The sequence below is a fragment of the Pseudoalteromonas sp. QJM3NY_22 genome (assembly GCF_056173065.1).
This window is the reverse complement of sequence record NZ_CM149655.1, coordinates 1,211,103-1,441,788: the sequence shown is the minus strand read 5'-3', so window position 1 is coordinate 1,441,788 and position 230,686 is coordinate 1,211,103. Positions and strand designations below refer to the sequence as shown.

The window sequence follows — 230,686 nt, the reverse complement described above, 5'->3', positions numbered from 1 at the left end:
ATTACCTAATAATGGCTTTCCTAGAATAGTAACGTCTCCCTCTGTCGGCGTTAATAAACCGGTTAATAGACGAATACTGGTCAACTTACCACACCCATTAGGTCCTAAAAAACCATATATACTTCCTTTTGGAATATTTAAATCGAGCTTATTCACAGCTAGTTTATCACCAAAACGTTTACTTAAACCTTTAGCTTGTATTGCATGCTCAACTGTTTCAGACACAATATTTCCATAGTTACTCATGGTATATGCACCTCAACAGCAAGCCCTGTGGGTAAACTTTCTGCTTGCAAAAGATCAATATCAGTCAAGTACATTAATCGCGCTCTATCGCGTTCATTTAAAGCATAAAATGGAGTGTAGGCAGGTTGTGAACGAATATTGCGTACTCGTCCTTTAATAGGTGTATTAATTCCATCAGCAAATACATCAATTGGATCACCTACCTTAACCTTCATCAATGCTGATGCAGGTAAGTAAACTCTGGCATAAGGCTTAGCAATAGCTAAAACACTCATTAGTTCCGTCCCTGTAATTACACGGTCACCTTTATACCAAGGTAGGCTGTCAATAATGCCATCGACAGGTGCTTTAATAGTTAGGTCTTCTGCTGTTTTTTGTTGCCATAATAAAGCCGATTTTGCAGCGTCCACTCGAGCCTGAGCTTGTGACAAATCTTGCTGACGCGCGCCATTTTTTAACTCTAACCACTGCGCATGAGCAAGATTTTGTTTAGCTTTGGTACTATTTCTCTTTGCTTTTGCTACATCCATATCAGCAGTACCAACAGCATGGTTTTTATAAAGTTTAATAATACGTTGATACTGATGCAGAGCTTCTTTACTGTCTGAACGTGTAGCATCTAGGGCTGCTTTTGCCGCATTTAATTGCTCAACACGAGTACCAGCATTTAGTAAACTCAATGCCGCACTTACTTGTGCTAGTTCGGCATTTCGTTGAGAAACCAGTGCATTCGCACGCACTGTATCAAGCTGTAATAAAATATCTCCTTGATGAACAACAAGCCCTTCGTGTACCTTTATATCAACAATCTGCTCTGACGCAGGGGATGAAAGCTTAATTCTGTCGCGCTCTACAGTTCCCATTGCATAATCAATATCTTGCGTATCGCAACCAGATAGAAAAAGTTGACCTATAAATAACAATAACAAGCACATTTTCATAATGATCCGCCCTCCTCATTGTCATCACTTTGGTTATTTGGAAAGTTAAACAACCCCTGTTCTAAAAGAGTCTGATTATGTTCCGCCAGTCCCATTAACCAGCGTTCTCTTATCTCAACACCTAGTTGCTTTTGTACATATTCAGGAGCTAGTAACGGAAACACCATTAAACTCATAAAGCTTAAACGTATAAAATCTGTATTAAGGTTTGGATTAAGGTGACCCTGCTGCTCAAATGCTTTTATCCAGCTTTCGGAACACCGTAAAATGTTATCAAAAACACTAGTTAAAATAGCGAAAGTTTGCGGATTATCCTTTTGCCCTAGTACATGTAAAATCAGTTTTGGTAGCATCGGAGTTGCTGCTATCATCCGGTAATAGGTCTGCATTAGTCGTAATGGGTTGAGCTGTGCATCTGGAGTCAAATCTTGCTGAAATTGCGCTATCACGGGCGCTAATGTATCTTGCATTACGGCTTCAAACAAACCTGCTTTTGAACCAAAATAATAGCGAATCATTGCAGCGTCTACATTCGCTTCTTTAGCTATCTTTCGCGTTGAAACGCTATCAAACCCTTTTTCTGAAAAACAAATTTTGGCGGCGTCAATCAGGCTTTGTCTGGCTGATTCTTGGTTAGGGTCATCTTGTTTGGGTCTGCCTACTTTGGCTGTCATAATGCTCTCTGCTTATTAATTCATCTATTGATGAATATAAACCACTTTAGCATTGCTTGATATGAAGATAATTCCTCAAAATAACCCCTGTTGAAGAGTTTAATAAATCAATTGCGAAAAAATAAACTCATTATCTTCGTCTTTATACGTTTACTCACACCTAAACGCTGCGCTTCTATAAGCACATAGCTTGATAAAATTAGCCTGCCGCATCACCTATAACAGGGATTAAACCAATCACAGCCTCTAGGCCTATATTAAATTTAGTAAAAGGAATGCCAATGCTGCTATCTGTGATCTGACTAAAACGCTCTAGTCTTGCGAGTGTTGCTTTTTGTTTAGCGTTATTATTCATAAAATCTCACTTTAATAATCATAAATTAGCGGCTACTCATTCATGAAAGCTGTTAATTTAAGCGCACTAAGGTACGTATTCTTTTCGGCACTGTTAAATAAAGAAACTGCTGAAAGTCATGAGATGCGTTTATTAACATTTTTCCATCATCTTTGCCTTTAAAGATCGCCTTACTATTTCCTGTTTTGAAGTCTATTTCATTCATCTCATACCCGTCTTTATCTGCAAGTGTTACTGTCATAACCGTTTCGTGAACGGCCAAACCAATAATCTCTTTTGCTGGTGATTTCCAAATAATTTCTAGCTCGTTTTTTTCGTTCATCCTAAACACTTGTTTTTCATTAGAAAAGTAAACCAGATCCTGTTCATCAATATCCATTGCATAGCACGCCAAGCGCTTTCCTGAACCTGTATATGGTGTTAATTCAAGCGTCTCTAAATCAAATTTAGCAGGATGGAAAGTAACTCCGTCTGCAGCGCGATAAGAAACTAAAATAGCAGCTTCGTGGTGATACATTTCTCGTAGATAAAATGAATGGTAGGAATGAGGAATACTATCAAAGCTTTGTTCTTTTAGATTAATTCTAAAGAGTGTATTTTTACTGGCAGTGATCACTTCTTCTGCGTCTTTTGACCACACGATACCAAATAATTCTTCATTGTTTGGGTTAGAAAAAATCAGCGTTTGCGTCCCATTCTCATACAAAAATAATTGCTTTGTACCAAATCGGTGAGATTCAAATACAAATTTAGACGAATCGGGAGAGTACACCGGTAAAAAGTCAACTGATGAGGTATCTACAAGCGTTTCAAATTGCGTTGGCTCTTGACGAGTTGAGCGAATAATATCCACATCAACCTTTACTAACTCCATTAAAATGTCGTTACCTGACAACGAGAAATGCGCGTCTCTAATAATGTGGTAGTTATTAAACGCCAACTTTGTCAGTTGCCCCTGTAAATTTAATAGCTGAAGTTGATGTTTATTACTAATCAATAATTGTTGTGCATTGGGGTGCCAGCTCAACCCCTGCACTCCATCTTCAACCGTTGCTAATGTTTTAGTCAAGCTTGTTTCAATGTCGAACAAATCAATTCTGTATTGGTTTTGACCAGATTCAGAAGCTAGAGCAATAGACTTCTGGCTCGGTGATAATGCATGTAACATCATCCAATCTTGCCCCGCAGCTTCCTTAATAACACGCTTTTCTTGGGTTATTAAATCAATTGTACTTAGTTGAGTATGATTATCGCTTTGGCGTTTTTCAATGAAATAAATATGATTGTTATTCGCCCACTCTAACTGCTGGCTCGTAATCTTAAAGTCTTTAAAAGTATAAATTGTTCTATAGTTTGCCGATTGTAATGTCAGCTTGTCTAAAGTGAAATACCCCAATGTCTGGGTATCATCCTGATTCACAAATGCGATTTCACTGTCATCACTGCTCCACCCTAGGCTGTGATAGGTTGATTGCTTTTGTGTTAATTTAACTTCTTTTCCTGAGCGTAAGTTTTTTAACCAGATAGCTTGCTTTGACTTATCACCACGCACAAAGGCTATATACTCACCATTATGTGACAAAGAAATGCTCGATTCATTTTCTTCACTCGAAGAAATAGGCATCAATTTGGTAAAACGTGTCTTTACTTGCGGTGTATCGGGGTAAAGCCAACTTGCGATCCCACCCAGTGTAACCATTAAAATTACCAACGCTGATAAGTATATACGCTTGGGTTTATTAGGCTGAGGCTCAGCTACTTCAAGGCTATAGCCTCGCTTTGGATGAGTAATAATATATCGTGGATTTTTTGAATCTTCACCCAATGCTTTTCTAAGCAATGCAATACAGCGCTGCACATAACTGGGGCTAAATGTAGCATTTGGCCATACGGCTGAAAAAATTTGTTCTTGGCTAACCACAGAGCCCCGATGTGAATACATATATTGCAGTACATCCATTACTTTGGGTTCAACGACTTGCTCTGTGTCAGCTGATGATATTTTACAGCGGCTTACATCTATAGCAAATTCCCCTATTACAAAACGGCCCACTGGCTACTCCAATAAATTACTATAAATCATATATTAAGGTTTTCTTAAGAGAAACTCTAGGGTAATTCCATTGCTGCTTAATCTGTTATCCGCAATGCTGCTCGCATTATTCATTAACAATTAAAATCCATGCTTCGTATCTTATTTATCTTAACCATTTTTGTTAGCGCTTTTTTGCTATTTCAAATTCAACCAATGTTATCTAAAGAGCTGTTACCTCAATTTGGGGGCGGCGCATCGGTGTGGTCTGCCAGTCTATTTTTTTATCAAACTGTTTTATTACTTGGCTATTTTTACGCACACTTTTTAACTCGTTATCCACTAAAAAAACAAATGGTAATCCATATTTCGCTTGTTGTTTTAGCAAGCTTAATTAGCCTTAACAAGTTCCAAGTTAATTTTACTTTAACCCCCTACTGGTCAGTGATTGCAAACTTGCTGAATCAAATTGGCTTAGTATTTATGCTGCTAAGTGCCACAAGTGTGCTTATGCAACGATGGTACATAGAGCGCGGTGAAAATACAGTGCCTTATCATTGGTATTCGGTTTCTAACCTCGGCTCTTTATTAGCTTTAATAAGCTACCCAATTATATTTGAGGTGTTTTTTTCACTACAGCAACAAAAAGATTACTGGCAAATCGGGCTGCTTATCTACTGCATGCTATTAATCAGTTTAGCTTATAAGCTATTGAGCATGAGCACCAAAAAAAATAAATCACCGTTACCGCTTACACAAAAAATGTCAAAAAAACCAAATGTACTTTGGATTATTTTATCCGCGACAAGCTCAATCATGTTAATTGCGACAACACAAATGATCAGTACTAATATCCCACCAATGCCACTTGTATGGGTTATGCCGCTTACTATCTATTTAGTGACTTTTAGCTATACGTTTGCCAATAAAAGCAACTATAATCGTTCTGTTTGGGTATATGCTTTTATATTAAGCGCGTTTGCAGGGTTGATAATGTACTTTTTAGGGAGCCAATTTAACGCTGTTTCACAAATTATAATTTATAGCTTTATTTTATTTACTGGCTGCATGATTTGCCACGGTGAACTTAGAGAACTTGCACCACAAAGCACATTACTAACACACTTTTACCTGTATATTGCTTTAGGTGGCGCGCTTGGCAGCTTATTTACCACGTTACTTGCTCCGGTGTTATTTGAACAAATCACCGAATATATAGTCAGCTTGGCAGTACTACTTACTCTCATTAGCTACATTCAAATAACTAAATTAAAAAAAATAAATACGCTGCTAATCGGCGCATCAGCTCTGTGGTGTGGCTGTTATCTCGTTCTTTATTTTAGTTTCAATCAATATAACGTTGCATCACAAAGAAATTTTTATGGCTACCTCACAGTAAAAGATATCAATACTGCAGAGCTTGCACAAAGACGTTTAATTGATGGCACCACAATTCATGGTTCGCAGCCTTTACATGGTCAAAATTCACTCACTAACAGTTACTATCATCAGCACACTGGCGTAGCTAAGTCGCTGGCGATACTTAAAAGCCAAGAAAACCTCAGCATGGGCGTCGTAGGATTAGGTGCAGGAGTATTGGCTAGCCTGGCTGACAAGCACGATACAGTCCATTTTTATGAGCTAAACCCCGCAGTATACAAAATGGCTAATACATATTTTGATTATCTTAAAAACACCCAAGCTAAAGTAAATGTAACCATTGGTGATGGCAGAGTCTCATTAGTAAACGAGCTTAAAAACAATGCCCCTTTAATGAATGCCTTAGTTATTGATGCATTTTCTAGTGATGTAATTCCCGCCCACCTATTAACTCAGGAAGCGCTTGAGCTTTACTGGCAACGATTAAGTGAAAACGGTATTTTAGTTATCCATATATCAAATAACCATATAGACTTACTACCAGTGCTCCAAGCGCATAGTATTAACTTTGCAAAAGCATTAATAAAATTTAAGCATAATTCAACAAAGCTCACCGCTTTAGGTTCGGAGTGGGTTGTGTTAACAAGTAATCAACTATTTTTAGATGCTATTAAGGTAAGTGATTTATCGCCGATGAAATCCTATCCAAAAACTGAGTTAGTGCATTGGACGGATCAAAAAAACAGCTCATTACCGCTGTTAAAATTTTAAACCAAACTTGGGGGCTACAGCCCCCTTAAAAATATAAAAAACCACTTCATATTTAAGTTATATCAACCTCCTCTCTTAATCACAGCAACAATATTGGTTTCTGTACTTGATTAAGCTATCCAGTGCTGTAACACCGAGAAAATAACCACATAATCCGATAAAACGAGAGTTGGTGAAGTGATCACTGCAAGTTTTTAATAGTCACAAGACTTGATTTATAAAAGAGTAAACGTAAAAAAGCACGATATGAAATCGTGCTCTAATATACTAAATAACTCAATTTAATTTAAAAAATCAATTAATCACACCGAACCTTTAATTGGCCCATGTTCGTGGTTTACATGTGGGTTTTGACCGCGTTGACGCAGTAAATGGTCCATTAATGTAATAGCCATCATTGCCTCAGCAATCGGGATTGCACGAATGCCCACACACGGATCATGACGACCTCTGGTGATCATCTCTACCGCTTCGTTGCTCGTATTAATACTGTTGCCAGGAATAGTAATACTCGACGTTGGTTTTAGCGCAATAGAAGCAATAATATCTTGCCCTGTCGAAATCCCCGCAAGTACACCACCGGCGTGGTTTGATGTAAAACCTTCAGGGGTTAACTCATCACGATGCTCAGAGCCTTTTTGCTCAACCACATCAAAGCCATCACCAATTTCCACGCCTTTAACTGCGTTAATACTCATTAAGGAGTGTGCAAGTTCGGCGTCAAGGCGGTCAAATACTGGCTCACCTAGACCTACCGGTACGTTGCTTGCCACTACTTTTACTTTAGCGCCAACTGAGTCACCTTGCTTTTTAAGGTCGCGCATATATTCGTCAAGCGCTTCAAGCTTACTTGCATCAGGGAAGAAGAATAAGTTATTTTCAACTTCATCCCAATCAAACGTTTCAGCCTTAATAGGACCTAGCTGGCTTAAGCATGCTTTAACTTCAATACCATGAAATTGCTTTAAATATTTTTTAGCGATAGCCCCTGCTGCGACTCGGATTGCGGTTTCGCGTGCAGATGAACGCCCACCACCGCGATAGTCGCGCAAGCCGTACTTATGCCAATACGTGTAATCGCCATGACCTGGGCGAAATACATCTTTAATTTTGCCGTAATCTTGCGAGCGTTGATCGGTGTTTTCAATTAATAAACCAATGCTAGTACCTGTGGTTTTACCTTCAAAAACGCCTGCTAATATTTTTATTTGATCGCTTTCACGGCGCTGCGTTGTATAACGGCTTTGGCCTGGTTTTCGGCGATCTAAATCAATTTGTAAGTCGGCCTCTGTGATTTCGAGACCTGCGGGAGTACCATCAACAACGCCGCCTAATGCAACGCCGTGACTCTCACCAAAGGTGGACACTTTAAATAACTGTCCAATGCTATTACCTGCCATTAACTTTCCTCATTCCTAATGACTACCAATAGCCAAGCACAGGGCTTGGCTATTCATTTTTTACTTATTTTGCAAAATACTCATCTAGCTGCTTTTTGCTAATTACAAATACACCTAAGCCGCCTTGTTCAAATTCAATCCATTCAAACGGCGCGCCCGGATACAGTGCATCCATATGTACCATAGAGTTACCAACTTCTACAAATAACAAACCGTTATCTGTTAGATGATTACTCGCTTCGCTTAATATAGTACGGGTTACATCTAAACCATCGTGGCCTGATGCAAGCCCAAGCTCTGGTTCATGATGAAACTCACGTGGCAGGTCAGCCATATCTTCTGCATCAACATACGGTGGGTTTGCTACTATTAGGTCGTATTTTTGACCTGGTACACCGCTAAATACATCAGATTGAATAGGTAACACGCGCTCAGTTAACATGTAATCGTTAATGTTTATGTCTGTCACTTCAAGCGCTTCATACGATATATCTACCGCATCAACTTGTGCCTGCTCAAAAGCTTGCGCAAGTGCGATTGCGATACAACCCGAACCCGTACATAAATCTAATATACGGTTAACCGATTGTGGCTCTTCAAGCCAAGGTGTAAAGCGGTTACTGATAAGCTCAGCAAATGGTGAGCGAGGTATAAGTACCCGTTCATCAACATAAAATGGCATACCCGCAAACCATGCAATGTTTGTTAAGTAAGGTACTGGCGTGCAGTCGTTAATACGTTCTGCAATAAGACCCGCAAGTCGGTTTTTTTCTGTGCTTGTTAAACGCGCATGCATTAATTCTTTTGGCGCATCAACAGGCAAGCTAAGCGCAGGCAGTAATAAGCTTACAGCTTCATCCCATGCGTTATCTGTACCGTGTCCAAAAAATATACTACTACTTGCAAATTGGCTTGTAGTCCAACGTAACCAGTCATGTAAAGTTGACAGTTCTGCAACGGCTTCTTCGAGTGTTGCTTCTTCTATTTGTAAATCGCTCATATATTTTTACCTGTATTAGCTTACTGACTGTTTTGAGTCTTTAAGACGATTGCATTGCCTATCTGCGCTGGGCAAATTACAATTGCCCCCTCATTTAAGTATTGTACCGCCTTTTGCGCTGCGTTTTTACGTTTTTTTGTTTAGGTAATAGTTATGAAAAAAGACACTCCATCACATTCGTCCCTAAGCAATGACGACATAAGCTTATTTCGTCAAACGATCACAGGCGCTAAAGTATTTAAACAAGATACTCATCGTTTTGATACAAAACCTAAGGTGTCACAAGCTAAGCAATTTGCCCAGCAAAAAAAGCAGGCTCAGTCTGAATTTTTTTTCTCAGACGTTTATATTCCCGATATAGACACCCACGGTACGGTTAAATATGTAAAACCTGGCCAAGATAGCTTCCTAGCTAAACAGCTTCGCCGTGGTGACTTTGCACCCGATTTGACGCTAGATTTACATGGCTTAAATAAAGAACTTGCTAAAGATGAACTCGCTGGACTCATTCACGAGTGTAAAAAGCAGCATTATTATTGCGCATGTGTAGTGCACGGTATTGGCGGCGGTGTACTAAAGCACAAAGTACCGCAGTACTTAGTACAGCATCCTGACGTAATAGCGATGCACCAAGCCCCTCTCGAATATGGTGGAAGAGGCGCTGTACTTATTTTAATTAATTTACCGCAAAGTGATGAATTTAGACGCTAACTTTAGCCATTACTAGGATGTAACTACGTGCATATTTTTTCAATTATTTTTCCGCTCATTTTTATTGTTGCGTTTGGTTATAGCTGTTGCCGATTAAAATTTTTCGACAAGCAGCATATCGCAGGCCTGAGTAAGTTTACCTTTTATATTAGTTTGCCTGCTTTTTTATTATTAAATATGTCGCAAATTAACTTACAGCAAAGCATTAGCCTTTTTGCATTTTTGAGCTTTTACATACCTGTTCTGAGTGTATTTGGGGTGGGTATTTTAATTGACCGCTTTTATTTAAGTAAAAAACATTTAAAAAATTACCAACAACACGGTGTCTTTGGACTTGCTTCTAGCTATTCAAATATGGTGTTAGTGGGTATCCCTATTGTTATTGCATCGCTTGACAAAGAGATGATAGCCATTGCGTTTATGATCATTACTTTTCATAGCACATTGTTATTTGCACTTACTTTTTTAATAGGCGCTAAAGGTAGTAGCGATAAATTTTCGTGGTCGCACTTTGGAAAAAGTATGGTGTTAAACCCAATAGTACTGAGTATTGGGTGCGGACTTATATTAAACATATTAGGAGTTACACTGTTTACCGACTTAGCAAATAGTTTAGAGCTATTAGCTAAACCAGCAATTGCCTGTGCACTATTTGTACTTGGTGCAAACTTAGCTTTTTATAAAATAGCAGCAAATTGGCAACCGGCGTTAATAGCATCAATTTTAAAAATATTTTTATTGCCTGCGTTAGTTTTATTGGTAGGCACTTATGTATTTGAGCTAGACACGCAAATACTTAATGTATTGGTACTTTTAAGTGCGTCCCCTGTTGGCGTAAATGCTTATCTTATTGCGAGTCAAATAAAGCAGCATGAAGCTACTCTTGCTGGGGCTGTCGTACTTTCTACTATCTTAAGTGTTATTAGCTTTACGTTTTGGCTAGCTTTACTACTTTAGCTTACAAACCACCGGCTACATCAACAAAACTACCCGTTGTAAAAGAAGCGTGTTCCGAAGCTAAAAAGTAAATTGCTGCAGCAACTTCCTCGGGTGTACCGCCTCTGCCAAGGGGCAGTTTACTTTTAAGGCGATCGACTCGATTTTTTTCACCACCATCGCTATGCATATCAGTGTAAATAAGCCCTGGTCTAACCGAGTTAACACGAATACCTTTACTTGCCACCTCTTTGGCCAAGCCAATAGTAAATGTGTCCATTGCACCTTTAGATGCTGCATAATCAATGTACTCATTAGGAGAGCCTGTTTTAGCGGCCCCCGATGATACATTAACAATACTACCGCCATTTCCCATTCGCTTTATTGCTTCACGACTACATAAAAAAGCACTGGTAATATTTGTTATCAAAACTTCGTTTATGCGATCAACACTCATTTCTAACAAAGGCATTTGTGGTTTTAAAATACCGGCGTTATTTATTAGTACATCAAGTTGACCTAACTCTTTATCAATAAAGTCAAATAACGCCAAAACATCTGCCTCTTTCGACACATCTGCTTTTATAACTTGAGCCCTAACGCCAAAGCTTCTTACTTGATCGGCTACTAGCTTCGCACTAGCTAAATCAGCTTTATAATTAATGCAAACATCATAACCATGCTTTGCAAAATATAGTGCAGTAGCTGCGCCAATACCTCGACTAGAGCCTGTGATAAGTACAACGGGGGAGCGATTCATTAAAGCTATTATTCTTTTAAAGCTGCAACGACTGAAATTTCAACAAGTAGTGCATCACGTGCCATTTTAGCTTCCACGCAGGCACGTGCTGGTGCATAACCCTCGGTTACCCATGCATCCCATACTGCATTCATATCAGCAAAGTATTCCATGCTCTTTACATAAATAGTCGCGCTAAGCATATGTTCTTTTGAACTTCCCGCTTCATCAAGCAGCGCCTCTACTTTATCAAGCATAGTTTGAGTTTGTTCTTTGATATCTTTTTGCGCGTCGGCGCATACCTGCCCACATAAATACACAGTGCCGTTATGTTTTACAATGCGGCTCATGCGCGCACCGGTTTGAAGGCGTTCAATAGTCATTTCTTCACTCATATTATTAATTAAATTTATACATTATCGGGAGCATTGATACTCATATACTGGCTGCGTTGAGTTCTTTCATCGTAACTTATTACAGCAATGGCTCCCGTATTAAAAATAGGCATGTTACCAGGGCATAATTGATCAACTAAATAACTCACAATTGGCATATGTGCTACCACAAGCCAAGTGTTGCATTGGGGGTGTGCTGCTATAAGCGTTTCGAGATAATCCGCTGCTATTTGCGGTTTTCCTTCAGGCACAATATCACTGCATGTTTCGCTAAATTTAAACTCTGCATTTTTAGCAACGTTTTCTGCAGTTTGCTGAGCACGAATGTAAGGGCTAACTAACAAGGCATCAGGTGGGTAGTGTTTAGCAAGCCATAGGCCCATTTTCTCGGCTTCAGTATGACCCGTTTGAGTCAAATTTCTAGCCGCATCATCAGCCTGCATCGGTGTTGCTTCGCCGTGGCGCATTATTAGGATTGTTTTCATAAAAAATCAACCGATTAAAGAATATAAAACAGTAGCCAATTTGCCCATTTGTCCGCTATATTAAAAACATAAACCTATTTTTTTCTAAAATAGTTCTTTCGTGATATTCAGGTAAACCTTTTAGTCGTATTCCACTTTCCTGAAGTTATCATCTGTTGTTAACAAGCAAACGTTTAATTTCAGGAGCATCATTTGAATATCAGTCGCAATGATAACAGAGCATATAAAGCTCTTACACTGGACAATGGTCTAAAAGTACTACTTGTGCAAGATAAAGATTCAACAAAAGCGGCTGCATCTATGGCAGTAAATGCTGGTCATTTTGACGATCCTCTTGATAGACAAGGCCTCGCACACTTTTTAGAACATATGCTTTTTTTAGGTACTGACCAATTTCCAGACTCTGGTAGTTTTAATAATTATGTATCTCAAGCCGGTGGAAACACTAATGCGTGGACTGGCACAGAGCATACCTGCTATTTTTTTGATATTAATAATCAAGAATTTAAAAATGCATTAGAGCAATTTAGCCGCTTTTTTATTGCGCCACTTTTAAATTCAACCGAAACCGAAAAAGAACGTAACGCAATTGAAGCCGAATTTAAACTAAAAATTAAAGACGATGGCCGCCGTATTTATCAAGCACATAAAGAAACGGTAAATCCAGCCCACCCTTTTGCCAAGTTTTCAGTTGGTAATCTACAAACGTTGGCAGACAGAGAGCGCTGTATAAGTGACGAACTTCGGGATTTCTTTAATGCTTTTTATCAAGCCCAATGGATGACGTTAGTTATTTGCGCCAATGAAGAGCTCGACACCTTACAAAGCTGGACTAATACATATTTTAACGAAATTAACGGTAATAAAAACCTTAAGAAATCAGAGATCAGTGAGCCACTTTACCGCAAACAAGATATAGGGAAAGTGCTGCATATTGAGCCGCACAAACATATGCAAAAACTGATTGTCAGTTTTGTGATGCCAAATATTGATGATTTTTATCGCCATAAAACCGTGAGTTTTATTGCTCATTTATTAGGTTATGAAGGTGCAGGTTCTCTTTATTCTATTTTAAAAGAACAAGGCTGGATAAATGCGCTCTCAGCTGGCGGCGGTATTAACGGCAGTAACTTTAAAGATTTTAATATAAGCATGGCGCTCACTGACGAAGGTATTGAATATTTTGAAGACATTATTGAGATGGTGTTTGAATATATTTGCTTAATTAATGCCAATACAGAGAAGTTACCTCGTCTTTATCAAGATAAAAAAAACCTATTACAAATTGCTTTCGATAATCAAGAAAAGTCACGCCTAATCGATTGGGTCAGTAATTTAAGTATAAATATGCAACATTACGATGAAGTCAATTATGTGCAAGGCGACTACTTGATGGAGGGCTTTAAAAAAGCCACCCACGAAATCGCAATGCAATGGTTAACGCCGCATAATATGCGTATTGTTCTTATCCACCCTGATGTAGAACCAGAGCACAAAACTGCATGGTATAACACCCCTTATAAAGTTGAAAAAATATCACCCAGCTGGCTCGATGCTTTAAGTGATATAAATAAACCACTGAAAGATATGCTATTGCCAACGGCAAATCCTTACTTAACAAAAAATGTGGTGCTATATGATGTAGAAAAACCACAAATAAAACCTGAACTTTTAGTAAAAGAGCCCAGTTTTGACTTTTGGTTTAAGCAAGACAATACTTTTAGAGTAGCAAAAGGCCATTTTTATTTAGCCTTGGACTCTGACTTTGCAGTAAAAGATGTGAAGCATATGGCATTAACTCGCTTATTTACTGATTTATTTATGGATAGCGTAGGTGAACAATTTTACCCAGCGGAGCTGGCAGGGTTAAGTTACCATTTAACATCTCACCAAGGCGGTTTAACACTGCATACAGCCGGATTATCGTCTAGCCAATTAGAATTAGTTGATGAGCTTCTTGACGCCCTATTTAATGTCAACATTTGTGCAAAACGTTTTGCTGAATACAAAAAACAACTTGTCAGGCACTGGCGAAATAGCAACCAAAACAAACCAGTTAGTGAACTGTTTAGTATTTTAGGTGCTAAAGTAATGCCTTGGAATCCACAACCAGACCAACTTGCATCAGCATTAAAAAACACAAGTTTTCAGCAATTTAATGAATTCAGACAAGATTTTTTTAAAGCGCTTCATGCAGAGTCGTTTTTACATGGTAATTGGCAACAAAGCGAGGCCATTACATTTCAGAAAAAAGTGGCTACCCATTTGAAACATGCTACAACAATTGATGATTTAAGACGTCCGCTATTTGAAATTGAAAAAGTAACACGCTACGAACTAGAGCTGCCTTGCAGTGACCATGCAATGGTTGTGTATTATCAAGCAAAAACTGATTGTGTAATCGAAAAAGTTAAATTAATGGCACTGAATCACTTAATGAACCAAGACTACTTTAACGAGTTACGAACCACACAACAGCTAGGTTATTTAGTTGGGGCTGGTTATGCTCCTTTTAACACTCGTGCGGGTATTGCTTTTTATATACAATCGCCAAAGTTTATCGCAAAAACATTAATGAATAGACATAACAGCTTTGTTAATAAATATTTAACCAACATCGATGAGCTTAATGAAGAAAATTGGCAACAACAAAAACATGGCTTAACGACCCATATTGCTGAAAAAGATAAAAACCTACGGTTACGCTCGCAACGTTTTTGGCTTGCAATAGGCAACAGAGATCATGAATTTAATATGCAGCAAAAGTTACTTAATGCATTAAACGCATTAACACTCAAAGATATAAAAGAGTATGCCGTCATCCTATTTGATGAAAATCGACCAAGATATGAGCTTTTAAGCTCAGCTAAAGACAATAAACCTCAAAATATGCCTGTTTACTCGCATTCTCTTTGACTCTTGGTTTAGCTTGTTTTAGATTATCATTTGTAAATTTGAAGTAATAATAAAATGATAATCAAAATAATAACAAAATTAAGCTTGTCAGTTGTATTACTTGCTTACTCATTTAAGCTTTATGCTTTTGAGTCATCATTTAATTACAATTCAGATACCATCCTTATTTTAGCAAGCGCCATTATAGCGCTTGCTTTGCCTTACCTATTGTTTGTTATCCACAAACTTAGTCGCTCACGTTGACAACTTCGTTTATCCGAAAGGCGCCTGAAAAGTACTGTTGAAGGCAGTGGTGATACTTTATGGGATTGGAACATAAAAACGGGGGAAGTTATTCGAATAAACGACAAATATATGATGAACTCAACTACGTTAATAGGTTTCCCTCCAAATAAAAGCCTCATTCACCCACTCGATATTACAAATGTTGAACACTTACTTAAAAAACACTTTGCAGAAAAAACCGTTTTTTTCGAAGCGACTTATCGTATTAAAGATACCTTTGGCCGTTGGCATTGGGTACTTGATCGCGGCAAAATTATAGAAAAAGATACCAATCTATCACCACTAAGAATGACGGGCACTGTACGAGATATATCACAGTTAAAATCAACCGAAGAGCGTTTGAATCTCTTTGCAAAATGTGTTGAGTCACTAACTGATGCGCTGGCTATTTACGACAAAAACTTTAAGTTAGTTGATATAAACCCTAGTTTTTTAACCCTCTTTGGCGGTATGCGAGAACAATACCTTAAAAAAGACTTTACCTTACCTGGTTATGAACAAGGCTTCATTGATACAATTATCGAAATTGTCCGTGAGAATGAACATATTCAACGAGAGGTAAAGCTACGTAATAGCGAACGCGTTTTACTACCATTTGAAATTTCAATTGATGAAATTAAAAATGATCAAAACCAAATTACAAATTACGTGATTGTTTACTCTGACTTAACTGAACGTAAAAAAGCAGAATCACAACTGCATAATTTATCAAATCGCGACCGTACAACAAGCCTGCCTAACCGAAATTTATTTTTTACCGATTTACATAAGTTAGTTAAACAAAATTCACACCATGCGCTGCTCGTATTCGATTTAGATAACTTTAAAAAGATAAACGACTCATTAGGACACCAGTTAGGCGATAGTCTGCTTGCAAAGCTCGCTATGCGCTTAAATAAACTAACCCGAGAGAACGATGTATTTTACCGTTTAGGGGGCGATGAGTTTGCTCTAGTAATGTCTGATACCAATGATATTCATGTGATCACCCGCACGGCTAAACAATTTTTAGCCGCTATTGCTACACCTTTTAAAATGGCTGGTCATGAGCTCGCGATTACTTCAAGCGTTGGCATTGTACTCTTTCCTGAAGATGGTAATACACCAGAACTACTTTTGAAAAATGCAGATACGGCCATGTATCACGCTAAAAAGAAAGGTAACAGTTATCTGTTTTTTAACGACACGATGAATCGCCAAGCAGTTAAACGCCTACAAATAGAAAACCTTATGCGCTTTGGCCTAAAAGAAGATCATTTTGAGGTTTACTATCAACCAAAAATGAATATTCGCACAGGAAAGTTAACAGGGATGGAGGCGTTGGTTCGCTTTATAACCCCTAAAAAAGGCATTATTAGTCCTGGTGTATTTATACCTATAGCTGAAGAAACAGGTCAAATAATTGAAATTGGTGAAGTAGTATTAAATAAAGCTTGCAGAGATGTTAAACAATGGCTTGATAGCGGTCTATTTAGTGGCCGAGTCGCCGTTAATTTATCAGCTAAACAATTCAGCCTACCCGATTTAACATCTCGCATTGACGTTATTTTACAAAAAAATGAACTACCTTCGTATTTCTTAGAGCTTGAAATTACCGAAGGTACTGTAATGGATGATCCCAAAGAAGCCATTGCGATTATGCGCTCATTAAGTGCCCGAGGGATTCACTTAGCAATGGATGACTTTGGCACCGGTTACTCTTCCTTGGCGTACTTAAAACAATTTCCGCTTAACACGTTAAAAGTAGACAAGGCATTTATAGATGATATGAAAAATGAACGTGGTCGTAACATGGTCAACTCAATTGTGACGATTGCACATAACCTTGATTTACATGTCGTTGCCGAAGGGGTTGAACAGGCTGAACAAATTGAAATATTAAAAAAATTGAATTGTGAAACAGTACAAGGTTACTTTTATTCTAAGCCACTATCTAAAGACGAATTTACTGATTTTTTGAAACAACAACAAACTAAAGCTGCGCCTAGTCTAATTAGAACGGACACTGAAAATATGGCATCAATAAGCTAACCAGACTTCCGGTTAATACCAATCTGCTTAGATATGGGATGATTTAATTCGTTAAATTGTCCCAATACTTATTCAGAACGGTATAAATTAAGGGAGCCATATACATGCTTTGATCCCTACATTTCGTACCAATGCGCGGCGATAATGTAAGTTAAACAAGCACCATGCTACCGGCCCAAGTAAACCAGCCAAAATAAGCCATCGCTTAATTGGCATGCCTTTTTTAATCGTTTCCAAATACATCACGGCTATAAACACACAACTTAGTAAAACAATAAACAAATCTACACCCTATACCAATTCGCTTAATTAAGTGATCTATTTTGAGGTAAGAAAATCGTGTCGATAACAAGGCAAAAATTCGTTATTTAACTCCTGCATTACCCTGCATCCATGTATCAGAATTTTTAACGCTGTTAACGTCAGATTTAATCACTCAAATTGATTAAGTATTACTACGGATTGGTATTAAATAGCCTAAAAATAAGGCGTGTATTCTAGCGTTATTTTGGTTGAATTTACAGCAATAAACCTCTTACATACAAAAAAGCCGAGCCATCTAAATTAAGGCTCGGCTTTTTTAGAGTTTATAACTTACTTTTCAGCACGACCCATGAATTTATGTTCAACAGTATTTATACGAATACGGTCACCTGTTGAAATATGCTCAGGCACAGAAATATTTAAGCCTGTAGACATACGTGCAGGTTTTGAACGAGCGCTTGCAGAAGCCCCTTTAATTGAAGGATCGGTTTCTTCAACAACAAGCTCAACACTTGATGGTAAATCAAGGCCTACTGGTGCACCGTCAATGATAATAACGTGCACACCTTGGGTTTCTTCATTTACAAATTGAATCTCTTCGCTAATAGCATCTTTATTTAAGTTATATGGCGTGTAATCTTCGTTATCCATGAAAACATACTCGTCGCCATCAATATACGACAACATTGCTTCGCGACGTGTTAAATCAGCAAGCGTTAGCATATCGCTGTCTTTAAATGTTTCATCCACTTTGCTGCCAGTTACTACATCGTATAAACGCATTCGATATAAACTGCCACCAGCACGGCCTTGCGGCACAGAGCGCACAATATCTTTTACAACTAGCACTCGGCCATTAAAATCAATAGCAGTACCTTTTTTAACATCACTCGCCTTTGGCATGTGTGAATTCCTATTATTTTTTGATTGCGAGAAACATACCACGAACTCAGGATTCTTCAATAGAAACAAAACAACTTAGTGATACTTTTTGAATAATACTTAAAATCAGCGCCCCTTAATAGCGGCGCTGATTTATTAAGAGTGACTTTAAAAGCGGACTTTAACGCCAGCAGATAGCTCACTCACATCGTTTTTTGACACTTTATAGTAGCTATACTTGAGTAGTAACTCGGTATTTTTATAAATCGAATACCCAACCGAACCACCCGCATAAAGCTTGGTCGTATGCTTTTTAGACTCTAGCGTTGCACCATTGGTTATATCACTTTGTATTTTATATTGATGGCGATAAGCCCCCAAAAACAACTTAGTACTAAATGATTCAGCAGGCATAAATAGATATCCGACTTCCGTGGCAACACCTTTTGGTAAAATTGGAACATAACGCGCGTAGTCATTATGAAGGTCATTTGGTGTTGTTGTATCCGCTGTTAATTCAACACGTCCTTGCCCTAAATCAATATACCGTATTGCAACTTCCCAATTAGGAGCTAGCTCATAGTAAGCGCCCACAGACCAACTAGTATCTTTATCATCAACTGAAATAGTCTTAACATCACTGTCCGTTATTGCCAAAGAATGCTTAGCTTTAGCTTGACCTACAGTTCCCTCAAAAGACCATGCATCAGCGAGTGCATTGCCACTTATCAAGCAACTTGTAGTAATTATCGCAAAACTTGGAAACAATGACTTTCGACGGCTAAATACCAACATTGAAATCAGCAACAACCCAACGCCTCCCATACTTCCTCCCGATGACTTATTACTAATAGAAACTGATTTTACTGCACTAACGGTAATTTCAACTTGTGCCGAAGATTTAGCTCCTTTACTGTCTTTAATTGTATAGTCAACAGTATCAACACCTTCAAAACCTACCTTTGGCATGTATTGTAAAGTGCCATTAATATTAATTGATACAGTGCCATAAGTTGCCGCTGCACTAATAATAAATAATTCATCCATATCAATATCAGTATCATTACCAAGTACATCAATTTCTATTGATACGCGATCGGTGGTGCTGGCTGTATCAAATATTGCTGTTGGTGCATTATTTTCCACCAAGTTAACCTTAGCATTATTGTTAGATGTTCCTCCTTGTCCATCAGTAATGCTGTATTCAATGGTCGCAATACCGATAAATGATGTAGGCGGAGTATAAAGTATCTGATTATCAATAATACTCACTTGCCCAAAATCAACCGTCGCCCCTGTCAGTGTTAATGTATCTCCATCTATGTCTGTGTCATTTTCTAACACATCAATAGTAATAGATTCACCTGCACCTATCGTTACTTCATCTTGATTTGCTTGTGGTAATTGATTCGTTGTTCGCACAACAGCAACACCGCCAGGATCTACAATAGAGCCATTTGCTTTTCCATCATCATCATTTGGACCACCGTCAACAATTTGTAATTGCACACACCATGCGCCCTCCGCTAGCCCTTGCGTCCATTCACTACTTCTTGGTGGTGGGCAATAACCTGGTTCACCCGCAGCAGATAATATTTGGTCCTGTGCTGTTGATACAAAATCAGCCCATTGGCCTTCTTTAAACTTTCTATAAGTGGAATTTTGTGAGATTGGCTTTCTTTGTGGTAATACAATACTGTAGGTATCTCCAGGGTTTGGAAGCCCTGTCGCGATAAAGTCAAATACTCCACCAATATTAAATGCGTTAGCGTCGGCTGGTAATTCACTCTCTAATAATTGAACCCCTCCTGTCACATTTTGTATAACAGTCACGCCCTTTCTAACACAGACACCTGGCTCGCCTTCAACTAAAAACTTGTCACTGTCTTTAACTTGACCTTGTATCACATTACATTGACTAATAGCATCTAGGTAATCAGGTATGCCGTCATTATCAGTATCGGTAAAGCCTTCTTGATCATCCGGTATTAGATCGCCATCAGAATCACCCGAGTCGAGGGTATCAAGAGACTGTACTACTTCAATATAGATTTCTTTTGTTGTTGATAAGTTTGGTTCACCGTCATCTTCAGCAGTCACTGACACTTTATAATTACCCGGAGCAAGTGATTGCGTTGAAAAAACAAATTCCCCCTCATTTGTACTGGTATTCGTTAATTGGTTATCTTGTGATAACCAATTTAGTGTTACGTTATCACTTGGGTTTACATCCTCTGCGACCCCAGTAATAGTGACTAACTCCTCGCCTATCGTGACAAGCGATCTAGCTTCCTCATTTTGCTTAATCGATGTAGAGATTGTAGGCGCTACATTATCTTCAACAATCGTAATATTAACCGTTGATCTCGCACCTAGATTTAACGTATTCGCTAATGAAACAATAATTGTTTCATTGCCTTCAATTTCTGAGTCAGCAAAAACAGTAAAGCTTACTTGCCCCTGGACGCCGCTTTCAATAACTAATTCACTTGATGTTAAATCGTGGTCAGCACTGTTGGCCGTACCTGAAACGGTATAAGGAATTGTTACAGGATAGGTCGGTGACTCACCATTTAAAAATACATTAAAGTGATATGTTTGATCCTCTGCTACTTGGCTATCTTTACTTAAAGAAATAAGCGGATTAACATTAATGCTCTGTGTAGCAATTGCTTCAAGCCCATTACTGTCAAAAGCCTGCCAATACACCAAATGACTTCCAGGAGTAAACAATGACGTTGAATCAACGAGTGATACTGCCAATCGGTTACCTTGATTGTCAGTAGCAAGCGGTACACCTAAATCCACCTTAGTGAACAATCCTTTAGCATTAATATCCAAATCAACCGGTGTTTCAATCGTTGGCACATCATCTGTTTGTTTATTCAACGTTAATTTAGCAGTCGTTCTACTTCTTGCTTTATCTGGATCTTCAATCAGGTAACTAATCTGAATAATCCCTTGCGTACTCGCTTGCGATTTATATGCAATTACACCATTTTCAATTGTTACACTACCCACGCTCGCGCTTGCACCGATAATACTCAATGGCTGCTCATCAGCATCGGTATCATTGGCTAATACATCCAATAAATACGTATTTTCCTCATTTATATCTAATGAGAATACATCAGGATTCGCAACCGGTCGGTCATTCACTGAAACAACATTCAAGCTTACCGTAGCGATTGCAGATTGTTCTGTACCATCGCTTGCAATGTACGTAAAACTGTCAATACCAAAGTAATTCGCATTTGGTGAGTACGTAAACACATTGCCTTGCTTACTTAAAGTACCAAACTGAGGCTGCGATATGGCTGTTAGCGTAAGTATATCGTCATCAAAATCTGAGACATCTGGAGCAAAAGTAATGGAAGCGTCTTCAAGAACATCTAACATCATATTTTGTGACACTGGGGCTTTATTTGTCTTGCTTACTGTTACTGTAAATGCTGGTAAGCGTGCTTCAAGCTGTCCGTCAGTTACTGCAATAACAATATTAGTAAATTGACCTGTATTTTCTCTTGCTGGTATGCCACTAAGTTGCCCTGTTGCGCTATTAAAGCTAGCCCAACTTGGCTTATTAATGATACTGAAGGTTAATGCATCCCCATCCATATCTTGTGCACTTGGTGTAAAGCTGTACGACTCTTCTTCATTAACCTGTGTTGTCGGCGTACCCGTGATTGTTGGTGCGTCATTAGTATTAATAACCGTAATATTAAATGGCGCTAAACTTTGAGTCACTGTTGCATCATTAACACTTATAATGATGTTACTGTAGCTACCTACCTGCGCATTGAGTGGCGTACCACTTAATTTTCCGGTTTCGCTATTAAAGCTCGCCCAACTAGGTTTATTACTAATACTAAAGGTCAGCGTATCATTATCCGTATCGCTTGCTATCGGGATAAATAAATACTCACTGTCTTCGTTCACTGATGCCGCAGGTATCCCACTTATCAACGGTGCATCATTAACACTGTCGACCGTAATCGAAATACGTGCAAACTCTGAATCAAGCTCACCATCATTAGCAACAATGCTCACAGAGTCACTGCCATTAAAGTTACTGTTTGGTGTATAAATAAGTATGTTACCGGTTAAGGTCGCACTGCCATTAACAGGCTCAGTTACCACTCGATAGCTTAGAGACTGCTCTTCAATATCATTACCCGATAGAGTAACCGTTAGCGCTGTATCTTCATTTGTTGAAAGTACTTGCCCAGCTACCGTAGGTGCATCATTAATTGCATTGATAATTAACGATACAGTGACTTCATCAGAATCAATTTCACCGTCGTTGGCCACAAACGTAAAGCTGTCTGTACCATTAATGTTTTCGTTCGTCGTATAAAGCCAACTATCGTTACTTTGCTGTACCAAAGTTCCTTTGCTTGGCGCATTGACTATCCGGTAACTTAACGTGTCTTGATCTATATCTGTTGCAACTAACGTCAGTAATATTGAGCCATCTTCATCCAGTGATTGCGATTGCGCAACGCCAACCGGTTTATCATTCACGGGGGCGACACTCATAGTCACTGTCGCTATATTTGATACAGCTGCGTTGCTATCTTCAACCGTATAGGTAAAGCTATCATCGCCAAAAAAGTTCGCTTGAGGCGTGTAAACAATTGCACCAGTTGCTGATACGCTCACTGATCCATTTGCAGGGTTAGTAACAATCGTTACAGAGCTCGCGTTAAGGCTATCACCAATATCAACATCACTATCATTACCTAGAACATTGACCTCAAACTGCCCTTCTTCTTGTAACTGTGCAGTGTTATCAACGGCAACTGGGGCATCATTTATCGCCGTAATACTCAGTGTAACTGTGGCTGGTAGCGAAGTAAGTCCTTCACTGTCAGTAACGGTGTAAGTAAAACTGTGAACCCCATTTATATTTGCTTTAGGGGTAATTGCTAAACTACCATCAAGGTTCACGCTTACGCTGGCAAAATCATATTCACCTGCACCATCGCCTTTATTTTCTAACAGCACATTTGCGCCATTAAAACCTTGGTCTTCTACATCTGAATCATTCGCTAAAATAGCCACACTGGTCGCAGTATCTTCATCGGTCGTCACTGCATCATTAACGACAACCGGACGGTCATTCACCGCACCTATATTTACCGTAACGGTTCCTGGCAGTGACACACCGCCTTCGCTGTCGGTAATGGTGTACGTGAAACTGTCTTGCCCTGTAACGTTCGTATCTGGGGTATACACAAAGGTGCCCGCAGCTTGGTCAAACACCACTTGCCCTGAGCTTGGCGCTCTGACTAAGTTAATCGTGCCCGTTGGGATGGTGTCTTCCACATCGCTGGCCAGTGAACGCACATTGGTCACTGCTGATGCGGTGTCTTCATCCACACTTAAGCTGATAGCTTGTACCTCAGGTAGGTCGTTCACTGGGGTAATGGTGACTGTCACTGTCGCCGCTGTTGAGGTATTCAATGCCGCATCTTTTACCGTATAAGTAAAGGTGTCTGTCCCCGTTACATTGCTGTTCGGTGTATACATGGCAATGCCGTTGGTGATACTTACTGTACCTTTACTCGCGGGTAATACAATAGCTGCTGAAGCGACCACTAGGTCATCTTCTGCATCACTGTCATTCGCTACCAAGCTAAAGTTCACTGGCGTGTCTTCTGCAGTGGTGGCACTGTCATCCATGGCAACCGGTGCATCAGCAACCGGCGCTACCGTAAGTGTTACTGTCTGTACCTCCGATAACGCACCTGCGCTATCACGAACTTGGAAGGTGAAGCTGTCGCCGTGGTTTTCACTGCCGTCATGTTGATAACTAAAGCTACCATCGCTGTTTAAGCTGACACTACCAAATTGTGGTTGACTGACCAGCTCTACGCTGAGTATGTCGCCTGCATCATCATCGCTGGCGTTACTTAATAACCCGTTTGCAAGTGCCACGGTTAAGGTCGCGGCTTCATCGAGGTTAAACGCGAAGTTTTGCCCTACCGGCACATCATTGGTGTTGGTTACCTCTAATGTAAATGGCGTTAAACTGGCGCTATCTGTGCCATCGTTAACACTGATAGTAATAGCCGCGTAGCTGCCCACATCCTCGTTTTGTGGCGTGCCCGTTAATTCGCCCGTGCTGGTGTCAAAGCTAGCCCAACTTGGCTTATTAATGATACTGAAGGTTAATGCATCCCCATCCATATCTTGTGCACTTGGTGTAAAGCTGTACGACTCTTCTTCATTAACCTGTGTTGTCGGCGTACCCGTGATTGTTGGTGCGTCATTAGTATTAATAACCGTAATATTAAATGGCGCTAAACTTTGAGTCACTGTTGCATCATTAACACTTATAATGATGTTACTGTAGCTACCTACCTGCGCATTGAGTGGCGTACCACTTAATTTTCCGGTTTCGCTATTAAAGCTCGCCCAACTAGGTTTATTACTAATACTAAAGGTCAGCGTATCATTATCCGTATCGCTTGCTATCGGGATAAATAAATACTCACTGTCTTCGTTCACTGATGCCGCAGGTATCCCACTTATCAACGGTGCATCATTAACACTGTCGACCGTAATCGAAATACGTGCAAACTCTGAATCAAGCTCACCATCATTAGCAACAATGCTCACAGAGTCACTGCCATTAAAGTTACTGTTTGGTGTATAAATAAGTATGTTACCGGTTAAGGTCGCACTGCCATTAACAGGCTCAGTTACCACTCGATAGCTTAGAGACTGCTCTTCAATATCATTACCCGATAGAGTAACCGTTAGCGCTGTATCTTCATTTGTTGAAAGTACTTGCCCAGCTACCGTAGGTGCATCATTAATTGCATTGATAATTAACGATACAGTGACTTCATCAGAATCAATTTCACCGTCGTTGGCCACAAACGTAAAGCTGTCTGTACCATTAATGTTTTCGTTCGTCGTATAAAGCCAACTATCGTTACTTTGCTGTACCAAAGTTCCTTTGCTTGGCGCATTGACTATCCGGTAACTTAACGTGTCTTGATCTATATCTGTTGCAACTAACGTCAGTAATATTGAGCCATCTTCATCCAGTGATTGCGATTGCGCAACGCCAACCGGTTTATCATTCACGGGGGCGACACTCATAGTCACTGTCGCTATATTTGATACAGCTGCGTTGCTATCTTCAACCGTATAGGTAAAGCTATCATCGCCAAAAAAGTTCGCTTGAGGCGTGTAAACAATTGCACCAGTTGCTGATACGCTCACTGATCCATTTGCAGGGTTAGTAACAATCGTTACAGAGCTCGCGTTAAGGCTATCACCAATATCAACATCACTATCATTACCTAGAACATTGACCTCAAACTGCCCTTCTTCTTGTAACTGTGCTGTGTTATCAACGGCAACTGGGGCATCATTTATCGCCGTAATACTCAGTGTAACTGTGGCTGGCAGCGAAGTAAGTCCTTCACTGTCAGTAACGGTGTAAGTAAAACTGTGAACCCCATTTATATTTGCTTTAGGGGTAATTGCTAAACTACCATCAAGGTTCACGCTTACGCTGGCAAAATCATATTCACCTGCACCATCGCCTTTATTTTCTAACAGCACATTTGCGCCATTAAAACCTTGGTCTTCTACATCTGAATCATTCGCTAAAATAGCCACACTGGTCGCAGTATCTTCATCGGTCGTCACTGCATCATTAACGACAACCGGACGGTCATTCACCGCACCTATATTTACCGTCACAGAGGCTGTATTTGATGCCAAACCATTGCTGTCGGCTATCGTATAAGTAAATGTATCGCTTCCGTTTTCATTGCCTGTAGGTGTATAAATTAAAGTACCGTCATTTTGATCAACACTCACTGACCCTTTGGATGGTTGTGCTACAACACTAATATCACCCGTTGGAATAGTATCTTCTATATCGGTAGCGTTGCTTCTAATTGAAAGTGCAGAAGTTGGTGTATCTTCATCGACCATCTCATTAAAGTTAATAGCAATCGGCGCATCATTCACTGGGGTTATAGTAATCGATACAGTCGCTTTTTCAGATATTAAACCCGTGCTGTCTTTTACTGTATATGTAAATGAATCTGTACCAGATACATTACTCAATGGTGTATAAGTTACGATTCCATTTGCAATACTAGCTTGCCCTTTAGTCGGTGTGTCCACTATCGCAGCAGAAGATACAACCATATTATCTTCAGCGTCACTGTCATTACTAACAACACTAAAAGTAACAGGAGTATCTTCATCAGTTGTTATAGAGTCGGCAACCACAATAGGGGCATCTTCTACTGGCGTAACGGTAAAGCTTACCGTCTGAACTGCTGACTTGTCTCCTGCGGCATCTTCTACCTGGTAGGTGAAACTATCAGACGTGCTTTCACTGCCATCATGTTGATAACTAAAGCTACCGTCGCTATTAAGCGTAACCGTACCCGATGACGGGTTTGTCACTTTCACTGCAGTGAATGTATCACCGCTATCAAGGTCATCATCAGTGGCATTGCTTAATACACCATTAACAGGGATGGCTGCAAATAATGCCCCTTCATCTAAACTAAATACAAAGTTTTGACCTACAGGCGCATCATTGGTATTTTTTACTTCAATATCAAATATCATCGCTGCGCTATCTTCAGTACCATCGGATACCTTTATACTGACATTCGCTGAGGTACCTACATCTTGATCGGTGGGTGTTCCTGACAGTAAACCTGTGGCCGTATCAAATGTTGCCCAACTTGGCTTATTAGTAATACTAAACGTATGTATGTCGCTTGTATCCGGATCAGTGAGCGTTGCGGTAAAGCTGTATTGAGAATCTTCATCTATTGTCGCCAATGGCGTACCTGATAGTACCGGTTTAATGTTGTAGCTTTTAACAATTGTTGCCGTTACATCGCTGGCTTCATTCCCAGCGGTATCTGATACTGTCACCGAAAGTGTAAGTGTACCTTCATTTAAAGTGGTTACATTAACACCCGTAACCTGAGCTGAAGCTCCCGTTATTGCTCTAGAATTACCTATAATTTCATTAGAGCCATCAGTCACTTTGTAAGTAAATGAACCGCTGCTTTCAAGCCCATTTAGAGTAAAACCTAACGCGGCTTCATTATCTCGAGTAATCGTATCTTGAGTTATTAAAACGCTGTGCCCTGTCGGTGCAATATTATCAGTCACCGTTACTGTGAATGATTTTTTAAACGATGACGAAGCATCATCCGCTTGCACACATACTATGTAGGTGCCTGCTGAAATGGCGGCTTGAGTTTCTAGCACGCTCCCATTAATTTGAAAGCTACTGTTACCACTATTTGATGAACACGAACCACTGGCTGATGAACTAGGAGCTACCAATGTGTAAGTATGCGTACTATCATCAAGATCCGTTGTACTTAAAGTCCCAACATCAGCGCCCAAAGACACTAAAGATTGATTGATGTTTGTTGCCGATAAAGTAATGTCTGTTGGATCATCATTTACACCCACTACTTTAACCGTAGAAGAACCAAAACTACCTGTAGATCTATCAACACCACCATTAGATGTACCACCGCTATCTTTTATAGACGTTAGCGTTACAACTCTATCTCCTTCTGTCGGTGATTCACTCGTATTTTTATAAGCTAAGAAAGGAACATAGTTCTGCCATACGGCCGCAGTGTCTGAGGCGACAATCGTTACCGTTGCCTTTGAACCGCTAAGAGTGACAACATAACTAAAATTAACTGACCCCGAATATGTACCGGATGCATTATTTTCTAGCCTAATAACATCAGTGCCAAATTGAAGGAACTCATTGCCAATATCTTTTACATTACTTACCGTCAGTAATATTTGCTCAATATTTTGTCCGCTTTCAATAGCATTAATAGAGGCTGAAGAGAAAATACCAACTTGTGAGCCATTTTCTGTAAATGTTGGATTAGCCCCGACTGCTGATACAGTAGGAGCATCGTTAACCGAGGTAATTGTAACTGATGCCTGATTAGTACCTGTACTATCTACGACACCATCATTAAAGGTATAGTCAAGCACAGTTGCATTTAGAGGAGTATCTGAGTTATTGCCGTAGGTAATTGCTTGCGCAACAGAGTCTACAATTGCAGAAGTAGCATTGCTATTAAATGTTAGCGTTAAAGTACCTGCCGAGTTTGTGGTAACAGTCCCTACACTATTACCGTTATAACTAAATGTATTACCTTCAGTTAACGTCCCTAATAGCCCCGAATGACCAAATCGATCTTCGGCACTCGCACCGCCACGTCGGCGAATAGTTAAGCTAGCATTGTTGTAATCCCCTGCGTTGCTGTTAAGTGCATCAAGTTCAGCATCTGCAATTGTCATATCGCTATCAATGCTCACTGCACTTAAACCTTCGATAAACGTAGCACCGCCATTAAGCGAGCTAAATGTAGGCGCAGAATTTGCTGAAACAAATGTAATAACGGAATCTGATCCGCTATCAGCAACCGTAAAGGCCAAATCATTACCAGGCGCATTAGTAAGTGAAAGAGTAAGTTCAGAAATATTAAAATCGGTGGCGTTGGTATCTACTTCTAATGTACTCGTGCCATTAAAACGAACGTTACTGGCTGAAAGCCCTGTGATACCGGTAATAGTAATACGATCGCCTGCGGCTAAATCGGTAATTGTGTCCCCTGATAACTGTGATGAGCTACCTACAAAATTATCATTACCTGCATTGCCTGTTAGCGTATCTGTACCAGCGCCTGGGCGTAAAGTATCGGCGCCAGAGCCACCTTTAAGTACATCATCACCATTAAAATCTGATGAGGTCATGGTTAAAATGTCGGCGCTAAATGCACTTGCATCCAGGGTCACTGCGGCTGTAATTGCACTGCCACTAACATTAGAAAAAGACACAACGCCAGCATCAGTATTAAAATTATCGGTTAAGGTGATAGTCGTGTTGCTATTAGTGCCGATTGCCAGGTTTTCAATACCCGATACGGTAGTGCCAGTAAAATTAAAGGCGCCACCATCCATGAGTTTTAGCGTATCAGCGCCAGCAGAGCCTGTAATGGCAGTATTAAAATCATTAATATTATTAACATCAATTGCTACTGTTGCTGCAGAGGCTAAGCTTAATGTACCAATATTAAAGAATGAGCCAGAAGTCACGTCAGCACCGTCAGTGACACTCACCTTATCTGCAGCATTTAGATCTGAGGTTAATGAACCACTAAACCCAGCGCCACCAAGTGCAAAGGTCATTGCTGTATTACTAGATCTATCTATTATATTTTGAGTTGCAGAGACTATCGTAATTGTTCTACTGTTTGAAGAATCATCAAGTACGTTGTAAGTTTCAACATCACTGAAAGTAGAAAAATCGCCATCGCCATAAACATCAATTGTTTCAGAACCTATTGCAGATATAGTGCCTGTAAAACCGGCGTGTTGCGAACGCGTCATTGAAACCCGTGCACCACTGCTAAGTGTTAGGTTTTCAATATTGGAAACTGTTGCTCCAGTAATATCCCCCGTATTACTGATAGATAGCGTATCATTAACGCTTGCTTCACCTGTTATTGTTCCAGTAAACGTTAATCCACTGACATCAAACGTATTTGCATCGGTTGTTGATGCGCTTGTCACATTAACAGACGAAGAACCTAACGTAATTGTTCGTGTATTTGTTGAATCATCACCAACGTTAAACGCTTCAATATTGCTAAGTGTTGTAAAGTTACCATCACCCGAAACCGTAATCGTTTCAGCGCCAGACGCTGTAATAGTGCCTGTAAATGTACTCACTTGCGCTGCAGATAAAGCCACCGATGAGTTTGTTGCAAGGGTTAAGTTTTCAAAACTAGACACTGTAGCACTTGTGGTGTCGGCACCTGTTGCCATGCTTAATGTATCGGTACCACCATTTGCATTGAGTGTACCTGTAACCGTTAAACCTGCAATATTTACCGTATCATTGCCCGTGCTGCCTGTTATATTTTGTGAGCCATTTGATAAGGTAATTGTGTTTGCACTACCGAGCACATACGTTTCAATATCATTCGCAGCAATTAAACTATTAGTTGCGTCTGAAATGGTAATTTGATCAGTGCCTGAGCCTATAATTGTAGTAAACGCGTTATGCTGCGCTACTTTCATAGTCAGAGATCCACCGCCGCTCAAATTAAGTGTTTCAAAGTTTGAGATTGTCGCAGCGGCTATACTTGCACCATCGATAAGTAGAAGTGTATCAGTACCATCCCCACCATCGAGGGTTCCTCTGTACGCAAAGTTGGAAATATCGACTGAATCAGCTAAATTACTACCTGTAACAGACTGGTCTCTGTCTACAAGCGTTAATGCAATGGGTGTATTTAAAACGTATGTTGCGATCGTGCTATTTGCCGTTAAATTTGCATCGCCCCCACTGCCTGCTGTAATCGTAAAGACAGGAGCCCCGCTCCCCGAAATCGTTGTAAATTGCTCATGCTGCGCTTCACTTAGCGTTAAAGTGACGCTGCTAGGCACTGATAATGTTTCAAAGCCTGTTAATGTAGTAAAAGCCGTTAAATCGGATCCAGTCGGAACGTGAATGGTATCTGTACCAGTACCACCATCAGCCACTGAACCTGTAATATGTGATGGATTGCTTATCGTTAATGTTTCGTTGTCACTACTAAACATAATTGCCGGATTTAAATTTGTACCATCTAAGGTACTAAAACCCGCCGCTGTAGAACTAGCCGCTGTAAGGTTAGCCACTGAAATTGTCGCTGTACGGCTAATACTGTTTTCAGTGCCATCATTGATAACAACTGACACTGTCCGCGAAGTTGTGTTGGGCGACGAACTGGTATTGTTATACGTGATTGCTTTAAGGAAAGTGGCAACTTCAGACGTTGTTGCTGTTGCACCTGTAATAGAAATTGTATCTTGTAAACTAATATCAGATGCACCACTAATACCCCCGAGTGCATTTTGCGCACTGGCAGATACATTAAGACCTTCAAACAATCCGTCTTGATCATTTGTTAATGCAACGGTTATTGTTGTTATTGTGTCGCCATCACTATCCTCTGCACTAGCATCGGGCGCAATCACGGGAGCAGGGCTGCCTTCAGTAAACGCCGAAAAACTCCCTGTACCTGGAATCCCACCATTTAAATCAACAACCGGAACTGAGTTGCTTGGCGCTGCGGCTGTAAAAATAATGTTGTCTATACCAACCCCATGCCCACTAGAATTATTTTCATAACTCATGATTACTGAGTTAACCGATGTCCAATCTGTGGGGCTTAACGTGGCAATAAGGTCACTCAGCTCTGGATCATTATCTGCAATGGTCACTGCTGTGCCGTTATCTGGCGTAAAAATATAGTTTTGACCCAAGCCTACATTAGTAAATTCACCTATGTCGAACTGAGTAATACTAACAGGTGCGCTAAAAGTCAAAGTCCATGTTTCTCCAACTCTTGAAGTGTTTGAATGAAGAAAGCCACTTTCAACTGTGAGTGGATTGCCAGCAGACTGGGTAGCAGTTAACGTAATACCATCCACAGTGCTCGTTAGTGTTGACGTATTGCCACCACTTACATTGTTAAACGTATAGGTTCCTGCAGAGGCATTAACGCTATATAAAGTAGACATTATCAATGCCAACTTTGTAAAATTACGACATGTACCTTGACCTCTAGGGATCTGTGTTATTGTGGAAGATGTTGAATTGAAATGCATTACCTTAATCCTTAATATCAATACTCTTTAGGTACAAGCCTTTAATCATGACTTTATAGAGCTACTTATACGTCGCCTATTATGTAAGCGTGCGACTAATTTAATTGCCTTTACTCATATGGAGCAATATACGGCTACTTTTTATAATTATCGTTAGTACAAAACTTCAATTGTAAACTGATTTTCCACTACCTCTATTTATTCAAAATGTATAAAAACACAACAACAAACTGTTCTTATCAAAATATTTATAATCGAGCACCATACAAAACATCAGTTGGCTCTACACAAAGCCAACTATTAAATTAATTACTATTAAATAATTAACTGCGTGACGGATAAATCCCCTGTAGTGCAATAAGCCAATTTAATGGCAATACAGGGTTCACTATTTCTACAGGCAAATTATTACCTGTACTTCCAATAACCACGGTTCCTCCAGTACTGCCACCAGAAACTGTGAGTCCTTGAATCTCAGTCAGGGTTACTCCTCCCAACCCAGGTGATATATAGTTAGCGCTGGTGCTACCTGCTGCTAAATATGAATTACTAACGGGCGTTTGTAGCACACCTTTATCGGTGGCTACTTCGAGTTTTCCCTTAGTACTTGAATCACTGTTAGCCGTGAAAGCAGCTGTATGGGTGTGCTCTGGCAACTGGCTTTTATCAAGTATAACCCTCTCACTTCCCATTTTAATGCCCTGTTGATAGCTAAATCCCCCTGGCATGGTACCTTGTCCAACAGGACTGCGACCTCGCAAGTCAGGTATAGCAAATGTGGTGCGTCCATCACCACCGTATAAAGTACCGAGCAAAGAATATAATGCTGCATTCTCGCTGATCGCTTGCACCTGTCCAAAACAGGTTGCCCAAGTTCGAATCGTAAAAATGCCGCCAAAAGTAGTCAGTGTGCCAATAAATGGTTCAGTTGCCATGTATAATTCCTTCATATTTTGTTTAAATGCTTTTTTATAAAACGCACTGTAGAGTGTATTTTATCGCTTTGGGAAATACCGCTGTCACGAGTTAGTCGCAATTAGTGTTTACATAAATCTAGGAACCACCATCACCTACTCAGTCACAAACACAGCGTGCTACGCCTATTAACACTTATCTAAACACACGGTACCGGTATCAATAACACATACGGTTAACTCAGCGGCATCGTCACTGGTAGGAAAGCGCCAATAAATCCCTGTAGTTCTATAGCGTAATAGTGTCATTTGTCCATATTTATCAAAGTAACTTGGAACTTCACAAACCCTATCATGGAAGTTTTCTAGCTTTTCATCGCCTAAAAATGTATCAGTAAAAATTCCATACCGGGTATTTCTATAATCGTGATCTCACTATTGACGATGGTCTACTCACCCGTGCCTTTACTCTGCATTATTTTTGCGGTTTTACTACTATCGGGGTAAATACCACCGTTAAAAGAATAAGCAATCAGCTCATACCCACCGTGGTTTGTTAGACCTATTTTTATATTCATATCTACCTCGCCTCTGAAGTGGTAATCAGATAATAGTTAGACCACAGGAATAACAAACTACATTGGCCTTACCGCAACCACGCCATATCACTTTATCTCAACTACACCATCATATTTATAGCTTATAAATTGTAAGTAAGTATTGACCTACTGCAAAATTATGCACCATTAATACAATTCATATTCTCCAATATTTGCCCAGGTTCTAATGCAAATAGCAGTGCAAATCGATAGCCATCAAAGCCACCCTGTGATGTGCCAATGAAATCTAACTTAACGGCTCCATCATATGTTTTTATAATCAAACCTTGTTTTTTATCAAGCTCTACAACAGTACCAGGGCTGACCCCCTTCAATGTAGAATCGACTTTAGTTGCTTGTAGTAATTGAAAAGTACCTTCGCGAAATTGAAAAAGCGCACATAGGCTATCAAAATTACCCGCTCTTGCCATATTAACAATGTCGCGAGCGCTGTGTTTGTACCAATTAATAAATAAATCTAACTGCTGCAATGCAGGTGCTGGTTTAACGTTTTTTTGTTCTTGTTGACGCCACTGTAGTTTACTTTGCTCACTCAACTGAAAAAATTGCGAAACTAAATAAGGTAAGGCTTGATTTGTTTTTTGATATAAACACTGAATTGTGTCAAACGGGTGGATCTCTATATCAACATCCAATGCAATATCGCCACAGTCTAATTCTTCGGTTACTCTGTGCAATGTTAATTTGGTGAGTGTTTCACCATTTCTTAATTGCCAATAAAGTGGTTGTGGCCCTCTGTATTCAGGTAAAGGACTTGGGTGAATATTCATCAACTCACCATTGAAATACTGGATCAATGGCGCTCTTATTTTGTGTCTAAATAAATAAATCAACCCACAATTGATAGCTAGTCTATCTAACTGAGCAATCAGTGTTTCGTCTTGTGCTTTAACGTAAGATAACGTCGTTATACCTTGCTGTTGTAACCAGTGTTGCAGCTGTATTAAATCGGGGTTCGGTTCACCCTCAACCAACACCACACAGCCTAATAAATTGCTTTGAAGTAAGTATTGAATTGCAGGTAGACTTTGGCAGCTACCTGTAAAAAAAGCTATTTTTTTCACTTTAATCACCCTGTACTTTGACAGGGACAAACCCAGGCAAACCAGTTAATTGATAATAAAACTGCACAGTATCACCGCTATTGGCAACAAAATGAGTGTGTTCAATATCTCTGGGTTTAACGTCTATATAGAACGTCATATCAGGCCTTGGGTGTGTAATCCCTGAGTCATACTGACCAACACTCTCATCAGCAAATGTGTTGATATGCGTATAAATAGCTAAAACACGCTTATTCATATCTTGAATATTGCTGGGTAAAGTAATTTGGTTTGCAGGAATAACTTTTACGCCGTCCTGCAGCTCAAGTTCCTGCATATTTAACAACGTTGATTTGTTAATACTTAAAATTTCACCGAGTTCAACTCTATCTTGCTGTGCGCTTTTATTAATAGTGATCGAATGACTGTAATCTACATCTTTCCATTGTTGATTAAACTCGGTTTCTCCTATCACCATCATGCCTTTCACTGAGACATTTTGTGGGATCATCCAACCATCAATGGTTAAAAATTGCACCAAATGTTTGGCAATACTTAGCTGCCCTTCTTTCGTGAAACCATGCTGCATTGCCTCTAGCACAAGAATATCTATCGACTCAGTAGGGTGATACTGGGTAGCATCAGCTTCTTCAATTCGCAAAACATAATCGCCAAGTTGTAAGTCTTTAACTAACTGCTGCAACGATAATATTGCCCCAGGGTGAACATCTACCAAAATTACGTTGACCTGCTTTGACGTAAATTTATTACTCTCTTTATAGTGACTCAACAAAGGCAGCAGCAACGGTGCAAATGGGCCACAGGCGGGGTATAAAATGGTGATGGAAGACGAGTGCTTAAGCTTGCTTTCTATCGCTTGATCAATCCCACGTGCATAACCTTGAATACGATACACATCTTTTATGGTGTGTTTGCAGTTATGAGGAGACATAATTAAACCAGAGCCTGACACATATTGCCGCGTTAGCTGCTCTTGGCTGAGCTGTGCTAATGCCATTGATTGCACAGCATGATCATACATAGACTCAAAAGCGTTCACTAATTGAAGGTGTTCGACTTGCGTGTTGCTCAATACCAAAGTCATTGTATCAACAAAGCTTTTTTGCAAAACTTGTTGGCGTTGTTCAGTTGTTAATTTGGACTTTAGAAGAGACTCAAGCTGAGTACGTATTGAATGTTTTAATAGCTCATCAATGTGGGGCTCTGCATATTCCAAACACGCTTTAGGATGAGAGCTATATGTTTTCATAATTAAGCATTTCCTTGGACTTTGATTACCATGTAAAATCTTCATTCGTTAATACTACATTCAGCTAACATTTTAATCCACAAGGCTTAGAATGCAATTATTTTTGCATAAATATCAATAATAGTTACTTTAAATAATAAACTAAGAAGAAATTACTAAACCATTGATTAAAGGGAATTTATAAAAAACAATATGCCACAAACTTGCTGTAAAAAATATTACACTTTATTACACGGCATTGTTTATTATTACATGTATAAAATCGGACTTAAGTTCCCCTTTGCAGTCTTTACAATAAAATAGATTTTAAAGGATCCAGTAAATACGCTACTTGAAGCTAACCTTCAAATAGCGTATTACTTTTAGCTAGGACGTGTTGACCTTTGTGGATTGAAATTTGTTCAATCTAGGGGCGATTAAATCGCGGCGTGAGGTTTATAACCTAGTGGGCTAAGCAACAAAGAGTCTAGTCGATGCGTTTGCTTATTTTGTATTGGTCTGCGGCTAATCGGCTGATAAAAGCTTTTGCACAGCATATTAAAGTGTTTAAATATTGGTTAAACACCAATAGCAACCTAACGCCATCATGATTAACTTTAAACACAATACAGATAAGCAGTTAACTGAGGTTGAAAATATTTTAGCCTTTCTTACTGATATAGGTATAAACCACCGGTATGAAACGTTACACGAAAAGACTTTTTTACCTGGCCTTAAAATAGAACAAGGCACTTTATTACTTGATTTAGAAAAATTGTTATATCCAGGTGATATTCTTCATGAAGCAGGTCATATTGCAGTTACTTCAGAAACGACAAGAACGTGTTTAACAGGGGATATGAAAAACCATGATCATCAAGCGGCCGAAGAAATGACTGCAATAGCTTGGTCGTGGGCAGCAGCTTGCTATTTAAATATCGCCCCGGATATTTTATTTCATGAACAGGGTTATAAAGGGGCATCTGATAACTTAATCGAGGCCTTTACCAACAGCACTGGTTTTGGTTACCCTCTTTTATATTCATGGTTTATGTGTGAACAGCCCAATCACCCAAACGGCTATCCAAACATGTTAAGGTGGCTAAGAAATGACGCTTATACACAAGCTCAGCTAAAATAGTCGTAGTAGATTTTATAAGGAATATGAGTGCTTAATAACAGCCTTACGCCAAAGCAGCTAACTATGTTGTGCAACGATTTAGCACAACTTAGATTAATTGCCGATTTAACACTTGCGCCTAAAATGCCTTATTTTGCCAATAAACCCTACCCAATAGGGCGTTGTAGAGAAATTCGCGATGAAGTGTTTTCATTATTGCAAATACAACTACCACAAACAGATAAACCAGGTCTGTGCTTATTAAAAAAGCGTATTAACCAAGGTACCGATTTAAAAAAAGCATGGGGGTCATTACGAGATGAATACTTTCAAAACGCACTCATATTCGGGCCATGGTATATCGATGTTGCCAATGACACCGTTAATGCAAATAAGCCAAGAGTCGAAATTTTACCTTTGGCAACATCCAAATTTACAACAATTGAAAGTTTTACTCAGTTTATAAAAATAGCCCGTCCATACTGGCAAGTCGAAATATACAAAAATGATGTGTGCCCAGCTCTAGCACCTTATATGCCATTGCTTTGCGTAGGTAATAATGGATCTAGTTGGTTGGCGGCTGCTAACGATGACATGCTGAATGTTGCAATTAATAGTAATTTTGAAGAATCGAAACTCATTTTAAATTCTTTACCAAGCGCCCCCGATTCAATTACAAAGCGTTGGAAAGAAGTTCTATTACAATTCACTCATGAATATTACTTAACAGCCAAAGGGGATCCCACAGAGTTTTGCCTTCTTTATAGTAAAAATACAACTAAACCAGATCTCGCTCAACGTGATGCCGCTGTCATTGCCTATTCGTCTTTACCAAAGTCAGTTTAGCCTATTAACTGGTTTACTTTAGGTAAGCAAGCCTTGTTGGTAACAAGGTAAAAATTCATTATTTAGTTGCTCTTTGTCAGAAGTTTTTAACGCCGTTAACGCCAGATTTAATACCACACATTGATTAAGTATTATTGCGGGTTGGTATAATATCTCATAGGCTGATTTTTGTATTTAGAAGGTTTATCTCTGTATCAATATAAATAACTTCCAATACTTCAGTGTATTAATGCTAAAAAAAATGAAGACAATCGATATTTCGTATCACAAAACTAATAAAATAATGCTATGGTATGTGTACCGAGTATGACTTCAAGGAATGGATCATGGACCAAATAAGAGTGCATGAGTATTTAATTAAAAAGCCACTTGTTCAAGTTACAAAACCGTTTGCTCAAGAGGTTGATGTTTATAAAGTGAATCATAAAATGTTTGCTACTCTTGCCGTTGGCAATGATGGTGAAACAAATGACGATGGAGAAATTATTTGGTGGCTTAATTTAAAGTGCGATCCCGATGAAGCACTTTCGTTACGCGACATTTTCCCTGCAGTGATCCCAGGCTATCATATGAATAAACGGTTATGGAATACTGTTATTTTAGATGGTTCGATTCCACAAGGCGAAATAGAACGAATGATCGATAATTCATTTAATTTAGTCGTGGAAAACATGCCAGAAAAAGATCGCAAAACAATAGAGCAGCATTTGTAAACGTCTACTTCTATTAGGGGCTAGCTTTCTAGCCCAATAAACCCACCTAGCGTTGTTAACCTTTCAAGATTAGAATCTTCCAGTCTTGGGCTGTTTAATAGCCTTGATAAATTTGTAACTTAGAATGCTTAACGCTGTTAGCGCCAGGTTTAATCCCTCAAATTGATTATGTATTATTGCGCATTGGTATTAGACTTTGAGTGTGTAAATTAAATCATCATAACGCGTACCAGCAATAATATGTGATTGAGGTATAGTATCTGTCTGTGTTAATCCGCATTTGCTCAATACATTTTCTGAGCTTGTATTACCCCGTGTCACCACAGCTTTAAACTGTTTGATACCACATTCTTGCCACGCCCATTCGATTACGGTTCTTAACGACTCAGTTGCGTACCCTTTAGAGAAGTGTTTTGGTAAAAATAAATACCCTAGTTCGGCAGTTATTCCATCATAAGTAAAACCAGTAACACCTATAACCTCCTGTGTTTCATTGTTGATAACAGCAAAGCATAATGGATGGCGAGAGTCTGGATCCCAAATAGGTAAGCGCTGCTCAAACCGCTGCCTCACAAATACTTCTTTTGGCATGTCAAAGCAATATTCAAGCACGTCGGGTTCACGATGGAGCTGCAAAAAAACAGACCAATCAGCATCACTCAATTGCCGCATTTTTAATCGTTCTGTAAATAACTGCATAGGCCCTCTACAAATGATTATTAATAAAAGCACGAAAAACAATCGCAATAACTTATAAATTCTTAAGTAAAAAGCCGCTCACTTATAAAGTGAGCGGCTATAAATTATATAAAAACCAAGTAGAACCAATTAGCCTTTATATTTACTCATTACTAAAGTCGCGTTTGTGCCACCAAAGCCAAAGCTATTTGACATAACCGTATTGAGTTCAACATCACGACGTTCAGTAATAATATCTAAACCAGCCGCTTGCTCATCTAGGTCATCAATATTAATTGAAGGCGCTACAAAGCTGTGCTCTAACATTAATAATGAAAAGATTGCTTCGTGAACACCCGCAGCACCTAGAGCATGGCCTGTCATAGCTTTAGTTGCACTGATCATTGGTGACTTACCGCCAAACACTTCTTGAATTGCACCAAGCTCTTTAACGTCGCCTACAGGTGTAGATGTACCGTGAGTATTTAAGTAATCAATACTGTCTACATCTTGCATAGCTTGGCGCATACAACGTGCCGCACCTTCGCCAGATGGCGCAACCATGTCGTAGCCATCTGATGTTGCACCGTAGCCAACAATTTCAGCGTAAATGTGTGCGCCACGCGCAAGGGCATGTTCAAGTTCTTCAACTACAACAATACCGCCACCGCCAGAAATAACAAAACCATCACGGTTTGCATCATATGTACGAGATGCTTTTTCAGGTGTTTCGTTGTATTTAGTAGAAAGTGCGCCCATAGCGTCAAATTCCATTGCTAATGTCCAGTGTAATTCTTCACCGCCACCAGCAAATACAACGTCTTGTTTACCAAGTTGAATTTGTTCTACCGCGTTACCAATACAATGCGCCGACGTAGCACATGCTGAGCTAATTGAATAGTTAACACCTTTAATTTTAAAAGGGGTTGCTAAACAAGCAGAAGTTGTACTTGCCATAGTACGTGGCACCATATAAGGCCCCACACGTTTTACGCCTTTTTCACGTAAAATATCAGCTGCTTCTACTTGCCATTTAGACGAACCGCCACCAGAGCCAACAATAATACCCGTGCGCTCATTAGATACTTGTTCGTCAGACAAACCTGAGTCTTCGATTGCTTGTGTCATCGAAATATAAGAATAAGCAGCAGCATCACCCATAAAGCGCATTGCTTTGCGATCAACATGGGCTTTAACATCAATATCAATTTTACCCGATACGTTACTACGTAACTTATAATCAGCAAATTCTTGGTTAAAAGCGATACCGCTCTTACCTGTTTTTAGCGATTCTAATACTTCTTCTTTGTTGTTACCGATACTTGATACAACACCGATACCTGTAATTACAGCTCTTCTCATGGGTAATTCCCTTAGCTTAATACTCAATTGTGTTCTATTTTACGCGAATTTAATCACCTAAGTGGTCAGCTTTCTAGCGTACACTTGTACTCTGAACCGCCAGCTTATAAATAACGCCAGACTATTACAAAGAAAACACGTAAAATAATTAAAAAATATATCTATAAAATTAAAAAATCATGATCAAAAATGCACATATACACTTTAATAATTTAGGTACACCTTTCGCTAATGACTTCGGTGATATTTATTTTTCTAATGACGATGGCTTAGCTGAATCGCATTATGTGTATTATGATCAAAATAATATAGATGCACGATTACAAAATCATGACCAACCACATTTTGTTATTGCCGAAACTGGCTTTGGTACAGGTTTAAACTTTTTAAATACATGGCAACGCTTTACTGACCACCTTGCACGTCAACAAGTTCAAAATCAATTAGATAATGGTGTTAAACGCTTACACTTTATTTCATTTGAAAAATATCCACTGCACATAGACGATTTAAACAAAGCACTACAGGCATGGCCATCATTAAGCGCCTTTAGTAACAAATTATCTAAACAATACCCAATTAATTTAGAAGGATGCCACAGACTCGAATTTGACAATGGACTGGTTGTTCTCGATTTATACTTTGGTGATGCACTTGAATCAATACAAGCTATGAGCTATCCGCAAATAGGAATTGTTGACGCTTGGTATTTAGATGGTTTTGCGCCAAGTAAAAACCCCGAAATGTGGCAGCAAAGTTTATTTAATTCTATGGTCAATATATCAAGGGCAAGTGCAACCTTATCAACATTTACTTCAGCAGGTTTTGTTCGCCGTGGATTAATTGATGCAGGCTTTAATACTAAAAAAGCCAAAGGCTTTGGCCAAAAAAGAGATATGCTTGTTGGCCAACTAGAGTGCGTAAATGATGCTCAATCAGCTCCTGCATATTTTCATCAAGATAGCAGCGCTTTAAAAAATGTAGCGGTCATTGGCGGCGGTATAGCCAGTAGCTGCATTTTATATAGTTTGGCTAAACGAGGCATAACAAGCCAATTATTCTGCCAAGATGAAAAGCCCGCAATGGGCGCTTCGCATAATGTACAAGGTGCTATTTACCCTCACCTACAAGCTAAAAATTCACCGCACAGTGAATTATTCGCACATAGCTTTTTATACGCAAAACGTTTGTATAACCAGTTACTCGGTAGCGGCTTTAGCTTTGATTACGATTGGTGCGGCGTATTACAGCACGCAGTAAAAAAGCCTCTGGCCGATAAACATGAAAACTTAGCACAAAAACAACTGTGGCCAACCCAGCTAATGCACAACGTAACCGCAGAGCAAGGCGACGAAATAGCCGGCGTAGAAACAGGTTATTCGGGCGTGTTTTTTGAACAAGGCGGCTGGGTTAACCCTCCGCAACTAGTCAATGCCATGCTAAAAGCAGCACATAGCTTAATGCCCTTTAAAAGCCTATTTAACTGTAATATTGAACAGCTTAAAAAAACCGAAGACGGCTGGTTTTTATTAACTAATAGCGAGCAACTAGGTCCTTTTAGTGACGTAATTATATGTGCGGGTGAACACAGTGATTCATTTGAGCAAACAAAAGCGTTACCTATTGTAGGCGTAAGAGGTCAAGTTTCGCATGTTCAGGCAAGTGAGCAATCACGCAAACTAAAAACAGTACTATGTCATAAAGGCTATTTCACCCCTGCTTATTTAGATCATCACTGTATGGGTGCCACGTTTGAAAAAAACACTAAAAGTCGTCAAGTAACAGATCAAGACAATCAATTAAACCTAGAGCAACTACTTAGCTTTTATCAGCAAAGTGAATTTGCCTCAACCCTTGGCACTATAACTTCTGCAAAAGCAGCTGTTCGCTGCACATTTATAGATCACCTACCAATGGCAGGACAATGGTGTGAACAACGTGATTACATTACAGCCTTTGCTAACTTGCGCCTAGGTAAGCGCTATCAGTACCAGCAACTAACTAAATCACAGCAAGGTCTGCATATTTTTACCGGTTTTGGCGCACGTGCTTTGTGTAGTGCCCCACTCAGTGCAGAGCACCTTATTAGCTGTTTAAACAATGAGCCTCGCCCGTTAAGCGAGCGTATTAGCCAAGCTATTCATCCTGCCCGCTTTATAGTTCGTGATTTAATACGTAATAAAATATAAAGGCATTTATGAAAGTATTATCACTGAGTATATTATTTTTAATTTTTGCAATATTTAGCAGCCCTAGCCAAAGCGCCATTACATAATAAAGGAAACAATACCCATCGAACCCTTTTCTATAACTACCAAAAACACAGTGTAAGAATAAGTTTGTACCAACGTGATTATGTGACAAAAATCAGTATTATTATTGAAAAATAAACGTAAAATAGTCATTTTTATCATGCTCTGTTAAGTATCCAATTTAAACCACGTTATTTTATTTAATATTACTAGGGGCTGTTGATCTTTGTAGTATATATATTAATCAGCCCATATTGGTAGCCACATCATAGTGAATGCTAAAGCGAGCATGGAATGATAATTCCGCTCAAGCTTTTCATACCGTGTGGCTATCCCTCTATATTGTTTGATCCGACCAAAGGCATTCTCAACTAAGTGCCTATATTTGTACATGCACCAGTCAATATCTTCATTACCCACTAAACTGTTATCCTTGCGTGGAATAACGGGTGTAGCGCTATTGTCACGAATAAACTCTCTTAGTTTTTCACTATCGTAGCCTTTATCTGCGACAACAACATTACTCGTTGGGCAATTGGCTACAAGTGACTCTGCATGGACGATATCATGCGTATTTCCACAGGATAATTCATAATAAACAGGCAATCCTCCGCTATCTACTGCAAGATGAATTTTAGTCGAATTACCACCTCGACTCTTACCGATTGATTCATTGTCAGCGGTTCTTGCACCGCAACTATGCTGGTGAGCCCTGACAATACTGCCATCAATAAAGATCCAATCCATATCAGCATAGTGGGATAACACTCGAAATAATTCATTCAAAATATCTTTTTTGGACCATAAATTAAATCGTCTATAAATAGCACTCCACGAGCCGAAATAAGACGGTAAATCTCGCCAAGGAATACCGGTACGCATCCTATAGAGTATGCCTTCGAGCGTTTTTCTATGCTCAGGCTTATTATAAATTCGACCACTTAAGTGCATTACTTTTGATAAGACATTCCATGTCGCGTCTGTTAACATTAATCTTGGCATGAGGGTTCGGTGTAACGTTTTTTAGCGAATTCAATTATACCTTATCCTTATGCTGTTTGTTTTTTATACCGCAAAGATCAACACGCCCTAATTAAACTCAAATTTACCCTTTAAAAATAAACGCCTACCCCAAGGTCTGTTTACACAGCACATTACTTTTCAATTTATTTATACCAACAGCATTAAATTAGTGATTTATTATAACGATGAAAAATAGCTTAATAACAAAGTAAAAATTATGACACAGAGTGATCTGTATAAATAATTTTAACAACGTTAGTAACAGACATTGATCAGACCAATTTCAAAAATTTCGATTTAATTTAAACGCTTAATTCTCTTTAATTTGATAAAATAACATCTCAACTTTGAGGTGTATATGAATCTAAAAATCAAACGGTTAGACCATCACGGTATTGTTTCAGGTGTTATAGAAGACTTAAAAATTGTCAGCCTTTTAGATCAATACTTACCTCAAGACGATAAACAAGAAATCACCCCCGGTGAAGCTGTAAAAGGCATGATCATGAATGGACTCGGTTTTGCCAATCGACCTTTATCACTCAGCCCTCAATTTTTTACTAACTTGCCTCTTGAACATTTATTTCGTGAAGGGGTTCAAGCATCACATTTTAATCGTCACAAACTTGGTAGAACTCTCGATCAATGCTTCGAGTTTGGCTGTGAAAGCTTATTTTCATTAGTCTCCGGACAAGCATGTGAAATAGAACAAGTTGATAAAACCTTTGAATCACTTGATACAACGAGTCACTCACTGACAGGTGAATATGCTTTTGATGATGGAGATAGTGATGAAAACGTCATTAAAATTACTCATGGCTATAGCAAGGCTCACCGTCCTGATTTAAAACAAGTCGTACAAGAAATCATTGTTAGCCAAGATGGTGGGATCCCGCTTGCATGTAAAAACTGGGATGATAACAGCGCAGACACCGCTATTTTTAAAGCGCGAAGTAAGGCGCTTGTTGACGAGTTCAAAAAAAGCCAAGCTCCTAAATACCTTGTGGCAGACTGTAAACTTTATCATAAAAGTAATGCTGAGTTTTTAACCAAAATTCAATTTCTCACGCTAGTACCTTCAACAATTTCTCTTGAAAAATCCTCTATAAGTACAGCCATAGCAGCCAACCAATGGGTTAATATTGATGATAACTATCAATATGTTGTTGAAGAGATTGAGCATATGGGGATAAAGCAAAGATGGATGATTATTTATTCAAAAGCAGCTAATAGCCGAGCACAAAAAAGCATTGTTCGACAAGTTGAGCGAGCACACACAGGCATCAAAAAAGACCTCTTCCATTTACAAGCTCAACGTTTCGCTTGTCAAACTGACGCACAACGCGCATTAGATAAATTAGCGAAAAAGATGAAGCATCATCAAATAGCGACTCAGCAATTTATTAAGCATAAAGTCTATGAAGGTAAAGGGCGACCTAAAAAAGATGCGCCAGTAAAAAATATTGAATGGCAAATCACGGCAGAAATTGAAGAAAACGAAAGCGCAATAAAACAGATTGTAGAACAAAAGTCATGCTTCGTATTAGCAACGAATATTGATAAAGAAGCCCTTTCACCAGTAGGTTTACTTAAGCATTACAAAGCACAATCTGAAGTAGAAAAAGGGTTTAGGTTTTTAAAAGACCCCTTGTTTTTTGTTTCATCATTATTTATCAAAAAGCCAAGTAGAATAGATGCTCTGTTGATGGTGATGACACTTTCATTGTTAGTTTATTCAATCGCGCAAAGACGAATGAGAGCGAATATGAAAAAAGAAAAAGCCACGATAGCGAATCAAATCAATAAAGAAATATCTAACCCAACATTACGTTGGGTCTTTCAGTGTTTTGAGGGAATTAATCTACTCCAGCAAGGCGACAAAATCAGCTTGGATGGTTTTGATGAGTTCAGGGAAAAGATAATAAGGCTCATTGGTGGACATGCGTTGCATTTATATAAAATCCAAAAAGTTGCCTAGGGGTCTGATCAATGCCTGTTAGTAAGTTACTATCTTCGCCAGAATATTCACTTTTTAATAAAATTGGTACTAGTTAAGAAGGAATTAATTATGAGCAAGACCTTAATTATTGGCGCAAGCGGTAAAATTGGTAAAATGACCACTGAGTTATTATTAAAAAATGAACAAAATGTGGTTGCCCTAGTGCGTGATAAAAACAAGCTAAGTGATTTAAAAAGCCCTTTTTTAAGTATTGTAGAGCAAGATCTCGAAGGCGACTTTAGCAACGCGCTAAAAGGCTGCGATCAAGTTATATTTGCTGCAGGTTCGGGCGGTAGTACTGGCGACGACAAAACCGTTTTAATTGATTTATGGGCAGCAACTAAAGCTGCAAACTACGCCCGTGAACATTCAACAAAACACTTCATCATGGTTAGCTCTATTGGTGCAGACGATCCCGACTCAATAGATGGCGACTTAAAACCATACCTTGTAGCTAAGCATATGGCTGATGAGCATTTAATTAACAGTGGCTTAAATTACACAATTATTCGCCCTGCTACATTAACCGACGAAAAAGCATCGTTAGCAGTAACAACCGAACGCCCTAAAGATAGTGATAAAGCTAAAATTAGCCGAGAAAATGTTGCTAATGCATTACTTCATATTGCAACTAACAGCCCAAATAGCAACCGTATTTTTGAACTGTTCGATGGTGACAAACCTATCAAATCCGCTGTTAAATAAACGCCAACAAAACCACAAAATTAGTACAATGTAATACCAATCCCTTAACCAGAACTCTGGTTAAGGGATTGGTATTACATATTGAACCATAATAATATTTAAATTTATTTATCTCTAGCCAGAGCTTTCAGTGAGAACAAAGTAAATTCAACGCAGTTAGCGCTTAAAATAACTACTTGAGATAGATTTATTGCCCAGAGTTCAAGTTAATTAAATATTACCTCAAGGCCCTGCCAAGCTAGCTGTAATGCCAGTAATGTTAATATGCATTTAAAAATACACTTAAATTTTTCTGTCGGTATACGATGCAGTAATCGAACACCCAACCATGTACCTAATGCACCACTTAAAATCATTGCTCCAACCAAAGGCAACCATTGCCAAAAGCTAAAACCAACCGCTGCATATACACCCGCTTTAAATAAATGTTGAACCGACATAATGCCAGAAAACGTCGCCGTAAATCGCAGCTTGCTGTAATTGCTCATGTGCAAGCAACTTCCAACGAGTGGGCCACTTGCCCCAACAAACATAGAAATAAACGTGGTAACAAAGCCGGAAAAAAAACGCCACACGACCGAACTGCTTTGTAACGCATTGGGGATTTTTCCCCACAATAAATAAATTACAAAAAGCCCCGCTATTAATTTCATAGCATCAAGTTGAATATCGACAATAACAAAACTCGATAATATAGCCCCTGCACTCCCTCCAAGCGTAAAATAAATAAACATTTTTTTGTCTATATGCTTAAAAGTGAGTAATAACCGATTTGTGTTCGAACCTAATTGCACAAGCCCATGTACAGGCACAACCAACGTCATTGGCATAAATGATGCCATTACAACAAGCAACATCAACCCGCCGCCGGCACCAAATGCAGCTGAAAAAAATGAAGTGAAGCCCGCTAACACAATAAAAACGCTCGCCAACAGAGGCGAAATAAGATCAGTGGTAAATAAATCCATCTGTAAACCATGCTTTTAATAGAGCCATAATAATGGCGATTAAATATACCAAGGTCTACTGCTATTTTTCATCAGCCTGAACAGCCATTTACCTGCGTGTAATGTTACTTAATTTTTGCGCTTTATTTGCACATTTAACAAATACCCTATACCCCACTTCATTATTTGGATTAATCACGTGATAAAACTAAAATCAGAGTTTTTAAAGCTTGTTTTCATGAGTGTAACAGCCATTGGGTTATCAGCATGTGGTAGCAATAACGACAAAGACACAACTGAAACAGAAGCGATTATTATTGATAATACTTCACCCAATACAACAACGACTACAGTAATTGAAGTAGACCCTTTTAATTTCGAAGGTGGTGCATTGGTATCAGCTATAACAACTCAATTGTGTACATTGAGTAATGGCGATGAAACATCATGCTATAAAATTGAGATTGCAGGTGCACCTGCAAATCATGAAATAGGTATTTTTTGCCCAAACACTATTACCTCAAATGCTGATGAAGCGGGTATTTGGTTTGATGGTAATGGCGAGGTATATGACATTACCGGTGATTTTATTTTAAATTTACCCGCATTATATAATGATAGCCACTGGCAACTTTATGACGAAAGCACAGGACAAGTAAATATCACAAATACGTATGCATCATGCGATGGTGCAGCAAGGCCCAATGTAGAAGAACAATACCAAAACCACTGCGTAGAATGTTCAATAGAGTATGTAAATGGTGGTATCTCGCAATCATTTTTAATACCTATAACCCCCGTAACCGCAAACCAAGCAAATAGTGTTGGTAGATCAAATATAGGCATCGCGCTTAATGGAGTTGTGTTAGCTGCTCCAGCCCCTGTAGATGCCATTTTAAGTGCCTATACCATAGCCGCATTTGATGATTGTGCAGGCCACATAAACCTTAATGAAGGCTACCACTATCATGGCGAAGCAGGTTGTAGCCAAACGCAAGCTCAATCAGACGGACATGCTGCAATGGTAGGTTATGCATTTGATGGTTTTGGGATCTTTGCCATGCTAGGGAGCAATAATACAGAACCAACTGATTTAGATGAATGCAGAGGACATTACGACGACACACGCGGCTATCATTACCATGCAGCAAGCGTCTCAGAAAATATGTTTATTGGTTATTACAAAGGCGAAACCGCACAATAAAAAGGACAACAACATGAAAATGTTAACTATATCAAAAATGGTTATTGTGACTTTTACATTAGGCAACTCATTTTATGCGTTTAGCCACGCAGGCCATGGTAATACCGCACCTTGGCATGCATGTGAAAACAAAAACCTTAACCAAACGTGCACCTATACAACACATAATCAAAAAGCAACCGGTACTTGCCAAGCAATGAATAATGTACTTATGTGTGTACGTACTCAACCTCTCGAAAACATAATAGAAAAAGCCACTAAAAGGACGAAAAATGAAGTGACTCCTCAAAGCTCTGCTTATAAGTTAAGTAAACAGGCTACACATTAATATTTTAGCCACTACGACTTTCGAGTTACCCTGAGTTGAATGCAGCCTTGATTATTATGGTACAAAGACCACACATCATTTGGGAAAGCATAAAAATAGCCCGAGGAGCTAATCTGTAACGTCTTCGAGTTTTTTTGATAATGCGAGAGAGCTTCATACTGATGAGGGTGCGGACTACCATCGTTTGTAACCGCCTGCGCTTTACCAGAATCGTTTGCGATACACCCAACAGCAATAAACCATCGCATATGCTCTACCCGTTTAGTTCCCCAAAAATCGGTAGAGCGATTCTGCGTTGCTTGTTTAAATTTACGTTCAGTCATTCCCAAAATAGACGATGCAAATCGAATAATGTCGCCCGCCGTTAATTTTCCATCCTCTGTACCAAGCCAATCACATTCATCTTTACTATCTTGCCACTCGCCTTCAGAGTCAAAAATATACCGCTCACCCTTATTCATGTAAATATACGTTGAAGTCCAATGTTGCTTAGCAAATACATTAACAACCGTCGATTCCCCAACCTCTAATTTTATTGTTGGCCAATATTCAGGATGTTCAATAGGCGATATTTCTTGACGCTCAAATACACTTTCGTGGAAATTTTCATTATTTGCTGTAATCACACAATCCACATTGCGCGGACGAGATCTAAACTTAGCAAATATTCCTTTAAATGAATTATGAAGTACGCCACAAGGATTTGGATTAAGCTGATTTAAAATGTTATCCCGAAAAAACAAACCGCTCTCCTGCGCTTCCTTTATCATCCACTCAAGTGCAATATCTGATAAATCTGTATCATAATACCCGCCACCTACATCGGAATGTACGCCCGGAAACCACATTTCTTTAACGTCTCGATCAACTAAATTTTCACTCCAGCGAGTAACACAAAAACTACTTCGCTTCTCATCCATTGCCATTGCGTGCCTAGCAATACTTATATGTTTTCCCAAACTAGTATCGTGAAAACGCCATGACGCAGGGTTATCCAACAAGTTAAATAGCTCCATGTCATTTGGTATACCCAATGCCCCCACCGTTTCCCATACGCCTATAAAATGAATAGGTAAGCTTTTTTTATTGTTAATATATAAACTCTTAGGGATCCTCTCTAGTTTTGACTTATAGTTTTCAAAATGTCCGTGAGTCTTTTCCCACCGCGCTTTGTTATTTTCAAGCTTATTAAAATCAAGTAGCCCAAGCCCTAACAACCCACCTAAACTCCTCGCCGTAAATGCTCCTCGGCTAAACCCAAAAATAAATACTTTGTCGCCTTCGTTGTAGTTACTCGCTAACCAATGATAAGCACTACAAATATGCCTTTTTATACTTTTACCTAAAGCTCCATCAATTATAGAATCTTTTAGCCCCGTTTCTTCGCCCCCAAGACCTGGGTGGTAGTACAACTTTTGTGTGACTTCTGAATTATCTTTTTTCGCTAGCGCGTGGTAGAGCTTGACGACATTGGTTGGTGCGGGAGCACCATTGTCTTCTTGTTGAGGATTATTCCATGTGCCGTCACAACAAATTACTAAGTTAGCCATAATTAACTTCCTTGCATCAATTAATGTTTATTATATCAATTCGCTTAATTAAGAGATTATTTTGAGCTAAGAAAATCGTATCGATAATAAGGCAAAAATTTCGTTATTTAGTTGTTATCACTCATTGCTCTGCATCCAGCATCGAGATGTAGTCGTATATCAGAAATTTTTAACGCAGTTAACGTCAGATTTAATCCCTCAAATTGATTAAGTATTATTGCGGATTGGTATTACTTATTGTTACTTGAGTTCAAGTATTAAGTGACAAACGTTAATTAGTCAAAAATAAAATCCTAAAAACGAAGATCTGTAGTCTAAAAACACATTGTTAATGATGCTCTAAAATTGGCAGATATTTTGAAATATTACAGACAATAAAAAGCAGCTGATTTCTATAATTTGCGGGTTTCTTATGGTTTTCGAATAACGAGTTCAAAACCTTTGTTGGCTGGGGGGATTTGACCCAGTCCGAAAGCCTCAATTGTTATAGCTAACCAACAAAAACAACAATTTATTTCAAAATCAGAGTGTTACTATCTTATATTAGTCTATCTGGCTCTTATGTTATTTTTTGATTATGGACAGTAGATGGACATATTTATTTGACCGGAAGTAAAATTCTTGAAACTATAAGCATGGGATAAATACACTCTAGGGAATTAAATTGACAAAATCCGCCACTACCGCCATACAAAAAAAGAAAAATTTAACTGCTTCTTTTTATATTTCAGGTCAAGATAATAAATCACAATCCATAACCACAGCGGAGCATTTCAAAGAAGCTTATTCCCGTCATTGCAAACTTGATTGTATAACTAAGCGAGAACCCATCAGTAGACCAATATTAGGTGTAGTGGTACAGTGATTTTGGCCACCCATTAAGAAAGAAATGTTATGCTAATAAGCATACAAATTTGGGTGAAAAAATGACGAAATTAAAACGCGCAACATATTCAGCGGCAATTAAATTAGAAACGGCTCAGCTTGTAGTAGACCAAGGTTATACGCAAGAAGACGCAGCAAAAGCGATGGGGGTGGGTAAATCAACCGTAAGTAAATGGGTTACTCAATTAAAGCTAGAACGCAATGGTCAGACACCCTTAGCTTCACCAATGACGCCCGAACAAATTGAAATCCGTGAGCTTAAAAAGCAAATACAACGCATTGAATTAGAAAAGGATATATTAAAAAAGGCTACCGCTCTCTTGATGTCCGACTCCCTGAACAATTCTCGTTAATCGAGAAGTTAAATCAACGAGAGCGTTATCCAATTAGTCTGCTGTGTAGCGTATTCAATGTGCATCGCAGCAGCTATAAGTACTGGGCCATACGGGATACAACGCCGACACCTGAGCAAGTAAGGTTAGAGGCTGAAGTAAAAGCAATACATGCGATGAGTGGTGGTTCAGCTGGGGCACGGACAATCGCAGCGATAGCAACGAACAATGATTTTGAATTGAGCCGTTATCGTGCAGCTAAGCTAATGGTTAAATTAAAGCTCGAAAGCTGCCAAGTACCTCAACATTCATATAAACGTGGTGGTAATGAACACCTTGAAATCCCAAACCTGCTTGATAGACAGTTTGATGTTGTTGAGCCTGATACCGTGTGGTGCGGTGATGTGACGTATATTTGGACGGGCAATCGCTGGGCTTATTTAGCCGTCGTTATTGATTTATTTGCACGCAAAGTGGTTGGCTGGGCAATGTCGTTATCACCAGATACTAATTTAACGCTAAAAGCGCTTGAACTCGCGTATGAAAGCAGAGGAAAACCGACAGGACTGATGTTTCACTCTGACCAAGGTAGTCATTATACAAGTTTAAAATATCGCCAACGTTTATGGCGCTATAAAATCACACAAAGTATGAGCAGGCGTGGAAACTGTTGGGATAATGCGCCAATGGAGCGATTTTTTAGAAGCTTTAAGACGGAATGGATGCCAAAGAGTGGATATGGAAATTTTATAGACGCTAAATATAGCGTTAGTGATTACATAAATGGATATTACAATAATGTTAGGCCGCATCATTATAATGCCGGTTTAGCGCCAAATGAATCTGAGGTCAGATACAAAGATTCTAAAACTGTGGCCAAATTTTATTGACCACTACAATAAAGATATGTTTGAAGGTTTTGACTTAAAATTAGATGTTTTCTTCTTGAATACTGGTTTTGGCTTTTTAGTCTCTGCTCTGATCCTATTCTCATTTTCATGGAAGAAATTCACTCTTATTATAAAAGAGTCATGAGATTATTGTTTTGGTCCAAATTTAATCACATCCTCTAAATGACTTGGTGCAAAGTGCGCGTAAACCATTGTTTGCTCAATCTTTGCATGACACCAAGTATTTGCTGCAATACTAAAATATTACCTCCGTTCATCATAAAATGACTTGCGAAAGTATGCCTTAAAACATGGCTACATTGCCCCTTTGGCAAGTTAATATTGGTTTTACTTACTGCACTGTACAACGCTGAAATAGCAGCTAAGGCTTATACCAACCTACATAAATCTTTGTTCAATTTAACGAATTAAATTGCACTATAACGTCGTTAAAATTTTTTATTTAGAACAACTAGATACAAAAATCTTTGTCTAGTTCTAGCGTAATTTTCTTAATGTTAAATAGACCCCATATATAAGCAGATTGGTCTTAGTTATTACAAACTACAAACGTTAAACAATCATTAATAATTAAATTATAAGCATAAAAAACCCGCAAATTTGGATTAACAAATTTGCGGGTTTTTTATGGTTTTCGAATAACGAGTTCAAAAACCTTTATTGGTGGAGCTGGGGGGATTTGAACCCCCGTCCGAAAAGCCTCAATTGTTATAGGTAACTAATAGAAACAATGAGTTACCTTAGTATCAAGCAGTTAACCTCTAATGTTATCTTATATAATCTAATGCAAACTATTATTTGTGGTCACTGACTGGTCAATAAAACTTACAGCCTAAACACGTGAATTTGACGTTTTTCGTCAAAAAAACCTATTTAGCTTGTTAATTTAGGTAAACCTCTCTATCATCCATATTGTTTCAATTCGTAGATATGAGGTTATCACCAAATGATTTTAGAATATGGCTTAAAGAACTTTTTTGGGTTCAAGGAAGGTTGTATTGTTAACTTTAGAGTTCCAAAAAAAGTATCTAAAAAAGGTGTCGCTGATTTTCTGTGCGTAAAAGGCAAAAATGCCTCCGGTAAGACAAATTTGTTGAAGGCTTTATCATTCATCAGTGACTTTTGTACTGACTCTTTTCAAGATTACAAACCTAAAGATTATATAAGAGTAGAGCCTTTTTTTAGAAATCAAAATCCTATTGAGTTCTACATTGAATTTATATGGAACAATTGTGAATACAGCTACGAACTATCTTTAACTGATACCGAAGTTTTCAGTGAAGTTCTTTATAGGAAAAATAATAGAAAAGTAAAAATAATAGAACGACAAAAAAATGAATTTACTCATCTTATTTCGGAGTTTTCTGAACTCGCGTCAATGAAATTACGAACTAACGCTTCTTTTATCAGTTCTTTTAAACAATATGATTTAGATTTGATGGACTCGTTATCAGATGTTTACTGTTTTTTTGACTCTATCACCTATAACGTTAGTTACGGTGGCCTAGTAAAGCATCTCCCTGATATAAACCAAATATCTAAAGTTTTGTATCACAATGAAGAAATGTTTAATTTTACAAAAGATATCATTGTTGCAAGTGATACCGGTGTTAGTGATATTGTAATACGACAAAAAGATGATCAAGAAACTGGGAGAGTTATTTATACCCCTCTTTTCATACATGAAGTGAGTGGTGAATTACATCCATTACCAATATTTGCAGTATCAAGTGGTACAAAATCGCTATTCACTCAATTAGGTAAGTATCAAAATGCTTTGAAATTTGGTGGGGTTTTATGTATCGATGAATTTGATATTAATCTTCATCCTCATATTTTACCTAAATTAATAGGTCTTTTTGATTGCCCAGAAAATAATCCAAAGAATGCCCAACTAATTTTCACAACTCACAATTCTGAAATTATGGAATATATGGGGAAATATAGAACTTACCTTGTTGAAAAAGAAAACAATGAATGTTTTGCATACCGATTAGATGAAATACCGAGTGATATATTACGAAATGATCGCGCAATTTTACCAGCATATAATAGCGGTAAATTGGGTGGAGTTCCTGTTCTATGAACTTCAAAAATCACAGAAAACAAAGTTTCCTAGATCGATTCCCTACAGCTAGCCTTGATAGCCCTGAAGATAAAATAGCTAGTTTGTGCAAATTTAACTTTTCATATTTTACTCACGACCAACCTGCTGGCCAAAACTTTTCCGATTGGACTGAAGTACAGTTACAAAAGCTACTTGATAAGTTAGTTAATTATTCAAAAAAGCCCTTAGTACAATGGGAGAAAGAAAAAATAGGACAAGGAAAAAACCACGTCTTAGAGGTTTATGGTTCTTTTCCAAAAAAATCTGACTTTACTCAACCCAAGCATATTCCTCACCAAGCTAAGTGGGCTAGATTTAGGTTAGAAGGTTCTGTTAGGTTAATAGGATTTGTTATTCCAGATGATTTTAACAAAAAGGAGCAAAACAAATCCTCCTATAATTTCTGTTCGAACACTTTTTATATTGTTTTTCTAGATAAGGACCATAATTTTTACAAATAATCGCTAGTTTATTTTTGGACCTAACTTAATAGCATCCTCTAAATGACTTGGTGCAAAGTGCGCGTAAACCATTGTTTGCTCAATCCTTGCATAATCAAGTATTTGTTGTAACAGTAAAATATTCCCTCCGTTCATCATAAAATGACTCGCGAAAGTATACCTTAAAGCATGGCTACATTGCCCCTTTGGCAAGTTAATATTGGTTTTACTTACTGCGCTGTACAACGCTGAAATAGCAGCTAAGGCTTATACCAACCTACATAAATCTTTGATCAATTTAACGAATTAAATTGCACTATAACGTCGTTAAAAATTTTTTATTTACGACTGCATGGATGCAGGAGGTAGAGCAATGCAGGGAGCAATTGCCGAGAACAACTAGATACAAAAATTTTTGTCTAGTTCTAGCATAATTTTCTTAATGTTAAATAGACCCCATATATAAGCGAGTTATTGTCAAATCTGGTGTATGAGCTCATCTTGATGCTCTGTTTGATCTTGAGTTATTCTTTCGCCGTCTTTAAATTTTACCCCTGTAATTACTTCAGCCAGTAGCTTAAACCCTCGCAAGCGGTACCATTTTTTCTCTGCCGACTGCGCGAGTTTAAAAACCATCATTAAGGTGGTTGTCCGGCTGCCACAACTCTTCACTTTATGCGTTCTCAGCCTTACCGTCGCAAACGTTGACTCTATCGGATTACTCGTTCTTATGTGCATCCAATGCTCAGCAGGATAATCATAAAATGCCAGCATTTCATCTTTATCCTTCATCAAGCAATCCGTCGCTTTTGGGTATTTGACTGAGTAATTTTTAACAAATAAATCATACGCTTTATAAGCAGAAGCTCGACTCTCTGCCATCCAGATATCTTGTAAATTCGCTTTGATTTTAGGTTGCATTGATTTCGGCACTTTGTTTAGCACATTCGCGATTTTATGCACCCAGCAACGTTGATGTTGGGTTGTTGGCCATACTTTGGTGAGGGCATTCCAAAACCCCAGCGCACCATCCCCTATGGCCAATTTTGGTGGTATTGTTAGACCCTGTGAGCGCAACTGATTTAACACTTCAGTCCAGCTCTGCTCAGACTCACGAACCCCGTCAACCACCGCCAATAGCTCCTTTCTGCCCGTTTCATCTACCCCCATAATTACCAGTAAGCACAGCTTATCATCCATTCGAATTTTACTGTAAATCCCATCGGCCCAGATATACACATATCGACGTTTAGCCAAGGAACGTTTAGACCACTGCTGATACTCCGTTTCCCAGGTGGATTTCAACCGAGAGACACTATTGGCCGACAAACCTTTGGCTTGCTCGCCTAAAAGAGACACTAAAGCGGGCTGCATATCACCCGTCGAAATTCCTCGTAAATAGAGCCATGGGATCAGCTCTTCGATATTTTTTGTCCGTTTCAGATAAGGCGGGATCAAGGCACTATTGAATTTAATGCCTTCCTTTTTTCGATCCCTGACTTTAGGTATTTTGACCTCAATATCACCAAGGCCTGTTTGGATCGTACGCTCAGGCTGGTGACCATTTTTGACGATCCGCTGAAGTCCCTCGACGGTCTCATGCTGGTATTGAGCCAATAAAACAGCCAACTCAGCCTCAATCGCTTGAGCTAACAACTGCTGCGCCCCGCTTTTAAGCAACTGCTCTAACGGATTGTCTGGTTTTTCAATGGAAATAACATTATCATTTTCAGTCATTGCGATGTCTCTCTGGTTAATTGTTGATCTGGTCAAGATCAATTAACAGATTACATCGCAATGACTTTTTCTCATACACCAGAAACGACTATAGCTCTATATAAGCAGGTTGGTATTAGTTATTACAAACGTTGAACAATCATTAATAATTAAATTATAAGCATAAAAAAACCCACAAATTTGGATTAACAAATTTGCGGGTTTTTTATGGTTTTCGAATAACGAGTTCAAAAACCTTTATTGGTGGAGCTGGGGGGATTTGAACCCCCGTCCGAAAAGCCTCAACCGTCGGTACTACATGTTTAGTATCGTCATTTAATTAACCTTTAAATCTCGGACGAACACGATAGATAAAGGCGAGGCCGCTTAGTTTTAACGCTTCAACCCCGGCCAGGGTTTCCGTCGCGATCAGGTGTTAGGGTGACACTCCAAAATCCAGTCCACAAGAATACATGGAAGGAGCGCTAGCTAGCCTAAGCTGCTAGAGAGTAGTTATCGTCGTTTGCGATTACTTTAGGTTGCGGCTTTTTAACGAGGCAAACCGCACCTCGACATGCACCTTGGGCGTCTTGAATTCCGTCGAATCCTAATCAGCCCCTGAATCAGTAAACTCATTCAGAGCGTGCGGGTAGTATAACTGAGTAAGGCGCTGATACTCAAGAACTAACTCGCTTTTATTTTATCTGTTAGGACTCGCTGACCTTTTAGGTTGAAATTTGTTCTATATAGAGGTGATTTAATTGCGGCGCGAGGTTTGTAGCCTAGCCTAGCAGTAGGTAGTAGGCTAAGTAAAAATCGAGCAACAATGAGTAAATAGCCCTTGGAGCGAGCCCAAAGGACAGCGTGTGTTTGGCATTTATGCTACGTTATCGCCTATCTATGGGGAACAACCGCACAGCATAGGCTTTGCCTTGCGTAAAAAACAAATACACTTCGGCAAATTTAACTTCAAAAAATAAGCAGACCCTCATACTAACTGCCTATTAAATAATCATATTTTTATAAATAGCTGCATAGTTAAACAACATTTACTTAACACGAGACTCCAGTTGTGCTCCAATAGAGTGCTGGCTTTTTTGATCGGATTAAAAATGCACCTTAAAGCAATAAAAAATATAACAATTATAATAACAGGCACATTAAGTAGGGAATAAATAAATGTCGGTTTTTTCATTTAATGAAGAAACGGGGTACTTATCTTTAATAGCACACCCTGTTGATAGTGGTTTTCCAATAACTGCAACGCAGTTAATTGAACTGCTAGAACAATCTGACTACTGTGATTTTGACGTTATTTCGGCTAACATTGGTAAACTTTTTTCTCAAAGCAAAGATTATAAAGAAGAGTCGTTAATTATTGCTCAGGCTGTAAATGCAACTGTTGTTATTAATATCGATGAAAAAGGCATGGTAGCAGAAGCAACCATTACCACTACAAAAGGTGGTTTATTATTATCGATGGAAGGTGCGCAAAAAGCACTCGCTGATGCCGGTGTTAAAAAAGGAATAAGCCCTCGCGCGCTTGATTCCTTTTTAGGTCAACAGTTTGAACAACCAGCTGGAAGCTCTTACAGTGCAATAATTGCTCACGGACGTAACCCTAAAGATGGCAAAGATGCTAGATTTGTTCGTTTATGCTCAACAGCCCAAGATCGTGTGCTTAGCCCTCAAGCAACTCAAGGCGGTAAGGTTGATATGAAAAACCTTGGCGCAATCATCACGGTAAAACCAGGTACACCTCTTATGCAGCGCATACCCGCAACTCGCGGTGAAGATGGCTACACTATATTTGGTGAAATTATTCCTGCAACACCAGGAAAAGAGCACCAATTACAACCTTTCGAAGGGACTAAAATAGACCCCAACAACCCAGATATACTTATTGCAGATTGTAAAGGTGTACCCGTTGCTTTGCCTCGTGGTATGCGTGTAGATGATGTTTTATGCTTTGATAACATTGATGTAAGTACTGGCCATGTCGATTTTGATGGTAGCGTAATAATCAGCGGTGATATAAAAGACGGTATGCATGTTAAAGCAAACGGCGATATTACCGTTTTAGGGTTTGTAGAATCAGGTATTGTTGAGAGCAAAAGTGCTGTAACAATTATGCAGGGGGCTATTGGTCGAAAACGCGAAAATAATGAAGCATTTACATGTCATATTACAGCTTTGCGTACTATTTCAATTGGCTACGCTCAATATTGTAATATAAAAACAGAACAAGATTTATTTATTGAACGCCAAGCACTGCATTGTGATATGAGTGCAAGGCGGTTAATACGCGTTGGTAAAGCAGATAAACCTCGCGGTAAAATTATTGGTGGCAATATTTTAGACGCTATGCGTATTGAAACCGGCGAACTCGGTGCACCAGCGGGAACAAAAACTCGTGTGCTTTTAGCACAAAACTGGTTTGAACTTCGTGACAAGCAGATCCAAATTGCTGATTTTGAAAAAGTGCTTGCAACTAAAGTAACTGCTTTAAAACAAGCTCGTAAAAAAGCGGGACAAGTTGCAGAGCCCACTCAGCGTCAGCAGTTATTGAATAAAATAACCGAAAATGAACAACATATAAAAGCACGTACAGAGCATGTTAATCGTCAAAAATTGTTGATTAAGCGAAAAATCACGCAATTGCTTTCAAGTTGCCGCTTAAAAGTGAATGAGTTAATGCACCCAGGGGTAGAGCTTAAAATAGCAAAAGATTCAAAACAGTTTTCGCGTATTTATCCACCCCATTTATTAAAACTAAATGAAGGAAAAATTACTCAGTCATTTTAGTTTCTGTGCCATCTTGTGTATCCACTTCGGCGTCACTATCATCTAGTGGCGCTAACGGCCAACCACCTAGTTGCTGCCAACGGTTTACAATTAAACAATACAGCTCAGCGGTACGCTCGGTATCATAAAGTGCTGAATGTGCTTGACTGTTATCAAATTCAATACCGGCAGCGCGGCATGCTTTAGCCAATACAGTTTGCCCTAACGCAAGTCCTGCAAGAGTGGTTGTATCAAAACTTACGAAGGGATGAAATGGTGTTCGTTTTATATTATTACGCTCTATAGCTGCATTTAAAAAGCCATGATCAAACGCTGCGTTGTGCGCCACAATAACAGAGCGTTGACACCCTGCTACTTTTTGAGCTTTGCGTACCACTTTGCAAACTTCTTTAATAACGTCTTCTTCTGGCACTGCGCCGCGTAATGGCGAAAAGGGATCTATACCATTAAACTCAATTGCAGCTTGCTCTATGTTTGCGCCTTCAAATGGCTCTACATGAAAGTGCACGGTATGATCTATGCTGAGCAACCCTTCGTCATCCATTTTTAAAACTGAAACGGCAATTTCTAGTAAAGCGTCTGTATTTTTATTGAAGCCCGCTGTTTCAACATCAATTACAACCGGAAAAAAGCCACGAAAGCGTTTTGCGAAAAGTGTTTGCTCAGTATTTGCCATAGTATTCTTGGTTTATAGGTATAATCCCACTATTATGTCAAAAGTGAGTACCTTTCGGCTAGTGCATTGCTAGATTAATTGCGCCTTAAATTGTAGGCATGTAATTTGCTTTAAAGTTTAAGCTAGCTAGGTGTTATTGACCTTGAAATATAATTACTCTGTATTTTGCCAAATTATTGGCATGAAAGATGTGTTGGAGCATGCCCCATGAAGTTTAAGTTGCTATTAATTAGCCTGAGTATCACCAGCGCACTATGCCATAGTAGTGCCTATGCTGCTATGCGCCAATATACAGCTAATCAAGATAACTCTAACTGGGAAGTGGTTAAAACAACAAGGCTACAATGCCAATTAAATCATGAAGTTCCTTACTATGGAGAGGCTATTTTTAAAGCTTCAGCAAGTAAAAACAAAAATCTCAGCTTTCATTTAGATATGGTTGTCAGGCCTAAAAATTATGACATAGCGGGTTTAAAAGCAGTCCCCCCTACTTGGCGTGCGGGCTTACCTACGCGCGATATTGCCAATATGAAGTTACTCAAAAAGTTTGACGGTGAGCTAGACAATAAAACATCATGGGAGATGCTAACCGAACTTGAAAAGGGCTTTTACCCTACCTTTTACTATCAAGACTGGCAAAACAGTGCCGATAAAATTGCCGTTGGTATTTCAAGTGTTAATTTTAAACAGGCGTATTGGGCATTTTTACAGTGTCGAGATGAATTACTCCCTTATAGCTTTGAAGATATTTCATTTACCATTATGAATTATCAATCAAATAGCAGTAAGTTAACTAAATCTTCGCAGCAGCGTTTAGATAAGATTGCCGAGTATTTAAAAAACGACCCGAGTATTGAATCCATTAGCATTGATTCGTATACCGATAGCTATGGCGGACGTTGGAATAACCTTGACCTTTCACGCAAACGTGCAAAATCAATTAAAGATTACATGGTTAGTTTAGGTGTTGATGAAGCAAAAGTGCAAACAACTGGTTTAGGTGAAAAACGCTTTGTGGATACAAACGAAAATATTTTAGGGCGTAATAAAAACCGTCGTTTAGTTATCCAAATAGCTAAAATGTGATCACACTGAGGGCGCTTTTAGTCTTGGGTTTTTAATTTGGTCGATTTCAAAAATTTGTCTCCAAATTGAAAAAAACCTAAACTAATCAAAATAATAACAGCGCCTATCAGCAACTCTCGACTAAGCATTTCATTATTTAGCCATGCACCTAACCCTAAAGCAAAACTAGGGGTAATTAAGGTAGTAAGTGCTACTGTACTTGCATTTAAGTTTTGTAAAACATGAAAGTAGGCAAGCGCACCGATCAGTGATCCAAACACGCCTAAATACCCAATAGCCCAAAGTGATTTTGCGCTCCAATTTGCAGTATTCAACTCTCCATCGAGTAACCACCACGCTATAAAAAATAGTGGCGTTACAAACACTAAAGCACCAAAGGTGGTCGCCATTGGGTGAATTGCTATTTGTACTCGCTTTATCATTACCCCACTTAAGCTAAAAAAACACACAGCCATAAACACATAAAGTAGGCCTATACCTTGGGTTTGTGAGTGCTGCACTTGATTGTAACTAACAAAATATAAACCGATTAATGCACATGCCAGTGCCATTAACTTAATTGGGCTAAATTTGGGTTCGTTTAGTAGTTGCTGAGCGAGTAATCCCGACAAAATCGGCGCTAGACCAAACATGAGTGAGATAATTCCTGAGGGAACCGTTTTGGCAGCCATATAGCTAAGTAACATGCCACCAAAAATACCAATGCTCGAATAAAAATAAAGTAAGCACGCATTTTTACTCCAAGGTACTCTAATATTCGTAATAGCAACTATTAAGCCGCCTATAAACAATCCCACAAGCATACGCATGAGGACTGCAAGTGTTGGCGATACGCTTTCGCTGCTCCACACTATCCCTAGCGGCGTTGTAGACCATATGAGAACCATTAAAAAATACGAGGCTTTAACAGGCACGTGCCATCCCTATGCTTTTTATAAATGAATATATTAAAGAATAAATTATACGCTCACTACTGTGTTTTAGTACTTTTTAAACACTAAACGCCTTAATAAATACAGCTGTAAATTGTAAGTTACATTTTAATTGCAGCGTTTTATTATAAAACTATTTGAGTTTTAGGTAACTAGTTATATCGTACATGTATATTAATAATAATTAAGGTAATTAAGTGCTTAAAAATAAAACAATAGGGAGCATGTTAATTGTTGCAGGAACCACTATTGGTGCCGGAATGCTAGCATTACCGATTGCTTCTGCCGGTCTTGGTTTTAATACCGCATTAGTGCTAATAGTCGCGAGCTGGATGTTAATGACTTACACAGCGTTGCTTATGTTAGAGCTTCATCAGTACGCATCACGTGATGCTACCTTAAATACTTTAGCTAAACTTTGGCTTGGAAAACGCGGGCAGTATGTGGCTAATTTTTCAATGATTTTCTTATTTTATGCACTTTGTGCCGCTTATATTGCAGGTGGCGGAGCACAGCTCCAAGAGCGTATAAATATAGGTTTAAGTGTGAATATAGCACCACAACTTGGTTCAATTGTATTGGCGGTCATAATTGCGAGCGTTGTAACACTAGGCACCAGTAAAGTAGATAAATTAAACAGGGTGTTATTTACAATAAAAATCATTGTACTTGCTAGCTTGTTCTATATGTTAACGCCCTACGTTCAAGGTAAGCACTTATTAGAGATGCCAGTAGAGCAAGGCTTAATATTGTCAGCGATCCCCGTTATATTTACCTCATTTGGCTTTCATGGCTCTATTCCTTCTATTGTTAAATACGTAGGCCTTGAAATAAAAGTACTGCGCAAAGTAATGATTGCGGGTGCTGCTCGAGTTATTGTCAAATCTGGTGTATGAGCTCATCTTGATGCTCTGTTTGATCTTGAGTTATTCTTTCGCCGTCTTTAAATTTTACCCCTGTAATTACTTCAGCCAGTAGCTTAAATCCTCGCAAGCGGTACCATTTTTTCTCTGCCGACTGCGCGAGTTTAAAAACCATCATTAAGGTGGTTGTCCGGCTGCCACAACTCTTCACTTTATGCGTTCTCAGCCTTACCGTCGCAAACGTTGACTCTATCGGATTACTCGTTCTTATGTGCATCCAATGCTCAGCAGGATAATCATAAAATGCCAGCATTTCATCTTTATCCTTCATCAAGCAATCCGTCGCTTTTGGGTATTTGACTGAGTAATTTTTAACAAATAAATCATACGCTTTATAAGCAGAAGCTCGACTCTCTGCCATCCAGATATCTTGTAAATTCGCTTTGATTTTAGGTTGCATTGATTTCGGCACTTTGTTTAGCACATTCGCGATTTTATGCACCCAGCAACGTTGATGTTGGGTTGTTGGCCATACTTTGGTGAGGGCATTCCAAAACCCCAGCGCACCATCCCCTATGGCCAATTTTGGTGGTATTGTTAGACCCTGTGAGCGCAGTTGATTTAACACTTCAGTCCAGCTCTGCTCAGACTCACGAACCCCGTCAACCACCGCCAATAGCTCCTTTCTGCCCGTTTCATCTACCCCCATAATTACCAGTAAGCACAGCTTATCATCCATTCGAATTTTACTGTAAATCCCATCGGCCCAGATATACACATATCGACGTTTAGCCAAGGAACGTTTAGACCACTGCTGATACTCCGTTTCCCAGGTGGATTTCAACCGAGAGACACTATTGGCCGACAAACCTTTGGCTTGCTCGCCTAAAAGAGACACTAAAGCGGGCTGCATATCACCCGTCGAAATTCCTCGTAAATAGAGCCATGGGATCAGCTCTTCGATATTTTTTGTCCGTTTCAGATAAGGCGGGATCAAGGCACTATTGAATTTAATGCCTTCCTTTTTTCGATCCCTGACTTTAGGTATTTTGACCTCAATATCACCAAGGCCTGTTTGGATCGTACGCTCAGGCTGGTGACCATTTTTGACGATCCGCTGAAGTCCCTCGACGGTCTCATGCTGGTATTGAGCCAATAAAACAGCCAACTCAGCCTCAATCGCTTGAGCTAACAACTGCTGCGCCCCGCTTTTAAGCAACTGCTCTAACGGATTGTCTGGTTTTTCAATGGAAATAACATTATCATTTTCAGTCATTGCGATGTCTCTCTGGTTAATTGTTGATCCGGTCAAGATCAATTAACAGATTACATCGCAATGACTTTTTCTCATACACCAGAAACGACTATAGCTCGTGCTGCTCTGCCTTTAGTGATTTATATTTTTTGGCAATTACTGAGCCAAGGTATTATGAGCCAAGCTGATTTACTCAACAGCCAAGGCCTTAATGGGTTTGTATCTAGCGTGGCAGGTATTGCGCATAACCCAAGCGTAACGACCGCCGTTAAGTTATTTGCTGATTTAGCCCTTGCAACATCATTTTTAGGCGTGAGTTTAGGTTTATTCGACTTTTTTGCCGATGCATTTAAAAAAGGTGACAATAAAACAGACCGAATTAAAACAGCCTTAATTACGTTTATGCCGCCACTTGGCTTTGCATTATTCTATCCACAAGGCTTTATTATGGCTTTAGGTTATGCTGCAATTGCACTTGTCGTACTTGCAATATTTTTGCCTGTAGCAATGGTTTATAAACAACGCCGTTCTTCTTCTGTCAAAACGGGTTATAAAGTCCGTAGCGGAAATATAGGACTTGGAATTGCAGCAGTGTGCGGAGTTACTATTATTACTGCGCAGTTTATGCAAATGGCGGGGCTTATTCCTGCTATCGGTTAAAGGTTACTGCTTTTTGTTTAAATTTAGATAATAAAAAACCGCACATCATTATGATGTGCGGTTTTTTATATTAACTGCGTTTATTTACAAACGTCAGCTACAGCATTTGAAAAGTATTCAATATTTGAATGACTAACACCTGCAACATTTACGCGGCTTGAGCCAACAATGTAAATACCATATTCTTTTTGTAGGCGAGCAATTTGCTCTTTATTAATACCTAAAAAAGAAAACATACCATTTTGGCGTTCAATGAATGAGAAGTCTTGAGCAATATCTTTAGTTGCTAAACTTTCTTTAATTAAGCTACGTAAACCGTTTATACGGCTACGCATTTCATCAAGTTCACTGTGCCACAATTGTGTAAGCTCTGTACTGCTTAAAATAGTATTAACAATATCGGCACCGTGTGCTGGCGGCATTGAGTAAATACTACGCACAACGCTTAGCATTACAGAGTTTGAAATATCTGCTGTTGCGCTGTCTTTTGCAATTAGTGAACATGCACCAATACGCTCGCGGTATAAGCCAAAGTTTTTAGAACATGAAGAACAAATAATTAGCTCTTCTACTGCATCAGCTAAAATACGTAAGCCACGTGCATCTTCTTCAAGTGAAGCACCAAAGCCTTGGTATGCAATATCAACAAGTGGTGTAAAGCCAACTTCTTTTGCAAGTTCGGCAACTGTGTTCCACTGTGTTTCGTTTAAGTCCATACCGCTTGGGTTATGACAACATGCATGCACTAAAACCACATCCCCTTTAGGCACTTGTTTAAGTGTGTTGATCATTTCATCAAACAGTAAGTCTTTGTTTTCGTAATCGTAATACGGGTATTCTTTTACTGTTAAGCCTGCTGCTTCAAATAAACTAATATGGTTAGCCCATGTTGGATTAGTTACCCAAACAGTCGCGTTAGTATTACAACGCTTAATAAATTCAGCTGCAACGCGAAGTGCTCCTGTACCACCAGGAGCTTGCGCGGTACGCACGCGATTTGCTAGCAATGCTTGATGTTCGCCTAGTAGTAACTGCTCCATCTTTTGGCAGTAATCTAAGTTACCCGCTAAACCAATGTAAGATTTGCTCATTTCGTTTTCAAGACGAAACGCTTCAGCTTTTTTAACCGCTTTGAGTACCGGTGTATTGCCTTGCTCATCTTTGTAGACACCTACCCCTAAATCAATTTTATTAGGGTTTGTATCTTGTTTATAGGCCGCCATAAGGCCAAGAATAGGATCTGTTGGTAATGGTTTTAATACTGAGAACATTGGCTATCTCTTATCGTTATTTAGGGGTTAGCTGTTAGCCTAAGCTTAACATAAAAGCACATCACATTGACTAGTGTTATTTACACTAGAAAGTGAGGAATTTTAATACAACACGCAATTAAAACGGCAAGTGTCTTGTCATCAAAAAAGTCATTTTTAAAGGCTTCTGCATCTATAATACCAACGCATTCATTTTGCGCGTTAAATAGAGGTAAGCAGGTTTCTGATTTAACTTTAGGATCGCATGTGTAGTATTCACCACCTTGTGATAAATACGCCTCGACGTTATTGATAATACGACCATGGTGAGATAACGCTACCTGTACATTGTTGCTAGCAGCAGCAAAAGCTTCTGTTAATGGAAATAACGGACGACTTGGCACCCCATGATAAGCCAATTTGAGTAATTGCTTACCTTCACTGGTATTGGTTGATTGATAAATACCATACCAGTTGACACCTGTTTGCTGCTCAATGTAGCTTACAATACTTTGTAGACTAGCTAGCTTAAACTGTGTTTGCTCATCACTTTTAAGATAGTCAGTTAATTTGAATGGCTCATCTTGTAGGTAACCAAATAAACTACACGCACCGCCCTCGCCAAGCTCAGGTATTTGATACTCCCAACGAGTTATTGTCAAATCTGGTGTATGAGCTCATCTTGATGCTCTGTTTGATCTTGAGTTATTCTTTCGCCGTCTTTAAATTTTACCCCTGTAATTACTTCAGCCAGTAACTTAAACCCTCGCAAGCGGTACCATTTTTTCTCTGCCGACTGCGCGAGTTTAAAAACCATCATTAAGGTGGTTGTCCGGCTGCCACAACTCTTCACTTTATGCGTTCTCAGCCTTACCGTCGCAAACGTTGACTCTATCGGATTACTCGTTCTTATGTGCATCCAATGCTCAGCAGGATAATCATAAAATGCCAGCATTTCATCTTTATCCTTCATCAAGCAATCCGTCGCTTTTGGGTATTTGACTGAGTAATTTTTAACAAATAAATCATACGCTTTATAAGCAGAAGCTCGACTCTCTGCCATCCAGATATCTTGTAAATTCGCTTTGATTTTAGGTTGCATTGATTTCGGCACTTTGTTTAGCACATTCGCGATTTTATGCACCCAGCAACGTTGATGTTGGGTTGTTGGCCATACTTTGGTGAGGGCATTCCAAAACCCCAGCGCACCATCCCCTATGGCCAATTTTGGTGGTATTGTTAGACCCTGTGAGCGCAACTGATTTAACACTTCAGTCCAGCTCTGCTCAGACTCACGAACCCCGTCAACCACCGCCAATAGCTCCTTTCTGCCCGTTTCATCTACCCCCATAATTACCAGTAAGCACAGCTTATCATCCATTCGAATTTTACTGTAAATCCCATCGGCCCAGATATACACATATCGACGTTTAGCCAAGGAACGTTTAGACCACTGCTGATACTCCGTTTCCCAGGTGGATTTCAACCGAGAGACACTATTGGCCGACAAACCTTTGGCTTGCTCGCCTAAAAGAGACACTAAAGCGGGCTGCATATCACCCGTCGAAATTCCTCGTAAATAGAGCCATGGGATCAGCTCTTCGATATTTTTTGTCCGTTTCAGATAAGGCGGGATCAAGGCACTATTGAATTTAATGCCTTCCTTTTTTCGATCCCTGACTTTAGGTATTTTGACCTCAATATCACCAAGGCCTGTTTGGATCGTACGCTCAGGCTGGTGACCATTTTTGACGATCCGCTGAAGTCCCTCGACGGTCTCATGCTGGTATTGAGCCAATAAAACAGCCAACTCAGCCTCAATCGCTTGAGCTAACAACTGCTGCGCCCCGCTTTTAAGCAACTGCTCTAACGGATTGTCTGGTTTTTCAATGGAAATAACATTATCATTTTCAGTCATTGCGATGTCTCTCTGGTTAATTGTTGATCTGGTCAAGATCAATTAACAGATTACATCGCAATGACTTTTTCTCATACACCAGAAACGACTATAGCTCACTCCCAACGCACATCAGGCAAAATTGTGTTTGTAAGATGCAACTCAAGCTTTTCAAGCTCTGTTGAAATCAAAGTAGGATTTGCACTTAGTTGTGCTTTTTTTAGGTAAGAAGAAATCATTTAGCCATCCATACATCTAAAGTTTTCAGAATAATAGCATGGATATTTTTACAGAGCTAGCTCAACTTGTAACACATTTCTACCTGATTACCACTGGCATTGTAAGTTACTTTCTCGGCTATCTCTTTAAGTAATGACAAACCTCGGCCAAATTCACTATTCGTCGCAGAAAGTTCACTTTCACCACGATTAAACCCTCGACCCGAGTCGCAAATAATAAAATATAAGCTTAATGTATCTGGGCAATAACGCATATCTATAATAATCATCGCATCTGACAACGCTGCGAGGGCTTTTTCTCTCATCTCATAGTATTTAAAAAAACCATCTTCTTGTAGTTTAATGTCTGAGTCTAAACCCAATACGCCATGGTCAAGTGAATTATTATAAGCTTCAGAAAGTAATAAAAATATATTTGAACGATGATCTTTTAATCCGCCTACCCCGCTTAAAATATTAACTAAATCGTATACGGGATCTGTTTGCTTTATTTGCTTAGCATTTAAACTTAGCGACAAATTAAATGCTAACGTTGAAAACTTCTCTCTAACCTGCTCTTGCGAAGCAAGAGGCAAACAATTAAGTAAAACAATACTGACATCATCTTGTTGCTCGCTCCCATCAGCAAACTCACTCACATATCCAACTATGTTTTCACAGCTAACCATGGGTTTACTTTTTAACGTTTCTAAAAAGCGTTCTTCACCAAAAAAAACATCATTTTTATTAGTTGTTTCTATAATCCCATCTGTTGCAAATGCTAAACGAGTTTCATGATCTGTTTCAAAATGAATAACTTCGTGCTCAAACTCATCTTCATCTAAAATACCTAATGCCATATGTTGAGATTCAAGAACTTGCTTAACATCACCATTTTGATCAATTAAATACGCATCTGGTAATCCGCCTAACCATGCCGATATGCTTTTCCCAGAAGAACTAAGCTCTATAATTGTTGCCGCACAAAACATATGACCAGGTAGTAAGTTATAAAGTAACGTATTAATTTCAGAGGCGACGTCGTTCACAGCCATACCTTTACTTACCATTCTATAAAAGGCACGCGAAGCAGGTAATGCACCAATAGCAGCAGCTAAACCATGCCCCGTAAAATCGCCAAGCATACAGTAAAGGTTACCAATGGGACTTTGTGCAACTAAAAACATGTCTCCATTAAACATAGATGCAGGTGATAGATTGAAATCGAGGTGGTCTTTAAATTTATCTTGATTTTCGAGTGAGTTATTAAAAATATGTTCAATAATCTCATGCTCTCTTTCGTTTTGGTTGTGATGATATTGAAGGAGTTCTTTTTGTTGATTGGCTTTTTTACTCAATTGGCGAGTGCGGCTGTGCGCTTTAATTTTTGCATGCAAAATAACTTTTTCAAAAGGCTTTTGAATAAAGTCATCTCCGCCTACTTCTAAACAGCGCTCAAAACTACCTTGATCATCCAAAGAAGTAATAAAAATAATCGGTAGATAAACTTCATCAAAGCGTTGTTTTATTTTTTGAGCTGCTTCAAAGCCATCCATTACAGGCATTATTACATCAAGTAAAATAATATCTATATCTTGAGTTTCAAGCACTTTTAATGCTTCAAGACCGTTATACGCCATCGATATTTTGTAGCCGTCCTCCTCAAGAATCTTACTTAATAAGATTCGGTTAAGCGCCTGATCATCAACAATAAGCACATGGATCATCAGCAAATATCAAACTTTTTATCAAAGCGTGAAATTTGTAATATTTTTCGTAACTGTGGCTGACAATTACTTATCTCAATTGTACCTACTTGGCTTTCTATTGTTTTTTTCATGTTAAGTAACATGCCTAATGCCGAGCTATCCATGTACTCTGTTTCTCTTAAATCAACAATTACTTTTACTATATTTGCATTTATTTGAGCGTAAGCTTGTCGAAAAGATTGCACTAAATTAAAGTCAAACTTACCCTTAATTTGTATTGTTAAGGTCGTTCCATCCGCTGATGTGCTCTTAGTTAAGTTCATATATGGGTTCCAATAATATTTCCTTTAAACTAAATATAACCTGTTAAAACTAATTAGCAAAAAGAAAAACACACTAGCGCAAATTTGTTATCATTTGAGCTATTGTTTAATTCATTTTATCTATGTAGGTTAGGTATGAGTGATAATCACTTAGTATATTCGACGGATTCTGGGCGCATTAGTCAGCCTAAACCAGAAAAAGAAAGTACCGGAAAAATTTTTAAAGATGGTTTTTTGCGTATTGAACGTCAAACAAAAGGACGTAAAGGCAAAGGAGTTATGCTGGTTGTTGGAATAGATGCAAAAGATCATGATTTAAAAAAGCTGGCCAAAACAATTAAAAGCAAAATGGGCCAAGGTGGGGCAGTTAAAGATGGCACTATTGAAGTTCAAGGTGATGATCGAGACAAGCTAAAAGCGATTCTCGAAGGCTTAAAATTTAAAGTGAAAATTGCGGGTGGCTAAACCCGCATTTTACTACTCACTTTGTAACGCTTCAAAGTCAGGTATATCCTTTAGCCTATCAAACAATTTTGGTAACTCAGATTCAGTAATTGGTGGGCTAAAATAATACCCTTGCACTATAAAACAATTATTATTTTGCAAAAATTGTATTTGTTCTATCGTCTCAACACCTTCAGCAACCACTTTAAGTTTTAACTTTTGCGCCATTGCAATAATTGCAGCCGTAATTTCCATATCATTGCTATCCTCTGGGATGTCTTTTACGAATGAACGATCAATTTTTAATATGTTGACCGGGAATCGTTTTAAATAACTTAAAGACGAGTAACCTGTACCAAAATCATCTATAGAAATCGAAACACCTAATGCCTTAAGCTCATGCAACTGCGTTATTGCTGCTTCGACATTTCCCATTAGCATGCTTTCGGTTAATTCTAAATGCAGATGCTTAGCAGACACCCCTGATTTAATAATCATTTTACTAAGCATTGGTACTAAGCTAGCATCTTTAAATTGACGAACAGATAAGTTAATCGAAATATTATTACTTCGGCCTTTCTCTTGTAATCTAACTGCAAAATCGCATGCTTCTTGAAGTACCCAAGCACCCAACTCAACAATTAAACCTGTTGCCTCGGCAATTGGTATAAACTTGGTAGGAGGAATAAGCCCCTCTGTTGGGTGAAACCACCTAAGCAAAGCTTCATAGCCAACAACATGCTGATTTCGGCTATCGACTTGTGGTTGATAGTAAACAGCAAATTGTTTTTCTTTCAATGCTTGTCGTAGTTCGTTTTCTATAAATAATCGCTCATTTGCCGCAGAGTCCAATTCTTGGCTATAAAAGTGAAATGTATTACGCCCTTTTGCTTTGGCTTCATACATGGCCAAGTCGGCATGTTTTAACAACTGATCTTCTTCAAGGCTGTCGTAAGGGGCCATTGTAATACCTATACTGGCACTAATAATAACTTCATTACTGCCAAGTTTTATAGGCACATTTAACGTTTTTTGAATCGTATTCGCAACATCGGTAGCATGCTCTTGATGCTCAATACCACTGAGTAAAACCGCAAACTCATCTCCGCCTAATCGAGCAATGGTATCTTCTGCTCTTAAACGTTTTTTGAGCCTATTTGCCACCTCTATTAACAACTGATCCCCAGCATCGTGCCCTAGTGTGTCGTTAATACGTTTAAACTCATCTAAATCGAAGTAAAATAGTGCAAAGGCATAATGCCCTCTTTCTGCAAGTGCCATCGATTTGCGTAACTGCATTCTAAAAAACGTTCTATTTGCTAAGCCAGTCAATGTGTCAAAATAAGCTAACTGCTCCATTTTACGCTGACTTTCTTTTACAAATGAAATATCTTGCGCAGACGCAACATAACTTGTTATTTTTCCGCCGTCCTCGCGAATTGGAGAAACACTCAGCGAAACCCAAATGGGTTGTTTATCTAAAGCTTGAATAAGTGTATCACCACGCCAATAGTTACGACTTCTCAGATCAATGTCTATGTCTTCAACCAAAATGGCCATTTCGGAGGCAATAATACTTAACAATGGCGCTCTACTAAAGTGACTTTCTTGATACCCTGTCATCTCAAGCATTTTAGGGTTTACATATTCTATAAAGAAGTTTTCATCGGTGATCACAACACCAGTCCCAGAAAATGCAACCGCTTTGGATAAACGATTAGCTGCTTTTTCTGCTATTTCTTTTTCTGTAATACGCATATTGAGGCCATCAATGAGTTTGCGTATTTCTACTGCCATATCTCTAAATGAGCCGTTCAATGTGCCAATTTCATCTTTATTTTCTTCAGGGAATTCAGTTGTTAACTTCCCTTGGCCAAAGTTTGTCACTGCATAAACTAAAGTATGAAGGCGACGAAGAACAAGCTGATAAAGTGCTTGATGTAGCAATAAAGCAACTAAAATCGCATATAGAATGAATAACCCAAAAAACTTAAGCTTCAGTTCTTGAAGAGCTGAGAGCGTCGATGAACGTTTTTTATAGACACCAATATACCAATCTAAACCTTCTACTTTACGGATATTAATAATATGCGCTTCACCATTTTGCTTAAATGAATTCGCGTATTCAGGTAACTTCCTTTTAGTTGCATCACTAATAATCGATTGTAGTTCTTGGTTAACAAAGTCGTAGGTTTTAAGTACTTTACCTTTACTCCCGTAACTGGCTAATAAGCTCGAACTTACTTCTGGGTGCGCTAACAGCTGCCCTTTGCTATCAAATACTAATAAATGTTTTTCTTTGTCGCCCACAGGCAACTGAAATATAAGCGTATCAAGCGCAATATCATTGCCTGTCACACCTAAAAACTCATTATCGACATAAATCGGAACTAATAAACTAATAACCCATTTACGCCAAACTTTATCGTAGTAAACATTTGACCACGTTGGTTCACGGCTTGGGTTAGTTTTTCCTTGAACATAATTAAATGTAGGCCCTTTAGTGAACTTAAATCCGGCGGGTGCATTTAGTGCCCAATTAGGCGGAGATATCCGTATAAAGTTATCTTTAGTAATTAAGTAAAAATTAAAAAAATCATTAATAATTGTTGGGGAGATAATTCGCCATAATGATTCTGAGTCGTTAATTAATTGCTTATAAAAAGGTGAGTAACTCTCTTGCGGTAAATAAGCTGCTGATAAACCATCTGCAGACGCACTTCGGATTGTACCATCACTGTTAAACTGTAACTGAGACCTGTTTTTAAGATCAATTGAAACTTGTGTAGAGAACAGCTGCTCTGCAACAACTTTATTGGCCTGCTCTGCGGTATTAACTTTGCTTTTAATCAATCCATCAAATTGCTTAACAAGTAACTCTGTTGAACCTTTAAGTACTTCGTGCTCTTCAAAAACAAGTTGCTTTTCTTCTGACTTGAGCATTAAGGCAGCCGCACACACGCCCGCAATTAAACAAATTGCAGATATTAGCAATGATAATTTTACACTTAGTGAGTTAACACCAAAACGCGATGGAGGGCGTCGATACACCACAGGTCAACCTTATTAGTAATTGTTATTATTTTTAACCAGTAGCCGAAATATACCAGATCCGCTTCGTAATTATAAATTTTTTGTAACTATTCACCATGGTAAATTATTTTCAAAGGATCTTTTTTAACTATTGACCGATCCCGCCAGTATGCCAAGCTAGGGCTATGACCTAATAGCCCTAGCTTCAATGAATTTAAACAGCATCAACATCGACGAAATCGTTGAGAAAACCAAAGCTCAATTACAAGAAGGTAAAACTCTCACGCCTGCGCTGAAGATGTCTATTGAACTCATTCTGGTTGTCGTTGTTATGTTAGCAAGTAAATTAGGACTTAACAGTAACAATAGCAGTATCCCGCCATCAAAAGACATCAACCGAAAAAAACAAAACAAAGAGAAATCAGCCAAGTCAGCGGGTGGTCAAAAAGGCCGTGCAGGTAAAACACTAACCCAAACACAGACGCCTGATGAGATCAAAATCATCCTAGTTGAACGTGATTTTTTACCGAAAGGTCACTACCGTGAAATTGGCTTTCAAAAACGACAGGTTGTCGATATAGATATCAGGAAAGTGGTCACTGAATACCAAGCACAAATTCTGGAAAATGAGCAAGGTAAGCGTTTTATTGGTGAATTTCCAGAAGACGTTAACAGTCCTATTCAATATGGGGTTGGTGTAAAAGCCCATGCAGTTTACCTATCCCAATATCAATTACTCCCTTACAACCGCATTGAAGAATATTTTTGTGATCAACTCGGTATTCCAATCAGTGCGGGTAGTTTATTTAACTTTAATGAACAAGCAGCGGCCTTGGTAAAGTCCTCCGGCGCAGAAGCCGCGCTCAAGAAAGCCCTGAAAACGACTTATCAAGCCTTACACGTTGATGAAACGGGGATTAATATAGGTGGTAAACGACGATGGCTTCATGGTGCATCAACGACGTGGTGGACGTATTTTTACCCGCATGAGAAAAGAGGGAAAATAGCGATGGATGACGCCGATATTTTACCTCACTTTACTGGGGTACTATGCCACGACCACTGGAAACCGTATTATCAATATACACAGTGCCAACATGCCTTGTGTAATGCACATCATATCCGAGAGTTAGAAAGGGCATGGGAGCAAGACGGTATGCAATGGGCAAAGGATTTGCAAACCCTACTGACTGAAATCAATAAACATCAAATAGATAACCCCGAGCTAGATGCAGACACAAAAGCTCACTATATAGAGAAATATCAACAAATATTGGCTCAAGGTGACATTAAATGCCCTCCACCGGATAGAAACAGCCGAGTAAAAGGCCAGCGAGGCAGATTGAAACGAACAAAGTCTAGAGCGTTGTTAGAGCGGTTAAGAGATTATCAAGATGATGTCTTACGGTTCATGACGGAAACAGCGGTGCCTTTTAGCAACAACCAAGGTGAGAATGATATTAGGATGACCAAGGTTCATCAAAAGATATCTGGGTGCTTCAGAAGCATGCAAGGTGCAGAGATGTTTTGTTTAATCAGAAGCTACCTCTCGACTTGCAGAAAACAGCATGTATCAGCAAGCCTAGCCCTTGAATTACTCTTCAAAAATCAGTTACCTGATATATTTATTGAAAATGTGGCTGAATAGTTACAATTTTTTATAGTTTATCTCTAAAAAAATAGAACGATAAATATTAAATTTATAGTTAACTCATTATTTCGCATAACTGTCTGTTGACATTAATGGTAACTCTCCATACATTGTAATGATGAATATTATTTGTTCTCACACTACCTTTTCGTTTTTTAGCTTCTTTATATAAAAGAGGCTGACCTGTTTGTGAGATAAAATCAATCGAATAGTAAAGCCTCCCAACCGGGAGGCTTTTTTATTTCTGCTGCATAATAACAGCTTGTTTTTTGGAATGAGGAAACCAAAATGACCAATGATGTATTAAATACATTAAGACACGACATAAATGAAATAGATTCAGATTTACTTGTGTTGCTCGCCAAGCGCCGCCGCATTAGCCATGGTGTGGTTGAATACAAAATTGCTAACAATAAACCAATTCGCGATGAAGCACGTGAACTCGCACTTTTAGAGAAACTGATTGGTTATGGTAAATCACTAGGTTTAGATGCTTACTACGTAAATAATGTTTTTCAAACTATTTTGGAAGATTCTGTTTTACACCAACAAGCTATGCTACAAAAAAACCTTAATCCAGATGCCCTTAGTGAAACACATCGTGTAACTTACTTAGGTGGTCAGGGTTCTTATAGCCAGCTAGCATGTCATAAATACTTTAGCCGCCGCCCTGGTAAATTAGTTGAAATTGGTTGTACATCGTTTGACGAAATAACAGGTAAAGTAGAAAACGGCCAAGCTGATTTTGGTTTATTACCTATTGAAAATACCAGTTCGGGTAGTATTAATGAGGTGTTTGATTTACTCCAACACGCACAAGTATCTATTGTTGGTGAAGTAACACACAGCGTTGAACATTGTTTATTAGCGACACCTAATACAGAACTAGGCCAATTAACAAAAATATTCGCCCATCCTCAACCATTTGCGCAGTGCAGTCGTTTTTTACAGGGCTTAGGTGAGTTACAACACGAAACCTGTGACTCAACGTCAAGCGCGCTGCAGTCGGCACTAAATACGCCAATGAGTGCTGCAATTGGTTCAGCGCAAGCAGGGAAAAACGTAGGGTTAGAAGTTATTAAAACTAATCTTGCTAATCAAAGTGAAAACCATAGCCGCTTTATTGTCGTTGCTCGCAAACCACTGCAAGTTTCGAATCAAATTCCAACTAAGACCAGTTTGATCATGTCTACAAAACAACAAGCGGGGTCGCTTGCTGACGCGTTAATGATTTTTAAACAGCATAAGATTAATTTAGTTAAACTGGAGTCTCGCCCAATGCCTGGTAACCCATGGGAAGAGGTGTTTTATGTCGATTTAGAAGCAAATTTAGCGGATAGCCAAGTAAAAGAAGCGCTAGAAGAACTTAAAGAGCACACCCAATATGTACGTATTTTAGGATGCTACCAAAGCGAGTCATTACAGGCAGTAAGCGTGAATACTCAATAAGCAATTTTATAAATCAAAAAGGGCCGATATAGGCCCTTTTAGTTAACCAGTGCTAATCTGTATAATACCAACCCGCAATAATACTTAATCAATTTGAGGGATTTCCCCCCCCATATCTAAGCAAACGGTATAACAAATATTAATCTAGCACTTTTGAATCATTCGCTTTATTTAATAAGCTTCTGCTTTGCGTTAAAAAGTGTTCTGTCGAGTCAGAAAAGTAAACTTTAGCCTGCGCAAAAGAATCAATAAGTGCTGCTTTATCTCCCGCCTTTAATTTTTCTAATGTGTTAGCAAAGGTATCTTGATACTGCGCGAGTAAAGTCTCTACATCATCAAACTGCGCTAACATAATATCAGAGTAAAGCTCAGGTGATTGAGCAAATAAACGCCCTACCATCATTAATTCAAGTTGATAAATAGGTGATGAACAACTACGTAGTTCCTCAAGTGTATGGCTTTGTTTTGCTAAAAACTGTCCGTAGACAAAGGTTGTTAAATGACGCATTACTTGAATAATTTGCATTGCTTCATCGTGTTTTTTTGCGTCAAGCTCAACAAGCTGACAACCCCAAACCTGTAATTGCTCTAATAATCCTTTTGCGGCTTGGTGATCTCGCCCTTCACATACAACGACTGTTTGTTTTACCCAGTGTGATATGTCAGGTCCAAACATAGGATGCAAACCAACTACAGGGCCACTGTGCGCGACTTTTAGTGCTTTAATAGGTGATTGCTTTACCGATGTAATATCAACGAGTAAGCAATCATCATCTAGTTTAGGTAACTTAGCTACTACAGCGCCCAATGCGTTAATTGGCACGCTGATCATTACTAGCTTGGCACCCTTTAAAATACCTTGCGCTTCGTTTTGCTGATCTTTATCTAAAATTTTAACGTTGTAACCTGAGCGAATAAACTGCTGAGCAAATAACTGACCCATGGCACCTTGGCCGCCCACAATAACAATAGGTGAAAGCTCTGGCGCAGCACATGCAAGTTTTGCTTGTTGGTTTTGATAGGCTTCTCGCATCATGCGTCTTAGTATATCTTCAACAAGATCTGGGCTTACACTTTGATTGATCGCTTCTTGTCGTCTTGCTGCTAATAGCTCTGCTTCACGTTCAGGTGCATGTAAAGGCGCCCCTGTTTGTTGTTTTATCTCACCAATCTTTTGCGTAATACCGTTACGTTTAGCAAGTAAGGCAACAAGTTGTGCGTCGCATTCATCTATACCCTCTCTTAGCTGTGCTAAATCACTTATGTCAGCCACGTTCATCCCACCTTAAAAAACAAATAACGTAAATATAAATTTACATAAAAGTAAACTAATCAATACGATAAATACTAACAGGATCAGGTAACTGAGAAAAGGCTAAAGCGGAAATTTTACTAATGAAGAATTGAGAATTGAGAATTGAGAATTGAGAAAATAATATTCTAAAACCAAAACGGGTTGCAACCCGAAGGATGCAACCCGTTTTTTTGCGTTGATAAACAGCGCGTATTAGTTAAGTTTTTCTCTAATACGTGCAGATTTACCAGAACGCTCACGTAGATAGTAAAGCTTAGCACGGCGAACTGCACCGCGACGCTTAACTGTTACGCTATCAATAAGAGGGCTGTGCGTTTGGAATACACGCTCAACGCCTTCACCGTTCGAGATTTTACGAACTGTGAATGCTGAGTGAAGACCACGATTACGCTTAGCGATTACAACACCTTCAAAGGCCTGTAGACGCTCTTTAGCACCTTCTTTTACTTTTACCTGTACAACCACTGTATCACCAGGGCCAAATGCAGGTACGTCTGTTTTAAGCTGCTCATCTTCAAGCGCTTTAATAATATTTTGGTTTACTTTTGCCATTATGTTTCTCACTTTCCTAGGTGTAACTGTCTTCTAGCCACAAGCTTTTTGGTACTCTTGCTGAAATTTCGCGAGTAATACCGCTTGCTCCTCAGTCAGAGCTAGGTTATGCAACAAGTCAGGACGTCGTAACCAAGTTCTGCCTAATGACTGCATAAGCCGCCATTTTGCTATCTCTTGGTGGTTACCACTGAGTAATACAGCAGGAACCTGTTTGTCGTCCAATGTTTCTGGTCGTGTATAGTGTGGACAATCTAACAAGCCATCCGAAAATGAATCTTGTTCCGCTGACTGGTTATGACCTAACACACCTGGCACTAATCGCGCTACTGCGTCAATTAATGTCATGGCAGGTAGTTCACCTCCACTCAAAATAAAATCACCAATCGACCATTCTTCGTCAACATATGATTCTATTATTCTCTCATCTATACCTTCATAGCGACCGGCAATCAAAATCAGTTTTTTAGCGTTAGCGAGTTCGCTAGCGCCTTGCTGATCAAGTTTGCGCCCTTGCGGGGACATATAAATTACTTTAGCACCATCACCAGCAGCTTTTTTAGCTTCGGCAATCGCTTTTTTTAATGGTTCAACCATCATTAACATACCCGGTCCGCCCCCGTAAGGACGGTCATCTACGGTTCTATGCTTATCTAAAGCGTAGTCTCGCGGATTCCAGCAGTTAAAATCAATTAAGCCATTTTTTACTGCGCGACCGGTAACACCTTGGTCTGTAATAGCGTCAAACATGTCTGGAAAAAGGCTTATCACCCCTACCCATAATGAACTAGTTTGCGTCATTAAAACCCAGGATCCCAGTCTACGGTAATTTCTCTTGCGTCGTATTTAACTTCTTTAATAACTGAATCAGTTAAAAAAGGAATCAAACGCTCAGCTTGACCAAATGCATCTTTACTATTTGCTTTCACAACTAGTACGTCATTTGATCCTGTCTCCATCAGGTCATCAACAATGCCTAAGCTATAACCTTTATCAGTTACAACCGACATGCCAATGAGATCTCGCCAATAGAACTCACCTTGCGGGAGTTCAGGTAATTGCGCTGAATCCATCGAAATTTCTGCATGGGTATAAGCCATTGCTTCGTCTCGATCGTTTATTTGCGCAAATTTAGCGATAAAGCCTTTGTTGTGGCGACGCCAGTCGACCACTTCTAAGGACTGCCATTTACCTTGCTGCCCTATCAACCACGGGCTGAAATCGAAGATCCCTATGGGATCATCAGTAAATGAATGTACCTTAAGCCAGCCCTTTATACCATATGGGGCACCGAGCTTTCCTACGACAATTATTGATGAGGTGTTCTCTTGACTCATGGTTACACTTACGCCTATTAAGCCGCTTTACGAGCGTCTTTTACTAACTTAGCTACGCGATCTGAAAGAGATGCGCCCTGACCTACCCAGTGTTCAACACGTGGTAAATCTAAACGAATTTTTTCTTCTTGACCTGAAGCAATTGGGTTAAAAAAGCCTACTTTCTCGATGAAGCGACCGTCACGCGAGAAACGGCTATCCGCAACCACAATTTGATAGAAAGGGCGTTTTTTAGCGCCACCACGTTGCAAACGAATAGTTACCATACCGTCCTCTATAAAGATTGACTGTTTTCATTAATAAGATTTACTCCCCAGAATGGGGAGCTGGGGAATTGTACGAGTTTTTGGCAATAACGCAAGTAAGAAGTGCAGCAAAAAGGCAGTTTAGTAGGTTAAACCGTGATCTCAACTGAAAATTAGAGCTTATGAGGTATTACGCGCATAATTTATTCAATAAAAAAGGAGCTATTTGCTCCTTTTTTGTCGTTTATTTATTCTTTCAAAAATAGCTAAAGGCTAATATTTAAAATTTAGGGCCGCCGCCGCCCATCATTCCAGGAGGTAACATGCCTTTCATACCGCGCATCATTTTGGTCATGCCGCCTTTGCCTTTCATTTTTTTCATCATTTTTTGCATTTGCGTAAATTGCTTAAGCAACTTATTGATTTCTTGTACCTGTGTACCTGAGCCAGCTGCAATACGTTTTTTACGCGAACCTTTAATAATTTCTGGGCGTGCACGCTCTTTTTTAGTCATCGAGCTAATAATAGCTTCCATTTGGATAAATGTTTTATCACCCATTTGACCTTTAACTGCATCTGGTAAGTTAGACATACCAGGGAGCTTATCGAGCATCGACATCATGCCCCCCATATTTTTCATTTGCTTTAGTTGATCCGCAAAATCATCAAGGGTAAAGCCTGCGCCTTTAAATACTTTTTCAGCAACTCTGGCAGCTTGCTCTTTATCTACTTTCATCTCGACTTCTTCGATTAATGAAAGTACATCACCCATGCCTAAAATACGTGACGCTATACGGTCAGGATGAAAAGGTTCAAGTGCGTCAGTGCGCTCACCAACACCCATAAACTTAATAGGCTTACCTGTTATATGACGAATAGATAAAGCCGCACCACCACGTGCATCACCATCAGTCTTTGTTAATATAACACCGGTAAGTGGTAATGCCTCGTCAAATGCTTTAGCTGTATTTGCCGCATCTTGACCTGTCATTGCATCAACAACAAATAATGTTTCAATTGGGTTGATTGCTTTATGAAGGTCTTTAATTTCGTCCATCATGTCACTATCGACATGTAAACGCCCTGCGGTATCAACAAGTACTACATCGATGAATTTCTTTTTTGCATGAGAAATAGCTGCTGTTGCAATATCTACAGGTTTTTGCGAGATATCACTTGGGAAAAAATCAACATCAACTTCAGCAGCAAGCGTTTCTAACTGCTTAATTGCCGCAGGACGGTATACGTCGGCACTCACTACTAGTACAGATTTTTTCTTACGCTCTTTTAAAAATTTTGCAAGCTTTGCGACACTGGTTGTTTTACCTGCACCTTGAAGACCAGCCATCATTACAACCGCAGGCGGTTGCGCGTTTAAGCTTAGCTCTTCGTTTGCTTCACCCATCGCTTTTTCAAGCTCTTCGCGTACTATTTTTACAAATACTTGGCCTGGGCTTAAGCTTTTTGTAACTTCAACACCGACTGCACGTTCCTTTACTTGCTTTACAAAGTCACGAACAACTGGCAACGCCACATCGGCTTCTAAAAAAGCCATACGCACTTCACGAAGAGTGTCTTTAATGTTGTCTTCAGTTAGGCGGCCACGACCACTGATATTTTTTAAGGTTTTACCTAATCGTTCTTGGAGGTTCTCAAACATGTATCGGTTCCGATAAGACGTTATATCAATCTAATTACACAGCTTTTTTATTTAGCCATCCAATTAAGGATATTGATATTATTAAATTTGAATTAAAAACAGTATACCGTAAATGGTGCCGGACAATACAGTGTTCAAGTGCCGCTAGTTGAGTTTCTTTTTTTAAGGTCTATCCATTTGCTTTGCTATAAAATACAATGCCAATATAACAACAAGGATTTTTTGACTCAAATTAAGTGGCCCAAGCACAATGCTGATTATTAGTTTAACTATTATTGCCAGTTTATTTTATGTGTTAGCAACGTCTCACGTGCTATCACGACTGTTTCATCAACAAGGCCCTAGCCAGAAAGTAACTGTAATATTAAGTACGGTTGCTATATTGGCGCACATGCTGCTGTTAGTGAATTCAGTGTTTCGATCCGATGGTCAAGATTTAAGTATCGTTAATGTCTCTTTACTTACCTGTTGGGTTATTGTTGTATCTGTCACAGCCGTGTCATTAAAGTTTCCGGCGACCCTATTACTTCCGGTTGTTTACGGTTTCGCAGCACTTCTAACTATCGCTAGTTTATTTATACCGCACCATCTTTTGTTGCAAAGTATAAATGTTGAAATAGGCTTAGTGACACATATCTCTATTTCTTTACTCGCATACTGTATTTTGATTATTGCTACCCTATATGGCGTACAGTTTTACTTTATCGATAAGCGATTAAAACGAAAAGATTTAGCAATTGTACACAGTCATTTACCCCCTCTGATGGTTGTTGAGCGCCAGCTCTACCAACTTTTAAACTTAGGGACAATCCTTCTTACTTTTGCATTGCTGTCAGGGTTTTTATTTCTTGATGGGATGTTTGCTAAAGAGTTTATCCATAAAACGATACTGTCGTTAATCGCGTGGGTAATTTTTGCTGTTGTTGCATTAGGTCATATGAAAAAAGGTTGGCGAGGAAAACCGGTCGTTATTACAATTATGATTGCTGCATTTATCCTCACACTTGCTTATTTTGGCAGCCGTTTCATACAAGAAGTAATACTAAATAAGTTTTAACTTGACTCTGCTTGCTCACTCTAGCTTAATACGCATTGATTTATAAGAAAAGGATCCATCGTTGGACGACATATCGACAAGTACCCTATTTATCATTTTAGGTTTTTTGGTGCTTTTTTCTGCTTACTTTTCCGGCTCTGAAACCGGAATTATGTCAATCAATCGTATACGCTTGCGACACCTCGCTAAAGAGGATCATCGTGCAGCTAAACGAGTCAGTAAATTACTTAGCCGTCCAGATAGGCTCATCGGTTTAATCTTAATCGGTAACAATCTTGTTAATATAGCAGCAGCCCAAGTGGCTACGATTATAGGCATTCGCCTTTACGGTGACCTTGGTATTGCTATAGCAACGGGTGTGTTAACTTTAGTCGTGCTTATATTTGCCGAAGTAACTCCGAAAACCCTTGCTGCCCTCTATCCTGAAAAAGTGGCCTTTCCAAGCTCAATAATACTTAAAGGGTTACTAAAAATTCTATTCCCTTTTGTCGTTGTTATTAACTGGATGACCAACGGAATACTGCGATTATTTGGTATTAGCGCCGCTCAAATAGACGAACACAGTATGAGTAAAGAAGAATTAAAAACCGTACTCAATGAGTCAGGCGCACTTATTCCTGCACGCCACCAAAGCATGCTCACCTCAATTTTAGACTTAGAACAAGTAACCGTTGAAGATATCATGATCCCACGTAACGAAATTGTGGCGATAGATATAAATGATGATTGGAAACTAATTAGCCGCCAGTTAACTCATGCACAACATACCCGTGTGTTGTTATACAGAGATAACATAGATGATGCCGTCGGTTTTATTCACTCACGCGATGCGCTTAGGCTTCTTACAAAAGAGCAGTTTGATAAACCTTCGCTGCTACGTGCTGTACGTGAAATTTACTTTATTCCTGAAGGTACGTCCCTTAATACTCAACTTTTAAAATTCCAATTATCTAAAGAACGTATTGGCCTCGTCGTTGATGAGTACGGTGATATTCAAGGCCTAGTAACCCTTGAAGATATTTTAGAAGAAGTGGTTGGCGATTTTACAACAACACAAACACGCACTCCGAGCGAAGAAGTAACAACCCAAACTGATGGTTCTTGTATTGTGGATGGCGGTGCTAACGTACGCGATTTAAATAAAGAAATGGGTTGGGATTTCCCACTTGACGGTCCTAAAACATTGAGTGGTTTAATTGTTGAATATTTAGAAGATATTCCTGATGCAAATATTAGTTTACGTATTGCGGGATACCCTGTTGAAGTACTTGAAGTAAAAGAGAACATGATTAAACAGGTAAAAATACATCCCAATAAACGAACTCGTTAAAGTAAAAAGGAGCCGAATTGGCTCCTTTTTTAGTAATGAAAATAATTAACCTAAACTCTGGTTAAGAGATTTTCAGTAAATTCAATAAAATTAACGCTGAAAATAGCTACTCGAGATAGATTTATTATCCAGAATTCAGGTTAATTAACTAAATAATCGCTCTAACCACCCTTTATCAAGCTCTTCTTCACAACGCTTTAATTGTGCGCCATAGCGACTAGCTCGGTGTTTAACTTTATTTGCGACGCCCATTAGCCATTTTTTCTTTTTATAAGTACCACGCTTATATCCGCCCCAGCCTTCGTGATAATTAAGATATTGCGCATAAGCATCCCATTTAGAAATACCATTCACTTTATGCGTTTTATAAACAAACCATGCCATAAAATCTATTGCATCATCAAAGTCATCTCTATCAGCACCATTATTACCTGTTTCGCGAATATAATCTGCCCATGTAGGAGTCTTAGCTTGCGAGTAACCATAAGCGTCACTGGCACGCCCAGTTGGAATTATCCACAAAAAGTATTCCATTGGTGGCGCTGCATCGTGTTTAAATGAGCTTTCTTGATACATCATGCTCATTAATACATGCTTAGGTGAACCCCACTTTTCTTGAGCGTCTCTTGCATCGAAATACCAATCGGATTTTTCCTTAAAAATCTTACAAATATCATTCGGTTGCTTTGGTGGTGCTGTAGCGCACCCCGCAAGAGTAATAGCTAGAGATAACATTAGTGCATTTTTTTTCATGTTTTTAGATCTCACTGAACTTTTATAAAAAGTGTGGGTCTGATTTTATAATGCAGCAGTACAGCATTGTTTCATCCCTGAAAAGTATTTACGCAGCCAACTTGGGCTGCGTTTTTTTGTCTAAAAATAGTGGGCATTAAACTTACTTACTGGCAAAATATGCATCTAAGAATGCTTTGAACGATTGCGTATCCGCTTGCTCAATTGCCACTTGTGCCTCATTAGACTCTATAACTTGTTGTTCCAGCCAAGGCTTTAAAAACTCACTGTAGTCAGTTTCAGCATGACTTTTTTTATACTTATTAGCTAATGCTAATGCGAAGTGCCCGTTATCTAAACCAGATTCTTTTAGTTGTGAAACGTAACGTCCCGAGTAAGTCAGTGCGGGGTTATCAATCCACGTTGCCATACGCTTTATAGTATCTGAGTAATAATTAACACCGTAAGCATTATCCATCCATCTAGCAACATCCGTTAGCTGGGTAAATATTTCGCCCCCCCACGACTGCAGGCTTCGTTCTTCGTTATTAAAGTTAAGCATTAGTCCTTCTTCTCGACCTTGATTGACTACTGTGTCGAGGTTTTCTGTACTACGTGCTTGTTCTTTCCAATCCATTGGAGCTGAATCTTTTAATAAACAATATGTTAAAAATACATCTAAAAAGTGAATTTGCTCTATATCAATACCCACTTCGCTAAAAGGGTTAACGTCTAATGCGCGAATTTCTACATACTCAATGCCAGCTCTAAGCAGCGAGTCTGTCGGCGTTTCACCATTTTTAGCATTTCGTTTAGGGCGAATTGGTGAGTAAAATTCATTTTCTATTTGCAAAATATTTTTATTAAGCTGCTTAGGATCTTCACTCGTATAATCGTCAATATCGCTATAGATTTCAGATGGGGTATTGATCGCTTTTTTCAAACCCGCTACATATTCATCTAGTGAATTATACATTACGCGCAATGATGACTGTGCGCTATTTGTATACCCCAGATTACCTAAACGAAGTGCAGTACCGACTTCTAAATAAAGTGTACCTTTCCCTAATTTTTTAAATGGCAAGTCGGTTTTGCGACCTTGTAAAAATGAATTACATAGCGCCGGAGATGCACCGAACATATAACTTATCAACCACAGCTCGCGTTTAAAATTACGGATCAGTGCTAAATAACCATCAGAGATAAAATCTTGTAAACTGGCGTTACTTTGTTTTAGTGAATGAAGTGATTGCCAAAGTGTGTCCGGAAAAGAAATATTAAAATGTACGCCTGCAATTGCTTGCATCATACTACCGTAACGATTTTTTAACCCTTCACGGTATAACGTTTTCATTTGACCAGTATTTGAGCTGCCAAATTGTGCTAATACAATATCATCTTGATGTTCAATAAAGCACGGCATGCTAATAGGCCAAAGTAATTCATCGCCCATTTTTTCTAAAGTGAATTTTTGCAAATCTTTTAATTGCTTAAGTGTCTGTATAGACGATTCGCTAACAGGGGTAATGAACTCAAGCAAAGACTCAGAAAAATCAGTGGTGATATGCCCATTAGTTAATGCACTTCCAACCCCTTTAGGATGCCCTTGAGCTGATATAACACCATCGTTTTTTATTCTTAACGACTCTCGCTCAATACCACGCTTAATGCCTTTAACTGCGTGTTTATGCTCATTTGCTGATAACGCGTTTAGCGTATTTGTTAAATCATGTGTTGTCAAAAATGCTTCCTCGGGCCACGTGGCTTAATCATAGGGTTATGGGGGCTAATTACCTAGACTCAAGATTAAATTGCTAAGAACAAAACAATTTCTCAAAATTAATTATCATTTATCCAATTTGGATATGCGTTTGATATGGCAGGCATCATACAGTAAACCCTAATATTGCCACCGCTCTTGGTATTATACAATTTTTTTGCATGGGTATTTAACCTAAAAAACGTGAAGACTCACGCGACTCAAAATCTCTCATTGCAGTACTTACGTTGTTGAATCCACTTGCAGTCGATTCATTTTATTCTGAGTTCAAAGTAAAGATTAAATTTCATCAATAAATAGACCGGCACTTACACGACATTGGCTCACCTAACTTTCAATAATCAGCTTAACAATTCAATTACTTGATGTAGATCATAAAAATATGAAATTTAAATTATAAGTACTAAAGAAATACTTTGTTTTTTTGCTTTGTAGTTAACAAGCAATATAATGACGCCAACGATAAAGGATGATAAAAAATACAATGCGCAATAATAAAAGCTTAAAAAATGAAGAAGTCCATTTTGATGAGTCACAAGAACTTGTTTCTACGACTGACCTAAGGGGAGTAATAACTTATGCTAATCAAGAGTTTTGTATCATCGCTGGATACACCTCAGAAGAACTCATAGGAAAAAATCATAATATAGTACGTCATCCTGATATGCCTAAAGCAGCATTTAAAGAAATGTGGGATATCTTAAAACAAGGCCATTCTTGGCGAGGTATGGTAAAAAATCGCTGTAAAGATGGCCGCTACTATTGGGTTGATGCATTTGTAACGCCTATTTTTGAACATGGTCAGCTTATTGGCTATCAATCTGTAAGAACAAAACCAAGCCAACAACTAAAACAACAAGCACAAGACTTATATAATAAAATAAATGCGGGTAAGTCACTATTTAGCCTCAAAGAACAAACAACAATAAGACAAAGCATCAGCTTTGTATGCGTATTACTATGGCTAATTTATGTTGCTCTATTTGGTTCGCTAAGCATTGCCTTAATAAACTTATTTATTTGCTGTTTAGTTATTGCTCTTAATTATGAAGAGCTAATTGTGACACCTAAAATATTACGTGATCAAAAAGCTAAGTCTGATTCGGTATCTCGTTATATTTATAGCGGCTATAACCCACATAGTATAAGTGATTACAGAGAACAAATGATCAGTGCAAAATTACGTACTGTATTGGGTCGTATGAAAGATTCAACATTAAGCTTTAATAACATTGCGACCGACTTAGATAAACAATCCGCGATGACTGAAAAAGGTATTGCGGCACAAGGTGAGCGTTTAGAACAAATAGCATCAGCTATGGCACAAATGAGCTCAACAATTGGTGAAATATCAAATAGCACCACAGAAACAGCAGATAAAGTAAACCTCACTCACCAAAGCTGCTCTGATATTAAAAATCATATTGCCGAAAACAGTATCATGGTGTCTGATTTAGCAACACAGGTGGAACAAGCCGCGACAACCGCAAGCAGCTTAGCTTCTGAGGCTGATAAAATAGGTCAAGTGATGAGTGAAATTGAAGGGATTGCGGATCAAACAAACTTACTGGCATTAAATGCAGCAATAGAAGCAGCAAGAGCAGGCGAACATGGTCGAGGCTTTGCCGTTGTAGCAGATGAAGTAAGAACTCTGTCGTCAAGGACTCAAAATGCAACAACACAAATCCATAGCTCAATTAAAGAAATACAAGATACCTTATTTAGCTGGTCTAAAGTAATGCAGAGCACTAAAACTCAAGCCGATACTTGCGTAGATACAACCGCTAAAACTCAGATCGAACTTGATGGTATTTTTGTTCAAATAAGTGAGATTTCTCAACTAGCAATTCAAATATCGACTGCAGCAGAAGAGCAACAGGTAGTTAGTAATGATATTGGTAATAATGTATCGCAGATTAAGGGGTTTGGTGACGAAAATCTCAATTTAAGTTTTAATGTCGCAAAAGGTGCAGCAGAGCTGGTTGAAGGTTCTCGTAAAGTAAATGACCTTTTACTTACGTTTAAAGTTTAAATTAGCACCTATAAAAAAGCCGCTGATTGAAGTGGCCCACAATAATTGGAATGTCCAACTATTGGGTGTCACTTTAGGTAGCGGCTTTATATATTTAATTTCTATTGATTAGCGGTTTGTAAATACTAGGCCTTCATCGGTTGCATCAATAATGATAACACTGCTAGGTAGATAATCACCACTGAGTAACTTTTGCGCGAGTGGATTTTCAATGGTTTGTTGAATCGCACGTTTAAGTGGACGCGCGCCATAAACGGGATCAAAACCACTTGCTGCAATGCGTTCAAGCGCAGTGTCCGTTATTTCCAGTAAGTAACCCATTTCAGTTAAACGCTCACGTAATTTCATTAACTGAATATCAGCAATCTCTTTGATATGTTCGTTAGCTAATGGATGAAATACCACCGTCTCGTCTATACGGTTTATAAATTCAGGTCTAAATTCATTTATTAATACATCCATCACTTTAGCTTTAAGTGTTGTGTAATCATTATTTCCAGCCTGCTCTTGAATAATATCTGAGCCTAGGTTTGAAGTCATAATAATAACGGTATTTTTAAAATCAACGGTTCTACCTTGTCCGTCGGTTAGACGACCATCATCTAATACTTGCAGTAAGATATTAAATACATCAGGGTGTGCTTTTTCGATTTCATCAAGCAGTATTACCGAATAAGGTTTACGACGCACTGCTTCAGTTAAGTACCCCCCTTCTTCATAACCCACATAACCAGGAGGTGCTCCAACTAAACGCGCAACTGAATGTTTTTCCATAAACTCAGACATGTCGATACGCACCATGGCATCTTCGGTATCAAACATAAAACCAGCCAGTGCTTTAGTTAGCTCTGTTTTACCAACCCCCGTTGGGCCTAAAAATAAAAATGAGCCAATCGGACGGTTAGGATCAGCAAGTCCGGCACGTGAGCGTCGTATTGCGTTAGAAACAGCAACAACAGCCTCATCTTGCCCAATTACTTTGCCGTGAAGTTTTTCTTCCATTTGCAGTAGCTTTTCACGCTCACCTTGTAGCATTCTCGATACCGGTATACCGGTCCAGCGAGAGAGTATTTCTGCTATTTCATCCTCTCCCACTTGGTTTTTAAGCAGAGTCATTTCTTGCATTTCGGCTTGTGAGGCTAAATCAAGCTTTCGTTCAAGCTCTGGAATTCGCCCGTATTGCAGCTCTGACATACGCTGTAAATCACTCGCTCTTCGCGCTACATCTAAATCTAATCTTGCTTGTTCAAGCTCAGCTTTAATTACTTGCGTGCCTTGAAGTGATGCTTTTTCAGCATTCCATATCTCGTCTAGCTCACGATATTGCCCATCAAGGTCGGTGATCAACTCTTGCATTTCAGCTCGGCGTTTTTGGCTTGCTTCGTCTTTTTCTTTCGCTAGTGCATTATCTTCTAACTTTAGTTGGATAATACGACGTTCGAGTTTATCCAATGACTCTGGTTTTGAATCAATTTGCAAACGAATTGAAGAACCCGCTTCATCAATCAAGTCAATCGCTTTATCCGGTAGCTGGCGATCACTAATATAGCGGTGAGATAACTGCGCCGCAGCAACAATAGCGGGATCTGTAATTTCTACTGAATGATGTAACTCATATCGCTCTTTCAAGCCGCGTAATATAGCAATGGTATCCTCGACTGAAGGCTCTTCAATGAGTACTTTTTGGAAGCGACGTTCAAGCGCTGCGTCTTTCTCTATGTATTTACGGTATTCATCAAGCGTGGTTGCGCCAACACAATGTAATTCACCGCGCGCTAATGCTGGTTTTAGCATATTGCCCGCATCCATTGCGCCGTCACTTTTGCCCGCACCCACAATGGTGTGTATTTCATCAATAAATAAAATGACTTGGCCTTCTTCTTTAGCCAGTTCATTTAATACTGATTTTAAACGTTCTTCAAATTCGCCACGGTATTTAGCACCCGCAACTAACGCGCCTAAATCAAGTGATAGTACGCGTTTATTTTTTAATCCTTCTGGTACTTCACCATTAATAATACGCTGCGCTAAGCCCTCAGCGATTGCTGTTTTACCAACGCCAGGCTCACCTATTAGTACAGGATTGTTTTTAGTCCTGCGCTGCAGAACCTGAATCGTACGGCGAATCTCATCATCACGGCCTATAACAGGGTCAAGCTTACCCTGCTCAGCGCGTTCAGTTAAATCAATGGTGAACTTTTCTAATGCTTGGCGTGTTTCTTCTGCATTTGGATCATCAACTTTTTGACCTCCACGAATCGCCTTAATCGCACTCTCAACTTTGCTGGCGGTTATATTTAACGCTTTAAAAATAGTCCCAAGCGGGCCTTTATCATCACATGCAACAAGTACAAATAATTCACTAGAGATGTATTTATCTTTACGCTTTTGCGCATATTTATCGCATAAGTTGATAAGCGACACCATATTATTGGACAGTTGAACATCACCGCCGACCCCTTCTACTTTAAATAGCTTTTCTATTTCTTGGGAGAGCTTGGTATTGAGTTCGTCTGCACTTATGCCTATTTGGGCAAATAGCGCTCGAACACTTGATCCGCTTTGCTGAAGCAATGAGTACATTAAGTGTACAGGTTCAATAAATTGATGATCGCGGCCAAGTGCCAGCGATTGCGCATCAGAAAGCGCAGATTGAAATTTACTTGTAAATCGATCTAAACGCATAAGGGTTTACCTATCAAATAATCTAATTGCTTAATTAATGGGTATGTTTAGGCGTTTGTTCAAGGTGTAGCAGAAAATATAATCACAACAATGATAAATTACTTGCGCCAGATCAAACTTGCCATGCGTCCAGTTTGGCCATCACGACGATAAGAAAAAAACAGGTCTTTGCGAGAAACAGTGCAGTACTCTCCCCCTGTAATTTTTTTTATACCTGATTGATTTAGTAATATACGAGCAATATTATAAATATCGGCAAGGTATTTGTGGTTAGTTTGTAGTTTAAACGCTTCAACAAAAAGAGATGACTGTGCTTGAAATAGCTCAAAAACGTCTGAGCCAACTTCGAATTTATTTGGACCAATAGCAGGACCTAACCATGCATTGATATCCTCATGCTTTGCATCAAAACAATCAAGAGTACTTTTAATTATACCCTGCTCTAACCCTCGCCACCCTCCGTGAATGGCCGCAACTTCATTGCCATCATTACTACTTAATAATATGGGAAGGCAATCAGCGGTCATAATAGCAAGTGGTTGATCAATTAGTTGTGTATAAAGAGCATCAGCATTATGTAACTCAGTGAAGTCAAAATGCTCATCAACAATAACAACATTGTTACTGTGAACTTGATTTAGCCATACCGCTGGTTTTGGAATATGCGTATTTAACAATGCGCGATTTTTTAATACGTACTCTTTATTATCACCAACATGAAGTCCAAGGTTTAAACTTTTAAATGGGACTTGAGAAACACCACCTTCACATGTAGTACTTAACGTACCTACATTATGAAGGTTTTGCCATGTCGCTGATAATAAATTCACTATCTATCTATATCAGGATTAGCTTTGGTGTCTTCGCGTAGTGCTAGCGTCATAGCAACCATATCATCAGGTATAGGCGCTTGCCATGTCATCATTTCACCCGTAATAGGATGAGCAATGCTTAATTTAACCGCGTGGAGAGCTTGGCGTCTAAAACTACGAAGTAGCTCAAATAACTCAGGAGTTGCACCTTTTGGTGGACGCGGACGGCCGCCATAAGACTGATCACCTATTAATGGGTGATTTAAGTAAGCCATATGAACACGAATTTGGTGTGTACGACCGGTTTCTAAGCGCAAACGTAAGCGAGTATGTGCGCGAAACTTTTCAGCCACACGGTAATGCGTAATAGCAGGTTTGCCCATTTCATGAACAGCCATGTGTGTACGCTGTATCGCATGGCGACCAATAGGCTTTTCAATCATGCCACCAGCGGTCATGGTTCCATTACAAAGTGCTTCATATTCACGGGTGAAGTTTTCACGTTTTTGCAATGCTGTCACTAAATGCGTTTGTGCAGGGATGGTTTTAGCTACAACCATTAATCCTGTCGTATCCTTATCTAATCTGTGCACAATACCAGCTCGCGGAACATTGATAATTTCCGGGTAGTGATGTAATAGCGCATTTAATACTGTGCCATCAGGATTACCTGCCCCAGGGTGAACCACAAGCCCCATTGGTTTATTAATTACCAAAATATGATTGTCTTCATAAACTATGTTCAAATCGATGTTTTGTGCAAGGTATTCTCGCGGTGCTTCAATAGTTGTTTCAACATTAAGAAGCTCACCACCTAATAACTTAGTACGTGGTGTGTTTAATATTTCGCCATCAACAGTAATTTTATCATCCAAAATCCATGTTTTTATACGTGAACGTGAATAATCAGGGAACAATTGCGCTAATACTTGGTCTAGACGTTTACCACCTAAGTCGGTCGGAACCTCGGCTTGAAGAGAAATTTGCTCTGTCATTAGTAACTTTACCCAATTTACCAGTGCAAGCTTTGCTCGACTGGGTTAGAATCGCTTTTAATAAAAGCATAATATAATACGTATAGTTTACTCGGTTTTACCGACTTGGCCTAGCCGAAGACATCGAAGGTAACAAATAAAATGATAAATAAAATAGGGAAACGTGCATTTGCCATTGTTTTTTCAGTTTCTGTACTTAGTTTAGGCGCTTGTTCGTCTGCGCCTGACCAAGAAGATATTCAACGTGTACCAAACAGATCAGCACAAGCTTTGTATGAAGATGCAAAAGAAACACTAGATTCTGGTTTATATGCACGTGCAATTGAACTTCTAAGTGCAATAGATTCTCGTTATCCATTTGGCCCGTTTTCTAAGCAAGTACAAATGGATTTAGTGTATGCGCATTATCAATCGGGTAATACAGAGCAAGCATTAGCAACAGTCGATCGCTTTATACGCCTCAACCCAAATCATAAAGATTTAGATTACATGTATTACATGCGTGGTTTGGTAAACATCAAAGCAGACAAAAATGCATTTCAAGAATACTTTGGTGTAGATAGAGCTGACCGTGATGCAAACCGAACACGTGTTGCATTTACCGATTTATCAACATTGGTTAAACGTTTTCCAGATAGTGATTATGCACCAGAAGCTAAACGTCGTTTGGTGTGGCTGTTAAACCGCATGGCACGTTACGAATTAAAAGTAGCGACTTACTATTACGAACGTGAAGCTTATTTAGCAGCAGCTAATCGTGGTAAATTTGTTGTTGAGCATTATTCACAAAGCAGCTATTTAGACCCTGCTCTTGAAATGATGGAAAAAAGTTACGACAAACTAGGGTTAACTGAACTTAGCAAACATGCAAAGCAAACGCGAAAACTGAATAATAGAACCAAATAGAAAAAGCGCTTGTAAGCTGCCTCTTATACACAAACCCCTGCTAAGTAATTAGCTGGGGTTTTTTATTAGGGGTGTGTGCAGGACACGGGATCTTTGCTCAATTTTGACTTGTTTTCTCACGGATGTAAGCCAATAGCATCAAACAGGGGCAGTTACCAAGCCCACTAAGTTACAAACCTCGCGCCGTGATTACCCCCCCTAAATAGAACAAATTTTAAGCCTGAAAGGTAATACCAATCTGCTTATATATGGGGTCTATTTAACGTTAAGAAAATTACGCTAGAACAAGGCAAAAATTTTTGTACCTAGTTGTTCTCGGCAATTGCTCCCTGCATTGCTCTACCTCCTGCATACATGCAGTCGTAAATAAAAAATTTTTAACGACGTTATAGTGCAATTTAATTCGTTAAATTGATCAAAGATTTATGCAGGTTGGTATAAACAGATCCTGTATTAATTTAAACGTTAAATCGCGTCTTCATCTTCTTCTGCTGTTCGGATCCGTACGACACGCTCAACATCAGTGACAAATATTTTACCGTCACCTATTTTTCCTGTTTGCGCTGTTTTAACGATAACTTCTATAGCACGTTCAACATCATCATCACCAAGTACGATGTCTAATTTTACTTTTGGCAAAAAATCAACCATATACTCCGCACCACGATACAGCTCAGTGTGCCCTTTTTGACGACCAAAACCTTTAACTTCACTTACGGTCATTCCATTGATACCTATTTCAGACAATGCTTCACGTACATCATCGAGTTTAAAAGGCTTAATAATTGCTTCTATTTTTTTCATGTTAACTACTTTTTTAAAGCTTCAGATGCTTCGATTTTAGACAATCATAGAGTTCATAGCAAACAAAGCAATTGAATGACGGTGATAAAACAATCAACCATGGTATAATTTACCAAATAAAAATAGCTATACTTAAACAACTCGCAGTAATGAGATTAATATGAACAATAAACAAAACGGATTCACCCTTTTAGAATTAATGGTCACTGTTGCTATTGTGGGTATTATTGCCTCTATTGCCTTTTGGAACAGTAGCGACATGCTTGAAGAAAATAGGGCTGAAAATTTTTTGTTAGAGTTGAAAAGAAATATTAGCTATGCACGTTCTCAAGCAGCAAGTACTGATGAAATAATGGTGCTATGCCCTGGACCATTAAATAAGATAAGCGAAAATAAATTCTTTAATTGTCAAAATACATGGCAAGGCGATTCGGTAATAGCATTATTTGTTGATAAAAATAACAATGGTAAATTTAATAGAAAAACAGACACTATTTTTAGAGCAATGGAAAAAATTAGTTCTACAGATAAATTAAAATACACTGGAAATGAAAAAATGCTGCGCTTTAATACCAGCGGTCGTATCACGACTAATCCAGGCGACTTTATCTTTTGCCCCAATAACGGTACTGAAAACAATAAAGCGCTCAGAGTTTCCCAATCAGGAATAGCCTTTTATCTAGGAGATACCACAGAAAAATGTGATTAAAAAACACACTAATTAAATTTGTCATATTCTGATTATTTACTAGACTAAATTAATCATTTAGATTGATTTAAGGCTTCAGGGATGAGGTTTAAAACACGTTCAAACAAAATATTAGGGATAATTCTCATAGAGTTAATGGTGGCTTTATCAATCATTGCTATCATCAGTCAGCTTTCAATATGGTTCTTTTCAGATTTTTTAGCCTTAAATCGTGCCGACAATCAAGTTAACCTATTACATCGTAATATTAACTACGCACGGCTGTATGCAATCGAAAATAGCACCTACGTTACGCTATGTACGTTAAAAGAAAAGGAATGTGTGAAAGATGATTGGGACGGTCGAATCTCTTTATTTATCGATAATGATAAATCCACTACACTAAATAACGATGAACTACTTTTGAGTACATTTGAACATACTCATGATGCAGATAGCTTAAAATACCCTCGTGATGCAATAACTTTTAGGCCTGACGGTTCACTAAATGGCTTTCAAAATGGCACTTTTATCTATTGTCCAAATAGCGACAAGGCAAATCTTGAAGGGCTTGCCTTGTCAGTAAGTCAAACGGGTCGAATACGAATTAAATCAACCGATATATGTCAAAAAAGTAACTAACCTGAACTCTGGTTAAGAGGTTTACTAACGTATTTAATCATAGTGATGTTTAAATTTATTTTCTCTAGCCAGAGATTTTCAGTGAAAACAAGGCTAATTTACTTGCAATAGCTGACCTATTGCAAGTAAATTCAACGCAGTCAGTACTGAAAATAGCTGCTTGAGATAGATTTATTATCCAAAGTTCAGGTTAACTAATAATTACCGACCCCAACAATAGTCAACGTCAGTAGCTCCTTTAGTACCTTTTGCACCCTTTAAGCCAATATCAGTAATAGATAGTTCAGTACAATCACCATCACCTTTTACTGCGCCACCTATGGGCTTTGCTTTAATGGTAAACGTATTCGTTTGTTTCACTTCGATACTGAGTTCAAAATGTTTACTTTCTGTTTTATTATTAATACCAAGGTTATCAAACGATTCTGTGTATTCCCTATTATCAACAAAAAACTGCTCTTCTTTATTTGCCGCATCCAATAATGCCGCAGCGGCTTCAGCACGCGAAGTGCGCTTAACATACTCAGTGTAATTAGGTAATGCTATTGAAGCTAATATACCAACGATAGCAACAGCTATCATTAGCTCAATTAACGTAAATCCACCTTGTTTATTGCTCATCTATTTTTCCTTAATTTTTGATTTCGTCATTTTCTTCACGCTTATAAATATAAGTTTGCTGCGTTTTGAAGCCAAAGCCGATAGGTTGAACATCATTAACTAACTTAATCTTACCATCAACAACATTTAACCCAGGCCCTACAATCTCGACTGGTTTCATTGGATTTTCAGCATTTTCGCCTTTGATGCCTGGGCCAATTAAATAGAACTGACTTTCCATTTTAACATCTATGTCTGTATCAATGATATCTGGTGGTGTGGGGTCATTTTCATCCAGAATAGGCTCTGCATCACATTTACCATTGTTATTTGCATCCACACAAGATTCTCCTTCGCCAAAATAAAGCTGTGCTGTATCGGGTACATCATAACTCGTGGAAAATTTTAATTCGTCATACACTTTCGTCCCGTAGTGTAAATGGAATGCATATAAAGAACCTCCTCCCCCACTAAGCGAGCATTGGTTTTCAGTTGACGTATCTGAAGCTGGCTTAAATGATGAAAAATAAGCAACACCACCTACAACGGCAGCTGCAGCTAACGACTTTTCACCTGTGCCTAATTCATAGTGCCAGCCCTTGAATCCAGCTAAATCTACTTCTAAGTTGACAAATTTATCAACATCATTTAATGCATTACCGAAAGGGTCTAAATTCATCGGCATTAAATCAGCTAGTTTAATCGCATCTGGTGTATTTGTTGTAAACGTTCGTGTTACCGTATTTTCATCTCGAATCATTAACAATTGATCTTTTTCATTGGTATCATTCGGTTTCGAACGATTACCGCTCCCTAATACAACAGCATCAAAGGGTGTATCTAGCCGAGTTATAACTTTTTTACCATTTACAGTCACTTCAGAAACTTTGCTAAACATCGTTCTTACTATTAATGGGTTATAAAAAAAACGTCTATCTTCTGTTGCTTGACTACTCCCCAATTCAGCAAACTTAAAGTGACTAAATTTATTTACATCGTCTCCTGGCATATCAATACGCCATATATCTCCTCCAGTATCAGATGCGTAAATTCTGTCAATGTATCCATCGTAATCAGAATCAAGTAAAGAAACATTAGCAGCAATACTGTGTTCGCCCTCAAATCCATTAATATCAGGGGTGAGCGCCCATACTCTTTTTCCTGTTTCAGCTTCAACAATATAAATACCTCTACCTATATTATCTTTACTTCGAATAGCCGCATCCTTATTCGTATCATACCCTGCACCAAACACAAGTAACGGCTTATCACCAAATGCTTTTATGTAAGCAATCTGTGGCTTTGACCACGTTTGAGCTAATTCTTTAAAATCGCCTTTACCACCTTCGATCGGCTGTGCCCACAATTTTTTTGGCTCACTAGGGTCTGAAATATCAAGTGCATAATAGTTTTTACCACCACGTCGCATACCTGCTACAGCCCAGACTTGATCACCTTGACTTGCATCAATAACACCATCATTTAAGCCATTATCATTTAGGTTTTTATTATTAAAATAAACACTAATCGGCCCATCCATACCATACAGTTTACCGGTTTCATTATTGCGAAGAGGTTTAATAATGTCATATAGATCAGAAGGTATAAATGCCCAACTTTCGCTCACTTCATTATTAACATCATCATCTTTGAACATATGCAGAAATCCAGCATTAGTGCCTATTAGAATACGAATATCATCATTGCCATAATCTATCGCTATCGGTTTAGAATGCAGGGGGTCACCAAAAATATTACCTCTTTGATCTGTTCTATCGCCATCACCGTTTTCATCATCAACATCAATGCCCATAGACCATTTAATATCAGAGCTACTTAAAGTAATCGGATTGTCATCTAATGAATCAAGTATCTCGCTTACAATCGTGGTGTTAAATTCAACAATACTTCCTTGCTTATTTGTATAAAGATTCCGCCTTTTTAAAGCATCACTGCCAGTGAGTGAGCTTAAGTGATAATTTACACCACCCTCGGCAACCAAACTTCCATCAGCTGACTGATCCTTTGGTAACCAATAGGTTTTTGCATCATCATCAATCAAACCATCCGAATCAAGCGCCGCTTTATTTGTTGAATCAATAATACGGCTACCAGAAACTTTTAATTTTTTTAAATTTCCTTTCCACCTAGTACCTATTTCAGGATAGAACATAGCAAAATAAATAGCATTTCGACTACGAGTTTGATCGACGTTATTACTCGCTACAGATGGCGATGAAAAGCTATCATTTACTTCTCGAATTTTAGAAATTGCTTTATTTAGTGACTTAGATAATTCATCTGGGGTACTGGCTGGAAAGTTTTCGCCACCACCTAATGACGCAGCTTTAACTAAAAGCTCTTGCCCCTTAGCACTCATTCCAGAGCCAAAACCTATTGTGTATAGACGGCCTGTCTCGTGAATATCAGGAGTCGCTGGATACAAGTCTACTTTTACATTACTCGTACCATGAATAATTTTAGCCAATTGATGTAAATAGCTACTGTAGTAACTATCAGTACTCCAATTTAGGCTTTGCCCAAAGTACTTTTTATGCTCATCACTAATAACGCTATCACTATCATTATCCCCTAACGGATCACCATCAGTCATATAAATAATATTTACTGAGTTATCACAACGCTTCGCTTCCTCTACGCTGTCATTAAATGGCGAAACATACGTATAAGTAGTTTGTGTATCATAATAGTTATAACAAACCTTTCTGCGATATCGTCCCCAACCAGTCCAATAACAATGCTCTTTTTCAATCTGAGTCGTTACAATATCTTCAACACTGGTATCTCTTTCAACTTCGCTTGCTCCCAAACCATAGCTCACACCTTGCCCTGTAATATATAAATAGGCTTCCCAGAGTGTCTCTGTTAGAGGTGTTCCACCATCCGCTGGTAAATTTGCGATTGACGATTTAACCACAGAGGGGTCTTTCCCCAAGCCATTTATAATATAACCGCCATCGGTCTCTTTAAAACGCATTAAACCGAAGTCAATATTATCGTTATCTTCTATAACTTTATTCATCGCATATTGTGCCGCACCTAGGCGACTATCCGAGCATAATATATAGCGCCTTAGATTATTACTGTAACCACAATCATTACCCGAACTTGATGAAAATGCCATACTTCCTGATGTATCAAATATAAGTAGCACACGTGGTTTTTCATCCACGTTAATATTATGATTCACGTAAAGCTCTATATCCTCAGCGATAGCCGGTACACTCAGTGTTAATCCTAAAGATGCAGCAAATAATTTATTTAATTTAAATCTCATTTTAAATTCCTTTGCCTGTACTAGCCATTTGTTGAGCAATACCGGTAACAATGGTTAACTGATGCTTGCTTTTAGAGCCATACTCTATTGTTGTTGATACTTGCATCATATTGCAAGCAACCCCTTTTGTGCAGCTATAGCACCTCGGACATTCCAGATTAAGTGCGCCTTTATTTAAGTTAATCATTTTACTTGGCATACCATTATGTTCAGCAATAAGCATTCCGTCGGTGCTTTTGTCAGCTATTTTAGTGACTTCCTCGGGTGACAAGAAGAACTGATTAGCCGCACCTTTATTTGCTTCCTCAGCAATCACGCGAAGTACTTCGCCTATCAATTCATTTTCAGCTACTTCTCGCTCTTGTGCTGCATTCGTAATTTTAATATCAATACTGCTACTGCTCATTAATGTTACCGCAATACCCGTGACAGCAATTACCATTATCAAAGCGGTAATCAGTACAACACCTTGTTGCTTAATTTGTGATTTCATTAAATGCGCCATAAATTTTCCCCAACGTTATTTAATCGAATAGTCGTTGTAAAAACAGTTCGCCTAAAATTATCTGTAAATTGTAATTCTCTATTATCTGCATCTTCGCCTAACGTGTATGTTTGATTTTTAATGCTAAGGTCCGCATCAGGTTGTAGGGCCCGTATCAATAAAAATACTTGCACAGTTAAAATTCCTTTGCGATTTTCCCAATCGGCTGGAACCATATTATCAATGCTCTTATACATATCTATTCGACTATCATTTGTTGTGTCTAAGCCAAAAACAAAACGCATATTTTCGACCCCTTCCATTATTGTTTCGGTTTTCATAGCATCGTCAACCAAACGTTTACGCATTAATGCAGGAACCGTTAACTTATTATTATTTACCGTATAGGTTTGATTAGAAATATAATAAACATGGTGACTATACGGCCACACCGTCGCATTAATATTTAGCGTCGCGGGATCAACAATATTTCGCACAAATTGTGCACGCTCTTGCTCTGCTATAAAGTAATTTTCTTTATTTTGTGTTTCATTACTGCCCGCTTTAACTGTAATTGGATCACCCTGTAAAAACTTAAGCTGCAGGATATCCGTTCCACCTATTGGATTAGTTACGCAATTAAGCTCTTTTACGGCTCCCGCTGTTTTGGCATAAATAGTGCGAAAGTTAGTGGTACTGGAGAGATCTGGGAAACTGCCGTTATTTAACCCTTCATGGCAATCATTTGCTGCATTAGGTGTTGCTAATGTAGTCGTGTTCGCTGATGTAAATGAATCATCATAAAATGTTCCCCAAAACCCAATTTGCTCAATATCTCGTTGCATTATATTTATAGCTAAGCGACCTGACTCTTGCAGCTCGCCTATTGTCATAGTGTCTCGAGTTGTTACTTTCATGCCGATGTAGGTAAACATGACACCACCAAGTACAAGACCACCAATAAAAAGAGAGATCATGACTTCTATAAGTGTAAACCCTTTTTGTTTCATGTTTAGCTCCTGAGATAAATATAACTGGTCAAAACAACTAGACGGCGTCGTTTATCTGCTGTCCCGCATTCAATATCGCCCGTCGCTTTATTAGCGGTAAATTCTTGCCTGCCTTGCCACGAGACAACAACCTCTAAGTTGAATGCTTTACCGCCTGAGCCACCAATAGCTGAAGGGTTTATACATACTGTGGCCCCATCCAGCGTTCCTGTATTTTCACGAGCGCGTATAGCTCGTTTCCACTGTTCAATATCCAACAGCGCAATTTGTGCTGAACTGCATGAATTACTAAAACAAGTAGTTGTCGATTTCATAGCGGTTTCGCTATTAAACGTTTGTTTATAGAGTGTGCCTAATTGAGACGTATCATTAGCACGAATACGTTGAATAATATCGTTGCCAAGCGCTACAGCCGCAGCGCGCTGCATTGAATCAAAACTTGCTTGCTTTGCTTTAGCTTGTAGTGCGATAGCACCTAACAAGCCAAAGCTGAGAATAATAAATGCAATAAGCACTTCTATCAGTGTGAAACCTTTTTTGGAAGAGGGAGAGTAAGATTGCATAAAAAAACCGAATGAAAATTATCTAATTATTAGTTTATCTGCTAAATGGTAATGTTCAATCAGTACTACGATAGGCGGTTAAATTTGTTGATAAGCGGTTAACAGAATATATTTAAGAGGTATAAAATCAAAGCACGCTTTTGACAGCTTTGAGCTCACGACGACTAACAGGCCGTAACTCGCGACTCCCTTTAAGTTCAATCCTGTGAAGACTACTCCCTTGCGAATGCAAAGCAATAACCCTTTTTTTATTAACTAATGTATTACGATGAATTCGTAAAACATACGCTGGATAGAGTAATTCTAACTGCTTTAAACTTTGTTCTAGTAAAGCTTCTCCAGTTAAAAATACCATTTTGGTGTATTTTTCTTCTGCACTAAAATACAAAACATCTTTTATATCAACGCTACGTAGAGTACCAGCTAGCTGATAAGAAATTTTTACATTTTGCTGTTTTTGAATATGCACTTTGTTTAAACGCCCGACTTGTTTAAGCACCTTTTGCAATGATTGCTCTGAAATAGGTTTAACTAAATAACCCGCTGCGCTTAATTGTAAAGCATCGAAGGCATGCTCAGGGTGAGCAGTTATAAAAACAATTGCTGGAGGTAGAATTAAACTATTGAGCTCATTAGCAACTTGTAAACCATTCATTCCAGGCATATCAACATCTAAAAAGATCAAATCTGGCGTTTGCTTTTTAGCAAGTATTAGGGCTTCATTACCATTACTTGCCTCTCCTTGTACAACTATAGTTTTATCGTGTGCTAACAGACGGATTAAGCGCGATCTCGCAAGAGGTTCATCATCAACAATGAGTACATTCATACACTGCCCTCAATTAGCTTAGGGATCACAACCTTGACCCTAAACACATCATTTTTATTGGTAATTGTTAGCTGCGCTTTATTTTTATAATAAATATTTAATCGCTGGCGAATATTTTCAAGCGCCATGCCGTTATTAGGCCTAGTTTGAGCATTAGAAATTATTATGGGGTTAGATACAATCATGGTTATATAGCCGGTAGTAATATGCAGCTCTACTTTTATTTCTGCACCATGCTCACTTGTTTCAACGCCGTGGCATACCGCATTTTCAATTAATGGCTGCAGGGTTAAACAAGGAATACTCAATGCAGGTAGTTCATTGGGTATTTGCCAATCAACTCTTAAGCGGTTACCAAAACGCCAAGTTTCAAGTGCTATATATTGCTTACTCAGCGTTATTTCATCGTCAAGAGATACATTTTTTCCTGAGTGCATTGCAGCCTGCGATAAGGCGGCTAATGCTAAAATGGCTTGCTCTGCCGCATCGGCATCATGATGGGTAAGCTCTGCAGCAGTGTTTAAACTATTATATAAAAAATGAGGACGTATTCTAGCTTGTAAGGCATCAAGCTCAGCACGAGAGAGCGCCTTAGTTTGTTGCGCTTTTTCAAAATGAATTAATAAAAATTGGACGAATAAAGCAGCCAGCAAAGCAACTATAATGCAATTGCGAAGTGTGAAATAAATTAAGTTCTCTGTATTATCTATATCAAAAGCAAAATGTGAAAATAAAATACTAAAAATGCATGTAGATAATAAAAAAGAGGCAAAAAATAGACTCAACTGAAAAGCTTGAGTACGGTTCTGTAAAAAAAAACGACAAAAATATAAAGAAGAAGTGCCAACTAAAACAATTAAATGTAAAAATAAACTAATGATCCCAAGTCGAAGCCAAATATCGCCTTCTACATTGGGTGCAAAGGCTAAAACAATAGCAATAACTTGAGAAACAATAAGCGAAGCTAATACGCCTCGCTCATTAAAAAGAGCCGAAAAAAGCAAACCATCATTTTGAAGTGACTTGCTCATAACGATTCTCCTTTAATCTAAATTTTAAATTAACGTAGCTCTACAGGAACAGCAAATACTATATTCTCTTCTTCGCCTGGGTTTTCAACAACCTGTGTGCCACCTAGCTCTTTTAATCGGCTTATAACTTGTTGTACAAGTACTTCTGGCGCAGATGCTCCCGCAGTTACACCCACTGATTTAGAACCCGAAACCCACTGTTCTTGCACATCAGTTGCATCATCAATTAAATAAGCAACTGTGCCCATTTTATCTGCCAGCTCACGCAAGCGATTAGAATTAGAGCTATTTTTAGCGCCAACGACTAATAGCACATCAACTTTGTCAGCTAAGTCACGCACAGCGTCTTGACGATTTTGCGTTGCATAACAAATGTCATCTTTGCGCGGCCCATCAATTGATGGGAACTTACTACGTAACGCATCAATAACATCAGCTGTGTCATCAACTGAGAGTGTTGTTTGGCTACAATAAAAAAGGTTTTCAGCATTTTTTACATCAAGCACAGTTACATCGTCAACAGTTTCAACAAGGTAAATACCACCGGCTGAGTTATCATATTGTCCCATTGTCCCCTCTACTTCAGGGTGACCATGATGACCAATTAAAATACACTCAATACCTTTTCGACTCGCGCGTGTAACTTCCATATGTACTTTAGTTACAAGCGGACACGTTGCATCAAATACTTTTAAGTCACGGCGTTTAGCCTCGCTGCGAACAGCTTGCGATACGCCATGTGCGCTAAAAATAACAATGCTGTCGTCAGGTACTTGATCAAGCTCTTCAACAAAAACCGCACCACGGCTTTTTAGTCCATCAACCACATAGCGGTTATGAACTACTTCGTGGCGAACATAAATTGGCTTTTCAAAAATATCGAGAGCGCGCTCAACAATACTAATAGCACGGTCAACACCAGCGCAAAAGCCGCGTGGATTAGCTAATAATATTTCCATTAACCTTCTACCTCAATAATATCAACTTCAAACGTTAAACGCTGACCAGATAAAGGGTGATTAAAATCAATCGTTACCGACTCGCCTTGCACTTCACGTACTAAACCTGGAAGTTCAGTCCCATCAGGTTGAGTAAACGCAATAATTGCACCTACCTTAGCTGGTGTTTCTGGGCCAAACTTACTGCGATCAACATAGTAAATATTATCTGGGTTTGGCTGGCCAAACGCATCTTCAGGTTCTAATTCAAACGTTTTACTTTCGCCTGCAGTTAGCCCTAATAAACACTTTTCGAAGTTTGCCGTTAAGCTGCCATCGCCCATTGTTAATTTAGCAGGTTTATTGTGCACCTTGGTAGAGTCGGCGGCAGAGCCATCTTCTAATTTAATAGAAAAATGGAAAATAACTTGCGAGTTTTCACCAATTACAGCTTGGCTCATGCTTTATGCTCCTTCGGACTCTCACCGGTAAAGGCGTCAAATAACAATAGTGCTGCGCCAATACAAATAGCGCAATCAGCAATATTGAATACAGGAAAATGTGAGTCTTTATAAAATACGTGAATAAAGTCGATTACATAACCATACGCAATACGATCGTATAAATTACCAATAGCGCCTGCAAGTACCAACGCATAGGCACCGCATAGTACTTTGTTTGTTGCAGGTAAACGTTTTAGCCACCACACAAGCAAAGCACTAATAGCAATGGCAATTGCACTTAAAAACCAACGCTGCCAACCACCCGCTTCACTTAAAAAGCTATAAGCAGCACCATAATTATGCACATAAGTAATACTAAAAACAGGGAGTAAATTTATCGACTCTTGATAAGCTATTGTCCCTACAACAAGTGTTTTACTGGCAAAGTCTATTACTAAAAGTAATAGACTCAACCAAAGCCACACTAAACCACTTTTTTGGGCTAGTTTGCTCACTAAGAATAACTCCTAAGCGAATTGACGCTTTTCACCTTCGCCATCAACATTACTTACACAGCGACCACAAATTTCAGGATGAGCTGGGTTAACACCTACATCTTCACTGTAATGCCAACAACGCTCACATTTAGCAGCATCTGTTGCAGCAACACTAATGAACAAACCTTCAATTTCGGTAGCTTGTGTATCAGCAGGCTGGCTATCAACTTCAGTAACATTTACCGCTGATGTTAACAATACAAAACGCAGTTCATCACCAAGCGCATTTAACTTAGCGGCAAGCTCTTTACTCGTAAATAAATTAACCGTTGCTTGAAGTGTTGCACCAATGACTTCTTCTTTACGTGCAGCTTCTAATAAGCGGTTTACTTCGTCACGTACTGTTAGAATTTCTAACCAGTCATCGTTACTAAATTGGCTATTTGTTGGTGCTTGTAAGCCATCATACCAAACTGATGTAAATACGTAGTCACTACGCTCACCCGGTAAAGCTTCCCAAATTTCTTGTGCGGTAAAGCTCATAATAGGGGCCATCCAACGCGTCATTGCTTCTGCTATATGATAAAGCGCTGTTTGACAAGAACGACGTGCATGACTATCGCTCTTAGCTGTGTATTGACGATCTTTAATAACATCTAAATAGAACGAACCAAGTTCACCCGTACAGAAGTTCATTAGCTTTTGCGTTACTAATAGCATTTGGTAGCTGTCGTACGCGGCTAAAATCTCGTCTTGTAACTGAGCAGCACGGCCAACAATCCACTTATCAAGCTCAACCATATCATCAACAGCTACTTGATCAGTTTTTGGATCAAAACCATTTAGGTTAGCAAGCAAGTAACGGCTGGTGTTACGAATGCGACGGTAACGATCGGCTGAACGTTTAAATATTTCATCCGACACAGTCATTTCTGCCGTGTAATCGGTAGAGGCAACCCATAAACGTAGAATGTCGGCACCTAGTTTATTCATCACATTTTGTGGTGAAATAACATTGCCTAGTGACTTAGACATTTTGCGGCCATTTTCATCAACAGTAAAACCATGAGTCAATACTTGGCGGTATGGCGCATGACCATTAATAGCAACAGATGTCATCATTGATGACATAAACCAACCACGATGCTGATCAGACCCCTCAAGGTATAAATCAGCTGGACCAACTAGGTCTTCACGTGCGTCTACAACACAAGCGTGCGATACACCTGAGTCAAACCATACATCTAGCGTATCTTGCACTTTCATGTATTGCTTGGCGTCTTCTTCACCAAGTAATGTAGCTGGTTCTAAATCGTACCATGCTTGAATACCAGACTTTTCAACAAGCGCTGCTGCTTGAGCAATTAGCTCTTGTGTATTTGGGTGAAGTGCCCCAGTGTCTTTGTCAACGAACAACGCGATTGGCACGCCCCAAGTACGCTGGCGAGAAATACACCAATCTGGGCGGCTTTCAACCATGTTAGAAATACGGCTTTCGCCCCACTCTGGTAACCATTGCGTGTTTTTAATTTCTTTTAAAGAATCTTGACGTAAGTTAGCCTGATCCATGCTTACAAACCATTGTGGTGTAGCACGGAAAATGATTGGTGTTTTATGGCGCCAACAGTGTGGGTAACTATGCGTAAGCGCATGATGATGCATAAGCGCACCGTGCTCTTTTAATACTTCAATTACGCTCGCATTCGCCTTAAATACGTGCTGACCTGCAAAAAGTTCGGTATCTGGTAAATAAACACCATTTGCACCAACAGGGTTAGCCACTTCAAGGTTGTAATTTAAACCAGCCACGAAATCTTCTTGACCATGCCCAGGTGCGGTATGTACAACACCAGTACCTGAATCAGTCGTTACGTGTTCAGCAACAATCACTGGTACATTAAAATCATAAAAAGGATGGGCTACTTGCAAGTTTTCAAGCGCAGCACCTTTTACATACCCTAGTACGTGAAAGTGATTAAAACCAAAGCGGTCCATAGCATCTTTAACAAGCTCAGAGCCTAAAATTAGACGTTGTTGTACGCCTTCATCTTCAACCTGTACCAACGCATACTCTAAATCGGCATGCACAGCCACAGCGCGGTTTGCAGGAAGCGTCCACGGTGTTGTTGTCCAAATAACAGTACCAACACTGCCTTCACCTTTATGACCATCAGCCAAATCAAATGCACTCACAACAGCATCTTGATCAACAAATGTAAAACGCACATCAATCGCTGGAGATTGCTTATCTTGGTATTCAACTTCTGCTTCTGCTAATGCAGAACCACAATCTGTACACCAATGCACAGGCTTAGCACCTTTATGCAAATGACCTTTTTCAATAATACGACCAAGTACACGAATTGCATTCGCTTCAAAGTCAAAGTTCATTGTTAAGTAAGGCTTATCCCAATCTGCAAATACGCCTAGACGTTTAAAATCAACTTTTTGACCTTCAACTTGTTTTTTAGCGTATGCACGGCATTTTTCACGAAACTCACTCGCAGTAACTTTTACACCTGGCTTGCCTACTTTTTTCTCAACCATTAACTCGATTGGTAAACCATGACAATCCCAACCTGGAACTAATGGTGAATCAAAGTCAGATAATGTTTTAGACTTAACAATAATATCTTTTAATATTTTATTAACTGAGTGGCCTAAATGGATATCGCCATTTGCATACGGAGGGCCGTCATGCAAAATAAAGGTTTTTTTACCTTTCTTAGCGCTGCGAATTTGACCGTAAAGGTCGTCCTCATACCATGCTTTAAGCATTTTTGGTTCACGTTGTGCCAAATTGCCACGCATTGGAAACGGTGTTTCCGGTAAGTTCAAAGTATGTTTATAGTCGCTCATTTATCCTACATTCCGTCTCTATCGGCTACCTGATTTAAACCAAAACACTGCTTAGCGGCAGCAACATCAGTTGCTATTTGCGCCGTTAATTGTGTTAATGTCTCGAATTTTTTCTCATCGCGAAGTTTTTTTATTAACTCCACATGCATAAATTGTCCGTAAATATCCTGTGCAAAATCAAAAAGGTGAACTTCTAATAATGCACGAGTTCCATTGAATGTCGGCTTATTACCTACATTTGCAACTCCAAAAATCTGTTTTCCTGCAATCGTTGCTTGCACTGCAAACACTCCGTTAACAGGACACACTTGGCGTTTTAGGGCAATATTTGCCGTTCTAAAACCGAGTTCGCGTCCTCTTTTCCAGCCATGTATAACACGCCCAGAAATAGCATAATCGTGACCAAGCATTATTTTAGCACTCGCTAAGTCACCGGATGCTAAAGCATCTCGTATTAAAGTGCTGCTTACTCTAGCATTTAATTGACGAAAGCTCGCGGTGCTTTTTACATCCATGCCCGCTTGCTTACCCATGCTAGCAAGTAAGTGAAAGTTACCTTGGCGTTGCTTTCCAAACTTAAAATCATCACCAACAGTAAGTGCTTTAACACCTAACTTTTTAATTAAAATCTCATTAACGAATTGCTCAGCATGCATGTTTGCAAATTGCTGATTAAAGCTAATGCAAATAACTCGCTCAATACCTAAATCACTTAACAAACATAGCTTATCTCGCAAGCGCGTTAGCCGTGCTGGGGCATTATTTTTAGCAAAAAACTCTTGTGGCTGAGGCTCAAACAGCATTACAGTGCTAGGCAAACTATGTGCTTTAGCATCAATAAGTAAACCTTTTAATACTTCTGCGTGGCCTAAATGAACACCGTCAAAATTACCAATAGTTAACACACAACCAAAATGGTGCGGGCGAATATTGTGTATACCTCTAATTAACTCCATGCCACCTAATGCCTTGTTTAGCGAGTTATTAATTACGACTAAAAATTAATTAAAGTCGCAGAGTTGCCGATTATAATCTTTTTTTTAATTTGATTCAGTAATTGCTACACTTTTTATCGTATTTAGTCTAACGCCCATCAAAAATAGCATTGCAAAGTAACTAATACCTGCCAAAGCCACTAATGCTATCAATAACACTACCTGATGTGTAAAGCTCCATGCAGCCCAATAATAGTAACTGCTCACAAACCATGTAACAGCTCCCATAACCGCACTTGCAACAACACATTTAAGTGTAAAACGTATACTCATTGATGAGAACTGGTATACATTTTCTTTTTTAAGCTGCCTGTATAATAAAAATGCATTGCAGCTAGCCGATAACGAAGTAGCAAGTGCTAACCCTAAATAACCAATGAAAGGAGCCAGCATAATGTTAAACACCATATTAAGTACTAAGGTGATAATACCAATACGCACCGGCGTTTTAGTGTCTTGGCGAGCGTAAAAGCCAGGAGCCAGTACTTTAATTAGCATAAAACTTACAAGCCCTACTGAATATGCTACTACGCCTAGGCTTACTGCTTTGACATGATCAATACTGTCTTCTTTAAATGCACCGTGGTCGAACAATACGGTAATAATAAGTGGACTGATGATCATTAAGCCTATCATTGCTGGTAGGCCTAAAAATATAACAAAACGCACTCCCCAATCGAGAGTCTGCTGAAAGTCGCTACTTTTTTTACTGCTATGTAGTTTAGAAAGCGCCGGTAAAATAACTGTCGCAATACCAATACCAAATAAACCCAGCGGAAATTCAATTAAGCGGTCTGAATAATAAAGCCATGCAATTGAGCCCGTCATCAGTAATGACGCAATCATGGTATCTAGCAACAGATTAATTTGACTAATAGAGACACCAAACAAAGCCGGTAGCATAAGTTTTCGTACTTTTTTTACGTTTTCGTCTTGCCATGCCCAACGCGGACGCGCCAACATTTTTGCACGGTATAAAAATGGAAGTTGAAACAAAAGCTGTACAACGCCACCAATAAATACGCCAATTGCGAGAGAATAAGCCCCGACGCTAAATTTATCATGTAAAAAAATTGCACATGTAATAATAGAAACATTGAGTAGAACAGGTGTAAATGCAGCAACAGCAAAACGGTTATACACATTCATGACTGCACCACTAAGCGCCACTAAACTTACAAAAAATAAATAGGGGAATGTAAATTTAAGTAATGAACTTGCAAGTTCAAATTTTTCGGCATTAGGCCCGCCCTGCCACCAATCTATAAACCAACCAGTACCAAATAATGCTGCAATAACAGGGGAGGCAACAACACCTATAATGGTGACAATCAATAAAATGGTTCCTAATGTACCCGCCGCTTGTGCAACAAAAAGCCTGACCTTGTCGTCACCTTGTTGCTCTTTAATTTCACTCAACACGGGTACAAATGCTTGTGCAAACGCCCCTTCTGCAAATAAACGACGTAGAAAATTAGGAATACGGTTAGCAAATAAAAAAACATCAGCAGCTGCACTTGCGCCTAACAAGTTAGCAACGACTGCATCTCGAACGAGCCCTAAAATACGCGATATCATAGTCATACAACTAACTATCATACCGGAGCGAAATAAACCTTTTGACACCTTAAACCTACTCAAAAATCCCTAAGAGAGGCGATTATGCCACAGTCTTTTTTATAAATCGCTTTAAAGCACTAGGCTGGGGGTCTGTGCTTTGTTACAATGTCGGTATTAACTGCTAAAGCGGCAAATTGATGCTCGTTATATGGTGCAGTTTTTCTTGGATTGTTAAATTTAAATTGACATTCATGATTGAAACAGGCATATTCCACGGCCTTTAATTTAAGCTTTATTTTAAGATTGTTAGGAGCAAACCTTGGCTAACATCAAGTCTGCAAAAAAACGCGCTATCACAAGCGAAAAAAACCGTCAGCACAACGCAAGCCGTCGTTCAATGATGCGCACTTACTTCAAAAAAGTAATTGTTGCTATTGAGGCGGGCGATAAAGAAGCTGCACAGCAAGCTTTTTCTGTTGCTACACCTATCCTAGACCGTTACGCAACTAAGGGTCTAATTCACAAAAACAAAGCAGCTCGTCATAAGAGCCGTATAGCAGCTAAGATTAAAGCTCTATAATTTTTTTTTGATAGAATATAAAAAACCGGCTTTTGCCGGTTTTTTTTTATTTAAAATTTAATTATATAATTACACGTTTTCTAAATCTGGATAGAACTTCTTAAGCATTGCCGCTATTTTTTTAGGAGTGAATGGCTTAACCACAAAACCTTTAGCGCCTTTATCTATCGCATCTTTTACATTCTCTATACCCGAATGAGCCGATACCATAACAACATTAGTCTCAGGGCTTAATTCATTTATTTGTGCAATTAATTCTTTACCATCACCATCAGGTAATTCAATATCTAAAAAGATGATATTATATTTCGCAGCGCGGCACTCGCTAATACACTGTGAGGCGGTAGATGCTTCCTTTACGTTATCTATCCCTAAATGCATCAGCGTTTGACTTAAAAAGCTGCGTACAGTGCTAACGTCATCTACAATTAAAATTGATAGCTGCGTATTCATCTTCATTCCTCATAGGCTACAAGCCAAATTTACGTTATTATATTGGTATATAAATTTATTCATTTAATTATAGAGACCTACACCAAAAAGGCCAGATCTGCTTTATGTCAAAAACACAAAAAAAACAAACACTACTTGGAAAAACGCCTGCCAAAAAAAAGCAAGTACAACAACGTAGGCCTCGTACAGCATCGCAAGGCGCAATAAGTGAAACTCAAAGTCCGACTATTTCTAGCCAAGGTGGCAAAGAAACTAAGTCAAAAAAAGGTTTAATAATAACTTTAAGCATTGCTCTATTAATAATAATAACGTTTCCAAAGCCGACATTACTCACCTATAAAAAATTAGGGATGGTAAGCGAAAGCATTTATTGGCCTGGTGTATTTGGCTACGGAGCTACCATTATAGATTCAAACTTGCACCCACAATTAGATTCTAGACGAAAATCCCTTTATTTATGTACTAATCCAGAAAGTTTAAATAACTGTCAAAAGTATCAAGTCATAGCAGATCATGGTTTATTTGCAGCGATTGGAAGTTATTTTTAGCATTAAAAAAACTAATCTGAAAATTTAAAATTACTTGGTTGAAAGGTGTGCAAAATATCAACATAATGGCGCTCCTTTTTTCTACAACTGAACTATTGAAACGACCATGCTAAACGAGCTAGATTGGCTTTTAAACACGATACTACTTGCACTAGGTTTAGGTGCATTCTTTATTAACCAGATAACACTGCTACGCGTTGCCGCGATTAGTGCATGTGGTCTGTTATTTTTATCTTTTAGCTTAGATCTTATGTCGTCGAGTGTTATTTCAAATATGAGTTTGGTGCTGATAAATACTTTTTACTTGTTCAAAGTTTATACATTTGGACAGTTCAATGTAACTCAAAGTTAACAACTTTCCCTTAGATTATTTTATAGCCCAGCATTGCTGGGCTTTTTATTGCAAAAATAGAAAGGTTCTCGGAAACATCCTAAATTTAGAAAAATTATTGTCATTAGCAAAATTTTGGGTGAGTAAGACCGTGTTTACTCTTTCAAGGCTGAATTTGTATATTGGATTGCTTGCTCTCCCACATTCAACGCTCGATTCAAAAATTAGACGATAAATTTTTATTCTTAATTTAGTTGTTATCACTAATTGCTCCAGCATCCGTGCAGTCGTATATCAGAAATATTTAACGCAGTTAGCGTCAGATTTAATCCCTCAAATTGATTAAGTATTATTGCGGATTGGTACTACCTAGATGTGAGTGGGTAATTCTAAGGAAATAACTTGGCTCTGGATAATAAATCGATCTCAGGCAGCTATTTTCAGCGCTAACTGCGTTGGATTTACTTGCAATAAGCCCGAAGGTTTCAGTCGATTAAGTAATCTCTTAACCAAAGTTTAGGTTAAATAGTATTTATGGAAACGATAAAAAAGCAAAAATTTAGAAATAACCACAGCAAAATTAAATAATTGACTGTAGCATTGTGTAATTACAGAACAGTCGGTTGATTAAACCAAGCAGATACACCCAATACAATAATCGAAATAACAATTAAACTTAACTTCACACCACCTTGATTCGTCTTCATAACACCCTCTTTATTGTTTTTATTAATGAGAATATCTAACAACAATAATAAAAATTACAAGTGTTAACAAGTAGTTTGTTAAATCATTTAACTATCCATTAATAACCTTTCGTTCTATCTATTAGATTATTAAGTTTACTACCTTGCTTTAAACATTCAATATTTTCTGCTATTTGCTCAATAACACTTCTTAAATCAGATAATGCGGCACAGTGAGGCGTCAGTGTTATTTTTGGATGCTGCCAATATGGGTGGTCGATTGCGAGTGGCTCTTGCTCAAAAACATCTAAAGTAGCTACTCGTAAGCTATCTGTATTTAAAGCATCTAATAAATCTTGCTCAATAACATGCTCCCCACGGGCAACATTAATGAGTCCTGCATGGACTGGAAGCTTTGATAATAATGTGCGATCAATTATACCGGTAGTTTCTTGTGTAAGTGGCAATAAACAAATTAGATAATCTATATTAGGAAGCATTTTATTAAGGCCTTGTTTAGCATAAAACATTTCAACATTAACTGCCTTTTTCTCTCTTTGCGCCCATGCACTTACAAGAAAGCCATTACTAACAAGCTTTTTTGCACACGCCTTGCCCAACTCACCAAATCCTAAAATACCAACATTTTTATAGCTATAAGCACGCTTTGGCTGCCAACTTTGCTGGTTTTGTTTAATAAAATACTCTTTAAAACGTAACTTTTGCGCTAATACATGAGCAAGTACATATTCAGCCATATCCTCTGCCAACTGAGTATCAACAATGCGCACAACCTCAACATTACTAGGTAATAATGCTAAATCGATACTGTCAACTCCAGCACCAAAAGACGAGACAACTTCTAAATTAGGAAGTTGTGACCACATTGTTTGCGGGGCTTTCCAAGCAAGTACAAAGTTGACTTTATCCAAACTCTGGCAATCTGGCCACTCTTCAATGCATACATTAGGTAACCGTATTTTTAATTGCGCCATTAATTTTTTGTTATCTCGCCCTGTGATAGCAACTAATACAGACATCTTTATTTCCAAATAAGTTTCGAGTTTAACTAATTATACTAATCGAGATATCTTTGCCTAGGGCCTACTGACCTTTTCTGATTGAAATTCGTTCAATCTAGGGGCGATTAAATCGCGGCGCGAGGTTTGTAACCTAGTGGGCTCGGTAACTGCTCCTGCGTTACCCTAGTGGCTTACATCCCTGTCTCTTGATCACAACTTTTCTGTCTGCTGAATTGATATTAACAATTCGGCAGATTCGACCATTTCTGCTAATTTCAACCACCCCTTCCAGAGTGCTTTTACGCCAACTCGACCATTTCTTTTACTGTCATACCACCCTCCCAATTTCGCTAAACTATAGTATAGCCAATGGAGAGACGGTACTTTATCCGGCAACACATCCTTTTCAACCTTTGCCCATAGTAATTTCCACGTCATCTCTTTAACACAAGTTGTACATCTCACTTCTTTGTCTAATTCACTCCTTTGCGCCATATTTTGCAGCTGTAATAACCTGACAGCAATAAACGCTTTAATGATCGCAATTCGTAAAATATTATCACTGTGCTGCAAACGTAAATCTTCTACTTCGGTTCCATCTGTTTTCCATGTTTTATGAAACTCCTCTACACGCCAGCGAAGTTCATAGTATCTTACTAATTTCTGGGCATCTTCTGCTGTATTTACGGGCTCTGTCGTATATAAAATCCAACATAATGGATTTTTTTGCGTACTTTCTTTTTCCTGACAGACAATGACATTGACGCTCAATGTCGGTGATTCTTGCCCTTGTACTCGCTTAGGCTTGGCGAGTGTTATAGGTTGATAGCTCAATGTAATTCGGGCCTGACGCGCTTTTCTTCCCGCACGTTGCGCTATATTAATAGTGTAACAACACTGACCCTGCGCTGTTTCTATTAACTGATTGAGATTGCATTGAGGCTCTATTAATTTTCTATTTTCTTTTGCTCTGACTAAAAATCGATGCCCTTCATCTTTTTGGTAAGTCATGTACTCATAAATGTCAGCTTCTCTGTCGCAGATGTTAAGTATATTTGATAATTCACCTGTACGTTTTTTTATATCCATTAATGTTTGTTGCCAGCGATAGCTTTCTTTCTCTTCGTAAGGGCGTTGCTGTTGTTGATCTTTAGTCCCTTTAACCTTTGATTTCCTAAACCAATAGGACTGGTCGAGTAAACCAATAACGTGCTCCGTATCTGCATCAATTGCTAAAGTTGAATGCGCATATAGCGTTCTTGTTTTTGATGGTTTTCCTAATGTATTTGTACAGTTCACATCGCCTAATTCTTTGCAAACACTGTGTTTAAATGTCAATCCTGTCGTATCTTGGATAGCGAGAACCAAAGGCAACTGCTTTACCGCTTCACTCGTTTGTGAGAATCCTGAATCGGCAATCGCTTGAGGGGATATTTTCTCATTTCTAATGAAACGATAAGCGGCTTCAATTTTTGCGGGTGTATCAGAAGCCTTAACAATTGAGCTGTCTGCATTCTCAGCCATATCGCTTGCTAGTAGAGCTAATCGTCGGGTGCGTCTCGGATCTCCTAAATTAGCGTTACCAAAAATTAATTGAGCCCATTCTTCAGAAGTGTTTGTGTGCATATGATAAATCTATGAGTGATAATGATCGATTAGATCACAGACTTAACGATATTCAAAGACTTGTGTATAAGAGACAGGCTTACATCCATGTAAGAATAAGTAATACCAACCTGCATAAATCTTTGATCAATTTAACGAATTAAATTGCACTATAACGTCGTTAAAAAATTTTTATTTAGAACAACTAGATACAAAGAATTTTGCCTAGTCCTAGCGTAATTTTCTTAACGTTAAATAGACCCCATATATAAGCTGATTGGTATAAAAACCGAGCAACAAAGAGTAAATTGCCCCTAGGCAGAGTCCTACGGGCTGCGGATGTTTAACCTCAAAAGATAAACATGCCTTGGCTCAATTCGCACTTTAAAAAGTCACACAACTGCAAAGTAACTGTCACACCCTTTTTTTATTCTAAGTAAATGGTAAACATGCCAATGCGTGAAAGAGGTTTATATGATTAGTATTGATAAAGTGATTGCAGCAAATTTACCACAATTAGAAAAATCACCAAAAGTAAAAGGCCTTGTAAAAAAAGGGCTAGGGTATCTGTTACATGAACAGGAGTTTGTTGCCTTTGGTGATGCTTACCCTCACTTGCAAGGTTTAGAGTTTGTTGAACAGGTATTAGATGAGCTTGATTTTGATACACGCTACAAACCTAAACAAATTGAACATATCCCCAATGAAGGTAAGCTGGTTATTGTTGCAAACCACCCTATCGGCTCTTTGGATGCACTTGCACTTATTAAAGTACTCTCAACTGTTAGACAAGATTTAAAGGTTGTAGCTAACCGTATGCTGATGTCGGTTACCCCCATGCATGAACTGTTACTACCCGTTGATAACTTATCTGGAACAAGTAAAAAACAAGAACTCAATAATATCCACCAACACTTAAAAAACGAAGGTGCACTGCTTATATTCCCTGCCGGTGAAGTCTCTCGTTTGAGCCCCACAGGCATAAAAGATTGCAAGTGGAATAGCGGTTTTTTACGTATGGCAAAAAAAGCCAACTGCCCCATTTTACCTGTTTTTATAAAAGCTAAAAACAGCCCTTTATTTTATGGCACATCAATGATTTATAAGCCTCTAGCGAGTTTGCTACTGGTCAAAGAAATGTTTAAGCAACGTCAAAAGTCATTGGAGTTTGAAATTGGAGCTTCAATTCCGCCTGAGTCTTATTTGATAGAAAATCTAAAAGATAAAGAAGTTGTAAACCTTATTCGTAAGCAGCTTTATAGGCTAACGTCTAAAAAGCCGTTACCACTAAAAACACAAATGCCTCTTGCTATACCTGAATGCAGAAAAGAGCTAAAAAAAGCGATTGATCAATGCCAGTTGCTGGGTAAAACAATCGACGATATGCATATTCACCTTTATCAATATACCGGTAGCTCTGCGGTGTTTAGAGAGCTAGGTCGATTAAGGGAAATTGCATTTAGAGCAGTGGGAGAAGGCAGCGGTAAGCGTCGAGATATAGATAAATATGATATGGATTATCAACATCTTGTATTATGGGATCCTACTCAATTAGAACTCGTTGGTGCATACCGATTAGCTTGTGCGCAAGATATAATAAAAAAACACGGACGAAAAGGGCTCTACACCGATAGCTTATTTTCCTATACAGAGGCCATGACCCCCTACTTACACCAAGGTATTGAGCTTGGTCGCAGCTTTGTACAACCAAAGTATTGGGGACGTAAAAGCTTAGACTATCTTTGGTATGGTATCGGCGCCTTTATTAAAAACTACCCACAATACCGTTACTTATTTGGCGCTGTAACCGTACCTAATACCCTACCAGAGCAGGCAAAAGCCATGCTTGTTTATTATTATCAACATTACTACAAAAACAATGTGCAACTAGCAATGCCTAACAATGAATTTAGACTAAGCGATCAACAACTAACACAATGCCAAACAGTGTTCAGTGGCAACAATGTGAAAGAAGATTTTGTAGAGCTTAAGCACGTACTAGCCAATATGGGAGCGCAAGTCCCCACATTATTTAAGCAATACACTGAGCTCTGTATGCCCGGTGGCGTACAGTTTTTAAGTTTTAGTATTGATCCCGACTTTAACAATTGTATAGACGGCTTGGTTTTAGTCAACCTAGAAAGCGTAAAAGAGAACAAAGCAAAACGTTACTTAAAAAAATAATAACTAGTGCAAAAACTAGAAAAATTTATTACAGCATAAATAGGCATTCATGTTATCTCATTGCCTATTTATGCACAGTAACGGCATTGCATAGACGTGGCCGATTAAATAACCTGAACTCTGGATAAATCTATCTCAAGTAGAGTTCAGGTTAAACACACTATTACAAATACAACCTCAAAAGGTCAACACGCCCTAGCAATTTAAAAAAACCTGCTCGAGCAAAGAGCTATAAATTGCTTCTATTTTTACTAAATCACTTATAGGTACATGTTCGTTTACTTGATGTATCGTATTATTACGCAAACCGCACTCTATAACTTGAGTGTGGTTATTTGCAAAAAAACGCCCATCGGATGTTCCACCGCTGGTACTGAGCAGTGGATAACAGCCTGTTTGCTTGTAAATAGCCTGCTCAACATGAGAAAGTAAACTCCAGTCATGAGTGTCTGCTGTATAATATGGCTCACACGGACGCTCCCACTCTATTGTAAAGTAATGGGCAAACTCACTAAGCGATTGTGTCAATAACGCTTTAATCGCCTCGCTGCTATATGCATGACTATAACGCACGTTAAAAGTAACCTCACAATAAGCTGGCACAAGATTATCAATAACGTTATCAATATTAATACCCGTTACTTGCAATGTGGTTTTTGAGCTTTGTTCATCACGTTGCCACGTTTGTTCACTCAAGTAATTAACTATTTTAGCAGCTATAAAAGCTGCATTGATCGTATTATCAGGATAAGCCACGTGCCCAGCCTTACCTGTTACCTTAATACGTGCAGAGAGTGCACCTCTTCGCCCATTCTTGATAGTGTCACCTACGCACATATGGCTGGTTGGCTCTCCAACAATACAGCCATCAAGTACAACACCTTGCTCGGCCAGTTTATTAACGATTACTTGAGAGCCAAATTCAGCCTCGCCTTCTTCATCAGATGTAATAAGCCAATACAATGTTCCTTGCTTATTCTCGCTATTATTAATCAGATTATTTGTTGCGCTAAGCATTGCAGCCACACCACCTTTCATATCTGCAGCGCCTCGACCATACACTGAATCACATACAATATTCCCTGCAAAAGGTGGGCTTAACCATTGCCCTGTTGCTGCTGGTACTACATCTATATGCCCTGAAAAGGCGACGCATGGTCCGGTTCCAAAACTAATTGAAGCGATTAAATTACTCACGCCGTTTTCATTAAAATGCTCACACTGTAATCCCAAGTCACTCAATTCTCTAGTAAGCCAATCAATTGCTCCAGCCTGATTAGGTGTAACAGATTCAAATCGAATAAGCGTTTGTAAATATGCAACAACGTCGCGTTGGAATTCTCTTTCACTGATTGCTTTATCAAAAATAGCGATAGCCATATCAAACGCCTTTTATTGCTTAGCCCTAACTTTCGTTAAGAGACTCACGAAAATATTGAGTTATTATTAAAGCCTGAATTTATGACTAAGCGATGTCAGTATTAATACACAGCTGTGACTATTTTTTATATTTTATTATAAGGTGTTTAACTTTTGAGGTTAAATTTACAGCAAACTGTGTGGCAATCAGGTAAGGCAGAGCCTAATCATGAAAAAAAGAGACGTTGTTTTCTCGATTCTGGTTAAGGGGGATTTATAACTTTTGCTACCTAAAAAACTGAACTTGCACGCACTAAACAAATTCAGAACAGCGCTTTTAGTTATTTAAGAAATCAAGAGTCAAGTATCTCTGTCGCTAATCAACATCAAAATTAATCTAAATCAATAAAACACTTCACAACGTTCAAACATTTTTGAAACTTTGATCTAGGACAGGTTTTGAACATTTTAAAACTGCAATAATAGCGTCAATCAAAAAGTAGTTCTTGGAGAACAACATGAAAACCACTATTAGTATTGTATTACTGACTTCTTTATTAGCACTTTCTCCTGCTGCACACGCCAATTTTAGCGTAAATGTGGGTGCTATTAACATTAACCCTGATAACAGCAGCTCAAAAATTAACGAAGCACCGACTTTAGGTCTAAAAGGTGATTCTGATACGCAACTAGGTATTACGCTTGACTACGCATTTAACGACCAATGGGTGCTAGAGCTTATTGCAGCAACGCCATTTTCGCATGATGTTAATGGTACTGGTGGGCTGGCGGGTAATAAAATCGCGAATATAAAACAACTCCCCCCTTCACTTATTGCTCAGTATCACTTTTTAGATACAAGTTATGCATTAAGACCATTTGTGGGTATTGGAGTTAATTATACAACATTCTTTGATGAGCAACCGTCGCAAGCGCTTAAAACAACGCTTGGTACAAATGATGTAGAGGTAAAGTTAGACGACTCATTTGGATTTGTAGCACAAGTAGGTGCTAATTATAAAATTGATGAAAAATGGGGTTTACATGCAATGGTATCAATTATGGATATTGATACTGATGCAACAGTATATGCTAATGGCGCAAAAGCTCTCACTTCAACCGTTGAACTGGACCCAGTAGTCGCCATGTTTGGGGTTAGGTATAATTTTTAAAAATGCTTTAATGCATGTGTGTGCAAAAGGCCGAAAGGCCTTTTTTATTTTAATTAACTAGGGCGTGTTGATCTTTGCGGTATAAAAAACAAACAGCATAAGGATAAGGTATAATTGAATTCGCTAAAAAACGTTACACCGAACCCTCATGCCAAGATTAATGTTAACAGACGCGACATGGAATGTCTTATCAAAAGTAATGCACTTAAGTGGTCGAATTTATAATAAGCCTGAGCATAGAAAAACGCTCGAAGGCATACTCTATAAGATGCGTACCGGTATTCCTTGGCGAGATTTACCGTCTTATTTCGGCTCGTGGAGTGCTATTTATAGACGATTTAATTTATGGTCCAAAAAAGATATTTTGAATGAATTATTTCGAGTGTTATCCCACTATGCTGATATGGATTGGATCTTTATTGATGGCAGTATTGTCAGGGCTCACCAGCATAGTTGCGGTGCAAGAACCGCTGACAATGAATCAATCGGTAAGAGTCGAGGTGGTAATTCGACTAAAATTCATCTTGCAGTAGATAGCGGAGGATTGCCTGTTTATTATGAATTATCCTGTGGAAATACGCATGATATCGTCCATGCAGAGTCACTTGTAGCCAATTGCCCAACGAGTAATGTTGTTGTCGCAGATAAAGGCTACGATAGTGAAAAACTAAGAGAGTTTATTCGTGACAATAGCGCTACACCCGTTATTCCACGCAAGGATAACAGTTTAGTGGGTAATGAAGATATTGACTGGTGCATGTACAAATATAGGCACTTAGTTGAGAATGCCTTTGGTCGGATCAAACAATATAGAGGGATAGCCACACGGTATGAAAAGCTTGAGCGGAATTATCATTCCATGCTCGCTTTAGCATTCACTATGATGTGGCTACCAATATGGGCTGATTAATATATATACTACAAAGATCAACAGCCCCTAATCATTTGGGTAAGTTATTTGCTTTTTTCTGTTCAAGCATTTCTTTCCAATGCATAACTTCACTCGGTAGTATCGGTGTTTTACCTTTAAAACTAGCGACTTCAAGCATTTCTTCGATACTTACAATGCCTTTTTTACTTTTAAACACACCGCGTACATAAGCAATAGCATGTAAGCCTCGTGCTGAATGAAATTTTTGTTCTATATAAAAATACTTATGATCCCAACCAACTAGTTTTGTACTAATAGTGTAGCGTTGCATTGGTTTAATATCACGGATATACGTGATAGCGGTAGCATTAACAATAGGAAACCAACGGCGTTTCAAAATTTGCTTAAGCAAACCCACTCGTTCCGTCATCCATGTACGTGACAAATCCATCATGGCTAAATAACGTGAGTTTGTTAAATGCAGATTTATATCGCAATCAGTTGGTAGTGCTTTGTAATCAATATCTACTGTATCAAGTAAGTCTTGATATTGATGATTACGCTTAATTTTAAAAAATAATAAAAGAAGTCGAATATATAAGTTCACAGCAAAGGTCTTACCAGTTCAATTTACCTGAGTGTAACACAGGCACTTGCTAAGACGAATATTCTGCTTTAATCTGAGGTTATAAATACAACTAAGAACTTACTTATGAATTCAAAATTAAACATCCTTATTGCTAGTATATTCTTAACAGTGAGCCACCACGCGTTAGCCGATTTTAATTTCCCCGGTAATGGCTCTATTACTTACTCTACAGGGGTAGAAAAATCGTTTGAATTTGGTTTTGCTTGGCAACAAAAATTTAAGAAGTTTACTATTGGCTCAAAGAGTTATGAAATGGATCAAATTCCTAGTTCTTACTCAGTCGCCATCACGCTTGCAAAAGACGGCAGCCAAGTATGGGTTCAAGAATTTAATAATGGATTTATAGAAGCGTTTGATTGGACAATAGGCAAGCACACCATCACTCTAAAAAAACAACAGTTTAGTGATCAAGTGAAAGGGAATTATGTTATTGAGTTAGATGGCCGAAGCTACTTTTTTGCTCGTAATAATGCCAGTATTGTTATGAAATTTGATGAAGATGGTATAAAGACGATTGCCATTGATGGTGTCAAAAAAAATATGGGCACTAAAAATTAATTAGCGCCCATATTTTAAATATTGCCGTATTTTAAACTTTAACTGTTTTACGGTTAATACCGTAATCTCGTAGTTTATTTGCAACTGCTGTATGGCTAAGACCTAAACGTTTAGCGAGCTGTCGTGAGCTTGGATAGGCTGGATAAAGTTTGCGTAATAATGTTGCTTCAAAACGTTTTACCGCTTGATCCAGTGAACCTTCAAAATCAGATTCTAAATACCCTAAGTCATGCGTAAACGTAGGTAACTGTAAATGCTCTACTCGTAACTCACTATCATCTAATAAAGATACCGCACGATAAATTGCATTTTCTAATTGGCGTACATTTCCAGGCCAAGGATACTGTTGTAAAAAGCTTAAGCATTCTTGAGATAACAGTGGCACCGCGTGACCATTTTGCTGTGCATATTTTTGAATAAAATGCTCTGCGAGTGGCCCAACATCGGCTTTGCGATCTCTAAGTGGTGCAATATCTAATGTTAATACGTTGATTCGATAGTATAAATCCTCTCTGAACACGCCCTCTTGCACCATAGCAGGTAAGTCTTTTTGAGTAGCTGCGACTATACGAACATTAACTTTAACTTCGTTCTCATCACCCACTTTCCTAAATGTGCCATCTTGTAAGAAGCGCAATAACTTAGTTTGCAGTTGAGTTGACATTTCGCCTACTTCATCTAAAAACACAGTCCCACCATCGGCTTGCTCAAGTACGCCGCGCTTAGGTGCTGCATTTTCTTCATAGCCTGCGTAGCCAAATAACTCAGATTCAGCAACATCGTCTGGTAACGATGCACACGATAAAGCAATAAAAGGCTTCACTGAGCGATTAGATGCGTAATGACACGCCCGTGCTAATAGCTCTTTACCTGTTCCTGTTTCACCCGTAATTAGTATTGGTGCTTCTAACTGAGACATTTTACGCGCTTCGCGAACAACACGACGCATAGCAGTACTAAAGTTATGAATAGTTGCAAAGCTTTCTTGTCCGTAACGTCTAAACGCACTAACTTGTTGACCTAATCGGCTTTGTGATTTTATATTAATAACAGCACCGGCAAGTACATCACCTTCACCACCTTGCGGCACAGCAATAGGCAAAATATCGGCTATAAAGTCTTCACCAGCGACTTCCACTCTGGTGGTTTGCCCTAATACTTCTTTACTTTCTAACCAGCGAGTAAAATTAAAGCCTTTCAGCAAATTATTGATATTTGCACCAATAACCTCTTTTTCACTCAATTGTAAGTCTTTACAAGCCGCATCGTTACATAAGCGTACCCAACCTTTGGCATCAATAGAAATAACACCATCGGGCAATGCTCGAAGCAATGTGTTTAGCTCATTATGCTCACGCTCAGAGGGTAAAAAAGCGGTTGTACGTACATCATGAACACCATCAATTAAACGAATTGATGGCATTATTTTCTGGAACTGTTCAAATTCAATTTCAGGGAAACTTACATACATACGACAATTAACTGAATCAACCTCTATTCCTTTTAGATCAACACTGTAATTAACTAAAATATTGAGAATTTCTTGGGCAATACCGATTCTGTCAGCACAATGAATATCTAAACGCATACATCCTCTAAGGAAGGAAAACTATATTAATTGAATAATACGCTAAGTGGCTATGAGAAGGTAGTTTATTGTAAACATTTTTGGACAATACTAGGGCGTGTTGATCTTTGCGGTATAAAAAACAAACAGCATAAGGATAAGGTATAATTGAATTCGCTAAAAAACATTACACGAACCCTCATGCCAAGATTAATGTTAACAGACGCGACATGGAATGTCTTATCAAAAGTAATGCACTTAAGTGGTCGAATTTATAATAAGCCTGAGCATAGAAAAACGCTCGAAGGCATACTCTATAAGATGCGTACCGGTATTCCTTGGCGAGATTTACCGTCTTATTTCGGCTCGTGGAGTGCTATTTATAGACGATTTAATTTATGGTCCAAAAAAGATATTTTGAATGAATTATTTCGAGTGTTATCCCACTATGCTGATATGGATTGGATCTTTATTGATGGCAGTATTGTCAGGGCTCACCAGCATAGTTGCGGTGCAAGAACCGCTGACAATGAATCAATCGGTAAGAGTCGAGGTGGTAATTCGACTAAAATTCATCTTGCAGTAGATAGCGGAGGATTGCCTGTTTATTATGAATTATCCTGTGGAAATACGCATGATATCGTCCATGCAGAGTCACTTGTAGCCAATTGCCCAACGAGTAATGTTGTTGTCGCAGATAAAGGCTACGATAGTGAAAAACTAAGAGAGTTTATTCGTGACAATAGCGCTACACCCGTTATTCCACGCAAGGATAACAGTTTAGTGGGTAATGAAGATATTGACTGGTGCATGTACAAATATAGGCACTTAGTTGAGAATGCCTTTGGTCGGATCAAACAATATAGAGGGATAGCCACACGGTATGAAAAGCTTGAGCGGAATTATCATTCCATGCTCGCTTTAGCATTCACTATGATGTGGCTACCAATATGGGCTGATTAATATATATACTACAAAGATCAACAGCCCCTAGTGTTTATAATAAATGAGTAGATACATGGATTTATTCACGCAATAACAGCAATAACATATTTACTCCATGAAATATGCCACTACTGCTATTGCAGCTCTTAATAAAAATTAATCACCTTGTGGGTATTCAGACCAATCACCGCCATCTAATTGTATGTATGGTCGTTGATTAACATACATCATTATAGTATCTGCATTTTCAGCAACTTTTGGAGCTTTCGGTAAATTATCTAACAAATTTGCTATACTGTTTTTCCCATCAAAAACATTAGTTTTCAATGTTTTACTCACTAATTCTGACAATGAAAAATAACTGATTGAATCATCAATTATAATTTGGGAATAATTTTGCACATCAGGGCCAATAAATTTAATTGCAACTGGAACTGATACAATAGCTGGGCTTGGTATTTCTCGCAAACCAGCAAATTGTACTTTGTCTCCTTCTAGTGCAGCACCATGCTCAGGTACTACCATCAGCATTACATTTCTACCACGTTTTTCTAGGTTTTTAATAAAGCCATTAATATCAGAAAATAAGTTTGCATGCCTAAGAGGATAACTTTGCTGGCTATTCATGCGGGCTCTATTAGCAAGTTGATTACCATCGTGTAAACTCGTGGTATTGTAGTACATTGCACAAGGCTTACAGTCTTTAGCTTGTTGGTCAAGCCAGCCGTTTAGAACCGCACCATCTGAATAAATAGGGCTATTATCAAACCCATACTGAGCAATAGGCATAGAATCAATATTAAATGGCTTGCTGTCTAAGCCACCATATCTATTTATCAGGCCTTTAAATTCATCAAAATGCCCATCGTGATTCATCACTACGTTGTTTTGATAGCCTAGTTTTTCTAAGTTCTTAAATAAATAACACTGCTCTGGCGCATCCTTGAACAAAGACGCTTGGTTTGTTTGTCCACAGCTTGCTCTTAATAATCGAATGGCTGCTGGACCACTATATGATGTGGCTGAGTTGAAATCAGGAAACACCACATCAAAATCTTTATACATGTCTGTAACGCTAATACCTAAAAAATTTAAGTCAGCAACTGCCATAGAACAAATATTTAAAATAATAACGTCAAACAACTCGCCATTATATTCCTTTGGAAAGTGACTTGTTAATAAGCTTTGTTGTTGATAAAAATCACTAAGCTTTTGGTCGGGCGATTGGTATTGGGTTGTTACAACAGGCGCCTTACTTTGAGTTGCAATACTACTGTTATTAACCACTGTAGGGCTTTCATTAATATCTAATGAGTTACTTTGACCTTGCCAGCCAATAAACGCCAAGCCAATAATAGTCACTGTAGTAAACCGAATCCATTGAGAGCTGTACCAAAATAAAACAACAATAATGAATAAGCCGAGTAGCATATCGACATTAACTACCCGCCCAACTAGTTCGATAAAATAATCAAAGCTAAAATCTTGAACGTTACCAGCCTGTTTAATTAAACGATTAATGGGAGGTAACCACGAATCTTTATACAGTAAAATCACAGCTATAATCACAGCTATAATGTGTTTAACCTTCTCAACTCGCGCATTTTTAAATTGTATTACTAACAAAGCGGCCAACGCAGCATTGCTCAAAAAACTAAAATCGATTACGCCGTAATAATACAGGGCAAATTTAACTAAAAAATAGAGATTCCAAACCCCTAGACCAGACAATTTCACTTACGTTCCTTATTTTTAGGTGTATAGGGTTCTAGCACTTCGTGCTTAAATGTCATTTTGTAATAATACTTTTTTAATTTAGATACTATGTAAGAGCCAATTAGGCACAATAAAACACCAAATAACCCCGAGATTAATGCTGTAATTAAAAGTTGATTAATACTCATATCACAGCTCTTTAACTTTCATTGTAAAAGCTTTTGCATCAGGGCGTTCCTGAGTGAAAAATTCAGGCGTAGCAATATCAATACTGGGATTTTTTGCTAAAGCAGGACCGAACTTGTAACTGTCATTTTCTTTTAGTTGATTTGTAAAATCACTCACATCTTTATCTCTATAATATCGGCGTAATTGTTTACATTCTTGCTGAATATAGAAGTGGTCCGAAATAATGCTCTGTTGAGCAAAAAAATCACTGGTTTCTAATTTGAATAAATGTTTAATCGCATTCATTACATCATTTTCTCTACAAGCATGTAGATACAAGTAAACTTTGTTTTCAGCAACACTAAATACATCACCTTCACGTTTTATGTGAAATAGATGAAGTGGGTGAATAGGATCTATTCTTGGTAATAACTCAAGTACAACCAGTACCCCACTGACACCTAAATTAACCGCCGAGTCACTGTGCACTTCAACTTGGCGAGTAAAATCAATAAATGGTAAGTAACCTTTTGAAAACGTGTTTTCAGTATATCGTAATACATGCTCAACAGATGGAGGCAATGGTCGAGAAAATTGAAAGCCTTGGATCGACTGAATTTGCGATAACAACCGAGAAGGTTCGGAAAAGCTATACAAAATAAGATTAACACCCAGCGTTAAAAATAAGCACTCGTCTTGGTGCCTGATAATCCCATCTACATTTTGAATCACGAGTTTTAACCAACGACCACAATTTTTTCTCAATTCAAAACATTGTTTACCCAACTCAGATAAGTCGGTATAGCGTGTAACCGAAAATACTAATGTTGCGGCTTCAAGCTGAGGACCTTTTTCAAATAAATCGCTGTTACTTTTTACAACATGATAATTTGCAGGCAGCTTTGTTCCCTCTGGTACTGAGTTTTGTACTAACCACACAACATCTTCATCATTAAAATGTTTATTGCTAAGTGTTTGGGTTTCTATTTTCCCTTCTTCTACAACTAACCGATCATTTTGCAAAATTAACTGATAGTGAGTATTTGATAACACCCCTGTGCTGTGTCTCCAATAGTCGAACTCAAGTACTCGTGCAGCCGAATCATTATCGACAAACACAACGCCGCTAAAGAGTTGATTTAAGCGCCTTACTAAAAATCGATAATTAGCAACTTCAGGACCTGAGATTAAAAATAGAAGACTAGTATTTGTATCAATTAAAAATGATTTATATTGCTCAATAAGCGTTTCAAATTGCTGTTCAGTGGTATCACGTAATTGCTGAGTACTAAAATGAACAACGATTAGAGCATTTTTTATATTTTCATACGCACTTAACTCTTTAATAATCCCTTTATTTATGCGTTTTGCATTCCACTCACTAATTTCTTTTGTAAATGAAAAAGAATGTACTCGGCCTTGCTCACTAGCATCAAGTAATAAATTCGAACAAGAAGATTCAAAGAATGACTCTATCTGAGAAGAGACTATAAAAATATTTTCTTTCACATCATTGGGGCTTATTGAATGCAATATAAACTCAATAGAAAAATTGTCTAAAGGCGCTAAAACAGCATAAATTGCAGCAGGTTTTATTTCTTCAGCTGCGGGGTCTAATCCCAAAATGTTAAACTTATGCACACAAAACACCTTTCAAAAAAAATACTTTTTTACTAGTTTTAGCCGCTATTCTATATATAATAGTCAAATAATGTCCATATATTATAAAATAAAACATACTGATACAGGTAGTAATGCAAAACTTAATTTCAAAAAAACCTCAAACACTCACATCTAACGATATAGCAAACTTAGCTCATCGCTTTGGCGGTAAAAGTGAAGATTACATTGAAATAGTGAATACGCAAAAAAACATGCAAACTATAAATAAATATGCGTTATTAAAAGAAATTGATAACGAACTTGCGTCTATTACTAGCCGTTGAAACTATAGGTAACCCCATCACGTGCAAAGAATTTTTTTAAAAGGTATAAAAGGTGGTACAGGTTGTACCGCAATTGTGGCTAATCTTGCCTGCGTGCTGAAAAAATCCGATGTACACGTAATTGCGGTTGATTTAGACCCAAAAAGTGATTTAGGGCTGCATTTTGGTTTGCCTTGGAAAAACACACAAGGCTGGAGCGACGCTGAAAATTTCAACGATATCCTGACATGTTTTTACCAAGATAGTGACGGCATCATTTTTTTACCTCATGGCGAAAAAACACCTTCTAATACCGCATTAAACGAACTGATTGATAATTGCAATAAACTGGACAACATTCAAAACGCTTGGGTACTCTTCGATTGTCCTAGTCATATAGATATCAGTAACTACACCTTACATGAAGACGATATTGTCATTGAGTTAGTCAATTGCGATGCGGTATGCCACAGTCTTATTTATAGACGTTTGCAAAAACTAAAAAAGACAGAAAATTCGTGGCATCACTTTTTTTTAGTTAACCGATACAATTCATCCTCTGAATTAGAATTCGATTTATTCTCACTTTGGCAGTCAACACTCCCACTTATGGCACCTTTTTTTATAAATAGTGACGAAGTGATTAAAGAGTCAACGGCTTATCGTAATGTGGCACTAAACTGTGCACCTTATAGCATTGCTAACGACGATTTCGAAACGCTGGCTGGCTGGTTGGTAAGTAAAACAGCATTATGATCTCATTTAAGGCACTTCATAAACACCCTTTTCAAAACACCTTTCGACTGGTGCTGAGTTTATTGTTTAGCGAAAAATTAGTCCGTTTGATTCTGTTTAAGTTTCACGGCTACTTCAATCAACACAGAATGAATGCGATTGAAGCATTGCTGATGCCATTTCTGATTATAGTAAGTTCTCTATTTGTAAAAATTAGCGTTCATAAGCGTAATATTCGTGAATCGATAAGCGTGAATTATCCGCATTTAAGACAACCGTATAGAAACCATCCTTATTCAAATTCAATACGCTTTATTTTACAAAGCGTTTTTTTGACGTTCGTTAAAAAAACGACAAAAAAAAGGGCGACGAAAGAAAAAATATCACACCATTTCTATGACTCAGTGAATCGTCTCTTTAGGCAGTTTAGGTGGTTTGATTTAAAATTAGGTAAGTTACTAAGGCGTATACTGTCAAAAAGCAAAAAAAACCCTAAACAAAGTGCTTTTTACTCTATTGCCGATGCGCGTGTTTGGCAAAATAAATATGTAAAATACATTGTGATTGCATTCATATTGTTTTTATTAACGATTTTTATCACTATTCCTTTTAGTCTAGAAGCGCAAGCCATTTTTATAAGCTTCATTTTATTAGTCGCCTATTCACTTAAGCGAATAAAAGGCCAGATGGCAACGATTGTAATGATCACTTTATCGGTAACAACGTCCTCACGTTACTTGTGGTGGCGTTACACTGAAACGCTAAATTGGGATGATCCTCTTGCTTTAGCCTTAGGAGCTGGACTACTACTTGCTGAAACATATGCTTGGCTTGTTTTAATACTTGGTTTTTTCCAAACTATTAACCCACTCGAACGCAAGCCCATACCATTACCTAGAAACACTGAATTATGGCCTACGGTTGATGTGTATATCCCAACTTACAATGAACCATTGAGTGTTGTAAAACCAACTACATTAGCAGCGCTAAGTATCGATTGGCCTGAGGACAAGTTAAATGTGTATATTCTCGATGATGGTAAACGTCCTGAATTTGCTGATTTTGCAAAAGAAGTTGGCGTAGGGTATTTAACGCGTCCGGATAACAATCATGCCAAAGCTGGCAATATGAACAGCGCTATGCGCTATACCCACGGTGAGTACATTGCTATATTTGACTGTGACCATGTTCCTGCGCGTTCTTTTTTGCAAACAACCATGGGCCAATTTTTAAAAGACAGTAAAGTCTGTTTAGTGCAAACACCACATCATTTTTTCTCTGCTGATCCATTTGAAAGAAACCTTAACAATCACAGCCAAATCCCAAATGAAAACATGTTATTTTACGGGCTTATTCAAGACGGTAACGACATGTGGGATGCGACTTTCTTTTGTGGTTCTTGTGCGGTATTAAAACGAGAAGCGCTGGATAATATTGGTGGTTTTGCATTTGAAACTGTAACCGAAGATGCTCACACAGCACTGCGCATGCAACGCGCAGGCTATAAAACAGCTTATATCAACATTCCACAAGCCGCAGGACTCGCTACTGATAGTTTATCGGCGCATATTGGGCAACGAATTCGTTGGGCACGCGGTATGGCGCAAATTTTCAGACTTGATAACCCTTTAATAGGCAAAGGGTTAAGTATTCCTCAACGCTTGTGCTATATAAACGCAATGTTACATTTTTTATCGGGAATACCTCGTATTGTATTTTTAACAGCCCCTTTAGCACTGATCTACTTTAATGCCTATATTATCTATGCGCCTTTTTTAGCTATTTTTATTTATGTAGTACCTACACTTATTCAAATTAAAGCGACTAATTCACGTATTCAAGGTAAATACAGGTACTCATTTTGGGGCGAAGTGTATGAGTCGGTGTTGGCTTGGTACATATTGAAACCAACCACTGTTGCCTTATTTAATCCTAATAAAGGTAAGTTTAATGTAACAGAAAAAGGTGGGCTAAATGATGAAGAGCATTACGACTGGGGAATTTCGAAACCCTATCTCATACTATTAGCAATTAACCTTCTGGGCATCGTGTTTGGGGTACTGCGTTTGATCTTTGGTGACCCTTCTCAAATAGGTGTGTTAGTGATTAGTATGGGCTGGGCGCTCTACAACATGATTATTCTAGGAGCCACTGTTGCTGTTGCAGCAGAAGCGCGTCAAGTAAGGCACTCACACCGAATAAAAGCCAACTTTCCAGCGGGTATTCGCTTAGCGAATGGGCACACATTAAAAGTTAGAATCACTGATTACTCAGATAATGGTGTCGGTATTGAGACAGAGCATGCCCACCTATGTAGAGTAAACGATAAAATTGAGTTGTTAATGAGTCGAGGAGACAAACAATTTTCGTTTACAACTCATGTGTGTAATACCCGTAATAAACAGATAGGTCTGACACTTAAAGATTTGTCGCTCGAAAAACAACGTGCATTTATACAGTGTACTTTTTCTAGAGCAGATGCTTGGCTTGATTGGCAAAATAACTTTAGGCATGATCGCCCGTCATACAGCTTCAAAGAAGTACAAAAGACTAGTTTAAGAGGCTTTAGTAATTTACTATTTCATGCGCCTAGGCCATTACAACCGACTATTAAACTGTTAACTCGTTTAGTTATGTATATAAACTCATTCATTCCAAAAAAACCTATAGTGCAAAATAATTATGATTAATAAGCTACTTAGTACACTCGTTATATTTTTACTCATGAACATTGCTTGGCAAGCTAATGCTATTGAGCCCATGAGTGATAAGACCATATTCAACAATGGCTACCCTGAGAGTGCTCAAGTTACTAGCTTACGTCTTGATTTTGAAGCTCTCGGTTTTAATAATTATAAGCTAGACGCTATAAATAACGATTCAAATGTCAACTTCACTAATCGCATTGATAAGTTGAGTAAAAATTTGATGTTGAATTTCTCATACACAAACTCCCCTTCATTAATTGCCAATGTATCGCATTTAAAAGTGTATTTTAATGAAAATTTGGTGACAGTTTTACCTATAAATGAACCTTCAAATATTATTAAAAATACCTCTGAACATAATATAGCGCTCAACGCAAAATACATTCAAGACTTCAATCAAATTCGCTTTGAGCTTGTTGGTTATTATAGTACGTCATGTCAAGACTATTTTAGCCGTGCTATTTGGGTAGAAATAAACAAATCAAGTAATATAACTCTCGACCAAACTTCACTGGCTATTGATAGTAAAATTGAGTATTTACCTGAACCATTTTTTGATAGCAAAGATTACAGTAAACTAACTCTTCCGTTTATTTTTTCCGGCACACCAAATAAAGAAGCAATAGAAGCCGCTGCAACACTTTCGAGCTGGTTTGGTGCTCAAGCTGATTGGCGTGGCGCTAACTTCCCTGTTGTACTTAATCAATCACCTAATCAACACAGTGTTGTATTTATTACAAACGCATCTAAACCTGCTTTTTTAGCCGACTACCCTGATGTAGAAAAACCAACAATCGAGATTATTTCCAATCCAATACACCGTTATAAAAAAATACTCCTTATATTAGGACGTGATGAAAAAGATTTAAAAACCGCAGTAAACGGTTTAGTGTTTGGCCATAAAGTAATGACTGGCCGAAGTGTAAGTATTGAAGGCATGAATAAGATTCCACTTCGCAAAGCTTACGATGCACCTCGATGGCTGAGAAGCGATCGCCCTGTACATTTTGATGAGTTAATTGACTACCCAACTCAGTTACAAACTACAGGGCTCAATAGCGGTCCTGTTAAGTTGAATATTCGCTTTGCACCTGATTTATTTACGTGGCGTGAAAAAGGGATCCCGATAACGTTGCAATATCGTAATACGCCAGAAGATGACACACTAAGTTCTAGGCTGAATATGCTGATAAACCAAGAGTTTATTAGTGGCTTTTTATTAGAAAAAAATGACTCTACTGTAAGTACAACAAAAACACTGTTACCGTTAATTGCTAATACAGATTCAACTCAAAGTACTGAAAACTTTTCGCTTAATGGTATTAGCTTGGCTAAACGTAATGAGCTTAATTTTGATTTTCGATTTGACGTACTAAAAAATGCAACATGTACTGGAGCTCCTCTTGGCGGCGAATATGGTGTTATAGACGGTAACTCTCATATTGATGTAAGTAATTTTAATCACTATATCGCACTACCAGATTTAAATGTATTTGCTAATAGTGGATTCCCGTTTACAAAACACGCCGATTTACAACAAACATTAGTTATTTTGAATGAAAACCCAACACCTAAAGCACTTTCAATGCTCTTTAATTTAACCGGTCATTTTGGCGCTATAACAGGCTACCCTGGTCACCGTTTAACAGTAAAATATTTAAGTGATGATATAAACTACAACGATAAAGACATACTGTTTATAACCAAACCAAGTACGCGCAGTGACAAGCTAAAAGAAGATGAACCAAAAAACATTTTGCTTAACAACAATCAACGTGCAATTAAACTCGCTATTTATAACGGTGCTTATGACGATAATAAAGCTGAAAAAATACAAATAAACGTAAAGAGTAGCGGCAATATGGCGGTGATTACAGGCTATCAGTCCCCCTTTAGCTCGCAACGTTCTATAGTATCGTTAACGGCAACAACAAATGAAGCGTTTGGCCTATTAGATAACGCACTGATGAACTCGCAAAGTCGAGAACAAATTAAGGGCAGTGCAACAATAATTACAACACAAGGGATCGAAACAATTAAAACAGATAAACAGTATTTTGTTGGTCAGATCCCTGTTCATACCTTAATTTGGTTTCACCTATCAGATCACCCATTTATATTAGCGTTATTATCTATTTTAACGCTACTGATGATCTCATTTATTCTATGGCGATTATTACAAGCACTTACATACAAGCGTTTAGCTGAAGGAGATAAATAATGAAGTCACTTATAAAGGTAATCTGCATTGCTGTGGCATTATTTGCTTTTAATACGAAAGCACAGATAGAACAGTGTCAACCGTGGCAAGCATGGCAAGTATTTAAAAGCCACTTTATAAGCCCAGATGGTCGTGTTATTGATTTAGGTAGTAAGCAGAGTATTACAACATCTGAAGGTCAGTCTTACGCGTTATTTTTTGCTGTAATAGCAAACGATAAAGCAATGTTTGATTTAGTACTTGATTGGACCGAAAATCATTTATCCGAAGGTGATTTAAGTACGCGTTTACCAGCATGGCAATGGGGTATAAATGAAAAAAATGCAGGAGCAATTTTAGATTCAAACCCTGCCTCTGACTCTGATTTATGGATAGCTTATAGCTTATCACAAGCTGCTATTCTCTGGGATGACCGTCGTTATAGTATATTAGCGGCCGTGCTAGCTCAGCGTATAATACGAGAAGAAACAGCCTATATTTCCGGTCTTGGTTTGTCATTACTACCGGCCCCATCTGGCTTTGACTTTAAAGACGAACAATATAAATTAAACCCTAGTTACTCACCTTTATTTATATATCAACAATTTAAAAAACTATATCCTCATTCTCCTTGGGAACAACTACATGAAAGCTCAGCAAAGTTAATTCTAGATACGGCCAAACAAGGTGTTAGCCCTGACTGGGTAATGTACGACACTAATAATGGTTTTTATTACGATAAAAAAACAAGTGACGTAGGAAGCTACAACGCTATTAGGGTTTATTTATGGGCCAGTATGATGGCAAACGATGCACCTTATAAAAAAGAATTGTTAGCACAATTTAATCCATTTTTAAAAACAATTAATGACCGTGGTTATGTGCCATTAAATACGTTTTCGAAATCAGGTAAATCAGAAAAAAGAGGCCCATTAGGCTTTAATGCAGCTTTACTACCTTTACTTGCAATACAAGACGATGATTCCTTAGCGATGACAATTCAGCAAAAATTAATGGTTGATAAGTTATTCACTCAAACTCGTTACTACGACAGTGTATTAAATTTATTTGGTACAAGTACTTTAAATAAACGTTTTGCAATTACAGCGGATGGAACATTACAACCTAAATGGAGTACTGAATGCAGCTAAAGGTTGCCCTACTCTGCGTATTAATACTGAGCCCAATGCTAAACGCAAAAACAGTAAATGATATTGATACGCGATCTGTTGAGTGGTTACTAAGCCAAATAAATATTGGTGAAGCACAAAAAAATAAAAGGCTTATTGAAGATAGCTTGAAAAAGCTGGTCGCGATTGCTCCAACCCGCATAGAAACACAGTGTGCTCAAGCGCATTACAACTTTGTTAACGGTGATTTAGATGGAGCAAATCAACTACTAAGCAAATTAAATAACGGACTTGTTAAGCAACCCCCTTGCATTGAAAAACTCAAAGTCATGTCTCGAATTGAAGGCAAAGATAAATCGGCTATTCAAGAAGCTAAATTACTAGCTCGCGCAGGTCGGTACGAACCTGCACGTCAAATTTATAATAAAATATTTAATAATGTATACCCAACACTCAATTATGAACTAGAACATTTAAGCTGGTACGCACAAGACAGCTCTCAATGGCAAAGTGTTAAAAATGGTTACGAAACATTATTGCAAAGTTACTCTAATATAGGCCAAGTTGAGATTGCTTACGCGAGGCATTTACTCAGACGTAACCCAAGTGACAAGCACGCTATTCGTATTCTAAGTAAATACGGCTCAACTTCTAGCTTTAGTAATGAAGTAGAAGAGATTTGGCTCGGTTCGCTAGCAAACATGCCAATTAGTGGTGCCACTGATAAAGAGTTTCAAACCTACTTTATGCTTTACCCGTTTAGTACTAAAGGTGAGTTACAGTATCAGGATTTCAAAAAAGATTTAACAGCACGTCAAACCTTAATTGCAGATCCAGCCTATCAGCTCTGGGTTAGAGGCGATAAACTCCTTGAAAAAAACAAATTAAAAGCGGCTGAACCGTTACTGTTAAAAGCGATAAGTGGGCGACCTCAAGACGGTGCAATAATGCGAAGTCTGGGTATTCTTTATTTACGCTTAGGTGACAATCAAAAATCCTATGAGTACTTTACACGAGCGCAACAGCACACCGCCGATTTTGCACAAAGAGAAACCTTAAAAGGATTAGCTAAAACAGCAAAGTTTTGGCTTTATATACGCCAAGCCAAAGGTGCGATTAATAAGAATGAATTTAAAATAGCAAAGCTAAAATTAGACTTAGCTGATGCATTGGAGCAAAACCCTAATGCAGTTTTATATAACAGAGGCTTGTTACAATTTGCTCAAGGGCAATACTCTCAAGCAGAACGAACCTATCAAGTTGTTTTAAAGAATGACCCTCTCAATAACAGCGCCTTATTAGGTTTGCTTGAAATAGCTGAACTTGAACAAAGTGAACAAGCTTTAACGTCTTTTTATAACCGTTTAACATTTGCTCAAAAGGAGCAAATTAAGCAATCCTATTCAATATCGCTTAGTAGCCAATATCGAGCAAAAGCAAATACCCTAGCGCAAGCTGGTGATTTAGAGCAGGCTGAAAAAGTGTTGCGTGAGGCAATAGATATTGCACCAGAGCAATCTTGGCTATATTACGACTTAGCTTTTATATACCAACAAAAAGGGCTTACTGATAAAGCTCGTACGTTGTTTAATAACGTATTGTGGCAGTTCCCTTTAAACCCTCAGTTGCGCTATAGCCACGCGCTTTTTCTACGATCTATTGATGACTACCAAGGCGCTATTGCAACCTTGCAATATATTCCCTTCAGAGCCAGAAATGCAGATATTGTTACGCTAGAACAACAGCTACAACTTAACGAATCTTTAACTCAAAGCGAGCGCCATCTTGATGCTAAAAATAAAGCAACAGCCATCTATCATTTAAGCGCCTTAGAAGCACAAAACTTAACTCCCGTAATGCAAGCCGAATTAGCACGTAATTGGTATCGAATTAATGAAGAGCTATACGCTGTTAAACTTATAAATAAAGCATTAACGGCACAACCTACACCTTCTGCTTATTGGCATATGCTTTATGGCGAATGGCTATTAGAACAAGGAAATGAGCAACAAACTAAACAATGGTTCACCAGTTATGCTCTTTCAGAAAATGCATCTGAAAATGATGTTAATCAATATGTACAGTTACAAAACAACTATATTAACCAGTATTACAGCGGCAGCGATTTAATTGCGAAACTAAATCAACTAGACCAAAAATATAAAAATAACGCAGCAATAACCACAGCATTAATTAACGCAAATTTAGCGCTTGAACAACGCCAAGCGGCGATTATCTTATATCAACAAAAAGTGCAAAATAAGCAAATTATTGAGCCACAAGCTTTACTAGCGATTGCTAAAGCGTACAGAGAGCAAGGTGATGATTTTCAAGCCAAAGAAGTAACACAACGAGCTATAACGCAAACTTCATCACAGGAAAGCTATTTACAGCGTCAAATTATGGCATCTCTTAATGATTTTAATTACTCAGGTGACGCACTTGGTTTAGCTACAGAACTCATTACTAAATCGCCAAATGATACAGAGTTACGTTATTTGGGCGCCCAAGTGGCCAGCAATTTCAATGAAACAGAACAAGCTCAACTTTGGTACACACAAACACTCTCGCCTAACCGCACATTAACTGAAAAAGAGCTTTATAACTCGCTTTCACTAATAAATGAAAGCGATGAGTGGTATATAAACGGCGCAAAGCGTGAGCTTATTAATGAACAAAACAAAAACCAAGCTTACATCGCTATTGCTGTTAACTTTAGTGGCCAGACAAGCACTGAAAGTGAAGCAACCCTTGGGGCTGGTTTAGTGCCTATTGAAGCCTATTTCCCACTTTGGCAAGGTCAAGGCTTTGTAAAAATAGACCCGACAACAATTAGTGCGCAAACAACACGTTTTGATGAGCAATTTGCGGGAAGCCGTTATGGCCAAGGTGCTTTATGTATATTTACGTGTTCTCTTGATGAAGTAAGCCCAAAAGAAAGCGGCGTAGATATTGGATTAGGCTGGCAGAATGAAAACTGGCGTTTAGATATAGGTACAACCCCTTTAGGGTTTTTAATTGAGGATATTGTCTGGGGCGTAAATTACGCCGATGATATTGGCGACTTTGGATACAGCCTTGAATTAGAGAAGCGTCCTGTTACCAGCTCAGTACTTTCTTATGCGGGTCTTGAAGATATAAACACCGGTAAAATATGGGGCGGCGTACGTTCTACAGGCCTCACTGCAAATATATCACACGATTTAGGTGGTAATTGGGGATTTTGGTCTAGTGCTGACTTTACCTCATATAAGGGCCAAAATGTAAAAGACAATCAGCGATATCGTATTATGGGTGGCAGTTATTATCGCGTAATTAGCAATCAAGAACGCGAATTCACTGTAGGAGCAAGTTTATTACATTGGGCATACCAATATAATTTAAGTGAAGAAACTTGGGGGCATGGTGGTTACTATAGTCCACAAAATTACGTTGGTTTATCAGTACCGCTTAGTTATGACGCACGTTGGGGCAATGATTTTGTTTATCGTTTGAAAACGGGCGTTTCATATTCACAAACTAAAACCCAAGCAATTGACTTTTTCCCTAACGATCCAAACTTACAAGCAGAAGCGTTTATTCGTCAGCTTGAAACAGGAGCAAATCCAGCGTTTGAGGGCGACACAAGTTCAAGTATCTCTTATAACCTAGAGGGCAGCTTTGAATATAGAATAACGCCACACTGGTTTTTTGGTGGTTACCTGGCAATAGATCGTTCAGACTTTTACGAGCCTAACTTTGGCCAATTGTATATGCGATACTACTTCAACCCTGTATATGGCACTCTTGAATTTCCTGGCACTCCAATTGTACCTTATGCCGAGTTCTAACTCGGCATAAGGTGATACACCGCGCAATACTTCCCCTAGCACTAAGGTATATGTATACTTGTGCCCAATTGTAACTAGGATAAGGGTGTGCCTCTTACCTTGTGGTGTTATTACCCTATAGCAAATCATTATCTTAGCTACAAATACTATACTGATGGTCGAGCATTCTAGTAAATACAAATACTAAAATAGCTAAAGCAAAAAATTATAAGGCCATTACAACAATTCTTAAAGTTAGGAAGTAAATATGAGTTCAGCTCCAGATAGTGGCTGGTTTGGCCACCCTAAAGGACTTTCGACATTGTTCTTCACTGAAATGTGGGAACGAATGAGTTATTACGGTATGCGAGCTATGCTCGTATTGTTTATGACGGCAAGCTTACAACAAGAAGGCCTTGGCTTTACCGTTGCATCAGCTGCTGCAATATATGGTTTATACACAGGCGCAGTATACTTTTTAGGTTTACCTGGCGGTTGGCTAGCCGATAGACTATTCGGTGGTCAAAAAGCGGTTTGGTATGGCGGTATTATTATTATGTGTGGCCATATTATTTTGGCAGTTCCACATGATTATTCATTTTTTATTGGCTTAATATTTGTAGCGACGGGTACTGGTTTATTAAAACCAAATATCAGCGCAATGGTTGGCCAGTTATACAGTGATGCCGACGAACGTCGTGATGGTGGTTACGCTATTTACTACATGGGTATTAACCTAGGTTCTTTGATTGGTTACTACGTTTGTGGTTACTTTATGGAAAACGTAGGCTGGCACTGGGCGTTTGGCGCAGCAGCTGTTGGTATGGCTATTGGTTTAGTGCAATATAAGCGCTCACTTAATAACTTGCCAGAGCATAGCGTTTTACCAGCCAACCCATTAGGCCCTAAAGGTACTTCCCGCGCATGGGGTGGTATTGCTGCGTTTGTAATTATAGCTGCAGCAGTGACTACAGCTGCAATGACCGGCGCAATTGTAGTCAATCCAACAGTGGTTGCAGGATACGTAGCTGTTGTATTCACTATTATCTTTTTTGTTTATTTTGGTGTTATTTACTTTACAGGTAAATTAACTGATGCTGAAAAACAAAGAATGTGGGCGCTATTTTTAGTATGTATTGCATCAGCATGTTTTTGGTCTGGTTTTGAACAAGCAGGTTCATCATTAAACTTATTTGCACGCGATTATACTGACCGCCTTATTGGTACTTTTGAAATCCCTACAACGTGGTTTCAATCGTTAAACTCGCTGTTTATTATTGCCCTATCACCATTTTTTGCAGCGCTTTGGATTAATTTATCTAAAAGTCTAGTATCACCTAGCTACAGCGTTAAGTGTGCGCTTGGTTTAATTATCATGGCGTCAGGCTTTTTAGTTATGTTTATGGCGGCTCATTACGCTGCTGAAGGCTTAAAAGTAGCGCCTTACTGGCTTGTTACTACCTATTTTTTACATACAGTAGGTGAGCTTTGTTTAAGCCCTGTAGCATTAAGTGCGGTAAGTAAACTATCGCCTAAACGTTACACTGGTCAAATGATGGGTGTATTTGTATTAACTTACTCGATCGGTAACATCATCGCAGGTTTACTTGCTGGTAATTTCGATCCGAATAATGTCCAAGAAATCCCTAACCTATACCTACAAATTGCATTATTTAGCATTGGTGTTGGTGTTGTTTTAGTACTCATGACATTTAAAGCTAAAGTATGGGAAAAACAAGGGCTAGAAGAAAAAGCTTCTTAATTGTTTTTTAAATAATATAGCTAAAAACCAATCCCTCATAACCGCTATGAGGGATTTTTTTATTCAACTTTGCAGCACCACCGTTAACTGATATTATAGCCTGATTGATTAGAGAATAGACTCAGGGAACAGCTGCATATGCAATCGTTAACGATATTACGTGCCACAATTTTAGCATTTTTAATTATGCTTTTATCAGCCTGTGGCGGCTCCAGTGACGAGGTTACACTCAATCCAAACAACCCAGTTGAACCAGAGCCAAGTACATTAACATTATCAAGCTCGACTGGTTTAGACACGACATTAGATGAAGGTAATTTTATACTAACCGCTCCTGCTGGTGCGACTTCTAGTAATACAGAGCTTACTTACGAGAAAACACTATTAGATGAAGCAAATGAGCAACAAAATATAGTTTCAGATTTACATAGTCTTACACCAAACTCGCTGACTTTAATTACCCCCATCACTATTACAATAAAAATCCCTGTGGACTATGCATTAGGCGGGCAACTCTTTATAGCAAAACTATCAACCAATACATGGGACATAATCGAAAACTCAACCGTGTTAGATGGCTTCGTTAGCGCGCAAGTGAACACATTAGGCACCTACGCAATACAAATGCAGCGTAATGAAACCTTTGCCAATATAGGTCCAACTTGTGATGCGAGTGCCACTAAACAATCAGTGAGGTTTGTGCATGTTGCCGATTTACATGCTCGCTTTGGCTACCAAGAGCAATATTTCAGCCGTATTAAAGCCTACTACAACCAAGTAGCAAGCCAAACTCCTCATACCTTATTTACAAATGGTGGTGACGACTATGAAAAAGGCACCGTTGCAGAGCAACTATCACAAGGTACTGCAACAGAAGAAGCAATTAAAGCAATGCAATTTGATGTCCGTGTTGTTGGAAATCATGATTACGCATGGGGCCCAGAAAAACTATTAAGTTATTCACAAGACGAGAATGCCATCGTACTGGCGAGTAATACACTGTATGAAGGTGAGCAACTACAAGATTTTGCAGGCGTTGGATTTGCAAAAGTACAAGTAGGGTGTGTCACTTTAGGTTTGTTTGGTATGACTTCTGTGCCATGGAATGAACTTGATGAACCAATTGAAGATGAACCAATCCCTGATTTCATAAAACAATTTAAAATGAGCTGGCAATGGCAACAAGTGGCGCAAAGCATTGTTAGTCAATATCGTGACGACGTAGATTATATGATCATGCTGAGCCATTTAGGTGTCGGTCTTGATACTGATATGGCAACTAACGTCGCAGGCATTGATTTAGTGCTTGGCGGCCACACGCATGGTGGTGAAAGTTTCGAGACATTAGACAACGGCGCGATTGTTATTCAGCCAGATTTTTACGCTAAAGGGATTACTGATTTAACGCTTGATTTTGATTTAGCGGATAAATCATCTCCGGTTGTTTATTACAAAACAATTGAAACCGACTCTATTAATGAACGAGATGAAACGACTAAACAAGCTATTGATGAAATTATGGGTCGTTATGCTCCTGATGCTGAAACAGAAATAACTATTTCAGAAAATTATCCAACTACTTTACAATTAGCTGAAATAACCGCCTTAGCTGCAAAGCATTCAAGCTCAATAAGCGCAGCGCTTTTAAATCCTGAGCTAGTACAAAAACGCTGGACACCGGGCGCGCTTACCCAAGAAGATTTTCATAAAGCTTTTTATGTAGAAAGGCAGCCATCAAATACGCCTGGGTTTAACTCTATCTATAAGGTAACAGTATCGGGAAGCGACTTAGCAGCGATGTTTGCCAGTCAACCTGATTGGTTTTTACTTAAACCTGAAGATATACAACCCACAAATAATTACGAAGTTGCGCTATTTAAAGGCGCGGCTTTAAATCCTGATTTATTTTTTAATAGTGTGACATTCTCAAACATAGAGCCAATAGCCGAAGCTTGGTGGCTACTTGATAAATATGCTCGATTTAGAACAAGTCAATGCCTACATTTGGATACCGGCACTGAGCTTTACTCGTGCAGTAATGTAGCAAATGTAACTGTATGGAATTTTGAGGATGCTAACAATCCGTTAGCGGCTGATTTTGGGCCTTCAGTACTTAACTATTTCGATCCAAATGAAACCAATTGGGGCACTGATGAAACCCAATATAACACCACCACTCAGTTAAATATTGATGATTTAACTGACGGCCCTTCGGGTGTAATGGCATTTTCGCGCCACTCCCCGACAGAAGGCTTATTAATTGAATTAAACACCCCTGTAAATGGTGATTTTGCAAACGAAGGAATGGTATCTGACTACACACTTGTTATGGATTTATATTGGCCTTCAGAAGGCAAAGATATTTATCGTGCAATAATGCAAGCAGAAACAACCAATTATCTGGATGACGATGCTGACATATTTATAGACCCAAGTGGTGGTTATGGTAAATCAACAAGCGACAGTGGCTACTTTAGTAATACTCAGGCAGAAGCATGGCACCGTGTCGCATTTGTTTTCTACACAGCACCTACAAATGGGGTATTTGAAGTATACATTGATGGTGAATTAGCTGGCGTTAAAGAAGACGGCGAAATTGACCGTCAATGGGCACTCAATAAAACGGTGCTTTTATTTACCGATAATAATTTTGAAACCGTAGCGGGTTACTTGAATGCATTGCTTTATGCTGGCCGTGCTATGACCCGAGATGAAATTAAGCGTATGGGCGCTGCACAACAAAAATTAACATTTGAGCAATCTACACGTACTTTAAACCAAACAATTGAACGTCACTACAAAGCAGCTCCAGCAATAAAAACTAACCCATGGCTAGAGCAGCGAAACAAGTTTTTTGGCAACGCCTCTCAAAGTGTAAACAATTAAGTACGAAAAAGCTTTTGCTTATTAATTATAAAAGGAGGTTTAACGCAGGTTAAACCTCCTTTTTAGTATTTAAATACAATAACTTAAAAACAAGCACTCCCACTTGAATTTATACCATATAACTTCATTTTACTTAACTGTATTACAAACAGGTAACTTTATAATAACCGTCCTATAAAATTTACACATGCATTAGACACTAAATAGCGCCCTCCTCTTCCCCAAATTAAAAATCTGGTTGATTATCTACTGCAATATTACAACAACACATAATCGCAGTGCTTAATTGCGGGAGTAATAATAATGAGTGAAGTAAATAACTATTTAGGTTTAGTCGGTATTGAATTTACCGAGTACGCAACACCTGATGCTGATTATATGGATAAAGTATTTACTGATTTTGGCTTCTCTAAGCTTAAAAAATTCAAAGGTAAAGACATTGTTTATTACAACCAAAACGATATTCATTTTTTACTGAATAACGAGCGTGAAGGTTTTTCTGCAGAATTTGCTAAAAGCCATGGTCCTGCTATTTGTTCAATGGGTTGGCGTGTTGAGAATGCGCAAAAAGCATTTGAAACTGCAGTAGAGCGTGGTGCAAAACCAGCGACCGACTCAACGCATAAAAATATGCCCTACCCTGCAATTTATGGTATTGGCGATAGCCTAATTTACTTTATTGAACAATTTGGCGACAAAGGCACTATTTATGAAAGTGATTTTGAAGACTTAGAAACGCAAAATGTTTTAGAAGATAAAGGCTTTCTCCGAATCGATCATTTAACCAATAACGTTTATAAAGGCACCATGGAAAAATGGGCTAACTTTTATAAAGACGTATTTGGTTTTACTGAAGTGCGCTACTTTGACATTAAAGGTCAAAAAACAGCGCTTATCTCCTATGCACTAAAATCACCTTGTGGCACCTTCTCTATTCCAATAAACGAAGGTAAAGGTAACGATAACAACCAAATTGACGAATACCTTGGTGAGTACAACGGCCCAGGCGTTCAACATTTAGCGTTTTTAACAGATGACTTAGTAAGCTCTCTTGATAAGCTTGATAAATCAACAATTGCTACTTTAGATATTATCCCAGAGTACTACGATACAATTTTTGACCGTGTACCTTGGGTTGCTGAAGATAAAGAAAAAATTCGTCAGCATCAGATACTCGTAGATAGCCAAAGTGAAAATTGTTATTTATTACAAATTTTCTCTAAAAACTTATTTGGTCCAATCTTTATAGAAATGATCCAACGCGTTGATGATGGTGGCTTTGGTGAAGGTAACTTCCAAGCATTATTTGAATCAATCGAACGTGACCAAGAGCGTCGCGGCGTTTTATAAAATATTTGAGTAAATTAAAAGCAGCGAACTTCGCTGCTTTTTGTCGTTTTAATATTTAAAAAGTATGGCGCCAAGTACAAGTATGATTAAATAAACTATACCTTGTCGCCATACAGTAAAATCCAAAGGAAATGTAATGAGCCTAATTAACGAAACCCACGATATTAGTTTAACCAGCTGGGTAGAATCAGCTAATGTTGATAATTGCGACTTCCCGATTCAAAACTTACCGTTTGCAGAATTTCGTCGTAAAGGGTCTGATGAGGCCTTTCGTGGTGGTGTTGCAATTGGTGACCAAGTAATCGATTTAGCAAAACTAAGTAAATTAAACGTTTTAAAAGGTGACGCTAAAACAGCCGCAGATGCAGCAAGTGAAACTACCTTAAATACATTTATGGGTTTAGGGAAGCAGTATTGGTCAGCCCTTCGTTTGGCCCTTTCAAAAGCACTAAGAGCAGGCTCTGAGCACCAACAAGCGCTTAGCGATACATTGGTTGCACAGTCTGATATAGAGTTTTCTTTGCCTTGTCGCATCGGTGATTACACCGACTTTTACACTTCTATTTATCATGCTACTGCTGTGGGTAGTTTGTTTCGCCCTGATAACCCATTACTACCTAACTATAAATGGGTACCTATTGGTTATCATGGTCGCTCTTCATCTATTGACGTATCGGGTCAAACATTTCATCGCCCTAAAGGCCAAACTAAAGCGCCAGACGCAGAAGTGCCATCATTCGGTCCGTGTAAACGCCTTGATTACGAACTAGAGCTGGGTATTTACTTAGGTAAAGGCAATGCACTGGGCGATGCAATCGCTATCGAAAATGCTGAAAACCACGTATTTGGCTTTTGTGTATTTAACGATTGGTCAGCACGTGACTTGCAAGCGTGGGAATACCAACCGCTTGGTCCATTTTTAGCTAAAAACTTTGCCTCAACTGTATCGCCTTGGATTGTAACAACCGAAGCATTAGCGCCTTACAGAACAAGCTGGACACGTGATGAAAACGATCCACAGCCTATGGACTATTTAGAATCAAAAGCGAATCGCGACCAAGGTGCTTTTGATATTCAAATGGATGTTAAAATTCAAACGCAAAAAATGCGTAGCGAAGGCCATAACCCAACGCGCGTATCAACATCTAGCTTTAAGCACTCTTACTGGACTGTGGCACAAATGGTTACACACCACACAGTGAATGGCTGTAACTTTATGCCAGGTGACATGCTAGGTTCGGGCACTCAGTCAGGTCCAACGCACGAAGAAGCAGGTTCATTACTTGAGCTTTCTCGTGGTGGCAAAGAAAAAATTACGCTAAGTAATGGCGAACAACGCAGCTTTTTAGAAGATGGCGATAACGTTATTATGCGTGGCTGGTGTGAAAAAGAAGGCTATGCACGTATAGGTTTTGGCTCTGTAGAGAGTACAGTTCTGCCTACAAAATAATACGAGTATTAAATAAAAGGGCTGCTTACTAAAAGCAGCCCTTTTTTATTAATTTTTGAACAGTTACAATTTTTCTCTGGCTTTTTTAACTCAAATTGCTATCTTAATTCGGTTAATAGCCAATGTTTATATGCCATGTCAGTATTTATAAAGTCTTTTTATCAAAAAACATTTCCAGCCCGTCAGTTACTTATTCGCCAAAATGGTGAAGTTAAGCATGTTGTTTTGCCGTCTTGGGTTCAGCTTACTGTTGCAGTACTTGTTTTTGCTACTTTAGCTTGGATCAGTATTTCTACATTACGTGTTTATTCACAAACGAACAAAATTTCCAACATCCAGCAAAACCAATTGAATAAACAACTACTTTGGCAGAAAAAAGTCAGCGAACAAAATGCACTTTATACAAATCAGTTAGAACAGCTGGCTATTCTTGAACAAAAACAGGCTTTATTGCAAAGCATGATAGAGTCATTACCAGCCTCGATTAGCAAAGATTCAATACAGCTTGATAGTAATCTCGAGTCACCAATTAGTGAACGAAAAGAAGAATTTCATGCTCCACTACTTGATGAAGAGCCAAACAATAAGCAAGTGAACTTAGTCACCCCGCTTACTTTTTCAGCAAGATACCAACATTTAGCACAAGCTTATCAAAAAAACTTTGCATTACTTGATAGCCAAATAAATAAACGACACGACGATATTTTAGCAATGCTTAAAGGCGCAGGGCTTGAATCGGCACTTAAACAACATTTGGCACTAAGCGAACAAAAAACAGCACAAGGTGGCCCACTTGATGTTTTTGATGAAACAAAAATTCCGACCCAATTTTTACTTATTGCCGATAAACTACTCTTATTAAATAACCTTGAGAGCTTTTTAACAGAGCTTCCGAATTCTTTACCTTTGCCTGCTGCAAATTATTACATTTCAAGTAGTTTTGGTCTTCGCAAAGATCCTATGAATAATCGTCGAGCCTTTCATAAAGGAGTCGATTTAGCTGGTTGGCATAAAACCGAAATTTTTGCCCCTGCTGACGCTATAGTTCTCAGAGCCGGCCGCAACGGTGGTTATGGTAACTTTATTGAGCTTGAACATAAAAATGGCCTTGTGACTCGTTTTGGCCACTTAAATAAGATTAAAGTAAAGAAAGGTCAACTAATTACTAAAAATGATGTAATAGGTTTAATGGGGAGCACCGGTAGAAGTACCAGTACTCACTTGCATTATGAAGTATTACTTGATGGCAAACATGTTAATCCTCTAAAAATAACAAAGGCGCTTTCTCATGTTCGGTAGAAAGAAACAAAAACCAGGAAGCTCTAGTTTAAAAAGAGTAAATAACACTCCCTCGATTATTTCACAAGATGTTCGTCTCACAGGCACCTTAGTTAGCCAAGGTGAAGTACAATTAGATGGTCGTATTGATGGTGATATTAAAGTAAAGCATTTAGTTATTGGCTCAACAGGTATTATTGAAGGCATGGTTGAAGCACAAAATGTAATTGTAAAAGGCAAAGTTATTGGCTCAATAAACGCCAGTGAAGTAAATGTTAAAAGCGGCGCACATGTTCATGGCGATGTATTCCACGATACCTTAAGCATAGATGCCGGTGCGATTATTGAAGGTAGTTTAAAGCAACGTTTTGAAAAAGATGCAATTGAGCTTATTAGTGAAGAATTAAAACCAGTCAGTGAAGTTAAAATGTTGTTAGAGGAAGACGACAGCGGCTTGTCGTTTGTAAATAAACAAGCCACAGATAAAAACTAAATCAACTCAGTTGACTGTTCATTATTTCTTCTCTGTAATATACATAGTAATATCAGCGGTGAATACGAGTTCATCGCGGGTATTATAAAGTTTAACCGGTACTACTAGGTCCTCTTTATCTATCCATTTATGCGGTAAATCAATCTCTGCAATTGCAGTTACATCAGTGTCTACTTTAGCTAAATACTGCACTGTCATCCCTTTTGGGATCCAACGATGTGTTTTAACTGGCACTGTTGCATCAACCATTACACCTGCACACAATTCAGCTAAATTACACTGCGCAATAGCATGAATAGTTCCAATATGATTATGAACGCTGCGACGATTTTTAACCACCGCACTACAATGGCCCTCTCTCAAATCGAGTACGTAAGGTTTCATCGAACCAAAATATGGCGCTTTAAAGCAAACAGCTTTAGTAAAAAGCCAATTCCCAAAAGGTAGGCGCTTAAATTTATGCCATGTTTGTACAAGTGCAGATTTATTACTCATTATTATTTTCCATCAACAGTTACTTTTTTAAAATCAACACATCAGACCAGTTTTAAAAAGTGCATTTATGCTGGCTTTTTAGCTTAATCCAATCAAAAAGTAAGAATGACAGCCTATGTAGGGGTCATAAGCCCTTTCTTTTTTATGAGTGCCCACCTAAAATACTCGACAAAAGGAGACTCAATGCAAACACAGCCCGCTAAACCTAATATGACCTTGTTACTTATCTTAGCGTTACTCGTTATATTTTGCCCTATGGCAATCGATATTTACCTACCTGCTTTTCCAACTATTGCAGAACAATTTGCAGTTACTGAACAACAAGTACAGCAAACCGTTGCTATTTTTATGCTAACAGTAGGTCTAGGCCAATTAATTGCGGGCCCTTTGGCTGATAGATTTGGCCGAAAACCAGTGGCAGTAGTGGGCATTAGTTTGTATGCAAGCTCTGCATTACTCGCATACTACTCGCCTTCTTTTGAGATATTGCTGATAGCACGTGCTTTTCAGGGAATTGGAGCCTGTGCCACATTTGTTGTCGCATTTGCGATAGTGCGTGACAAATATGGTAGTGAACGAAGCGGACAAATGATCACCTACCTTAACGGGATTGTGTGTTTCATTCCGGCAATGGCACCTATTTTAGGGGCTTGGCTTACCGTACAGTTTGGCTGGCGTATGAACTTTATGTTTTTAACCGCGTTTGCCATTTTGGGCCTTATTGTTACCCTATTCTTTTTTAGAGAAACTCGCCCTGCTGATAGTCATTATCAGGGGCATATTTTAGATTTACGTCGCTTTATACCGATTATTAAAACACCGGTATTTTTGTTTAATAGCCTAATTTGTATGGTCTCAATGTCGGCCATATTAGTGTATGTAACGCTCGCTCCAGGCTGGCTTATTACACATTTAGGCGGCACCGTAGCCGACTTTACTTTTTGGTTTACGTTAAATGCCGTAATAAGTATTGTCGCAAGTTTTATTTTACCAACCTACATTAAACGAAATAGCCAACGTGCTTTGCGTGTCGGTGTGAGTGTACTGGTTTTCTCAGGCATTTTAATGTTAGCCCTTAGCGGTATAGAAACAGCATTTGCGCTTATGCTACCTATCTTAATTGCTGCATTAGGGTTTGCTTTAAGTTTAGGCTCTGCTGCAGGAATGTCTCTGTCTAGCTTTCCTAAACAAGCAGGCACAGCCTCTGCATTACTCGGTGCAATGCAAATGAGTGGCGCAAGTATACTCGTCGTTTTAACCCAATATTTAGGGCTAAACACACCGTGGTTGATTGCTTTTCACTTATTATTACTAGTTCCGCTTTGGCTTATTTTAATGAGCAAAAAAGCACATACTTTACACCCAGCTAAAAGTACTCAATGATCAATCCTGACTTTTTAGTCTCATTTTTATTAGCCAGCTTTTTAATGGCAGTAGCGCCTGGGCCATCGAATGCATTTTTGATGGCGCAAACATTTGCTAATGGTCGAGGCGCTGGTATGCAAAGTGCATTTGGTTTTGCATTAGGTGGAGTTATTCATACGCTATTTGCTGTTGTAGGCCTAAGCGCAGTACTAAAAGCCTCTCCTAGTGCTTATGCCGCAGTGCAATACGCAGGCGCAGCATACTTATGCTATTTAGGGTTTATGATGATTAAAGGCACGCTAAAGCAACCAGAGCAGACACCTGAGGGCAAGCAAACCGATAAACCGCATATAAGTACCAGTAAAAAAAGTAATGTCATGTTTCAAGCGATGATGACTGAAGTACTAAACCCTAAAGTAGCATTATTCTTTATTGCATTTATTCCGCAATTTGTAGATCCAACGCTTTCATCGGCTACTTTTCAGCTCGCTTTTTTTGGCTTACTTTACCCTCTTTTTGCTTTTCCGATTGACTGCACGTATATTTATTTTGGCGACAAAATTGCACAGTTTTTTAGACGTAACCCAAATAGCCAACTTTGGATTGATAGGATCACTGGCATTGTATTTATTGCCCTTGCTATCAATCTATTATTTTAACTAACCTGCACTTTGGTTAAGAGATTTATTACCCAGAGTTTAAGCTAACTAATAAAAAAGAATCAGCATGGAACAAAAAACACAATCTCTTCCCGCACAAAAAAATATTGCTTTAGTTGCCCACGACGGTAAAAAAGCAGCATTAAAATTATGGTGTGAAAAGCACAAAGAAATACTCAGTAAGCACACTTTATATGGCACAGGTACTACAGGGCATTTAATTCAAAAAACCACGGGACTTGATGTAGTTCAGCTATTAAGTGGCCCTATGGGCGGCGATCAACAACTTGGCGCTAAAATAGCAGAACATGAGATACATGTATTAATATTTTTTTGGGACCCATTAGCATCACAGCCTCATGACCCTGATGTTAAAGCACTACTGCGTTTAGCAGCTGTTTGGAATATTCCGGTGGCGTGTAATGAAGTGAGTGCAGATATGTTATTAAGCTCACCGCTTATGGACGTAGAGCTTGAACGTACATTGCCAGATTACGAAAAATACCTCGCAACCCGACAAATAGATCTTTAAACCTCAATTGTAATCTAGGTTATTTATAAAGCATGCTGGCCCATTTAGTCAGGCCAGCGGTTACACTACCAAAGTGATCCCCGTTAACCATTTTTATATCGCCTAAGTGCTCACTTAAAGCCGCTTTAATCAATGGTGATTGTGCACTACCGCCTGTTAAGTAAATAATGTCTGGCGTGGTCGCAGCGTCGCTGATTGCTTGTTTTGCTAAAGTAACTATTTGGCTAATACTACTCTCAACGGCAACAGCTAAATCGCTTACAGATACATTTTTATTCAGTCCACTATCTAAAAAGCTTAAATCGCAATCAAACGCACTAGCTGATGAAAGTGCTATTTTAGCCGCTTCACCTTGTTGCACTAATTGATGGCCTTGCTTGTTTTGCTGTAAATGTATTAAACGCTTATAAAGCTCAGGCGCACTTACATCACGTAATTGTGCATTTAGCTCTCGGGTATGGCTTTCACTATAAAATTGGCTTTGTAAGTTTACATCGTTAATTTTACACGCTTGCCAAAACGCTTGATTAGGCAAAGGCAAACCCGATTTAAACGTACTACCTAAACCCAATAACGGCATTAAACCATGAAAGCTCAAAGCAATATCTAAATCGTTTCCACCAACACGTTTACCACTGTGAGATAAAAAATCGCTATCGCGCTGGCTATTTCCTCTAAAGCTTGGACCCATTTGTACAAATGAGCAGTCACTTGTACCACCACCAATATCAATAACGAGGACTTTTTGATCCTGAGTTAAATCACTCTCGTAGTCGATACCCGCAGCAAGTGGCTCATATAAAAACTCTACGTCTTTAAAACCAGCACGTTTAGCAGCACGCTCTAAAATACCGACCGCTTGTTGATTTGATTGCTCGCCACCCACAGCTTGAAAGTTTACTGGGCGACCAATCACTGTTTGTGTAAGTGTTTTACCTAAAGAGCGCTCAGCGCGTTGCTTAATTTTTAAGATCATCGCGGTTGCGATATCTTCAAAAAAGTTAATTTGACCTTGCTTTAAACCTGTTGCACCAAAAAATGATTTAGGAGACTTAACAAAATAGCCTTCTTCAGGAAACTGCACGTACTCGCTAATCGCTTCACGACCAATAAATAGGGTTTCATCTGAAGGTTGTAAATCAAGGTCTGACTTAATACGAGGTAAGGTATTTAATAATGCTTGGCGCTGCGTTAAAAAGTCATGCTCATGGGCTGTGCCATGTAAATGCTTAGCAACAAAATCAACAACCAACGCACTGTGATGAGTGTAAAGTGTAGACGGTAAGTAATGTTTTCCTTGCTCTAGCGGTACTAATTGAACATTACCCTCGCTCATTACACCCATAGCACAATTAGAACTACCGTAATCAAAACCTACAAACATACTTCACCACACATTACCAAAAAGGCCGCGCAATTTAGCACACTTTGTAAAATTTATAAATGTTATAAACTATCTCTGACCCGTAAAAAACTAGCAAAACGCGGTAACCCATTTTTTGTTAAGCCATGAAATCGGTACGTTACAGTACTACCAATCTCCGGTGGAATGGAGCGCTGTGCATCATTAAGCCCAGTACCAATAGAAAATACCTGCCCCTGCGCTGTTTTTACCCTTAATGCCCCTAACATTCCTTGATATTTACCTTTGCCTGGTAAGTGGGCAATTACAACCGCTTCTGCATCTAAATAAGGTTTTAATTTTAGTAATGCATTACTTCTTCCATTGCTGTGCTTCGCGCTGGCCAAATGAAGCATTACGCCCTCGCCACCCTGCTTAGTTATATTCTCAAAATACTCTGTAAGCTGCTCATTATTTGTAAAGCTATATTGACCTACAGCACTAATGTGCGGCGAGTTTAGGCTAGTAATAAGCTCATTATAGTTTTTATAGCGAGTGCTAAAAGGCAGATTTTTATCTGGCATATCAAATACTTTATAGGTAATAGTTTGCCAATCATGATTATTAGGTTTTTTAGTTCTGACTATGCCACTCAGCGCAGAAAAGTGCTCACGTTTAGTCCACAGCTCACCATCAAGCCATACATTTGGCAATGGCGCTGTAAACCAACTTGGCGCATTGATAATATTACCCTTACGAGTTAAAAACTCCGTGCCGGTCCAGATAGCTCTTACGCCATCATATTTTTCACTGACTAAATATTTACTTACATCATAATGCTTCGTTTCGTCATATACTTTAGCCAGTAAAACAGACGGTTGTGCTGCACTTATGCATTGCGTAAAAAGTACAATAACAATTAAAAGCAGGTGTTTAATAGTAAACATTGGCGCATCCAAGCACGTAAAAGTTGGCTTAAACTATAGTTGAGATTGCGCCCATTGCCAAAACTCATCTAAGTTGCTCATTTGATAGGTAGCTTGGCTAAAGTCGTGATCTTTAGTATGGCTATTGGCAATGGCTACCACACGTAATAAAGCATTATTAGCAGCTGTTACCCCTGTGTAAGTATCCTCAACAGCAATTGCATTGCCAGGTTGTATATTTATCTGCTCAAGTGCCAGTAAATATGGGTCCCCTGCAGGTTTAGGATTCGTTACATCATCTTTTGTAACCACCGTATCAAACAGCTCATAAAACCCTAAGCCTTTCAGTATTGGCATGGCTTCACTTTTAGCACTTCCTGTTACTAGCGCCATTTTTAAGCCACTCGCTTTTACAGCTTTCAACGTTTGCTCTGTAAATGGCATCACTGGCGGTAAATGTGTTACTACATATTCACCAAATAAACGGTATTTTTCATCTGCTAAAAACTGTGCACTTACCGATAAGTTATGCTCTTGCTTAATTTCGATTGCGGCTTCTAAAGTAGGCCGTCCCGAAAAGCGCTGGCAAAAATCATTTTCTAAATAACTAACACCGTAAGGCTTAAGTAGTTTACTCCAGCACACAAAGTGCATACTTTCTGAATCAACTAATGTGCCATCCATATCAAATAATATTGCTTGTAAAGTCATCCTCATTCCTTATACCAACCTGCATAGATCTTTGATCAATTTAACGAATTAAATTGCACTATAACTTCGTTAAAAATTTTTTATTTAGAACAACTAGATACAAAAATTTTTGCCTAGTTCTAGCGTAATTTTCTTAACGTTAAATAGAACCCATATATAAGCAGATTGGTATTATTTAACCTAAGCTAAATTTTGACAATAAAAAAAGGCGCCTTAAGCACCTTTTATATAAATACAGTTATTGCGTTAAGCCTGCTGGCGGCTCACCCGTTGCTTCCTCACCCGTATCAACATCAACAAGCTCATAGCCACGCGTTTTGCGCATAACTTTAAGTACAGGTTTTTCAAATGCTGTTTTTAAACGCTCTGAGTCATCTTTTAATTCATCTAATGTTGTACCAAAAGGGGCTGCGCCTGTTTCTGACCAGTTAGTTACTTTGCCGTTCAAGTTATATTCCACTTCGTGTATTTGATATTGCGCTGCTTCGTCTTTCGTTGCTTCACAAAAAATCACACGGTAATTCCAAAATCCAGCCATTATCTTATCTCATTAAAATTAATTTACGCTACTTTACCAGCTTTAAAAAAACATAAAAGCCTGCACAAGGCATAATGCCGATCAGTTAAGAAATATTTGACGATCCATTGACCGATCTTCTGGTTAGTTTATAAAGGCTTCTGAATTTATTCAGGAGCCTTTTATTTTGCAACTCACTACCGCACTTTCTCTTGCCAATAGCTACGCACCCAATTCAGAAGGCTTAGGTCAACTGAGTGATTTTTTATGTCCTGAGTTTATCAAACAATGCGCTGAAACCGCTGGTGTCGCGACGATAAGGAAAAGAAGGCTTCCTGTTGAGATGGCCGTTTGGACAGTCATTTGTATGTCGTTTTATCGTGAAGACCCACTGTGGAGTATTGTCAGTAAATTAGGGCTCGCTTTACCAGGTAAAAAAGAACTCGTTGCACCCAGTGCGGTTGTACAGGCTAGGCAGCGGCTTGGGGCTGATGCCGTTAAACAGGTTTTTGAGAAAAGTCAGCAAATGTGGAATGCTGATGCGAACCATCCCACATGGTGCGGGCTATCACTACTGGGTGTTGATGGTGTTATTTGGCGCACACCGGATACTGCTGAAAATCAACATGCATTCTCCGTGTGGAAAAATCAGCATGGTGACACGGCTTTCCCTCAGGTTCGCATGGTGTGTTTGATGGAGTTAACTAGCCATTTATTAATGGGGAGCGCCTTTGATAGTTGTCGTACTAGTGAAATGGTGTTGGCTGAAGACTTAATCGAGGCAACACCCGATAACTCACTGACGTTATTTGATAGAGGCTTCTATTCTCTAGGCTTACTCAATCGTTGGCATCATGCTGGGGAAAATAGGCATTGGCTTCAACCGATGAGAAAAGGCACGCAATATGAAATTGTTCGCTCTTTAGGTCGTCAAGACAAACTTATCAAGCTAAAAGCAACAGCACAAGCGAGAAAAAAGTTCGACGATTTACCACAGAGCATTGAAGTCAGGCTAGTCACAAAAACGGTTAAGGGGAAAGAGGTGAATATACTCACTTCACTGACTGATCCAATGCGTTTCCCTAAGGCTGACATTGTTGACCTCTATAGTGAACGGTGGGAAATTGAACTTGGTTATCGAGAAATGAAACAAACGTTACTGAATAGTCACTTCACGCTACGCAGCAAGAAACCTGAGATGATAGCGCAAGAATTATGGGGCGTAATGTTGAGCTATAACTTGCTCCGATATCAGATGGTGAAAATGGCGCAGAAAAAGTCTGGAATATATGCAAAACACCTGAGTTTTACGACGTGTGCTATTAGTATTATTAACCTTATTCATACAATGTTTATAGAAAATGCAGGACGGATACCTAAATCAATAGAGCAATTACAAGCTCAAGTTGAACATCACATATTACCGATAAAACAGGAGCGGGCGTATCCGAGATGTGTGAAACCAAAACCCAGTAAATACCCCAATAAAAAACGCCAGTCAGCTGTTAACTGACTGGCATTATGCACAAGGCAGGCTTTTAAAAATCAATATAATTTAAAGCTAACTTTAGAAGAAGTTAACTTTAAACTCAGCGCCAACATAGCGTTCTTCATTAACCATTGCTGTGTTGTTATTAAAGTCGATTGCACCAATAGCAACTTGCTCATCAAATAAGTTACGAGCAAAAACAGCTACTTCGTATTCATTATCATCCTGAGCCCAAGTATAACCGGCGCGCACACCTACTTCTGTTAATGGTTTGCCTTCAAACTCAACCGCTTCATATAGGAAGAAGTTAACTTTACTGCGGTACGATACATCGGTGTAAGCGTAAAAGTTACCTTCGGCTAGTTCTTTTGAATAACGAAGTGTTATGTTAGAAATAAACTCAGGTGCATTAGGTAAGCTATTACCATCAATGATTGCTCTGCCATTTACTGTCGTATCAGTAATATGCAATGTGTCACGATCTGGTACAGGAATGGTAATGCTGTTATCTTTTAACTCTGTTTTGTTATAACTAAAGTTAAACGTGGCATTAAGCTCATCAGTTAAGACCCACTCGGTATCAAGTTCAAAACCATAACCTGTTGTCTTATCTGCATTGAGCAAACTTGTGGTATTTGCAGTCCCACCTACAGCAGTTAATTGCTGATCATCCATAGTAAAATAATAAATACTCGCATTTACACGCCCGCGACCATCAAGTACGTCTGATTTGAAACCTGTCTCATATGAAGTAACAGTTTCAGAGTCAGCTGTAGTAACCTCGTCAGAGAACGTGATACGACCTTGAATACTAGGAGCGCGGAATGTATTTGCAACTCGTGCATATAAATTAACATCATCATTTAATTTATAAGACGCTGAAATATCCCAACTTACATGATCATCACTTACATCAGTTGTACGGGTGATATCGTTTGTACATTGTATCAAGTTATTTAGGCAGTCATCGCTAACTATTTTACGTACTGCTTCAAAGTCTTTTTCATCGTCTGAGTAACGAAGGCCAGCCGTTAGTTTTAAATCATCAGAAACAGTGTAATCTACAGAACCAAATACAGCCCAAGCTTTAGTATCTTGCTGTTGATTAACGTAACCGTTTAACGCGCCCCCAGCTAACGTATTGTAGCCGAAGTTTTCAATCGTTACTGATTCATCAAAATAAAATAAACCGGTTTGAAAATTAACATCGCCGTCAAAGTTACTCGCTAAACGTAATTCTTGCGTGTATTGGTCGTGATCTGGTAAACCACTTTCACTTTCTGATGGGAATGGAATTGAACCTGGACCATGAAACTCACCTAAAAAGTCAGCACCATAACCACCATCAATATCGCCACGCGAGTTTACTTCTGCGCTTTCCCAACCTGAAATTGAAGTAATTGTATAATCATTAAAATCATATTCTAGCTTTAAGCTTAAACCTTGTGCATCAACAGTTTGCTTTTCACGTGCTGCTGCATCGTGGTAAACAACTTTATAATCAAAGTCATCAACTAGATCGTTAGTGCCACTTTTAATTGCATTCGCACGAAATGGAATAGGTGTGCCATCCATATTACGTACGTGATAATTAAGTAAGGCTGAAAAATCATCTTTTTCATATAAAAATTGGATACGTGCAGCTCTATCGGTGTAACCACCTAGTACATCATCTTGCTCAAAACCTGGCGCACGGTTATCAATAAAATTATCTTTGTCTTGCCAAAGAACAGAAACACGTGCTGAAAGATTATCAGTTAAACCACCACCCACCGCGCCTCTAAAATCAACGACACTGTCTGTGCCATATGATACTGAGCTAAAACCTTCAAATTCTTGGCTTGGCTTAACTGAATCAAATTTTACAAGACCAGCCGGTGTATTACGGCCAAACAATGTACCTTGCGGACCACGTAAAACCTCTACGCGCTCAACATCAAATACAGGGAAACCTTTTAGAATTGCATTTTCTTGAACGATATCGTCAACAACCAGTGACACAGGTTGTGATGCATTTAAATCAAAGTCGGTATTGCCTAAACCACGAACATAAAAACGTGGAAATGTACGGCCATAAGAAGACTCAATCGCTAAACTTGGAATTTTCGCATTCATAAAGCGAATATCCATACCGGCAGAGCTATACACATCAAGGTTATCACCTTGTAATGCAGATACTGCTACAGGTACTTCTTGAGCGTTTTCGACACGTTTACGAGCGGTTACTTGAATAACTTCTAATTGGTTGCTTTTTTTAGCTGTTTCTTACGCAGCTAAAGAAGAAAATGAAGTACCTGCTACTGCAGAGAACAACGTTGCGTTAATTAGGGTTGCTAACGTAGATCGTTTCATTGCTTTCATGTTGGGTTTAACCTTTTGTGTGCACTCTTATTCAACGGTTTATGTGTTGCGCAATTTATACCATGGAGGTAGATTGCGGGTTCGACCAATTTTTCGCGTCTTGCTATAGGCTGCGCGGACCTTATTATCGAGAGTACAAAAACGATGTTATAAGGCTGAACGAACGATCGATATTATACCACCACGTAATAATTTTACTGCAAAAAGATGAGTAAAAAAGTAAACTCTTTTGCAACATTTAACTACACGTCATGCCATTTTTATACATTTAAAGGCATAAAACACAACAAAAAAGGACACATGTCCTTATAAAAAAACACCAAATAAAGTAGCCATTTGCACTTTTTAAACAAAAATGAAAAAACACGAACATAGTTTGAAAATAAAAAAGCTGCACACGGCAGCTTTATTTTTTATGGACTCAGATAACTGAATGTTTTTTATTTGATACGCTTAAGTGCAATTTCACCATCTATATGAATATCACGCTGCGGGAAAGCAATCACTACATCATGCTCTTCAAATACAGCGTAAATACTAAAGCGAATATCACTGCGTACTTTTCTAAGCATAGTCTCCGACTCTGCGCACACCCAAAAAATAGCGTTAAATACAAGTGAGCTATCTGCAAAGTCATCAAATAGTACTGACGACTTTGGATTAGCCAATATAGCTTCATGGTCATCAAGTACTTGCTGAATTAGCTTTTTAACCAGCAGTACGTCCGATCCGTATGCAACACCAACGCTCACCGCTCACCGCTCACCGCGCATTACCATCAATTAGTGTCCAGTTAGTTACTGTATTTTCTAATAGCTGGCTATTGGGTATCAGCATATGCACACCATCGTTTCGGCGTATACGTGTTGAACGTGTATTTATTGTCTCTACAACCCCTTTTGCATCACCCACTTCTAAAAAATCACCAATACGAATTGGTCGCTCCCACATAAGTATCCAACCACTTATAAAGTTGTTGATAATATTTTGTGCACCAAAACCAACGCCAATAGCAATAGCGCCCGATACGAATGCAAATGCAGTAACGGGGATACTAAGCACTTCTAAGGACGTAAAAACTAAAATCGCAATGCTTATAATAAAGTAGATACGAGTGAATAAATGCACCGCGTCTTGGCTTAACTTTTTTGCTAGTAAGGTTTTTTTTATCAACTTACCAATACGCGTAACAACAAACCAAATAGCGAAAAGTATTAAAGGTACTTTAATGATTTTTGCAACGGTAATATGTACATCGCTGTAACTAAATACAACAAAGGCAAGAATTTGGTTTATGTGTTCTAACGTCATTTATTTTCCAATACAAGCAAGGAGCGCTTTAAAGTTAAATCGCTATAGAGTGAAAGTGATTCAGTGTTGGGTAAGTTTAGCACGTCATAATATAACTTAAACACACTGTTAATAAGTTCAATATGCACTGATTTAACTCCTACTGCAGCAAGTCCCCTCTAGTTATTAAAAAACGGCGCGAGGTTTGTAACCTAGTGGGCTCAGTAAAAACCGAGCAAAGCTTCCGTATCCTGCTCACGCCCCTATCTACATCCTGTAAGCAACAAAGAGTTAATCGTCCTTAAAAATAACCCGACGGGCAGCGCATGTTTGGTCTTTGTGCTACGTTATCGCCTATTTATGGGGAATAACCGCACTTCATAGGCTCTGCCTTGCCTAAAAACAAAACATACTGCTGCAAATTCAACCACCAAAGTTCAACACGACCTAACTACATTTTAGAGCATCGCAATAAAATATTGTGTCTACTTGCAAAGCAAGAGTAAACGTATAAACAACGCTTCTTTTGATACTCACAGTAGTTAAAACGACGTTTTAGAGCTGTATTTACCTACCTAAATGCCTGTCATTAGCTAATTTGCGTTCAAATCCCGCTTAATATCGATAAACTTTATTGTATATAAATCAAAATTTGGTAAGTTAACTGGGTTTTTAAACTCATAAAGCCTATTCCGGCTAATCTTTCTATGGAGTTATTATGCGTAAGACACTGATCGCCACTACTATTGCTAGTGCCCTAATACTATCGGCCTGTTCATCAGATGAAACAACAAAAACGGCAGAAGAAGGCGCAGCACAAGTGCAAGACATTAACGCAAACAATGTTTTATTTAAACCAAGCCCATTGCAATATATGGCGCCAGAATTTGATAAATTTGGCACAAAAGACTACGAAGCAGCGTTTGATGCTGGTATTGCACAGCACACAGCGCAAATTGAAGCTATTGCTAATAACCCAAAACCTGCAACATTTGAAAATACATTAGTTAAAATGGAACTATCAGGCGAGTTATTGAATCGCGTATCGGCTGCTTTTTACAACTTATCGGGTTTAATTTCAGATGACGAATACCAGCGCATTGATGAAAAAATGGCGCCGGTATTATCAGCTCATTCAGACGATATTTACTTAAACGGTGCATTATTTAAGCGCGTACAAACAATTTATGACAATCAAGATAAATTAAATGCTGAAGATCAACGTCTAGTTGACTTTTACTACAAGCAGTTTGTAAAAGCAGGTGCTAAATTAAATGACGCTGAAAAAGCTAAAATGCGTGAAATTAACTCAGAGCTAGCTCAACTGTCAACCGCGTTTTCACAAAACATTTTAAAATCATATAAAGAAGACGTCATTGTAGTTACTGATAAGAGCAAATTAGCCGGTCTTTCTGACGGTGAAATTGCTGGTCTTGCAGCTTCTGCTAAAAAGGCGGGTAAAGACGGCTACATGATCACGTTAGTAAATACAACGCAACAGCCTATTTTAAGCAGCCTTGAAAACCGCGACCTGCGTGAGCAAATTTTTAAAGCCTCTGCAAATCGTGCTGCAAAAACTAACGGCCCTATCATAATTAAAGAAACCAACCTACGCGCTCAAAAAGCAGAGCTTTTAGGTTATAAGGATTGGGCTTCTTATGTAATGACATCGCGTATGGCGCAAACAACTGACAATGTATATGGCATTCTAGACGACCTTGCGCCAAAGGCAGTTGAAAAAGCTAAAATAGAAGCAGCTGCTATTCAAAAAGTGATTAACGATTCAGGCGAAAGCTTTGAGCTTAAACCATGGGATTGGACTTTTTATGCTGAAAAAGTACGTGCAGAAAAGTACAATCTAGACCCAGCACTTGTTAAGCCATACTTTGAAATGCAGTCGGTAATTCACGACGGTTTATTTTTCGCGATGAATAAATTATATGGCATTACGTTTAAAGAACGTAAAGATCTTCCTATTTATCATGAAGATGTAACTGTATACGAAGTATTTAACGCTGATAACAGTGCTATTGGTTTATTTTACTTAGACCCATATGCACGTGAAGGTAAACGTGGCGGTGCATGGATGAGTGCATACGTAAGCGAAAGTGGCTTAAAAGGCACTAAACCAGTTATTTACAATGCGCTGAACATTCCAAAACCGGCTGCAGGCGAGCCTACGCTAATGACGTTTGACGAAGTGTCTACTATGTTCCATGAATTTGGTCATGCTGCACACGGTTTATTCTCAGATGTTAAATACCCAAGCCTAGCGGGTACTGCAACGGCGCGTGACTTTGTTGAGTTTCCGTCGCAAGCAAACGAAGATTGGATGATTGAACCATCAGTACTTGCAAACTACGCTAAGCATTACAAAACAGGTGAGCCAATTCCACAAGCGCTACTTGATAAAGTACTTGAATCGCAGAAATTCAACCAAGGCTATGGCACTACCGAGTATTTAGCCGCTGCACTACTTGATATGGAATGGCATTCATTTGGTTCTGATGAAAAAATTACTGATGTTCAAAAGTTTGAACAAGACGCGCTAGAAAAACACGGTATTGCTTACTACCCTGTTCCACCGCGTTATAAATCAAACTTCTTTAGCCACACATTTGCAGGTGGTTATTCTGCTGGTTACTACGCGTACCTTTGGACTGAAGTGTTTGCAGCAGATGCCTTTGCACATATGGAAAACAACGGCGGCTTAACACGCAAAAATGGTGACAAGTTCCGCAAAGAAATCCTATCAAAAGGTAATAGCCGCGATTTAATGCAAAGCTACATTGAGTTTAGAGGTCAAAAACCAACGACAGACGCACTCCTTAAGCGCCGTGGTTTAGTTGAGTAAAATAACTTAGTATATTAATTATTGCTTTATAAAAGCCCGCTTGCGGGCTTTTATTGTTTATACCCTTACACATAACAGATAAACTTAGCTCAATATTTTTTATAGATGATGATTATGCGGTACTTATTTGCAGTCACTGTGCTTTGGGCGTTTTCGTTTAGTTTAATTGGTGTGTACTTAGCAGGCCAAGTTGATGCATGGTTTAGTGTATTAATTCGCATAGCACTAGCAACTCTGATGTTTTTGCCTTTTTTAAAATTTAAACAAACGCCCAAGCCTTTAGCCCTGAAGCTCATGTTGATAGGCGCTGTACAACTTGGTGCTATGTATAGCTTTTACTACCACTCTTTTTTATTTTTAACCGTTCCTGAAGTCCTACTTTTTACTGTAATGACCCCTATCTACATCACCCTATTAAACGATGCAATTGAAAAAAAATTCAACCCTCGATTTTTTGTAGTCGCACTTTTCGCTGTTTGCGGCGCGGTTGCTATTCGTTACAAGAACTTGAATAGCCACTTTTTGATTGGCTTATTACTTGTACAAGCAGCCAATATTTGCTTCGCAACTGGGCAAGTAACTTACAAGCGTTTAATGGCAAACAATACTCTTGATGATAAGGCTCTATTTGGGTGGTTTTTTATCGGGGCACTAATTGTCGCCATTGTATGCTACGTTTCATTTGGCGATGCAAACAAACTGCCAAGCACATCAACCCAGTGGGGGGTACTTATTTATTTAGGTACTATCGCCTCTGGCCTTGGCTATTTTGCATGGAACAAAGGCGCAACCCTTGTCAATGTTGGAGCACTGGCAGTTATGAATAATTTACTCATTCCGGCAGGTATTATAATCAATATACTTATTTGGAACCGAGACGCTGATATTATAAAACTCAGTCTAGGTGGTACGATCATCTTATTGGCACTCGTGCTTAATCAGTATCTAGATAAAAAGTCGGCAACACCTAAGCACTGACCTGAAACTGTCACTAAAGGTAATTAACCTGAACTCTGTTTAAGAGATTTACTAACATATTGAATCATGGTGATATTTAAATTTATTTTCTCTAGCCAGAGATTTTCAGTGAAAACAAGTCGAATTTACGCGTCAATCGCTGCTCTATTGCAAGTAAATTCAACGCAGTTAGCGCTGAAAATAGCTGCTCAAGATAGATTTATATTACTCTAGGGCGTGTGATGTTTCGAGCTCAACATACCCTAGAGTCATTGATCTGTTGTGGTCAACTAATCCTCTTCACACTCAGTCCACTCATAAAATAAGCTTGATTGGTTAGCTGTACGCCATGTTTCATATACAAAAGTGATTTCAGGAATTTCTTTAATTCTGAATGAGAAATGAAATCCTTCTGATGCCTCTTCGTTACGAACACACGTTACCACTGGTAGTAACGTTTTAAACTCAACAGACTCACCTTTGGCAATAACTTGTCCTTGCATTAAGTTTTCAAAGCGAGGTGTTAAGCTTTCTAAATCACCATTGATATGACTAACATGTAGGTTTTCGATGGTGTAATCTGCATCAGTTGCAGTTAACGACCATCTTACATAACCTTCTTCAAGAAAAGGCTTAGAGCTTGCATAAAAGTCATTCGCAAATGGAGGGATATTTTCATATGGTAATGGCTGCCATAAGCTTTCATCATTGTCATTTAAACTACGTAAACGAACACCTTTCGCCTCAGCTATTGGGTCAACTTTTACTACAAAATCATACTGTGGAGCATCATCAATTAAGTCTGTTGCAGAGTATCTAAATGTGTACGTTCCTGGTTTAGTAAATACTTGGCCTCGGGTGTTAGGACAGTCGGCCTCACTTGGGCTGCTGGTAAACTCGCCGCCTTCAGGTGCACTGATCAGCTCTTCATGCGTGAAGACTTCATCACCATCGGCATCAATTGTCACAGGGCGATGCAATAACGACATACATGTAAGAATTTGATAATAGTCTTCACCTGGGCTTAAGCGTCCCCAGTTACGTGCCCACACAACCGAGCGGATCTCTGGTGTTGTATTGGTTAATTTAGCTAAACCATTATCTTGCGCATATGTTTTGGCAAATAAACCACGGTCATCTTCTACAATCAAACGTGCGGTATAAGAGCCTGGCACATCGGTGATCACTTTTGCACGGCGATACTCTTGACTTTCTGGCTCGATCACTGCTTCAATTGTGGCATTACTACCATCTGGTTTGTCTGTTAGCTCCCAATGAAAGGTAATTGGGTCATCATTAGGATCACTACTTGAAGCATCAAATACTAACGCATCACCAACCAACACTGATTTTGATTGTGCACTAACACCACTTGTTGAAGGCTGACCATTAACGTTACCTACTTTTGCTTCCATCGTAGCATCAAGTGAAATTTGATTTTCGCCGTCAGAAATCACCATTCGAACTAAATAAGTACCGGCTATATCTAACTTTTGGATTTTTTTACCCATCGGTTTCCAAGAGCCAATATCAACAAGCTCAGCAACACTACCTTCAGGTTTTTCAACAAGTGTCGCGTCGATAATTTGCAGTGCTTCGCCTTCTGGATCATAACCGGTAAAGTTAAACTCAGCGCGAAGACCAACTTCTTGCTCACCAATACTGTAAGACGGATAATAACCAGTTGCTGATAACTCACCAATAGGTGCCGCATTGGTTGTCGCTTCAGGGTTTTTATTGACTGTGACAGTTATTTCTTTTTCTTCACTTTTTCGAGTACCATCAAATACAAATAGCATGACTTTATAACTTGCTACAGCTTGTGGAGTAAAACGCACTTTGGCGGTTGTTGCACCGTCAAGTTTTGGCAAGGGTGCATTATCAGGTTCCGTTGGGCTATAACCCCATTGCCAGCGATATTGCAGTTTCTCACCTTCTGGATCAATACTCGATGAGGCATCAAGTACGGCTTCTTCACCTAAGATAATAGTAATGTCATCTGCTTTAGCAACTGGTGGTGCATTACCCTCAGCTACACTAACCGTAACATTAACGGATTCACTGGCAATGCCATTATAAGTCACTATAAATTGCAGTTTGTAATCACCGGCCAAATCAACAAATAAAGTACTTTGACTTTGATCTGCATTGTTTAAATAGCCAGTACTATCTATTGGCTTTTCAATAAGCTCCCATTGGTATGCTAATGAGCCGGTTTCACCAGTCGGTGTTACACTTTGACTACCATCAAGACCAATGCTATCAGTGCCCAAATTTACACTATAAATTGACTCAGTAATTGCAATTGGATAAGGGCTGGTTGCAGTGAGCGTAAAACGAACAGCTTCGCTGTTGTTGGTGCCATCGTTTACGATTAAGTTCACTACATATTCACCGGGGAAATCAGCTGTAAATTCAGTTATTACACTGTCTGCACTGGTAATATCTGACTTACTTGCAGCTGGTCGCTCAATAAGCTGCCACGTGTAAGTTAAGCTAGTACCTTCGGCACTGGTACTTGTATCAGCATTGAGTGTTACTTGTACTGCGCCAGCTTCTAGTGAAAATGTTTGTTCCGTGGGCGATTGTAACTCAATGACAGCGATTGGCTTTTGCTGCGGGACTTGTACTTCGGTGTCGGCTTTTTTATCACTACTGCCGCCACAGGCCGACATAGTGAGTGAAAGTCCGATGATGGCGATTACGCAAAATATTTTTTTCATGCTTTTATTCTCCTGTCTGATAGGTGTTATCAGTTAAAATTGTAAAGTTAAGCTCAGTCGTGCTGTTCTTCCTGGTGCAGGTAATAAACCCAAGCTCAAGGCATCGAGGTAATAACGATCTGTGACATTGTCTACGGTGAAGTCGAGTGTCGTATCATCGCTAAATTTATAACTGGCATAGATATCCAGAAGGTTATAACCGTGCCAAAGGACGGGTTCATTAAACCCTGCTGGAGCGTTGTAGCGAGGGATTGAGTTACGTTGCCCCATGAAAGTGCCTCTGAGTCCCGCTTCTAACCGCTGTTCAAATAAACGCACACCAAAGTGAGCACTTGCATGCCAATTTGGCGGGATCATGTTGTTTATATAACTCTCAGGTAGGCCCCAATTATTACAGTAGTAACGTACGTAACTCCCCACATTGCACACTTCAATATGGGTGTAATGCGTACCGCTTAATTCTACAAGCCAGTATTTTGTGTCGTAGCTAAAATTAAGTTCCCAGCCATTTAGATCAAGACTGTCGATATTTCGCATTCGGAAGAAGTCGAGACCACCTTGCTTTTGCTCCCATGCATTTGGCTGGGTGCGGGTTAAGTAGTCATCAACGTGGTTTTGGAAATACGCGAGCTTGAAACCTACTTTATAATCATTGGTCAGTAATGAGTCGTTTAAATAATTTAAGCCAACTTCTTGATTCGTTGCATGTTCAGGTTCTAAAGGGATATCTAATACAGGGCTTACAGACCAGCCTGAGGTGCTTTCAAATAAGCTCGGCATGCGCAGTGCTTCGCTATGGCGAAGGTAAAATTGTAATCCTTTAAATGCTTGCCATTTTATAGCAACTAACGGCGCAGTACCTGAATGACTATTTTCATATTGCACTTCTAAGCAGCCACCTGCATCGTCAGATATACAGGCGGGATCATTCGTGTTTATAACAAGGGGATTATTGTCTTTAGAAGAAAAATGAGTAAAACGTAAACCTGCTTCTAGTGACCATGCTGATGAAAATTGCCAATCTATTGCACTAAAAGCGCTGAACTCTTTACGCCACCCGCTGCGTGAACCCACATAAAAGCCTTCGGTTTCAGGGGTGTTAGTGTCCATATTTTCATACTGTCCAGCAAAGCCATAGCTTAGTTCTAATTCGCCTGCTGAGTAAAACATCATGCTATTACTTATATCAGTTCCAAAGCGTTGATAGTCATCACTGCGAGCGACATTATCAGCAATATCTACTGAGCCAACACCTGGGGTATTTAACTGAGTAAGTGCATCGGTATGCCAAACATTGGCTTTAAAATCAGCCCAGTCATATTTAATTGGCTGCCAACGGTATCGCAATGTGTAAGTTTGATTGGTTACTTCGCTATCAAGCCATTGTCTTGCTTGACCAAAAGAACGTATTTGTGAAGGCATCATTTCGCCATAAGCGCTGTTATAACGTATATAGCTCATTTCTAGACTTTGATCATCGGGCAGCAGTACGTTACTTTTTAACAGCCAAGATTCACTCGAAAAGTTAGTATTGGGGATACGCTCATTAGCACGAAAACGTGACGCGCCTTGCATTGATACTTGCGTTTCAGTGTACCAAGCAAGCTTGTCTGGTTCGCCGTAAATGACCTCTGGTGTAGGGCCATTACTACCTGCGTAGTAGTTACCTTGCTCTCTTCTTGCATAGGCGCCAATAAGGTCGCCCCATTCGAAATGTTTAGCTGCTGCTAAACTACTGGCATAACTACCAAATTCAAGTAAGCTTGGTCTCTCCATGCCTTCATCAGGTGCAAAGCGCTCGGGCATTAAATATTGATCGCTACAGTAGATCGAAAACCGACATTCAGAGCGGTACGCATTACGTGCTAAATAATAACCCGCATAAGTCCCAGGATCGGGTGCATTTGAGCTATTTCCAATGGCGCTAACACGCAACCGATAGCCTGTTAACTCGCCTTCTTTTACAATATCATCGGCGTTTAATGTACTTACACTCACCAAGCCACCAGTCGCGCCAGTGCCATCAGCACTCATTACCGGGCCTTTACTAATTTTAAGTGATCCGATTAAGTCAGGGTCAATGTAGCTACGACTTGACACCCCAGAGTAACCGCGATAAACCGTGGTTTCTTGGCGACTGCCGTCGATCACCACAGGTACTCTGCCCTGTCCTTGCATACCTCTAATATTTATATCGAGGCCACCAGAGTTGCGATTTTCACTGATCAATACACCCGGCGTGCCCTGAAAAATATCGCCAACACTGGTTCCTCTAAAACGTTGAATATCTTGCTGAGTGATCAAGTTTACTGAGCCAGCTTCGGTGTAGGTTTGATCTTTTAGATCAACGTTACGGCTTTGCACATTAATAGTATTTAGGGTTATTAAATCTTGTTGGTTTTTTTCTTGTACTAACCATGCACTACTACTAATTGGTAAGGCCTGTAAGTCAGTATTTTGTAATAGCGTCAACAATGCTGATTCGGTGCTGTATTGACCTGACATTGCAGTAACTGAAAAACCACGTACAGTCCGCTCTTCAAATGACAACGTTACACCTGCTTGGCGCGAAAATAATCTAAGTACATCCCCTAGTTCACCCGCAGGTAGATCAAATTTGATCATTTTTATTTGTGATGTCGTTGTTGCTTGTTCAGCTAAACTTGCAGTGGATGTGATAACCAACAAACAAGTTACAACAGATAATAAGTGTAGTGCAGCGCGGGGCATGAATGATTTCCTATTTCTTTAATGCATACTTATATGACGCATGAAAATAGAAACCCCGTAAGGTTAAATGATAATTATTTTATATAACTCTATTAAACTGGGTAACTAATTGAATAATTAAGGACGTATTTCAGCCCACCAACGAGTCATGTAATGCACTTTAGCGCGAGCAGTGCGAGCAAGAGTTGTTAAAATGAGGTTGGTATCATTTAATTGAAACACCCCAGATATTAAGTAATCATCTAAACTTGGCGCACATTTTACAAACCCACGGTGATAACGTGATAACTCCGCTAAAAAATGCTTTATGGGCATGTTCCGCACAGAAAGAAGCCCTTCGGTCCAACTACTGTAATCAAATATATGATTATCTAACTGCTGCACTGAATTTGAGGTTATTTTATAAAGGGCTCCTGCATTCATTACTTGGTTAGTACGTAAAGAATTTGGCTGCTGTACAACAATATTGCCCTGCATAACTTTAACTAGCGCATGGTCATCTTCATGACGCACAAAAAACTGTTTACTATCACTTATTAGCACTCCATGATTAAGTTTTATTTGGAGCGGCTGTGTGCTCACTGAGCCGGTATATTGCATTTCTCCACGCGTTAAATGAATGCGTTTATTTTGGTTGTTAAAATTAAGCTCAACGGTACTGCCACTATTAAGCCAAAGCTGACTATTATCGGCTAACGTAAAAAGTTCACGTTGATTAGTGGTTGCATAATCGGCATTAAGATATTGCCAAGCGCCTTGTTCATCAGCTAACCAACTAACACTTGCTAAACTAAGCGTGGTACCTGCTATTTTCTTTAATGCTTGGCGGCGGCTCATGCTCTGTATGTCACGATCTGTTTTTTGTAACGTTGAATGAACTATGCTGGCGCTTTTTTTTGTCGCGTTTGAAAATGTTGATTCTAATAACTCAATCCGCTGCCATGCCAGTTCGTGCAAAGGATCAGCTAAGCGCCAACGTTGGTACTCATCAAGATCTTTAGATTGTGCGTTGCCTGACTCGAAACAAATACGCCAAGCAATCGCTTGTTGCACAATTTGATCAGTTAAAGGCGTGTGTTTTGATTTTTGCACAACAGTGGTATCCATCTATTACTTTTAATCCGAATAAGTGAGGGTATAACACCCAAACATAGCTTTAGCGATGTACTTTTCAATAGATGATAAGCTTACATCGAGTTGTTTTGCCACTTCTTTATAACTGAGCCCATCGAGTCTAACCATTAAAAATGCCGTTTTTTCAATTGGCCTTAAACCACTTAATAGTCGGTCTATTTGTTCTAATAACCTCAACAACTGAAATTGCTCTTCCGGTGAGAAATAAGCTGTTTCTGGCATGCTTTCTAAAAAAGCGACATAGTTCTTTTCTAAAATCTTGCGCCGTATGTCATCAGTTACTAAGTTACCAGCAACTTTTGTAAGCCACGCTCTTGGGCTACGTATTTCGCTATATAAAGAGGGTTTATTTAATAAACGCATAAACGTATCTTGAGCAAGATCTTGTGCACTATCAGTGCTGTAGGTACGCCGCGCAATCCACCGAACAAGCCACTCATGGTGTTCCTGATAAAGCGTATTAAACCCTACTGAGTTAGCGGTATTGCTAGTCAAAATTTAGATATTCCTGTAGCATATTTCCCGAGAGTATAAATGATTTTCATTCCCATTCAAGTATATTGCGATATTCTGTTTAGTTTAATAATAAAAAATTTGTTATTCATTGATGGAAATAGATTCTCGTTCGGCATTAGTTATAGAACCAATAAATTGTTCATCAAAAAGATGCACACATTGACATAGTTTAATGGTGATACACCGTTGAATTTATGGATCATATTTAAAGATTAGGAATAAAAATGTTTACAAGAGCCATGCTGTTGTTGTGCTTGCTTAGCGGTGGGATTGTGCAGCTATCTATGACAGTACACGCCACAGAGCAACCCCTCTCGATGGTGAGTACTAGTGAAGTAACACCTGAACTTACACCAGTTGTAGATACAATTGTTGAGCAACCCGTAATCGTAACACCTAGTTCTGACGCCATTAACGCCACTGATACAGAGCATGGATTTACCGAGGCCGCTTTTGATGCTCATGACTTATCGCCTTGGGGAATGTACAAAGCAGCTGATGTTGTAGTGAAGAGTGTAATTATAGGGCTGCTTATTGCCTCGTTAGTGTCATGGGCTATTTGCATATTTAAATCTGTACAGCTCAATGTTGCCAAACGACATGCTAAAAAATTACTTGCTCATTTGATCCAAAGCACAAGCTTTGCAAAGGCGAGCCATGACCTAACACAGCAAAAAAGCGAAGCGTTAATACTTTTAACTGCAACTCAACATGAGTTATGCCTTAGTGCGGCAGGACCGGCTACAGACGAAGCGTTAAAAGAGCGCTTAATTGCTCGTTTAGAACGAGTACAGACCTCTCTTTCTGCAAATATGAATAGAGGGACTGGCGTGCTGGCAACGATTGGATCTGTAGCACCATTTGTAGGTTTGTTTGGTACCGTTTGGGGTATTATGAACAGCTTTATTGGCATTGCTAAAACGCAAACAACGAACCTTGCTGTAGTCGCACCAGGTATTGCCGAAGCATTACTAGCTACCGCTTTGGGTTTAGTGGCGGCAATTCCAGCTGTTGTTATGTATAATCATTTTTCTCGATCAATTGGCAGTTATAAAGCCATACTGACTGATATTCTTACTGCCACCATGATATTAATTAGTCGTGATCTTGATAGGAAAAACCCTCAGGCAAAGCCTTTAGCTAACTTACTTAATGATGATAAAAAACCTGTTAACATCATATCTAAAGAGTCTTAAATCATGGCGTTTAGCACTAAAAATACCGATAACGATGGTTTAGATGAACAGCATGAAATTAACGTTACCCCCTTTATTGATGTGATGCTGGTATTGCTGATTATTTTTATGGTCGCAGCACCGCTTGCTACAGTGAGCGTGCCCGTTAAGCTTCCTGCTGTTGCAGCCCCTGCGCAACCAGAGAGTGATGATCCTACCTATCTAACGTTACAAAAAGACTTAACCTTAATACTCGGTGAGGGCGATGTCATTCAACAACAAAATTTGGCTCAAGAGCTAAATCAACGTGGAATTGAAACTGAGCAACGTATTTTATTGCGTGCTGATAGCAAAGTTGAATATGGGCAGTTTATGACATTAATGAATCAATTAACCAAAGCAGGCTATTCACAAGTTGCGCTAGTGGGCTTAAAACACGAAACGGACGTTGCCCAGTGAGTATGTTTGCAGGCACCACTAAAAAAGCTTCTCGCTTAGTATCGTGGCAAGTAATTACCGCTATTTTAGGGGCTGTTATTTTACACCTTGCTATTGCCAGTTATTTTTTATTACCAAAAGAACGCAATAACAATGTGCCTATTCAAGCATCGCCACAGGTCTTTGAGGTAAGCGTTGTTGCTGCCCCAAAATCTGAACAATCAGCGCTACCAGTTGGGCCAAAGCAACAAGAATCAGCGCCAATGAAGCAGCAACGCAGTGAACCTGAGACTACAAAAATAGAGCCTTTAGTAAAGCCAATTATAGAAAGTAAATCTGACTTTACCATCAAAGACAAACCAATTAAGCCTGCGCTAAGTAAACCATTAAAAAAAACCGCTGAGAAAAAAACAGACGTTGCACCAAAGTCTCAACCTAATAACACAGCGGCAACTGGAGCGAGTGAACAATACGTAGAGCAAACGAGTGCACCTGCAGCGTTACCAGTAAAAGAAGCCAAAGTGGCATCTGGGCCTGTAAAAGGTGCTTTGAGCGAACAAGAAAGCTCAGCTAAACAGCTTTGGCAAAGTGCGTTGCAGGTGCATTTAGAAAGGAAAAAACGTTACCCACGAATGGCTAAATTACGTGGGCAACAAGGTATTCCGTGGGTAAGTTTTACCATGGACAGAGAAGGTAATGTACTCGATATTGCTTTATTTAAGCCCAGTGGAATAGCAGCATTAGATCAAGAAGTCATCGAATTAGTTAGGCGTGCAGAGCCTTTGCCTGCACCACCAAAAACAGTAACAGGAAACCCAATAAGCATGGCCGTTCCTGTTGCATTTTTTATTCATTAACAGCGATACCGCTGTGTTTATATAACCATTACTAACTACATAACAAGTAGTTAGCTAATATTTAAGGATCGCTCATGATTGAACAGTTATACGTTAACGAAGAAGTTAAAATACTCACTTTAGCCCAAAAGCTAAAACTAGACACCACAACCACACATGACAGCCTAGATAAGACAATTATGACAAAGCGGCCTTTTGCAGACTTAGACCGTTACGCTTTATTTTTAGCGGTACAGTATCGTTTTCATTTAGCCATAGCGCCACTGTATTGTAATCCTGGGCTATTATGTTTATTTGCAGATTTACCTGAACGAGCGCGTCTTAGCCATCTTGAAAAAGATCTTCTAGATCTCAATGTTGACCTTAATGATATGAAAGCGCAGATCCGTTTGCCAGACATTGGCTACCCTGCTTCTCTTGGCTGGCTTTATGTCTGTGAAGGCTCTAATTTAGGCGCGGAGTATTTATTGAAAGCGGCAAAACGTATTGGTTTGTCTGAAAAGTTTGGCGCGACCCATTTAGCTCCTGCCGCAATCGGTCGTGGACAATCATGGAAAGCCTTTACAACAGCTTTAAACGCTATTGAGCTCACGCATGAAAAGCAAATTCTTGCTATTGATGGAGCCCGAGATGCTTTTAGCCTAGTACGTAGTGCCGTTGATAGTGTATTTGAATAACAAGTAATGTAATTATTTATATGATCTGGCAAAAAACGAAATGGTAAATTATGAAGTTTATTAATAAGACTAACCCTAAATTAGTCACAGAAAACTTAAAGAAAATAGCTTATTTGCTCAGTGGTTTTTTACTTACTGGGCTGGGTATTATTGGTGCTTTTTTGCCTGTCATGCCAACAACTGTGTTTCTTATTGGTGCTGTTTTTTGTTTTAGCCGCTCATCACAACGATTTGAGTATTGGCTACTTAATCACCCTCGCTTTGGTAAAACACTGAGGAATTGGCAAACGTACGGTGCAATTTCTAAGCCAGCAAAGATCATGGCAAGCCTTGGTATGGTCATAGGCTATGGATTATTTTACTTAGGCGCGCAACCCTCTTTATTATTAGCCTGTGCTGTAGCGCTATTTATAGCTGCGTGCGCGTATTATGTTGTTTCACGGCCTTTGCCGAAATAGGGATGCTAATTTCAAATTCACCTCATTTTTTAAGTCATCAATTTAAATTGTGAGGTGAACATATTATCTCTGCTAAAAGATGTTTTTCCTGGGCGATTTTCAAATACGTGTCCAGCAGCTATTGAATTGCATGCTACTTTAAATTTAACGCAAGGTTGCTTTGAAAAAGCAGGTATAACACCAGACAGTTACTCTGAACGTGAAGAACTTCCAACATTTAAAGAGTTGAAAGGACAGTTGTTACTTGCTGATAGAGGATATTATTCAGGTAGTTATATTCATGAATTAGATAAAGCAGGAGGATTTTACGTATTAAGAGCGAAGGGATTAAAAGCAGTCAGAGTACATAATGCTTTTAAGCAAAATGGACAGGAATTAACAGGAAGTCATTCCCCAAAGTTATGTGAATTGCTCCCCAAATTACCTAAAAATGATATTATTGATATGAATGTTAGCATAAAAAACAAGCTAACAAGAGTCGTTGGGTATTGGTCAAAAAAAGAAAAACAATATACATTTTTAGTCACTAATTTATCTATTGATGAATTTACAGCGACTGAAATAGGCAAATTATATAGGTTACGCTGGCAGGTTGAATTACTTTTTAAGGAGTGTAAGTCTTATAATAATTTACGCGGCTTTCAAACATCAAACGCAACCTTACAAGAGGCGCTAATTTATGTAAGTTTAATAGTAACCACGCTTAAAAGGTTTTTAATTGGCTGTATTGAAAAGATATTCAAAACTGAAATGTCTACAATGACAGTAGCAAAAACAACGGGTGTTTGGTGGATTGGCATATTAACAGCGATTATTAGGAAGCATAGGAAAGGATTGTTAAATGCAGTTAATGGAGCATTTGACTTTCTGAGGAAAAATGCAGCTAGGGCGCCCCCCAAACGCGATCGAAAAACAGGAGTATTTCAGTATGGGGTAGAGCCAAAGTTTTAAGGCTGTACTTAATATGTATTAGTTCAGACAAGATCTGACAATTCAACTTGAAAAAGTGAGAGTTACCCGTTTTGATAAAGGTGTCGAATCTTTAAATCAAAACAAACAAAAAGGTAACTCTCATGTTGCATACTAACAATCCAATCATAAAACACAAAGCTGGTTTACTTAACCTTGCCGAAGAACTAGGCAATGTATCAAGAGCCTGTAAAGTCATGGGCGTATCACGAGATACATTTTATCGTTATCAAGAACTCGTTAATGAAGGTGGTATCGATGCATTAATCGAAAAGAACCGCCGTACACCAAACTTGAATTCAAGTATTAAGTGCAATCATTATGCAGCCACCAGAACTTCTGATTGCCCCGTAAATAACTCATGAGGGGTTTTATACCCTCTTGTTTTTCTTGGCCGATGGTTGAGCTTATCAACTGCCGCCTGTATTTCTGCTTCACTTAGCGACATAAAGTCAGTTCCCTTGGGGAAGAAGCGTCTAAGTAAGCCGTTGGTATTCTCATTTATGCCCCGCTCCCATGATGAATATGGGTGAGCGAAATACACATCCGCTTCTAATTTTTGTGCAATATGCTCATGGTGAGCAAACTCTTTTCCATTATCTAAAGTCACGGTAATAACCTTACCTTTATAGGGTGTCATACACTTGATCAGCGCATCGGCTGTTATTTTCGCATGCTTGCTTTCAATTCTGTGAACGACTGTATATAACGTTTTACGTTCAACCATTGTAACAAGGGCATTTTTACGCCCTTTGCCTATCACTGTATCGCCCTCCCAATCACCAATCCTAGACTTTGAATCCACAATACTTGGGCGTTCATCAATACTGACTCGATTAACTATCTGTCCACGTTTATCGTAGCTTCCATAGCGTTTTTTATACTTTTTACATGCACGAGTGAGTGTCTTATGTAGTTCACCACCACGAGCCTTGTCTCTGTAAATATATTGATAAATCGTTTCATGATGCAAAACGACCTTTTTCTCTAAAGCTAAGCGGCCTGCCACCTGCTCTGGCGAAAGTCCGTCAACCAACAATTTATTAATCCAGTCAGTAACATCATCTGTTAACTTACTTGCTTTGAAAGATGACTTGCGTCTTTGCTCTGCAAAATTATTGGCTTGGTTAGGTCGATAGCCTTTAAGCCCTTTATTGCGTTTTAACTCTCTAGAGATAGATGACGGTGAACGAGTGAGTTCATCAGCTATCTGTTTTTGGTTATTTCCTGCTTTTATTAACGCGTAAATCTGGTATCTTTCTGCTTGTGTCAGCTGTTTATATTTCATTAAAGCAATTTCCTTTGGCGAGAGAATGGCCGAATTATAACAGCTGGCCATCTAATCTGAGAAATTGCACTTATTATCCGAATTTAGGAAATATAAAGAATCGCGTTGACGAAGAAACAGAGCAAGCCGTCATTAACTATGCAGTTGACTATCCTGCTCACGGTCAACATAGAACCAGCAATGAGCTTCGTAAGTTAGGCGTGTTTGTCTCAGGTAGTGGTGTTCGTTCAATCTGGTTGCGTCACGATTTAGAAAACTTCAAAAAACGATTGAAAGCATTGGAAAACAAAGTCGCTAATGAAGGCATTATTTTATCTGACGCTCAAGTTGCTGCGCTAGAAAAGAAAAAACATGACGATGAAGCCTGTGGTGAAATTGAAACAGCGCATCCCGGTTATCTTGGCTCACAAGACACATTTTATGTTGGTAACCTTAAAGGTGTTGGTCGTATCTATCAACAAACCTTTGTGGATACCTACAGTAAAGTCGCCTTTGCGAAGCTCTACACAACGAAAACGCCAATTACAGCGGCTGACATGCTCAATGATAAAGTATTGCCTTATTTCGAAGGTCACAAATTGCCTATGCTTCGAATATTAACTGACCGAGGAACTGAGTATTGTGGGCGAGTTGAGCATCATGATTATCAGCTATATTTGGCAATTAACGACATCGACCATACAAAAACGAAAGCAATGTCCCCGCAAACAAATGGTATCTGTGAGCGTTTCCATAAGACGATTTTAAACGAGTTCTATCAAATCACATTCCGCAAAAAGTTGTACGATTCAATGGAAAAACTACAAAAAGATCTGGACGAATGGATGGATTACTACAACAATGATCGGACTCATCAAGGAAAAGTATGTTGCGGTCGAACGCCACTTGAAACATTACTGGATGGAAAAACGGTTTGGGCAGAAAAGAATTTAGCTCAAATCTAAACTAACAGTCACCATTAGAAAAATGGGTAACTGTCAGATCAAGTCTGAGCTAGTACAGCTTTACTTGTTAACACCAAGCGATTTTGTCGTATCTTAATTACCAAGCGATTCTGTCGTAATTGCTAATTACCAAGGGAATTTGTCGGTCATTTTTTTATGTGCCTGTTAGTGTTTATTTTTTTGAATACTAGAAGGCATGTTGAGGATGATTGTGATGGACTCTAAAGCTCAACTCACTGTTGATATCATTGCTAAGGTAGTCGAAGGTAGAATAACAATTGCCAATGCTGCAAAATTACTCGGTAAGTCTCGACGCACCATTGAACGCTACGTAAAGCAATATCAGCAAGTCGGTATTCAATTCGCTATTCATGGTAATAGCGGTAAAACCCCGCCAAACAAAACGCCAGTATCAATTAAGAAAGCAGTACAGGCTTTGATTAAAGATAAGTATTTCGATTTGAACTTGTTGCACTTGGCTGAGCAGTTGGCCGAAAACGAAAACATTGTTGTGAAGCGCGAAACACTGCGAGGTTGGGCGCATGATATTCACCATGTTAAACGAGCTAAGCGCAGGCGCAGCAATGTTCGTAAACGTAGAGAGCGTATGGAAGCAGCGGGCTTAATGATGCAAATGGATGGCAGTCCGCATCGCTGGTTTGGGGATAAAAAGCACTGTTTAATTGCCATGATTGATGATGCTACCAGTGAAGTATACGCAGAGTTCTTTCTCTCAGAAACGACGGTTGGTTGTTTGAAAGTGATGCGAGATTGTATTGAAGCCAAAGGCGTTTTTAAAACGCTTTATGTGGATAGAGCCGGTATATTCGGTGGCCCTAAACGCTGCAACTTCTCACAGATGCAGAGGGCTTGCGAGGAGCTAGGCATTGAAATCATTTTTGCCAACTCACCGCAAGGCAAAGGCCGTATTGAGCGAGCATTCGATACCTTCCAAGACCGTCTTGTTCCCGAGCTTAGGTTGAACAATATCAATGATATTGCTGCCGCTAATGCCTACCTTAAACACGTCTTTATTCCGCAGTTCTGGCAAACCAAAATTCAAGTTAAATCAAAGCAAGCACCTGAATTTACGGCTCTGTCGAAACACATCAACCTTGATGATATCTGCGTCATTAAAGATCACCGTAAAATACGTAACGACCATACCTTCAGTTATGGCAACAAGTTCTATTTAATAGATTCACCGCTCAAGCACTCCATTGCCAATCAGAAAATCGAGATAAGGAACACGAGTAAAAAAGGGTTTACCGCTCACTTCGCTGGCCGCAAACTCAAGATCTCTGAAGTTAATGAACCAAGCAAACTCGCATCAGAAGACTTGGCAGTACAGAAGAAACTTGAAGTATTAGCGTTAATCGAAAAACTCGGAAGCGTCAGCGCTGCATCACGCCAAAGTGGCGTATCACGAGATACTATTCACCGGCACTTAAGACTAGTTAAGCAAGGTGGCCCTGAAGCATTAAAACGCCAAGAAACACCTAATCTACGGCACAAAAACTGTGTGGATAAGGCAATAGAAGACGCCGTTGTGCAATTCTCTATTGAACACCCTCACCTTGGTCAGCAGAAAGTCGCGATGAAGCTCAGTGAAGCCTTAGGTGTTGATATTAGCGCGGGCGGTGTGCGTAGCATGTGGCTAAGAAACAATATGAATACCACCGCATTGCGAGTCGAAAAATCTAATGCTTTAGCTGAATCGGCATAAAAGATAGCCAGTTTAGCAACTGGCTGATATGCTATTTACGACAAAGTCGCTCGGTAATTAGACCGACATAATCCCTTGGTAATCACACTAGTACAGTTTAAAGGAGTCCTAACTGAGCCCCGTGTTTTTCTTTATTGTCTAATTCGGTTAGCTGGTTTTGCACATACGCTCTGATCGTATCTTCGTTTGCATTTCCTATCGTTTCGACAAAATAACTCTGAGTCCACAGCTTACCCCCCAAAAGTATCGCCTCTTTACATCTGGATAAAGTCGAAAAAATTCTCTCGCCGAAATACTCTTTACTATCTGCATTATTTTACTAGGTGACATTTTCGGTTCACTTCGAACTACGATATGAATATGATCTTCTGGTATTTCTAACTCAATTATATCAATGTCATAGTCGTAACCAATCTTTTGAATAATTGCTTTCATCTCTGTTCTATAAGGCTCTGAGAACACTTTATGTCGATATTTAGGTATCCACACAAAATGGTACATGATCCTAAAAACGTGATGCGTATTTCTTTGAAGTTCCATGTGTTCGATAGTATAGACTGGGACAAGCCCAGTCTATACTATCCAGCACGGGGGTTTGCCCCCGAGATTTTCGCTACGCTCTGTTAAAGGTGCATTAGCGGTTGTTTCCCAACTAGAAAAAAGAGAAAGTCGCAGTGAAAAAGATGTATGGTTGAAAGCATTAACCGCGCGTCGAGGAAAGAAAGTAGCAGCCATTGCTTTAGCGAATAAAACGATAAGAACGGCTTTTGCAATGCAAAAGCATGATAAAGAATACCAGCCACAATTACTTGCGGCTTAAAATTTGTCAATAAGAGCGCTTAAAATAGGTAAGACCAACCTTCAATAGACTGTTAGGGCCTGAAGTTTCATAAACTGCTCAACAGAAAAGTCATGAAGGTGCGAATACATAAGAGGCCAGAGGTAGCACCTCAATTTGAGTCCGTATATAAGCTAGCATCTAAATTTATTTTAACTTTTTCTTTTTGACATTTACGGGGAGTCCATATAGGCCCTAGCTGGCTTTTGTAATATAACTGCAAATATTGTGAGATATTATCTTGTTATAAGCTTTACTAACAGTAAAAAATACTCGCACTAAATTCAACATAACCAAGCTGGTATTTTTAAATTATGCCTGTTCCTTATCTATCCAATCACTATTGGTCAAAAGGTCGGAACCGTCACTAAGTTCATTTATTAAACAAAATTAAAGTTAATTTATAAATTAGTGGAATAAAAAATGAAACATGCAGTCCCTTTAATTGGCTTGGCATTAATTGTATTGTCAGGCTGTGATGACGATGTAGAAAAAGAAGTGGTTGTTACCAACACCGAAGTTGAAATTGTTGAAGGAGTAAACATTCAGCTAGGCACTCGCCCTGACTATTTAATTGATGATATGGCGCAAAGCACACTAAAAACAAAATTAGAGTCATGCAGCGAAGGGCCATTTTATCGTACTGATTTTTCCATTGGTCATCGCGGTGCGCCAATGCAATACCCTGAGCATACTAAAGAAGCCTACATTGCTGCAGCCAGAATGGGCGCAGGCATTGTTGAATGCGATGTTACATTTACAAACGACAAAGAGCTTGTTTGTCGCCACTCTCAATGTGATTTACATACCACGACTAATATTTTAGCCATTCCTGAACTTGCAGCGAAATGCAGTGTGCCATTTACACCAGCCGATCCTGCTAATGGTATTGCTGCATCAGCTAAATGTTGTACCAGCGACATAAGCTTAGCGGAGTTTTTAACCCTTGAAGGTAAAATGGATGGTGCAAACACTAATGCAACTACCGTTGCCGATTACATGGATGGTACACCAAGTTGGCGCACTGATTTATATGCCACCAACGGCACATTGATGACCCATAAACAAAGCATTGCACTGTTTAATGAGCTGGGTGTAAAAATGACCCCAGAACTAAAATCGCCACAAGTAAGTATGCCATTTGATGGAATGACACAAGAGCAATATGCGCAAAAAATGCTAGACGAGTACACACAATTGTATGTGCCAGCCTCAAAAGTTTACCCGCAATCATTTAACCTTGATGACGTAAAATACTGGATTAACAACAACCCTGACTTTGCAGACAAAAGCGTATACCTAGATGGTCGCGACAGTGAAACCGGTTTTGATCCAAGTAATCCACAAACATGGCAACCGAGCATGGATGAACTTGTTGCCGATGGCGTTAAAATTTTAGCCCCTCCTATTTGGATGATGCTAACAATAGATAGCGAAAACAATATCGTCCCCTCGCAATATGCAATTGACGCTAAAGCGGCAGGTTTAGCGCTTATTGCATGGAGCCTTGAGCGCTCAGGCCCGCTAAATGAAGGCGGCGGTTATTACTATCAATCAATTGCTGATGTTATAGATAACGATGGCGATATGATGACGGTTGTTGATGTACTTGCAAAAGACGTGGGGGTTATGGCTATATTTTCAGATTGGCCTGCTACGGTAAGTTATTACGCCAGTTGTAATAAAATGCCTGCAAGTATTTAATACCAATCTGCTTATATATAGGGTCTATTTAACGTTAAGAAAATTACGCTAGAACTAGGCAAAAATTTTTTTATCTAGTTGTTCTAAATAAAAAATTTTTAACGACGTTATAGTGAAATTTAATTCGTTAAATTGATCAAAGATTTATGCAGGTTGGTATAAATACTCAACAACAAAAGTCGTTTATCTTATCGCGCTCAGTTACCATATCATTATATAATTTTATTTAACTGAGCGCTTTTATGATAATCCAACAACATAATGCTGACTTGCCAACACCTACAGGTTTAATGCGAACAACCGTATATCGCCCTCAAGCGCAAGGACAGTTCCCTGCTATCATTTTTTATTCTGAAATATTTCAGCAAACCGCCCCGATTGCACGCAGCGCAGCTATTTTAGCAAGCCATGGCTTTGTGGTGTTAGTCCCGGAAGTATTTCACGAGTTAAACCCTATAGGCACTGTGCTTGCTTACGACGATGCAGGTAAAGACAAAGGCAATGCCGACAAATGGGCAAAGCCACTTGAGCACCACGACAGTGACACACAAACTATGATCGACTTCATTAGATTACAAAGCTATTGCACAGGCACCGTCGGCGCAATGGGCGTATGTATTGGCGGACATTTAGCTTATAGAGCAGCACTTAACCCTGAAATTAAAGCTGCTTTTTGTTTATATGCTACTGATATTCACAGCAATACATTACCGGCAAAACTAGGCAACAACTCATTCGAGCGTATGGCTGATATACAAGGTGAAATTCACTTTATATGGGGAAAACAAGACCCGCATGTACCAAAGGAAGGCCGCGCTAAAATATACCAACAATGTGTAAGCACAAACATTAATTATCAGTGGCAAGAAGTTAACGCACAGCATGCCTTTATGCGTGATGAAGGTGAGCGATACGATGCAGCCCTTGCTATTAATATGTATCAACAAGCGGTTGCATTATTTAGCCGTACTTTATAAGTGCTTTATAGATATTTTAAAAGCGAAAATAATTAAACGCCTTTCAGCATACCTAAAGCGGTATGCTGCTTTACAAAGTAGGCTTTTAAGTAATCAATAAACAATCGTAGTTTTTTAGATCCCGCAGCCCCTGGCGGAAATACCCCGTAAAGCTCAATATCTTTGCTTTTATAATCATCTAATATTATTTCAAGCAGTCCAGCTTGCACTTTTGGCCACGCATCGTAAAGCGGAATACGCCCAATGCCATGCCCCGCTTCTACAAAGGCTGTACGTGCGGCTGCGTTATTAGTACTTAGTCCGCCTTGCATTGTAATATCGTGTTTTTTGCCATCTTTTTGAAGTGTTAATGTTTTACTCCCGAGCTGGTAAACGACCCATTGGTGATCTGCTAGCTCTAAGGGTGTTTTAGGTTTACCAAAATGTGCAAAGTATTCCGGCGCGCCACAAATACAGGTGCTCATTGTAGTCAACTTGGTTGCCTGCAAGTTGGAGTCACTCAGCGCCACGCCCCTAATTGCAAAATCAAACCCATTTTTAATAATATCGATAACGTCATCCGTAAGTTGTAAATCAATTTTTATTTTAGGATATTGCCGTTTAAAGGTATTTATTGCAGGCACAATTAATTGCATTCCTACATTTACGGGGCAACTAATTTTAAGCAAACCTTGTGGCTCACTTTTTATATTTTCTATTTGTTGATTAGCGGCATTGGCTTGTTCGGTAATTATTCTACAACGCTCATAATAAGCAATGCCGGCTTCAGTGAGCGCCATGGTGCGGGTTGAACGATTTAGTAAAGTGATTTCAAGTTGGGTTTCTAATTTTTTTAAATGATAACTTGCCACGGCTCGCGTAAGCCCTAGCTGTTTAGCAGCAGCGGTTAAGCTACCCTGCTCTACAATTTGTGCAAATACCACCATACTTTTTAACTGCTCAAACGACACTTTCATAAACGCTCCACAATGTGTTTCAAATTCAACTCTTTAATTGTATCAATTATTAAATCAATAAAGTCAAATTTATCATCGTTATTTAAAGGAGTGTTAGTCCATATAGTAATCGGTAAGCAAGATTACTAATTTAAATCATCAGAAGGAATATATTCAATGTCTAAAAAAATACTTATGGTTCTTACATCTCACGCAGAACTTGGTAACACTGGCGAAAAAACAGGTTTTTGGGTAGAAGAATTTGCAGCCCCTTATTACGCCTTTGTTGATGCCGGCGTTGAAGTAACGTTAGCGTCTCCAGCTGGCGGCCAACCACCCATTGATCCGACAAGTACACTTGCTGATTTTCAAACAGATGCAACAAAACGTTATGACGCAGATAGCGCAGCACAAACATTAATGGCAAACACTAAAGTGTTGAGTGAAGTGAATTCAAGCGATTTTGACGCTGTATTTTACCCAGGTGGCCACGGCCCATTATGGGACTTGGTTGACAACACAGATTCAATTTCACTTATCGAAAGCTTTGTAAAAGAGCAAAAACCGGTTGCCGCGGTATGTCATGCAAGCGCGGCATTTTTAAATGTTAAAGATGCTGATGGCAATGCATTAGTAGCGGGTAAAAAAGTAACTGGTTTTACTAACTCAGAAGAAGCTGCAGTACAACTTACCGACATCGTGCCATTTTTAGTTGAAGACGAGCTAATTAAAAAAGGCGGCGATTATCAAAAAACTGACGACTGGGGCGTATTAGCACTAGTAGATGGTTTAGTAATTACCGGTCAAAATCCAGCAAGCTCTGAACTAGCTGCTAAAAAGCTACTAACTAAGTTAGGTTAATAGCGAGTAATAATTAAAATTAAGCACAGTATTTTATGCTGTGCTTTTTTAATTGCTTTTCATTAGCAAATACAATTCCTATACTGGCAACTCTTAAAGTCAATTAGGGCAATTATATGGCAACCAAGCCAACCACACTGACATTACTAACCAGTACCCGTTTCGCAATTTTTAGTATTGTTGTTATTTGCTTTGTACTACAAGTAATTAATAGCCTCCCTGGTATAAGCTTAAATGGTTTAGGAATATACCCACGCAGTATCCAAGGCTTAATTGGCATACTATGCGCGCCTTTTTTACATGGTAGCTGGTGGCATTTTGCCAGTAACATGATCCCATTTGTAGTATTAAGTTGGCTAATTTGCCAATACAGCGTTAAGCGTTTTTATAATGTATTTATTTTTACCGCTTTAGTTGGTGGACTGTTAGTTTGGGCATTTGGGCGCAGTAACATACATGTTGGTTTAAGCGGTGTTATATATGGCTTGTGGGGATTTATACTTTGCTATGGCGTGGTCAGGCGTTCGTTAAAATCCATTATCATTGCTATTGCTGTTGCCATACTTTATAGCGGTTTTATATGGGGTGTTTTACCTCAGCGCTACCATGTATCGTTTGAAAGCCATCTATTTGGAGCGCTAAGCGGGTTGTTTTTAGGTTATAGATTAGCAAAAAACGATAAGCTAAAAGGTCGATGAGTTAAATATTAAACGAAACCTTTAATTAATTTTTTATGTCCCCATTTATGAGTAAGTATTAAACAATTCTATTTAACATTGAGGTTATTTATGAGTGATGAAAACGAGTATACACCACCAAAAGTATGGACGTGGGAAAGTGAAAGTGGCGGTAAGTTTGCTAGTATTAATCGCCCCATTGCCGGCGCGACTCATGACAAAACTCTACCTATTGGTGAGCACGCATTTCAGCTTTATTCTCTTGCGACACCTAATGGTCAAAAAGCCACTATTATGTTTGAAGAGCTTTTACAGCTTGGCTTAACTGGTGCAGACTACGACGCATATTTAATAAATATAGGTGATGGCGATCAGTTTGGTTCTGACTTTGTTGATATTAATCCAAATTCGAAAATCCCAGCACTAATGGATCATTCAACCACGCCACCGACTCGTATTTTTGAATCGGGTTCTATTTTACAGTATTTGGCTGAAAAATTTGATGTACTCATCCCTAAAGACTTAAAAGCTAAAACGCAGTGTCGTAACTGGCTATTTTGGCAAATGGGTTCAGCGCCATATTTAGGTGGCGGATTTGGTCACTTTTATAGCTATGCGCCAAGTAAAATGCAATACCCTATTGACCGTTTTACAATGGAAACTAAACGCCAACTTGATGTGTTAAACCGTCATTTAAGCGAAAACGAATACATGGCGGGTGATGAATATTCAATTGCCGATATCGCCATTTGGCCGTGGTACGGCTCGCTAGTTCTAGGTGCTTTGTATGATGCATCTGAGTTTTTAGATGTTGCTTCATACACTCACGTTGTACGCTGGGCTACACAGGTTTCAGAGCGCCCAGCTGTAAAACGCGGTCGTCGTGTTAATCGCACATGGGGCCCTGAAGAAGAGCAAATGGCAGAGCGCCATAAAGGCAGTGATTTTAAATAAAATAGCCACGCGTCTTTGTATAAAAGCCAGTAATATTTGCTGGCTTTTATACCTCAAAAGACACGCCATTTATTGCCAATAAATTAATTAAAGCAACAGCTTAATACAAATTAACTATTTAAATCATTTATTATAAAGTTATTTTCTTTTAAAATATGAAAACGCTCCAAAATAAGCTAACTTTAATATAAATTATTAAAACTAAGTGTTTTTATGCGTATAACTATTTATCTCATCATCATAAGCCTCTTTTATACTGCCTCTTTTTCCTTTAGTACCTACGCTGAAAATATTAAAACACTGACTATTTATCACGATTCTGACTACTCTAATCATAACGAATCCGCCTATGCAATGAAAATGGGAGCACTTACAGCACTCGCCGAAATTAATAATAATGTACAAGGTTACCAAATAAATTTTATTGAAAAAGATAATAGAGGAAACTCTAATCGCAGCTTGCTGCATATGCAGCAGTTTTTAAAAGATTCAAACGCGTTAGTTTTTTTGGGGGGTCTACACTCTCCTCCCTATATTAAAAATAGAGATTTTATAAATAAAAATAAACTATTACTTTTAGTTCCTTGGGCTGCTGGTGGGCCAATTACCCGCTACCCTGACGAGAAAAACTGGGTATTTAGACTCTCTGTAGACGATACAAAAGCAGGCCATAGAATGGCCCAATTTGCAACGCAGACTCTTGGTTGTCAAAAACCCCAACTGTTATTAGAAAATACCCCTTGGGGCTGACGAATCCCCAAAACGTGACAGGCACAGCAATTTATGATCTTATGTAAATCACCACAACCCACATAAGTCACAACTGCTATGCCTGACACATCAGTTTGCCATAAGTACTTTAAACATGCATTAGCGCCATTCAATAATGCCAGAGTAAAAACATTACTAAGCTGCAGTAATGCATTAATTTCGGGCAATAAACTTACCTTAACTGAAATCGGCAGAAATTTGTCTGGCGCTGTGGATGTAAAACATAAAATAAAACGCGTTGATCGCTTCTTAAAAAATACTCACCTCTACAATGAAAGGGTCGCTATCTATAAAGCATTAGCTCATCCTATTATCGACTCTTTACCAATGCTTGCAATTGCCGTTGACTGGAGCGGTGCCTGTGGTCACGACTATCACTTACTGCGAGCAAGCTTACTTGTGGATGGGCGCTCTATCGTGATTTATAACATGATTGTTGAGCAGAAGAATTTTGATAGCCCAGCAACCAACAGCCTGTTTTTAGATGAACTTTATGAAGTGCTTGGACGACATCCTAGTGTCTATATTGTAACAGACGGCGGCTTTCTTACGCCTTGGTATAGTAAAGTACGCGAACTTGGTTGGCATATGATAGGTCGATTAAGAGGCTCAATGAAGTGTAAACTAGCCATGCAATCACAATGGCATACATTAAAACAACTTAGGGCTGGTGCCAGCGATATACCAAAGGCGTTAGGTCAAGCAAGACTAACTCAGTCCAGCCCGACAGCATGCGATGCATTTTTACACGTATATCATGGAAAAAATAAAGGAAGAAAAGGAAAAAGCAGATTTACGAAAGATACAAAAATGTATCAAAACTTAGCGAAAGAGCCATGGTTACTCGCGACATCAGACAATACAATGACGAGTAAGCGAGTAGTTGGTTTATATAGTAAAAGAATGCAAATAGAGCAAAATTTCCGCGATGACAAAAGTTTGAGATATGGTTTTTCGTGGCGTTTTAGTAAAAGCACCGGCATAAATAGAATAGGAATATTATGCTTGATAGCCACAATAGCGAGCACTGCGTTATGGTTTATAGGGTGTGAAGCAGAAAAAAGAAAGTGGCATATAAAATTTCAAGCAAATAGTGTTAAGAATCGCCGAGTTCTTTCATTTTTAACCTTAGCCAAGCAAGTCATAAAGCTATGTAAGAGACGTATTACACAAAGCTATATAGAAAAAAGTTTAAAAAACTTTATTTCTAATTATCAAAAAGAGGCCGCTGGATAAAGTGGGGATCCCTCAGCCCTTTGGGCTGACGAATCCCCAAAACGTGACAGGCACAGCAATTTATGATCTTATGTAAATCACCACAACCCACATAAGTCACAACTGCTATGCCTGACACATCAGTTTGCCATAAGTACTTTAAACATGCATTAGCGCCATTCAATAATGCCAGAGTAAAAACATTACTAAGCTGCAGTAATGCATTAATTTCGGGCAATAAACTTACCTTAACTGAAATCGGCAGAAATTTGTCTGGCGCTGTGGATGTAAAACATAAAATAAAACGCGTTGATCGCTTCTTAAAAAATACTCACCTCTACAATGAAAGGGTCGCTATCTATAAAGCATTAGCTCATCCTATTATCGACTCTTTACCAATGCTTGCAATTGCCGTTGACTGGAGCGGTGCCTGTGGTCACGACTATCACTTACTGCGAGCAAGCTTACTTGTGGATGGGCGCTCTATCGTGATTTATAACATGATTGTTGAGCAGAAGAATTTTGATAGCCCAGCAACCAACAGCCTGTTTTTAGATGAACTTTATGAAGTGCTTGGACGACATCCTAGTGTCTATATTGTAACAGACGGCGGCTTTCTTACGCCTTGGTATAGTAAAGTACGCGAACTTGGTTGGCATATGATAGGTCGATTAAGAGGCTCAATGAAGTGTAAACTAGCCATGCAATCACAATGGCATACATTAAAACAACTTAGGGCTGGTGCCAGCGATATACCAAAGGCGTTAGGTCAAGCAAGACTAACTCAGTCCAGCCCGACAGCATGCGATGCATTTTTACACGTATATCATGGAAAAAATAAAGGAAGAAAAGGAAAAAGCAGATTTACGAAAGATACAAAAATGTATCAAAACTTAGCGAAAGAGCCATGGTTACTCGCGACATCAGACAATACAATGACGAGTAAGCGAGTAGTTGGTTTATATAGTAAAAGAATGCAAATAGAGCAAAATTTCCGCGATGACAAAAGTTTGAGATATGGTTTTTCGTGGCGTTTTAGTAAAAGCACCGGCATAAATAGAATAGGAATATTATGCTTGATAGCCACAATAGCGAGCACTGCGTTATGGTTTATAGGGTGTGAAGCAGAAAAAAGAAAGTGGCATATAAAATTTCAAGCAAATAGTGTTAAGAATCGCCGAGTTCTTTCATTTTTAACCTTAGCCAAGCAAGTCATAAAGCTATGTAAGAGACGTATTACACAAAGCTATATAGAAAAAAGTTTAAAAAACTTTATTTCTAATTATCAAAAAGAGGCCGCTGGATAAAGTGGGGATCCCTCAGCCCTTGGGGTAAGTCTAACAATATTGCGATGAGCAAAGCATTGGGGAATATTAAAACTAAAGTAAATTGGTTTAATTGGAACATAAAAGCGAATAGTGCAAAAATAATTCTACGTGAAATCATAAGCGACCAAGCCGATTGTATTTTGTTTGTGGGTAACGCACTTGAAGGAGCTGAAATAATTAACGCTATGGCAAGCTTTGTAGAGAATAAGCGAGTACCTATAATTAGTCACTGGGGGATCACTGGGGGGGATTTTTTCACAAATGTTGAGCACGCAATAAAATCAAACCTCAGCCTGCATTTCATACAAAGCTGTTTTTCTTTTTTAACTAAACCCCAAACAAAGCTTACCAAAAACGTGGTAAATCAAGCGCTATCGCTTTCCCCCCCTTCTATAGCACCAGAAAAGCTGGATTCTCCGGCTGGGTTTATCCATGCATATGATCTTACTAAAATCCTATTACAAGCCATTTCGCAAACAACATTAACCGACGATATACAAAAAAACAGGGCGAATATTAGGCTCGCATTAGAGAATTTAAATCAACCAATCGATGGATTAATTAAACAATATAAGCAGCCTTTTACTCAGTGGTCTAATGATGATGCAGATGCACATGAAGCACTTGGGTTAGGTGATTTATGCATGGCAAATTATAAACCTGATGGGAGTATTCATATATTAAATAATTTAGAAGGCAGTCCAGAATAATGCCAAACTCACTGAGTAATAAATTTAAACTGACAACAAACAATGCATTTTATACTTTTTTAGCATTGAGTTTAATACTTTCAGTAACAATAAGCCTTTTACTTGTTGGGAGCAGAGCTAATGATGCTATTTATGATTTACAGAGTAAAAGTATAGAAATTGAATCAGAGTTAACCACTAGTTACTTAATGCTTTTTATAGAAACCCGAGAACAGATCCTCAAAGATATTGCTCGCCAGCCAATTTTGTCAAATGCAATCATGGGCTCAGAAACATCTAAAGCTGCGCTATTAGATTACCTTGATGAATATAAAATTTTAGGAAAAACCGAAAAGCTTGTTATTACAAATATTCTCCAAGAAGTTGTGTATAGCAGTGACTCATCATTAGCTGAGGTAATTGCGACAGAACCTACTTGGCTAAATAGTATAATTAACAATCAAATAGAAAGCGCTGTTATTTTACGGTCATCACAATCGCAATATTTTTTTACCATTGCAGTACCTATAAAATATAACAACCTCAGTGAAGGGGTGCTAACAGTAAAATTTAGCACACCGCTTAGGGAGTTATTACCTGCAAAATTTGTATTAAATAATCACAACATCATACTCAGTGGCCCTTGGGTCTCTTTTTCAAATTTAGATGAAACACAGCAGTATATTTCAATCAGTAAAAAACCGGTTGGCTCCACAGGCATTGAGTTAAATTATTTAATAAAAAACAGCTTATTAGCTGAAAAAGTAACCGCCTTTATGCTAGATATAGCAGTAGCTCTTATTTTAAGCCTACTCCTTTCATCTGTTGTGTTATTAATTTTTGGTAGGCATTTACTATTAAACCCATTTAAGCAGCTTGAGATTTCAAAAAAAGCGATCAAATTAAGTGAAGCCCGTTATAAGTTAGCAGTTGAAGGCAGCAATGATGGTATTTGGGATTGGGATATCCTCTCTAATACAATATATTTTTCCCCACGGATTAGAGTATTACTTGGATACAATGAAAACGATATAGAGTTTTTACCTAATACAATTGAAACATTTAATAACCTAATTCATATTGATGATATAGATGAAAACCAAAAACAATTAAAAGCGCATTTAACGCAAAATAAACCATATAATATTGAATACCGCTTAAAGAATAAATCAGGTGTATACCGTCACTTTAGAGCGAAAGGCATGGCATTACGAGACAGCAATAATATTGCTATCAGAATGGCGGGCTCAATTACTGACATCACTGAACAAAAAAAATCACAAGAGGCATTAAAAAAAGCCAAAGAACAAAATGATTTATTAGCCCATGCTATAGAGTCTTGTAATGTAGGAATATCGATCGCAGATGCTAAAGTTCCTGGTCTACCTTTAGTATTTTTAAATAGCGAGTTTGAAAAAATAACCGGTTACAAAAAAGAAGATATGATCGGTAAAAATTGCCGTGTTTTACAAGGCCCCAACACAGATAAAAAATCAATATCGGTCATTAAAAACGCAATAAAATCATTAGAAACTCAGCGTGTAGAAATAGTAAACTACAAAAAGGATGGCACCGCATTTTGGAATAGTTTACAAATCTCCCCTGTTTTTGACGAGCACTCTAAACTCACCGCCTTTGTAGGAATTCAGCAAGATATCACTAAACGGATTGCTGCCAATCATTCATTAATTGAAGCAAAAGCATTAGCAGAACAAGCCAATATAGCAAAAAGTGAGTTTTTAGCCTCAATGAGTCATGAAATACGTACGCCTATGAATGGAGTACTCGGTATGCTTAACTTTATTTTAGATAGTCCTTTAAACGAAAAGCAGCAATATCAAACACGTATTGCACTTAACAGTGCAAACTCTTTACTCAATATAATTAATGATATTTTAGATTTTTCAAAAGTAGATGCAGGTAAGCTTGAGCTAGAAGAGTTAGAGTTTAACTTGCATGCCATGCTAGGAGATTTTTTAGAAACAGTCGCAGCTCAAGCATATAGTAAAGGTATTGAACTTATTTTAGATATTACAGATATCAAATACCCTTTCGTTATTGGAGATTCTGGACGACTCAGACAAATATTAACAAATCTTGTTAATAACGCCCTTAAATTTACCCATGTAGGGGAAGTGCAAATTATTGCTAAATTAATTCCCACTAATGGGAATGAAATACGCTTTAACTGCCAAGTGAAGGATACCGGAATAGGCATTCCAGTAGAGCAACAAGCCAAGTTATTTAAATCATTTTCACAAGTAGATTCTTCAACAACACGGAAATACGGCGGGACAGGATTAGGCTTAGCCATCGTTAAAAAACTCTGCAATTTGATGCAAGGTGAAGTAGAGGTAAAGTCGGACGAAAATAAAGGGAGTAACTTTATTTTTGATATCACTTTAAAGAAAAGTAAAAAAACAGAAAAAATAATGCCTCCTATAGATATTACTGGAATTAACATACAAATAGCGTGCAGTAACAAAAGCCAAGCTAACGTACTTCAAAAGCAGCTTACACAATGGGGAGCAATCGTAACAATAAGCTCATCAGCAAAAATTGCGCTAAATACTTACGAGCAATTTTATACCCAACATGCTCATCCTTTCGACATTGTAATTATTGATACAAAACTTAGCGACAGTAACGGATTAACACTCGGTAAAACGATTAATGATCTAACTCTTCTCAGTACAGCAAACCTTGTATTGATGACCACAATAGATCAGTTTGAAACTAATGAACACTATAAACAAAATGGTTTTACTGCTTACTTTCCAAAACCGATGACAACTAAAGATATTTTTAACCTTCTTACAAAATGCTTACCCAAGAGAAACACTTTACATAGTGAAAATACCCAAACTTGTACCATAACCAAAAAACCACTTGGGCCGAATGATATTGTATGGCGTGAAGATATACGTATTTTATTAGCTGAAGGTAATCAAATTAATCAGATTGTCGCCGCAACAACATTGAAAAAGATGGGAATTAGTGTTGTAGATATTGCGACCAATGGTAAAGAGGTACTTGATTACTTAGATCAAAAAAATACTATTGAGCCATACTCTCTTATTTTAATGGATTGCCAGATGCCTGTTATGGACGGATATCAGGCAACAACTTTAATTAGAAATAATGAAGCAAGAGATAAAGCAAACGCCATTACAATCATAGCCATGACAGCGAATGCTATGACGGGTGATAAAACTAAATGTTTAGATTCCGGAATGGATGACTATATATCAAAACCAATTGCCCAAGATATTTTATTTGAAAAGCTTTTAAAGTGGCTTCCTCACTCTGTAAAATAGACATTCAGCCACATTTTCTTACATATATTTAGTTGTTCTAAAATTAGTCGTTGGTACTATAAATTAATCTTGAGCAATACTATATTGCTCGTTAATTTAAAGGATTAACGAATGAATAAAATAATAATAACGCTATGTGCTTTAGCTCCTTGCCTTGTATCAGCACAAAAACTAGCAATACAAACAACACAAGCATTAATTACGACCGACTCCGCAACTGTATTTGCATATAACAACACGCCCTGAGGTGGACAGCAAGCGCTAAAGCTCACTTTCCACCGCAAATTTTAACAGCGGTGATCCCTTACTTTTCAATGCGGTTAAGTAAGTTGATTCATCGTAGGGCGTATGTGTTTTCCAGCACCTAAATAGGATTCGTATCCACTTAAATGCCAATGATCTGATGATGGTATTATGAGGTTTTCCTTTGGCTTCTTGCTGCCGATAATAGGCTTTAGCCCAAAATGAATAACGCACAGATAATCCAGCCCATTCCACAAATGTTTGCCTTAAAAATTTAGTGCATGAGTATCGCCAGTGTATCCATTCCTTTTTGCCACTGCGTTCGGTTACTGGAGCAATGCCTGCGTATTTTTGTATGTCAGCGGCGCACTTATAGCGGTCACGATTTGACCCCATAGCGGCTAATAATCGAGGTGCTAATTGTGGCCCCGCCCCAGGTAAACTATCAAAAATAGCGCGATCTGTATGTTGCTTATAAAGTGTTTTAATTTCGTCATCAAATCGTGTTATTGCCAACATTAGCTGTTTAAGTTGCGGAACGAGGCATTCAATAAGTAATAAGTTTGGCGTGATCACCGCCATATCTTCGGTGAGAATTTCAGCATCTTTTATTTCTTTTATCCGCTTTTCATTAACGAGTGGGTAGCGGGAATTATGTTGATTAAAGAAGTCGAGTAGTGTTTGTTTCCTCGCTTTTTTAGCGTGAGCAAGAGAGGGCCAGCGCAGTAAGAAGTCACAGAATATTTGAGTGTCTTTTTCTTTAAACCAATCAATCACGTGGGGATAATAATTTTTTAGCGTTGTGGCTATTTTATTGGTTAAATTAACACGATCTTGTACTAGTTTACGTCTGTATTCGACAAGCTGCGCAAGACACCTAACGTCCTCTGAATCCGGCCTAATAACCGTTAATTTATCCATATGAAGTTGTAAGATTTCAACTTGAATAATTGCATCAGTAGGATCATCTTTCGCCCCGCTGTGCGTAAATGCAGCACGGTATTTAGCAACACTTGATGGGTTAATCACAAATAATACAATGTGCTTAAATTTACTGAGTGCATATATAAGTGGGCCTTTTTTTAGCTCACACGCGACAGCAACAGATCTGCCGTTGTAGCGTTGTTTTAACCCAAGCGCCCATGCATTAATTGACTTAGGCTCAGAGGAAATCACACTTAAATGTTGTGTATTTGTGTCGCGATTTATTTCACAAATATCGTGTTTACGGTCGGCCCAATCGATCCCGATAAGGGCAGCAAAATCTGAGACGTTAAAGGCTTCCATTTTGGGCCTCCTAGAGGTAAAGTGAAAGAATAGATAGAGGCTAATAGTGTTTCTCGCAGGTCTTATAGATAGTCGGCATTACGACAATCCCTGAGTATGCGTATTGAAACAAATAACTTCTGTTGATCCGAAAGTCTTGTTACAAACATTGATTGTTTCCGCTCAAATATTCGTGATCAACAGAAGCATATTCCATGTATTAATGAGATAGGTAAATACATTAATTAATGGAACGGAGTAACTATAAGACCCTAAAGCAGCTTGAGAGCATCAATTTACTAAGCGTAAAAAGCATTCAACTTACCCTACCCAATAATGCGATTGGTTTTGATGTAGCAACACTTGCCAATGCCGATACCAAACAAGCACTAATTTTAGCAAACGACGGGGTTTATAAAACCAATAGCGATAAAACAACATTATTGTTTACTTATGAATCAGTGCTTAATACATTAAAAGTAGATGAGTTTGAGAAAATTGATTTTGTTTTTGATGCCAATAACGATGGCTTAAGTGATATTTTTATCCCTAATTTAACAAGCAGCACCTTATATGTTCAAAACAAAGACGGCAGCTTTAAGCCCAACCAATTTATGCAAACACCTTTGTATGAAGGCAGCTTTTCAGGAAAAGGGCTTTCTCTAGAAGTTAACATTAACAATAAACCCGTCGTTATTGATTTTAACCACGACGGCTTAAACGACCTAGTATTTTCAAACGACTTTGGAGCAGATGTACTCCTTGCTAATTCAGAGGGCTTTGAGCAAAAGCTTACCTCAATTGACTTTGACATCGAGTTAGGCGAACTAAGTAATGGTGAAACTCGCAAAATAAAGCAAATTATTGATATTAATAACGACGGATTTCTAGATTTTACAACCAGGCAGTTTAAGCCTACGCAAGGTATGGATTCGTTAGATATAAAAATAGCACATACTTTATACCTAGGGAGCGCTAAAGGTTTTACTAGTACGCCCATTACCTTATTTGAAACACAGGGCCCTAGTGAGTTATTACTCAAAACTGATTTTAATAATGATGGCTTAATTGATTTACAAAAAATGGATTTAGATATTGGCTTAGGTACTATCGCGTCTATGGCATTGGGCGGTGGCAGTACTGATGTAGATGTAGAAATGAATCTTTATAAACAGCAACCCGACGGCTCATTTGCCAATAAATCGAGTATCGAACTTGATTTAGAAATGGAAGTGGGAATGAACGGCAATGATTCCAAACCAGCGCTCTATTTAGGCGATATTAACGGCGACAGCTATATTGATGCGGTATACAAATACAGTAAAAAAACACTGTATATTTATTACGGAGAGCAAGATTCACTGCTAAATAAAAAACGTAAGAAATTAAAATTAACGCTGCCTAAAAATAACAAAGATATTCTGTTAGTTGATATAAACCAAGATGGTAAAAAAGATTTTGTATTTAAATTTACCGAAGAAGATGGCACCAGCAAAATAGAAACACGGTTAAATTAAGCCAATAAAAAAGCCCAACAGAATTAACCGTTGGGCTTTGGACTTAAGACTTTCGAGTAACAGTCAGCTTTACTGTATTAGTTCAGACAAGATCTGACAATTCAACTTGAAAAAGTGAGAGTTACCCGTTTTGATAAAGGTGTCGAATCTTTAAATCAAAACAAACAAAAAGGTAACTCTCATGTTGCATACTAACAATCCAATCATAAAACACAAAGCTGGTTTACTTAACCTTGCCGAAGAACTAGGCAATGTATCAAGAGCCTGTAAAGTCATGGGCGTATCACGAGATACATTTTATCGTTATCAAGAACTCGTTAATGAAGGTGGTATCGATGCATTAATCGAAAAGAACCGCCGTACACCAAATATAAAGAATCGCGTTGACGAAGAAACAGAGCAAGCCGTCATTAACTATGCAGTTGACTATCCTGCTCACGGTCAACATAGAACCAGCAATGAGCTTCGTAAGTTAGGCGTGTTTGTCTCAGGTAGTGGTGTTCGTTCAATCTGGTTGCGTCACGATTTAGAAAACTTCAAAAAACGATTGAAAGCATTGGAAAACAAAGTCGCTAATGAAGGCATTATTTTATCTGACGCTCAAGTTGCTGCGCTAGAAAAGAAAAAACATGACGATGAAGCCTGTGGTGAAATTGAAACAGCGCATCCCGGTTATCTTGGCTCACAAGACACATTTTATGTTGGTAACCTTAAAGGTGTTGGTCGTATCTATCAACAAACCTTTGTGGATACCTACAGTAAAGTCGCCTTTGCGAAGCTCTACACAACGAAAACGCCAATTACAGCGGCTGACATGCTCAATGATAAAGTATTGCCTTATTTCGAAGGTCACAAGTTACCTATGCTTAGAATATTAACTGACCGAGGAACTGAGTATTGTGGGCGAGTTGAGCATCATGATTATCAGCTATATTTGGCAATTAACGACATCGACCATACAAAAACGAAAGCAATGTCCCCGCAAACAAATGGTATCTGTGAGCGTTTCCATAAGACGATTTTGAACGAGTTCTATCAAATCACATTCCGCAAAAAGTTGTACGATTCAATGGAAGAACTACAAAAAGATCTGGACGAATGGATGGATTACTACAACAATGATCGGACTCATCAAGGAAAAGTATGTTGCGGTCGAACACCACTTGAAACATTATTGGATGGAAAAACGGTTTGGGCAGAAAAGAATTTAGCTCAAATCTAAACTAACAGTCACCATTAGAAAAATGGGTAACTGTCAGATCAAGTCTGAGCTAGTACAGTTTAAAGTGTTAACACCAAGCGATTTTGTCGTATCTTAATTACCAAGCGATTCTGTCGTAATTGCTAATTACCAAGGGAATTTGTCGGTCATTTTTTTATGTGCCTGTTAGTGTTTATTTTTTTGAATACTAGAAGGCATGTTGAGGATGATTGTGATGGACTCTAAAGCTCAACTCACTGTTGATATCATTGCTAAGGTAGTCGAAGGTAGAATAACAATTGCCAATGCTGCAAAATTACTCGGTAAGTCTCGACGCACCATTGAACGCTACGTAAAGCAATATCAGCAAGTCGGTATTCAATTCGCTATTCATGGTAATAGCGGTAAAACCCCGCCAAACAAAACGCCAGTATCAATTAAGAAAGCAGTACAGGCTTTGATTAAAGATAAGTATTTCGATTTGAACTTGTTGCACTTGGCTGAGCAGTTGGCCGAAAACGAAAACATTGTTGTGAAGCGCGAAACACTGCGAGGTTGGGCGCATGATATTCACCATGTTAAACGAGCTAAGCGCAGGCGCAGCAATGTTCGTAAACGTAGAGAGCGTATGGAAGCAGCGGGCTTAATGATGCAAATGGATGGCAGTCCGCATCGCTGGTTTGGGGATAAAAAGCACTGTTTAATTGCCATGATTGATGATGCTACCAGTGAAGTATACGCAGAGTTCTTTCTCTCAGAAACGACGGTTGGTTGTTTGAAAGTGATGCGAGATTGTATTGAAGCCAAAGGCGTTTTTAAAACGCTTTATGTGGATAGAGCCGGTATATTCGGTGGCCCTAAACGCTGCAACTTCTCACAGATGCAGAGGGCTTGCGAGGAGCTAGGCATTGAAATCATTTTTGCCAACTCACCGCAAGGCAAAGGCCGTATTGAGCGAGCATTCGATACCTTCCAAGACCGTCTTGTTCCCGAGCTTAGGTTGAACAATATCAATGATATTGCTGCCGCTAATGCCTACCTTAAACACGTCTTTATTCCGCAGTTCTGGCAAACCAAAATTCAAGTTAAATCAAAGCAAGCACCTGAATTTACGGCTCTGTCGAAACACATCAACCTTGATGATATCTGCGTCATTAAAGATCACCGTAAAATACGTAACGACCATACCTTCAGTTATGGCAACAAGTTCTATTTAATAGATTCACCGCTCAAGCACTCCATTGCCAATCAGAAAATCGAGATAAGGAACACGAGTAAAAAAGGGTTTACCGCTCACTTCGCTGGCCGCAAACTCAAGATCTCTGAAGTTAATGAACCAAGCAAACTCGCATCAGAAGACTTGGCAGTACAGAAGAAACTTGAAGTATTAGCGTTAATCGAAAAACTCGGAAGCGTCAGCGCTGCATCACGCCAAAGTGGCGTATCACGAGATACTATTCACCGGCACTTAAGACTAGTTAAGCAAGGTGGCCCTGAAGCATTAAAACGCCAAGAAACACCTAATCTACGGCACAAAAACTGTGTGGATAAGGCAATAGAAGACGCCGTTGTGCAATTCTCTATTGAACACCCTCACCTTGGTCAGCAGAAAGTCGCGATGAAGCTCAGTGAAGCCTTAGGTGTTGATATTAGCGCGGGCGGTGTGCGTAGCATGTGGCTAAGAAACAATATGAATACCACCGCATTGCGAGTCGAAAAATCTAATGCTTTAGCTGAATCGGCATAAAAGATAGCCAGTTTAGCAACTGGCTGATATGCTATTTACGACAAAGTCGCTCGGTAATTAGACCGACATAATCCCTTGGTAATCACACTAGTACAGCTTTACTCTAAGTAATAATACCTAAGCAGTTACATTTAGCAGCGAATCGCCTTCACTTAAACCAAATTTCTCTTGCACTGATGCAAGGATTGATTCTTTATCTTCATCAGACAATTGGTTTGAATACTCAGTTAAGAGCTCATCTAAATAGCTCACTACCTCGTCTGTATCGACTGGTTCTAATGAGTTTTGTGGCGGTGGCGGCGGTCTTTGACCTTCTGCTCTTCCTGCATCACCAATACTTTTAGCATCAAATTCAAGTTCGCCCATTAAATCAGCAAGCTCTTTAGTGGGTGCAATACCTTGCTCTTTAAACGCCGCTTGAATACTTTGCGCATCGTCGCTAGTTAAGTTTTCTGCATCAAACTGTGCAAGCGTTTCTTTAATAAAATCGCTTTGCTCTGTTGTTAGCTTTGCTGTTTGGCTGCTTTGTTGCGACATCAAACTGGCAGAACTGCTGTTAATACTATTAATCATTTTAGTACCCTTTCAACGTTCACGACGAGGTGGTTTATGATCGCTAAGCTCTTGTTCACTGATTTCGCCATTACCATCGGCATCTATAGAATCAAAAATTGTTTGTGCATCGCCGTGCGGTGGTTTTTTAGCACTAAACTCTTCAAAGCTAATTACACCATCGCCATCAGTATCAATAGTTGAAAAATCAGGCCTTTCAGGAGGATTGTCACCGCCTCGTGCAGCTACATTAGCTGAAAAAGCAATAGATAATATTGCCACAGTGGCAAGTGTTGAAAAATGCTTCATAGTAATAACCTCGTATTTAAGAATTAAATTAAGATTACGCTTTAAAAACGCAAACAATGTGCAAACAATAGGGAAGTAGTAAATTATTTTGATAAAAAATTAATTTAAAAAGTTATGGTTGATTGCATTGCAATCAATATATAAGCTAATAAAATAATACGATTAATAACTGACGAGCAGTTGCGTTACTGCCCTTAATTCTCAAAGCTGATATACTGCTTGAGCCAATTAAACAAACAAATACAGAGCACTTTCATAAATAATGATTAATAACCAACCCTACTTAGCAGGCAATCTGTGAAAATACCTAAACGCCTACAACCTCTTGTTGATGATGGCCTTATTGACGAAGTTATAAGCCGACTAATGAGCGGCAAAGAAGCCGATGTATTTATTGTGCGTTGTGGTGAACACATACGCTGTGCAAAAGTGTATAAAGATGCCGTTAAACGTAGCTTTAAAAAAGCGGCACAATACCAAGAAGGCCGAAAAGTACGTGGTGGACGCCAAGCCCGGGCTATGGGCAAACGCTCTAGCTATGGCCGTCAATTAGAAGAAGAAATTTGGCAAAATGCCGAAGTGGATGCGCTATCTCGTTTAGCCGGTGTGGGTGTACGTGTACCTGATACTTACTTTTGTATTGATGGCGTGCTGCTTATGGAGCTCGTCTCTGATGAAGATGGTAACGTAGCCCCTCAACTAGGACATGTCGTTTTTAGTGAAGAGCAAGCGATTGAGCAGTATAAACTCATGATACATTACATTAAGCTTATGCTTTGCGCAGGTATAATACACGGTGATTTATCTGAATTTAATGTACTTGTAGATAATAACGGCCCTGTAATTATAGATTTACCGCAAGCAGTTAACGCTTCAGCAAATAACAGTGCACAAGCTATGTTTGCACGCGATGTAAATAACATACGCCGCTACTATGGTGAATTTGCGCCAAGCATACTAAAAACTCAATACGCTAAAGAAATGTGGGCACTATTTGAAGAGGCCAATTTAACGCCTAATTCAACGCTTACAGGTGAATTTGAAGACAGCGACGAACTTGCCGATGTAGATTCTATTCTTGATGAAATTCAGGCGGCAGAATATGAAGAGTTTGACCGTTTAGAGCGAATTAAAAATGCTGACGATGATGAGTAGCTCATCGTCATAGCTCACTAATCCCCTCCTTACTGCGGGTGCACAAATCGGTAGCCAACCAGGGCAAGAGCATGAAAAAAGTCTATGCGTTCAGTACCTTTTCAAGGTAGGCTGTACTGCGCATAGCTTTTTTCTGTTTTGCGGGCATGCCTTTACTAAAACTTTTTTCTGCTTTTAGCTGATTAAATGCGATGTGTCTCAGCCCCGCAAATACAGGTGCTGCACCTTCGCGCCTAATTCGACACTCATCTTCTTTAAATCCTACATCTAAACGCCAATGTAATCCATTTTCTATTTGCCAATGTTGTCGTGCTCCTCTCGCGAGTTCTTCCGCTGTTAAATTCGCTGAACTAATATAGTATCTATAGCATAACTCATTGCTTAATTTACCTTTTTCTTTTCTATAAGAAACAATAACACCCACTGTTTTTACACCTTCCCAGTGTATCGTTTCTGATAAACCGCTCACGTTATGGCTCACTGCACAGCACCTAAATTCTTCTCTATTTTTTTGATAATCGGCTTCGTTAAACAAGAGCCCATCAGATGCTTGTCGTGCTACCTCAGGTAATAACACATCTTCTATTTGTGACAGTAGCCTTTTATGGTTTGCTTTTACCGCAAGTAAGTAATCGGCTTCTTTACCAACTATTTTTTTTGCAATTGATTTTTGACACCCCATAGCGTCAATCGTTACTAAGCAGCCTTTTATCTCTAATAATTCAAGCAGCTCTGGCAACGCTTTTATTTCATTCGACTTTTTATCAACAGGGCATTGTGCCAAAACAACACCATTTTCGCATGCAAATGCACTGATCATATAAAGCGCATCGCGTCTATCTGACTGATTAAATGAACCTTTCAATCGTTTACCGTCAATAGCAACTACACCGCCTTGAGTTAATTTGGAGCAGGCTTTCATCCAAGAAGAAAAGGAATCTTGGAATTGCGTCATGTCAATACGGCTCATTACACGAGCAATTGTGTCATGGCGAGGGATCCCTTGTTCAAGAAGAACATATTTTCTGAGCCAATCTAGGGGCTGTTGATCTTTGTAGTATATATATTAATCAGCCCATATTGGTAGCCACATCATAGTGAATGCTAAAGCGAGCATGGAATGATAATTCCGCTCAAGCTTTTCATACCGTGTGGCTATCCCTCTATATTGTTTGATCCGACCAAAGGCATTCTCAACTAAGTGCCTATATTTGTACATGCACCAGTCAATATCTTCATTACCCACTAAACTGTTATCCTTGCGTGGAATAACGGGTGTAGCGCTATTGTCACGAATAAACTCTCTTAGTTTTTCACTATCGTAGCCTTTATCTGCGACAACAACATTACTCGTTGGGCAATTGGCTACAAGTGACTCTGCATGGACGATATCATGCGTATTTCCACAGGATAATTCATAATAAACAGGCAATCCTCCGCTATCTACTGCAAGATGAATTTTAGTCGAATTACCACCTCGACTCTTACCGATTGATTCATTGTCAGCGGTTCTTGCACCGCAACTATGCTGGTGAGCCCTGACAATACTGCCATCAATAAAGATCCAATCCATATCAGCATAGTGGGATAACACTCGAAATAATTCATTCAAAATATCTTTTTTGGACCATAAATTAAATCGTCTATAAATAGCACTCCACGAGCCGAAATAAGACGGTAAATCTCGCCAAGGAATACCGGTACGCATCTTATAGAGTATGCCTTCGAGCGTTTTTCTATGCTCAGGCTTATTATAAATTCGACCACTTAAGTGCATTACTTTTGATAAGACATTCCATGTCGCGTCTGTTAACATTAATCTTGGCATGAGGGTTCGGTGTAACGTTTTTTAGCGAATTCAATTATACCTTATCCTTATGCTGTTTGTTTTTTATACCGCAAAGATCAACACGCCCTAGCTGAACAAGAAAGTAATGAACCACAGGTAATCCAAGAGTAGCTTTACGTTACCTGTTGCTTTGATAATTTAAAGTAGCAAAAGTACCGACCACTTACATAACATACCACTGCCGTGGCAGCTATAAGTTCAAACGTAGCTAAATAATTAACTGTATCAATATATGGTATTGCGAGGTTTATACTTTGCATCCAATCTTTCATTTTAAATAATGCAGTTGCTCCAATAACCATTGGAAATGTAAAAGCAGCGTAGCTCGGCGTAAAAGGTCTGCGTAATAACTTTAAAAATAACACATAAACAATCAGTGTTTTTATTATCGCTAATATAAATAATGCCCCCACTATAACAAGTGATGGATTAGCTACAATATGAAAATACCCCGCTAATGTTAAACTGGCAGGCGCAGCTAAAATGGCAAGTGTTGGTTGTATTTCGTAGTCACTTTTTAATGCTAATAAAAAACGATAAAACATAATTGGCAGCATAATACTGTACGTTGATATACCAATTACCAGTGCGCTATAAGCTAACCACGCTAATGTTGGATTTCCCGAAAAAGTAATGTCTGCAATAATTATCCCCACTGGTGGCACAAACCAACTGGGCGCCATATCCTCAAAGTTAAACTTTTTTGCTCGCTGGTATAAAAAGCTCACCAAAAATATGAGATGCAGCGCAAAAGCTAAAACCCACATAATGTCGCCAACTAATGGGTTAAATTGCCCAACTGAGTTTGAAATAACAAGGTTAGCCATTGCAAATGTCGGGATCACACTTCCTGCAACTGCGTGTGCTAAATCGGCTTTTAATAAATGAGGGTGTAGTAAAAACTTAGCAGCCAAAAGTAAAACTAATACGCCAGCTAGTACCGCTCCCAAAAATTGCCCTTGGGAGTTTAAATTAAAAACGTTTCCCCATGTCTATCCCATACTAGCAATACCCAAAGCTAAACCGGCCATAGCTGTTGGCGCACCCATCACTTTATTTTTAAATTGCTTAAACACTGTACTTCCTAATCATTGGGTGATGAACAAGTTACTGCTTTTTACTGCATTACCTTAAAATAACGCTGTAAATTAATACAAACATGCTTAATAGAACGCTTGTTGCGTACAAATATTTCATAAAAATAAGTTTACGGCTTACATATTAAAGCGTATGAAAAAAGCCATAACACAGTTATGGCTTTTGCTTTATTTTTAAATTTGAATATGAAGTTAATTAAAACGCGTAACTAGCGCTTACATTAAATGAACGACCCTGCCCAGCAAGTTGTTCGAATCCGTTGCTGCTATCTTGTTTAAGTGCCGCAATGCTTACGCCGCCTAGTGGGAGTTGGTAGTACTCATCAAACACGTTACTCACTTCTGCGCTTAGCGTTAATGAATCCCATGTGGCTTTTGAGCTTAAATTAACCAAGCCGTAGCTGTCTGTTTGGTTTTCAAAACGATTATTATCTACATGGCTTTTAGTATCTACCCACTGCCAAGATAACGCATTTTCAAATCGACCTATTTGCTGGCTAATACCTAGCTGGATTTGCAGTGGTTTAATTTGATAAAGCGGCTGGTTAGTATCGTCGCGCTTGCCTCTCGTATTAGTAACATTAGCGTGTAACTGCCAGTTACCTAATTGCTTAGATTCATAAATGTTGGCTGTTAAATCTATTTTTGCACCATATAAAATGGCATCTACATTAGTAAACTGTAAAATGTTACGCGCTGTATTGTCCAAGTCATAACTATTGAAGCTTCTTACAATGTCAGCATCGATATAGTCGTTCACATCTGTATACCAAACATTGGTGCTTAACCGCCAACCATCATCTTTAGCCTGCTTAATATACGTAGCACTAATTGTATGCGCTGTTTCAACGTCTAAATCAGGGTTACCAATATAGCCATTACCACCGCCATACCAACCAATCATAGTGGTTGCCATATTGCTTACACCCCAACTGTATCGCTCATATAAATTAGGTGCGCGGTTTTTACGGGCAAGGCCAAGTTGCAGCTCATCATAATTTGTTATTTGGTAATTAATTAATAAGTTAGCATCAACTATGCTGTCGGTTTTATCTCTGTCGCCAGCATTAAAGTTCTGTGCAGCAATGGTATTATCTGTAGACGTATCGCTCATGGTCATACTTCCCATGCTACCCATATCGCTCATATCGTCCATATCCATCATGCTCACACCATCATTGTAAGGTTGAACCTCCCCAACGTGGGTATTAATACTTTCAATACGTACGCCTGCGTTTAACCATAACTTTGTATTTATTTGCCTCTCAAATTCAGCAAATGCCGCTATCCGCTCCCGTTTACCGTTATTTATATTTACGTAATCGTCTGGTCCCATCATGGTTGAGCCTTCAATACCTGGCCACCAATCATCAATGCTATAATTGTAATATTCTTGAGCTAGTAAAATACTGCTGTTTTTATCAAGCGCAATACGCCATTTAAGCTGCGTACTTATATCTTGTGCATCGGTTTTCATTGGCATCATGCCTGTTTTTTCTTGGCTAAAAAAACCCATTTCATGCTTTACACTGTGCCAATTAGCTTGCCCTTCAAGCTCGCTGTTTTCAAAGGAGCGTTTGTATTGAGCTATTGCACCGTAACTGGTGTTATCGGTCATATCCATGTACTGATTTGCAAATCCCTGATACGGGATTTTTTGATGTGTTAGTTTTATAACTAATTGCTGTTTATCATCGCGCATAGCTGCGGTTAAACTATGATTTTGTGCTCGATACAATGTATCTAATACCACATCGCCGTTACCGTCTTCATAACTATCTGCGTCACCAAACGACCCCTGATAATTAAGGCTAAACGTGTCACTTGCTAAACGTGCACCTACACCAAGTTTACGTCCGTTATCAACACTACTGTACTTTGCTGACACATAGCCTGAGTGCCAATCTAATTCACTGCTATCGCTATACTCTGGTGAAATAGAATTTACGCTTATTACGCCAGCAATATTATCGCCGCCCGCACTTACAGGCGACACGCCTGCAACCACATTGTAAGACGTAATTTGATTAGCCGAGATATACGAAAGTGGTGGGTTCATATGATTAGCGCATGCAGCGGTAACATCTGCGCCATCAATTAACACTTTAACTCTGTCGCCCATTAAACCATTTAAAATAGGGAGGTTAGATACGCCGCCCGCTGCTGAAAAGTCAACACCTGAATCACTTAATAACGATTCTGACGAACCAAGTGCTGAATGCTTATTTTGAGCATGTCCGTGTACTTCAATTACTTCTAAAGACGTATCGTCGGCAAATGCAAAAGGAGATAGCACACCGCTAATAAAAAGTGCGACAGGGGAAAGTAAGTAAGTTTTTTGAGTTTTGCTTTTATAAACCATTGTTAATTTATGCCACTATAATAATTGGCGTAATTATAGTGTGAACTGCAAAAGAAAAAGCGCGACATATTGTCGCACTTTATCAATTTAGAATGTTGTTAAATTACCCCTAGGCAGAAGCCTTCGGGCAGCGCAGCATGTTTGACATTTATTCTACGTTATCGCCTATTTATGGGGAATAACCACACTACATAGGCTCTGCCTTACCTAAATACCAAACATACTGCTGAAAATTCAACCTCAAAAGATAAACAGGCCCTAAATAAAGGATGGTTTTAATTACAAAAAAGAGCCAACAGTAAAACTGTGGCCCTTATATAAGAATGTATTCTTTAAATTTATACATTTAGTTGCGACACAATTTCCGAAACCTTCTCCGCCCCAGCTTCAATGTCTTTTATAACGTCAGATACTTCTGAAATTAACTCTCGCCCTTTAACCGAGGAATCAGAAACAGATGTTATTTGCTTTGAAATATCATTGGTCAGCTCTTGATTGTTTTTTACAACCGTTGCAATTTCATTTGTAGAACTACTCGTTCTTGCTGCCAATTGTCTAACTTCATCAGCTACTACTGCAAAACCTCGTCCATATTCACCTGCTCTAGCGGCTTCAATAGCTGCATTTAAAGCAAGTAAATTAGTTTGATCGGCAATACTACTTATAGTAGAAACAATGGAGCCTATGACCGCAGATTGTTCATTTAGATTTTTAATTAACTCAACTGATTTAAGGACCTGATTTACGATGGCATCGGAATTTGCGATCGAATCGTTTAAAATACCAGAGCCTAGTACGGCGGTTTTAACCGTAGAAACGGCTGATTCGTGTGCAATCGCTGCGGCTTCTGTAACGGCTCTATTACGCGACATGCGCTCAGTTATATCCGAAGCAAATTTAATAACCTTTATCACGTTTCCCTTGTTATCTAAAATAGGGTTATATGTTGCCTCAAGCCAAATTATGTCTTCATTTGCTTTTACTCGTTTAAACTGTCCTGATTTGAATTGCCCTTTCCCTAACTCATCCCAAAAATGCGGGTTTTTATCGTAAAACTCGTCGGTGCAAAACATCCTATGATGCTCACCTGTTATTTCATTTAGCTTATAACCGGTAGCAGACAAAAAGTTGTTATTAGCTGTTAATATTTCACCTTGAGGGGTAAATTCAATCGTTGCCAACGCTTTGCTTAATGCTTCTGCAACTGCTTCTTGTGCTTTTCTTTGCGTGTAATTAGCCGTAATATCAGAGGCTATTTTAATTACCTTAACGACAACCCCATCTATTTCAACTGGAAAGTATGTTGCTTCTAACCATATTTTTTCGCCTTGGGAGTTATATCTTAAAAAAGACCCTCTTACTGACTTACCGTCTCTGAGATTTTTCCAAAATTGAGTATACTCTTTCGATTCCGCATATGATTTTTCACAAAACATGCGGTGATGATGACCAACAACATCATCCTTGGTATAATCTACTGTGTTCAAAAATAATAAATTAGCGTCTAAAATAATCCCTTCAGCCGTAAACTCAATATAAGCAACATGCTTCGTTATTGCATTTAATACTGATTCTTTTTGAGCGACTTGTAACTCAAGTGCTTCTATTTTCGAGTTACTTTTATTTATACCAAACATATAAGCTGCCTTAGGGTAAATGTTTAATCTGAATGAGCTGTTTCTTTAAGCTCTATACTACAACTATAAAATTTAAATATAGGCAAAAATACAAATTTAATCTAATAAATTAGACTTTATGCGCCGCATCACACTAATTGACCGAAACTCTGGATAATCAATCTATCTCAAGTGGTTACTTTCAGCGCTAACTGCGTTTAATTTACTTGCAATAGGCCAGCTATTAACGCGTAAACTCGCCTTTTTTCACAGAAAATCTCTGGCTAGAGAAAAAACCTCAATCTGAGTTTAAGTTAATTATCTAGAGCCTGTTGATCTTCAAAAATTAAAATTTATTCTATCTTGGCCGATTAAATCGCGGCGTAGGTTAGGTAACTGCTCCTGCTTACTCTACTGATTTACATTGACATAAGAGTGAGTAAAGACAGCGCATGATTGGCATTTATGCTACTTTATCAAACACTTACGGTAGTCAACCAGGGTACATAGGCCACGTGCTTAAAAGTAAACAAGCTCCTGTAAATTCAATTTCGAAAGATAAACGGGCTCAATAATAATCTATTTTATATATAAAAATATCACTATTAAATACATAAATCGTATATATGCGAATCAAAAGCTGAAAAGGTAGGACCCAGTCCATGTTTAGTATTACTCTTCAGGTGCGAACCAAAGAAGAGAGAGAAAGCATGGACTGGGAAGATAAATTAATATCATTATACGTGGTGATCAGCAATGAATATCAAGAAATAATTCACCCACATGTTGAAAGGTTTACCAATGGTAAAAATATTTCATTTACGGATGAGGAAGTAATGACAATATATTGTTATGGTATTTTAAGAGGTTACCGAACAATTACTGCGATTCACCGTTATGCTAAAGATCACCTTAGTGACCATTTTCCAAAGCTCTCTGGATATGCAGCATTCATACACCGGGTTAACAAGTTGTCAAATGGATTTATTGCGTTGATATCTTTTTTACAAATGAAGAAAGTCCCTGAAAGCGATGACAGTGTTTATCTTATTGATTCATTTCCCATTACGCTAGCTAAGAGTAACTATGCATACACAGCTAAAGTGGCACCAGAGCTTGCAAGTAAAAGTTACAACTCAACGAAAAAAATGTATTACTACGGCGTCAAAGCACATGTTGTTGCACGTAAAAGAGAAGCGACCTTACCAGATATTGAAATTATATTTATTGAGGAAGCAGGGAGGCAGGATGGACCTATTTTTGATCAAATCCGGCCATTGCTCACAGACAATTTACTCTTTGGTGATCAAGCTTACAAAAGACCGGATGAGAAAGAAGTTGAATTAAATCAAGACTTAAAGGTATTGACCCCTGTAAAAAAACAAAAGGGCCAGAAACACTTATCGCCAGAAGACAAAATTTATTCAAATGCAGTATCAAGTATGAGACAGCCAATTGAATCATTATTTGGTTGGCTCAATAAGGTTACAGGCATTGGAGATGCATCAAACGTACGATCGTCAACAGGGCTACTTACACATATTTATGGAAGACTGACAGCAGCGATGATGCTTAGGAGTTATCCCGAGTTTGGCTTTTGATTCGCATATATATCTTATTTAATTTCAGTTTGGCACATGACGCCGCGCACTTTTTAACTTAATATAACCACCTGTTTATCTCTAAATCACGTCATTTTTTCTAGGGTCTGTTTATAGATTAAAATTCGTTCTATCTAGGTTCGATTTAATCGCGGCGCGAGGAGTGTAACCTAGTGGGCTAAGTAAAAACAGAGCAAAGCTTCCGCGTTCTGCTCAACACCTTTTACCTACATCCATGAGGGAATAATCACACTAATAAGCTCTGTCTTGCCTAAAAAAATATACTGCAGTTAAATTCAATCTCGAAAGATAAACAGAATCTAGCCTATATATAATATTTTTACATATTTTACTGTTGCTTTTATCTATGTATTTCACATCAATTTCAAAGGATTTTTTATGACATCAGATGTAACGTCGGCATCTAGTCAACTTAACAGAACCGCTATTTTACTTGTATTAGCGCTCGGTACATTTATTTTAGGATTATCTGAATTTTCGATGATGCCTATGCTGCCACTAATTAGCGAAACATTTGGTTCAACGCCATCACAAAGTGGTTATGCAATTAGTGCTTACGCCATTGGTGTTGTCGTGGGTGCACCTATTTTAATGCTAACAACTGCTAATATGAGAAAGCGCAAAGCATTGCTCATTTTTATAAGCTTAATGTTTGTCTCAAACGGATTAAGCGCGATGGCAACGTCGCTTGAGCAGCTGGTAATATTCAGATTTTTAAGTGGTTTACCTCATGGTGCATATTTTGGCGCGGCTATTTTATTAGCATCTGATATTGCCCCAAAAGGTAAGCGTGCTAGCTTTATGTCTAAGGTGTTTATGGGTTTAACTGTGGCTACTATTGTTGGCGTGCCTATAGTTACACTTGTAGGTCAAAATCTTAGTTGGCGGTATTGTTTAGCCGGCGCTGCAGTACTGGCATTTATTGCTTTTGTTTTTGTTTATAAAGTGGTGCCAAATATTGATAATGCTAAGCCTTCTAATTTACTAAACGAGTTTGGCGTACTTAAAAATAAACTGGTTTGGTCTATTTTAGGTATTGTAATTATTGGCTTTGGTGGGGTGTTTTGTATTTATACTTACATTGCCGACACCATATTAGTGGTAACAAAAACAGCCCCGTATACTATTTCTATCGCAATGGTAATGTTTGGTATCGGTTGTACGCTCGGTAACTATGTACTGGGTAAAGCAGCCGATAAATCTGCAATTAAAACCACTGGTCTTGCACTTGTATGTACCATTGTATTTGCCTTTGCTTATGTAACGGCAAGCCATAATATTTGGGCTCTTTATGCTGTGATCTTCTTTATTGGTTGCAGTGTGGGCTTGGCTACGCTGATTCAAACGCTTTTAATGGACGTCGCCCCCGAAGGCCACGCTATGATTGGCGCCTTAGTACAGTGCGCATTTAATACTGCCAATGCTATAGGCCCTTGGGTCGGTGGAATTGCAATAGCACAGGGTGCTGCACCTAATCAAACAGGTTACGTAGCAGCTGCATTATTTTTAGGTGGTTTGGGGATGTGGCTACTAAGTTACTTACAACTAAATAAACAGCAACCAACAGCGCAAGCCGCCAGTTATAGCAATCCACAATAATACTTAATCAATTTGAGGGATTAATTAGGCGAATTGATATTAAGCTGAGTTTTAAATAATAAACACAAAAAAGCCCAAACAACGTTTGGGCTTAATTTTATATTTTAACTAAACTGCGTTATTTTGTTAGCTCAGTATTTATCTCATTAATTAATGTATGAATGCGCTGTGCATTTTTGCCTAAATCACTACGTCCTACTCGCGACTTACTACGAATATCGACAAAACGTTCACTGCCTTCATCGTTAATGCGGACAACGACATCATCTTTAAAACCAAACCATGTTGTTGTATCAGTCGCTTCTACAAGACCTAAACTTGTATCTGTGTTAACAAGTTCCCAACCCAAGTTTTTCACTGCTTGCTCTGTAGCTTCAAGCAAATCAGTTTTAGATTGAGCAAAACTAAGCGTTGCAAGTTCTGGGTAAGCTTTGCGTTGTTCAATTGCGGTTTCTTCGCCTGCATAGGCAACTGGGTTTGGCGCATCAACACGAAGTGGTGCAATAGCTACAAACTGAGGGGGGTTAACTAAGTCGGTAGAAATATCATGTATTGGCGGCACACTTTTAGCTGTGTTCATCATATTTAAAGGCATTGCTATAGCCACTGCTGAAAATACAACCGCAATAGCTGCACTACCAAATGTCACGGTTTTGCGCATAAAGATTATCTGTATTAAAAGTAGCACAAGTGCAGCGCCACCTGCATAAACGCCAAATCGAAAGCCTGTAAATGCAGTTCCTAGTTCTACAATACCAAATTTGTACAAAGGCCCAGGCAGAACGACCAGCAAAAAGGCAATTAAACTAACTAAGCTCACTAAAATTTTCATTTTATGATTCCTTTATTATGTGTGATTTTTATTATTAAACAGATAAACGCTATTGAACGAGTAGCTTATACTGCCTATAAGTGCTTTTAGATTACTATTAGCGACTAATTACACAAAAAAGTCCAATGTTGTGTGATCAAAGTTACTTAAATTAGGAAAAATATCAACAAGCTCAGAGCTCGGCACACCAAACCACTGAGCCAATGTGGCAAAGTACTGCTCATTTGCAACGCTTGGAATTAAACGCCCGCCACTGGTATCTTGTGGGCCATCTAAATGCTGAGTTAAAAGCTCACCATATATATCGCCACCCTTTACTGCGCCGCCCATTACTATTTGATTCCCTGCCCAACCATGATCAGTACCATCGCCATTTGAGGTCAACGTACGACCAAAATCAGACATAGTAAACGCAGTCACTTTATCTGCCATATCAAGCTCTTTCATCGCACTATCAAACTCACTAAGCCCTTGGGCTAATGTGCTTAGCAATACAGGGTGAGTATCTAGCTGATTATCATGGGTATCAAACCCGCCCATAGACACAAAAAACACTTGGCGCTGAGTACTTAATTTTGACTGCACGCTAATTGTTTTAGCAACTGCTGCTAACTGCTCCGATAAACTTGTATCACTAAATGAAGTAATTAACGCTGGCGCTGTTTCTAGCGCATTATTCATCGCTTGGGTGTTATTAATCGCCGACTTGAAGCTATCAGCGTAAGCACTACTGAGGGGATGAACTGTATTACTCATAATCCGGTTCATTATAGTAGTTACATGTTCCATGCGCGGCTTATAATCACTAAATGCATTAATTTTACTTATACCGCTTTTATTAAGTGCAAATGCTTTTGTTTGATTACCCGTTTGCCAAAGGTTTGTACCATCAAGCGATATATTAGCGGCAAACTGATCTTGCTGCTCTAAGCGCTCAAGTAAACGTGCGCCCCACCCACTATTTAACGACTGTTTTTCACGCCCATACATCCATGATGCCTGCTGATCATTATGCGAGAACAAATGTTTGGGGATCGTCACTGTTTTATTTTTATAATCATCGAGAGTAGTAGGTGAGAGTAAAGTTCCAAGGCCGCCAACAAACGCTAGATTAGACGAATCAAACACACTTTTAATAGGCGCAAGCGAAGGATGCAGCCCAACTCCACCAACAAAATTAGTTGCACTATTAAGTGCTATAGGCACCGAAACAGCAAGGTTTTGACGACTTTGTTCATACAAGCTACGTTGCTCACCTTCTAATGGTACTAGCATATTAAGTGAATCATTACCGCCATATAAAAACACACACACCAACGCTTTGTAATCCCCCAACTCAATCGCATTTACTGACCCCGATAATGCTTGCAGTTGTAAACTTGTTAACGCGGCCGCCGACACACCGCCTTTTAAACATAACGACAAAAACTGTCTTCTATTTATGCTCATTATGTCTCTCCTAATACTGCAAATTAAATTCAGGTGAAATAGCAATTATGTAAAGTAAATACGATACCCGTTCTCGATATTCGTCATCATTAAAGTATGCATCTAAATCAAGCAATGCTTGGCGCGTATCAGCACTCATTGAACCTGCAAAATATAAAATATTATACTGTTCAAGTAAGGCACCTACCCCGTTACTTTTTAAAAAGCTCATATCGCTCTTGATATAAACATATAACTCTTTGGGATTTAAATCATCACGTGCTTCTGCAGTTCCCCATACTAAACCTGAGAAATGCTCGTTCATAGTGCCAATTAATGTAGTATCACCCGCTATTTGTAATTCCGGTGCGACTAGCTCATCACTGCGTAATTGAGCTGGCTGATAATCGGGTCTAAAAAAGTTAAATACAGATGGCGAACGCATTGGCCCCTGCCCATAATTATTTATTAAATTCCATGTTCTATACTCCCCTTCTAAAGACCTTGCATCAAGGTTTCGCCAAAATTGTACTGTTTTTAGTAAGGGCTCCTTAACTTTTCCTTGATAGCTTAAAACACTGCCAAAATGACGAGCCTCGTCATCTAAGTAAATAGCTTTAATGACAGCCGCTAAATCCCCACGCACACCATCGCCATTATCGTTAAACACATTAGCCACTCGCTCAATATATTGAGGGGTTGGATTTGATGTAATTAATCGTTGAATTAGTTGCTTAGTAATAAATGGTGCTACATTGGCGTGATTAAATAAATTATCGAGTGCTATTTGCAGTGATTCCTTTGGCCCATAGCCCTCAGGGATTACTTCATTATTTAAAAGTACTTTTTGTTTACTTGAATGGTATTCGCTAAATGCTTGCATTGGTTTAATATAATCACGGCTTTTGCGTTTAAACGTTTCACTATCGGCAAACGTCCAACCAGTAAATACCCGTGCAAAGCCTTCAATTTGAGACTGCCCGTAAGTGGCAATGGTATTCCCTTGGGCATCAAGCTTTGCGCTACCATCTTTATTTAGCTCTTCAAGCCCAATGGTAAATAACTGCATTACCTCACGAGCGTAATTTTCGTCAGGGCGAATGTTAAGTTCATCATCTGCTTTTTCGTTACCTAAATGGCTTAAATAAGTCCCCATAATTGGCGAAAGCGTGACATCCTCTAGTAACTCCCGGTAATTACCAAATGCATTTTTAAGCAATAAATCGTAGTAGGTAACCATTCCTTCTGGTTGAGAGCTTAAGCTGCTATTGGCATCCGACACCACTAATATCTCGCTCAATGCAAATGCAACGCGCTGGCGAAGCTGATCGTCACTGCGCAAGGTAGCTTTCCACCAACCATCAATACGGTTGATATATCTAAAGTCATCTTGATCCGGACTTTTGACTAAATAACTTCGGTGGTATTCAATTGGCAATGCTATTTGGCTTTCAAGCCATTGCTGCTCACTTAACCCTTGGGCTTTGCGTATTTCATTAAGTGTTGGCCCCATACTACCTTGGTGTAGCAAACGTGCAGCAGCAAATTCATCCATCGCGTTTCTGGCAATAAAACTTACCGTTTTAACTGCAATAGCACCTTCGTTGTCCGTTGCAGTTACATTAAAGGCATACTCTTTTGGTGAATAACTCAATGCTGAAGGAATATTTATTATCACAGAGTTAGCAGCTATTGGCTCATCAAGTACCTTAAGACCAGCAGTTTGCTCCCAGATCACACTTGTTATTGTGCCGTCGTTATCGCTCGCTGTTGCAGTTATTTCAATAGTTTGGCTTTTGGTTATATCGCTTGGAATATTAGCCACAGATAAAATAGGAATTTCATTTCCGTTAATAGTTGGCGTATCATCTGAGCCTGAACCACCGCAAGCACTTAGTAGCAAAACTGAGCTTGCCATCAAAAAATATTTATAATGCATGAAAGTCGTCATCGTCTTTTAATAAAGGTACGTTACCATGTACCGAGTTTGATGCATTTATTGAAACACAAAATTTACAATTTAACCCTTTATTTTTTGTAACCGAAACTTGACTAACCCTCAAAAACACAAAAAATACGGTGGTTTAAATTAGCCTGGGCTTTATTATTTATGAAAACAGAAATTAGCTATCGTTTTGAATCTTCACAAGTTGCCAACCGATTTTCACATGAACTAAAAAATTGGTCTGTTAACGATGTAAAAACTCGTCTTTTTAATGGTGGCGACAGTGTAAAAGTAAGCTATGAGTATGACGAAAATGGGTTTGATTACACTATTGCAGAACTTGATGACCTAGCTGAGCGACACGCAGGCAAAGAAATATAAGTAAACAAAACCCCTCTAATACGTAATTTATTAAATATAAATACGTTAATTACTTTTAACACGCTAGAGATGAGTCTGGCAGTGTTATTATGGGTAATATACAACGCATTAGAGTGCCCTTATTAAGCTCACTCTCAATTTCTATAGATCCCTTATGTTCCTTTAATACGTTATATACAATAGCCATTCCCATTCCAGTTCCCTCACCTACAGGCTTTGTAGTGTAAAATGGTTCAAAAATATGATTGACTGTTTTTTCATCCATTCCGCAGCCATTATCGGACACTTCAATGTAGATATTTTTCTCGTCTGAGAATAAATTAACAAGAATTTCTCCTTGCTGGTCTTGTACTAAATCACAGGCATATTTAGCGTTTAGTAAAAGGTTTACGAAGATTTGATTAATTGCCGACAAATTACAGTAACTTAATGGTAATTCATCATCCGAACACGTTATGTTGCATGTTTTTAATTGATTAGCGAGTAACTTAATAGCCCCCTCTAGCGACTCTCTAATATTAGCCATAGCCATGGAATTATTTTTAGGTCTAGCAAAATTAAGTAAGTTATTAACAATTGCCGCAATTCGCTGTAATCCCTCATGCGTATCATTTAATAGTTCATCTAGATCATCTAAAATAAAATCAATATCACTTTCTTTATCAAGTTTTATTAGTAATGTTTCCATCTCTGCAGCAGATATTGATTTATTAATATATTGTTTTGCAACAGTCATTAATGCTATCAGCGTAGGTTTAAAAAATTTAATACTTTCAAGGTTACTTGTTACATATGCCAGTGGATTATTTATTTCATGGGCAACACCTGCCGATAGCGTCCCTAAAGTAGCCATTTTTTCACTTTGCATAAGAGTAACCTGCTGATTTTTTAATATGTTAAGCTTTTCTTCAAGATCTTGGTTTGCACAAAATAATGCGCGTGTTTTATCCTCAAGTAGCATCTCTAGTTCATCTCTTGCTGCTTTTTCACGAAGGTATGCTTTTTTGTAGTTGTGGGTATCTTCACTCATTGCCAATCTCATATTTAACTTCAATTACACATTTATCAAAACCATTATGCATACATTCAACATGATTTAGCGCCACCTCAATACCGTAATGAGAGGCTGCACCAAAAACAAGCCCTTCAGCGCACATGCACAGCTGCCTTTTGGAATAGTAATGCATCAAAATAAATCCATCTTCAATAAGCTCTGCTTTAATTTCTGGTAAATTTGGCTCTTGATATAGTTTTGCAACTTCAACATGAATCACCTTATCGATACCCATAATTAAGTCCGCAAACCCATTAAAGTTTTCAACTATTGTAGGGTGCCGGCCCCTTAAGTGGCCAAATAAATACTCACCAAATGCCTTTAAAACATCAGGCATAGACATAGATAAAGCATCAGCTACATCTTGCGCCAAACCCACTATTTCTTCATCTGGATAGCTTTCTGCTGAAATATAAATACGATCACTAGGTGCATTTTTTTCAAGTAAATCATCCCACGCAGCCATGCCGCACTTTTCAATAACGAGGGCTTCAAGTCCTCTAAAAATAACACCTTTCATACATCCCCTCGTGTATCACTTTTTAAAACTTAAAAACCATTGTTGTACATCTTCTAGTATTTTCAAATCATCAATAAAGTCATATTCAGTTTGATTAAACTCAATTACTTGCTGGCAATAAGCATGCTCAACAATCATATGAATAACAGTTAATGATATCCCCTCATCCACAGGTAAATCATCCAGTAACTGCGCCCTAACAATTGACTTTTCAAACCCCCAAAGCGCTAATAAGTAGGCACTAAGAGCGTACTTAGGCACGTTTTCATCTTCGTTATCTTGCACAATACACATAGCAGCTAATTCACCAATAACACTAAGCAAACCAACTGCAAATGCAAACAACTGTGTTTGCCTATCTTGTTTTAAATACTTAGCGAGCGATTGCGCCATACTTGCTTTTTTATATCCTTTATTAATTAACTCATTAAGCGTCTCTTGCTTAGCCTTATTAAGTAATTGTTGAGACAATTCAGAAAAAACCACAATCGCCTTTAAACTAACTAAACCAATTCTTATAATCGCCTCTTTTAAGTTTGTAGTTTGACTATCAAACCCCATAAATGCGGAGTTGGCTACCTGCAAAACTTTTCCCGTTAATACAGGGTCGTGGCTAATATTATTTTCTAAAATAGAAATGTTTGGCTCATTTTTGTTTAACTCACTTAATAAGTTTTGAGTCACAACACCTAAAAATGGCAAGTCTGAAAGCTGCCCTAAAATAACGCGATGAGGAGCATGAATAGGAAGTGATTTTAACAACTTAGCGCTGTCTAGCACCGCTATTAAATGTTTTTGTGTAAAAGGTTTTACAAGATGAAAGTGGATTGTGTTGTTAACTTGTAGTTGATAGTTACTACTTAAATCACTGGTAAATAAACACCTTAAGGCTGTAGGACAGATCGCTTTAGCGTGCTCTAGTACTTTAAGCCCTGAAGAAAGTGGCATCATAGAATCACAAAAAATAATGTCGGGTGTATTATTATTTCCTATGTAGCGTTCAAATTCATTAGGTAACTGTAAGCAGGCTACAGTTACATTTGCACATAAGCGGCTCAACGTTTTTGCTAGTGCACGTAATAGTAATTCGTCGTCATCAATTAAAAGTATATTTATTTTTTGCTCATGCATTCACTATACCTTCGCTATAACGTATTAATTTCTAATCAAAGCGTAGTATAAATTCACAAATAGACATAAAACGAAAAGGGCCTAATCGTATTAGAGATTCATAGGATTAAGATAAAGCCATTGAGCTCTGATAGGATATACTTAATTACTGCACAATTAATGTTAAACCAGTCGGTTAAATAGATTGAATGAAAAAGATATTTTTAATAGCACCTTTTTTATTAGTTTTATAAACGACAAGCTTCGCCCACTCATTAATAAAACATACCATACCAACTCAACAAATACTTTAATTGGTCAATCATTAGCTGGTCTGCTTTCAAGCGATATTTTATTTAATCACTCTGCAACTTTTAATTATTACGTAATAATTAGCTCAAGCTTATGGTGGGCCGGTAATGAATTACTAAATAGCCCTTTTGATCCACAATCGTTTCCTCAATCGGTTTATATGGCGTTGGTAAAGAAGGTGAATTAATGGAAGGCTTAGCAAGGCAATTGCAATTGCATAAGGAAATAGCGCCTATTTTTGGTAATAAAAGCCAAGTGAAATTAGGCTATTTTAAAAACCTAGATCACGCTGATACTTTGTATTTAGCTGTATACGACGCTTTTACATAAATTAACTACCATCCAAAAAAGTAATTAATAAAAATGCTTATAAGACTTTAAGTATTATTCATGGTATTTGCGGATCATCGCCACCTTGCCATTTTCAATTTCGATTACTTCCATCATTGTGGAGGTGTATTCTATTGGCTGCTTACTTTGTGGGTGAATGCCTTTTGCAAAATTCTTATAACGAATAGCAAAGCCTGTATCGTTAAACACAAATGTATTAAGCAGTGTGCTTTCAAACAACGTGTGCGCACCTAAGTAAAAACTCATACCTTTGCGCATCTGCTTTTTACCATCACCAGTACGTGAGTCATCCGGTTGATACGGAATGTGCTGATTGCCAATATCATCGGTTAACAATGCAAGGTAAGCCTCAAGCTCTTTAGCACCTGCATTAGGTGCTTGTGTAGCGGTCATTGTTTTATAGTACAGCTGTGCAAACGCGTTTAAGTCGAGTGGCTTTTCAGCATAAGCCGAAAAAGTAGTTACTAGAGCCAAACCTAACGTTAAAAGTAGCTTCATCACTTATTCCCTGTAGTTAAAAATATTTTATAGGTACATTACCTTAGTAAGTTCAATAATCAAACAAAATCAGTTTAAAGTGAATTAACACCTACATTTTGCTCTTTACTCTATTAGTTGCAACGCTGTTGGCAGGGTCGTCTGGCCAAAAATGTTTAGGGTAGCGACCTTTCATTTCTTTTTGCACATCGCGGTAACTGCTAGCCCAAAAGTGGGCTAAATCTTGAGTAAGTTGCAATGAGCGTTTACCAGGCGATAGCAGCTCCATAAGCAGTGGCAGTTTACCGTTGGCAAGCATAGGCGTGCTGGTCAAGCCATAAACTTCTTGCATACGCACGCTTAGCTTTGCGGGGCCATCAAGCTGGTATTCTATTTTTATATTTGAGCCACTTGGCACCGTTAAGCGCAGTGGTAACAGTGCTTTTAACGCTGTTTGTTGTTGCCAATCAAAGCAGTTTTGTAATGCATCAAAGTAGTTAAACTTTTTAAGCTGCGTGAGGGTTTTAATATCTTCTAAAAACACGCCTAGCCACTGCGCTGCATTTTGAATAAGTTGTTGCTCATTTATTTGTGGAAATTTATCGGGCATTAAATTACTTGCTAAGCTCATACGTATCAGCAATTGCTGCGCATCAAGTTGCTCGTTAAATAATGCAAAACCGTGTTTAGCAAATAAGCTAAGCCACGCTTTAGCACGCTCGCCCTTATCTAGTTTTTGTTTACTAGGCTGGCTGCTGAGCGTTATAGCCCCGAGCTTTACTTCATCTTGGTGAATAAAGCGCGCTGATTTTTCATCAAACTCACAACGAGTAAGTTCACTAAATAAATGCGGTAAAAACTCTTGTAGCTCAAATGGGTTAAGCGCTGTGGCTGCAAATATACGCCCACCTTTGTGCCCGCCCATGGTTGCTATAGCTAAGTAATCGTCGTTGTGCCAGTAATCGGCATTTAACTCAGCCCCTGCACCATTGGCAAGTAGGTAACCATTACCGCGTTTTTTAGCAATACGATCGGGGTATGCCAATGCCACTAGCAAACTTATATAATGCGTATTTAATTCGCTGTTTTCGTCTTTTACTTTTAAGCGGCTTTGCCAATACTTTAACTGTTGTTTAAACACCGGATGCGGACGTTGCTGTTGGCTATGCAACGCTAAACTCAACTCGTTTGCACTGTTTACTCGGCTCTCAAGTAATGCCACTAAATAAATAGCGAGCCTAAAAATACCAGGGAGTTGGTTATCAAGTATTTGTGCTTTTAATAGCATATGCGCCAAACGAATATCAGCACCAAAACCTAACATTTTACTGCCAAGCGGTGTGAGTTTACCTTTGCTATCAATAGCTTCTAGCATGTTAAGCAGGTTACTTGCTTGTTCGCATTGCTGCTCAGTGGGCTTATCGAGCAAGGTTAGCTCATCAATACTGGCTCCCCATTGCTTTGCCTCAAGCATAAGTTGGCTTATGTCTGATGTGAGTATTTCGGGATTGTCGTGGCTATTACGTCTCTCAAAGGTTTGCTTTGAGCCAATTCGATAAACAATGCCCGGCTCTATTCGCCCTGCACGCCCTGCACGCTGCACAGCAGACGAGCGCGATATGCTTTGTGTTGTGAGCTCTGTAACCCCTGTTTTTAAATTAAAGGTGGCTGCACGGCGCTTGCCGCTGTCAATTACAATGCGTATACCTTCAATAGTTAAACTGGTTTCGGCTACATTGGTGGTAAGCACTATTTTGCGCATGCCGTTTGGTGCAGGAGCAATAGCAGTTTGCTGATTAGCTTTATCTTGCTCGCCAAATAGCGTTGCAACTTGGCAGTTACTTGGTAAATCGCTCAGTGCTTGTTGCACGCGTAGTATCTCAAACTGCCCAGGTAAAAACACCAATGCGCTACCTGTTTGCTCATTAAGTGCTTGTTTTATTATGGTAGGAATTGCATCAAGCCAGCGACTTTCATCTTTTATGGGTATGTATACTTCGTCTATTGGGTAGCTACGACCGCTTGATTGAATTACAGGGCAGTCAAAAAACGCTGTATAACGCTCTGTATCTAGCGTTGCCGACATAAGCATGATGGTTAAATCTTCACGCAGTGCACTTTGGGTCTCGAGCGCAAAGGCAAGTGAAGTATCGGCTGCAATTGAACGTTCATGAAATTCATCAAATATAAGTAAATCTATATCGCTTAATTCGGGATCGTTTTGCAGCATGCGCGTTAGCATGCCTTCGGTGACTATTTCGAGGCGCGTATTAGCGCTTACTTTACTCTCGCCCCTAATCCGCAAGCCCACACTTTGCCCAACACTCTCGTTTTGGCACTTTGCTAGGTAACTGGCAATATTACGTGCAGCTATTCGGCGAGGCTCTAGCATTACAATACGTTTAAAATGCCCGTCGCGCATAAGCTGTAACGGCAACCACGTAGATTTACCCGCACCAGGCGGTGCTTGTAATAATGTAATAGGATTACTTTGTAATGTAGTAACGAGTTGTTGATATATGTCTTGAACCGGCAGCACTGCTATTTACCCTAAATTGCTTTGTGTGCATTGTAACAAAAACCAAAAATAAACGCGCCGCTAAAGCTATGTGGTTATAAGGGATTTAATAAAGGGTTACATAATCAGAAATAATTACAGACCGCTCTGTACATTTTTTAAGGATGTGTTCACAACATTAATCATTACTGCCTCAATAAAAACATAACACCATGATTATAAATGCAAAATAAAAATTTAACTTATTGGTACACGCCTTGCTCCTTTTATACTGAACGTTAATTAAATCTAAGTAAGGAGAAACTTATGAACACCGATCGTATGAAAGGTAATTGGGACGAACTTAAAGGTAAGGCTCAACAAAAATGGGGCGATCTTACCAACGACGATTTAGACAAAATTGAAGGTAGCCGTACAGAGCTAGTGGATAAAATTCAGCCGCAGTATGGTAAATCTAAAGAAGAAGCAGAGCGTGAAGTTGATGAGTTTGAAAAAACTCACTAATCGCTAACTTCTAAAAAAACCGCCATTTTGGCGGTTTTTTTGTTTAAGCTATAGGTTATTTAGTTACGCTTTTAGCTGGTCACCTATTGGTAACTGCCTAATACGCTTTCCGCACGCTGCAAAAATAGCATTACATAATGCTGGCGCATAAACTGGTGTAGACGGCTCGCCTACCCCTGCTGGTGGTGCATCACTTTGTACTATTTCAACTTCTACCTCTAAAGGGGAATCGCTCATACGCGGTACGCGGTACGCGATACGCGATAATCATGAAAGTTACTTTGCTGCACGCGGCCTTTATCAAAGGTAATACCATCGCTGATTGCAGTTGTAATCCCATAAATAGAACCACCTTGGGTTTGGTTTTTAACGGTGTCGGTGTTTACAACCGTACCCGCATCAATAGCTACCCACGATTTAATTACGTTTAAATCGCCAGCATCCGACACTTCTACTTCAACTACCGTAGCTACGTAAGTTAAAAAGCTTCTGTGTGCTGCTATGCCTAAACCTCGACCTTTAGGAAGCTCTCGACCCCATTTACTTATGTCAGCTACTTTTTCAATAACATGGCGCAGTCTGCCAATATCTAAAGGATAAACCGCTTTATCACCACCGTAATTATCGTATGTGGCATTTTGCTCAGTTACATCAACAATACGGCTTGGACCTATTGTATCTAGTAAATAGTCTTTTTGGTCGCGACCGGCTTTGTGCGCTGCTTCACCAATAAATGACTGAATAGCAAAGGCATGAAAAATATTTGATACAGAACGCATCCAACCAATTCGTGCTTTAGCAAGCGCATCACCGTTTTCTAACTTCATGTTAGGTGTGTTAATAGGGTTATCGGTAAATCCTAAGCGCAGTTCAAAGCTTCCTGGCGTAGTCGCCCCTTCTGAAAAGGTAGAAGTGTTCGGTGAAAACGCGGTGCGGTGTAAATAAGATTCTATTGCGCCATTTTTATCTAGCGATGCTTCAATGTGCTGAGCCGAAACAGCATGGTAAAAACCATGTTGTACGTCGTCTTCACGCGTCCATTGCACACGAATAGGCTTGCCTACTTTCATTGAAAGGTAAGCTGCCTCTGCTGAAAAGTCAGGTTTTGACTTGCGCCCAAAGCCGCCCCCCAACATGGTAACGTGAACGTTAATTTTACTTTCATCCATGCCAAGCATTGCCGCCACTGTTTTCATATCGGCTTGTGGATTTTGCGTAGCAGCCCATATATCAACACTATCTTTGTTGTACATAGCTGTTGCACACGGCGGCTCCATTGGTGCTTGAGCAAGATGCGGCGCGTAATAATCAGCTACGAGTTTATTGCTCGATTTAGCCAACACGCCCATGGCATCGCCTTTATCACGTATGTTTGCCTGTGGAGTTTGTACTGTTTTTAGTAATGACTTTTTAAATTCTTTTGAATTGTAATCGCCATTTTTGCCATCATCCCACACGACTTTTAATGCTTTACGCCCTTGCCATGCAGCCCATGTGTTTTTAGCTATAATCGCAATGCCGCCTTTTGGCTGAAACTGCGGCGCGCCTTTTGGTGCAGGTATTTCAATAACATCTACAACGCCGTTTATCGCTTTTGTAGCACTGGCATCAAATGACTTAACAACACCGCCTACCACTGGCGGGCGTTCAATTATAGCCACCAGCGCTTGTGGTTCGCGTACATCGGCTGCAAATATTGCTTTACCTGTTATTAAATCGGCTAAATCTATGTGCGCCATGCCAGTATTAATGTAGCGCCATTCTTTGCGTGTTTTAAGTGTTAGTTTGTCAGCTTCTGGTGGCGTTATTGTAAGCGCTAAGTCGATTAAATCTTTATAAGTAAGCGATTTACCTGAGCTGTGTGTAACAACGTGTTGATTGGCTGTACAGGTCTGCGGGTCAACGTTCCAATATTTAGCGGCAGCGTGCTGCATCATGTAACGCACACTTGCGCCCATTTCACGCAGGCGTTGCATGTTGTAGCGAATACTGCGCGAGCCATCGGTATTTTGATCGCCATATTTAGGGTCGCCCTTACCCTGAATAACAATAACCTTATCCCACGCGGCTTCCATTTCATCGGCAACTATTTGTGCAATCGCGGTCCGAATTTGCTGACCCATTTCAGAGCGATGGCAGGTTATTTCAACCATGCCGTCTGGGCGCAGTGCAATAAATAAGTTTGCGCGCTTTGCTTGCTCAGATGGCTGCTCTAACACACCCGCAAATGCTCTTGGCGCACTGCCTACAAAATAAGTACCAAGTACCAATGCACCTATTGCGCTAGTTTTTAAAAACTTACGGCGGTTTAAATCAAAGTATTTGTTATCTTGGTTCATACTTCTTCCCCTTGTTCATTTGAGTCAAAATATTGAACACTCGCCATTGTTTTAGCGGCTGATTTAATTGCTTTATGAATGCGCGGGTATGTACCACAACGGCAAATATTTCCCGACATATTACTTACTATTTCATCATCGGTAGGGGTTGGGTTTGCAGCTAATAAGCTTGCAGCTTGCATCATTTGACCGCACTGGCAAAAACCACACTGCGGTACTTTATGCTCTATCCATGCTTGTTGTACAGGATGGTCGCCCTGCTCGCTTAACCCTTCAATTGTCGTAATTGAACGCCCTGCTGCTGCCGCTACAGGTAATACACACGAGCGCTGAGCTACCCCATCAATATGCACGGTACACGCACCGCACTGAGCCATACCACAGCCAAATTTAGGCCCAGTTAAATTCAACTCGTCTCGCAGATACCATAATACTGGCGTTGACGGATCGCCAGAAAACTCATGTTTATTACCATTAATGGTAAGCGTGATCATACTAAACTCCTTGGCAAAGCACTTTAAAGGACGGTTCCTTGTTGCGCGAGAACTATTTTTAATTACTTACTATTTTATACTTACTACTTTTAGCCTATCACTTAGATCTATTTTATAAAAATACTAATTATTAGAACGTTAGTAAAAATAGGACAACCAACTAACCACAATTTAGATAAAATTTAGGTAGCCGTAAACAGCTTGTTGGTAAAATTGAGCAACAATACGCTAAACCAAGAAAAGTAAATGAGTTGAGAAAGGTTATTAATTTATAAGCATTTTAACTAAAGTAGTGCATCACTGTAGCTATCCAAAACTTTATAATGGATAAATTACTGTTCTGACAACCCACGATTGCCACCGGTGGCAATTGAATGTAGAATAAATTTAATATTAATTAATTTGGTAAAATCTATGAAAATCGCATTAATGAATGAATTTAGTCAAGCAGCAAAAAACCCTATTGTACTTGAGCAACTTAATACTGTGGCCAAAGCCCAAGATCATCAGGTATTTAATGTTGGCATGGATGGTGACAACGACCATAGATTAACATACATCCACCTAGGAATTATCGCCAGCCTATTGCTTAACTCTAAAGCTGTGGACTTTGTTGTAACAGGTTGTGGCACAGGCCAAGGTGCACTTATGGCTAGCAATGCTTTTCCGGGTGTTGCATGTGGTTATTGTATTGACCCTTCTGATGCATATCTATTTGCACAAATAAACAATGGTAATGCACTGGCTTTACCGTATGCAAAAGGTTTTGGGTGGGGTGCTGAGCTAAATATAAAATACATTTTCGAAAAAGCATTTACAGGTGAAAAAGGTCAAGGTTATCCAGCTGATCGCAAAGAATCTCAAGTGACTAACGCTGGTATTTTAAGTCAATTAAAAGTAGATATAGCTAAAGATTATCTCAAGGCACTTGAATCGATAGACCCCGACCTTGTTAAACAAGCTATTGGCGGCTCACGGTTTCAAGATTGTTTCTTTAAGCATTGTAAAGACGAAGCAATAGCAGCATTTGTTAAAGCTAGAGCTTAATAATAAAATTGTCACATAGCCTGAGCTCTGGTTAAGAGATTTACTAATATATTGAACCATAATGATATTTAGATTTATTATCCAGAGTTCAGGTTACATACCTCTAATAGCAGCTTCTGCATCATCTTGCGATAACACCTACTCACGTCTTTAAGACCTAAAGCCAACCGGCTGTGATGTAATAGCAGCCAATAATGGCTACTGGTAGCACATAACTATAGCGACAATTTTTAAAAGTATAATGGTGATTACCGCCAGCGCCACTAACCGTTACATCGCCGTTAAATAAAACCATATCAGGCTTATCCTTTGCTCTTTTATCAATATTCCACACTGCATATCGATAATTATGATCGCCTAAATCATCAACACGAATATGGTAGTTAGCCGTTTTCCAATCAAACACTGGTTTTTCAAAGTTATTAATACTTGCGTGCAAGGATTGCTTACCTTCTTCGATTAAGCTTTTTGCAAGTGTCTGCTCTTTAGATGTTCCGCTATTTATACCGATAATTTTACCGCCGGTATCAACCCACATAACGCCGTTATTTAGCATAATGCCGCGCCAACCTACTTTCTCCCAATCAGTATTAATGTTTGAACTGGCAATAACTGCCGCTAGCTCATCATTAAACACTTCATCAAAGCGGTTAATAAACTCGGCTTCATTTTTAATGTCAGGTATGGGGTATCGTCGTTTAAGCGGGTAACGAATATGTGCAGCAATCGCAGCTTTATCATGCGTTTTAAAAGCAGCAATAACAGGTAAAACGAACTCGTGATACTTTTGCTCAAGCGCAAATGTGTTAGATGTGAAAAGTAGTGATAAGCACAGTAGAATGTGGCTTAGATATTTCATTTATAGTCCTTTATTTATTCTGATGCTTAACAATCTTAAATGACTTGAAAGCAGCTCTAGCAAATATAATTTCAACACCTCTATCCTGAATGCAGAGGGACTTCTCTAGCTCGCTTCTAGTTAACTTTGACTGGCATCCAATAATTATTTTAGATAGTTTCATATCCTCATTGAATGGCTGGAAATAAAGATCATTTTCTTTTTCAAAGTTATTAAGGCCCCGAATTGTTCTATATTCTTTTTCATATTCCCAATGTTTGAATTTAGAAAGTAATAACTTTAGTGGGAAGTTTTGATCATCTATTAAATTACTTTTAAACCTTTCAGAATAATATTTTACCTCTTGAGCATCCTCTTTGTTAGATAGCTCAAGTTCCACACATATGCCCTTGTGATTATTAGCATAATGAGCCCACTGAACAGGGTTTGACCAAATTTTACTAAAGCACAATATTCCAAATTTTCTTGAAACATCTAGTTTCATCCTATTTAAGCTTGCACGTATATAAGGTGTACTAGTTTCGATACCTAATAACTCAAAAGGATCATTCAAATTGTCAAAAGTTGAGGCCTTAACCCTCCTATTTGATAAGTTTTTTAGGCCAAATACCTCATCCATGTAATGATAAAGCTTCATTTAATCTATAATCCTATTTTCTTTAGAAAAGAATATTTTCCTGAATAAAAACCACGTTGCTCAGCTTTTTATTACTACTTATATTAAATAAACTCTGAATACATATGAACCAATTTTTACATCTTTTCAATTATATAAAAAAACGAGCCTGTCTTGGCTCGTTTTTGTTTTACTGATAGCTAAAAATGACGG

General features: G+C 38.8%; 178 protein-coding genes, 1 other RNA gene and 12 pseudogenes (1 of these 191 running past the window's edge). 87 read left to right on the top strand and 104 right to left on the bottom strand.

Annotated elements, in window-relative coordinates:
* The 6 genes and pseudogenes from AC0VZ4_RS06300 to AC0VZ4_RS06275 all read right to left on the bottom strand — a co-directional run.
* Positions 1 to 246: the start of an ABC transporter ATP-binding protein gene (locus AC0VZ4_RS06300; RefSeq protein WP_475441221.1), read on the bottom strand. Its footprint begins 705 nt before the window's first position; the window shows 246 of its 951 coding nt (coding positions 1–246); its start codon is at positions 244 to 246; the stop codon falls past the left edge of the window.
* Complete coding sequence (locus AC0VZ4_RS06295) at positions 243 to 1,187, bottom strand: HlyD family secretion protein (RefSeq protein WP_050482411.1); 945 nt, start codon at positions 1,185 to 1,187, stop codon at positions 243 to 245. The genes AC0VZ4_RS06300 and AC0VZ4_RS06295 overlap by 4 nt, the downstream gene beginning before the upstream one ends.
* A complete protein-coding gene (locus AC0VZ4_RS06290; RefSeq protein ID WP_475441220.1) occupies positions 1,184 to 1,861 on the bottom strand; it encodes a TetR/AcrR family transcriptional regulator in 678 nt (225 codons plus the stop codon). The genes AC0VZ4_RS06295 and AC0VZ4_RS06290 overlap by 4 nt, the downstream gene beginning before the upstream one ends.
* 128 nt (positions 1,862 to 1,989) lie before the next feature.
* Positions 1,990 to 2,216 (bottom strand): annotated as a pseudogene (locus AC0VZ4_RS06285) (DUF4112 domain-containing protein); the annotation flags it as partial.
* A 52-nt stretch (positions 2,217 to 2,268) separates the two neighbouring features.
* Positions 2,269 to 4,269 carry a winged helix-turn-helix domain-containing protein gene (locus tag AC0VZ4_RS06280; protein ID WP_232224767.1) on the bottom strand — a complete coding sequence of 667 codons (2,001 nt, stop codon included), beginning with the start codon at positions 4,267 to 4,269 and terminating at the stop codon, positions 2,269 to 2,271.
* Between the two features lie 202 nt (positions 4,270 to 4,471).
* Positions 4,472 to 4,636, bottom strand: a complete 165-nt coding sequence (locus AC0VZ4_RS06275) for a hypothetical protein (protein WP_337120585.1) — start codon at positions 4,634 to 4,636, stop codon at positions 4,472 to 4,474.
* Between the two features lie 68 nt (positions 4,637 to 4,704).
* Between AC0VZ4_RS06275 and AC0VZ4_RS06270 the strand changes: the two genes are divergently transcribed.
* Positions 4,705 to 6,399 (top strand): fused MFS/spermidine synthase, encoded by a 1,695-nt coding sequence (locus AC0VZ4_RS06270; protein WP_475441218.1) that lies wholly within the window; start codon positions 4,705 to 4,707, stop codon positions 6,397 to 6,399.
* Between the two features lie 302 nt (positions 6,400 to 6,701).
* On the opposite strand, the gene aroC is transcribed toward AC0VZ4_RS06270, so the two are convergent.
* Both aroC and prmB read right to left on the bottom strand, forming a co-directional pair.
* Positions 6,702 to 7,799, bottom strand: coding sequence for a chorismate synthase (gene aroC / locus AC0VZ4_RS06265; protein ID WP_475441217.1), 1,098 nt, complete (start codon positions 7,797 to 7,799; stop codon positions 6,702 to 6,704).
* Between the two features lie 64 nt (positions 7,800 to 7,863).
* Positions 7,864 to 8,799, bottom strand: a complete 936-nt coding sequence (gene prmB / locus AC0VZ4_RS06260) for a 50S ribosomal protein L3 N(5)-glutamine methyltransferase (protein WP_475441216.1) — start codon at positions 8,797 to 8,799, stop codon at positions 7,864 to 7,866.
* A gap of 153 nt (positions 8,800 to 8,952) precedes the next feature.
* Here prmB and smrB point away from each other — a divergent pair, with 153 nt between their 5' ends.
* Both smrB and AC0VZ4_RS06250 read left to right on the top strand, forming a co-directional pair.
* On the top strand, positions 8,953 to 9,510 hold the full coding sequence (smrB, locus tag AC0VZ4_RS06255) for an endonuclease SmrB (RefSeq protein WP_024598396.1): 558 nt from the start codon (positions 8,953 to 8,955) through the stop codon (positions 9,508 to 9,510).
* A 27-nt stretch (positions 9,511 to 9,537) separates the two neighbouring features.
* The gene (locus AC0VZ4_RS06250) at positions 9,538 to 10,467 is read left to right on the top strand and encodes an AEC family transporter (protein WP_475441215.1); all 930 of its coding nucleotides are present in this window, start codon (positions 9,538 to 9,540) and stop codon (positions 10,465 to 10,467) included.
* A 1-nt stretch (position 10,468) separates the two neighbouring features.
* Here AC0VZ4_RS06250 and AC0VZ4_RS06245 read toward each other — a convergent pair whose 3' ends face one another.
* From AC0VZ4_RS06245 to sixA, 3 genes are read right to left on the bottom strand one after another with little or no spacing between them, the layout of a single operon-like run.
* A complete protein-coding gene (locus tag AC0VZ4_RS06245; RefSeq protein ID WP_475441214.1) occupies positions 10,469 to 11,206 on the bottom strand; it encodes an SDR family oxidoreductase in 738 nt (245 codons plus the stop codon).
* Positions 11,207 to 11,214: 8 nt separating this feature from the next.
* On the bottom strand, positions 11,215 to 11,568 hold the full coding sequence (locus tag AC0VZ4_RS06240; protein WP_024591642.1) for a RidA family protein: 354 nt from the start codon (positions 11,566 to 11,568) through the stop codon (positions 11,215 to 11,217).
* Positions 11,569 to 11,594: 26 nt separating this feature from the next.
* Positions 11,595 to 12,065, bottom strand: a complete 471-nt coding sequence (gene sixA / locus AC0VZ4_RS06235) for a phosphohistidine phosphatase SixA (RefSeq protein WP_007377738.1) — start codon at positions 12,063 to 12,065, stop codon at positions 11,595 to 11,597.
* Between the two features lie 192 nt (positions 12,066 to 12,257).
* Here sixA and AC0VZ4_RS06230 point away from each other — a divergent pair, with 192 nt between their 5' ends.
* Together AC0VZ4_RS06230 and AC0VZ4_RS06225 are read left to right on the top strand one after the other, a co-directional pair.
* Positions 12,258 to 14,981, top strand: a complete 2,724-nt coding sequence (locus tag AC0VZ4_RS06230; RefSeq protein ID WP_475441213.1) for an insulinase family protein — start codon at positions 12,258 to 12,260, stop codon at positions 14,979 to 14,981.
* Positions 14,982 to 15,035: 54 nt separating this feature from the next.
* Positions 15,036 to 17,297 (top strand): annotated as a pseudogene (locus AC0VZ4_RS06225) (putative bifunctional diguanylate cyclase/phosphodiesterase).
* 87 nt (positions 17,298 to 17,384) lie between these two features.
* Here the strand turns inward: AC0VZ4_RS06225 and AC0VZ4_RS06220 are convergent.
* From AC0VZ4_RS06220 to AC0VZ4_RS06190, 7 genes are all read right to left on the bottom strand, one after another.
* Positions 17,385 to 17,579, bottom strand: coding sequence for a hypothetical protein (locus AC0VZ4_RS06220; RefSeq protein WP_475441212.1), 195 nt, complete (start codon positions 17,577 to 17,579; stop codon positions 17,385 to 17,387).
* Between the two features lie 312 nt (positions 17,580 to 17,891).
* On the bottom strand, positions 17,892 to 18,464 hold the full coding sequence (gene efpL, locus AC0VZ4_RS06215; RefSeq protein ID WP_475441211.1) for an elongation factor P-like protein EfpL: 573 nt from the start codon (positions 18,462 to 18,464) through the stop codon (positions 17,892 to 17,894).
* A 147-nt stretch (positions 18,465 to 18,611) separates the two neighbouring features.
* On the bottom strand, positions 18,612 to 32,051 hold the full coding sequence (locus tag AC0VZ4_RS06210; RefSeq protein ID WP_475441210.1) for a tandem-95 repeat protein: 13,440 nt from the start codon (positions 32,049 to 32,051) through the stop codon (positions 18,612 to 18,614).
* A gap of 410 nt (positions 32,052 to 32,461) precedes the next feature.
* Positions 32,462 to 33,073 (bottom strand): phage tail protein, encoded by a 612-nt coding sequence (locus AC0VZ4_RS06205; RefSeq protein WP_475441209.1) that lies wholly within the window; start codon positions 33,071 to 33,073, stop codon positions 32,462 to 32,464.
* 428 nt (positions 33,074 to 33,501) lie between these two features.
* Positions 33,502 to 33,630 carry a hypothetical protein gene (locus AC0VZ4_RS06200; RefSeq protein WP_475441208.1) on the bottom strand — a complete coding sequence of 43 codons (129 nt, stop codon included), beginning with the start codon at positions 33,628 to 33,630 and terminating at the stop codon, positions 33,502 to 33,504.
* Positions 33,631 to 33,788: 158 nt separating this feature from the next.
* On the bottom strand, positions 33,789 to 34,736 hold the full coding sequence (locus tag AC0VZ4_RS06195; protein WP_475441207.1) for a methionyl-tRNA formyltransferase: 948 nt from the start codon (positions 34,734 to 34,736) through the stop codon (positions 33,789 to 33,791).
* Position 34,737: 1 nt separating this feature from the next.
* A complete protein-coding gene (locus AC0VZ4_RS06190) occupies positions 34,738 to 35,985 on the bottom strand; it encodes an SAM-dependent methyltransferase (protein ID WP_475441206.1) in 1,248 nt (415 codons plus the stop codon).
* Positions 35,986 to 36,571: 586 nt separating this feature from the next.
* Between AC0VZ4_RS06190 and AC0VZ4_RS06185 the strand changes: the two genes are divergently transcribed.
* From AC0VZ4_RS06185 to AC0VZ4_RS06175, 3 genes are all read left to right on the top strand, one after another.
* Positions 36,572 to 37,105: a hypothetical protein gene (locus AC0VZ4_RS06185; protein WP_475441205.1), complete on the top strand. Its 534-nt coding sequence runs from the start codon at positions 36,572 to 36,574 to the stop codon at positions 37,103 to 37,105.
* 27 nt (positions 37,106 to 37,132) lie between these two features.
* Positions 37,133 to 37,930 (top strand): hypothetical protein, encoded by a 798-nt coding sequence (locus AC0VZ4_RS06180; protein WP_475441204.1) that lies wholly within the window; start codon positions 37,133 to 37,135, stop codon positions 37,928 to 37,930.
* A 326-nt stretch (positions 37,931 to 38,256) separates the two neighbouring features.
* Positions 38,257 to 38,643, top strand: a complete 387-nt coding sequence (locus AC0VZ4_RS06175; RefSeq protein WP_007377720.1) for an MmcQ/YjbR family DNA-binding protein — start codon at positions 38,257 to 38,259, stop codon at positions 38,641 to 38,643.
* Positions 38,644 to 38,832: 189 nt separating this feature from the next.
* Here AC0VZ4_RS06175 and AC0VZ4_RS06170 read toward each other — a convergent pair whose 3' ends face one another.
* Together AC0VZ4_RS06170 and fabB are read right to left on the bottom strand one after the other, a co-directional pair.
* Positions 38,833 to 39,342, bottom strand: a complete 510-nt coding sequence (locus AC0VZ4_RS06170) for a GNAT family N-acetyltransferase (RefSeq protein WP_033028241.1) — start codon at positions 39,340 to 39,342, stop codon at positions 38,833 to 38,835.
* Positions 39,343 to 39,471: 129 nt separating this feature from the next.
* Positions 39,472 to 40,683 carry a beta-ketoacyl-ACP synthase I gene (gene fabB / locus AC0VZ4_RS06165; RefSeq protein ID WP_007377718.1) on the bottom strand — a complete coding sequence of 404 codons (1,212 nt, stop codon included), beginning with the start codon at positions 40,681 to 40,683 and terminating at the stop codon, positions 39,472 to 39,474.
* 179 nt (positions 40,684 to 40,862) lie between these two features.
* Here fabB and mnmC point away from each other — a divergent pair, with 179 nt between their 5' ends.
* Positions 40,863 to 42,872 carry a bifunctional tRNA (5-methylaminomethyl-2-thiouridine)(34)-methyltransferase MnmC2/FAD-dependent 5-carboxymethylaminomethyl-2-thiouridine(34) oxidoreductase MnmC1 gene (mnmC, locus tag AC0VZ4_RS06160; RefSeq protein ID WP_475441203.1) on the top strand — a complete coding sequence of 670 codons (2,010 nt, stop codon included), beginning with the start codon at positions 40,863 to 40,865 and terminating at the stop codon, positions 42,870 to 42,872.
* Positions 42,873 to 43,175: 303 nt separating this feature from the next.
* Here the strand turns inward: mnmC and AC0VZ4_RS06155 are convergent, their stop codons facing one another.
* Positions 43,176 to 43,937: an IS5 family transposase gene (locus AC0VZ4_RS06155; RefSeq protein WP_475439680.1), complete on the bottom strand. Its 762-nt coding sequence runs from the start codon at positions 43,935 to 43,937 to the stop codon at positions 43,176 to 43,178.
* Between the two features lie 379 nt (positions 43,938 to 44,316).
* On the opposite strand from AC0VZ4_RS06155, the gene AC0VZ4_RS06150 reads away from it, so the two are divergent.
* Complete coding sequence (locus AC0VZ4_RS06150; RefSeq protein ID WP_475441202.1) at positions 44,317 to 45,936, top strand: IS1634 family transposase; 1,620 nt, start codon at positions 44,317 to 44,319, stop codon at positions 45,934 to 45,936.
* A 90-nt stretch (positions 45,937 to 46,026) separates the two neighbouring features.
* Positions 46,027 to 46,662, top strand: coding sequence for an SDR family oxidoreductase (locus tag AC0VZ4_RS06145; RefSeq protein WP_033028238.1), 636 nt, complete (start codon positions 46,027 to 46,029; stop codon positions 46,660 to 46,662).
* 206 nt (positions 46,663 to 46,868) lie between these two features.
* Here the strand turns inward: AC0VZ4_RS06145 and AC0VZ4_RS06140 are convergent, their stop codons facing one another.
* Positions 46,869 to 47,630 carry a sulfite exporter TauE/SafE family protein gene (locus tag AC0VZ4_RS06140; protein ID WP_008136354.1) on the bottom strand — a complete coding sequence of 254 codons (762 nt, stop codon included), beginning with the start codon at positions 47,628 to 47,630 and terminating at the stop codon, positions 46,869 to 46,871.
* A gap of 217 nt (positions 47,631 to 47,847) precedes the next feature.
* On the opposite strand from AC0VZ4_RS06140, the gene AC0VZ4_RS06135 reads away from it, so the two are divergent.
* Both AC0VZ4_RS06135 and AC0VZ4_RS06130 read left to right on the top strand, forming a co-directional pair.
* On the top strand, positions 47,848 to 48,813 hold the full coding sequence (locus AC0VZ4_RS06135) for a YHYH protein (RefSeq protein WP_475441623.1): 966 nt from the start codon (positions 47,848 to 47,850) through the stop codon (positions 48,811 to 48,813).
* A gap of 13 nt (positions 48,814 to 48,826) precedes the next feature.
* A complete protein-coding gene (locus tag AC0VZ4_RS06130) occupies positions 48,827 to 49,141 on the top strand; it encodes a hypothetical protein (protein WP_306723798.1) in 315 nt (104 codons plus the stop codon).
* Between the two features lie 11 nt (positions 49,142 to 49,152).
* On the opposite strand, the gene AC0VZ4_RS06125 is transcribed toward AC0VZ4_RS06130, so the two are convergent.
* Positions 49,153 to 50,691, bottom strand: coding sequence for a DUF2235 domain-containing protein (locus AC0VZ4_RS06125; protein WP_475441201.1), 1,539 nt, complete (start codon positions 50,689 to 50,691; stop codon positions 49,153 to 49,155).
* 926 nt (positions 50,692 to 51,617) lie between these two features.
* Here AC0VZ4_RS06125 and AC0VZ4_RS06120 point away from each other — a divergent pair.
* Positions 51,618 to 52,798, top strand: a protein-coding gene (locus AC0VZ4_RS06120) for an IS3 family transposase (protein ID WP_475441200.1) whose coding sequence is annotated in 2 segments (ribosomal slippage) — positions 51,618 to 51,876 and positions 51,876 to 52,798 — 1,182 coding nt in all. Because the reading frame shifts where the segments join, the coding sequence is not laid out codon by codon here.
* Between the two features lie 147 nt (positions 52,799 to 52,945).
* On the opposite strand, the pseudogene AC0VZ4_RS06115 reads toward AC0VZ4_RS06120, so the two are convergent.
* Positions 52,946 to 53,136: pseudogene (locus tag AC0VZ4_RS06115) on the bottom strand (tyrosine-type recombinase/integrase); the annotation flags it as partial.
* 629 nt (positions 53,137 to 53,765) lie between these two features.
* On the opposite strand from AC0VZ4_RS06115, the gene AC0VZ4_RS06110 reads away from it, so the two are divergent.
* Both AC0VZ4_RS06110 and AC0VZ4_RS06105 read left to right on the top strand, forming a co-directional pair.
* A complete protein-coding gene (locus AC0VZ4_RS06110; RefSeq protein ID WP_475441199.1) occupies positions 53,766 to 54,905 on the top strand; it encodes an AAA family ATPase in 1,140 nt (379 codons plus the stop codon).
* Complete coding sequence (locus AC0VZ4_RS06105) at positions 54,902 to 55,387, top strand: hypothetical protein (protein WP_033023932.1); 486 nt, start codon at positions 54,902 to 54,904, stop codon at positions 55,385 to 55,387. The genes AC0VZ4_RS06110 and AC0VZ4_RS06105 overlap by 4 nt, the downstream gene beginning before the upstream one ends.
* A gap of 3 nt (positions 55,388 to 55,390) precedes the next feature.
* Here AC0VZ4_RS06105 and AC0VZ4_RS06100 read toward each other — a convergent pair.
* The 3 genes and pseudogenes from AC0VZ4_RS06100 to ssrA form a co-directional block, all read right to left on the bottom strand.
* Positions 55,391 to 55,591: pseudogene (locus tag AC0VZ4_RS06100) on the bottom strand (tyrosine-type recombinase/integrase); the annotation flags it as partial.
* A gap of 252 nt (positions 55,592 to 55,843) precedes the next feature.
* A complete protein-coding gene (locus AC0VZ4_RS06095; protein WP_475439694.1) occupies positions 55,844 to 57,103 on the bottom strand; it encodes an IS256 family transposase in 1,260 nt (419 codons plus the stop codon).
* 241 nt (positions 57,104 to 57,344) lie between these two features.
* Positions 57,345 to 57,701: a transfer-messenger RNA gene (gene ssrA / locus AC0VZ4_RS06090) on the bottom strand.
* Between the two features lie 560 nt (positions 57,702 to 58,261).
* On the opposite strand from ssrA, the gene AC0VZ4_RS06085 reads away from it, so the two are divergent.
* Positions 58,262 to 59,887, top strand: coding sequence for a DUF342 domain-containing protein (locus AC0VZ4_RS06085; RefSeq protein WP_475441198.1), 1,626 nt, complete (start codon positions 58,262 to 58,264; stop codon positions 59,885 to 59,887).
* Here AC0VZ4_RS06085 and rnt read toward each other — a convergent pair.
* Positions 59,871 to 60,563 (bottom strand): ribonuclease T, encoded by a 693-nt coding sequence (rnt, locus tag AC0VZ4_RS06080; protein ID WP_475441197.1) that lies wholly within the window; start codon positions 60,561 to 60,563, stop codon positions 59,871 to 59,873. The genes AC0VZ4_RS06085 and rnt overlap by 17 nt on opposite strands.
* A 207-nt stretch (positions 60,564 to 60,770) precedes the next feature.
* Between rnt and AC0VZ4_RS06075 the strand changes: the two genes are divergently transcribed.
* Positions 60,771 to 61,649, top strand: coding sequence for a flagellar protein MotY (locus AC0VZ4_RS06075; RefSeq protein WP_475441196.1), 879 nt, complete (start codon positions 60,771 to 60,773; stop codon positions 61,647 to 61,649).
* A gap of 17 nt (positions 61,650 to 61,666) precedes the next feature.
* Here AC0VZ4_RS06075 and AC0VZ4_RS06070 read toward each other — a convergent pair whose 3' ends face one another.
* Positions 61,667 to 62,563 carry a DMT family transporter gene (locus AC0VZ4_RS06070; protein WP_033031020.1) on the bottom strand — a complete coding sequence of 299 codons (897 nt, stop codon included), beginning with the start codon at positions 62,561 to 62,563 and terminating at the stop codon, positions 61,667 to 61,669.
* Positions 62,564 to 62,778: 215 nt separating this feature from the next.
* On the opposite strand from AC0VZ4_RS06070, the pseudogene AC0VZ4_RS06065 reads away from it, so the two are divergent.
* Positions 62,779 to 63,462, top strand: a pseudogene (locus tag AC0VZ4_RS06065) (aromatic amino acid transport family protein); the annotation flags it as partial.
* Here the strand turns inward: AC0VZ4_RS06065 and AC0VZ4_RS06060 are convergent.
* Positions 63,461 to 64,720 carry an IS256 family transposase gene (locus AC0VZ4_RS06060; protein WP_475439694.1) on the bottom strand — a complete coding sequence of 420 codons (1,260 nt, stop codon included), beginning with the start codon at positions 64,718 to 64,720 and terminating at the stop codon, positions 63,461 to 63,463. The pseudogene AC0VZ4_RS06065 and the gene AC0VZ4_RS06060 sit on opposite strands and share 2 nt — an antisense overlap.
* A gap of 90 nt (positions 64,721 to 64,810) precedes the next feature.
* Here AC0VZ4_RS06060 and AC0VZ4_RS06055 point away from each other — a divergent pair.
* Positions 64,811 to 65,359, top strand: a pseudogene (locus AC0VZ4_RS06055) (aromatic amino acid transport family protein); the annotation flags it as partial.
* Between the two features lie 80 nt (positions 65,360 to 65,439).
* On the opposite strand, the gene AC0VZ4_RS06050 reads toward AC0VZ4_RS06055, so the two are convergent.
* The 6 genes from AC0VZ4_RS06050 to AC0VZ4_RS06025 all read right to left on the bottom strand — a co-directional run bounded on the left by AC0VZ4_RS06050 (position 65,440) and on the right by AC0VZ4_RS06025 (position 70,756).
* Entirely contained in the window at positions 65,440 to 66,630 is a 1,191-nt protein-coding gene (locus AC0VZ4_RS06050) for an amino acid aminotransferase (protein ID WP_149605888.1), read from the bottom strand.
* An 80-nt stretch (positions 66,631 to 66,710) separates the two neighbouring features.
* Positions 66,711 to 67,271, bottom strand: a complete 561-nt coding sequence (locus AC0VZ4_RS06045) for a GAF domain-containing protein (protein ID WP_475441195.1) — start codon at positions 67,269 to 67,271, stop codon at positions 66,711 to 66,713.
* The gene (locus tag AC0VZ4_RS06040) at positions 67,268 to 68,527 is read right to left on the bottom strand and encodes an IS256 family transposase (RefSeq protein ID WP_475439694.1); all 1,260 of its coding nucleotides are present in this window, start codon (positions 68,525 to 68,527) and stop codon (positions 67,268 to 67,270) included. The genes AC0VZ4_RS06045 and AC0VZ4_RS06040 overlap by 4 nt, the downstream gene beginning before the upstream one ends.
* Positions 68,528 to 68,622: 95 nt before the next feature.
* Positions 68,623 to 68,745 carry a hypothetical protein gene (locus AC0VZ4_RS06035; RefSeq protein WP_475441194.1) on the bottom strand — a complete coding sequence of 41 codons (123 nt, stop codon included), beginning with the start codon at positions 68,743 to 68,745 and terminating at the stop codon, positions 68,623 to 68,625.
* Between the two features lie 56 nt (positions 68,746 to 68,801).
* Positions 68,802 to 70,451 (bottom strand): ATP-binding SpoIIE family protein phosphatase, encoded by a 1,650-nt coding sequence (locus AC0VZ4_RS06030; RefSeq protein ID WP_475441622.1) that lies wholly within the window; start codon positions 70,449 to 70,451, stop codon positions 68,802 to 68,804.
* Positions 70,451 to 70,756, bottom strand: a complete 306-nt coding sequence (locus tag AC0VZ4_RS06025) for an STAS domain-containing protein (RefSeq protein ID WP_007378350.1) — start codon at positions 70,754 to 70,756, stop codon at positions 70,451 to 70,453. Before AC0VZ4_RS06025 ends, AC0VZ4_RS06030 begins: the two co-directional genes overlap by 1 nt.
* A 135-nt stretch (positions 70,757 to 70,891) precedes the next feature.
* On the opposite strand from AC0VZ4_RS06025, the gene AC0VZ4_RS06020 reads away from it, so the two are divergent.
* Positions 70,892 to 71,221, top strand: a complete 330-nt coding sequence (locus AC0VZ4_RS06020) for an SUI1 family translation initiation factor (RefSeq protein WP_007378351.1) — start codon at positions 70,892 to 70,894, stop codon at positions 71,219 to 71,221.
* 12 nt (positions 71,222 to 71,233) lie between these two features.
* Here the strand turns inward: AC0VZ4_RS06020 and AC0VZ4_RS06015 are convergent, their stop codons facing one another.
* Entirely contained in the window at positions 71,234 to 74,254 is a 3,021-nt protein-coding gene (locus AC0VZ4_RS06015) for a bifunctional diguanylate cyclase/phosphodiesterase (protein ID WP_475441193.1), read from the bottom strand.
* A gap of 187 nt (positions 74,255 to 74,441) precedes the next feature.
* On the opposite strand from AC0VZ4_RS06015, the gene tnpC reads away from it, so the two are divergent.
* Entirely contained in the window at positions 74,442 to 75,881 is a 1,440-nt protein-coding gene (gene tnpC / locus AC0VZ4_RS06010; protein WP_475439674.1) for an IS66 family transposase, read from the top strand.
* Positions 75,882 to 76,172: 291 nt separating this feature from the next.
* The gene (locus AC0VZ4_RS06005; protein ID WP_149615347.1) at positions 76,173 to 77,333 is read left to right on the top strand and encodes a chorismate mutase; all 1,161 of its coding nucleotides are present in this window, start codon (positions 76,173 to 76,175) and stop codon (positions 77,331 to 77,333) included.
* A 139-nt stretch (positions 77,334 to 77,472) separates the two neighbouring features.
* Here the strand turns inward: AC0VZ4_RS06005 and tyrA are convergent, their stop codons facing one another.
* The 6 genes from tyrA to ffh all read right to left on the bottom strand — a co-directional run bounded on the left by tyrA (position 77,473) and on the right by ffh (position 82,442).
* On the bottom strand, positions 77,473 to 78,606 hold the full coding sequence (tyrA, locus tag AC0VZ4_RS06000; protein WP_475441192.1) for a bifunctional chorismate mutase/prephenate dehydrogenase: 1,134 nt from the start codon (positions 78,604 to 78,606) through the stop codon (positions 77,473 to 77,475).
* A gap of 234 nt (positions 78,607 to 78,840) precedes the next feature.
* Complete coding sequence (rplS, locus tag AC0VZ4_RS05995) at positions 78,841 to 79,200, bottom strand: 50S ribosomal protein L19 (protein WP_007581406.1); 360 nt, start codon at positions 79,198 to 79,200, stop codon at positions 78,841 to 78,843.
* A gap of 33 nt (positions 79,201 to 79,233) precedes the next feature.
* The gene (trmD, locus tag AC0VZ4_RS05990) at positions 79,234 to 80,001 is read right to left on the bottom strand and encodes a tRNA (guanosine(37)-N1)-methyltransferase TrmD (protein WP_008135721.1); all 768 of its coding nucleotides are present in this window, start codon (positions 79,999 to 80,001) and stop codon (positions 79,234 to 79,236) included.
* The gene (rimM, locus tag AC0VZ4_RS05985; protein WP_008135722.1) at positions 80,001 to 80,537 is read right to left on the bottom strand and encodes a ribosome maturation factor RimM; all 537 of its coding nucleotides are present in this window, start codon (positions 80,535 to 80,537) and stop codon (positions 80,001 to 80,003) included. Before rimM ends, trmD begins: the two co-directional genes overlap by 1 nt.
* 17 nt (positions 80,538 to 80,554) lie before the next feature.
* Entirely contained in the window at positions 80,555 to 80,803 is a 249-nt protein-coding gene (gene rpsP / locus AC0VZ4_RS05980; protein WP_002962192.1) for a 30S ribosomal protein S16, read from the bottom strand.
* Between the two features lie 259 nt (positions 80,804 to 81,062).
* Positions 81,063 to 82,442 (bottom strand): signal recognition particle protein, encoded by a 1,380-nt coding sequence (gene ffh / locus AC0VZ4_RS05975; protein ID WP_008135724.1) that lies wholly within the window; start codon positions 82,440 to 82,442, stop codon positions 81,063 to 81,065.
* Between the two features lie 250 nt (positions 82,443 to 82,692).
* Here ffh and AC0VZ4_RS05970 point away from each other — a divergent pair, with 250 nt between their 5' ends.
* The gene (locus tag AC0VZ4_RS05970; RefSeq protein WP_007378359.1) at positions 82,693 to 83,499 is read left to right on the top strand and encodes a cytochrome C assembly family protein; all 807 of its coding nucleotides are present in this window, start codon (positions 82,693 to 82,695) and stop codon (positions 83,497 to 83,499) included.
* Positions 83,500 to 83,560: 61 nt separating this feature from the next.
* The gene (locus AC0VZ4_RS05965; RefSeq protein WP_008135726.1) at positions 83,561 to 84,829 is read left to right on the top strand and encodes an HlyC/CorC family transporter; all 1,269 of its coding nucleotides are present in this window, start codon (positions 83,561 to 83,563) and stop codon (positions 84,827 to 84,829) included.
* A gap of 144 nt (positions 84,830 to 84,973) precedes the next feature.
* Here AC0VZ4_RS05965 and AC0VZ4_RS05960 read toward each other — a convergent pair whose 3' ends face one another.
* Positions 84,974 to 85,582, bottom strand: coding sequence for a transglycosylase SLT domain-containing protein (locus AC0VZ4_RS05960; RefSeq protein WP_007378361.1), 609 nt, complete (start codon positions 85,580 to 85,582; stop codon positions 84,974 to 84,976).
* Between the two features lie 142 nt (positions 85,583 to 85,724).
* Positions 85,725 to 87,302, bottom strand: coding sequence for a glutamate--cysteine ligase (gene gshA, locus AC0VZ4_RS05955; protein ID WP_475441191.1), 1,578 nt, complete (start codon positions 87,300 to 87,302; stop codon positions 85,725 to 85,727).
* A gap of 523 nt (positions 87,303 to 87,825) precedes the next feature.
* On the opposite strand from gshA, the gene AC0VZ4_RS05950 reads away from it, so the two are divergent.
* Positions 87,826 to 89,373, top strand: a complete 1,548-nt coding sequence (locus AC0VZ4_RS05950; protein WP_475441190.1) for a methyl-accepting chemotaxis protein — start codon at positions 87,826 to 87,828, stop codon at positions 89,371 to 89,373.
* A 108-nt stretch (positions 89,374 to 89,481) separates the two neighbouring features.
* Here the strand turns inward: AC0VZ4_RS05950 and clpB are convergent, their stop codons facing one another.
* From clpB to rluD, 3 genes are all read right to left on the bottom strand, one after another.
* The gene (gene clpB / locus AC0VZ4_RS05945) at positions 89,482 to 92,058 is read right to left on the bottom strand and encodes an ATP-dependent chaperone ClpB (RefSeq protein ID WP_475441189.1); all 2,577 of its coding nucleotides are present in this window, start codon (positions 92,056 to 92,058) and stop codon (positions 89,482 to 89,484) included.
* A 98-nt stretch (positions 92,059 to 92,156) separates the two neighbouring features.
* A complete protein-coding gene (pgeF, locus tag AC0VZ4_RS05940) occupies positions 92,157 to 92,888 on the bottom strand; it encodes a peptidoglycan editing factor PgeF (protein WP_475441188.1) in 732 nt (243 codons plus the stop codon).
* The gene (rluD, locus tag AC0VZ4_RS05935) at positions 92,888 to 93,865 is read right to left on the bottom strand and encodes a 23S rRNA pseudouridine(1911/1915/1917) synthase RluD (protein WP_475441187.1); all 978 of its coding nucleotides are present in this window, start codon (positions 93,863 to 93,865) and stop codon (positions 92,888 to 92,890) included. The genes pgeF and rluD overlap by 1 nt, the downstream gene beginning before the upstream one ends.
* Before the next feature lie 141 nt (positions 93,866 to 94,006).
* Between rluD and AC0VZ4_RS05930 the strand changes: the two genes are divergently transcribed.
* A complete protein-coding gene (locus AC0VZ4_RS05930; RefSeq protein WP_007378367.1) occupies positions 94,007 to 94,771 on the top strand; it encodes an outer membrane protein assembly factor BamD in 765 nt (254 codons plus the stop codon).
* Between the two features lie 465 nt (positions 94,772 to 95,236).
* Here AC0VZ4_RS05930 and AC0VZ4_RS05925 read toward each other — a convergent pair whose 3' ends face one another.
* Positions 95,237 to 95,575 carry a P-II family nitrogen regulator gene (locus AC0VZ4_RS05925; protein WP_096793484.1) on the bottom strand — a complete coding sequence of 113 codons (339 nt, stop codon included), beginning with the start codon at positions 95,573 to 95,575 and terminating at the stop codon, positions 95,237 to 95,239.
* 160 nt (positions 95,576 to 95,735) lie between these two features.
* Between AC0VZ4_RS05925 and AC0VZ4_RS05920 the strand changes: the two genes are divergently transcribed.
* Entirely contained in the window at positions 95,736 to 96,284 is a 549-nt protein-coding gene (locus tag AC0VZ4_RS05920; RefSeq protein ID WP_475441186.1) for a GspH/FimT family pseudopilin, read from the top strand.
* A gap of 81 nt (positions 96,285 to 96,365) precedes the next feature.
* A complete protein-coding gene (locus AC0VZ4_RS05915; RefSeq protein ID WP_007378370.1) occupies positions 96,366 to 96,905 on the top strand; it encodes a GspH/FimT family pseudopilin in 540 nt (179 codons plus the stop codon).
* Between the two features lie 201 nt (positions 96,906 to 97,106).
* Here AC0VZ4_RS05915 and AC0VZ4_RS05910 read toward each other — a convergent pair whose 3' ends face one another.
* From AC0VZ4_RS05910 to murJ, 13 genes are all read right to left on the bottom strand, one after another.
* Positions 97,107 to 97,526 (bottom strand): type IV pilin protein, encoded by a 420-nt coding sequence (locus tag AC0VZ4_RS05910; RefSeq protein WP_007378371.1) that lies wholly within the window; start codon positions 97,524 to 97,526, stop codon positions 97,107 to 97,109.
* A 10-nt stretch (positions 97,527 to 97,536) separates the two neighbouring features.
* On the bottom strand, positions 97,537 to 100,803 hold the full coding sequence (locus AC0VZ4_RS05905) for a pilus assembly protein (RefSeq protein ID WP_475441185.1): 3,267 nt from the start codon (positions 100,801 to 100,803) through the stop codon (positions 97,537 to 97,539).
* 1 nt (position 100,804) lies between these two features.
* Positions 100,805 to 101,308 carry a pilus assembly protein PilX gene (locus tag AC0VZ4_RS05900; protein ID WP_337150892.1) on the bottom strand — a complete coding sequence of 168 codons (504 nt, stop codon included), beginning with the start codon at positions 101,306 to 101,308 and terminating at the stop codon, positions 100,805 to 100,807.
* Positions 101,296 to 102,297, bottom strand: a complete 1,002-nt coding sequence (locus AC0VZ4_RS05895) for a PilW family protein (protein ID WP_475441184.1) — start codon at positions 102,295 to 102,297, stop codon at positions 101,296 to 101,298. The genes AC0VZ4_RS05900 and AC0VZ4_RS05895 overlap by 13 nt, the downstream gene beginning before the upstream one ends.
* 2 nt (positions 102,298 to 102,299) lie before the next feature.
* The gene (gene pilV / locus AC0VZ4_RS05890; RefSeq protein WP_475441183.1) at positions 102,300 to 102,860 is read right to left on the bottom strand and encodes a type IV pilus modification protein PilV; all 561 of its coding nucleotides are present in this window, start codon (positions 102,858 to 102,860) and stop codon (positions 102,300 to 102,302) included.
* A 127-nt stretch (positions 102,861 to 102,987) separates the two neighbouring features.
* Positions 102,988 to 103,689: a LytR/AlgR family response regulator transcription factor gene (locus AC0VZ4_RS05885; RefSeq protein WP_475441182.1), complete on the bottom strand. Its 702-nt coding sequence runs from the start codon at positions 103,687 to 103,689 to the stop codon at positions 102,988 to 102,990.
* Complete coding sequence (locus AC0VZ4_RS05880; protein ID WP_475441181.1) at positions 103,686 to 104,720, bottom strand: sensor histidine kinase; 1,035 nt, start codon at positions 104,718 to 104,720, stop codon at positions 103,686 to 103,688. Before AC0VZ4_RS05880 ends, AC0VZ4_RS05885 begins: the two co-directional genes overlap by 4 nt.
* Positions 104,721 to 104,749: 29 nt before the next feature.
* The gene (gene ispH / locus AC0VZ4_RS05875) at positions 104,750 to 105,679 is read right to left on the bottom strand and encodes a 4-hydroxy-3-methylbut-2-enyl diphosphate reductase (protein WP_475441180.1); all 930 of its coding nucleotides are present in this window, start codon (positions 105,677 to 105,679) and stop codon (positions 104,750 to 104,752) included.
* A complete protein-coding gene (fkpB, locus tag AC0VZ4_RS05870; RefSeq protein WP_002958231.1) occupies positions 105,679 to 106,119 on the bottom strand; it encodes an FKBP-type peptidyl-prolyl cis-trans isomerase in 441 nt (146 codons plus the stop codon). Before fkpB ends, ispH begins: the two co-directional genes overlap by 1 nt.
* A complete protein-coding gene (gene lspA, locus AC0VZ4_RS05865) occupies positions 106,116 to 106,616 on the bottom strand; it encodes a signal peptidase II (RefSeq protein ID WP_475441179.1) in 501 nt (166 codons plus the stop codon). The genes fkpB and lspA overlap by 4 nt, the downstream gene beginning before the upstream one ends.
* A gap of 12 nt (positions 106,617 to 106,628) precedes the next feature.
* Entirely contained in the window at positions 106,629 to 109,457 is a 2,829-nt protein-coding gene (gene ileS / locus AC0VZ4_RS05860) for an isoleucine--tRNA ligase (protein ID WP_337150889.1), read from the bottom strand.
* 5 nt (positions 109,458 to 109,462) lie between these two features.
* The gene (gene ribF, locus AC0VZ4_RS05855; protein WP_475441178.1) at positions 109,463 to 110,413 is read right to left on the bottom strand and encodes a bifunctional riboflavin kinase/FAD synthetase; all 951 of its coding nucleotides are present in this window, start codon (positions 110,411 to 110,413) and stop codon (positions 109,463 to 109,465) included.
* Between the two features lie 84 nt (positions 110,414 to 110,497).
* The gene (murJ, locus tag AC0VZ4_RS05850; protein WP_475441177.1) at positions 110,498 to 112,036 is read right to left on the bottom strand and encodes a murein biosynthesis integral membrane protein MurJ; all 1,539 of its coding nucleotides are present in this window, start codon (positions 112,034 to 112,036) and stop codon (positions 110,498 to 110,500) included.
* 295 nt (positions 112,037 to 112,331) lie between these two features.
* Between murJ and rpsT the strand changes: the two genes are divergently transcribed.
* Positions 112,332 to 112,592, top strand: coding sequence for a 30S ribosomal protein S20 (gene rpsT, locus AC0VZ4_RS05845; protein WP_002958225.1), 261 nt, complete (start codon positions 112,332 to 112,334; stop codon positions 112,590 to 112,592).
* Positions 112,593 to 112,661: 69 nt separating this feature from the next.
* Here rpsT and AC0VZ4_RS05840 read toward each other — a convergent pair whose 3' ends face one another.
* Positions 112,662 to 113,045 carry a response regulator gene (locus AC0VZ4_RS05840; RefSeq protein WP_007376916.1) on the bottom strand — a complete coding sequence of 128 codons (384 nt, stop codon included), beginning with the start codon at positions 113,043 to 113,045 and terminating at the stop codon, positions 112,662 to 112,664.
* Between the two features lie 104 nt (positions 113,046 to 113,149).
* On the opposite strand from AC0VZ4_RS05840, the gene AC0VZ4_RS05835 reads away from it, so the two are divergent.
* Both AC0VZ4_RS05835 and AC0VZ4_RS05830 read left to right on the top strand, forming a co-directional pair.
* Entirely contained in the window at positions 113,150 to 113,593 is a 444-nt protein-coding gene (locus AC0VZ4_RS05835) for a hypothetical protein (RefSeq protein WP_033040243.1), read from the top strand.
* A 106-nt stretch (positions 113,594 to 113,699) separates the two neighbouring features.
* On the top strand, positions 113,700 to 113,945 hold the full coding sequence (locus AC0VZ4_RS05830; protein ID WP_007376914.1) for a hypothetical protein: 246 nt from the start codon (positions 113,700 to 113,702) through the stop codon (positions 113,943 to 113,945).
* Between the two features lie 784 nt (positions 113,946 to 114,729).
* Here the strand turns inward: AC0VZ4_RS05830 and AC0VZ4_RS05825 are convergent.
* Positions 114,730 to 115,650, bottom strand: a complete 921-nt coding sequence (locus AC0VZ4_RS05825) for a 2-hydroxyacid dehydrogenase (protein WP_475441176.1) — start codon at positions 115,648 to 115,650, stop codon at positions 114,730 to 114,732.
* 192 nt (positions 115,651 to 115,842) lie between these two features.
* Positions 115,843 to 117,258, bottom strand: coding sequence for an IS4 family transposase (locus AC0VZ4_RS05820; protein ID WP_475441175.1), 1,416 nt, complete (start codon positions 117,256 to 117,258; stop codon positions 115,843 to 115,845).
* Positions 117,259 to 117,711: 453 nt separating this feature from the next.
* Here AC0VZ4_RS05820 and olsF point away from each other — a divergent pair, with 453 nt between their 5' ends.
* Positions 117,712 to 119,421: a bifunctional ornithine lipid synthase OlsF gene (olsF, locus tag AC0VZ4_RS05815; RefSeq protein ID WP_475441174.1), complete on the top strand. Its 1,710-nt coding sequence runs from the start codon at positions 117,712 to 117,714 to the stop codon at positions 119,419 to 119,421.
* A 195-nt stretch (positions 119,422 to 119,616) separates the two neighbouring features.
* On the opposite strand, the gene dapE is transcribed toward olsF, so the two are convergent.
* Complete coding sequence (dapE, locus tag AC0VZ4_RS05810) at positions 119,617 to 120,801, bottom strand: succinyl-diaminopimelate desuccinylase (RefSeq protein WP_475441173.1); 1,185 nt, start codon at positions 120,799 to 120,801, stop codon at positions 119,617 to 119,619.
* Positions 120,802 to 121,298: 497 nt separating this feature from the next.
* On the opposite strand from dapE, the gene AC0VZ4_RS05805 reads away from it, so the two are divergent.
* Both AC0VZ4_RS05805 and AC0VZ4_RS05800 read left to right on the top strand, forming a co-directional pair.
* The gene (locus AC0VZ4_RS05805) at positions 121,299 to 121,952 is read left to right on the top strand and encodes an OmpW/AlkL family protein (protein ID WP_475441172.1); all 654 of its coding nucleotides are present in this window, start codon (positions 121,299 to 121,301) and stop codon (positions 121,950 to 121,952) included.
* Between the two features lie 148 nt (positions 121,953 to 122,100).
* Positions 122,101 to 122,862: an IS5 family transposase gene (locus AC0VZ4_RS05800; RefSeq protein WP_475439610.1), complete on the top strand. Its 762-nt coding sequence runs from the start codon at positions 122,101 to 122,103 to the stop codon at positions 122,860 to 122,862.
* 31 nt (positions 122,863 to 122,893) lie between these two features.
* On the opposite strand, the gene AC0VZ4_RS05795 is transcribed toward AC0VZ4_RS05800, so the two are convergent.
* Entirely contained in the window at positions 122,894 to 123,430 is a 537-nt protein-coding gene (locus AC0VZ4_RS05795) for a thioesterase family protein (protein ID WP_007376908.1), read from the bottom strand.
* A 105-nt stretch (positions 123,431 to 123,535) separates the two neighbouring features.
* On the opposite strand from AC0VZ4_RS05795, the gene AC0VZ4_RS05790 reads away from it, so the two are divergent.
* A complete protein-coding gene (locus AC0VZ4_RS05790; protein WP_008134718.1) occupies positions 123,536 to 124,030 on the top strand; it encodes a hypothetical protein in 495 nt (164 codons plus the stop codon).
* 31 nt (positions 124,031 to 124,061) lie between these two features.
* On the opposite strand, the gene tyrR is transcribed toward AC0VZ4_RS05790, so the two are convergent.
* Positions 124,062 to 125,618 (bottom strand): transcriptional regulator TyrR, encoded by a 1,557-nt coding sequence (gene tyrR / locus AC0VZ4_RS05785; RefSeq protein WP_007376906.1) that lies wholly within the window; start codon positions 125,616 to 125,618, stop codon positions 124,062 to 124,064.
* A gap of 180 nt (positions 125,619 to 125,798) precedes the next feature.
* On the opposite strand from tyrR, the gene AC0VZ4_RS05780 reads away from it, so the two are divergent.
* Positions 125,799 to 126,560: an IS5 family transposase gene (locus AC0VZ4_RS05780; protein WP_475439610.1), complete on the top strand. Its 762-nt coding sequence runs from the start codon at positions 125,799 to 125,801 to the stop codon at positions 126,558 to 126,560.
* Positions 126,561 to 126,698: 138 nt separating this feature from the next.
* Here the strand turns inward: AC0VZ4_RS05780 and bcsG are convergent, their stop codons facing one another.
* A complete protein-coding gene (gene bcsG, locus AC0VZ4_RS05775) occupies positions 126,699 to 128,279 on the bottom strand; it encodes a cellulose biosynthesis protein BcsG (protein ID WP_475441171.1) in 1,581 nt (526 codons plus the stop codon).
* Between the two features lie 168 nt (positions 128,280 to 128,447).
* Positions 128,448 to 130,067: a cellulose biosynthesis protein BcsE gene (gene bcsE / locus AC0VZ4_RS05770; RefSeq protein WP_475441170.1), complete on the bottom strand. Its 1,620-nt coding sequence runs from the start codon at positions 130,065 to 130,067 to the stop codon at positions 128,448 to 128,450.
* Between the two features lie 113 nt (positions 130,068 to 130,180).
* Here bcsE and bcsR point away from each other — a divergent pair, with 113 nt between their 5' ends.
* The 12 genes from bcsR (at position 130,181) to AC0VZ4_RS05710 (ending at position 150,152) form a co-directional block, all read left to right on the top strand.
* Positions 130,181 to 130,372, top strand: a complete 192-nt coding sequence (gene bcsR, locus AC0VZ4_RS05765) for a BcsR/BcsP family cellulose biosynthesis protein (protein WP_475441169.1) — start codon at positions 130,181 to 130,183, stop codon at positions 130,370 to 130,372.
* A 21-nt stretch (positions 130,373 to 130,393) separates the two neighbouring features.
* Complete coding sequence (gene bcsQ / locus AC0VZ4_RS05760; protein WP_033040970.1) at positions 130,394 to 131,107, top strand: cellulose biosynthesis protein BcsQ; 714 nt, start codon at positions 130,394 to 130,396, stop codon at positions 131,105 to 131,107.
* Positions 131,104 to 133,776, top strand: a complete 2,673-nt coding sequence (gene bcsA / locus AC0VZ4_RS05755) for a UDP-forming cellulose synthase catalytic subunit (protein ID WP_475441168.1) — start codon at positions 131,104 to 131,106, stop codon at positions 133,774 to 133,776. The genes bcsQ and bcsA overlap by 4 nt, the downstream gene beginning before the upstream one ends.
* Positions 133,769 to 136,015 (top strand): cellulose biosynthesis cyclic di-GMP-binding regulatory protein BcsB, encoded by a 2,247-nt coding sequence (bcsB, locus tag AC0VZ4_RS05750; RefSeq protein WP_475441167.1) that lies wholly within the window; start codon positions 133,769 to 133,771, stop codon positions 136,013 to 136,015. The genes bcsA and bcsB overlap by 8 nt, the downstream gene beginning before the upstream one ends.
* Positions 136,015 to 137,145, top strand: coding sequence for a cellulose synthase complex periplasmic endoglucanase BcsZ (gene bcsZ / locus AC0VZ4_RS05745; RefSeq protein ID WP_475441166.1), 1,131 nt, complete (start codon positions 136,015 to 136,017; stop codon positions 137,143 to 137,145). Before bcsB ends, bcsZ begins: the two co-directional genes overlap by 1 nt.
* On the top strand, positions 137,136 to 140,954 hold the full coding sequence (locus AC0VZ4_RS05740) for a cellulose synthase subunit BcsC-related outer membrane protein (RefSeq protein WP_475441165.1): 3,819 nt from the start codon (positions 137,136 to 137,138) through the stop codon (positions 140,952 to 140,954). Before bcsZ ends, AC0VZ4_RS05740 begins: the two co-directional genes overlap by 10 nt.
* Before the next feature lie 247 nt (positions 140,955 to 141,201).
* Positions 141,202 to 142,695 (top strand): peptide MFS transporter, encoded by a 1,494-nt coding sequence (locus AC0VZ4_RS05735; RefSeq protein ID WP_475441164.1) that lies wholly within the window; start codon positions 141,202 to 141,204, stop codon positions 142,693 to 142,695.
* Between the two features lie 138 nt (positions 142,696 to 142,833).
* Complete coding sequence (locus tag AC0VZ4_RS05730; protein WP_475441163.1) at positions 142,834 to 145,581, top strand: metallophosphoesterase; 2,748 nt, start codon at positions 142,834 to 142,836, stop codon at positions 145,579 to 145,581.
* 303 nt (positions 145,582 to 145,884) lie between these two features.
* Positions 145,885 to 146,931: a 4-hydroxyphenylpyruvate dioxygenase gene (gene hppD, locus AC0VZ4_RS05725; protein ID WP_475441162.1), complete on the top strand. Its 1,047-nt coding sequence runs from the start codon at positions 145,885 to 145,887 to the stop codon at positions 146,929 to 146,931.
* 136 nt (positions 146,932 to 147,067) lie between these two features.
* Complete coding sequence (gene fahA / locus AC0VZ4_RS05720) at positions 147,068 to 148,381, top strand: fumarylacetoacetase (protein WP_342862941.1); 1,314 nt, start codon at positions 147,068 to 147,070, stop codon at positions 148,379 to 148,381.
* Positions 148,382 to 148,516: 135 nt separating this feature from the next.
* On the top strand, positions 148,517 to 149,680 hold the full coding sequence (locus AC0VZ4_RS05715; RefSeq protein WP_475441161.1) for a M23 family metallopeptidase: 1,164 nt from the start codon (positions 148,517 to 148,519) through the stop codon (positions 149,678 to 149,680).
* Complete coding sequence (locus AC0VZ4_RS05710) at positions 149,670 to 150,152, top strand: bactofilin family protein (RefSeq protein ID WP_033031527.1); 483 nt, start codon at positions 149,670 to 149,672, stop codon at positions 150,150 to 150,152. The genes AC0VZ4_RS05715 and AC0VZ4_RS05710 overlap by 11 nt, the downstream gene beginning before the upstream one ends.
* 21 nt (positions 150,153 to 150,173) lie before the next feature.
* Here AC0VZ4_RS05710 and AC0VZ4_RS05705 read toward each other — a convergent pair whose 3' ends face one another.
* On the bottom strand, positions 150,174 to 150,647 hold the full coding sequence (locus tag AC0VZ4_RS05705) for a hotdog fold domain-containing protein (RefSeq protein ID WP_342865467.1): 474 nt from the start codon (positions 150,645 to 150,647) through the stop codon (positions 150,174 to 150,176).
* Between the two features lie 183 nt (positions 150,648 to 150,830).
* On the opposite strand from AC0VZ4_RS05705, the gene AC0VZ4_RS05700 reads away from it, so the two are divergent.
* The 3 genes from AC0VZ4_RS05700 (at position 150,831) to AC0VZ4_RS05690 (ending at position 153,203) form a co-directional block, all read left to right on the top strand.
* Positions 150,831 to 152,030: a multidrug effflux MFS transporter gene (locus AC0VZ4_RS05700; protein ID WP_475441160.1), complete on the top strand. Its 1,200-nt coding sequence runs from the start codon at positions 150,831 to 150,833 to the stop codon at positions 152,028 to 152,030.
* The gene (locus AC0VZ4_RS05695; protein WP_475441159.1) at positions 152,027 to 152,671 is read left to right on the top strand and encodes a LysE family translocator; all 645 of its coding nucleotides are present in this window, start codon (positions 152,027 to 152,029) and stop codon (positions 152,669 to 152,671) included. Before AC0VZ4_RS05700 ends, AC0VZ4_RS05695 begins: the two co-directional genes overlap by 4 nt.
* Before the next feature lie 67 nt (positions 152,672 to 152,738).
* On the top strand, positions 152,739 to 153,203 hold the full coding sequence (locus tag AC0VZ4_RS05690; RefSeq protein ID WP_002958191.1) for a methylglyoxal synthase: 465 nt from the start codon (positions 152,739 to 152,741) through the stop codon (positions 153,201 to 153,203).
* Positions 153,204 to 153,222: 19 nt separating this feature from the next.
* Here the strand turns inward: AC0VZ4_RS05690 and yegD are convergent, their stop codons facing one another.
* The 4 genes from yegD to AC0VZ4_RS05670 all read right to left on the bottom strand — a co-directional run bounded on the left by yegD (position 153,223) and on the right by AC0VZ4_RS05670 (position 156,720).
* The gene (gene yegD / locus AC0VZ4_RS05685; RefSeq protein WP_008134695.1) at positions 153,223 to 154,587 is read right to left on the bottom strand and encodes a molecular chaperone; all 1,365 of its coding nucleotides are present in this window, start codon (positions 154,585 to 154,587) and stop codon (positions 153,223 to 153,225) included.
* Positions 154,588 to 154,649: 62 nt separating this feature from the next.
* Complete coding sequence (locus AC0VZ4_RS05680; RefSeq protein WP_475441158.1) at positions 154,650 to 155,492, bottom strand: DNA ligase; 843 nt, start codon at positions 155,490 to 155,492, stop codon at positions 154,650 to 154,652.
* A gap of 33 nt (positions 155,493 to 155,525) precedes the next feature.
* Positions 155,526 to 156,182, bottom strand: a complete 657-nt coding sequence (locus tag AC0VZ4_RS05675) for an HAD family hydrolase (RefSeq protein ID WP_149615322.1) — start codon at positions 156,180 to 156,182, stop codon at positions 155,526 to 155,528.
* A gap of 238 nt (positions 156,183 to 156,420) precedes the next feature.
* Positions 156,421 to 156,720: a hypothetical protein gene (locus AC0VZ4_RS05670; protein ID WP_007376885.1), complete on the bottom strand. Its 300-nt coding sequence runs from the start codon at positions 156,718 to 156,720 to the stop codon at positions 156,421 to 156,423.
* A gap of 166 nt (positions 156,721 to 156,886) precedes the next feature.
* Here AC0VZ4_RS05670 and AC0VZ4_RS05665 point away from each other — a divergent pair, with 166 nt between their 5' ends.
* Complete coding sequence (locus AC0VZ4_RS05665) at positions 156,887 to 158,212, top strand: IS4 family transposase (RefSeq protein WP_475440253.1); 1,326 nt, start codon at positions 156,887 to 156,889, stop codon at positions 158,210 to 158,212.
* A 54-nt stretch (positions 158,213 to 158,266) separates the two neighbouring features.
* On the opposite strand, the gene AC0VZ4_RS05660 is transcribed toward AC0VZ4_RS05665, so the two are convergent.
* Together AC0VZ4_RS05660 and AC0VZ4_RS05655 are read right to left on the bottom strand one after the other, a co-directional pair.
* The gene (locus tag AC0VZ4_RS05660) at positions 158,267 to 160,336 is read right to left on the bottom strand and encodes a TonB-dependent receptor (RefSeq protein WP_475441157.1); all 2,070 of its coding nucleotides are present in this window, start codon (positions 160,334 to 160,336) and stop codon (positions 158,267 to 158,269) included.
* 653 nt (positions 160,337 to 160,989) lie between these two features.
* Positions 160,990 to 161,860: pseudogene (locus AC0VZ4_RS05655) on the bottom strand (mechanosensitive ion channel family protein).
* Positions 161,861 to 162,557: 697 nt separating this feature from the next.
* Here AC0VZ4_RS05655 and AC0VZ4_RS05650 point away from each other — a divergent pair.
* Together AC0VZ4_RS05650 and AC0VZ4_RS05645 are read left to right on the top strand one after the other, a co-directional pair.
* Positions 162,558 to 164,693 (top strand): M3 family metallopeptidase, encoded by a 2,136-nt coding sequence (locus AC0VZ4_RS05650; protein WP_475441156.1) that lies wholly within the window; start codon positions 162,558 to 162,560, stop codon positions 164,691 to 164,693.
* Positions 164,694 to 164,807: 114 nt separating this feature from the next.
* Positions 164,808 to 165,671, top strand: a complete 864-nt coding sequence (locus AC0VZ4_RS05645) for a carboxylate/amino acid/amine transporter (RefSeq protein ID WP_475441155.1) — start codon at positions 164,808 to 164,810, stop codon at positions 165,669 to 165,671.
* Positions 165,672 to 165,940: 269 nt separating this feature from the next.
* On the opposite strand, the gene AC0VZ4_RS05640 is transcribed toward AC0VZ4_RS05645, so the two are convergent.
* The 4 genes from AC0VZ4_RS05640 to AC0VZ4_RS05625 all read right to left on the bottom strand — a co-directional run bounded on the left by AC0VZ4_RS05640 (position 165,941) and on the right by AC0VZ4_RS05625 (position 172,732).
* A complete protein-coding gene (locus AC0VZ4_RS05640) occupies positions 165,941 to 168,373 on the bottom strand; it encodes a hypothetical protein (protein WP_457934862.1) in 2,433 nt (810 codons plus the stop codon).
* Between the two features lie 33 nt (positions 168,374 to 168,406).
* Positions 168,407 to 171,103, bottom strand: a complete 2,697-nt coding sequence (locus tag AC0VZ4_RS05635) for a TonB-dependent receptor (RefSeq protein WP_033031510.1) — start codon at positions 171,101 to 171,103, stop codon at positions 168,407 to 168,409.
* A gap of 117 nt (positions 171,104 to 171,220) precedes the next feature.
* Positions 171,221 to 172,210, bottom strand: coding sequence for a FecR domain-containing protein (locus AC0VZ4_RS05630; RefSeq protein ID WP_475441154.1), 990 nt, complete (start codon positions 172,208 to 172,210; stop codon positions 171,221 to 171,223).
* Positions 172,211 to 172,219: 9 nt separating this feature from the next.
* Entirely contained in the window at positions 172,220 to 172,732 is a 513-nt protein-coding gene (locus tag AC0VZ4_RS05625; protein ID WP_033031506.1) for a sigma-70 family RNA polymerase sigma factor, read from the bottom strand.
* A gap of 245 nt (positions 172,733 to 172,977) precedes the next feature.
* On the opposite strand from AC0VZ4_RS05625, the gene exbB reads away from it, so the two are divergent.
* From exbB to AC0VZ4_RS05590, 7 genes and pseudogenes are all read left to right on the top strand, one after another.
* Positions 172,978 to 173,949 carry a tonB-system energizer ExbB gene (gene exbB, locus AC0VZ4_RS05620; protein WP_457934860.1) on the top strand — a complete coding sequence of 324 codons (972 nt, stop codon included), beginning with the start codon at positions 172,978 to 172,980 and terminating at the stop codon, positions 173,947 to 173,949.
* Between the two features lie 3 nt (positions 173,950 to 173,952).
* Complete coding sequence (locus tag AC0VZ4_RS05615) at positions 173,953 to 174,387, top strand: biopolymer transporter ExbD (protein ID WP_475441153.1); 435 nt, start codon at positions 173,953 to 173,955, stop codon at positions 174,385 to 174,387.
* Between the two features lie 2 nt (positions 174,388 to 174,389).
* Positions 174,390 to 175,223, top strand: a complete 834-nt coding sequence (locus AC0VZ4_RS05610) for a TonB family protein (RefSeq protein WP_050484164.1) — start codon at positions 174,390 to 174,392, stop codon at positions 175,221 to 175,223.
* 74 nt (positions 175,224 to 175,297) lie between these two features.
* Positions 175,298 to 175,900 carry a biliverdin-producing heme oxygenase gene (locus tag AC0VZ4_RS05605; protein ID WP_045984463.1) on the top strand — a complete coding sequence of 201 codons (603 nt, stop codon included), beginning with the start codon at positions 175,298 to 175,300 and terminating at the stop codon, positions 175,898 to 175,900.
* Positions 175,901 to 175,950: 50 nt separating this feature from the next.
* Positions 175,951 to 176,358: a YbaN family protein gene (locus AC0VZ4_RS05600; RefSeq protein ID WP_475441152.1), complete on the top strand. Its 408-nt coding sequence runs from the start codon at positions 175,951 to 175,953 to the stop codon at positions 176,356 to 176,358.
* A gap of 54 nt (positions 176,359 to 176,412) precedes the next feature.
* Positions 176,413 to 177,309 (top strand): IS4 family transposase, encoded by an 897-nt coding sequence (locus tag AC0VZ4_RS05595; protein ID WP_457934858.1) that lies wholly within the window; start codon positions 176,413 to 176,415, stop codon positions 177,307 to 177,309.
* A gap of 122 nt (positions 177,310 to 177,431) precedes the next feature.
* A pseudogene (locus tag AC0VZ4_RS05590) lies at positions 177,432 to 177,635 on the top strand (helix-turn-helix domain-containing protein); the annotation flags it as partial.
* A gap of 11 nt (positions 177,636 to 177,646) precedes the next feature.
* Here the strand turns inward: AC0VZ4_RS05590 and AC0VZ4_RS05585 are convergent.
* Positions 177,647 to 178,615: an IS30 family transposase gene (locus AC0VZ4_RS05585; protein WP_475441477.1), complete on the bottom strand. Its 969-nt coding sequence runs from the start codon at positions 178,613 to 178,615 to the stop codon at positions 177,647 to 177,649.
* 89 nt (positions 178,616 to 178,704) lie between these two features.
* On the opposite strand from AC0VZ4_RS05585, the pseudogene AC0VZ4_RS05580 reads away from it, so the two are divergent.
* Positions 178,705 to 179,559, top strand: a pseudogene (locus AC0VZ4_RS05580) (IS481 family transposase); the annotation flags it as partial.
* A 205-nt stretch (positions 179,560 to 179,764) separates the two neighbouring features.
* Positions 179,765 to 181,285: an ISNCY family transposase gene (locus AC0VZ4_RS05575; protein WP_475441604.1), complete on the top strand. Its 1,521-nt coding sequence runs from the start codon at positions 179,765 to 179,767 to the stop codon at positions 181,283 to 181,285.
* A gap of 195 nt (positions 181,286 to 181,480) precedes the next feature.
* On the opposite strand, the gene tnpA is transcribed toward AC0VZ4_RS05575, so the two are convergent.
* Positions 181,481 to 181,786: an IS200/IS605 family transposase gene (tnpA, locus tag AC0VZ4_RS05570; protein WP_457934953.1), complete on the bottom strand. Its 306-nt coding sequence runs from the start codon at positions 181,784 to 181,786 to the stop codon at positions 181,481 to 181,483.
* Between the two features lie 94 nt (positions 181,787 to 181,880).
* On the opposite strand from tnpA, the gene AC0VZ4_RS05565 reads away from it, so the two are divergent.
* The 3 genes from AC0VZ4_RS05565 (at position 181,881) to AC0VZ4_RS05555 (ending at position 184,804) form a co-directional block, all read left to right on the top strand.
* Complete coding sequence (locus AC0VZ4_RS05565; RefSeq protein ID WP_033032352.1) at positions 181,881 to 182,105, top strand: hypothetical protein; 225 nt, start codon at positions 181,881 to 181,883, stop codon at positions 182,103 to 182,105.
* Positions 182,106 to 182,546: 441 nt separating this feature from the next.
* On the top strand, positions 182,547 to 183,827 hold the full coding sequence (locus AC0VZ4_RS05560) for a glycerophosphodiester phosphodiesterase family protein (protein ID WP_475441151.1): 1,281 nt from the start codon (positions 182,547 to 182,549) through the stop codon (positions 183,825 to 183,827).
* A gap of 242 nt (positions 183,828 to 184,069) precedes the next feature.
* Complete coding sequence (locus AC0VZ4_RS05555; protein ID WP_475441150.1) at positions 184,070 to 184,804, top strand: dienelactone hydrolase family protein; 735 nt, start codon at positions 184,070 to 184,072, stop codon at positions 184,802 to 184,804.
* Positions 184,805 to 184,836: 32 nt separating this feature from the next.
* Here AC0VZ4_RS05555 and AC0VZ4_RS05550 read toward each other — a convergent pair whose 3' ends face one another.
* The gene (locus AC0VZ4_RS05550; RefSeq protein ID WP_475441149.1) at positions 184,837 to 185,760 is read right to left on the bottom strand and encodes a LysR family transcriptional regulator; all 924 of its coding nucleotides are present in this window, start codon (positions 185,758 to 185,760) and stop codon (positions 184,837 to 184,839) included.
* 156 nt (positions 185,761 to 185,916) lie between these two features.
* Here AC0VZ4_RS05550 and AC0VZ4_RS05545 point away from each other — a divergent pair, with 156 nt between their 5' ends.
* From AC0VZ4_RS05545 to AC0VZ4_RS05505, 9 genes and pseudogenes are all read left to right on the top strand, one after another.
* Positions 185,917 to 186,600, top strand: a complete 684-nt coding sequence (locus AC0VZ4_RS05545) for a type 1 glutamine amidotransferase domain-containing protein (protein ID WP_008137014.1) — start codon at positions 185,917 to 185,919, stop codon at positions 186,598 to 186,600.
* Positions 186,601 to 186,716: 116 nt separating this feature from the next.
* Positions 186,717 to 187,298 (top strand): rhomboid family intramembrane serine protease, encoded by a 582-nt coding sequence (locus AC0VZ4_RS05540; RefSeq protein ID WP_475441148.1) that lies wholly within the window; start codon positions 186,717 to 186,719, stop codon positions 187,296 to 187,298.
* A gap of 90 nt (positions 187,299 to 187,388) precedes the next feature.
* The gene (gene yghU, locus AC0VZ4_RS05535) at positions 187,389 to 188,231 is read left to right on the top strand and encodes a glutathione-dependent disulfide-bond oxidoreductase (RefSeq protein ID WP_475441147.1); all 843 of its coding nucleotides are present in this window, start codon (positions 187,389 to 187,391) and stop codon (positions 188,229 to 188,231) included.
* A gap of 213 nt (positions 188,232 to 188,444) precedes the next feature.
* Positions 188,445 to 188,978 (top strand): annotated as a pseudogene (locus AC0VZ4_RS05530) (ABC transporter substrate-binding protein); the annotation flags it as partial.
* An 81-nt stretch (positions 188,979 to 189,059) separates the two neighbouring features.
* Positions 189,060 to 190,238: an IS4 family transposase gene (locus tag AC0VZ4_RS05525; protein WP_050484169.1), complete on the top strand. Its 1,179-nt coding sequence runs from the start codon at positions 189,060 to 189,062 to the stop codon at positions 190,236 to 190,238.
* A gap of 107 nt (positions 190,239 to 190,345) precedes the next feature.
* Positions 190,346 to 191,524, top strand: a complete 1,179-nt coding sequence (locus tag AC0VZ4_RS05520; protein ID WP_050484169.1) for an IS4 family transposase — start codon at positions 190,346 to 190,348, stop codon at positions 191,522 to 191,524.
* 44 nt (positions 191,525 to 191,568) lie between these two features.
* Positions 191,569 to 192,255: a type 1 periplasmic-binding domain-containing protein gene (locus tag AC0VZ4_RS05515; RefSeq protein ID WP_475441146.1), complete on the top strand. Its 687-nt coding sequence runs from the start codon at positions 191,569 to 191,571 to the stop codon at positions 192,253 to 192,255.
* Entirely contained in the window at positions 192,255 to 195,551 is a 3,297-nt protein-coding gene (locus AC0VZ4_RS05510; protein ID WP_475441145.1) for a PAS domain S-box protein, read from the top strand. The genes AC0VZ4_RS05515 and AC0VZ4_RS05510 overlap by 1 nt, the downstream gene beginning before the upstream one ends.
* Positions 195,552 to 195,662: 111 nt before the next feature.
* Positions 195,663 to 195,797 (top strand): hypothetical protein, encoded by a 135-nt coding sequence (locus AC0VZ4_RS05505; protein ID WP_475441144.1) that lies wholly within the window; start codon positions 195,663 to 195,665, stop codon positions 195,795 to 195,797.
* Positions 195,798 to 195,812: 15 nt separating this feature from the next.
* Here the strand turns inward: AC0VZ4_RS05505 and AC0VZ4_RS05500 are convergent, their stop codons facing one another.
* Positions 195,813 to 197,081 (bottom strand): IS110 family RNA-guided transposase, encoded by a 1,269-nt coding sequence (locus AC0VZ4_RS05500; protein WP_475439589.1) that lies wholly within the window; start codon positions 197,079 to 197,081, stop codon positions 195,813 to 195,815.
* A 227-nt stretch (positions 197,082 to 197,308) separates the two neighbouring features.
* Here AC0VZ4_RS05500 and AC0VZ4_RS05495 point away from each other — a divergent pair, with 227 nt between their 5' ends.
* From AC0VZ4_RS05495 to AC0VZ4_RS05485, 3 genes are all read left to right on the top strand, one after another.
* On the top strand, positions 197,309 to 198,577 hold the full coding sequence (locus AC0VZ4_RS05495; protein WP_475441143.1) for an FG-GAP repeat domain-containing protein: 1,269 nt from the start codon (positions 197,309 to 197,311) through the stop codon (positions 198,575 to 198,577).
* Between the two features lie 181 nt (positions 198,578 to 198,758).
* Positions 198,759 to 199,799, top strand: coding sequence for an IS481 family transposase (locus tag AC0VZ4_RS05490; RefSeq protein WP_007379120.1), 1,041 nt, complete (start codon positions 198,759 to 198,761; stop codon positions 199,797 to 199,799).
* Positions 199,800 to 200,004: 205 nt separating this feature from the next.
* Positions 200,005 to 201,525, top strand: a complete 1,521-nt coding sequence (locus tag AC0VZ4_RS05485) for an ISNCY family transposase (protein ID WP_475441604.1) — start codon at positions 200,005 to 200,007, stop codon at positions 201,523 to 201,525.
* A gap of 117 nt (positions 201,526 to 201,642) precedes the next feature.
* Here the strand turns inward: AC0VZ4_RS05485 and AC0VZ4_RS05480 are convergent, their stop codons facing one another.
* Positions 201,643 to 202,098, bottom strand: coding sequence for a hypothetical protein (locus AC0VZ4_RS05480; protein WP_475441142.1), 456 nt, complete (start codon positions 202,096 to 202,098; stop codon positions 201,643 to 201,645).
* 12 nt (positions 202,099 to 202,110) lie between these two features.
* Entirely contained in the window at positions 202,111 to 202,386 is a 276-nt protein-coding gene (locus tag AC0VZ4_RS05475) for an EF-hand domain-containing protein (protein WP_007376870.1), read from the bottom strand.
* A 297-nt stretch (positions 202,387 to 202,683) separates the two neighbouring features.
* Between AC0VZ4_RS05475 and AC0VZ4_RS05470 the strand changes: the two genes are divergently transcribed.
* Positions 202,684 to 203,541, top strand: coding sequence for a PA4780 family RIO1-like protein kinase (locus tag AC0VZ4_RS05470; protein WP_002958167.1), 858 nt, complete (start codon positions 202,684 to 202,686; stop codon positions 203,539 to 203,541).
* 82 nt (positions 203,542 to 203,623) lie between these two features.
* Here AC0VZ4_RS05470 and AC0VZ4_RS05465 read toward each other — a convergent pair whose 3' ends face one another.
* The 5 genes and pseudogenes from AC0VZ4_RS05465 to AC0VZ4_RS05445 form a co-directional block, all read right to left on the bottom strand.
* Positions 203,624 to 204,604, bottom strand: a complete 981-nt coding sequence (locus tag AC0VZ4_RS05465) for an ISAs1 family transposase (protein WP_475441621.1) — start codon at positions 204,602 to 204,604, stop codon at positions 203,624 to 203,626.
* Positions 204,605 to 204,607: 3 nt separating this feature from the next.
* Positions 204,608 to 205,369, bottom strand: coding sequence for an IS5 family transposase (locus tag AC0VZ4_RS05460; RefSeq protein ID WP_475439610.1), 762 nt, complete (start codon positions 205,367 to 205,369; stop codon positions 204,608 to 204,610).
* A gap of 134 nt (positions 205,370 to 205,503) precedes the next feature.
* Positions 205,504 to 206,466 (bottom strand): annotated as a pseudogene (locus AC0VZ4_RS05455) (TDT family transporter).
* 217 nt (positions 206,467 to 206,683) lie between these two features.
* Complete coding sequence (locus AC0VZ4_RS05450) at positions 206,684 to 208,849, bottom strand: TonB-dependent receptor (protein ID WP_475441141.1); 2,166 nt, start codon at positions 208,847 to 208,849, stop codon at positions 206,684 to 206,686.
* A gap of 338 nt (positions 208,850 to 209,187) precedes the next feature.
* Positions 209,188 to 210,486 carry a methyl-accepting chemotaxis protein gene (locus AC0VZ4_RS05445; RefSeq protein ID WP_475441140.1) on the bottom strand — a complete coding sequence of 433 codons (1,299 nt, stop codon included), beginning with the start codon at positions 210,484 to 210,486 and terminating at the stop codon, positions 209,188 to 209,190.
* A gap of 641 nt (positions 210,487 to 211,127) precedes the next feature.
* On the opposite strand from AC0VZ4_RS05445, the gene AC0VZ4_RS05440 reads away from it, so the two are divergent.
* Both AC0VZ4_RS05440 and AC0VZ4_RS05435 read left to right on the top strand, forming a co-directional pair.
* Positions 211,128 to 212,066, top strand: coding sequence for a transposase (locus AC0VZ4_RS05440; protein WP_475441139.1), 939 nt, complete (start codon positions 211,128 to 211,130; stop codon positions 212,064 to 212,066).
* 363 nt (positions 212,067 to 212,429) lie between these two features.
* The gene (locus tag AC0VZ4_RS05435; protein ID WP_475441620.1) at positions 212,430 to 213,686 is read left to right on the top strand and encodes an MFS transporter; all 1,257 of its coding nucleotides are present in this window, start codon (positions 212,430 to 212,432) and stop codon (positions 213,684 to 213,686) included.
* Positions 213,687 to 213,804: 118 nt separating this feature from the next.
* Here AC0VZ4_RS05435 and AC0VZ4_RS05430 read toward each other — a convergent pair whose 3' ends face one another.
* The 3 genes from AC0VZ4_RS05430 to AC0VZ4_RS05420 all read right to left on the bottom strand — a co-directional run bounded on the left by AC0VZ4_RS05430 (position 213,805) and on the right by AC0VZ4_RS05420 (position 217,885).
* Complete coding sequence (locus AC0VZ4_RS05430; RefSeq protein ID WP_008136981.1) at positions 213,805 to 214,518, bottom strand: DUF1499 domain-containing protein; 714 nt, start codon at positions 214,516 to 214,518, stop codon at positions 213,805 to 213,807.
* Between the two features lie 108 nt (positions 214,519 to 214,626).
* On the bottom strand, positions 214,627 to 215,967 hold the full coding sequence (locus AC0VZ4_RS05425; RefSeq protein WP_475441138.1) for a DUF1501 domain-containing protein: 1,341 nt from the start codon (positions 215,965 to 215,967) through the stop codon (positions 214,627 to 214,629).
* A 10-nt stretch (positions 215,968 to 215,977) separates the two neighbouring features.
* Complete coding sequence (locus tag AC0VZ4_RS05420; RefSeq protein WP_475441137.1) at positions 215,978 to 217,885, bottom strand: DUF1800 domain-containing protein; 1,908 nt, start codon at positions 217,883 to 217,885, stop codon at positions 215,978 to 215,980.
* Between the two features lie 171 nt (positions 217,886 to 218,056).
* Here AC0VZ4_RS05420 and AC0VZ4_RS05415 point away from each other — a divergent pair, with 171 nt between their 5' ends.
* Positions 218,057 to 218,272 carry a hypothetical protein gene (locus tag AC0VZ4_RS05415; protein ID WP_007376172.1) on the top strand — a complete coding sequence of 72 codons (216 nt, stop codon included), beginning with the start codon at positions 218,057 to 218,059 and terminating at the stop codon, positions 218,270 to 218,272.
* Positions 218,273 to 218,327: 55 nt separating this feature from the next.
* On the opposite strand, the gene AC0VZ4_RS05410 is transcribed toward AC0VZ4_RS05415, so the two are convergent.
* From AC0VZ4_RS05410 to AC0VZ4_RS05400, 3 genes are read right to left on the bottom strand one after another with little or no spacing between them, the layout of a single operon-like run.
* Entirely contained in the window at positions 218,328 to 219,302 is a 975-nt protein-coding gene (locus tag AC0VZ4_RS05410) for a sensor histidine kinase (RefSeq protein WP_475441136.1), read from the bottom strand.
* The gene (locus tag AC0VZ4_RS05405) at positions 219,295 to 219,846 is read right to left on the bottom strand and encodes a heme NO-binding domain-containing protein (protein ID WP_475441135.1); all 552 of its coding nucleotides are present in this window, start codon (positions 219,844 to 219,846) and stop codon (positions 219,295 to 219,297) included. The genes AC0VZ4_RS05410 and AC0VZ4_RS05405 overlap by 8 nt, the downstream gene beginning before the upstream one ends.
* A 15-nt stretch (positions 219,847 to 219,861) precedes the next feature.
* Positions 219,862 to 220,977, bottom strand: coding sequence for an HDOD domain-containing protein (locus AC0VZ4_RS05400; protein WP_475441134.1), 1,116 nt, complete (start codon positions 220,975 to 220,977; stop codon positions 219,862 to 219,864).
* 184 nt (positions 220,978 to 221,161) lie between these two features.
* Here AC0VZ4_RS05400 and AC0VZ4_RS05395 point away from each other — a divergent pair, with 184 nt between their 5' ends.
* Positions 221,162 to 221,455, top strand: a complete 294-nt coding sequence (locus tag AC0VZ4_RS05395; protein WP_475441133.1) for an alpha/beta hydrolase-fold protein — start codon at positions 221,162 to 221,164, stop codon at positions 221,453 to 221,455.
* A complete protein-coding gene (locus AC0VZ4_RS05390) occupies positions 221,455 to 221,598 on the top strand; it encodes a hypothetical protein (RefSeq protein ID WP_475441132.1) in 144 nt (47 codons plus the stop codon). The genes AC0VZ4_RS05395 and AC0VZ4_RS05390 overlap by 1 nt, the downstream gene beginning before the upstream one ends.
* Positions 221,599 to 221,652: 54 nt before the next feature.
* On the opposite strand, the gene AC0VZ4_RS05385 is transcribed toward AC0VZ4_RS05390, so the two are convergent.
* Both AC0VZ4_RS05385 and hrpB read right to left on the bottom strand, forming a co-directional pair.
* On the bottom strand, positions 221,653 to 222,117 hold the full coding sequence (locus AC0VZ4_RS05385; protein ID WP_475441131.1) for a nuclear transport factor 2-like protein: 465 nt from the start codon (positions 222,115 to 222,117) through the stop codon (positions 221,653 to 221,655).
* 91 nt (positions 222,118 to 222,208) lie between these two features.
* Positions 222,209 to 224,635 (bottom strand): ATP-dependent helicase HrpB, encoded by a 2,427-nt coding sequence (gene hrpB, locus AC0VZ4_RS05380; RefSeq protein ID WP_475441130.1) that lies wholly within the window; start codon positions 224,633 to 224,635, stop codon positions 222,209 to 222,211.
* Positions 224,636 to 224,920: 285 nt separating this feature from the next.
* Between hrpB and AC0VZ4_RS05375 the strand changes: the two genes are divergently transcribed.
* Positions 224,921 to 225,118, top strand: coding sequence for a CsbD family protein (locus AC0VZ4_RS05375; RefSeq protein ID WP_475441129.1), 198 nt, complete (start codon positions 224,921 to 224,923; stop codon positions 225,116 to 225,118).
* Positions 225,119 to 225,181: 63 nt separating this feature from the next.
* On the opposite strand, the pseudogene AC0VZ4_RS05370 reads toward AC0VZ4_RS05375, so the two are convergent.
* A pseudogene (locus AC0VZ4_RS05370) lies at positions 225,182 to 227,457 on the bottom strand (xanthine dehydrogenase family protein molybdopterin-binding subunit).
* A complete protein-coding gene (locus AC0VZ4_RS05365) occupies positions 227,454 to 227,951 on the bottom strand; it encodes a (2Fe-2S)-binding protein (protein ID WP_475441128.1) in 498 nt (165 codons plus the stop codon). The pseudogene AC0VZ4_RS05370 and the gene AC0VZ4_RS05365 overlap by 4 nt, the downstream one beginning before the upstream one ends.
* A 414-nt stretch (positions 227,952 to 228,365) precedes the next feature.
* On the opposite strand from AC0VZ4_RS05365, the gene AC0VZ4_RS05360 reads away from it, so the two are divergent.
* The gene (locus tag AC0VZ4_RS05360) at positions 228,366 to 228,998 is read left to right on the top strand and encodes an RpiB/LacA/LacB family sugar-phosphate isomerase (protein ID WP_149615295.1); all 633 of its coding nucleotides are present in this window, start codon (positions 228,366 to 228,368) and stop codon (positions 228,996 to 228,998) included.
* Positions 228,999 to 229,155: 157 nt separating this feature from the next.
* Here the strand turns inward: AC0VZ4_RS05360 and AC0VZ4_RS05355 are convergent, their stop codons facing one another.
* Both AC0VZ4_RS05355 and AC0VZ4_RS05350 read right to left on the bottom strand, forming a co-directional pair.
* Entirely contained in the window at positions 229,156 to 229,857 is a 702-nt protein-coding gene (locus AC0VZ4_RS05355; RefSeq protein WP_475441127.1) for a hypothetical protein, read from the bottom strand.
* 10 nt (positions 229,858 to 229,867) lie between these two features.
* A complete protein-coding gene (locus AC0VZ4_RS05350; protein ID WP_475441126.1) occupies positions 229,868 to 230,494 on the bottom strand; it encodes a DUF2971 domain-containing protein in 627 nt (208 codons plus the stop codon).
* Between the last annotated feature and the right edge of the window lie 192 nt (positions 230,495 to 230,686).

Excerpts from the sequence above, each read along its gene's own strand:
- rimM (WP_008135722.1), bottom strand. The coding sequence starts at position 80,537 with ATGAGTCAAGAGAACACCTCATCAATAATTGTCGTAGGAAAGCTCGGT.
- smrB (WP_024598396.1), top strand. The coding sequence starts at position 8,953 with ATGAAAAAAGACACTCCATCACATTCGTCCCTAAGCAATGACGACATA.
- AC0VZ4_RS06210 (WP_475441210.1), bottom strand. The coding sequence starts at position 32,051 with ATGTCTACTTTATATAGCGTTAATGCCTCTGCAGGAACCTATACGTTT.
- rnt (WP_475441197.1), bottom strand. The coding sequence starts at position 60,563 with ATGGCAAATACTGAGCAAACACTTTTCGCAAAACGCTTTCGTGGCTTT.
- AC0VZ4_RS05485 (WP_475441604.1), top strand. The coding sequence starts at position 200,005 with ATGATTGTGATGGACTCTAAAGCTCAACTCACTGTTGATATCATTGCT.
- AC0VZ4_RS06155 (WP_475439680.1), bottom strand. The coding sequence starts at position 43,937 with ATGCCAAGATTAATGTTAACAGACGCGACATGGAATGTCTTATCAAAA.
- AC0VZ4_RS05560 (WP_475441151.1), top strand. The coding sequence starts at position 182,547 with ATGAAACATGCAGTCCCTTTAATTGGCTTGGCATTAATTGTATTGTCA.
- exbB (WP_457934860.1), top strand. The coding sequence starts at position 172,978 with ATGTTTACAAGAGCCATGCTGTTGTTGTGCTTGCTTAGCGGTGGGATT.
- AC0VZ4_RS05800 (WP_475439610.1), top strand. The coding sequence starts at position 122,101 with ATGCCAAGATTAATGTTAACAGACGCGACATGGAATGTCTTATCAAAA.
- prmB (WP_475441216.1), bottom strand. The coding sequence starts at position 8,799 with ATGAGCGATTTACAAATAGAAGAAGCAACACTCGAAGAAGCCGTTGCA.
- AC0VZ4_RS05440 (WP_475441139.1), top strand. The coding sequence starts at position 211,128 with ATGTTTAGTATTACTCTTCAGGTGCGAACCAAAGAAGAGAGAGAAAGC.
- pilV (WP_475441183.1), bottom strand. The coding sequence starts at position 102,860 with ATGCAATCTTACTCTCCCTCTTCCAAAAAAGGTTTCACACTGATAGAA.
- ileS (WP_337150889.1), bottom strand. The coding sequence starts at position 109,457 with ATGAGCGACTATAAACATACTTTGAACTTACCGGAAACACCGTTTCCA.
- AC0VZ4_RS05385 (WP_475441131.1), bottom strand. The coding sequence starts at position 222,117 with ATGAAGCTACTTTTAACGTTAGGTTTGGCTCTAGTAACTACTTTTTCG.
- AC0VZ4_RS05675 (WP_149615322.1), bottom strand. The coding sequence starts at position 156,182 with ATGACTTTACAAGCAATATTATTTGATATGGATGGCACATTAGTTGAT.
- AC0VZ4_RS05490 (WP_007379120.1), top strand. The coding sequence starts at position 198,759 with ATGTTGCATACTAACAATCCAATCATAAAACACAAAGCTGGTTTACTT.
- AC0VZ4_RS06245 (WP_475441214.1), bottom strand. The coding sequence starts at position 11,206 with ATGAATCGCTCCCCCGTTGTACTTATCACAGGCTCTAGTCGAGGTATT.
- rluD (WP_475441187.1), bottom strand. The coding sequence starts at position 93,865 with ATGACAGAGCAAATTTCTCTTCAAGCCGAGGTTCCGACCGACTTAGGT.
- AC0VZ4_RS05360 (WP_149615295.1), top strand. The coding sequence starts at position 228,366 with ATGAAAATCGCATTAATGAATGAATTTAGTCAAGCAGCAAAAAACCCT.
- AC0VZ4_RS05425 (WP_475441138.1), bottom strand. The coding sequence starts at position 215,967 with ATGAGCATAAATAGAAGACAGTTTTTGTCGTTATGTTTAAAAGGCGGT.
- AC0VZ4_RS05840 (WP_007376916.1), bottom strand. The coding sequence starts at position 113,045 with ATGAATACGCAGCTATCAATTTTAATTGTAGATGACGTTAGCACTGTA.
- AC0VZ4_RS05545 (WP_008137014.1), top strand. The coding sequence starts at position 185,917 with ATGTCTAAAAAAATACTTATGGTTCTTACATCTCACGCAGAACTTGGT.
- bcsB (WP_475441167.1), top strand. The coding sequence starts at position 133,769 with ATGATTAATAAGCTACTTAGTACACTCGTTATATTTTTACTCATGAAC.
- AC0VZ4_RS06105 (WP_033023932.1), top strand. The coding sequence starts at position 54,902 with ATGAACTTCAAAAATCACAGAAAACAAAGTTTCCTAGATCGATTCCCT.
- AC0VZ4_RS05950 (WP_475441190.1), top strand. The coding sequence starts at position 87,826 with ATGCGCAATAATAAAAGCTTAAAAAATGAAGAAGTCCATTTTGATGAG.
- AC0VZ4_RS05690 (WP_002958191.1), top strand. The coding sequence starts at position 152,739 with ATGGAACAAAAAACACAATCTCTTCCCGCACAAAAAAATATTGCTTTA.
- clpB (WP_475441189.1), bottom strand. The coding sequence starts at position 92,058 with ATGCGTTTAGATCGATTTACAAGTAAATTTCAATCTGCGCTTTCTGAT.
- ispH (WP_475441180.1), bottom strand. The coding sequence starts at position 105,679 with ATGGAAATATTATTAGCTAATCCACGCGGCTTTTGCGCTGGTGTTGAC.
- AC0VZ4_RS05835 (WP_033040243.1), top strand. The coding sequence starts at position 113,150 with ATGTCAAAAACACAAAAAAAACAAACACTACTTGGAAAAACGCCTGCC.
- dapE (WP_475441173.1), bottom strand. The coding sequence starts at position 120,801 with ATGGCTATCGCTATTTTTGATAAAGCAATCAGTGAAAGAGAATTCCAA.
- AC0VZ4_RS06085 (WP_475441198.1), top strand. The coding sequence starts at position 58,262 with ATGTCGGTTTTTTCATTTAATGAAGAAACGGGGTACTTATCTTTAATA.
- AC0VZ4_RS05830 (WP_007376914.1), top strand. The coding sequence starts at position 113,700 with ATGCTAAACGAGCTAGATTGGCTTTTAAACACGATACTACTTGCACTA.
- bcsZ (WP_475441166.1), top strand. The coding sequence starts at position 136,015 with ATGAAGTCACTTATAAAGGTAATCTGCATTGCTGTGGCATTATTTGCT.
- AC0VZ4_RS05740 (WP_475441165.1), top strand. The coding sequence starts at position 137,136 with ATGCAGCTAAAGGTTGCCCTACTCTGCGTATTAATACTGAGCCCAATG.
- AC0VZ4_RS05680 (WP_475441158.1), bottom strand. The coding sequence starts at position 155,492 with ATGTTTACTATTAAACACCTGCTTTTAATTGTTATTGTACTTTTTACG.
- AC0VZ4_RS05525 (WP_050484169.1), top strand. The coding sequence starts at position 189,060 with ATGCCTGACACATCAGTTTGCCATAAGTACTTTAAACATGCATTAGCG.
- bcsR (WP_475441169.1), top strand. The coding sequence starts at position 130,181 with ATGCAAAACTTAATTTCAAAAAAACCTCAAACACTCACATCTAACGAT.
- AC0VZ4_RS05515 (WP_475441146.1), top strand. The coding sequence starts at position 191,569 with ATGAGCAAAGCATTGGGGAATATTAAAACTAAAGTAAATTGGTTTAAT.
- AC0VZ4_RS06110 (WP_475441199.1), top strand. The coding sequence starts at position 53,766 with ATGATTTTAGAATATGGCTTAAAGAACTTTTTTGGGTTCAAGGAAGGT.
- AC0VZ4_RS05390 (WP_475441132.1), top strand. The coding sequence starts at position 221,455 with ATGGAAGGCTTAGCAAGGCAATTGCAATTGCATAAGGAAATAGCGCCT.
- AC0VZ4_RS05510 (WP_475441145.1), top strand. The coding sequence starts at position 192,255 with ATGCCAAACTCACTGAGTAATAAATTTAAACTGACAACAAACAATGCA.
- fabB (WP_007377718.1), bottom strand. The coding sequence starts at position 40,683 with ATGAGAAGAGCTGTAATTACAGGTATCGGTGTTGTATCAAGTATCGGT.
- trmD (WP_008135721.1), bottom strand. The coding sequence starts at position 80,001 with ATGACGCAAACTAGTTCATTATGGGTAGGGGTGATAAGCCTTTTTCCA.
- AC0VZ4_RS06030 (WP_475441622.1), bottom strand. The coding sequence starts at position 70,451 with ATGATCCATGTGCTTATTGTTGATGATCAGGCGCTTAACCGAATCTTA.
- AC0VZ4_RS05705 (WP_342865467.1), bottom strand. The coding sequence starts at position 150,647 with ATGAGTAATAAATCTGCACTTGTACAAACATGGCATAAATTTAAGCGC.
- AC0VZ4_RS06035 (WP_475441194.1), bottom strand. The coding sequence starts at position 68,745 with ATGATTTCTTCTTACCTAAAAAAAGCACAACTAAGTGCAAATCCTACT.
- tnpA (WP_457934953.1), bottom strand. The coding sequence starts at position 181,786 with ATGTACCATTTTGTGTGGATACCTAAATATCGACATAAAGTGTTCTCA.
- ribF (WP_475441178.1), bottom strand. The coding sequence starts at position 110,413 with ATGGAGTTAATTAGAGGTATACACAATATTCGCCCGCACCATTTTGGT.
- AC0VZ4_RS05550 (WP_475441149.1), bottom strand. The coding sequence starts at position 185,760 with ATGAAAGTGTCGTTTGAGCAGTTAAAAAGTATGGTGGTATTTGCACAA.
- mnmC (WP_475441203.1), top strand. The coding sequence starts at position 40,863 with ATGATCAAAAATGCACATATACACTTTAATAATTTAGGTACACCTTTC.
- AC0VZ4_RS05445 (WP_475441140.1), bottom strand. The coding sequence starts at position 210,486 with ATGTTTGGTATAAATAAAAGTAACTCGAAAATAGAAGCACTTGAGTTA.
- AC0VZ4_RS05350 (WP_475441126.1), bottom strand. The coding sequence starts at position 230,494 with ATGAAGCTTTATCATTACATGGATGAGGTATTTGGCCTAAAAAACTTA.
- AC0VZ4_RS06125 (WP_475441201.1), bottom strand. The coding sequence starts at position 50,691 with ATGGCTAACTTAGTAATTTGTTGTGACGGCACATGGAATAATCCTCAA.
- AC0VZ4_RS05905 (WP_475441185.1), bottom strand. The coding sequence starts at position 100,803 with ATGAGATTTAAATTAAATAAATTATTTGCTGCATCTTTAGGATTAACA.
- tnpC (WP_475439674.1), top strand. The coding sequence starts at position 74,442 with ATGAATTTAAACAGCATCAACATCGACGAAATCGTTGAGAAAACCAAA.
- AC0VZ4_RS05650 (WP_475441156.1), top strand. The coding sequence starts at position 162,558 with ATGCGTAAGACACTGATCGCCACTACTATTGCTAGTGCCCTAATACTA.
- AC0VZ4_RS06050 (WP_149605888.1), bottom strand. The coding sequence starts at position 66,630 with ATGTTCTCAGTATTAAAACCATTACCAACAGATCCTATTCTTGGCCTT.
- olsF (WP_475441174.1), top strand. The coding sequence starts at position 117,712 with ATGATTAGTATTGATAAAGTGATTGCAGCAAATTTACCACAATTAGAA.
- AC0VZ4_RS05480 (WP_475441142.1), bottom strand. The coding sequence starts at position 202,098 with ATGATTAATAGTATTAACAGCAGTTCTGCCAGTTTGATGTCGCAACAA.
- AC0VZ4_RS05405 (WP_475441135.1), bottom strand. The coding sequence starts at position 219,846 with ATGAAAGGTGTTATTTTTAGAGGACTTGAAGCCCTCGTTATTGAAAAG.
- murJ (WP_475441177.1), bottom strand. The coding sequence starts at position 112,036 with ATGACTATGATATCGCGTATTTTAGGGCTCGTTCGAGATGCAGTCGTT.
- AC0VZ4_RS05645 (WP_475441155.1), top strand. The coding sequence starts at position 164,808 with ATGCGGTACTTATTTGCAGTCACTGTGCTTTGGGCGTTTTCGTTTAGT.
- AC0VZ4_RS05900 (WP_337150892.1), bottom strand. The coding sequence starts at position 101,308 with ATGGCGCATTTAATGAAATCACAAATTAAGCAACAAGGTGTTGTACTG.
- AC0VZ4_RS06140 (WP_008136354.1), bottom strand. The coding sequence starts at position 47,630 with ATGGATTTATTTACCACTGATCTTATTTCGCCTCTGTTGGCGAGCGTT.
- AC0VZ4_RS05375 (WP_475441129.1), top strand. The coding sequence starts at position 224,921 with ATGAACACCGATCGTATGAAAGGTAATTGGGACGAACTTAAAGGTAAG.
- AC0VZ4_RS05475 (WP_007376870.1), bottom strand. The coding sequence starts at position 202,386 with ATGAAGCATTTTTCAACACTTGCCACTGTGGCAATATTATCTATTGCT.
- AC0VZ4_RS05640 (WP_457934862.1), bottom strand. The coding sequence starts at position 168,373 with ATGAAAAAAATATTTTGCGTAATCGCCATCATCGGACTTTCACTCACT.
- AC0VZ4_RS06095 (WP_475439694.1), bottom strand. The coding sequence starts at position 57,103 with ATGACTGAAAATGATAATGTTATTTCCATTGAAAAACCAGACAATCCG.
- AC0VZ4_RS05805 (WP_475441172.1), top strand. The coding sequence starts at position 121,299 with ATGAAAACCACTATTAGTATTGTATTACTGACTTCTTTATTAGCACTT.
- ffh (WP_008135724.1), bottom strand. The coding sequence starts at position 82,442 with ATGTTTGAGAACCTCCAAGAACGATTAGGTAAAACCTTAAAAAATATC.
- AC0VZ4_RS05600 (WP_475441152.1), top strand. The coding sequence starts at position 175,951 with ATGAAGTTTATTAATAAGACTAACCCTAAATTAGTCACAGAAAACTTA.
- AC0VZ4_RS05355 (WP_475441127.1), bottom strand. The coding sequence starts at position 229,857 with ATGAAATATCTAAGCCACATTCTACTGTGCTTATCACTACTTTTCACA.
- AC0VZ4_RS05695 (WP_475441159.1), top strand. The coding sequence starts at position 152,027 with ATGATCAATCCTGACTTTTTAGTCTCATTTTTATTAGCCAGCTTTTTA.
- bcsA (WP_475441168.1), top strand. The coding sequence starts at position 131,104 with ATGATCTCATTTAAGGCACTTCATAAACACCCTTTTCAAAACACCTTT.
- AC0VZ4_RS05430 (WP_008136981.1), bottom strand. The coding sequence starts at position 214,518 with ATGAAAATTTTAGTGAGCTTAGTTAGTTTAATTGCCTTTTTGCTGGTC.
- efpL (WP_475441211.1), bottom strand. The coding sequence starts at position 18,464 with ATGCCAAAGGCGAGTGATGTTAAAAAAGGTACTGCTATTGATTTTAAT.
- AC0VZ4_RS05520 (WP_050484169.1), top strand. The coding sequence starts at position 190,346 with ATGCCTGACACATCAGTTTGCCATAAGTACTTTAAACATGCATTAGCG.
- AC0VZ4_RS05630 (WP_475441154.1), bottom strand. The coding sequence starts at position 172,210 with ATGGATACCACTGTTGTGCAAAAATCAAAACACACGCCTTTAACTGAT.
- AC0VZ4_RS05715 (WP_475441161.1), top strand. The coding sequence starts at position 148,517 with ATGTCAGTATTTATAAAGTCTTTTTATCAAAAAACATTTCCAGCCCGT.
- AC0VZ4_RS06200 (WP_475441208.1), bottom strand. The coding sequence starts at position 33,630 with ATGAATATAAAAATAGGTCTAACAAACCACGGTGGGTATGAGCTGATT.
- AC0VZ4_RS05605 (WP_045984463.1), top strand. The coding sequence starts at position 175,298 with ATGATTGAACAGTTATACGTTAACGAAGAAGTTAAAATACTCACTTTA.
- AC0VZ4_RS05885 (WP_475441182.1), bottom strand. The coding sequence starts at position 103,689 with ATGAATGTACTCATTGTTGATGATGAACCTCTTGCGAGATCGCGCTTA.
- AC0VZ4_RS05895 (WP_475441184.1), bottom strand. The coding sequence starts at position 102,297 with ATGAAACAAAAAGGGTTTACACTTATAGAAGTCATGATCTCTCTTTTT.
- fkpB (WP_002958231.1), bottom strand. The coding sequence starts at position 106,119 with ATGAGCCAAGCTGTAATTGGTGAAAACTCGCAAGTTATTTTCCATTTT.
- AC0VZ4_RS06020 (WP_007378351.1), top strand. The coding sequence starts at position 70,892 with ATGAGTGATAATCACTTAGTATATTCGACGGATTCTGGGCGCATTAGT.
- AC0VZ4_RS05790 (WP_008134718.1), top strand. The coding sequence starts at position 123,536 with ATGAATTCAAAATTAAACATCCTTATTGCTAGTATATTCTTAACAGTG.
- AC0VZ4_RS05450 (WP_475441141.1), bottom strand. The coding sequence starts at position 208,849 with ATGGTTTATAAAAGCAAAACTCAAAAAACTTACTTACTTTCCCCTGTC.
- AC0VZ4_RS06170 (WP_033028241.1), bottom strand. The coding sequence starts at position 39,342 with ATGCAGTTATTTACAGAACGATTAAAAATGCGGCAATTGAGTGATGCT.
- AC0VZ4_RS05610 (WP_050484164.1), top strand. The coding sequence starts at position 174,390 with ATGTTTGCAGGCACCACTAAAAAAGCTTCTCGCTTAGTATCGTGGCAA.
- AC0VZ4_RS05635 (WP_033031510.1), bottom strand. The coding sequence starts at position 171,103 with ATGCCCCGCGCTGCACTACACTTATTATCTGTTGTAACTTGTTTGTTG.
- AC0VZ4_RS06060 (WP_475439694.1), bottom strand. The coding sequence starts at position 64,720 with ATGACTGAAAATGATAATGTTATTTCCATTGAAAAACCAGACAATCCG.
- AC0VZ4_RS05555 (WP_475441150.1), top strand. The coding sequence starts at position 184,070 with ATGATAATCCAACAACATAATGCTGACTTGCCAACACCTACAGGTTTA.
- AC0VZ4_RS06135 (WP_475441623.1), top strand. The coding sequence starts at position 47,848 with ATGAGTGTAACAGCCATTGGGTTATCAGCATGTGGTAGCAATAACGAC.
- AC0VZ4_RS05410 (WP_475441136.1), bottom strand. The coding sequence starts at position 219,302 with ATGAGTGAAGATACCCACAACTACAAAAAAGCATACCTTCGTGAAAAA.
- AC0VZ4_RS05730 (WP_475441163.1), top strand. The coding sequence starts at position 142,834 with ATGCAATCGTTAACGATATTACGTGCCACAATTTTAGCATTTTTAATT.
- AC0VZ4_RS05920 (WP_475441186.1), top strand. The coding sequence starts at position 95,736 with ATGAACAATAAACAAAACGGATTCACCCTTTTAGAATTAATGGTCACT.
- AC0VZ4_RS05500 (WP_475439589.1), bottom strand. The coding sequence starts at position 197,081 with ATGGAAGCCTTTAACGTCTCAGATTTTGCTGCCCTTATCGGGATCGAT.
- AC0VZ4_RS05615 (WP_475441153.1), top strand. The coding sequence starts at position 173,953 with ATGGCGTTTAGCACTAAAAATACCGATAACGATGGTTTAGATGAACAG.
- AC0VZ4_RS06005 (WP_149615347.1), top strand. The coding sequence starts at position 76,173 with ATGACCAATGATGTATTAAATACATTAAGACACGACATAAATGAAATA.
- tyrR (WP_007376906.1), bottom strand. The coding sequence starts at position 125,618 with ATGCGTTTAGATATTCATTGTGCTGACAGAATCGGTATTGCCCAAGAA.
- AC0VZ4_RS06205 (WP_475441209.1), bottom strand. The coding sequence starts at position 33,073 with ATGGCAACTGAACCATTTATTGGCACACTGACTACTTTTGGCGGCATT.
- AC0VZ4_RS05585 (WP_475441477.1), bottom strand. The coding sequence starts at position 178,615 with ATGAAATATAAACAGCTGACACAAGCAGAAAGATACCAGATTTACGCG.
- AC0VZ4_RS06295 (WP_050482411.1), bottom strand. The coding sequence starts at position 1,187 with ATGAAAATGTGCTTGTTATTGTTATTTATAGGTCAACTTTTTCTATCT.
- AC0VZ4_RS05825 (WP_475441176.1), bottom strand. The coding sequence starts at position 115,650 with ATGTCTGTATTAGTTGCTATCACAGGGCGAGATAACAAAAAATTAATG.
- AC0VZ4_RS06145 (WP_033028238.1), top strand. The coding sequence starts at position 46,027 with ATGAGCAAGACCTTAATTATTGGCGCAAGCGGTAAAATTGGTAAAATG.
- AC0VZ4_RS05700 (WP_475441160.1), top strand. The coding sequence starts at position 150,831 with ATGCAAACACAGCCCGCTAAACCTAATATGACCTTGTTACTTATCTTA.
- AC0VZ4_RS06040 (WP_475439694.1), bottom strand. The coding sequence starts at position 68,527 with ATGACTGAAAATGATAATGTTATTTCCATTGAAAAACCAGACAATCCG.
- yghU (WP_475441147.1), top strand. The coding sequence starts at position 187,389 with ATGAGTGATGAAAACGAGTATACACCACCAAAAGTATGGACGTGGGAA.
- AC0VZ4_RS05910 (WP_007378371.1), bottom strand. The coding sequence starts at position 97,526 with ATGAGCAATAAACAAGGTGGATTTACGTTAATTGAGCTAATGATAGCT.
- AC0VZ4_RS05960 (WP_007378361.1), bottom strand. The coding sequence starts at position 85,582 with ATGAAAAAAAATGCACTAATGTTATCTCTAGCTATTACTCTTGCGGGG.
- AC0VZ4_RS06025 (WP_007378350.1), bottom strand. The coding sequence starts at position 70,756 with ATGAACTTAACTAAGAGCACATCAGCGGATGGAACGACCTTAACAATA.
- sixA (WP_007377738.1), bottom strand. The coding sequence starts at position 12,065 with ATGAAAACAATCCTAATAATGCGCCACGGCGAAGCAACACCGATGCAG.
- AC0VZ4_RS06175 (WP_007377720.1), top strand. The coding sequence starts at position 38,257 with ATGGACCAAATAAGAGTGCATGAGTATTTAATTAAAAAGCCACTTGTT.
- rpsP (WP_002962192.1), bottom strand. The coding sequence starts at position 80,803 with ATGGTAACTATTCGTTTGCAACGTGGTGGCGCTAAAAAACGCCCTTTC.
- AC0VZ4_RS05880 (WP_475441181.1), bottom strand. The coding sequence starts at position 104,720 with ATGAGCAAGTCACTTCAAAATGATGGTTTGCTTTTTTCGGCTCTTTTT.
- AC0VZ4_RS06190 (WP_475441206.1), bottom strand. The coding sequence starts at position 35,985 with ATGAAAACATATAGCTCTCATCCTAAAGCGTGTTTGGAATATGCAGAG.
- AC0VZ4_RS05400 (WP_475441134.1), bottom strand. The coding sequence starts at position 220,977 with ATGCATGAGCAAAAAATAAATATACTTTTAATTGATGACGACGAATTA.
- AC0VZ4_RS05505 (WP_475441144.1), top strand. The coding sequence starts at position 195,663 with ATGAATAAAATAATAATAACGCTATGTGCTTTAGCTCCTTGCCTTGTA.
- AC0VZ4_RS05925 (WP_096793484.1), bottom strand. The coding sequence starts at position 95,575 with ATGAAAAAAATAGAAGCAATTATTAAGCCTTTTAAACTCGATGATGTA.
- AC0VZ4_RS06150 (WP_475441202.1), top strand. The coding sequence starts at position 44,317 with ATGAATCTAAAAATCAAACGGTTAGACCATCACGGTATTGTTTCAGGT.
- AC0VZ4_RS06075 (WP_475441196.1), top strand. The coding sequence starts at position 60,771 with ATGAAGTTTAAGTTGCTATTAATTAGCCTGAGTATCACCAGCGCACTA.
- AC0VZ4_RS05930 (WP_007378367.1), top strand. The coding sequence starts at position 94,007 with ATGATAAATAAAATAGGGAAACGTGCATTTGCCATTGTTTTTTCAGTT.
- AC0VZ4_RS05670 (WP_007376885.1), bottom strand. The coding sequence starts at position 156,720 with ATGGCTGGATTTTGGAATTACCGTGTGATTTTTTGTGAAGCAACGAAA.
- AC0VZ4_RS05575 (WP_475441604.1), top strand. The coding sequence starts at position 179,765 with ATGATTGTGATGGACTCTAAAGCTCAACTCACTGTTGATATCATTGCT.
- AC0VZ4_RS05495 (WP_475441143.1), top strand. The coding sequence starts at position 197,309 with ATGGAACGGAGTAACTATAAGACCCTAAAGCAGCTTGAGAGCATCAAT.
- AC0VZ4_RS06240 (WP_024591642.1), bottom strand. The coding sequence starts at position 11,568 with ATGACTATTGAACGCCTTCAAACCGGTGCGCGCATGAGCCGCATTGTA.
- AC0VZ4_RS05540 (WP_475441148.1), top strand. The coding sequence starts at position 186,717 with ATGGCAACCAAGCCAACCACACTGACATTACTAACCAGTACCCGTTTC.
- AC0VZ4_RS05460 (WP_475439610.1), bottom strand. The coding sequence starts at position 205,369 with ATGCCAAGATTAATGTTAACAGACGCGACATGGAATGTCTTATCAAAA.
- AC0VZ4_RS05780 (WP_475439610.1), top strand. The coding sequence starts at position 125,799 with ATGCCAAGATTAATGTTAACAGACGCGACATGGAATGTCTTATCAAAA.
- AC0VZ4_RS05735 (WP_475441164.1), top strand. The coding sequence starts at position 141,202 with ATGAGTTCAGCTCCAGATAGTGGCTGGTTTGGCCACCCTAAAGGACTT.
- AC0VZ4_RS05820 (WP_475441175.1), bottom strand. The coding sequence starts at position 117,258 with ATGCACACAAACACTTCTGAAGAATGGGCTCAATTAATTTTTGGTAAC.
- AC0VZ4_RS05415 (WP_007376172.1), top strand. The coding sequence starts at position 218,057 with ATGAAAACAGAAATTAGCTATCGTTTTGAATCTTCACAAGTTGCCAAC.
- aroC (WP_475441217.1), bottom strand. The coding sequence starts at position 7,799 with ATGGCAGGTAATAGCATTGGACAGTTATTTAAAGTGTCCACCTTTGGT.
- AC0VZ4_RS06185 (WP_475441205.1), top strand. The coding sequence starts at position 36,572 with ATGATTAACTTTAAACACAATACAGATAAGCAGTTAACTGAGGTTGAA.
- yegD (WP_008134695.1), bottom strand. The coding sequence starts at position 154,587 with ATGTTTGTAGGTTTTGATTACGGTAGTTCTAATTGTGCTATGGGTGTA.
- fahA (WP_342862941.1), top strand. The coding sequence starts at position 147,068 with ATGAGCCTAATTAACGAAACCCACGATATTAGTTTAACCAGCTGGGTA.
- AC0VZ4_RS06130 (WP_306723798.1), top strand. The coding sequence starts at position 48,827 with ATGAAAATGTTAACTATATCAAAAATGGTTATTGTGACTTTTACATTA.
- AC0VZ4_RS05365 (WP_475441128.1), bottom strand. The coding sequence starts at position 227,951 with ATGATCACGCTTACCATTAATGGTAATAAACATGAGTTTTCTGGCGAT.
- hppD (WP_475441162.1), top strand. The coding sequence starts at position 145,885 with ATGAGTGAAGTAAATAACTATTTAGGTTTAGTCGGTATTGAATTTACC.
- AC0VZ4_RS05710 (WP_033031527.1), top strand. The coding sequence starts at position 149,670 with ATGTTCGGTAGAAAGAAACAAAAACCAGGAAGCTCTAGTTTAAAAAGA.
- AC0VZ4_RS05420 (WP_475441137.1), bottom strand. The coding sequence starts at position 217,885 with ATGCATTATAAATATTTTTTGATGGCAAGCTCAGTTTTGCTACTAAGT.
- AC0VZ4_RS05915 (WP_007378370.1), top strand. The coding sequence starts at position 96,366 with ATGAGGTTTAAAACACGTTCAAACAAAATATTAGGGATAATTCTCATA.
- AC0VZ4_RS05970 (WP_007378359.1), top strand. The coding sequence starts at position 82,693 with ATGCTGATTATTAGTTTAACTATTATTGCCAGTTTATTTTATGTGTTA.
- rplS (WP_007581406.1), bottom strand. The coding sequence starts at position 79,200 with ATGGCAAAAGTAAACCAAAATATTATTAAAGCGCTTGAAGATGAGCAG.
- AC0VZ4_RS06290 (WP_475441220.1), bottom strand. The coding sequence starts at position 1,861 with ATGACAGCCAAAGTAGGCAGACCCAAACAAGATGACCCTAACCAAGAA.